Origin of the sequence: Streptomyces sp. S4.7 (genome assembly GCF_010384365.1) — a bacterium.
Lineage (GTDB): Bacteria > Actinomycetota > Actinomycetes > Streptomycetales > Streptomycetaceae > Streptomyces.
Genome location: NZ_CP048397.1, coordinates 2,810,984 through 3,041,669 on the forward strand (window position 1 = coordinate 2,810,984; position 230,686 = coordinate 3,041,669).

Here is a 230,686-nt window from a genome sequence, read left to right on the forward strand (position 1 = left end):
GAGCATCGGCGCGCACGCCGTGTCGAAGGCGAGGCCCGTGCCGACGGCCGCCGGGATCAGCAGGTCGCTGTGGGCCGCGACGGGCGCGAACGCCGAGTCGGCGACGGTGACCACGAACAGTCCGGACCCGCGCGCGTGGTCCAGCGCCTCCACGACCTCCTTGGGATGGCGCGGCAGCGCGAAGCAGAGCAGCGCGCTCGCACCGGCACGGCGCGCCGCGTCGAGCCGGTCGGCGAGCATCGTGCCGCCCTCGTCGAGGAGCCGGATGTCGGGGTGGACCTTGGCGGCGAAGTAGGCGAAGCCGGTGGCCTGGGCGGACGCGGCGCGCAGACCGAGGACGGGCAGCGGGGTGGACGCGGCGAGTACGCGGCCGGCCCGTTCGACCGGGCCCGGGTCGGCGAGCAGATCGGCGAGCTGGCGCAGGTTCTCCAACTCCGCGTGCACGGCCTGCTGGTACTCGTTGTACTCGGAGGCGCCCGCCGCCCGGCCGGCGGGCGCGACCTCCCGCAGATGCCTGCGCAGCGCCGGGTAGCCGTCGAAGCCGAGCGCGACGGCGAAACGCGTCACCGAGGGCTGGCTGACACCGGCGAGGTCCGCCAGCTCGACGCTGGACAGGAACGGCGCGTCGGCGGCCCGGCGCACCATGCTGTGCGCGATGCGCCGCTGGGTGGGGGTGAGCCGGTGGCCCTCGAACAGCTGCTGGAGCCGGGCGGCCGGACTGTCGCTCACGCGATCCCCCTTGTGGTGCCTGTCGTGCCGGTGCCACCCACCGCGCTCACAGGTGTCATGTCGTCCGCCGTGGTGGCGAGTTGGTCCAGCAGCATCGTCGCCGCCGTCACGTCGTCGGTCAGCGGCCGGTCGGCGATCTCCGCCTCCAGCACGGACTCGGCGAGGACGAAGGCCCTGCCCACGGGCAGTTCGGCCTCGGGCCGCAGCCCCCGCTGGCGCAACGCCCTTACGGCGGCCACGAGTTCGCACCCGACGACGAGACGGTACGCCTCGCACGCCCGCAGTGTCTGCCGCGCGGCCAGCGAGGCGAAGCTGGCCTGCTCCTCCACGCCACGGGACAGTACCGCGTGTCCGAGCGAGGCCGGCGCGGAGAAGGCGCGCAGGTCACCGAGGGCGGCCCCGGCCGCGTACTCCAGGATCATCACGCCGGAACTCGCGGGCTCGGCGTCGGCGAGAAAGGGGCGCAGCCGGTTGAAGCCGGGTTCGTTCAGCGCGGAGAGCCGGGAGGTGGACAGCCGCGCGGTCTGGACGACCGCGAGCCTGAAGTGGTCCAGGGCGAGCGCGAGTTGGGCGAGGTAGAAACCGCCGTGGTGGTACGCGGCGGGCGCCAGGTCGTCGTCCGTGCCGGGACAGATCAGCGGGTTCTCGGCGGCCGAGTTGATCTCGACGGCGAGCGCCCTCTCCAGCGCGTCGGCGGCGTCCCGCGCCGGTCCGTGGATCTGCGGGACGCAGCGGAAGCCGTACGGGTCCTGGATGCGGCCGAGCGGCGGGGTGGGGCGCCCGGGGGCGCCGAGGATGTGCCGCATCCGGGTGGCGACGGCGTACGAGCCGGGGTGCGGGCGCGCGGCGTGGACCGGTTCGGCGTACGCCTCGTAGCTGCCGTCGACGGCGAGCAGCGAGAGCGCGGCGACGAGTTCGGTGGCGGCGATGAGACGCCCCAACTCATCCAGCGCGAGGGCGGCCTGACCGAGTGTCAGCGCGTTGCTGCTGATGAGGGCGAGCGCGTCGTTGTTGTCGAGGGGCTGCGCCTCGGGCGGCGGGCCGCCCTGCCAGGGGTGTTCACCGACGAGTGCGAGGCCCAGCTGGGAGAGGGCGGCGATGTCGCCGGTGCCGACCGAGCCGAACTCGTTGACGACCGGGTGCGCGCCGGAGGTCAGGGCGTCGCAGAGTGCGGTGACGACGGTGGGGCGCAGTCCGGCGCCGCCGGCGAGGAGCTGGTTGGCCCGTACCGCGAGCATGGCACGGACCTCACGGGCGGGCAGCGGACGCCCGATGGCACCCGCGTGGCTGCGCAGCAGCCGCAGTCCGTGGTCGGCGGCGGCGTCGGAGGGGACAGCCTCGGTGCGGTTGGCACCGACGCCGGTGGAGCGTCCGTACACCCGCCCGGAGGCGGCGAGTTCACGCGCGGTGTGCCAGGACTGCTCGACCCGCTTCATGGCGTCGGTGCCGGGCACGGGCCGGGCGATCCCGTCGGCCAGCCGGACGATGTCGGCGACGGGGAGGCTCTGTCCGTCGAGGACGACGAGGGCGGGGTGTACGGCGACGGCGGCACGGTCGTCCGGCATGTGTGTCGCCCTCCTCGGGACTCCGGGCATCGGCAAACTATTCAGTCAACGAGAACTCTGCATGACGATATGCAGCCCGGCAAGAGCTGTCCCCGCAAAGAGCGCGGGGACGCCGGCCTGAGGGACCCCGCAGGTAAAGAGGGGGGATAGCCCCACTGTTCCGGGGGCCGTCGGCTTCGTACCGTTGTGCTCATGGAAGCCCGCGACCCTGAGCTCAAGAAGGAGCTCGACGCCACCCTTCAGGCCCGCCGAGAGCTGGGGCCGGAGTACGAGTCCGCACTCATCGAGTCCTTCATGGAGAAGCTCGATCAGCGCCTCGACGGTACGACCGACCGCCGTGCCCGGCGTCAGCTCGCCGAACAGCAGATGGTCGTCGCCCGCGGTGCGCGCCCGCGCAGCGCCGAGGAGACGTTCGCGGCGCGCTACGGCTTCGGCGTCATCTCGCTTGTGCTGGCCATCCCGCTCTCCGCGATAGCCGTGGTGCAGGCCGACTTCGCCGGTCTGTGCGTGGCCTGGCTCGGCATCGTCGGGGTGAACGTGGCGCAGGCGGGCGGCGGGGTGCCCTGGGCGCGCAGGCGCTCGCGCGAGTCGAGGCAATCGTCCGACTGGGAGGACTAGAACGACGTCTTCGCAGGCCCTGTTCGGGGGGACAGGGCGTGCCCGGTCGGCCGGGCAGCGCGACGGCCGGTCCGCGAGCGGACCGGCCGATGCCCAACGATTGGTCGCGGGGACCGCCGCACCCCCGTTTCCGGAGGGCGGGACGACGGCGGTCCCCGCGAGGGACCCGGGGCCGGGTCAGTACCGGCACCGTGTCCTGGCGTCCATGTGGGTCCGGGAGCCGCTCCGGAGATCACTGACGCCGACAACAACTACTGTGGCCGAGCCGTGTTAAGTGCGTGCTGCGCGTGGATGTCGCGCCGGTACCACTTTCACGAAGGCCCGCACGGTCCTACTTGGCGTCCTTCGCGAGGAACGCCAGGAGGTCCTGACGGCTCACCACTCCCGTCGGCTTCCCCTCCACCAGCACGATCGCCGCCGCGGCGGCGTTGGCACCGCTCAGCGCGGTCATCAGGTCGGCCACGGGCTCGCCGGAGCCGACCTGCGGCAGCGGACCCGACATGTGCTTGTCCAGCGGGTCCCCGAGCGAGGCGCGCTGGGCGAAGAGCGCGTCGAGCAGTTCGCGCTCCACGACGGAGCCGATGACCTCGGCCGCCATGACGTCCGGGTGGCCGGCGCCGGGCTTCACGATCGGCATCTGCGAGACGCCGTACTCGCGCAGGACCTCGATCGCCTGGCCGACCGTCTCCTCGGGGTGCATGTGCACCAGGGAGGGGAGGCCGCCGCCCTCCTTGTACCGCAGGACGTCACCGACCCTCGGGGCGTCCCCGGGCTGCTCCAGAAAGCCGTAGTCGTTCATCCACTCGTCGTTGAAGATCTTGCTGAGGTAGCCCCGGCCGCTGTCGGGCAGCAGCACGACCACCACGTCGTCGGGGCCGAGCCGCTCCGCGACCCGCAGCGCCGCCACGACCGCCATGCCGCAGGAGCCGCCGACGAGCAGGCCCTCCTCCTTGGCGAGGCGGCGCGTCATCTGGAAGGAGTCCTTGTCGGACACGGCGACGATCTCGTCGGTGACGGTCCGGTCGTACGCGCTCGGCCAGAAGTCCTCGCCGACGCCCTCGACCAGATACGGCCGGCCCGAGCCGCCGGAGTAGACGGATCCCTCGGGGTCGGCGCCGACGACCGTGACGCGCCCCTCGCTGACCTCCTTCAGATAGCGGCCGGTGCCACTGATCGTGCCGCCCGTGCCGATACCGGTCACGAAGTGGGTGATCCGCCCGTCCGTCTGCTCCCACAGTTCGGGACCGGTGGTCTCGTAGTGCGAGCGCGGGTTGTTCGGGTTGCTGTACTGGTCCGGCTTCCAGGCGCCCGGAGTCTCACGTACCAGCCGGTCGGAGACGTTGTAGTACGAGTCGGGGTGCTCGGGATCGACCGCCGTGGGGCAGACGACGACGTCGGCGCCGTACGCCCGCAGCACGTTGATCTTGTCCGTGGAGACTTTGTCGGGGCAGACGAAAATGCAGTGGTAGCCCTTCTGCTGGGCCACGATCGCCAGCCCGACGCCGGTGTTGCCGCTCGTCGGTTCGACGATGGTGCCACCGGGCCGGAGTTCGCCGCTCTCCTCCGCTGCCTCGATCATGCGCAGGGCGATCCGGTCCTTCACCGAACCGCCCGGATTGAAGTATTCGACCTTGGCCAGGACTGTCGCCTGGATGCCCGAGGTCACATTGCCCAGCTTCAGCAGCGGGGTATTGCCAACCAGACTGATCATCGAGTCGTGGAATTGCACCGTTGTCTCCGGGGTCTCCGTGATGGTCCGGCCAGCGTATGCGTACGCGGAAGAGATTGGGCCACGCCCGTTACGGGGCAATTACCTCTTGCTGGTCTTATCCCGGTGTGCGGACCGCTACATCGTGTGAACGGCCAGAGGGTCTGGCGGGACTAGAGGGAGGTGACCCGGACTGTGTCGAGAGCGAGGGTGGCACGGCGGATCGCGGCAGGGGCCGCCTTCGGCGGCGGGAGCGTCGGTCTGCTGGGAGCGGCGGGGGTGGGGCTCGTCCTGGCCGAGGTCCAGCTGGCGAAACGGTCGGTGGGCGGCGGTACGGCGCCGATCCCGCCCCGTGGCAACGGCTGGTACGGACTGGCGTACGGACACACCGACCCGCTGCGGATGGGCATCCTCGGTGATTCCACGGCGGCCGGTCAGGGCGTGCGGCGGGCGGGCCAGACACCGGGAGCGCTCCTCGCCTCGGGCCTGGCGGCGGTGGCGGAGCGCCCGGTCGACCTGCGGAACGTGGCGCAGCCGGGGGCGCAGTCGGACGATCTGGAACGCCAGGTCACGCTGCTGCTCTCGGACACCTTCCGGACCCCGGACGTGTGTGTGATCATCGTCGGCGCGAACGACGTCACCCACCGGATGTCGGCCACCGCCTCGGTCCGCTGTCTCGCGACGGCGGTGCGGAGACTGCGGACGGCGGGCGCGGAGGTGGTCGTCGGCACATGCCCCGATCTGGGGACGATCGAGCCGGTGTACCAGCCGCTGCGCTGGCTGGCCCGCCGGGTGAGCAGGCAGCTCGCGGCGGCCCAGACGATCGTGGCGGTCGAGCAGGGAGCCCGTACGGTCTCGCTCGGCGATCTGCTGGGTCCGGAGTTCGAGGCGAATCCCCGGGAGATGTTCGGGGCCGACAACTACCACCCGTCGACGGAGGGGTACGCGACGGCGGCGATGGCCGTCCTGCCGACGCTGTGCGCGGTGCTCGGTCTGTGGCCGGAGACGGACCATCTGGACTCCTCGCGTGACGAGGACATGCTGCCGGTGGCGAAGGCGGCGGCGGAGGCGGCGGCCGAGGCGGGTACGGAGGTCACGGGGGCGCGGGCGCCGTGGGCCCTGCTCAAGCACCGCAGGCGCCGGCGCCTGCCGGAGCCCGAGCCGACCCAGACGGAGCCGGCCGCGCCGCCGCCTTCCAAGGAGGACGCCAACCGCACATGACGCGCGACCGCGCTTCCCGGCCCGGCCCAGGGGCAGCCGGTGCCGGGGCCGGGTCGCGCGGCTCGTGGGCAGCGCCCGTCCTCGATCGCCGACCGGGCCGCGTTCTCAGCCCGCCCGGCGATCGAGGACAGAACCCGCGACCGGGCGGAGCCCGGATGCGGCACTCGTCACACGTCCGGCCCGGTGACCCGGGCCGTACGTGCGGGTAACTTCACCAGACGGCACTACCGCCGTACCGCACCCGCCCCTCTGGAGCCGTGATGCCCGAAGCCGTGATCGTCTCTGCCGCCCGCTCCCCCATCGGCCGGGCCTTCAAGGGCTCCCTGAAGGAGCTGCGGCCCGACGACCTGACCGCCACCATCATCCAGGCCGCGCTCGCCAAGATCCCCGAGCTCGATCCCCACGACATCGACGACCTGATGCTCGGCTGCGGCCTCCCCGGCGGCGAGCAGGGGCACAACCTGGGCAGGATCGTCGCCGTACAGATGGGGATGGACCACCTCCCCGGCTGCACGATCACCCGTTACTGTTCCTCCTCGCTCCAGACCTCCCGGATGGCGCTGCACGCCATCAAGGCCGGCGAGGGCGACGTCTTCATCTCGGCCGGTGTCGAGATGGTGTCCCGCTCCGTCAACGGCTCCAGCGACGGCATGCCCGGCACCCACAACCCGGTCTTCGCCGACGCCGAGGCCCGTACGGCCACCGTCGCCGCCTCCGAGGGCGCGGGCTGGCACGACCCGCGCGAGGACGGCCTGCTCCCCGACGCGTACATCGCGATGGGCCAGACCGCCGAGAACCTGGCCCGCCTCAAGGGCATCACCCGGCGCGACATGGACGAGTTCGGCGTGCGGTCCCAGAATCTCGCCGAGGAAGCCATCAAGAACGGCTTCTGGGAGCGCGAGATCACCCCCGTCACCACGCCCGACGGCACCGTCGTGGCCAAGGACGACGGCCCCCGCGCGGGCGTCACCCTGGAGGGCACCCAGGGCCTCAAGCCCGTTTTCCGGCCCGACGGACTGGTCACCGCCGGCAACTGCTGCCCGCTCAACGACGGCGCCGCCGCGCTGGTGATCATGTCGGACACCAAGGCGCGCGAGCTGGGCCTCACCCCGCTGGCCCGGATCGTCTCCACCGGAGTCTCCGGCCTCTCGCCGGAGATCATGGGGTACGGCCCGGTCGAGGCCAGCAAGCAGGCGCTGCGCCGCGCGGGCCTCGGCATCGGCGACATCGACCTGGTGGAGATCAACGAGGCGTTCGCCGCGCAGGTCATCCCCTCCTACCGGGACCTCGGCGTCGACCTCGACAAGCTGAACGTCAACGGCGGCGCGATCGCCGTCGGCCACCCCTTCGGCATGACGGGCGCGCGGATCACGGGCACGCTCATCAACGGGCTCCAGTTCCACGACAAGCAGTTCGGCCTGGAGACCATGTGCGTCGGCGGCGGCCAGGGCATGGCGATGGTCATCGAGCGGCTGAGCTGAGCCGGAGCGGAGGGTAGGGGCGGCCCGAGGAACGAGGGCAGCACCTGCCCACAGCGCCGGCGAAGCGAACGCGACCAAGAACACCGAGCGGCTGAGCTGAGCCGGAGCGGAGGGTAGGGGCGGCCCGAGGAACGAGGGCAGCACCTGCCCACAGCGCCGGCGAAGCGAACGCGACCAAGAACACCGAGCGGCCGCACCGAACCCCGACGAGCCCCAGTCGTGACTCAATCTCCCCCAGGATGTGACCTACGTCCTGGGGGAGACCCATTTACGCTGGTCACGGCAGTATTGAGGCCGGCCCTAAGGCCGAAAGACCTGTCCAATTCATGACGTAATGCACTGCCGACGTGCGCGCCCCCACGACAAGCTGATGTAGGAAGTCGGGGGACCATTGAAGACCGGGAGTAAGTCAGTGAGCGTCATGTCTATTGCCCTGCTGCTTACCACGGCCGCCGCCACGGCCGTGGGCGTCGCCGCCCTGCACGCCGCTCATGGGCTGCGGCGGGAGGTCACGGCCCTGCGCGGCGAACTGTCCCTGGCCAATACGGGCGGCCACGCCGCCGTCCCGCAGGCACGCTCCGGCGAATCGGCTCCGGCCCCCGCCGCGTCCACCGAGGACATACGGCTCGCGGTGGCCGAGGCACTGGCCGAGGAGCGCGAGCGGGAGCTGGCCGAGGCGCGGGCCTTCTGGGCCGCGCAGGAGGCACGCGACGCGGGTGACGCACCGTCGCTGCTGGGCGGCCTCGCCGGCTCCGGTACCGACGACGGGCCGTTCTACGTACCGCGCCAGGCCGACTTCGTAGGCCTGGAGGCGCTGGACCTCGACGCCCTCGACCGGGCCGACCGGGCCCGCCGGGCCACGGACGACGACTACGACGACCTCACGGAGCTGGCGGAACTCGCCGAGCTGCGCGAGCGCGGCGAACTGGACGACCACCACGACGCCGCGGGTCTCGCCGGCTTCGACAACCTGGACGACCTGGACGCCCTCGGGGACTACGACGGACTGCCGGAGCTGAGCGAGGTGAGCGAGGTGAGCGAGGTCGGTGAGGTCAGCGAGGTCGGTGAGTTCGCCGAGGACTCCCCGGAGCTGGCCGCGGCCCGCCGCAGGCACCCCTCGCATCCGGACTTCGTTCCGGTCCGCACCCCGGTCGTCACCGACCACGAGCGGACGGTCGCGCGGCTCGAAGAGCTGGCCGACGCCCGTACCGCGCTCGCCGACGTCCGCCCCGGCCCGCTGGGCACACTGGACGTGTACGTCTTCACGGACGGTACGACGCTCTGCATGACCCCGGGCCACCGCGAGACCGCCGAACGCCTCGCGGACGCGCTGCGCGACGGCGGTACGCCGTTCCTGCTGGGCGGCTCGGGCATCTCGGGGGCGTACGCCCTCACGTTCTCCTGTGGCGTGAACACCGGCGCGGAAGACGCCGACAGCGCCGGGAACATGGAAGCGACGGGTGAGAGCGCCGCCGACGACCACATCTACATTCTCGCGGACCGGGTCATAGCTTCGCTCTAGCCACCGCCCGCTCCACCGCCCTTACGGCCTCGTCCAGTTCCGCCACGGATGGGGCCGTTCTCAGTGCCTCGGCCAAATCACCCGCCGCGACGGTGAGTTGATCGGCGACGACGAAGACCCCGACGTCCGGCATGATCCTCGGCGGCTCCGGTGGGCCGCCGTCCACCGCTTCCAGGCGCTGGGCCGTCGCGGACAGCTCCCTGGCCAGAGCCAGCCCTTCGGCCGCGGCCCCTCGCTGCAACCTGCTCTGCGGGGCTGCCCGCAGACGGTCGGCGAATCGGTCCACGGCGGCGGTCAGGCGCGTCGTATCAAGCACGCCGCGACCCTACGCGCCCTTGCCGGACTGTTGCCAACGGACGAACGCTCAGGCACGGTGACGTGAAGGACCAGTACGTGAAGCAGCGTCCGGAGGCGCCGATGTCCCTTGTTTTCTCCGAAGAGACCCATCGCAACCTGCTGTCCCGCATCCCACACTGCACCGGTCGCGAGATCTCCGACTGGCTCCGCACGGTCGACGAAGGCCCCGCCCTCGTCCGTTTCGACGAGAAGGTCGCCTGGCTCCGCGGCGAGCACGACCTCGCGTACGGGCACGCGAAGGCGATCATCCACGAGCACGATCTGAGGCGGGCGGCGCGCCGCCTCGGCTGAGACCCGGCCGACACGACGGAGGGGTCCACGGGCTGTTGCCCGTGGACCCCTCCGTCGTAACCGCGTTGTCCTCGATCGCCGGACGGGCCGCATGTGCCGCGGCCCGTCCGGCGCCAGGTCATCGCACCGGCTAGTCGTTGCCGCTCAGGATCGAGAAGAGGCGCAGCATCTCCAGGTAGATCCACACCAGCGTCATGGTGAGGCCGAAGGCCGCCATCCAGGACTCCTCGCGCGGCGCGCCGTACGTGACGCCGTCCTCGACCTGCTTGAAGTCGAGCGCCAGGAAGCACGCGCCGAGGATGATGCCGATCACACCGAAGAGGATGCCGAGGCCGCCGCTGCGGAAGCCGAGGCCGTCACCGCCGCCGAAGACGCTGAACAGCAGGTTGGCGACCATGAGGAGTACGAAACCCATCGCGGCGGCCATCACGAAGCCGTAGAAACGGCGCGTGACGCGGATCCAGCGCATCTTGTAGGCGATCAGCACACCGGCGAAGACCGCCATCGTGCCCATCACCGCCTGGACGACCACGCCCGGCGAGAGGTACGTGCTCACCGCGCTGCTGATGACGCCGAGGAAGACGCCCTCGAACGCGGCGTAGCCCAGGATCAGCGCCGGGACCGGCTTGCGCTTGAACGACTGGACCAGCGCCAGGACCAGGGCCACGAGGGCCGCGCCGATGGCGATGCCGTACGACTTGCCGACGTTGTCCTGGTCGACCGGGAGCAGGACCCAGGCGAGGACGGCGGTGAGGACGACCGTGCCGAGCGTCGACGCGGTGCGCGTCACGACGTCGTCGATCGTCATGACCCCGGCGCGTGCGGGCGCCTGCGGTCCGGCGCCGCCGTACTGACCGTCGGTCTGCGGGGCGTAGGGGTTGGTGGCGTACGGGTTGGTCGCGTACGGGTTCTGCGTGGTTCCTACGGCGGGGCCCCCGGCCTGCGGCGCCGCGTTGAAGCCCGCTTGGCCGTTGTCGCGGCTGAAGCCCCGTCGCGAGAAGACCGGGTTACTGCTCCTCATCTCACTCCTCCATGGCGGCCACCCTGCGCGGCCTTGGCACAAGAGTAATGCGGGAGCAAAGGGAACACCCTAGTGCCCCAGGAGGATCTTTCCTCGATCGTGACGCGGGGGTGCCGGGACCGGGGTCGGGGGCCGGCCCGGAGTGTCGTCGGATGGCGCGTCCGCGACTCTCCGGGGATCTTCGGAGAGCGCTCCCGCCGACCACCGGGCCGGAGCAGCGGATTCAGCGGATTGACGCGCACTCGACAAGATGATCAAGGGTCTGAGCTGGGAGTTCGTCGCGATTTGAAGCTGACTCTTCGTCAAAAGCTCTACATTTCAAACGAGTTGAGCGAACGGGCCGATCTGCAGGCACGTTTCAGCAGCACTGCGCCTCAAAGGCAGAAAAAGTGGGGAAGAATCGATCTTCGCAGGTCAGCACACGTTCAGAGAGTGTGCCCGGAACCGGACTTGAACCGGTACGCCCCATTTGGGGCAGCGAGGTTTAAGCTCGCCGTGTCTGCATTCCACCATCCGGGCGTACGCGGCTCCGCGTTGGCTTACGAGCCTATCCGGGAGGACCCCTCGGGCAGCCGAGCACCTGGACGATCCTGTCTGATTTTATTGGCACCTGAGGGTGTGTCAGCCCTGGTAACACGCCATCGGCACATGCCGGAAGCAGGACGAAGGTCTTGATACGACCCTCGGGATATGACGGAAAGTCGCCGCTCTCTGTCTACTATTCGCCACTCCCCGCACACGGATTGCGCGGAGCCGTCGTTCAGGCGACAGCCCGACGACCGGATGACATGAGTAAGGGTCGACGTCATACCGAAGGAGGACGGAGCGGCGTCGCGGTCCGACCCGAGAGGGCCACGGGAACGGGCATGCGGAGTGACGACTCGGCGCCGGACGGCGGAGAGGATGAAGTCATTCCACCCCATGCACCCCGACAGGAGCCCAACCCGTGACGACCATGCCTCTCCTCCGCGCCAGCGCCGTGGCGGCCCACGCCTCCGCCTTGTCCAAGGTCTACGGGCAGGGCGAGACGCAGGTCGTGGCCCTCGACCAGGTCACCGTCGACTTCCGGCAGGGCCAGTTCACCGCGATCATGGGCCCCTCCGGGTCCGGCAAGTCGACCCTGATGCACTGCGTGGCCGGGCTCGACAGCTTCAGCAGCGGCTCGGTGCGCATCGGCGACACCGAGCTCGGCACGCTCAAGGACAAACAGCTCACCCAGCTCCGCCGGGACAAGATCGGCTTCATCTTCCAGGCGTTCAACCTGCTGCCGACGCTGACGGCCCTGGAGAACATCACGCTCCCCATGGACATCGCGGGCCGTAAGCCCGACAAGCAGTGGCTGGACAACGTCATCACGATGATCGGCCTCAAGGACCGGCTCCACCACCGTCCCACCGCGCTCTCCGGCGGCCAGCAGCAGCGCGTGGCCGTCGCCCGCGCGCTGGCCTCCCGGCCCGAGATCATCTTCGGCGACGAACCGACCGGAAACCTGGACTCACGGGCCGGCGCCGAGGTCCTGGGCTTCATGCGCAACTCCGTGCGGGAGCTGGGCCAGACCGTCGTCATGGTGACGCACGACCCGGTGGCCGCCTCGTACGCGGACCGCGTGATCTTCCTCGCCGACGGCCGGATCGTCGACGAGATGCAGAACCCCACCGCCGAGGGTGTGCTCGACCGCATGAAGGCCTTCGACTCCAAGGGCCGTACGAGCTGACGCCGGACGTCCGGCACCCCTGACGCCCCGCGCCGGCCGGCGCGGCCGTCCCTCCTCCACCGCGGCCGATCCCGCACTCCACCGCGGTCGGTCCGCCCTGCCCTCACGCGGCTCCGCCGTCCGTTCGCCCTGCCCACTTCACCTGGACTCCCACCATGTTCCGTACCGCTTTGCGCACCGTGCTCGCGCACAAGGCCCGGCTGCTGATGACCGTGCTCGCCGTGATGCTCGGCGTGGCCTTCGTCTCCGGCACGCTGGTCTTCACCGACACCCTCGGCAACGCCTTCAACAAACAGTCGGCCAAGAGCTACAAGGACGTAGCCGTCTCCGTCTCCAGCTACGCCTCCAACGAGACGCGCTCCGACGGGAAGAAGCCGGAGCCGGGACTCAGCCCGAAGACCCTCGACAAGATCGGCGCCATCGACGGAGTCGCCTCCGTCACCGGCCGGGTCGACGGCTTCGCCGGCGTGGCCGACCCGGACGGCAAGCTCATCGGCAACGGCTGGTCCAACACCGGCACCAACTTCTCCCCGGGCGAGGACGGCAAGGACGCCGCCTACGACTTCACCGACGGGGCGGGCCCCACGAAGGCCGGTGAGATCGCGCTCGACAAGTCCACCGCGTCCCGCGGTGAGTACGAGGTCGGCAAGCCCGTACGGGTCTCGACCAACGGGCCGGTGAAGGAGTACACCCTCGCCGGCATCTTCACCACCGAGGACGGCGCGGTCAACGCGGGCGGCAGCCTGGTGCTCTTCGAGACGGCGGTCGCCCAGAAGCTCTACCTGGAGCCCGGCTTCTTCCAGGACGCCACCGTCAAGGCGGCGCCCGGCGCGTCCGACGCGAAGATCCTCGACGCGGTCGAGCCGCTGCTGCCCGAGGACGCCGAGGCACAGACCGGCACCCAGCTGGCCGCCGAGCAGGCCGACCAGATCGAGCGTCAGCTCAGCGGCATCAACCAGATGCTGCTCGCCTTCGCGGCCATCGCGCTCTTCGTCGGCATCTTCCTGATCTCCAACACCTTCACCATGCTCGTCGCCCAGCGCACCAAGGAGCTGGCGCTGCTGCGCGCCGTCGGCGCCTCGCGCCGCCAGGTCAAGCGTTCGGTGATGCTCGAGGCTCTGGTCGTGGGTCTCTTCGCGTCCGCCGTCGGCTTCGTCCTCGGTCTCGGTCTCGCCGTCGGACTGCGTTCGGCCATGGGGTCCTTCGGTGCGAAGGTGCCCGCCGGACCGCTGATGATCACGCCGGTCGCCGTCGCCGCCGCCTTCGGTGTCGGCGTGGTGATCACCCTGATCGCCGCCTGGCTGCCCGCCCGCCGGGCCGCCAAGATCCCGCCGGTCGCCGCCATGAGCAGCGTGCACGCCGTGGCCACGGCGAAGTCGCTCGTCCTGCGCAACTCGATCGGGGCCGTGCTCACGCTCATCGGCGCCGCGGGGATCATCGCGGGCGCCTCGGTGGGGAAGGACGGCAAGCTGCTCATCGGCGGCGGCGCCTTCTTCTCGCTCGTCGGCATCATCGTGCTGATCCCGCTGCTGTCGCGCCCGGTCATCGCGCTCGTACAGCCGCTGCTGAACCGTCTGTACGGCGTCGCCGGCAAGCTGGCCGGGCAGAACGCGGCGCGCAACCCGCGCCGTACCGGCGCCACCGCCTCCGCGCTGGCGATCGGTCTCACGCTGGTCACCGGTCTGACCGTCATCGGTGTGACGCTCGGTCAGGCCATCGACAAGATGACCACCGACAACATCAAGGCCGACTACATGGTCACGATGGCCAGCGGCGGCGGCCTCGACGAGTCGGCGGTCGAGGCCCTGGAGAAGGCGCCGGGCGTCAGCGCGGTCTCCCCGCAGCGGGCGTCGTACCTGGAGATCAAGGGCGAGGACAGCTCCGCCTCGGCGGTGACCCCCGGGGACATCCAGCGGGTCCTCGCGCTGAAGACGGAGAGCGGTTCGCTGGACTCGCTGAGCGGTGACGCGATCGCGATGGCCTCGGACACCGCTAAGTCCCGGGGACTGAAGACCGGTGACACCGTCTCGGTGAAGTACCAGGACGACAAGAAGGCGCGGCTGAAGATCGGCGCCACGTACGAGGCCAACGAGTTCGTCTCCCCGGTCCTGATCTCGACCGATCTGGTGGGGCCGCACGAGGCGAAGCCGTACACGCCCGAGGTGTACGTGGCGATGGACGGCGGCATGACCGAGGCCAACGAACTGGCCCTGGTGAACGCGCTCGGCGACAACCCCGCGATCAGCGTCTCCGACCAGCAGGACATCAGGAACATGTTCGGCGGCATGATCAACACCGCGCTGAACATCATGTACGGGCTGCTGGGGATGGCGCTGATCATCGCGGTGCTCGGTGTCGTCAACACCCTCGCGATGTCCGTCTTCGAGCGTCAGCAGGAGATCGGCATGCTGCGGGCCATCGGTCTGGACCGCCGCAGGGTCAAGCGCATGATCCGGCTGGAGGCCGTGGTGATCTCGGTGTTCGGCGCGCTGGTCGGGGTCGGGCTCGGTACGTTCCTGGCCTGGGCCATCGGCGAGACGATCCGCTCGTCGATCCCCGGCTATGTGCTGGTCCTGCCGTGGGAGCGGATCGGGATCTTCCTGGTGCTCGCGGGGCTGGTGGGTGTGCTGGCCGCGCTCTGGCCGGCGCGCAGCGCGGCGAGGCTGAACATGCTGACGGCGATCAAGACGGAGTGAGTGCGGGCTCTGTCACCGGGCGCCGGGCGGGCCGCGTACACGCGGCCCGCCCGGCGCCCGCGCGTGGGCGCACGGGTCGCCCGGCTCGTGTCAGTTCCAGGTTCGCGTGCGCAGCGGGAGGGCCGCGTCGCCCGATTCCCGGGACCGCACCGCCAGGATCTGGTTGACGCCGATTCTGTTGTGTTCGAAGGAGAGGGCCGACGCGGCCATGTAGAGACGCCATACCCGGGCGCGGCCGGGTGAGGTGAGCCGGACCGCCTCGGGCCAGTGCCGCTCCAGATTCCGCACCCACTCCCGGAGCGTCAGCGCGTAGTGCTCACGAAGGGATTCGACGTCCCGGACCTCGAAGCCGGCCTCCTCCAGCGTTCCGACGGTGCGCCCGAGAGGGGCCAGTTCGCCGTCGGGGAAGACGTACGCGTCGATGAAGTCGTCGATGCGGTACTCCGACTCGTTCCGCTCGGGACGGCGCGCGATCTGGTGGTTGAGCAGCCGGCCGCCCGGCTTGAGGAGGGCGAAGAGGTCGGCGGCGTACTCGCGGTAGCGGACCGAGCCGACGTGTTCGGCCATGCCGATGGACGAGATGGCGTCGTACGGACCGTCCCTGACGTCCCGGTAGTCCTGGACCCTGATCTCGATGCGGTCGGTCAGGCCCTCGTCCGCGATGCGCTTGCGCGCGTACGCGGCCTGTTCGCGGGAGAGCGTGACCCCGGTGACCTGGACGCCGTACTCGCGCGCCGCGTGGATGGCCATGGAGCCCCAGCCGCAGCCGACGTCGAGCAGCCGCTCGCCCTCCGTCAGCCCGAGCTTGCGGCAGACGAGGTCGAGCTTGTCGCGCTGGGCGTCCTCCAGCGTGGCACCCGGCTCCTCGAAGTAGGCGCACGAGTAGACCATCGACGGTCCGAGGACCATCTCGTAGAAGTCGTTGCCCACGTCGTAGTGGTGGCTGATCGCCGCCCGGTCCCGGTGCTTGGTGTGCAGCGTGCCGCTTCTGCGCCGCACTTCCTCAGGAGGCGGCGGGGGCGGCGGCCAGGGTCCGGCGATCCGCGCGAGGCCCTTGGCGGCGGCGCGCATCCGCGGGTCGCGCAGCGGGTGCACCGGGTCCTTGGCGTCGGCGCCCCGCTCCCAGAGGAGTCCGGCGATCAGTGACAGGGCCGCGTACAGATCACCGTCGATGTCGATCTCACCGGCCACCCAGCCGCGGGCCAGTCCCAACTCGCCCGGCTTCCACAGCAGACGGCGCAGGGCCCTGCGGTGCCGGACGACGAGTGTCGGCGCGCCCGGCGGGCCCGACTCGCTGCCGTCCCAGGCACGGATACGTACGGGGAGCGGGGCTCCCAGCAGTTCCTCGGCGAGAGTGGTCAGCCGCAGTGCGGCGTCGGCCATGGCGCACACCTCCGTGAAAGGGATCCCAGAAATGCTCAACTCACACGTGAACACCGCCGACGGGGTGTCGCAGTCCCGGCAGCGCGCAATGGGTGGGCAAAAATAGCTGCACAGGCCATCGATCTTGTACCGACTTCTACCGATGCACACCCTTACCTGGTATGTCGTACCCATCTACGGCCCGGGCGCACGCGAAAGGGCCGCCCGCACCACGGATGGCGGGCGGCCCTTTCGAGTGGGCGGGGAAGTGCGCGCGGTCAGGAAGCCTTGACCCTCGTCCCGGCCTCGGCCTTCACCTGCTCGGAGTCCGAGCCGGACCCGGGCTTCGGCGCGACGGAGGCCTGACGCGCCGGCGCCGGCTTGGCCGCCTCGTAGAACTCCTCGCGCGGCGTCTCCATGGCGCCGAGCGAGACGACCTCGCGCTTGAGGAACGCCGAGAGCGTCCAGTCGGCGAAGACGCGGATCTTGCGGTTCCAGGTCGGCATCGCCATGCCGTGGTAGCCGCGGTGCATGTACCAGGCCAGCCGGCCACGGAACTTGATCTTCATCTTGCCGACGACGATCATCGCGACACCCTTGTGCATGCCCAGACCCGCGACCGCGCCCTTGTTCGCGTGGCTGTACTCCTGCTGCGGGAAGCCCCGCAGACCGGAGATCACGTTGTCGCCGAGGACCTTCGACTGACGCAGCGCGTGCTGGGCGTTCGGCGGGCACCAGGCGTTCTCGACACCGGCCCGGCGGGCGGCCATGTCGGGGACCTGGGCGTTGTCACCGGCGGCCCAGATGTAGTCGGTGCCCCGCACCTGGAGCTTGGCATCGGTGTCGACGTGACCGCGCGGGCCGAGCGGCAGACCGTAGCGGGCGAGCGCCGGGTTGGGCTTGACGCCCGCGGTCCACACGATCGTGTTGGAGTCGACCTCCAGGCCGTTGCCCAGCACCACACGGCCGTCGACGCAGGACTCCATGCCGGTCTTGAGGTAGACCTCGACGCCGCGGCTCTCCAGGTGCTCCTTGCCCCAGGAGCCGAGCTTCGGGCCGACCTCGGGAAGGATCTTGTCGGCGACGTCGACGAGCAGGAAGCGCATGTCCTCGCGCTTGACGCTCGTGTAGTACTTCGCGGCGTCGCGCGCCAGGTCCTCGACCTCGCCGACGGTCTCGGCGCCGGCGAAGCCGCCGCCGACGAAGACGAAGGTCAGCGCCTTGCGGCGGACCTCCTCGTCGGTCGTGGAGTCGGCCTTGTCGAGCTGTTCGAGCACGTGGTTCCGCAGGCCGATCGCCTCCTCGATGCCCTTCATGCCGATGCCCTGCTCGGCGAGGCCGGGGATCGGGAAGGTACGGGAGACGGCGCCGAGCGCGACGATCAGATAGTCGAAGGGCAGCTCATAGGCCTCACCGACGAGCGGGGAGACCGTGGCGACCTTGCGGTCCTGGTCGATGGTCGTGACCCGGCCGGTGAGCACCTCAGCCTTGGGCAGCACGCGTCGCAGCGGTACGACGACGTGCCGAGGCGAGATGTTCCCGGCTGCGGCTTCGGGGAGGAAGGGCTGGTACGTCATGTACGAGCGGGGGTCGACAACGGTGACCGTCGCCTCCCCGTAGCGCATCTTCTTCAGAATGCGACGAGCTGCGTACAGGCCTACGTACCCTCCGCCTACAACAAGGATCCTGGGACGCTCCGTGGTGCTCATGCCATCGAGTATCCACCTGCCCAGGAGGGGGTGCTCGTGAGCCCCTTCACAAGCACCCCCCATACCTCTGCTACACTGCGCGGCCCGCGTGATCCACCTCATGGTTCCGCGGTGGAACCAGGCGGTGTCCCCGGACGTTCGGCACCCCTCGTGAGCTGGCCCTTGAGCGGTTCGGCGGGGGTGGACCACAGGGTGGTTCACACGCCCGCAACACCGCCGGTACGGCCCGTTGACCGGCCGCGCAGAGGCGCCGGGCCGGTGCCGGCGGCCCCCGGAGAGTGATGTGCGCCCAACCCGGCGTTTTTCCTTGTGAAGAACTTCACGAACTTCGTTCCGGAGTGCGGCTCAGAGACCCCGTAAGACCCCCGTAAAGGCGTTCGGGGCGCCCGACGGGCCCCCGCGACGGGCCCCCGTCACCCGCTCAGGCGATCGACCAGCCGATGCCGTCGAGGATGTCGTGCTCACTGACGACAACCTCCCGCGCACCGGTCCGTTCCATGATCGTGAGCAGGATCAGCGCACCCGCCACGATCACGTCCACCCGCCCCGGATGCATCACCGGGATCGTCGCGCGTTCGGCGTGGGTGGAGGACAGCAGCGTCGCGGTGATCTCGCGGACCGTCTCGAAGGGGATGCGCGAGTGGTGGATCACTTGCGAGTCGTACGCCGTCAGGCCCAGCGCGATCGCCGCGACCGTGGTGACGGAGCCGGCGAGGCCGACGAGGGTGCGGGCCTCGCCGAACGGGACGTCCCGCGCCGCCGTGTCGAGGGCGGTGGCGATGTCCGCGCGCAGGGCGGTGATGTCGGCAGGGGTGGCCGGGTCGGCCGGACGGTGCCGCTCGGTCAGCCGTACACAGCCGACGTCGACCGACCGGGCCGCGGTGACGCGGTCGGACCCGACGACGAACTCGGTGGAGCCGCCGCCGATGTCCACGACCAGATAGGGCTTCTCCAGATCGGTGCGGCCGGTCAGCTCCCTGGTGGCGCCGGTGAAGGAGAACTCCGCCTCCTGGTCGCCGGTGATCACCTCGGGTTCGACACCGAGGATGTCGAGGACGCCGCGGACGAACTCGTCGCGGTTCTCGGCGTCGCGGGAGGCGGAGGTGGCCACGAAGCGGATCCGGTCCACACCGTGTTCCTTGATGACGTCCGCGTACTCGCGGCAGGCCGCGAAGGTGCGCTCCAGCGCCTCCGGGGCGAGCCGGCCCGTACGGTCGACGCCCTGGCCGAGCCGCACGATCGTCATGCGCCGGTCCAGGTCGACGAGTTCGCCGGTGGCGGGGTCGGCGTCGGCGACCAGGAGCCGGATGGAGTTGGTACCGCAGTCGATCGCCGCGACCCTGGTCATACGGTCTCTCCCTCGGGGCCGGCCGGGGTGTCTCCCCCGGCGGGTTCATCGGTGGGTCCGTCGTTTGTGAACGGGATCACACAGGGGCCCTTGCGCCACCACTCGGGCAGCATCGCCAGCGCCTCGTCACCCAGCGGGTTCACTCCCGGGCCCGCCGCGAGCGAGTGGCCGACCAGCACGTGCAGGCACTTCACCCGGTCCGGCATGCCGCCCGCGCTCGGGAAGCCCGCCAGCAGCTCGATCGCGTCGCGGCGCGCGAGGTAGTCCTCGTGGGCCTTGCGGTACGCGGCGGCCAACTCGGGTTCGGACGCGAGGCGTTCGGTCATCTCCTTCATGACACCGTTCGCCTCCAGCGTGCCGATGGCCGAGGCCGCGCGCGGGCAGGTCAGGTAGTAGAGCGTCGGGAACGGCGTGCCGTCGGGCAGCCGCGGGGCGGTCTCCACCACATCGGGCTGCCCGCAGGGGCAGCGGTGCGCGATGGCGCGCAGACCGCGCGGGGGCCGGCCGAGCTGTTGTCCGAACGCCGCGACGTCCGCCTCGGTGGGTTCGGTGCGTTCGGTCTGCGGAGGGGGCGTATCCATACCTGCGTCGGTTTCCTTGGTGTCTATCTGTCCGTCCGGTCGGCGCTGTCGACGCCGTCCAGGAGATTGGAGTACCAGGGCCGGTCGGCCGCGCCCTGGTCGGTGCGGCGCTCCTCGGCCGCCCGGGGGTCGGACATGATGTAGCCGGTCTCCCCCGGCATCACGTAGTGCAGATGCTCGCGCGCCAGGCGCTGGATGTACGCGTCGTCCTGGAGGCGGGCCTTCTCGTCGCGCAGCTCCTCGACCCGCTGCCGGGCCTCCTGTGTCAGCCGCTGCTGCTCGGCGATCTCGCCGCGCTGCGACACGTACTGCCGCATCGGGTAGGCGAGCGCCACGATCAGCGAGCAGACGACGAGCACGAGGAACGCGGCGCGTCCGGTGAGCCGGGAGCGGCGGGCCTGCCTGCGGGTCTGCGAGCGGTAGACCCGGGCGGCGGTCTGCTCGCCCAGAATCCTGATCTTGGTCGCGGTGGAGAACCGGTCCCGGTTCGCGGCCATGGTCCCGCCTCCCTCAGAGGTCTGAGCGGGCCTCGTACCTCCGGTACTGCCGTACTGCCTCTGTACGCGCGTACGTCCCCGGACACGGTACGGGACCGGGGACGGGGACGTACGCACGACTGGCTGTGCCGGGCCGGGCCGGAGGCCGGATCAGGTGCTCGGGGGATCGGCCCCGGCGAGGACCGGCCCTGGCGCAGGTCAGTCCTTGAAGCGGGGGAACGCGCTGCGGCCCGCGTACACGGCCGCGTCGTCCAGGATCTCCTCGATGCGCAGGAGCTGGTTGTACTTGGCGACGCGCTCGGAGCGGGCCGGGGCGCCGGTCTTGATCTGACCGCAGTTGGTGGCGACGGCCAGGTCGGCGATCGTCACGTCCTCGGTCTCGCCGGAGCGGTGCGACATCATGCACTTGAAGCCGCTGCGCTGCGCCAGCTCGACGGCGTCCAGGGTCTCGGTCAGCGAACCGATCTGGTTGACCTTGACGAGCAGGGCGTTGGCCGAGCCCTCCTCGATGCCGCGGGCGAGGCGCTCGGGGTTGGTGACGAAGAGGTCGTCGCCGACGATCTGGACCTTGGTGCCCAGCTTGTCGTTGAGGACCTTCCAGCCGGCCCAGTCGTCCTCGAAGAGCGGGTCCTCGATGGAGACCAGCGGGTACGAGGCGACGAGCTCCTCGTAGTACTCGGTCATCTCGGCGGCCGAGCGGGACTTGCCCTCGAACTCGTAGGAGCCGTCCTTGTAGAACTCGGAGGCCGCGACGTCGAGCGCCAGCGCGATGTCCTTGCCCGGGGCGTAGCCGGCTTCCTTGATGGCCACGAGGATCAGGTCGAGCGCGGCGCGGTTGGACTCCAGGTTCGGCGCGAAGCCGCCCTCGTCGCCGAGGCCCGTGGAGAGCCCCTTCTCCTTCAGGACCTTCTTCAGCGTGTGGTAGACCTCGGCACCCCAGCGCAGGGCCTCGGAGAACGACTCGGCGCCGATCGGCGCGATCATGAACTCCTGGATGTCCACGTTGGAGTCGGCGTGCGACCCGCCGTTGAGGATGTTCATCATCGGCACGGGCAGCAGGTGCGCGTTCGGACCGCCGAGGTAGCGGAACAGCGGCAGGTCGGAGGCCTCGGAGGCGGCGTGCGCCACGGCCAGCGAGACACCGAGGATGGCGTTGGCGCCGAGCGAGGACTTGTCGGGCGTCGCGTCCAGGTCGAACATCGCCTGGTCGATCAGCCGCTGCTCGGTGGCGTCGTAGCCGACGAGCTCCGGGCCGATCTGCTCGATGACGGCGAGGACGGCCTTCTCGACACCCTTGCCCTGGTAGCGGTTCGGGTCACCGTCGCGGAGTTCGAGGGCCTCGAACGCGCCGGTGGAGGCACCGGAGGGGACAGCAGCACGGCCGGTGCTGCCGTCGTCGAGGCCGACCTCGACCTCGACCGTTGGGTTGCCTCGGGAGTCAAGGATTTCCCGGGCTACGACGACGTCGATGGACGGCACGAGCATCTCCTTCTGGGATGTGACGCTTTGGTGCGGGGCCTCATTGGCACCGCGGCATGAGCCTAACCGGCTGCCGGGCGACGGTCGGCCGATGCCCGCCCGCTGGGACGAAAAGAGCCCGGAATGCGCGGAGGGTGACGAATGTCGCGCGGTGGGCGCGCGGTTCGCCCGGCGGACAGGCCCCGGCCCCGGACCGGCGCGTCCGGGGGGAGTGAGGCGCGCCGGGTCGGGGCCGGGGTTCTGGGGATGGGGTCAGCTCAGGTGGAACTGCTGACCCGGAAAGATCTCGTCCGCCTTCTCGATGATGTCCTTGTTCAGCTTGAAGAGCTTCTTCCAGCCGCCTTCGACCTTCTTCGTCTCGGCGATCTTGGAGAGGGTGTCGCCGGCCTTGACCTTGTACTCGCCGTCGCCCTTCTTGACCGGACCGCGCGCCTCACCACGCGAGGCGGGCTGCTCCTGCTCTGCGCGCGGCTCGGACTTCTGCGGGGCCGGCCGGGCCTCCGGGGCGGACTGCTCCGGGGCCGGTTCGGCGGAGCCGGCGTCGTTCGAGGCGTTGGACAGGCCGACGCCGCAGCTCGGCCAGGCACCCTTGCCCTGGCCCGCCAGGACCTTCTCGGCGATCTGTATCTGCTGGGACTTCGACGCCTGGTCGGCGCTGGAGGCGAAGGCGCTGCCGCCGTACGCGGCCCAGGTGGAGGCCGAGAACTGGAGGCCGCCGTAGTAGCCGTTGCCGGTGTTGATCGACCAGTCGCCGCCGGACTCGCACTGGGCGACGGCGTCCCACTCGGAGGTGGTGGCGGCGGAGGCGGAGGTGGCGCCGAGCAGCGGGGCGGCGACAGCGGCACCGGTGATGCCGGCGAGCGTGGCGTAGCGGACGGTCTTGGAGGGACGGCGGTGCTTGCCCTTGCCGGAGTTGCTGGAAAACAGCATGCGTGATCTCCTCACCGACGCCTGCGAGGTGAGCTGTCGGGTTCGGGCCAAGTGAGTTGCCCGGCCGTGCGGCCCGGGAACGTCTTCACGTCCCCCTGCGCACGGCTGCACCCCGAGCCGGCCGTGATGACCGGCACTTACCTGTGGGTCCCCCGCTCCTGCCTTCGGCGCTTGACGCGACGAGTACTCCCCCCGACCGACGGCAGGATTCGGCGTGACGGTCGACGGTGCCCGCGGTGCGAGCGGTTCAGACCGTAAACACAGACATCCCGGATGTTCAAAGACGGAACATCCGGGATGATTCACCCATCCCGCCCCAGGGAAACCTCTGTTTACGCAGGTCGGGAAGGGCCCGGGGCAAGCCACCGGGCAGACCGTGTCAGTTGGGACGAAGAGACGCTTGTCTCACTTACGCAGATGCGGACATAGCCCGCTTAACTACCCCTGCTTCGCGGTCAGATCGAGGCTCTGGCCGGGCAGGATCAGATCGGCGTCGGAGCCCACGACCTCGCGGTTCGCCTCGTAGAGGGCGGGCCAGCCGCCCTCCACCTTCTGCTCGTCGGCGATGGCCCACAGGTTGTCGCCGGTGCGGACGGTGTACGAGCCGTCCTCGGCCACGTCGCCGCGCGCCGAATCGTCACCCCGTGAGGCATGGCGGCCACTTTCACGCTCTTCGCCGGACTTACCTGGCTTGCCCGCTTCGGTCAACCCGTCCGTGCCGTCCGTGTCCGCCTCGGCCGACTCGCCCGAGCCGGTCGTCGCGTCGCTCTCGGGAGCGGGCTCGCCGCGGTGCTTGCCCTGGCCCGTGGAGGCCTCGGTGCTCGGCTCCGCGCTCGACTCCCCCGTAGCGGGCCTCTCGGCCCCGGAGGCGGAGTCCCGGCCGAACTGGCCCGAGGGGGGCGTCGACTCGGGAGCTGCGGGCAGGACGGCCGTCTCGTCCGGCTCGGGCTCCGCGGGCGCCTCGGGCTTCTCGGCGGCCTCGCCGGAGGACTCGCTGCCCGTATCGGTGTCCGCCGTGAGGCCGGTGATCAGCGCGCACGTCGGCCACGCGGCCGGTCCCTGCGCGGCGAGGATCTTCTCCGCGACGGCGATCTGCTGGCTCCGGCTGGCCTGGTCGGCGGTGGGGGCGTACGCCGTACCGCCGAAGTCGGCCCAGGTCTCCTGGGAGATCTGGAGTCCGCCGTAGTACCCGTTGCCTAGGTCGGCGCTCCACATGCCGCCGCTCTCGCACTCGGCGACCCGGTCCCAGGTGGTGACGTCGGCCGCACTGGCGCCGGTCGCGCCGAGCAGCGGGATGGCGATCGCCGAGCCTGTCACCCCTGCCGCGACGACAAGAGCGGGGGCTTGGCGGGGCCGACGGTGCCGGCCGTTCCCGGAGCGCATGCGGTTGCCTTCCTTGAGACTGCTGAAACGTGAATTCCGAACACGTGACTGCTGAGACGGTCGTGAACGTAGCGGTACTCGAACGTCTGTCACAAGTCGATGCAGCGGAGATCACGTGAAAGTCACAGTGCTGACGTTCCGTCAGTCACGCACCGCTGTGAACTGCACCGGGAGCGTGCGCAGTCCACGCATGATGAGCCCACCACGCCACCGCAAATCGGATGGATCGACCGCAAGTCGCAAGTCGGGCAAGCGGGTCAGCAGGGTGCGGAGCGCGATCTGCCCCTCCAGCCGGGCGAGCGGCGCGCCGAGGCAGTAGTGGATGCCGTGGCCGTATCCGAGGTGTTTGTTGTCACCGCGCGACAGGTCGAGCCGGTCCGGATCGGCGAAGCGTTCCGGGTCGCGGTTCGCGGCGGCGAGCACGACGAGGACGGGGTCGCCCACCGCGACGCTCTGCCCGCCGAGTTCGACGGGCTCGGTGGCGTAGCGCCAGGTGGCCAGCTCCACCGGCCCGTCGTAGCGCAGCAGTTCCTCTGTCCCGGTCGCGAGCAGCGCGCTCTCGCCCGCGTCGAGCGAGCGCTGGAGCCGTGCGCGCTGATCGGGGTCGCGGAGCAGGGCGTACGTCCCGTTGCCCACCAGATTCACGGTGGTCTCGAACCCCGCGAAGAGAAGGATGAACGCCATCGCGGCGGCCTCGTTCTCGGTCAGGTGCTCGCCGTGGTCGCTCGCCCGGATCAGGCCGGAGATCAGGTCGTCGCCGGGGTCGTCCCGCTTGCGGTGGATGAGCTCGGCGAGGTAGCCGCGTATCTTCTTCACGGACCGGGCGACGCCGCCGCGCGGTCCGCCGCCGTGCCGGATCATCATCCCGGCCCAGTCGCGGAAGTCGTCCTGGTCCTCGCGCGGGACGCCGAGCAGGTCGCAGATCGCGTAGATGGGCAGCGGGAAGGCGAAGTCGTGGATGAGGTCGGCCTCCCCCTTCGCCGCGAAGGCGTCGATCAGATTGTCGGTCAACTCCTGCACGCGGGGCTCGAATTCGGCCACCCGCCGGGGTGTGAACGCCTGCGAGACCAGCCGCCGCAGCCGGGTGTGGTCGGGCGGGTCGATGTTCAGCAGGTGCGTCATCAACTCCGCGCCGCGCTCCCCCGGGATCCCCGTCTTCCCCTTGGCGTGCGCCTGCTCGGCGTGGTGCAGGGGGTTCTTGGACAGCCGGGGATCGGCGAGGGCGCGCCGGGCGTCCGCGTACCGCGTCACGAGCCACGCGTCGACCCCGCTGGGCAGCCGGGTGCGGTGTACGGGGGCGTGCTCGCGCAGCCAGGCGTAGGCGGGGTAGGGGTCGGTGGCGAACTCCCAGGTGAAGAGTTCGGGCGCGGGGGGCGGTGCGCCGGCGCCGGCGGGGCCGGCGGTCACCGGTCGGTGGCGGCTTCGGCCTCCGCCGCGCGGATCGCGTCACGGTAGGTGCGGGCGGCCGCGCGCAGGGCGGCCTCCGGGTCGACGCCCGCCTGTTCCGCGCGGGCGGCCAGGGCGAGGAGCTCGTAGCCGACGTCCTCGCCCCGCGGGAGAGGGACGTCCAGGGGCGAGGCGGCGACGCGGGAGGTGAGTTTGGCGGCCAGGGCGAGCGCCGGCTGGCCCAGCGGGACGCCGTCCGTGACGGAGTCGCGCTGTTTCTCCTCCGCCTTGGTGCGCAGCCAGTGCGCCTTGACGTCGGCGGGAGTCTGGGCCGTCTCGTCGCCGAAGACATGGGGATGGCGGTGGATGAGCTTCTCGACGATCGTGGCGGCGACGTCGTCGATGGAGAACGGTTCGTCGTCCTCCCCCGGGCCGCCCTCCTGCGCGATCCGGGCGTGGAAGACCACCTGGAGCAGTACGTCCCCCAACTCCTCGCGCAGCTCGTCGCGGTCGCCGCTCTCGATCGCCTCGACCAGTTCGTACGCCTCCTCGATGGCGTACTTGGCGAGGCCCTTGTGCGTCCGGGTGGACGACCACGGGCACTCGGCGCGGATCCGGTCCATGACCTGGACGAGGTCGAGGAGCCGGGCGCCCGGCAGGTCGTACGAGCCGGGGAGCAGTTCCAGATCGGGCATGTGGACCCTGCCGGAGCCCGCGAGGCGGGAGAGGCCGTCGGTGAGGGCCTGGTCGCCCTCGCCGGAGGGCAGGACCACGACCGTACGGCCGCCCGAGCAGGAGTCGACGAGCTCGGCGGCGGTGGGCGCGGACCGTTCGACGGTGACACCGGCCTCGCGCAGATACGGCAGCTGGGGGTGCGCGGGGTCCGCGCACAGGACCTGGTCCGCCTCGTGGAGCGTCTGCCACGCGGGCCAGGACAGCACACCGGGCGCGACCCGGTGGCTGACGGTCAGCAGGACGATGCGGCCGGGGTCGACGGCGGGTTCTTCAGTCACCGGAGCAACCTACCCCCGGCCGCCGGCCGTCCCTCACGCGCGGGCGCGATCAGCTCACGTCGCGGGCGTTCACGCCCCGGCCGGGACCTGCTCCGGCGGTTCCTCCTTGGTGACCTGGGTGAGCCACGGCGTCTGCGTCTCACCGAGCCTGACCTGCTTCACGTCCCAGGCGCCGTAACGCGGGTTGACGTCGATGCCCAGCTCCTCGGACGTCTTGACCAGCGTGGCGAGCACCTGCTGCTGGCCCTCCGGCGTCGTCGTGTTGGCGCCGAGCGACTCCGCGAGCTTCGACATCAGCACCTCGCGGCGGATCGCGGTGTCGATCTGGTCGCGGGTGAGCGCGCCCTGCTGGAGCAGCATCGCCGCGAGCTGGTCCTCGCCGCCGGACTGCTGGGCCGCCACCTGCCGGGTGGTCTGGATCTCCTTGCGGGAGACCGTCACACCGGCGTCGTCCGCCGCCTTCTGGAGGATCCGGTCGAAGATCATGCTGTTGAGCTTGACCTGGCCGAGCTGGCCGGTGTTCTTAATGAGCTCGGCCGCCTGCGGGGACGCCTCCTGCGCGTCGCGTACGTCCCGTACCTGGGCCTGCAGCGCGGACACCTCGATGCGCTCGCCGCCGACGACGGCCGCGGCGCCGGGATGGGCGTCGTTGCCGCAGGCGGTGAGGAGCGGGGCCGCTGCGAGGAGCGCGGCGGTGAGGGTGAGCGCTGTGCGACGGCGGCGGTGCAAAGGGTGCCTCCTGGATCGTGACAACGACCGTGCGTTGATCGATGTTAGGCAGTGGCGGCGGATCCGATCCAGTCAGCCGGAGTTTTTTCGAAAACTTCGCCGAATACGCGATCGCGTTTGCGACGGGCGGGCCCGGGTCGGCGTTATCCCTCGATACGGGCCGGGGCCGCGGCGACGGGCTCCGGCAGCGGTTCGGTGCGGTCGGGGCGCAGCATGATCGTGCGGGAGACCACGAACGTGATCGGGATCGCCGCGGCGGCGGCGATCAGCGGCGCGTATCCGCTGCTGAGGTGGAGCACGTCGACCAGCAGACAGACGCCGCTGGTGGTGATGGTGAAATTCGCCGCGTTGGTGAGCGGGAAGAGCAGGAACTTGCGCCAGGTCGGCCGGGTCCGGTAGGTGAAGCGGGAGTTGAGGAAGAAGGAGCCGGTCATGCTGAGCGCGAAGGCGACGACATGCGCCGCGACATACGGCAGCCAGGTCAGCAGCAACAGATAACAGGCGTAGTACGTAACGGTGTTGACGACGCCGACGAGCGCGAATCTGAACAGCTGGCCCCGCACCGTCATGTGCCCACGAGCTCCTGATCCTGTTCCGTCGCCGGGTCCGCCGTCGGACGTGTCCGGCGCGGCCGGTCCGCGTCGGTCGCCGCCACCAGACAGTGGGGGCGCCACCTCACCTCGTAATGGATGCGGCCGACGTACTCGCCGACGACTCCCACCATCACCATCTGTACGCCCGACAGTGCCGTGACGGCCACCAGAAGTGTGACATAGGCGGGGGCGCCGACCCCGTTCACCATGGCGAAGCCGACAATCCACGCCGCGTACACGGAGGCGGGCGACACCCTTGGAGGGCGGCTCGACCACCTCGGTCGACCGCTCGTTCCGGCCGCCGGGGCCGCCCTCGGGGGCCGCCGTAGGAGGCGACGTCGCGAACGGCCTGGACCGCGGGGACTACTTGCGCCGGGTGGTGCCGCCCCTGAACTGCTGCCGTCGGTCGAGCCCGCGCCGTAGTTCGACGGGCAGCGGATGGTAGGGGCCGTATACCCGCTCCGCGTCGTACAGCAGGTACTGCAACTGCTGCTGCGCCGCCGCGTGGTCGCCCACCGCGAGCAGCAGATGCCCGATGCGGTGCCTGATGTCGAAGGCGCGCGACTGGTCGCCTCCGGGCTGTCCGGTGCCTTCGTAGTAGGGCAGGACCGCGCGGTACTCCTCCAGCGCCGCGCCCGCCTCGCCGAGCTGTTCGAGGCACTGCGCCGCGTCGTAGCGGAACTGGAGGGTCTGCGGGTCGCCGGGACCGGCCTCGGCCGCGCGGTCGTCGGCGAGCCGGCGCAGCTCGGGCAGGGCGCGGCGGTACTGGCCGTCGTCCATCAGCGTCGTCGCGTACTGCTTGCGCAGGATGCGCACGACCGGTGAGCGTTCGCCGTGCTCGGCCGCGGCGGCGGGGAGGATCCCGCCGAGGATGTCCACGGCCTGGGTGATGCTGCCCTCGCCGAGGAGGCGCTTGGCCTCGTCCACGGCCGCCGCGACGTCGGGCCGCCTGGCGGGGACGTGCTCCGGTCTGGGCGGCGGCAGGGGCGCTGACGGCGGGGCGGTGGCGCGGTCGGGCCAGGGCGCGTGCGGGCGCAGGAAGGGACGGGTCGGGTCGAGCGGTGTGCCGCTGCCCGCGGAGCCGGGCGCGCCGACCACGCCGCGCGTGGGCAGCAGCGGGGCGAGCGCCTCGTACACCTCCTGCGCCCCGGCCGGGCGGTGCTGCGGGTCCTTGGCGAGCAGGCGCAGGACGAGCGCCTCCAGCGTCTCGGGGATCTCCGGGCGGATCCGGCGGACCGGCATCGGCGGCTCGTACAGATGCCGGTGCAGGACGCCGAGGGCGGTCGCGCCGGGGAACGGGACGGTGCCGCTGAGGAGTTCGTGCAGGACCACACCGAGGGCGTAGAGGTCGGTGTACGGGCCGACGGCGCCGCCCATCACCTGCTCGGGCGCCATGTAGGCGGGGCTGCCGATGACCGATCCGGTGTGGGTGAGGCGGGTGGTGTCGGTGTCGATGACGGAGGCGACGCCGAGGTCGAGCACGAGGACCGTGCCGTCGGGCTTGACCATCACGTTCCGCGGCTTGAGGTCGCGGTGCACGATGGGCACCGCGTGGACGGCGGCGAGGACGGCGCACAGCTGGGCGGCGACCGAGGCCGCCCACTGCCACGGGTAGGGCGCGTGCGTGCTGAAGTGGGCCGCGAGGTCGGTCCCTTCGACGTACTGCATGATCAGGAACAGCTCGTCGCCGTCGCTGCCCGCGTCGTGCACGGTGACCAGACCGGGGTGGTTCACCTGGGCGGTGACCCGGCATTCGCGGATGAAGCGGCGGCGCATGTCCTCGGCGCCGGTGTCGGCGGCCATCTTGTCGGGGCGCAGCAGTTTCACGGCGACGCGGCGGCCCAGGCGCTGGTCGTACGCCGTCCAGACCTGGCCCATGCCGCCCTGGCCGATGAGCGTGGCCATCTCGTAACGGCCCGCGACGACGCGGGCGTTCACCGCTTGTCGCCCTCGCCGCTGTCCCGGCGCAGGAGATCGCTGAGCTCGTCCAGTTCGGCGCGGACCTGGTCGATGCGGGGCGGCGCGGCGTGGTTGGGCTGCGGGGGCTGGTTCTGGGGCTGCGGCTGCGGCTGGTTCTGCACCGGCGGGCCGGTCATGGGCCGGGTGGGACCGCCGTACCCGTAACCGGTGTCGGCCGGCGGCTGGAATCCCTGCGGCGGGTAGTAGCCCGCGTACACGTGCCGCTGGGGCCCGTAGTGCCTGAAGTCCGCGTACAGGTAGTAGGCGATGGCGGCGGCGCCGGTGGACAGCATGCCGATCATGCCGGTGTTGCCCGCCGGGCTGCTGAAGTCGTCGGTGTCGTCCTGGGCGAGGAAGACGACCCACAGGACGTTGAGGGCCGCGTTCCCGACGAACAGCCACCAGTTCAGGGTGGACCGGGTCACGATCGCGACCCGCAGCGTCGCCGCCCAGGCGAGAAAACCGCAGCTGATCAGCGGCAATCCCACGAAGATCACTCTTATGAAGGCGAGCATCCCCGGCGATGACGTGCCGTTCGGCGGAGGCTGCGCTATTCCGGGGCCGTGCATGCTGCTCCTGACAGGCCAGGGGGGACGACTGCGAAAGCGTATCGAGGGTATCCAGCGGCGCGACCTGTCGAACCCTCATCCGTGGATCCCCCTGCCCCCGGACCTGTCCCCATCGCTCAGATCCGGTGACGCACCCACACATTGGGTTCGACGTGGACACCGTATCCGCGTGTGGCCTCGCAGTGCACCGGCAAGAGCGCTCCCGGTACGACGACGGGCCCGTCGGTGTCGAACGGGAGCCCCGTCCACTCGCGCCACTGGCCGACCGATCCGGTGACCGTCATGGAAGCGGGCGCGACCGAGTCGACGACACCGCCCGCGCGCACGTGGACGCGGAGCCAGGGGTCGTACGGCAGTCCGTCCTCGTCCCGTACGCGATGGGCGTACTCCTCCATCGCGGTGTGCGGTTCCCGGTGCTTGGCGCTGGGCCGTACCGGGGCGACGAGTTCGGCGAAGCCGCGGGTCCGGGCGTTCTCGCGCATCGCGGCGAGCACGATGCCGGACAGGCCCCGCCCCTGCCGGTCGGTGGCGATCGTGATCTCGATGGCGCTGACGGTGTCGGGCTTCCTGCCGTGCCGCAGGTCGGAGAACGCCCACAGCAGCGCCTGGTCCCAGCCGGTCGCCGGCAGGGCCTCGCGTCCCTCGGCACGGAGCTGGAAGGGAACGCTGAAGGCGCGCGCCACGACGGTCCCCTCCTCGTCCGTACCGACGAGCGTGAACTCGGGCAGTTCGGCGACGATCCGGCCGATGTTCGCCCAGCCCACGGGGTCGTGAAGCATGAACTCCGGCCAGGTGTCGAGCATCTGCCACATCGGTCCGACGAGTTCGGGCCGTTCGGCGAGGGTGGTGACGGTGAGAGCCATGCGGGCACGTTGTCCGCGCGGGTGCGGCGGTCCCAGCGGTTTTGTACGGCCTTCGGACAGGGGCCGGCCAACCACCGTCACTCGCCCGTCAGCCCCCGCACTGTGTCAGCATCGTCTTCCTGTCGGCAGCGGTCACCGGCATCTCGTACTTGGCCGCGACCTGCGCGAACCGCACCGCGTACGAGCACCGGATCTTCTTGTTCGGCGGCAACCAGGACGCGGGCCCCGAGTCCCGCTTCGCCGAGTTGGCGCGCCCTTCGACAGGAAGCAAATTGAGCACGTCGTTCGCCAGTTGCTTGCGCTTGCTCTCCGGCCATCGGGCGGCGCCCATCTGCCAGCTGTAGGACAGCGGGACCACGTGGTCTATCTGCACCTCGGTGGCCTTCGCCTTCTTCCAGTCGATGTCCTTGCCGGTGTACGGGTCGTACAGGTCCATCGCAACGACCACGCAGTCGGAACCTGAACGGAACTGCACGTGCCGCCCATGGAGTTTCAGCAAGTCGTTCCGCGTGTCACAACCGTTCCTCGCCAGCGGTACCCCGTCCGCCGTATCCATCCACGCGTAACCGAACTCGTCCCGGTCGTAACCGGTCTTGGGGCCACGCCCCTTGACCGACAGCGTCGCGATCAGCTTGCCGGCCGCCGCCAGGTCCGCGTCCCCGGTGAGGGGCGCGAGACCGGGCGCGGTGCCGTCTGCGTTCTTGAGCGGGCTGGTCGCCCGCCCGTCCCGGGCGCTGCCGTCGGCTCCGGCGGATCCGCCGGAGGTCCCGGGGGCCGCGGGGTCGACGGAGTCGATGGCGTCGCACCCCGCGAGGAGCCAGGCCGCGAGGGCGACGACGAGCAGTGGAAGTAGCGGACGGGCAGTGCGCGGCGGCCTAGGTCTCAAGGCGGTTCACCTGACAACTGGAGAATCCCCCGGCCTTCAGGCGGGGGAGGAATCCGGCTTCTCGCGAAGCGGGGCCGGGGTTGCTGAATCGCGGGGCGATTCGGCGTTCACCTCGACGGCACGGAGGCCGACCTCAAGCATGTATACCAGCTCGGAGTTGAGGGACCGCCGTTCGGACTTTGCGTGAGTACGCAGCCTGTCACGGAGAGCTTCGGGCAGTCGCAGGGTGATTCGGACTTCATTGATCATGGTGCCATTATGGTGGCATGGTGACACCAAAGGAAGCGGGAGAAGCCGGGCGCGCCCGGTGGACCTTTCGTGTCCGCGTGTCGTCCACTGCCCGCACCGCCCTCATGGCGGAGTGGGACCGGTGCCGGTGGATCTGGAACGAGTGCTGCGCCAAGTCCAAGCAGACGCACCTTTGGAACAGAGCCCGGCCAAACGGCACGGACAAGCACACCTGCGGTCCGGCGTGGCTCGACAAGATGCTGACCGAGGCCCGCTCCAGGAACGCCTGGCTCCGTGGCGGCAGCTCTGTCCCGCAGCAGCAGTTGATCCGCGACTTCGGCAAGTCCCGCGCCAAAGCCCAGGAGGACATCAAGGAACGCCTGCCGATCCGGCAGCGCGCCGGGATGCCGAAGTACAAGAAGAAGCGCAAGGCACTGCCGAGCCTCAACTACACCAAGCGTGGATTCCGCCTCAGGCAAGGCCGTCTGCACCTGGCGGGCGGCATCGCCCTGACGGTGGTGTGGTCGCGGACCCTTCCGGCCGACCCGGCCAGTGTGCGCGTCCATCAGGACAGCGTCGGACACTGGTATTGCTCGTTCGTCGTGCCCGCCGAAGTACGGCCCCTACCTGCTACCGGGCGTGTGATCGGCATTGACTGGGGCGTGAAGGAGACCGCGACCACCACCAGCGACACCCACGACCTTTCGCATGCCGAGCACGGCGGGAAGGCCAAGGGGAAGCTGACCCGGTACGACCGGATGATGGCCAGGCGCAGGCCCGAGAAGGGGCAGCCTGGGTCGAAGGGGTACCGCAACGCCAAGCGCCCGCGGGCGAATCTGTACAAGAAGGTAGCCCGGCAGCGGCAGGACACCGGCCGCAAGTGGGCCAAGCGCGTGGTGACCGACCACGATGTGGTAGCAGTCGAAGACTTCCGCCCGAAGTTCCTTGCCAGGTCGACCATGGCACGCAAGGCCGCCGACGCAGCGATCAGCGCCACCAAGACGGCTCTGATCGAGATGGCCCGCAAGCACGGCCGGACCGTGCACCTGGTACACCCCGCGCACACCACCATGGACCGCGCACGGTGCGGAGCGAGAACCAAGCACGCACTACCACTCTCAGAACGCACCTATACCTGCACCGCGTGCGGAGCCGTATCCCCCAGGGACAAGAACTCCGCACACGTGATGCTCGTCCGGGCTGGTCTGGCCCCGGCCAGTGCTGATCGTGTAAGACCTGGCAGTCCGCCGGACTGCCAGGCAGCGTGAGCTAGAAATCCCCGCTCAGCCCTGGAAGGTGAGGAATCCCCTCCCTTCCGGAAGGGGAGCAGTCAAGACCCCAGGATGGTCGTCAGGAACTCACCCGTCCACGACAGCAGTTCGCGGCCGACCACCGGCTTGCCGCCGATCCTGCCGGCCGTCGGGCGCGGCACCAGGATCTGGTGGGCGGTCGGCTTGATGACCGTACGGGGGTGCAGACGCTTGAGCCGGAGCTCCTGCGACTCCCTCAACTCCACGGGCGCGAAGCGGATGTTGGCCCCCTGGAGGACGATCTCGCCGACCCCGCAGGCCCGCGCCAGCATCCGCAGCCCCGCCACCAGCAGCAGATTCTCCACCGGCTCGGGGAGCTTGCCGTAGCGGTCCGTCAGCTCCTCGCGCACGGCGGTGATGTCGGCCTCGGAGTTGGCGGAGGCGATCGCGCGGTACGCCTGGAGGCGCAGCCGCTCGCCGGGCGCGTAGTCGTGCGGGACGTGCGCGTCGACCGGCAGCTCGATCTTGACCTCCGGCGGCGGCTCCTCCTGCACCGTGCCGTCGACGGCCGCGCGGTAGTCCGCGACGGCCTCGCCGACCATGCGTACGTACAGGTCGAAGCCGACACCCGCGATGTGCCCGGACTGCTCGCCGCCGAGCAGATTGCCCGCGCCGCGGATCTCCAGGTCCTTCATCGCCACGTACATGCCAGCGCCCATCTCCGTGTGCTGGGCGATCGTCGCGAGCCGTTCGTGCGCGGTCTCGGTCAGCGGCTTCTCCGGCGGGTAGAGGAAGTACGCGTAGCCGCGCTCGCGGCCACGGCCCACCCGCCCGCGCAACTGGTGGAGCTGGGACAGGCCGAAGTTGTCGCCGCGCTCCACCACAAGGGTGTTGGCGTTGGCGATGTCGATGCCGGACTCCACGATCGTGGTGGAGACGAGGACGTCGAACTTCTTCTCCCAGAAGTCCACCACGACCTGTTCCAGGGCCTGTTCGGACATCTGGCCGTGCGCGGTCGCGATGCGCGCCTCGGGGACGATCTGGCGCAGCCGGGCGGTGGCGCGGTCGATCGACTCGACGCGGTTGTGGATGTAGAAGACCTGGCCCTCGCGCAGGAGTTCACGGCGGATGGCCGCGCCGATCTGCTTCTCCTCGTACGGGCCGACGAAGGTCAGCACCGGGTGCCGCTCCTCGGGCGGAGTGGTGATGGTCGACATCTCGCGGATGCCGGTCACCGCCATCTCCAGGGTGCGCGGGATCGGGGTCGCGGACATCGTCAGCACGTCGACGTTGGCGCGGAGCTTCTTCAGCTGCTCCTTGTGCTCGACACCGAAGCGCTGCTCCTCGTCGACGATGACCAGACCGAGGTCCTTGAACTTCGTCTCGGAGGAGAACAGACGGTGCGTGCCGATGACGATGTCGACCGACCCCTCGCGCAGCCCTTCGAGGGTCGCCTTGGCCTCCGCGTCGCTCTGGAAGCGGGACAGGGCCCTGACGACGACGGGGAACTGCGCGTAGCGCTCGGAGAACGTGCCGAAGTGCTGCTGCACGAGAAGGGTCGTCGGTACGAGCACCGCGACCTGCTTGCCGTCCTGGACGGCCTTGAAGGCGGCGCGCACGGCGATCTCCGTCTTGCCGTAGCCGACGTCGCCGCAGACGAGACGGTCCATCGGGACCGTCTTCTCCATGTCCTCCTTGACCTCGGCGATGGTGGAGAGCTGGTCGGGCGTCTCCACGTACGGGAACGCGTCCTCCAGCTCCCGCTGCCAGGGCGTGTCCGCGCCGAAGGCGTGGCCGGGGGCGGCCATCCGCGCCGAGTAGAGCTTGATCAGGTCGGCGGCGATCTCCTTGACCGCCTTCTTGGCGCGCTGTTTCGTCTTCGTCCAGTCGGCGCCGCCGAGGCGGTGCAGGGTGGGTGCCTCTCCGCCCACGTACTTGGTGACCTGTTCGAGCTGGTCGGTGGGGATGTAGAGGCGGTCGCCGGGCTGGCCGCGCTTGGCGGGGGCGTACTCGACGAGCAGGTACTCGCGCGTCGCGCCCTGGACGGTGCGCTGCACCATCTCGACGTAGCGGCCGACGCCGTGCTGCTCGTGGACGATGTAGTCGCCCGCCTCCAGGGTGAGCGGGTCGATCGTCTTGCGGCGCTTGGTCGGCATCCGCACGCCGTCCTTGCCCGCCGCCTTCTGGCCGGACAGGTCGGTCTCCGTGAGGACGGCGAGCCCCAGCTCCCGGTCCACGAAGCCGTACTCGATCGAGCCGCACGCGACGTGCACGAGGGACGGGGTGATCTCGCCCAGCCCCTTGCCGCCGTGCGCCTCGGGGGTGTCGAGGCGGGCGGCGATGCCCTCGCCGCCGAGCACCTCGACGGTACGGGCGGCGGTGCCGTGACCCTCGGTGACATAGACGGTGCGCCAGCCGTCGGCGAGCCAGCCCTTGGTGTCGGCGAGGGCGCGGGCGGTGTCGCCGCGGTACGTCTCCGGGGCGCGCATGCCCAGCTTGAGGGTGTCCTGCGACAGCTCCTCGTCGGCGGCGAACGGCGCCACCGACCACCACATCATCCCCAGCTCGCGGGCCCGCTCGCGGACGTCCGCGATGCCCCACAGGGACGCCGCGCCGACGTCGATGGGCGCCTCGCCGCCGCCGGCCCCGGCCGCCCAGGACGCCTGGAGGAACTCCTGGCTGGTGGCGACCAGGTCGGCGGCCCGGGTCCGGACCCGCTCCGGGTCGCAGACCAGCGCCATCGAGCCCTTGGGCAGTACGTCGAGAAGCAGCTCCATGTCGTCGACGAGGACCGGGGCCAGCGCCTCCATGCCCTCCACCGCGATGCCCTCGGCGATCCTGCCGAGCATGTCGCTCAGCTCGGGGTGCACCTCGGCGAGGGCGGCGGCCCGCTCCCGTACCGCCGGCGTGAGCAGCAGCTCACGGCAGGGCGGCGCCCACAGACCGTGCTCGGCGACTTCGAGGGACCGCTGGTCGGCGACCTTGAAGTAGCGGATCTCCTCGATGTCGTCGCCCCAGAACTCCACGCGCAGCGGGTGTTCCTCGGTGGGCGGGAAGACATCCAGGATGCCGCCGCGTACGGCGAACTCGCCGCGCTTCTCGACCAGTTCGACACGGGAGTACGCGGCGGCGGCCAGCGCCCCGGTCACCTCGTTCAGATCGGCGGTGCCACCGCCGCGCAGCGAGACGGGCTCCAGGTCGCCGAGGCCCTTGACCTGCGGCTGGAGCACGGAACGGATGGGCGCGACGACGACGCTGACCGGCCCGGCGCCCGGGTCGTCGGAGCGGGGGTGCGCGAGACGGCGCAGTACGGCGAGCCGGCGCCCGACGGTGTCGCTGCGGGGCGACAGGCGCTCGTGCGGCAGCGTCTCCCAGGACGGGAACTCCGCGACGGAGTCGGCGGGCAGCAGCGACCGCAGCGCGGCGGCGAGGTCCTCGGCCTCCCGGCCGGTCGCGGTGACGGCGAGCACGGGGCGGCCCGCGTCCCGCGCGAGCGCCGCCACGGCGAAGGGGCGGGCGGCGGGCGGCCCGACCAGATCGACATGGGCGCGGTGCCCGTCGGCGGCGGCGCCCACCGCTTCGGCGAGCGCCGGGTCTCGTACTACGGCGTCGAGCAGACCGTGCAGGCTCATGAAGGGTGTTTCCGTCCGGTTCCGGGGGGTGGTGGTGCGGATGGGTGCTGTGGTCGCGCCCTGTGAGCAACGCGAAGGGCCCGACACGTGTCACGGGCCGGGGGAACACCAGCGTACGACTCCGGACGGACGGGCGTCGCGCGGGACGAGTGGGGCGGGCGTGTGCGGGCGGGAGTCGGCTGCGGGAGCTGACACTGGCGAGAAGCCGCCGCCGAACGACGTTGCTCTGTGTAATCGACGCCGGTAGAATCTGTGACAGCCATCCGCCTGAATTCTCACACTCGGAGGTAACGAGTGAACCGCCCCTGGGAAGCAGATCCGTCCGCGTTATTCGAGCGACGCCTCGGCAAAACGGCGCAAGGACTTGGGAATTCGAAGGACACGGAAGACTGCCCGGACATCTGGCAGCTCGACAACGGCGACATCGCCGTCATAGGTCGAGATCTCACAGCCGACTATTCGGGAAGGCTGCCTTCCGGAGTCTCCCTGTCGGTAGACGAACGCGTCGTCGTGATCCCCGGAAATATGCTCAGCGCCGCTAAGAAAGATATTCCGGATGCTTGATCTGAACGTGCCGACGATCGATCCCGAGTTGGGTGAGCGCCTCGTCAGCAAGGATTACAAGCGCGACTTCAGGGAACGCGACACGTCGATCCAGGACGGCACCGCGTGGAAACTGGAACGACGGCAGTATTTCGAGGAGCAGAACGATCCCAGCAGGGACGCGCTCACGCGTGGTGACTGGCAGGAAGTCCTTCGCCTCTTCGCCGAGGATCGGGACGACGTACTCGCCAAAGCCGCGAAGGACAGGAGTCGTCGATACACCCTTCACCGGGTTCGCATTGTCGAGTATCCCATCACCCCGTACGTGCAGTGGGAGCTGTACTGGCTTCGACAGCATGCCGAGTTGGGCGGGAGTCGCGTACGGATCGTCACTGCGGACCAGGTTGCGCATGCCGAGAGAACGCAGCAGCTCCCAGAAATGTTGGTCATCGGCAGCCAGACCCTTTACAACGTCGTCTACAGCGACTCCGGGGTACCGATGGGCTCGATCCGCTTCACCGACGAGCACCATGTCAGTTCCTGGGAGCGGTACATCCGATCGCTGTTCGAGATCGGTGAGGACATCGCCCCGTACTTCGCCCGTGAGATCGCACCCCTGCCCGCACCCGTCCCTTAACCGGAGCACATCATCAACGAGCACAGCGGTGCGTCGGGCGCTCCCGACAGCTCGCGCAACGACCTGTCGGGGACGTCCCACGACGTCGTTCAAGCCGGGAGCGTCACCGGCGGGATCCACTTCCATGGGCAGGGAAGGAGCGGGGCTGGACGCGAGGGCCCCGTGCCGCGCCAGTTACCCGGCGACATTCACCGCTTCATCAACCGCACCAGCGAACTCGGCCAGTTGAACGCTGTTCTGCCCAGCCAGGACGGCGAGGGCGGCGCACCCGTCGTCGTCTCGGTCTGCGTCGTCGCGGGCACCGCCGGTGCCGGCAAGACCTCCCTCGTACTGCACTGGGCCCACCAGGTCCGTGACCGTTTCCCCGACGGTCAGCTGTACGTCAATCTGCGCGGGTACGACCCCGCTCAGCCGCTGAGCGCCCAAGAAGCCCTCCGCGGTTTTCTCTCCGCCCTTGGCGTGCGGGCGGACTCCGTGCCCCAGGAACCCGACGCCGCCGTCGCGCTCTACCGCTCTCTCCTGGCCGACCGGACGATGCTGATCGTCCTGGACAACGCGGCCACGATCGCGCAGGTCCGCCCGCTGCTGCCCGGCGGCACCCGGTGCCTGACGCTGGTCACAAGCCGCAGCAGGCTCTCCGGACTCGCCATACGGGACGGGGCGCACAGATTGACGCTCGGCACGCTTCCCGAGCCGGAAGCCGTCGCCCTGCTGCGCGCGGTGACCGCCGGCTACCGGCCCGAGGACGACCTTCGCGAACTCGCGGAACTCGCCAAGCTGTGCGCGGCGCTGCCGCTGGCCCTGCGCATCGCCGGGGAGCGCGCCGCGAGCAACCCGCATCTGCGCCTGGCCGACCTGATCGCCGAACTGCGCGACGAATCCGCCCTCTGGGACGCGCTCAGCATCGGAGACGCCGAAGAGGCCGAGGCCGTCCGCACCGTGTTCGCCTGGTCCTACCGCGCCCTGTCCGAGCCGGGCGCGACGCTCTTCCGGCAGCTCGGCGTGCATCCAGGACCGGAGTTCGGTCTGCCCGCCGCCGCCGCGCTCGCCGCACTGCCCGCCGTACAGACCCGCCAACTGCTCGACTCCCTCGTCGGCGCCCATCTCCTGGAGCAGACGGGGCCCGACCGCTACCAGTTCCACGACCTGCTGCGCGCGTACGCTGCCGGGCTCACCCGGCACGATGAGCCCCAGGAGGAGGGACAAGCCGCTCTTCGCCGGGTGCTGAGCTGGTACCTGTGCACCGCGGAGGCGGCACGGGTCAGGCTCGCCCCCGCGGAGGAGCCCGTATCTCTCCCGGAACTGCCCGAGGGCGTCCGACCGATGGACTTCGCGAACTACGACGCGGCGATGGACTGGGCGGAGCGCGAACACACCAACCTGCTCAGGACGGTCGGAGCTGCCGTCTCCGGTGAACACGACGTGTTGGCATGGAAGTTGGCGTTTGTCTTGTGGTACGTCCAGCCGCCTTCCGCGTCCATGACCGATTGGCTTGCCGTGGGCGCCAACGGACTGGCCGCGGCTCGCCGGGTGAACGACTCCGTCGCCGAGGCGCATCTCCTCACCTGTCTGGGCATGGCACATCACCGGATCAACGCGTGGGACGAGAGCCTGGACTGCCATCAGCGGGCGCTGGCCATCCGTCGCACCCACGGCGACAGGGCCGATGAGGCGGACTCACTGAATCTGATCGGCCTCATCCATCTGCGTCGCCGTCAACTGAACGCCGCCGCCACGCACTTCGAGGAAGCGGCGACGCTCTGGCGGGCAGCGGGATCCGAGGGCTGGGCGGCCTCGGCCCTGTCGAATCTGGCGACCACGCAGTACAACGCGGGGCGCCTGGACGTGGCTTCGGTATCTGTCCAAGAGGCGTTGGCCGCCCACCGCGCACTCGGAAACGCGGGCAGCGAGGGCAACGCACTTCGCGTACTGAGCTGTTTGCAGCGCGAGCGAGGCGAGTTGGACGCGGCCCTCGGCTCGGCCGAAGAGGCCATGGACATCGCACTGGCCCTGCGCGACCAGATCTACGAGGGCTACTGGCTGCTCACGCTCGGAGATGCCCAACTGGCCCTGACCCGGCACGCGGACGCCCTCGCCTCGTACCAGCGCTCCGCCGACCTGCACCGGCGCCTCGGCAACCGCAGCCGCGAGGCGATGGCCTGGTACGGCACCGGTGAGGCGTACCAGGCACTCGGCAGACCCGAAGAGGCCACGCACTTCCACCGCCGGGCGGCTGCCGTGCACCACGATCTGGGCGACTCCTGGCACGAGGCGCTGGCCCTGGAGGCGCTGGCTTCGGCGCTGGACGACGCCGGCCCGCACAGGTCCGAGGCGCTGCGGCTGATCGCCCCGTACGACGACGACCGGGCGGTGGCCATGCGTCGGCGCCTCACTGAGCGGAGCGCGTAAGTTCCACGGCGGAAGGCCGAGCTGCCGACTTGGCGATCAGGCCGCGCACGCCTCGGTGCGCGCGTCCGCGTCGGGGGTCGTGAGCCAGACAAGGCGGGCGGACAGGTCCTCGGCACGGCCGAAGTACCGCACGATGTGTTCGGCGGCGGCGAGTTGCCAGCGCCGGTGTCCCTCGACGCCGACGACCTCGGCGGTGCCGTCCGCGTACGCGAGTCCCCACGCGACGACGACGGCGTCGGCGTCCTCCGTGCCCGGGCGGTACTCCTCAACGACCGCGAAGAGGCGGGGAGCGGTGTCACGTACGAGTTCGTACACCTCCCGCGCGAAGTCGAACGGCTCCGGGGCGGCGCTCTGCGGCGAAACGGTCGTCATGAATTTCCCCTGTCGGCGAGAGGGTGACGCCCGCCCGGCTGATGCGGTTGGGCATGGCGAGTAAGGCGCCGTGAGGCGCGGCCAGTTGAAGTGGCGTGCTTCACACCGTAGCCCAGGCGCTACTATCCATGGAGCCGAAAAGTCAGATACATCAGAACGAGTGAGGGGGAGTCATGGTCCGGAAGAGCCTCCCGTCCATGCGGCAACGGCGCCTTGGTACGGAGCTGCGCAGACTGCGCGAACAGATGGATCTGTCCGTGACAAAGGCAGCCGCGCTCCTCGGCTCGTCTCAACCACAGATCAGCAGCGTCGAAACGGGACGCTTCGCGGTGAGCGCCGATCGCGTCCGGTCCATGGCCCGTAGCTACACCTGCGCGGACGAGGCTCTGATCGATGCGCTCGCGGAGATGACCGGGGGACGGACCCGCGGTTGGTGGGACGAGTACCGCGACATGCTGCCGCCCGACACCCTCGACCTCGCGGAGCTGGAGCACCATGCCCGCGCGATGCGCACGGCATCGGTCATCCATATTCCAGGACTGCTCCAGACTCGGGCTCACGCGCATGCCGTCATCAGCGAAGGCGTCCCCGCGCTCACACCACCCGAGATCGAGCACCGCGTCTCGTACCGCATCAAGCGGCAGGTGGTGCTGTACGGCGAGAACCCGACACCGCTCACGGCGATCGTCCATGAGGCCGCCCTACGTATGGGCTTCGGCGGATCGGAGGTGGCTCGTGCGCAACTGCACAGCCTCCTCGCCATGAGCGAACGGGAACACATCACCGTCCTGGTGATCCCGTTCGGTGTCGGCGCTTTCCCCGGTTCGGGCCAGAACATCCATTACATGGCCGACACGGTCCCGGCCCTCGACACGGTCCAACTCGATTCAGAACATGGCGCCGAGTTCCTCGATACCCCACCGCAGTTGGCGAAGTACCAGACCCTCCTGGACCGTATGGAGGGTTGTAGCCTCAAGCCAGCAGCGTCTCGTGTGCTGATCCGCCGGATCGCGGAAGACATCTGACAGAAGGGTCACCCATGTCCGTCCTCAACTGGCAGAAATCCTCGTTCAGCGCCAACGCGAACAGCTGCGTCAACGTCTCCGCGTCCGACGACGGCACCGTCAAGATCCGCGAGAGCGACGACCCCGACACCATCGTCACCACCACACCCGAAAAGCTCCGCGCCTTCATACTCGGCGTCAAAGCAGGGGAGTTCGACCACTTCGCCGACGCGGACGCCGACAGCCCGGCGCGGCAGCGGCTCGGCTCGGACCGGTAGCCGCCGACTCGGTCCGTCCCGGGTCTCCGGGCAAGACTGTCTGCGCGTCGCCGTCGACCGTCATGCCAACACGGTCCGGTCGGGCGACCCGTCCGCCTGCCATGCCGCCAGAGCCTCCTCCGCCTGATCCCACGGAGGCAGCTGTCCACCCCGCTCCCCGCGTACTCCACGCGCGCTCCGTGTACTCCCCGGAGACCGTGGGGAGACTGCCCGGAGACCACCCACGGGGAGACGGACGCCAGTCCGCCGGACCGCCGCGCAACGCGGCGCGCCGGGCGGGCGGGCGGCGGTAAGTGAGGACACGCACGGTTCACCCACATCTACAACACAGTTCCACGCAAGATCGGCTACAGAGTCATGGCGTTGCCTTTACTCTCTCCAAGGTCCCCCGCGCCGTGCGGCGAGGCCGGCGGACCGCACCACCCGGCACCGACACCCCCACCCGTCCTCGGCGTGAACTGATCAAGTAGCGGAGGCCAAGTCTTGGGCGACAACGAGATGTCCGTCTTCGGCGTCTCTCCGGCCGAGGAAGAGATCTACCGGCATTTTCTCCGTAATCCCGATACATCGGCGGACGACATCCACCTGTTGGTCCATACCGAACAGGACGACGCCAGGCGCAGCCTCGACCGGCTGCGGGAGCTGGGCCTGCTCCATCCCGACAGCAGTCACGAGTGCGTCTCCCCCGCCGACCCCGGTGTGGCGCTGGCCCGGCTGACGGACGCGCGTCTCAACGCGCTCCACGAGGAGCTGCGCCGCGTGATGCAGGCGCGTGACCTCGTCGACGGGCTGCGCGCCGAACAGGGCTCGCGGCTGCCCCCGGTGCAGGGCATCGAGCAGTTGGAGGGCCTGTCGGAGATACGGAACCGGATCGACGACCTCGCGTTCTTCGCGCGTGACGAGATCCTGTCCGTGGAGCCGTACACGAAACTCTCGGCCGAGAACATCGAACGGTCCCGCCCGCTGGACCTGCGATGTCTGCGGCGCGGCGTGCGCATCCGCAATGTGGTGCTCGCCGCCGCGCTGGACGACCTGCCGACCCGCGAGTACCTGCGCGAACTGGTCAAACGCGGAGCGCAGATCCGCGTCGCGGAGAACATCACGGAACGGATCCTGGTGTACGACGGCCGCACGGCCCTGGTGCCGGTGGACCCCCAGAACACCGCACGCGGGGCGCTGCTGGCCCACAAGAGCGGACTCGTCTCCAACATCATCGCCCTGTTCGAGAAGATCTGGACGCAGGCGGACGACCTCCTGACCGTCACGAAGGAGGCGTCCGACGCGGTGGACGGGCTCAGCGAGATCGAACAGCAGGTGCTGATCTCGATGTGCACGGTGGGCAAGGACGAGGCGGGCGCCCGTGAACTGGGCATCTCGGTCCGCACCTACCGAAGACATGTGGCGGACCTCCTCCAGTCCCTGGGCGCCGCCAGCCGCGCACAGGGCGCGCTGCTGGCCCGCGAACGGGGCTGGATCTGAACGACGGCGGAATCGCCCGGAAGGCGGACGACGAGGTCCGCGACGCGATCAGCTCTGTTCCGCCCAGCCCCACAGCGCCGTGTCCGACAGGACCGCGCGGACCGCCCGGTGGATGTCGGTGTCGGTCGTCGCACCGTCCCGCGCGATCCACAGGCGGATCCGGTCCTCGGCGGCCTCCGGCACGCATCTCCAGTGGGCGGGCAGCAGGCCGAGCAGGCGGATGACCGTCGTTTCGGCGGACGGGGCGGTGCTGTCCTCGCGGACCGTCACCACCTCCACGTAGCCGGGGGTGTCCTCGACGTCCCACTGGGCCGTCATCATCACCGTGTCTCCTTGGACAGTTGCCTGACGGCCGTCGCCATGGCCGCGATACCGGCCGGCAGGGCGGTCCGCACGTCGGGGGCGAATTCGGCCGAGTGGTTGGGCGGTACCGGCCGGGCGGCGGAGTGCGCCTCGCGCCACTGCCGCGGCGATGTCGTACCGACCATCCAGTATGCCGTCCGCACACCGTCGACCGCGAAGCGCGGGAAGTCCTCGGTGGCCATGGAGCCCGGCCAGTCCAGCACCCGGTGTCTGCCGAACTCCCGCTCGTGGGCGGCGCGTACGGTCGCCGTGGCCGCCGGGTCGGGAAGCAGTGCCGGGGAGCGGGAGGCCAGCGTGATGTCGGGGTCCTCGGCGCATCCGGAGGCGGCGCACTCGGCCCGTACGATCCGTCTCGCCGCTTCCACGGCCCGCTCCAGGGCCTGGTCGGTCGCCGCGCGAACGGTGATGCTCAGCTCCGCCTCGTCGGGGACGACGTTGCCCCGGCTGCCCGCGCGCAGGGAGCCGACGGTCAGGACGACCTGGTCGGAGGGCGCCGTCTCGCGGGAGACGACCGTCTGCAGGCGCATGACGGTCGCGGCGGCCGTCACGACGGGGTCCACGGTGAGCTGCGGGGTGCCTGCGTGGCCGCCGCGGCCGTGGATGACGACGTCCAGCGCGGCGCTCGCCGCCATCATCGGGCCCCGGCCGTGCGCGAGGGTCCCGGCGGGCAGGGGCGCGGTGTGCTGGGCGAGGACGGTGTCGGGGATGCCGAACCGCTCGTAGAGACCGTCCGCGAGCATCGCGTCCGCACCCTCCAGGGTCTCCTCGGCGGGCTGGCCGACGACGAAAAGGGTCCCGTTCCAGGTGTCCGTCTCCGCCGCGAGCAGGGCGAACGCGCCCGCGGCGGACGCCAGATGGAGGTCGTGGCCGCAGGCGTGCATGGTGCCGGGCACGGTGCTCGCGTACGCCAGGCCGGTGCGTTCCGCGATCGGCAGGGCGTCCAGTTCGGCGCGGATCAGGAGGGTCGGTCCCGGTCCGTTGCGCAGGGCACCGACGACGCCGTGGCCCCCGATGCCGCGGGTGACGGTGGCGCCGTCGCCCTCCAGTTGGGCGGCGAAGCGTGCGGCGGTCCTGGTCTCGGCGCCGGACAGCTCCGGGTGGGCGTGCAGTTCGAGATAGAGCCCGAGGGCGGCCCGCAGGGTCTCGCGCGGCACGGCGGCGGGGCCGACGGACGCGGAATCCGGTTCCGGTGCGGGCGTGGATGCTCGGAGTGTGTCCCCGTTCGGCGCGTCGGTCATGCGCCGCTCACCTCCTTGCTTGGATCTGCTTGAGCATTACTTGAGGTTCGAGCGTGCGTCAGAGCACGCGCACCCGCGTTGCGTTCCGCTGACACCAGGTGTCAGCGATGTGACAGCGAAAGCCGGGCCCAACTGACAGCGCCCACCGGTGGAATGGGGCCATCGCAAGGGAGCTGCACCGGACAGGCCGGTGGAGCCCCGGTGACCGAAGGAGACCCTCATGGCCCCGAAGACCGTTCTCGCCACCCTCGCCGACGAGATCCTGGAGCTCGAGTCGGAGACCTTCGAGATCTCGGACTACTCGGACGCGTCCGAGGTCGTCCTCGCCGGTTCCACGTCGTGCTCCTCGACGTCCACCTGCTCCAGCACCACCAGCACCACCTCCTGCTCCGCCTGATCCGGCTTCGCAGTCAGGGTCTGTTCGGATCCCGCCGGCCCCTTTCCCCGTGGGTACACCCACCGGGCGAGGGGCCGGCTGCCGTCGTGCCGGGGGCCCGGCGGCCCGTAACGCCCCGGGAGGACCCGGGGAGTTGCGGGAGGGGTGCTACGGGAACGGATGCGGAACCGCCTTGATGTCCGACTCCGGCAGGTCGTCCGTACGCCGTCCGGCCACCCGCAGCGCCGTCCGCAGTCTCGGCATCAGCAGGGCGCGCTGCCGCGTCCACCCGAAGTCCAGCGGCAGCAGACCGGGCACGAGTGTGCTGACCGTGTGCAGCCCCATCCGCCGCTGCTCCGGCGTCGTCTGGTCCACGGCGATCACGTCGTACCCCGCGCCCGCCAACTGATCGCGCAGCAGCCGCAGATCGTCCAGCAGATCGCCGGTGCGCGGCCGGACCGGGGCCCAGTCGGCGTACGTCTCACCGAGCGTGCGCACGGCGGTCGGCTCCAGGTACTCACGCGCGTGCCGCGCCATCTCCGGCAGGCCGTAGAGCTGCGCGTGGTCCTTGAGATGCAGCACCTTGCGGAAGTCGCCCGCCATGTCGCGCAGCTCGCCCTCGCGTTCGGCGACCTGGTAGGGCAGGTGCGGTATGTAGGTGAGGACTTCGGACAGCGCGGCGTCGACCGTGCCCTCCGGGTCGAAGCCGGCGGCGGCGCTGAAGGACAGGGTGCCGAGCCCGCCGTCGCGCCGCACGGCGAGGGCCGTGACCACGGGCACGGCGAGATCCATCCGGGTGTCGAAGGCGTGCACGTCGTACCCGTGCAGCGCGGCCCGGTCCAGCATCGTGCGGATCGTGCCGCTGCCGCACGAGCCGAGGTCGATCTCGGTGAGCCTGGCGCGGCCGTACCAGGCGAGCAGGAACGCGTCGCGTTCGATCAGCTCCAGCAGGCCGAAGAGGATCGCCTCCTCCAGACTCCCGCCGGTGGCGCAGCCGTTGGAGCACTCGAAGACGAAGTTGTCGGCCTCGACGCCCGCGCTGTAGTGCGCCAGACGCGCGGGGACGAGGATCGGGCGTTCGTCGCGCAGTGAGTGGCCCCACACCCAGGGGATCGGCCGGTCCGGGTCGAACGGGCTGACCAGGTGGTCCTTCTCGTACGTGGCGTCCGAGTAGAAGCCGCGGTCCGCCGGGTCGAGCGCGTCGGCCGCGAGGTTGTTGTACGAGTCGACGACCGGGCTCGTGCCGCGGCGGCGGTGGGTGCCCGCGTACCGCTCAAGCCCTTCCAGGAAGGCCAGGGTCCGGCTGGTGGAGTAGCTGTTGGCCTGGCCGCTCCAGGTGACGTCGTTGAGACCGGCGTAGCCCCGTACGAAATTGGTGCCCGCGACGGGGGCGGTCGTGGTGGACGTCGGGTTGATCCAGGTGTCCGAACCGAGCGCGCCGCAGACGGGGTTGGCGAGCGCGGCGGTCGGCAGCGGGTACGAGCCGAGCGGGTGCAGCCGGTAGCCGTCCGGGTCCGGCTTGGGCTTGGCCGTCAGCCGCATGCGGGCGGACTCGGCGGTGTCCGGGCGCTCGGGGACGCAGGAGGGGCAGATCGGTTCGGGCAGCAGCGGGAACGTCGCCAGGGCGAGCGTGCCGAGGTCGATCCGGGTGACCTGCGGCAGCTCCCGGTCGGGGGCGCCGGTGGCGGGCGGGGTGAACTCCCCCGTGCGGACGGCGAGATACGCCGCCCAGACCGCGTCCACGGTGTAGTCGGTGAGCAGCGGCCAGTCGGCGCAGCCGCGCGGTTCGTGGCCCAGTTCCAGCGCCTCGCGCTCGGAGCGGCTGCGCAGCCGCTGCCAGCGGATGGCGAGGCACTGGCCGCAGGCGGTGCCCGCCTCGGTGCCCCACGGCCCGACGAGGACGGCGCGCGCGGTGAGCTGGACATTGGCCCGGGGGCGTACGGCGGCGTACGGGTCGGGGAGCCCGAAGCCGAGGACGTCGGCGGCGCCGAGCGGCACCACGAGCGGTGCGGGCAGAGCTCCTTCGGCGGACGCGGTGGACGCGGCGGCCTCGAACCGTACGTCCAGGGCGTGTTGGAGGTGAGCGCGGCCGCGCTCCAGAGGGCTGCCGTCGGCGGGGGCCACAGCCGCCCCCGCCTCCTCCCCCGCGGCTGTTCCCGTGGCCGTCCCCGTCGTCATGACTGGTCGCTCCAGCGGAAGGTCTTGAGCGCGATCGCGCCGAAGACGACGGCGAAGGCCGTGATGCCGCCGCAGGCCACCAGGATGTCGCCGCCGCCCCCGTCACCGGTGATGGCGGCGGAGATGCCGTCGTTGAAGTAGCGCAGCGGCAGGACCAGCGACAGGTCTCGCATCCACCCGGGCATCGCGTCGAGCGGGAAGAAGGACCCGGAGAGGAACGCCATCGGCACCATCAGGCAGTTGGCGACGGCGGCGACCGCCTCGGGTGTCCTCGCGAACGAGCCGACGATCACGCCGACCGCGAGGAACGCGGTGATGCCGAGGAACAGCACCGGCAGCGCCAGCGGCCAGCTGCCCGCCGGTTCGAGACCGAAGAACGGCAGCATCGCGACGAGCACGAACATCGCGGCCTGCACGGTGCCGATGGCGAGCGCCAGCACGTAGCGCGAGCCGAGGATCGTCGGCAGCGGGGTCGGCGTCATCCGGATCAGCCGCAGGAGGTCGTCGCGGCGCCACTGCATGATGACGAACCCGACGCCGAAGACGGCGGCGTTGGCGACACCCCACGACAGCACACCGGGGGCGATGTAGTTGATGTAGGGGCGCCCGCTCTCCTCGACCGTCATGCCGTGGAAGATCAGGCCGAAGACGATCAGGAAGAGGAGGGGGAAGGCGAAGGTGAAGAAGAGGGTGGTCTTGTCGCGCGTGTACGCCTTGTAACCGGCCTTGCTCAGCGCGGAGTAGGCGCTCATGGCGCGTGGGCGCGCCGTGGTCGTGGTCGTACCGGGACCGGGCGGGTTGCCGGTGGCGCTCGTGGTGCTCATCGTGTCGGTGCTCCGTCTCTCAGTGCGGGCGTCGGGGTCCGGGGCGTCGGGGCGGGTCGTGTTCCGGAAGAGGCGCCGTCCGCCCGGAGGGTGGGGTTCACGGCGTCTGGTGCGTGCGATCGCGAGGCGGAGGATCGCCCTCGTACCGGGCGTACTCGGGCGACTCCGACAACGCGGTGAGCGCGCGTGCCAGGCGTCGTGAGCCGGACGGGACCTTCACAACACGCCCTGGGCCTGCGGGCTGCCGGTCAGTTCGAGGTACACGTCCTCCAGGCTGGCGGTGCGTGTCTGTACGCCGTGCAGTCCGGCGAGCGCGTCGACCGCCGACAGCACCGGACCCGAGTCCTCGGTCTCCAGCACGATCGAGTCGCCGTCCTCGGTGGCCCGCAGCACACCGGGGATGGCCCGCGCGTCGGTGAGTGAGAGCCGGTCGGCGGGGACCACCAGCCGGGTGAGCGAGCTGCTGGCGGCGACCAGCTTGCCCGGGGTGTCCAGCGCGACGATCCTGCCGTCGACGACGATCGCGACGCGGTCGCAGAGCGCCTCGGCCTCGTCCAGGTGGTGGGTGGTGTAGACGATGGTCCGCCCGGCGCCCTTGAGCGCGCGCAGCACCTGCCACAGCGCGCGGCGGGCCTGCGGGTCGAGCGCGGCCGTCGGCTCGTCGAGGAAGATCAGCTCGGGGTCGTGGACGAGCGCGGACGCGATGGCCAGCCGCTGGCGCTGGCCGCCGGAGAGGTCGTCGACGCGGACGTCGCCCTGTTCGGCGAGGCCGACGGCGGCGAGTCCGCGCGTCGCGGCCTCCCGGTCGGCCCGGTAGAGCGCGGCGACCGTCTCCAGGTGCTCGCGCGCCGTGAGTCGTACGAAGAAGGCGGACGCCTGCGTCTGCACGCCGAGCCGGGGCAGCAGTTCGGGGTCGCGCGGCCAGGGGTGCCGGCCGAGGACGGTGACCGAGCCCGAGTCGGGTCGGCGCAGGCCCTCCATGATCTCGACGAGGGTCGTCTTGCCGGCCCCGTTGGGGCCGAGCAGCCCGAAGAACTCACCGCGCGGGACGGTCAGCGAGATGCCGTCGACGGCCCGCTTCTCCCCGTACCGCTTGTGGATCGTGTCGAGGACGACGGCGGGTCCTTCGGTGGAGTCGCCGGCGGAGCCGTCGGCGGGGGTGGGGGTCATGCGGGTCTCCTTGCGGGCGGGACGGGTGTGACGGGTGCGGATGCGGGCTCAGTCGGCGACGAGATGGACGACCAGCGCGACGACGGCCGCCACGATGCCGGCGAGGGCGAGCAGCGAGCCCGCCGTGTAGCCGAGGTAGGCGGTACGGGCCCGGCGCGGGTACGCCTTCGCCGCCGGATCGCGCCGCACGGCCAGCCGTACGTACTCCCGGCTGGACGCGGCCAGAGCGGTCGCGCCGCACAGTTGCGCGGCGATCTTGTACCCGTCGAGCGGCGGGAACGGTACGAGCATGGCCAGCGCCTGCACACTGCCGAGGAGCAGCAGCCCGGCCAGCGCCTCGCCGGTGGCGTCGTCCACCGGCACGAAGAGCCAGACCGCGCAGAACGGCAGCAGCACGGCGAGATTCATCACCGCGCCCGCGACGGCGGTCGCGATCCGGTGCCAACGCGTTCGCAGATACAGGTAGTTGTCGACCGTGCAGTACATGATCACGACGGGCAGGCGCCAGCGCAGTCCGATCTCGGCGACCTGCCCGCCGTAGCGTCTCGCCACCACCCCGTGGGCCAGCTCGTGCAGCGCGGTGCTGAACCAGAGCAGCGCGGCGACGCCGGCGAGCAGGACCGGGTTGGTGAAGAGAGCCGACGCGCCGTCGACGAGTTCGCCGAGCCGCGCGACCGCGACCACTTCCATGGCGGTGATCAGCAGGAGCAGCGGGACCATGAAGGGCGTGGCGAGCAGGAAGCCGACGGCGCGGTGGAGCCGGTCGGCCGTCGCGTCGGCGTCGGCGACCAGCGGGAGCGTGCCACGCAGCAGGGTGCGCTTCGCCGGCTCGTCGGCGGTGGCGGCGGTCCCGGCCGTCTCGGCGGGCGGGGCCGCGGGGCCGCCCTCCAGCAGCCCCCGGACCCCCAGCATGCCCAGCAGCCGCTGCCAGTTGGCGTCGCCGAGGCGCTTGCCGTACTCCGCCGCGTACTCCGCGCCCAGCTCCTCCAGACCGCGCGTACCGTCCATGCGCGCCATCAGGAAGTGTTCCTTGACCCCGACCTCGTACGACTTGCCGCTCCGCGGGTTCTTGACGAGGTGCACGCTCCTGGCGCCGAGCAGGAACTCGTCGCTGACCAGCACGTCGGGACGCAGAGCCGGACGGTACCGGTCGGTCGGGACACGGTCCGCGGGAGCGGTCATGGCGCGGCCACCGCCTCCGCCTCCGTCTCGGGCTCCGTCCCGGACCTGGCCGGTGCGACGGACTCCCGCAGCGTCCGGCCCAGTACGTGCGAGAGATACGCCTCGTCGCGGATGGTGACGTGCAGCCGGTTGTTGGTCATGTGCATGTACGGGGACAGCAGCAGCGGCAGCGCGACCGCCGGGTCCGTCACCCGCTCGTCCCGCTCCCCGTCCCAGGACCGGAACACCAGGTCGCCGTCGAGGGTCAGCTTCCGTGCGCGGCGCTCCAGTTCGGCGCAGTGCTCGGCCCAGCCCGCCAGGAAGCCGGGCAGCCGGCCGGGCTCACCGGCGCCGACGGCCGCCCTGATACGGGCGAAGTGGCTGGTGAGACCGGGGGCCATCGCCGCGTAGTTCTTGTCGTACTCGACGGTCCCGATGAAGCCCGTGCCGGGGAACGCCGTGTGCCAGAACTCGTAGTAGCTCTCCAGGTAGTCGGTCAGCTCACGGTCCTCGGGCAGGAAGGTCCCCGACATGACCATCATCAGCTGCGCGGACGTGCCGAGCAGCACGGTCCGCAGGTGGAGGTTCTTGGTGCGCAGGGCCTCGATGACCAGATCGCTGGAGTGCCTGAAGTGCCACTCGGCCAGCTCGATCCCGGCGGGGCCGCCGTACTTGCCGTACTCCGGCTCGTACGGCTCGGCGCTGCGCGAGTTGTTGGGGCGCAGATTCATCCGGCCCTTGTCGTCCATGTAGTGGCCGCGCTCGCTGCCGGGGAACTCGATCTCGAACAGCGTGTTGTAGAAGTCGTTGAGGAACCCGGAGTCCACCTCGTACAGCGCCGGGCGCTCGGCCAGGAAGGTGTCGACGGCCTGCTCGGTGCGGGCGCGTACGGCGGGGGCCGCCGCCTCGCTGACGGGCTTGAGGCGCAGCCGTACGTGCGGGCCTTCGAGCCAGTAGTTCATGAAGAAGTAGTTGTCGATCAGGCCTTCCGCCTCCAGCTCGGCGACGAGCGGACGCACGCACTGGAGCAGGAAGGGCCGCGGGTTGGCGGCGTAGAAGACGTGCGTGGCCTGCCAGGGGCCGGGGGCGGTCATGAGGCGTCCCTCCGTGCGGAGTCGGCGGACACGAGCTCCGCGGATACGAGTTCGGGAATGTCCGGGACACGCTCGGGCGCCCCGGCCAGCGTTTCGACGGCCAGTTCGGCGACATGGGCGCCGCGGTCGGAGACGGCGTGCAGCCCGTCCTCGTCCGGCAGCATCTCGCGGAACACCACGCGGGCCTCGGCCGTCCTGAGCAGCGCCTCGAACGCGGTGAGCGAGAGCGCGCTGTCGAAGTCCAGATACTGCGGCTTGGCGCCCGTCGCACCGCGCGCCCCGGTGTCCGAGACGGTCACGAAGACCCGGTCCGGCAGCCCGGTCGCGCGCCGGAAGCGGTGCCAGCCGAGGAACCACTCGTCGTCGGACGTCCCCGGCGTGTGCAGCGGGAGCTCGGCGGCGGGCGCGCTCCAGCTGCGCCTGCTCAGTACGACGCTGCCGTGCCGCACCCTCGGCCTGCGGGTGACTCCGCCCACCGGCGCGCTCTCCGGGACCCCGCCCCACACGTTGAGCGGGGCCATCGAGGTCGGCGAGAGGAGCAGCAGGGTGCGGGGCAGCTCGGGCAGGGCGAGCGGCACGAGATAGCCGAGGTAGACGGGGACGACCTCGCGGCCGAGCCGTGTCGAGCGCAGCACCAGCCGGTCGTCGGTCTCATCGTGCTCGATGTACAGGTCGTCGAGGTGGATCCGGTACTCCTGCGGCAGCGTGCCGCTCTCGCCGGGGCAGACGATCTCGTACTCGGTGAGCCGCCCGTGCAGATTGAGGTTGCTGGTGACCGTGCCACCGGTGACCTCGGCGAACACCGCGCCCGGCGGGCGCACTTGGTCCGCGGCGGCCAGCAGGGCGGTGTCGAGCCCTTCGAAGCACTGGGTGAAACGGCTGAAGGGGAAGGACAGTCCGCCGTAGGAGCGGTTGAGGACGATCAGCGGGTCGTGCGGGCGGTCGGCGAGCTGGATGTGGTGGCTCATCGGCGCGAACTTCGGTGCGGCCGGGGCGAGTTCCGCGGTGATGTCGGCGAGGAATCCGGCGTCGAGATCGATGTCGGCGTCCGATTCCTCAGCCCCGGAGGCCCAGAGCGCGCGCATCTTGTCGATGAACATCTGCCGCGCCGAGTCGATGGCCTTCAGCTGCGGCAGCCCGAGCCAGTTCACCTCGGGTACGTACCGGCCGTCCGCGTCGAAGGTCGTACGGCTCGCGGTGAACGTCATGTACTGGTCGAAGAAGTCCTCGTGGAAGTCGTGCACCAGCTTGAGGAGATCGTCGCAGCGCCCGCCCTGTCCGTACCTCGCGAGGAAGAAGCCCCTGAACGTGACGCGCTGGGGCAGTGTCAGATCGAAGGCCGGCAGTACGCCCTCCACCCGGCCGAGCGGCTCCGCCGTCAGCTCGCGCCAGGCGCCGAGGTCCATCGACGTCTCACGCCCGGCCGCCGCGTCCTCGTACAGCAGGGTCTGCGGCACCCGCGGCTTCTCGGCGCCCAGTTCCAGCTGGACGTCGCCGAGCGTGGCCCGGAGCGCGGCGAGCACCTCACGGCGCTCGGCGGGCTCCGCCCCCGCGAACCGGTCGGTCAGCGCCACGGCCTCGTCCAGCCGGTCCGCCAGTCCGGTGGCCCACGGCCGGTCCAGCTCGCGCAGCGACCGCTGGAAGGCGCGCAGCGGGTCGGTGTCGTGAACGGCCGTGCGCAGCGCGGGTACTTGGACCATGCCGAGGTCCAGCAGCGCGGCGAGGTACTGCTCGACCTCCGCCGCCCCCGCCCCGGCGTCCTCGGCGAGCCATGCCGCCAGCTCGCCGTAGCGCAGCGCCGGGTTCTCCTCGAAGAAGTCGAGCAGCCGCTCCAGGGTGCCGCTGCGGCGCAGGAAGAACAGCCGGTCCTTCACGGCGTCGAAGGTGACGGCGGTGTCGTCGTCGCCGGTGGTGATCCAGCGGCGCACGTAACGCACCCGGTCGTCGTCCCTGCCCCAGCCGGACGCGGGGGCGACGGGCAGATCGGCGCGGCGTACGGGATCGGCGATGACGCACTCGGCGAGGCGGCCCAGCGCGACGACGTTGAGCCGCGCGTGCCCGGTCCACTTCTCGGCGAACCGCACCTCGAAGCCGTCCCCGCCGGCCGAGCCGTCCCGGGACTCGTCGAACTCACCGAGCGCGACCCCGGTGAACGTGGAGAACGGGCTGGTCTTGCAGACGGTGCGGTAGAGGTACGACAGCAGCGACCGCTCGATCTTCCTGCGGCGCTTGTCGGGCTTGCCCTCCCCCTTCACGAACGCGTCGATCTGCGCGTCGAGCGTCGGCGAGGCCAGCAGCAGCCCCTTGCGCAGCCGCTCCTCCCCCGCGACGGCGCGCAGCGCGGCGCGCGCATCGGCGCTCTCGCCCGCGAACAGCTCCGCGCCGGTGGCCCGCAGCGCGGCCAGGTCCCGGCGGTCGAGCAGCCACCGCGACAGGGCCTCGCCCGCCGCCGCGTCGCGCCCCGCGACCAGCGCGAGGGCCTCGCCGGGCCGCTGCGGCAGCCGGTTGTTGAACACCTCGCGGCGCAGCTTCAGCAGCGCGCGCCGGTCGGCGGCCTCGTCGGGCCCGGCGTCCGCGCCGTCACCGGTGCGGCCGACCAGATCGTGCAGCAGATCGCCGACGCGCTCCCCCGCCGCCCGCAGCCGCTCGTCCTCGGCGAGCACGGAGTCCGCCCAGCGGCGGCTCGCCGGGCAGCGCAGGGCGCGCACGGTCTCGATCGGCAGCCCGGCGACGCGCAGCATGAACGCGCGTCTCGGGTCCTGGTCCCGCGAATCGTAAACCTGGTCAGACATCATGCTTCCCCATCCGGTTGGTCATCGGCTCGGGCTCAGGCGATCTCGTACCGGAAGTCGGCGGGTGCGGGGCGCTCGTTGCCGATCATCATGATCAGGAGCGGGGCCTCGCCGGTGGCGTCGAGCCCCAACTCCTCGATGTAAGAGACGTTGTCGAAGCCCAGGGCGACACCGCAGCCCAGCTCCAGTGCGCTGCTCGCCGTGTAGAGGGACTGCGCGACGGCTCCGATGGTGGCGTTGACGAGGCGGTAGCCGCGGTCGCCGACGGCGTCGAGGACGGCGGAGGTACGGATCGTGGGCACCAGTACGGCGCCGGCCTGCTCCAGGTTGTAGTTGGAGAGGAAGTAGTTGCGCTGGAGGAATTCGCCGGGGCGGCCCGCCTTGACCAGCCGCAGCTCACGGGCGTCCGGGTCGTACTCGTAGGCGCCCGGCTCCACCCCCTCGACGTGGTTGACGAACGCGTACAGCTTCGTGAGCCGTACACCGTCGCCGCCCTCGCCCGTGCCGGTGTCGCCGCCGAGGCGTGAGCCCGCGGCGGACGCGGCGAGGCAGGCCGCCAGTTGTTCGCCCGTGACGGGCCGGCTCGCGTCGAAGCGGCCGAAGCTGCTGCGCCGGCGGCGCAGCACCGTCCGTACGTCGGCGGGCATCGGCCGCGGGGCGGGCAGCGCCGCGACCGGCAGGTCCGCGTCGGCCGGGGGTGCGGCGGCCGGGGCGAGCGCGCCGGGGGCGGGCCGTTCGGTGGCGTGCGCGGACGTCGCCTCCTGCATCCTCAGCAGCGCGTCGAAGGTGAAGACCTCGCGCGAACGCTCGACATCACGCCGTCGCACGGAGACGGACCCGGCGCCCGGCCCGGCGAGGCCCGGGGCCGGGCTCGAACCGCCTTGCGCGCATGCCCACTTGAGCGGGACGACCGCGAACACGCCCTCCTCCTCGCCCTGTACGCCCAGGAGCCTCTGGAGCCGCGCCTCGTCGAACCACATCGCCGGTTCGACCGCCAGCCCCCGCGCGCCCGCCCACATGCGCCAGGTCTGCACGGCGGCGCCGAGGTCCATGCTCACGGCGTGGAAGGAGAAGCTGTTGTACTTGAACGAGTTCTGCCAGTACTTGATGCCCAGGACCAGGTACTGGTCGGTGTCCGCTCCGTATCCGCCCAGCGACGCGCGCACCTCGCCGGACACGTCGCCGGTGAGCAGGCGCTGCATGGCGTGGTGGCGGGTGGAGTAGTAGTGCACGCCCGGCGTGACGGGCCCGCGCGGCCCGGAGACCCAGTAGACGCTCACGGGGTAGAGGCCGCCGCCGGAGGCGGAGCCGCGCGACCAGTTGGCGAGCGGGTAGAAGGGCAGGGCGCTCAGGTCGGTGTTGGCCTGGACGCCGAGCCGGCGGCCGGTCAGTCCGTAGGAGTCGAGGAGCATGCCGGAGAGCGACGTCAGGTCGAACGCCGCCTCGCCGGTGGCCGGGCCCCTCGCTCCCGCGCCGCCGCCGAAGGCGCGGTCCAGGCCGGCGTCCGCCGGATAGCCGGCGACGGGCAGCGGCAGGCTGTCGACCCCGGGGTAGTACTTCGCCTTGCGCGGGCCGTCGGACCAGTTGGGCACGAAATCGGCCGGTGCCATCGGGACCCGGCCCCGCTGCATGATCGCGGCGGCGTAGTCATGGGCGTACCCCATGGTGGGACTCCTCTCGGGGGTTCGGGTCAGGGGAAGGGGTGCGGCGCCGGGTTCAGGTCGGCGTCGGTCAGGTCGCGTTCCCGCATCCCCGCCTCGCGCAGCGCGGTGCGCAACCGGGGCAGGCCGAGCGCGCGCTGCCGGGTCCACCCGAAGTCGATGGGCAGCAGGCCGGGGACGATCACGGAGACCGTCGTCAGGCCGAGGTCACGCTGTTCGGGCATCGTCTGGTCGACGACGACCACGTCGAATCCCTCGTCGGTGACGGCACTCACGCACCGCGTGAGGTCCTCGCGCAGATCGTCGGAGACGGGCGGCAGGGATCCGTCACCGTACGCCTGCGCCAAAGACCGCTTCGGCGGCCGGGGCGCGCCCGGCTCGCCGATCAGGAAGTGGGCGTTGTCGCCCATCTCCGGGATGCCGTAGGCGAGCGGGTGGTCGTGCAGCGCCGCGACCTTGTCGTAGTCGGTGGCCATGGCGCGCAGCCTGTCCTCGTCGCGTTCGGTACGGCCCTGGAGGTTGACGGCGTCGGTGGCGATCTCGCACAGCGCCCCGGCGAGCGCGGACTCGGGGTCGAGTCCGGCGCCCGCGCCGAAGCACATCCGGCCCCTGCCGCCGTCGGGGCGGACGGCGACACCGGTGATGACGGGGATCGGGAAGCTGATCCGGGTGTCGAAGAAGCGGGCCTCGTAGCCGTACATCTCCAGGCGGTCGACCATCTGCCGGGTGGCGGCGCGGGTGCTGGTGCGCGGGTCGAGTTCGGGCAGGGCGGCCTGTCCGTACCAGGTGAGGAGGAAGGCGTCGCGTTCCACGACCTCCATGAGGCCGAAGTACACGGCCTCCTCCATACAGCCGCCGGACGCGCAGCCGTTGGAGCTCTCCTGCACGAACCGGTTCTCCAGACCGGGCGCGTGATAGTACGTCAGCACCTCCGGCACGAGAACGGGCTGCTGGTCGCGGAGCGAGTAGCCCCAGACCCAGGGAAGTTCACGGTCGGGGTGGAACGGGGTGACGCGCGGGTTGGCCTTGTGGAACTCCTCGGAGTACAGGCCGACTTCACGTGGATCGAGTGTGCGTTCACCGGCGGCCCGCAGACCGTTGAGCGAGCCGTGGACGCCCGCGACCTTGGCGCGCGAACGCATCCCGGCGTACCGCTCCAGCCCCTCCAGGACACCGATGCGCACACTCTGCGCGAAGGTGTCGGCGTGGCCGCCCCAGAACGTCTCACGCAGGTAGTCGCCGCTGCGCATGGAGAAGCAGCCGATGGTGGCCGAGGTCGAGGCGGAGGAGATGTCCTGCACGACGGAGGGGCCGAGGGAGCCGCAGACGGGGTTGGCGTACGGCTCCACGGGCAGTTCGTACGCGCTGATGTCGCGCAGCCGGAAGCTCCCCGGCTTGTGCTTGGGCGCGGGGTTGAGCGTGAGGACGGCCGCCTCGGCGGTGTCCTCCTCGGCGCGTCCGCAGCGCGGGCACTCGGGGTCGGGCACGAGCGGGTAGTGCCGCACCTGAAGGGTCTGCAGGTCCACGAGGTGGACCGCCGGGAAGGAGCCGGTCGACGGCCCCTTCCCGGCGAGTCTGGCCGCGACGATCCCGGCGAGGGCGTCGGCGGTGAACGGGGTGATGTACGGGGACTCCCCGGCGGCCCTGGTGCCGGAGCCCAGCTCCAGGGCCTCGCGCAGCGCGACGGAGCGCACGCCCTGCCAGCGGCGGGCGAGACAGCGGGCGCAGGGGCGGTGCGTGGCCGCGCCGGGCTCCGGGAAGGGTCCGACGACCGCGTGCCGGCCGTAGAACCGGACGGGCACGGCGTCCCCCTGCTCCCCGCCGGCCGGCCCCTCGTCGACCGGTCCCTCGTGGGCGAAGGCGTCGTGGACGCCGAGCGGCGCGACGTCGAGCACGGGGGCGGGCCCGGAGGCCGCGTCGAGGCCGCGGCGCATCAGGGTGGCGAGGTCGTGGGCCGACCGCGCCCATGGCTCAACGGGCATCGGGCGCACCCTCCACGCCGGTGGTGACGGCGCCGTCGCGACCGGTGGCGGGACCGGTGGTGAGCAGGACGCGCGCCGTACTGATGCCGCCGGCGGGCAGGTCGGCCGGGGTGGTGGGGACGTACAGCACGTCGCGCCCGGCCTCGCGAAGCCGGTCGAGGACCGCGTCGAAGGTGGTGGCCGTCGCGTCGGCGGCGACCGGGTCGGCGGTCAACAGGACGGTGGCCGCGGCGAGTTCACCCATCAGCGGGTCGCCGGTGTCGACCGCGGTCGCCGGGTCCTCGGCGTCGAGCTGCACCTGGCCGATGAGGTCGCGCAGCGCGGCGCACGCGGCGGTGGTCCGGGAGAGCCCGGCCGCGACGGCCCAGCGTCCCAGCCCTTCGGGCCGGTCCCCTTCCACGCCGCCCGTCTCACGGGCCAGTACGACATGGGCGCCGGAGTGCTCCTGCTCGCCGAGGTCGACGAGTTCGGCCCGGATCCCCACGTTCGGCACCGACTTGAGCAGGAACACCAGTTCCGGGTCGGCGTCCGGCTCGCCGGCGGCCGGGGAGGTGACGAGCGCGCCCCGTGCCTCGCCGCGTACCGCGCGCAGCAGCGCGCCGTGGGCGAGCGCCGACAGCAGACCACGGCCCGCCGCCTCCTGCGGGGTGGGGCCCGCGCCCGCGCCGGCGGTGGTCGCCTGGTGCAGCCGCTCGGTGTTGTACGGGCCGAAGGGACGCACGGCGGCGGCCGGTACCTTTACGGACTCCTTGGTCAGCAGCGATGTCGCGGTGAGCCAGGCGCCGACCGCGTCGGCGCCCGCGCCGGTGCCGCCGCCCGTGGTCAGACGGTCGGGGAGGACCGCGTCGTCGGGTGCCGGGGCGCCGGGCGCGAGCGTCTCGGGGACGATGGGCACGACGTGCTCGACGTACGCCTCGGCAGCCGCGTACAGCGCGCGCAGCCGGGCGCCCGCCAGGTGGTGCACGTCGAAGGCGGCGATCCGCCTGCGCGGTCCGTGGCCGACGGCCAGCTCGACGCGGCTGATCTTGAGCGGGGTCTGGGTGAGGCTCTCGTCGTCGTACCGGCCGAAGACGCCGGTGAAGGGGCGCACCAGCACCGTACTGATCCGGTTGAGGTCCTCGACCAGCGCCTCGGCGTCGCCGGCGCTCTCCACGGTCGGCGTGACGGGCAGGGTCAGTCCGCCGGGCAGCGCGGGGCGCGGGGCCACGGCGGCGGGCGCGCACAGCGCGCAGCGCGGGTGGGGCTGGACGGGCTCGGCCATGACGTCGAGGGATTCGAGGTCCTGGACGAGAACCTGCCCCTCGGTCTCGGCGGGCAGCACACCGGTGGTGAGGCGGAAGATCTCGTAGCCGAGGAGGTTTCCGGACATCGCGGCGACGGGGCCGGTCGGCGCGGACCGTCCCGAGGCGCCGCCGGTGGCGCCGCCCGCGACCTCGCTCCAGATGTCGGCGGCCGTACCGGCGTCGGTGTTGCCGCCGAGGCGCAGTACCGCGCAGGACCAGCAGCCGGTCGAACCCGCCTTGCTGAGCGGCCCGGTGACCGACCTGCGGCCGAACGTCCAGGCGGGGATGAGGGTGGTGCCCTCCGGCACGCCCGCGAGAAGCAGGGCGTGGGTGCGGGCGGAGGCGTCGGGGCCGGTCACGACGACGACGTCGTAGCCGTCGAGCGCGCTCCAGCCGGGGTGCGCGGTGAGGCTGTCGAGGGTCACCGGGCAGTCCTGGGCGGCCAGTTCGGCGATCTCGGCGAGCAGGGTCGGGTCGCTGTCGGCGTCACCTTCGACGGCGAGGCCCGCGCAGCCGTTGCGGACGAGGCTCAGCGCGCACCAGCGGGCGACGGGGCCGGTGCCGAGGATCGCGACGCGGGTGGTGCGGTAGCGGCGGAAGCGGGCGAGGGCGCCGTCGGCGTAGTGGTCCGCGTAGGCGATCTGGGCGGCGAAGCGGGTGGTGACCGCGTCGGTGAGGGCGTCGGGGGCGCCGGACGCGTCCGAGGTGTCGGGGTCGGCTTCGTCCTCGGGTATGTCACGGGCGAAGCCGCGCTCGTAGAGCGTCTTGACCAGCTCGGCGGCCATGGCCTGCTGGGCGGGTCCGAAGCCCTGGCAGATGTCGCCGAGCCGGTGGTGGCCGGCGAGGTGCGGCACCATCAGCGAGGCGAACCGGTAGGCGGTGCGGCCGGTGAGGTGGAAACCGCCGTCGGCGTTGTGGAACAGGACCCCGCCGGGCGTCTCGGTGAACAGCACGTCCCGGCGGACACGGGGTCTGGTGCCGGCCAGGGCGTCGAAGGCGGACGCCACCGGGGTCCGGGCCGGGGCCGGGGCAGCCGGAGCGTCCGACGCCGAAGCGGACGCCGTCCCGGTCTGCTCTGCCGCCGGAGGCGCGACGGCCGTAGGAGTCGCTGTCGCTTCTGCAGCCATGGGATTCACACCTTCTGTATCGGTCGGGATCGGAACGGCGCGGTTCTGCGCGCGTACACACGGAGCAGTTCGTGCACCCGGTACGGGCCGGGCGGCCCTTCTTCCAGCAGTCCGGCGTCGGCGAGCCGGTCCAGTACGTCGTCCGCCTCGACGGGGGACATCCCGAGCACCCGCACGCCGTCCTCGGCCGTGAAGTCGTCGGGGAGCTGCGCGGCGACCTTCAGGAACGCCTCGACGAGCCGCGGGTCGAGCCGGTCGAGCGCCCCGCCCAGTACGCGGTGCACCGACAGCTCGGGCGAGTCGGCGAGTGAGAGCCGGGCCAGCGGGTCCTCCGCCAGCCAGCTGACGGAGTCGGCCAGCCGCAGCGCCGGCCGGGTGAGCAGCCGGGCCGACATGATGCGCAGCGCGAGCGGATGGTGACCGCAGGCTTCGGCGAGCCGGCGGGCCTCCTCCGGTTCCGCCTCGACGCGTTCGGCGCCGAGGACGGCGACCAGCAGCGCGTACGACTCCTCCTCGGTGAAGGTGCCGAGCCGCAGCACCCAGCCGCCGTGGGTGGCGACGAGACCGGCGAGACCGCGCCGGCTGGTGACGATCACCGCGCCGTCGGCGCCGGCCGGCAGCAGCGGTCTGACCTGGTCGGCGTCGACCACGTCGTCCAGCACGAGCAGGGCGCGTTCGCCGCGCACCTGGTCGCGCAGGGCGGCGGCCACCTCGGCAGCCGCGTCGTCGGGGCTGCGCGGCGTACCGTCCGGGGCGACCATCCGCACCATGAACAGGCCTGCCGGGAAACTGTTTCTGACCTGGTGGGCGAGGTGCCGGGCCAGCGCGGTCTTGCCGATTCCGGGTGCCCCCGACACCAGGAGGGTGACGGGTTCGTGGCCGGGCGCGGTCAGCCGCTCCAGCAGGGCGGTGGTCTCGGCCTCGCGCCCGGTGAAGGAGTGCACGGCCTCGACGGGTTCCACGGCGGCCGGCGGCGGCGCGGCGGGGGCGGTGGTGTGCCGGCGCTCGCCGTTGCCGGCGGAGGTGTACGCGGCGCCGGCGGGGTGGCGGTCGTCGGCGGGTCCGAGGTCCTCGCCGCGCAGGATGGCCAGTTCCAGCCGGCGAAGCGCGGGCGACGGGTCCACCCCCAGCTCGTCGTGCAGGTACTCCTTGACCATCCGGTACTCGGCGAGGGCCTCGGTCTGACGGCCCGTGCGGTACAGGGCCTCGATGAGCTGTTCGCGGAACCGCTCATGGCCGGGGTGGGCCCGGCTGGCGCTCCACAGCTCCACCAGCGCCTCGCCGCAGCGGCCGAGCAGCAGCTTGAGATCACAGGCGCGCTCCAGTGTCCGCAGCCGCTCCTCGACGAGCCGGGGGACTTCGTCGCGGTGCAGCACGTCGGAGCGGACATTGGCCAGTACGGAGCCCTCCCACAGCGACAACGCGCCTTTGAGCACGTGCAGTTCACTCTCCGGGTCGGCGACGTCCGCGGCACGCCGTACCTCTTCCCGGAAGCCGATCAGATCGAGGTGCCGGGGCCCGGCCGTGATCCGGTAGCCGCCGGGCACGGCCTCGATGGGGGTCTCGGTCACCCCGTGCTTGGTGAACAGCCGGCGCAGCCGCAGTACGCACGTCTGGAGCGCGGCACGGGAGGTGGCGGGCTGTTCCTCGCCCCACATGGTCCGCTGGAGGTAATCCGCGGAGACGACCGTGTTGGCGTGCAGGAGCAGCGAGGCGAGGAGGATGGTGGGCTTGGACGGCTGGAGGACGACAGTGTCGGGACCGTCCGTGATGCTGAGCGGCCCGAGGAGCTGAAACCGCACCGGCTACGCCTAGTCCCAGCCGTTGACAAGCTTGCAGAGCGTCAGGGCCTCGCCGGCCACCGTCTCGGGGAGGAAGGCGGCGGCCGTCTGGCACGCCGGCACCGGGTCGGGCGCGCTCGGCCCGGCGACGCGGGCGGAGGCCGAGGCGGTCCCCGCGGAGAGGGTCAGTGCGGCCGTACAGACACCAAGAGCGAGTGCGGTTCGTGCCGAGCGTACGGTGCGAGCGGTGCGCGAACGGGCCATGATCTTCTTGGAGTTGCAGTGCGGTACACCGAGCACAATTCCCCCTGTTGAATCGTTCCGTCGGACCGGATCGCTTTCCGGTGGCACGACCATGGCAGCGGGTGTCTCGAAATGGGGGGCCGGGGCGTGTCAGCTTGTTGCATCTACGCGCGCAGCTTGTTGTCAGCACCGCTCTGACCAGGGAGGACAAAAACAGCTCCGGTGGGCGTCGAGGACGCCCACCGGAGCCGAAAATCACCTAGGCCGGGCCGGTGGCGGCGGGTCGGTCACCGCCGGGCACCGCTAATCCGTGGCGATCGCATTCAGGACGTTCATCCGGCCCGCCCGGAACGCCGGGACGAGCGCGGCGAACAGTCCCACGAAGGCCGAGGCCACGAACACCCCGATGATGGTGGGCCACGGGATCTCCAGGACCTCCAGGCCCTCCAGGGCGAGGAGCTTCTGCGCCGCCGTGCCCCAGCCCATGCCCAGACCGAGGCCGAGCAGGGCTCCGAAGAGGGCGATGACGACCGACTCCAGCCGGATCATGCGCCGCAGCTGACGGCGCGACAGGCCGATCGCCCGCAGCAGTCCGATCTCCCGGGTCCGCTCCACGACCGACAGTGCCAGGGTGTTCACCACACCCAGCACCGCGACGATGATCGCGAGTCCGAGCAGACCGTAGACGATGTTGAGCAGTTGGCCGATCTGGTCCTTCAGGTCCTGCTTGAAGTCCGTCTGGTCCTGGACCTTGTACTGCGGGTACGCCGCCAGCGAGTCCTTCAGCGCCGCGTACGCCGCCTTCTCCTGGCCGTCCTCGGCCGCCGCGAACATGATCACGTTCTTCGGCATCTTCTCCGCGGGCAGATACCGCTCGGCGGTCGCTATGGAGGTGTACTTGGCGCCCTTGTCCACCGACACGTCGTCCGACGTGATCGCCGCGACCTTGAGTTTCGCGCTCTCGCCGCCCTTGAACGCGACGGTCAGCTCGTCCCCGACCTTGACGCCGTGCTCCTCGGCGAAGACGTCGCCGACGGACATCGAGTCCTTGTCGTACGCGGCGGACAGCTCGCCCGCGACGGTCTCGCGGCGCAGATCCTGCGCGTACGTCGAGTCGGCCGCAGCCAGGTCCTCGCTGACGGTCTTCCCGTCGGGCGTGGTCAGCTTCGCCTCGATCATCTTGTACTCGGTGACGTGCGCGATTCCGGGTGCCTTCTCCAGCGCCTCCTGGGCCTGCGGCACGATCGGCTGACCGGTGTCGGACTGGATGATGAAGTCCGCGCCGACGGTCTTGTCCAGCTCGTCCGTCGCCGAGGCGACCATCGACGAACCGACCACCGACAGACAGGCCACCAGGGCCAGGCCGATCATCAGGGCCGCGCCCGTGGCTCCCGTACGCCGCGGGTTGCGCAGCGCGTTGCGCTCGGCCATCCGGCCGACCGGGCCGAAGCCCCGCAGCACCGCGGTGCTCAGGATCCGGACGAAGAAGCCGGCGAGCAGCGGCCCGATGACGACGAAGCCGATGAGTGTGAGCACGACGCCCATGCCGAGGAACAGCGAGCCCTCGCTCGCCTTCTCGGCCCGCGTCGAGACGAGCAGCGCGGCGACACCACCGCCGGTGAGGATCAGACCGATCGTGCCCCGGATCCGTCCGGCGCGGCCGTCGGCCGGTGTACCGGCGTCACGCAGAGCCGCCATCGGCGAGATCTTCCCGGCCCTGCGGGCCGGTATGTACGCGGCGAGGACGGTGACGACGACGCCGAGCACCAGCCCGATCGCGGGAGTCGTCCACTTCACGGTGAGGTCCTGGGTGGACAGCTCCATGCCCATGGACGACATCAGTTCCATCAGTCCGACGGCCAGTCCCACACCCGCGGCGACACCGGCGACGGAGCCGACGACGCCGAGCAGGACGGCCTCCAGCAGCACCGAGCGGTTGACCTGCTTGCGACTGGACCCGATGGCCCGCATCAGACCGATCTCGCGGGTCCGCTGGGCGACCAGCATGGAGAAGGTGTTGACGATCAGGAAGATGCCGACGAGGAAGGCGATCCCGGCGAAGCCGAGCATCGCGTACTTCATCACGTCGAGGAACGAACCGACGCTGTCCCGGCCCGTGTCCGCCGTCTCCTTCTGCGTCTGGAGCTTGTACGTGCCCCCGAGCGATCCCGCCAGGTCCGCCTTCAGCTGGGCGTCGCTCACCCCGTCGTCGGCCACGACGTTGATCTGTGTGAACAGACCCGTCTCGCCGAGGAGTCCACGCTGGGCGGTCTCGGTGTCGAAGTAGAGGATGGTGGCGCCCGGGTTGGTCACCTTGAAGGTGGCGATGCCGACGATCTCCGCCCTGAGGTCGCCCGTGACCGCGATGGTGCGCAGCTCGTCGCCGAGCTTCAGGCCGTGCTTGTCCGCGGTGTCGGCGTCGACCATGACCTCGGTGGGACCGCGCGGGGCGTGGCCGGAGGTGATCTCCATCGACCTGAGGTCGTTGTCCGTCCAGTTGCCCGCGATCGTCGGGGCGCCGGAGGTCGCGCCCACGTTCTTGTTCTCCGTGTCGACGACCGTGACACTCATGCTGCTGACCGCGCCCTCGGCGGACTTCACGCCCGGCGACTTCTCGACGCGTCCGAGGACGGACGCCGGCAGCGACTCGGGCTTGCCCGTCTGCGACGGCGCTTCGTCGGCCGCCGCCGCGCCCTTGGGGCTGACGGTGACGTCGGACGACGTCGACGCGAAGAGCTTGTCGAACGTGGTGTTCATGGTGTCGGTGAAGACGAGCGTCCCCGAGACGAACGCCACCGACAGCAGGACGGCGACGGCGGAGAGCGCCATGCGGCCCTTGTGCGCGAGGAAGTTGCGCACGGAGGTCTTGACGACGGTCACGACGTCCGCCCCCGAGCGTCGAAGTTCTTCATCCGGTCGAGGACCTGCTCGGCGGTCGGGCTGCGCATCTCGTCGACGATCCGGCCGTCGGCGAGATACAGCACCCGGTCCGCGTAGGAGGCGGCGACCGGGTCGTGCGTGACCATCACCATGGTCTGTCCCAGCTCGTCCACCGACTTGCGCAGGAAGTTCAGCACCTCGGCGCCCGCCCGCGAGTCCAGGTTTCCGGTCGGTTCGTCACCGAAGATGATCTCGGGCCGGGCGGCGAGGGCGCGGGCGACGGCCACGCGCTGCTGCTGACCGCCGGAGAGCTGGGTCGGCCGGTGCTTGAGGCGCTCGGCCAGACCGACGGTCTCCACCACCCGCTGGAGCCACTGCCGGTCGGGCTTGCGGCCCGCTATGTCCATGGGCAGCGTGATGTTCTCCAGGGCGTTCAGCGTCGGCAGCAGGTTGTACGCCTGGAAGATGAAGCCGATCCGGTCCCTGCGCAGCTGGGTGAGCTTCTTGTCCTTGAGCTTCGTGATCTCGGTCTCGTCGAGATAGATCTCCCCCGAGGTCACGGTGTCGAGCCCGGCGAGGCAGTGCATCAGCGTCGACTTGCCTGAGCCCGACGGGCCCATGATCGCGGTGAACTGCCCGCGGGCGATGTCCACATCGACATGGTCGAGTGCGACGATCCGGGTCTCCCCCGAGCCGTACGCCTTGACGACCTGTCGCGCTCGCGCGGCGACGGCCAAGCCCCCTCCCGTGCCCCCGTGCTTGGGGATGGTCACAGCCGTTGTCACGGTAAGTCTCCTAAGTCCGTCGAAAATCAGGCGTCGTGAGGCACGCTGCGCGCCCCGCGCTGTGTGGTGGTGTGCCGATGTGTTCGTGGTGCGACGGGTGGTCGCGCGACGTGGTGTCGCGCGACCGGCCGTCGTGCGGCAGACGGGCCGGTGACTGCTCCCGCCGGCTCCGACCTGAGTCTGCGCCCCCGAGACCCTCCGGCGCGCTGGGGAAAAACTCAGACTTCTGCTGGGGTTTTCCTCAGGATTTCCGGGTGGTAGCCCCCCTCGGGCCCGCTCCCCCTCACCGCCCGGCCCCCCGACCGGCCTCCCCTGCGGTGTAAGACCAACTTAAAGAACGGGCCCGCCTCTTCTCCTCCTCCAGCGGGACGAACCGTCCCTGGCCGTAAGTAGGGAGAACCACCTAAGGGCTCTCCACCCTCAGGTGGAGCCGTCCTGAGGGTTCCCTCCGGGACGAAGACTGCACCCTGCCACGACGAGAAGGTCAAGTGAGATGGTGTCCGGGGAGATACCTGCATAGGGAAGGGATCCTGTGACCGCCATACCCGAGCGCGCCGCACCCGAGCGCCGCCGCGGTCCCGTCGTCGCCGCCCTGATGCTCGGCATGGCACTGGCGGCGCTCGACGGCACGATCCTTGCCACCGCCGTCCCGCAGATCGTCGGAGACCTCGGCGGCTTCTCCGTCTTCTCCTGGCTCTTCTCCGGCTATCTGCTCGCCGCGACGGTCACCCTGCCCGTGTACGGAAAGCTCTCCGACACCTTCGGCCGCAAGCCCGTGCTGATCGCGGGCATCATCCTCTTCCTCATCGGCTCGGTCCTCTGCGCCACCGCGTGGAACATGGGATCCCTGATCGCCTTCCGCGTCGTACAGGGCCTCGGCGGCGGCGCGATCCAGGGCACCGTGCAGACCATCGCCGCCGACCTCTACCCCCTGAAGGAACGCCCCAAGATCCAGGCCAGACTCTCCACCGTCTGGGCCGCGTCCTCCATAGCGGGCCCGGCGGTCGGCGGACTGCTCGCGGGGTACGCGGACTGGCGCTGGATCTTCCTGATCAATCTGCCGGTGGGCGCGCTCGCGCTCTACCTCACCGTCCGCCACCTCCACGAGCCCGGCCGCACGCGCGCCCGCGAGAGGGGGCACACCGCGCGTACGGAGCGGGGCCCGGACCGCACGACCGCTGCCCCGCCCCGCCCCCGCGTCGACTGGGCGGGCGCGCTCGCCGTCTTCGCCACCGGCACGCTCCTGGTCACCGCCCTCGTGCAGGGCGGGGTCGCCTGGCCCTGGCTCTCCGCCCCCTCGCTCGCGCTCCTCACCGGCACCGCGCTGCTCGCCGTCGTGACCTTCCTCGTCGAACGGCGCGCGGCCGAACCGATCATCCCCGGCTGGGTCTGGCGCCGCCGCCCCATCGCCGCCGTCAATCTCGCGCTCGGCGCGCTCGGTCTGCTGATGATCGCCCCGACGGTCTTCCTGCCGACGTACGCCCAGTCCGTCCTCGGCCTCGGCCCGATAGCCGCCGGCTTCGTCCTCTCCGCGATGACCCTGACCTGGCCGATCAGCGCGGCCCTCTCCGACCGCGTCTACAACCGTGTCGGCTTCCGCCGCACCGCGATCACCGGCATGTCCTTCGCCCTGCTGGTCCTGCTGGCCTTCCCCCTGCTGCCCTTCCCCGGCCAGGCATGGCAGCCCGCGCTGCTGATGCTGCTGCTCGGCGGGGCGCTCGGGCTGTTCCAACTCCCGCTGATCATCGCCGTACAAGGGACGGTCGGCTGGTCGGAGCGCGGCACGGCCACCGCGTCGATACTCTTCTGCCGCCAGCTCGGCCAGAGCGTGGGCGCCGCCCTCTTCGGGGCGCTGGCCAACGGCATCCTCACCAACAGGCTCGCCGACGCGCCCGGCGACGGTCTCCCGCGCGACCTCGACTCCGTGGCGCACGCCCTGGACGATTCGGCGGGCCTCACCGCCCGCGCGGCCGACTTCCTGCGCCGCGCGGTCGACTCGGCGGTCGACGCCGTCTTCCTCGGGGCGGCCGGCGCCGCCGCGCTCTGCCTGCTGGTGCTTCTCTTCGTGGCGCCGCGCCGCTTCCCCGTCCACCGGGACCCCGCACCGGATCCGGCCCCCGGCACCCGGCCCGACAAGGCGAGCGACGCGGCGACGGACGCCTCCTGAAGAACGGGCTCCTCCCTTAAGAGGACTCTCCCTCGCCGGACGGAGCCGCATCGGCCTCCACAGGAGCCCGGCCCGTCAACGCCGCCAGGCTGTTGCGCACATGCGTCATCCGCGCCTGCACCTCCTCGCGGATCTCGGTGTGCTCCCGCAGGATCCGCTCCGTCTCCCGTACCGTCCGCTCCTCCGCCACCCGTGCCCGCCCCATCAACTCCTCGGCGCGAGCCGCCGCGTCCTCCTGGATGTGCCGGGCGTTCTCCTCCGCCTCCGCGAAAGCACGCCTGGCGTCCGCGAGCCGAGCGTCCGAGCGGGCCGCCAGCTCCGTCCGGCGGGCCTCCGCGGCCGCGTCCCGGTCGGTGAACTCCCGCGTCGTCGCGGCCAGTCGCTCCGCGTGCTCCTGCGACAACCCGGTGAGCAGAGCCTCCGTACGCTGCCGGATCTCGTCGAACCGCGCCAGCGCCGCGCCCCGTACCTCCTCGGCGTCCCGGCGCGCGGCCGTCCGCAGTTCGTCGGCCGCGCCCCGCGCGCCCTCCACCGTCCGGGTCGCGTGCGCGTCCGCGTCGGCCGTGACCGCCTCCGCGTCCGCGCGGGCCGCCTCACGCGTCCTGCGGCCCCTGTCGTCCGCCTCGTCGGACAGCGCCTGCGCGTCCTCCCGGGCGGTCGCACGCGCCGCGTCCGCCTCCTCGGCGGCCAGAGCCAGAATCTGCCGGGCGCGGTCGCCCAGGGAGTCGTACGTCTGCGGCGGCAGCGCCTCGACCTGCCGCCGCAGCAGCTCGGCCTCCTCCTCCAGACGCCCGGCGAGCTCCGCGAGCCGCCGCTCGTGCGCCTGGGCGTCCTCGCGGTCCCCGGCCAGCTCCGTGACCCGCCGGTCGACCTGCTCGGGGCGGTAACCACGGCCCCGGACGGGATCGAAGCCGTGAGCCGACGCCCGTGCAGCAGCCATTCCTGAAGCCTCTCTCCGACCGACGGTGACAAGAGGGAACGTCCTTACGAAACGCCCCACCCGTCCATCCTTCTCAAGAATGCGGCATTTGACGCCGGGTGCCCGACGCCGCTTCCGTACCGCTGACGCGGCCGACGCGTTCAAGCCATCGCCCGATCGCGGTACCGGCACGGCGAAGGCGCCCACCGTGAACCACGGGGGCGCCTTCGCGCGGGTCGTACGTGGCGGATCTCACCGCCGGCCCGGCACCGCCGGACCGGCTCCGTACGGCCGGATCGCCGCCCGTACGGTCAGAGCAGCCCGTCCCACATCTGCTCCAGCAGCACCGACCACCAGCTCTCCGGCGACGACAGCGCCGCCGGGTCGATCGCGGCCAGCTGTGCCTGGAAGTCGACCGTCCAGCGGCCCGCCTGCTCCGGATTCAGACCGAAACGCAACCGCCACATGCGGCCGAGCAGCGCCATCGAGCGAGTGAACTCCGGCAGCCCGGTGTTCACGAACTGCGGCGGGGTCGTCTGACCGCCCGGTCCCGTCTCGACCGACACGGCCATGATGTGCGCCGTTCCGTACTGCACACAGATCGCCCGGCCGAAGTCGCTGCCCATCACCAGGTACGAGCCCGCGTCCGCCGCCGGCTGCACCTGCCGCTGCGCGGCCAGCTCGGCCAGCGTCGGCACCACCGGCTGCGGGGGCTGCGCCCAGAAGAACGGGCCGAAGTCGCCCGGCAGCCCCGCCCACACGAGCGTGCGCGCCACGACTTCCGGCACGCCCTGACGGGAGACCGCCCGCTGGTCGAACCGGCAGATGCCCTGCGGGCCGAACGCACCCGCCAGCTCCTGCGCGATCGCCTCCGGCGGAACCGGCTGCGCGGGCGGTACCTGCGGCAGCGGGGCGCGTACCGGGGCCGGCCGCGCCGGACCGTCCGCGACCTGGTGCAACTCGCCCTGGTGGGTGAGCAGATGCTGCATGCCCTGCTGGCGGCTGGAGTGGTCCCTGCCGTACGGGGCGACGCTGGTGATCCGCACCTGCGGCCAGGTCTCGCGGATCATGCGCGCGCAGTAACCACCGGGCAGCTCGCAGGACTCCAGCTCCGTGTGGAGTTCCAGCACCTGCTGCGGCGGCACGTTCATGGCGCGCAGCTCGTGCAGGATCTGCCACTCGGGGTGCGGAGTGCCGGGCGCCGAGCGGCGGATGAGCTGGGCCTCGGAGCCGTCGGGCGCGCGGTAGCGCAGAACGGCCTGATAGCCGGGGCCGACCGTCGGCATGCCGGTGGCCTGCTGCGGATAGCCGTACGAGCCGGGCGGGGCGCCGGGAGGCGCGCCGGGCGGGCCGGGCGGATGGGGACCGGCGGCGCCGGGCGGCGGGCCGGGTACGGCACCGGGGCCGGCCAGCATCGTCGCGGCATGGTGTACGCCACCGGGCGGCGGCGTACCGGGAGCACCCGGTACGCCGGGCGCACCGGGGGGACCCGGCGGCATCCCGGGAGGGCCGGGGGGCGCACCGGGACCACCGTGCTGACCGCCCTGGCTCGGGTCCGCGAGCATCGTCGCCGCGTGGTGCACACCACCGGGCGGCGGCGTACCGGGAGCACCGGGCGGGCCGGGCGGACCCGGCGGCATCCCGGGAGCACCAGGAGCACCTGGAGGACCGGGCGGGCCCGGTGGACGAGGACCGCCCGACGACGGGGCCTGACCGCCCTGGCTCGGGTCCGCGAGCATCGTCGCCGCATGGTGCACACCACCGGGTGGCGGCGCACCGGGAGCACCGGGCGCACCCGGAGGTCCGGGCGGCTGCGGACCCCCCGGTCCGCCGGGACCGAGCTGCGGGGCGAGCTGAGTCGGCTGGTACCCACCGGCCGGGGCGCCGGGAGGACCGGGCGGGCCGGGAACTCCGGGGGCGCCGGGAGGACTTGGCGGCGGCGGGGTCGAAGGGCCGGCGCCACGCGCACCGCGCGGCGGCCCCGTCGCCTTGCTCGTCGCGGCGTCGGCGATGTCACCGGGACCGGAGCCGGGACCGGGCGCACCCGGCCCGCTCCGGTCGGGGGTCCCCGAGCCGAGACCCGGGGCCACCGTCGTCCGCGGCAGATGACTGCCACCCGACATCAGCGCCGTCGGCGCGTCGGCCGCCACACCGGGCGGCGGGGTGTCGTCGTCGTCCGCGCCCGAGAGCGGCGGTGCGAAAACCGTCGCCGGAAGCCCCACCGACACGTCCTCACCGGCGGCGTTGGTGTCCGTACCGGCCCAGGGAGTCGCCCCGGACTGCGGCGCACCGCCGGACCCCGCGGGCCCGTGATCCCCGCTGCGGTCGGCGTCGGGCCACGGCGAACTGCTGCTCTGCGACGCCGAGACCGGCTCCGCGGGCGCGCCCTGCCCGTACCCACCGCCGCCGGAGGAACCCGCGCCCGCACCGGAACCCGAGCCCGGGCCCGCCGACGCGGAAGACGACCCGGACGGCGAGGGCGACGACGGCGCCCCCGGAACACCCATCCTGTCCGCCGCGTCCTGCAACCACTCCGGCGGCGTCAGCAGGAACGACGTCTGGTTCAGATCGATGCGCTGCGGCGCCCTCGGCGGCTCCGGGGCCTGCGCCTGCGCCCCGTACTCCTCCTCGTACCGCCGGATCACCTCACCCACCGGCAGCCCCGGCCACAGCGTCGCCTCACCGCTGTCCCTGGCGATCACCAGCCGCTGGAACCCGCCGTCCGACCTCGGACCGTCCGCGCGGTCCTCCGCCCACACCACGAACCCCAGCTCGAACTCCCGCACCCGCACCTCGCGGTGCTGATACGCGGGCACATCACCGTTGACCCACTCGTCCGCGCGTTCCTGCGCCTGAGCGAATGTCACCATCGCGCTCACCCCTCCACCGGGACGGCGCGGGCGAAGCCGCCGTCCACCATCAGGTTCGCCACCGTGTCCAGCTCCGGCGGATTGCCCGCCAGCCGTGTGAGGAAGGCGTCGAAGTCCTCACCGCAGGGCAGCAGCAGGCGCTCCACCCGCTCCTGCACGCTCCAGCCGTCCCGGTCGCGTGCGTCGTCGTACGCGCAGAACCACACCGAACCGGCCGACCCGCCCCGCACCTTCACCGCGAGGATGCCGCCCTGGACGAACGCCACGCCCAGATAGTCCTTGGTCAGATGGTCCCGCAGACACTTGTTGACATACAACAGGTCGTTGACCGCCGCCTCTTCACGAACGGTGAAGAACGGCTGGTCCACCAGCAGCCCCAGCTCCGCGTCCAGCGCCGCGCCCACCGGGGCGCAGCCGCCCGCCGCCTTGAGGAAGGTGCGGTACGCGCCGGGCAGCCGGTAACCGAGGTCCTCCTCCACACTGAGCAGCTGCTGCTCGGACACCGACACCGAGCCCTTCGGCAGTCCGAAGTGCACCGGCCGTGTCTCCTGAAGAGGACGCGTCCCGCGCTTGCCGTGGTCCACCGCAGTCGTCGCCAGCCCGCCGTGATGGCGCAGCAGCGCCTTCACCTCCACCGGCACCAGCAGCAGCCGCCGCGAATTCGGCGCGTGGTGCCAGGTCCAGCCGTGCGGGGTCGCCACGGCGGGGATCGTGTCCCACAGTTCATGGCCGTCGGCGTGCAGCGCGGCGTTGGCCGACACGTAGTCCGTGAGCCGCAGCTCGTCGACGCCGAAGCCCTCGGGGGGTTCGGCGATCTCGGCGGCGGCACGCGCGTACGGCGAGAAGTCCGGGAAGCCGTTGCCGTCCACCGGCACACCCCTGGGGTGGCGGGAGGCCCGGACGGGGTCCGGGAATTGCACGACCTGCCCGGCGTAGGCCGCGTTCGGTGGCGCGGCTTGCTGCCCGAGCCGACCTGTCGTCATGGCGGATGCCCCCTGCTGGCTTCTGACTGGTTCGGCACAGCCTATGCGGTGAAGCAACAGGGGACGCTGCCCCTCCGGTCCGTCGCCGGCCCTTGCCACGGCACTCGTTCGGGTGCCGGTGACAACCGGTCACCCCAGGTCACGCAGCGACGACACCACGCACCGAACCCGCCCCGGCTTCCCCACGACGTGTCACATTTGGCAGGCTGTCCCCCGCAACTCGGGGGATTGCGTGGGGATTGCGTAGGGAGGGTCAACGCTTTGCACACAGCACAACAGGACACATCGGGAGATCCACGCCTCGGTTCGCCGAGCCGCCAGGGAGCGGCGCCGGGGCGCCTCGTCACGGACGTCGCCGGGGCCGGCCGGACCGGGACCACCGCCGGGACCTCGGACGGGACCCGGTCCGGGCCCACCGGGACCACGGCCGGCGAGACCTCCGGGGACCCGCGGCTGAGCTGGAGCAGCACCGAACCGCACCGCCCGCCCGTACTGCGGCAGCGCCGCGACGGAATCCTGCCCGCCGTCGCCGCCGCGCTCTCCGTGCGTGGTGAAAATCTCACCTGCACCGCGGGCAAGGCCGACCAGCCACCCGCCCTGCACCCCCTCGTACAGGACTTCCTGGACACCCTCACCAGCGGCCAGCGTGAACGATTCACCGGCCGCTGCCCCGAAGCCATCCTGCTGTCCCGGCACCTCACCGCCGTCGAGGGCGCCCGCTCCAAACGCGCCCAGCGCAAGCCCCTCACCCACGGCGAGGCCCGCCGCTCCCTGAAGCACGCCAAACTCACCGCACGCCGCATCCGCGAGGACGGCGACCCGCTCCACGGCAGTTACGCGCCGCCCTGCCGCTCCTGTACGGCGATGCTCGCCCAGTTCGGCGTACGCCCCGTCGACCCGACGCAGAACGGCTGACGACCCCGTGCCGGACCTCACCACGACCCGCTTCCCCGTCGCCGTCGACGCCGCCCTGCGCGAAGCCGGCTGGCAGCCGGGCCGCTGGGACATGCGGCAGGCCGAGGAGTGGGCGGACGCGCTGCGCGTTCACGTCACCCCGGCGGGACACATGCACGCCGTGTTCGCGGCCGTCGTCGAGATCTGGGCGGAGTTCGGCGGGCTGACCGTGTCCGCGCCCGGACCGGGTCGGCAGATCGCCCCCACGACCGTACGGTTCGATCCGCTGGCCGGGATCCATCTCGCCCGTACCCTCGGCGACCTCGGGCGCTCCCTGGACACCGAGATCAGCCCCATCGGCGAGGAGGGCGACGGCCAGGCCGTGCTCGCCGTCGACGCCACGGGGCGCGTCTACTCCATCGACCACACCGGCGACTGGTTCCTCGGTCCGCACATCGACCACGCGCTCGCGGCGCTGGTGACCGGAGCGCAGCCGCAGCGGCTCACCTCGGACTGAGAGACCGGGCGAAAGGCAACCGGAGCCGGAGACCAAGGAGCGAACCTACACGGTGTCCCGATAGGGCAGCACCGCCGACACCCGGAAGCCCCCCGCGTCCGTCTCCCCCGACACGAACACCCCGCCCAGCGCCAGCACCCGCTCCCGCATCCCCACCAGCCCGTTCCCGCCACTGGGCAGCCCGGCGTCCGCGGCGCCGTACGACGGACCGTTCTCCACCTGCATCGCGATCTCGGCCTCCCGGTGCGCCAGCCGCACCATCACCTTCGCCCCGGCCGCGTGCTTGTGCACATTCGTCAGCGCCTCCTGCACCACCCGGTACGCCGTCTGCTCGACCTCCGGGGCGTACGCGCGCGTCACCCCGTGCACCGCCAGCTCCACGACCATCCCCGCGTCGCGCGACTGACCCACCAGCGCCTCGATGTCCTCCATACCGGGGCCGTCGTCCGCCGCGGCGGCGGCGGCCGCCGCCGCGGCGACACCCACCGAGGCCAACGGCACCGTCGAACGGTCCGCCCCCGACCCCGCGTCCGCCACCTTCCGCGCCGCCTGCTGCTCACCCGCGCGCAGCACACCCAGCATCTCCCGCAGCTCGGTGAGCGCCTGTCGCCCCATGTCCCCCACCAGCGCGGCGTTCTTCACCGCCTTCTGCGGATCCTTCAACGCCACCGCCTGCAACGCGGCGGCGTGCACCACCATCAGGCTCACCCGGTGCGCCACCACGTCGTGCATCTCACGCGCGATGCGCGTGCGCTCCTCCGTACGGGCCCACTCCGCCCGCTGCTCGGCCCGGTCGGCCAGCAGCGACAGCTCCTGCTCCAGACTGTCCGCCCGCTCCCGCAGGCTCTCCATCAGCCGGCGCCTGGCCCCCACGTAGAGACCGAGGAGCACGGGCGGCAACGACATGCTCAACGCCATGAAGACGGCGATCAGCGGGATGTACCAGCGGGCGGAGTCGATGTCCACGCCGCTGACGTCCTGCCGCGTCCGTACGAAGACGACGATGAGCGTCCCGACGAGCGACATCCCGGCAAGCGCGCCGATGATGCGGCGGGGCGCGTCGGACGCGGCGAGCGTGTACAGCCCGACGATCGCGAGCAGCACACCCATCTCGGCCGGAGTGACGGCGACGGAGACGAGCACGACGGCCATCGGCCACCGCCGTCGCAGCAGCAGCACGGACCCGACCAACAGGCCGAAAACGACCCCGAGGGCCATCGGCAGCCGAGCGCTGTCCGCGAACCGGATCCCCTCGAACGCACACTCCAGGGCGGACACGACGGCCAGCCCCACATCCAGCACGACGCTGCGGCGCCGCCTCCACCACCAGAAGCCGCGAGTGGTCAAGCCCTCGGCCTCCTCGCATGCCCCCGTTGTGGTCATACCTCCCAGCCTACGGGCGGCCGCGACCCAATTTCCGGGGAGTGCCATCAGCACGCGAACGGTCCTCGGGCAAGGGGAACGACCACCGCTCACACGATCCGGCGAACCGACCACACATTCGAGCCGGACGTCCGGATTCCGGACGAGGATGTCCTGCATGACAGCACTGAACGGCAAATACGAGGACTTCGAGGCACTTCGGGAGCAGGCGGTGGCACTGCGCCGGGAGGGTCTGAGCCTGCGGCAGATCCGCGACCGCCCGAAGGTGTTCAACAACGAGATCCTCAGGCGTCTGGTGCAAGGCGAGCCACCGCCGGAGTGGACGAAGCGCCCCAACGCGAAGGATGACCTACGGGCCAAGGCACGTGAGCTACGGCTCCAGGGACTCACATACGACCAGATCGAGCTGGAGCTGGGGTGCTCGAAGAGTTCGATCTCGTTATGGGTGCGGGATCTGCCGAAGCCGGAGCCTCGCTACACGAACGAGGAGCGTCGGGCCCGAATGAACGCCGGATAGGCACGTCTCCGCGCCGCACAGGACGTGGACCGACACGAAACGAAGCGCTTGGCGCGAGAGGAGGTCGGGAAGTTGTCCGACCGGGAACTGTTCCTGATCGGAGTGGGGCTCTACTGGGCCGAAGGAACCAAGGACAAGTCGTACAGCCGCCGGGAAGCGCTGTACTTCATCAACAGCGACCCGAACATGATCAAGACCTACCTGCGCTGGCTCGAACTGCTGGGGGTCACGCGTGAGCGCATGCGACTGCGGGTCAGCATCCACGAGTCGGCCGACGTTCCCGCCGCCGAGGCATTTTGGGCCGATCTGGTGGGTGTGAACGTGTCCGCGTTCCAGAAGGCCACCCTCAAGAAGCACAACCCGACGACCAAGCGGAAGAACACCGCCGACACCTACAGAGGCTGCTTGATCATCTACGTGACCAAAAGCGCCGATCTATACCGTCGCATGGAGGGCGCCTGGTACGGCATAGTGTTGGGTGCCAAAACAACGGCCTGACACAATGTCCGTTAAGGCCGCAATGATCCCCCGTGGTGTAATTGGCAGCACTGTGGCTTTTGGTGCCATCTGTCCAGGTTCGAGTCCTGGCGGGGGAGCAAGCAAGTTCGGGTCCTGACCTCTCCGGTCAGGACCCGCCTTCGTTTCCGCCCCGAAACCCCCCGGTATCCTGCGGATGTCACCCACACCAAGCATCCGAAGCCGAAGGGCATTCCCGTGAGCGCCAATCGCCCGGCCGCCGTCGTCGTCCTCGCAGCGGGTGAGGGCACCCGCATGAAGTCGAAGACACCCAAGGTCCTGCACGAGATCTGCGGGCGATCGCTCGTCGGTCATGTCGTCTCCGCCGCGCGTGAGCTGGAGCCGGCGCATCTCGTGGTCGTCGTCGGGCACACGCGGGAGCTGGTCGAGGGGCATCTGGCCGCCTCGTACGACGGGGTGCGGACCGCGTTCCAGGCCGAGCAGAACGGCACCGGGCACGCCGTCCGGATGGCCGTCGAGGAGCTGGGGCGGGCTCCCGACGGCACCGTCGTCGTCGTGTGCGGCGACACCCCGCTGCTCTCCGGATCCACGCTCGCCGCGCTCGCCGCGCAGCACGAGAAGGACGGCAACGCCGTCACCGTGCTGACCGCCGAGGTGCCGGACGCGACCGGTTACGGGCGGATCGTGCGGGACGAGGCAAGCGGCGCCGTCGTCGGGATCGTGGAGCACAAGGACGCGACCGACGAGCAGCGTGCGGTACGGGAGATCAACTCGGGGGTGTTCGCCTTCGACGGGCGGCTGCTCGCGGACGCGCTCGGCAAGGTCCGTACGGACAACAGCCAGGGCGAGGAGTATCTGACCGACGTCCTCGGCATCCTGCGGTCGGCGGGGCACCGCGTCGGCGCCTCGGTGGCCGGTGATCACCGGGAGATCCTGGGCATCAACAACCGCGTACAACTGGCCGCCGCGCGCCGCCTGTTGAACGAGCGGCTGCTGGAGCGGGCGATGACGGCCGGTGTGACCGTGGTGGATCCGGGGTCCGTGCTGATCGACGTGACGGTGACGTACGAGCCGGACTCGATCGTGCACCCGGGTACGCAGCTGCTGGGCACGACGCATCTGTCGGAGGGCGCCGAGGTGGGTCCCAACTCGCGGCTGACGGACACCAAGGTGGGCGTGGGCGCCCGGGTGGACAACACGGTGGCCATCGACGCGGAGGTGGGCGAGTCGGCTTCGGTGGGCCCGTTCGCGTATCTGCGTCCGGGGACCAGGCTCGGCGTGAGGTCGAAGGCCGGGACGTTCGTGGAGATGAAGAAGGCGACGATCGGCGCCGGTTCGAAGGTGCCGCACCTGAGTTACGTGGGTGACGCGACGATCGGTGAGCAGACGAATATCGGCGCGGCGAGCGTGTTCGTGAACTACGACGGCGAATCGAAGCATCACACGACGATCGGCTCACACTGCAAGACGGGCTCGGACAACATGTTTGTGGCGCCTGTCACTGTCGGGGACGGTGCCTACACCGCCGCCGGGTCGGTCATCACGAAGGACGTCCCCTCGGGTTCGCTGGCCGTCGCGCGGGGCCAGCAAAGGAATATCGAGGGTTGGGTGGCCCGTAAGCGGCCGGGCAGCGCGGCCGCGCAGGCCGCCGCCGCCGCGGCCGAGGAGCTCGCGGTCGAAAGCTGACCGGAAACAGGCGCCTCGTGCAGCGCGTACCGTGATAGATGCTCACGTTCGGCTGGCTCGCAGGGACGCGCGGGTGCAGCGGCAATCAACACGTCTGAGGAGACTGTGCTGTGACCGGGATCAAGACGACCGGCGAGAAGAAGCTGATGCTCTTTTCCGGCCGCGCCCACCCCGAGCTGGCCGAGGCTGTCGCCCATACGCTGGGTGTCGGAATAGTGCCGACCAAGGCGTTCGATTTCGCCAACGGCGAGATCTACGTGCGCTATCAGGAGTCGGCTCGTGGTGCGGACTGTTTTCTGATCCAGAGCCACACGGCTCCGATCAATAAATGGATCATGGAGCAGTTGATCATGATCGATGCTCTGAAGCGGGCTTCGGCCCGGAGCATCACGGTGATCGTTCCCTTCTACGGATATGCCCGGCAGGACAAGAAGCACCGTGGGCGTGAGCCGATTTCGGCCCGTCTGGTGGCGGACCTGATGAAGACCGCGGGAGCGCACCGCATTCTGACCGTGGACCTCCACACCGATCAGATCCAGGGTTTCTTCGACGGCCCGGTGGACCATCTGTTCGCGCTGCCGATCCTGGCGGACTACGTGGCGACGAAGGTCGACCGGTCGAAGCTGACGGTGGTCTCGCCGGACGCCGGCCGCGTTCGGGTGGCGGACCGCTGGTGCGACCGGCTGGACGCCCCGCTGGCGATCGTGCACAAGCGCCGTGACAAGGATGTCGCCAACGAGGTGACGGTCCATGAGGTCGTCGGCAATGTCGAGGGCCGGGTCTGTGTCCTGGTGGACGACATGATCGACACGGGTGGCACGATCTGCGCCGCCGCGGACGCGCTGTTCGCGCACGGCGCCGAGGACGTCATCGTGACGGCGACGCACGGTGTGCTGTCGGGTCCGGCCGGGGACCGGCTGAAGAATTCGAAGGTCAGTGAGTTCATCTTCACGGACACGCTGCCGGATCCGGGCAATCTGGAGATGGACAAGATCACGGTGCTGTCCATCGCGCCGACGATCGCGCGCGCGGTGCGCGAGGTGTTCGAGGACGGTTCGGTGACCAGCCTCTTCGACGAGCAGGCGTAGCACGGCCCCCACGACACGGCCCCACGACCGGGCCGGCGAAGATCGATTTCTGGGGCGGCCTCCCCGCCGGGTAGACTCACGGAGTTGCTCGGCGAGGGAGGCCGCTTTCATTCGCGGCTGTCCGTTATCGACGCGCTCTTCGTAGCAGGCCTGTCGTGGCCGGGTGACCAGCGGTCCCATCGTCACCTATGTGTCATCTACGAGGAGTGCAGCCATGGCTGAGGTCAAGATCAGCGCTGAGGTCCGGTCCGAGTTCGGCAAGGGCGCCGCCCGCCGTACCCGTCGTGAGAACAAGGTTCCCGCGGTCATCTACGGTCACGGCGCCGACCCCGTTCACGTCTCCCTGCCGGGTCACGACCTGATGATGGCGCTCAAGACGGCGAACGCCCTCCTGAGCATCGACATCGAGGGCCGCAAGGAGCTCGTGATCCCCAAGGCCGTCCAGCGTGACGCGCTCAAGGGCTTCATCAAGCACGTCGACCTGCTCGCGGTGAAGCGCGGCGAGAAGGTCACGATCGAGGTCGCGGTGCACACCGAGGGCGAGCTGGCCCCGGGTCCGTTCCTGCTGGAGAACGTGCTGAGCACCCTGACCGTCGAGGCCGAGGCGACGCACATCCCCGAGTCCGTGACGGTCTCCGTCGAGGGCCTGGAGGCCGGTGCCTCCATCGTCGCGAAGGATGTCCCCCTGCCCAAGGGCACGACGCTGGTGACCGACGAGGACGCGGTCGTCATCCAGGTCCTGGCCGCGCAGGCCGAGGAGCCGGCCGAGGACGCCGCCGACGAGGCCGCCGCCGAGGTCTGAGCCTCCGCAGGAACCTGAGAAACGCTTTGCCCGACGGGGTGGCGGGCCGGTGCCCGCCACCCCGTTCTTCTCTTCGTCCCAAGGAGACGCAGCGCAGATGACGACCGATGTCACCCCCCCGTGGCTGATCGTGGGCCTGGGCAATCCCGGCCCGGGTTACGCGGCCAACCGTCACAACGTGGGTTTCATGGTGGCCGATCTCCTCGCGGGCCGGATCGGCGGTTCGTTCAAGCGCGCGCAGAAGTCACAGGCGCAGGTCCTGGAGGGCCGGGTGGGGCCGATGGGGCCGGGCAGCCGGCGGGTGGTGCTGGCGAAGCCGCTGTCGTTCATGAACCTGTCCGGGGGGCCGGTCGCCGGGCTGCGGGACTTCTACAAGGTGCCGACGGTCAACATCGTGGCGATCCATGACGAGTTGGACATCGACTACGGCGCTCTGCGGCTGAAGCTGGGCGGCGGGGACAACGGTCACAACGGTCTGAAGTCCATGACGAAGTCGATGGGTCCCGACTACCACCGGGTCCGCTTCGGGATCGGCCGGCCGCCGGGGCGGATGCAGGTGGCCGACTTCGTACTGAAGGACTTCTCGTCCGTGGAGCGCAAGGAGCTGGACTTCCTCGTGGACCGGGCGGCCGACGCCGTCGAGTGTCTGGTGACGGAAGGGCTTGAACGCGCGCAGAGCGCGTACAACTCCTGACAACAACGGCCATTTGTCGGCCACAAGTTGACCGACCGCGTCCGGATGGCCAAGGATCGCGGTCCATGAAGCCGAGCTCCTCCCAACTCGCCCTGTCGGTGGGCCGCCGCGTCGCGATGGCGTGCGTCGCCGGGCTGTTGCTCGTCGCGGGTTTCTGGACGTCCTGGGACACGGCGCAGCATGTGCTGCTCTCCAAGGGCCGCGAGCACGGCACGCTGTCGGTGACCGAGTGCGGCGATACGACCTGTACGGGGACCTACGACCCCGAGGGGCCGCCGCCACCGCGGGCGGGCGCGCCCATCGAGCGGTCGGTGGCGGTGAAGAAGGGCCGGGAGTACGAGGTGGTGCTGAGGCCCGGCACCGAGGAGCTGCTCCGCGCGGGCTCGTCCGGCGTACTGCTGGCGTGGGTGCCGCTGGGCGGCGCGCTGCTGCTGGCGGCGCCGGTGGTCGGCGGCGGGATGCGGCTGACGCGTACGGCGTGGGGTACGGCGCTGGCGGGTGCGCTGCTGCTTGCGGCGGCGTTCTTCGCGCTCTGACACCCGCCCCGGGCGCCGGAGGGGTCGAGCCCGTCCGGCGCCCGGGTCCCTCACCTGCTCAGCCGGTGTTGCGCAGCCCCGCCGCCACCCCGTTGACCGTCAGCAGCAGTGCCCGCGAGAGCAGCGGGTCCGGTGCTTCCTCGCGGGCCGCCGCCGCGCGCTGGCGCGCGAGCAGTGAGACCTGGAGGTAGGAGATCGGGTCGAGGTAGGCGTCGCGGATGGCGAACGTCTGCCGCAGCACCGGGTTGGAGCCCAGCAGCTGCTCGTTGCCGGTGATCCGCAGGACTTCCCGCACCGTGAGCGCGTGCTCCTCCTCGATGGCGGTGAAGACGTGCTTCAGCTCGTCGGGCACCAGGGTGTCGACGTAGTGCCTGGCGATCCGCAGGTCGGTCTTGGCGAGGGTCATCTCGACGTTGGAGAGGAAGTTCTGGAAGAAGTGCCAGTGTTCGTGCATCTCGTCCAGGACCGGGTCGAGGCCCGATTCGCGCAGCGCCTTGAGGCCGGATCCGACCCCGTACCAGCCGGGTACGATCTGCCGCGACTGCGTCCAGCCGAAGACCCACGGGATGGCGCGCAGCCCGTCGAGTCCGGCGCCGGAGTCCGGGCGCCGGGAGGGGCGTGAGCCGAGGTGCAGGTCGGCGAGCTGGTCGACGGGGGTCGCGGCGAAGAAGTACGCGGGCAGGTCGGGGTCCTCGACGAGCTTGCGGTACGCGCCGTGGGCCGCGTCGGAGACGGTGTCCATGGCCGCGTCCCAGCGCGCCAGCGCCTCGTCGGACTGGCGGGGCGCGGTGTGCAGCGCGGACGCCTGGAGGGTGGCGGCGACGGTCAGTTCCAGGTTCTCCCTGGCGAGGGCCGGGATCAGGTACTTGTCGGAGATGACCTCGCCCTGCTCGGTCACCTTGATCTCGCCCTCCAGGGTGCCCCAGGGCTGCGCGAGGATCGCGTCGTGCGAGGGGCCGCCGCCGCGGCCGACGGTGCCGCCGCGGCCGTGGAAGAGGCGGAGCCGTACGCCGTAGCGGTGGGCGACGTCGCGGAGCCGGCGCTGGGCGCGGTGGATCTCCCACTGGCTGGTGGTGATGCCGCCGAACTTGGAGGAGTCGGAGTAGCCGAGCATGACCTCCTGGACGTCGCCGCGCAGTGAGACGAGGCGCCGGTAGGAGGGGTCGGCGAGCATCTCGTCGAGGATGATGTCGGCTGCGCGCAGCTCGTCGGTGGTCTCCAGGAGCGGCACGATGCCGATCTTGGCCCAGCCGGAGTGCAGGTCGAGCAGTCCGGCCTCGCGGGCGAGGACGGCGGCGGCGAAGACGTCGTCGGCGCCCTGGCACATCGAGATGATGTAGGACTCGATGACCTCGGGGCCGAAGCGTTCGAACGCCTGCTTGACGGTGTGGAAGACGCCGAGGGTCTTCTCGCCGGCGGCGTCGAGGGGCGCGGGGGTGGGGGCGAGCGGGCGGCGGGAGCGCAGCTCCTTGGCGAGGAGCTTCTGCCGGTACTCGCGCGGCATGTCCGCGTACCGCCAGGACTCCTCGCCGAGGCGGTCGAAGAGCTGGCCGAGCGCGTGGTGGTGGGCGTCGGCGTGTTCGCGTACGTCCATGGTGGCGAGCTGGAGCCCGAACGCGGCGAGGGTGCGGATGGTGCGGTCCATGCGTCCGTCGGCGAAGAGGCCGCCGCGGTGGGAGCGCAGGGACTCCTGGACGAGGGTGAGGTCCTCCAGCAGCTGCGAGGTGCCGAGGTAGTCGCGGCCCTTGCTGTGCGGGGTGCCCTTGGCGAGGCGCTCACGGGTGTTGACGAGCTTCTGCCGGATGCAGGTGGCCTTGAGGCGGTACGGCTCTTCGGCGTTGAGGCGCTTGTAGCGGGGGCTGATCTCGGGGAGGCGGTCGAGGTCGGTGGCGAGCGAGTCGAGGAGCTCCTGGGTGGCGCCCGCGTACCGGATGGAGTTGGAGAGCTGGCCGCGCAGCTGGTCGATGAGTTCGAGCGCGTCGGTGATGCCGTGCTCGTGCTGGAGGATCAGCACTTCCCAGGTGACGGCGGGGGTCACGTTGGGGTTGCCGTCGCGGTCGCCGCCGATCCAGGTGCCGAAGCTGAGGGGGCGGGTGCCGGAGGGCAGTTCGACGCCGACGCGTTCGAGTTCGGCGACGAGGTCTTCGAGGACGTCGCCGACCGCTTCGGCGTGCAGTTCGTCGAGGTAGTAGATGGCGTTGCGGGCCTCGTCGGCGGGCTCGGGCCGTACGACGCGCAGTTCGTCGGTCTGCCAGATCAGGTCGATGGACTCGGCGAGCCGCAGGTCGTGGCGGCGCCGGTCGGCGGCGATGACGGGCAGTTCGAGGAGTTCGGCGATGCGGCGGAGCTTGTTCAGTACGGAGCGGCGCGCGGCTTCGGTGGGGTGCGCGGTGAAGACGGGGCGGACGCTGAGGTTCTTGACGGTGGCGCGCAGATGCTCCGGGTCGGCGTCCTTGAGACGGTCGGCGGTACGGGCGAGGAGCCCGCCCTCGGCCTCCCGGCGGTCGCGCATCTCGCGGCCGCGGTGGACCTGCTCGGTGACGTTGGCGAGGTGGAAGTAGGTGGAGAAGGCGCGGACGAGCTTCGCGGCGGTCTCCAGGTCGGTGTCGCCGAGCAGCGCGGCGGCTGCTTCGCCGTCCTCGCGGGTGAGGGCGCGGACACGCTCGACGAGGTCGAGCAGTTCGGGGCCTTCCTGGCGTACGAGGGTCTCGCCGAGGAGGTCGCCGAGCCGGCGGATGTCGGAGCGCAGCTCGACGTTGGAGGTGGCGCCCTCGGTGTGGAACGGCCGGTCGGTCGTCGACCGGCCGGCGGTCGGGGTCTGGTCGGCACTGCTCACAGGTGCGGCTCCTTGCAGTGTTTGAGCACGTCGGGAGGAGAAGGTTCTGGAGAGATTGTTCGACCGGACCGCGCTGTCCGACGTCACAAGGATAGGTGTCCTTTGCGCGTCGTTATCCACAGGCCCCTTGTCGCGTGCCTCTTCGCTGCCATACTTACGTTGCCGTAGGTTACGCGCCCGTAGACGGGCAGAATGCCGCATTCCACACCTCCAGGGGACACACCCATGTCGACAAGCCCTGACGTTCTCGGCGACTCCTCACAGGCTCAGCCTGCGCCGGACGGTTCCTCCGCTCCCCCCACTCCGCCCGCTCCCTCTGCCACGCTCGGCGGGGAGAACAAGCGTTCGCTGGAGCAGATCACGCTGCTCCTCTTCATCGTCGTGCCCTTCATCGCCCTGCTCGGCGCCGTTCCGCTGGTCTGGGGCTGGGGGGTGAGCTGGCTCGATCTGGGTCTGCTCGTGGCGATGTACTTCATCGGCTGCCATGGCATCACGGTCGGCTTCCACCGGTACTTCACGCACGGCTCGTTCAAGGCGAAGCGCCCGCTGCGGATCGCGCTGGCCGTGGCGGGGTCGATGGCCGTGGAGGGTCCGGTGGTCCGCTGGGTCGCCGATCACCGCAAGCACCACAAGTTCTCGGACGCGGAGGGCGACCCGCACTCGCCGTGGCGGTTCGGCGAGACGCTGCCCGCGCTGATGAAGGGCCTGTGGTGGGCGCACATCGGCTGGCTCTTCGACGAGGAGCAGACGCCTCAGCAGAAGTACGCGCCGGATCTGATCAGGGATCCGGCGATCCGGCGGGTCTCGCGGCAGTTCCTGCTGTGGGCGTTCGTGTCGCTGGCGATCCCGCCGCTGGTCGGCGGGCTGGTGACGATGTCGTGGTGGGGCGCGTTCACGGCGTTCTTCTGGGGCTCGCTCGTGCGGGTGGCGCTGCTGCACCACGTCACGTGGTCGATCAACTCGATCTGTCACGCGGTGGGCAAGCGGCCGTTCAGATCGCGTGACCGGTCAGGCAATGTGTGGTGGCTGGCGGTCTTGTCCTGTGGCGAGTCATGGCACAACCTGCACCATGCGGACCCGACGAGCGCCCGGCACGGTGTGCTGCGAGGTCAGATCGACTCCAGCGCCCGGCTGATCCGGTGGTTCGAGGCGTTCGGCTGGGCGCACAGCGTGCGCTGGCCCGACGCCGGCCGGCTGGAAGCCCGGCGGAAAATTGACCATCCCAACGCGGCATGATTGGCAACGTGGCGATCGACGGCGGTAAGAGCGACACCGAAAAGAGCCGGACCCCGAGCGCGCCCGTCCGGCGCTCCCGCCGGGTGCGGATGACCGGTAAGGAGCGTCGCGAGCAACTGCTGGACATCGGCCGCACCCTGTTCGCCGAGAAGGGCTACGAGGGCACGTCGGTGGAGGAGATCGCGTCGAAGGCGGGCGTCTCCAAGCCGGTGGTGTACGAGCACTTCGGCGGCAAGGAGGGCCTGTACGCGGTCGTGGTCGACCGCGAGATGCGCCAGCTGCTCGACATGGTGACGAGTTCTCTTACGGCGGGCCATCCGCGAGAGCTGTGCGAGCAGGCGGCGTTCGCGCTCCTCGACTACATCGAGGAGTACACGGACGGTTTCCGCATCCTGGTCCGCGATTCGCCGGTGGCGCAGTCGACGGGCACGTTCGCCTCGCTGATCAGCGACATCGCCACGCAGGTCGAGGACATCCTCGGCATGGAGTTCAAGGCACGCGGCTTCGACCCGAAGCTGGCCCCGCTGTACGCGCACGCCCTGGTGGGCATGGTGGCGCTGACGGGCCAGTGGTGGGTGGACACCCGCCGCCCGAAGAAGAACGAGGTGGCGGCGCACCTGGTGAACCTGGCGTGGCACGGGCTGGGCAATCTGGAGGCGAAGCCACGGCTGATAGGGCACCGAAAGGTGTGAGGGCGAGCCGGGACCCGGCCACCGGGGCGCCGAGGCGTTCCGGTGGTCGGGTCCCTCAGGTCGTCGTCGAGTCGTCGACGCCCGCGATCATCAGGCGTGCCTTCTCGCCACCGCGAAGATCCGGCGGAACGGGAACACCGTGCCGTGCGGGCCGGGTGGATACGCCTTGCGGAGCAGGTCGCCGTACTGGCCGAGGAAGTCCGCCGCGGCCTGGGGGTCGTCGGCGAGTTCGGTGAGGACGGGCCGCAGGGCGGTGCCCTTGACCCAGTCGAGCACCGGGTCCTGGCCGGAGAGCAACTGGAGGTACGTGGTCTCCCAGGCGTCCGCCGTGCAGCCGAGGTCCGTGAGGCGCAGCAGGTAGTCGGCCGGATCCAGGATGTGTACGAAGCGCCGGCCGTGGCTGTCGAGACGGCGGCTCCAGCGCGGGGTCTCGCACAGTTCGCCGAGGAGCGCGTGGCTGGGGGCGGTGAAGTTGCCGGGGACCTGGAAGGCGAACGTACCGCCGGGGGTGAGGCCGTCGATCCAGCCGGGAAAGGATTCGGCGTGGTTCGGGACCCACTGGAGAGCGGCGTTGGAGACGATCAGGTCGTACGGCTCGTCGGGGGTCCAGTGGGCGGCGTCGGCGGACCGGAAGTCCAGCAGGCCGCCGCCGGGGGTGGGGCCCGCGTACTCCTTCTCGGCCTGCTCCAGCATCTCGGTGGAGAGATCGAAGCCGGTGATGTGGGCGGTGGGCCAACGTTCGGCGAGGAGCGCCGTGACGTTGCCGGGGCCGCAGCCGATGTCCGCTATCCGCGCGGGCCGGTTCCCGCCCGGCAGCTCGGGGATCCGGCCCAGCAGGTCCAGGAACGGGCGGGTGCGGTGCACGGAGTGGTGGAGATACTGCTGCGGGTCCCAGGTCGGTGCGGACGTGGATGCCGGGGTGGCCGCCGGAGTCGCTGCCGAATGCATGTACGAAGTCCCCTCGGGATACGGAGCGGACGAGCGGATTCCCGTCCGCGCCCGACCATGCCCAAGCCTGCACCCAAGTATATCTTGACGTCAAGAGACTTCATGTCGACAGACCCTCTACACTGATCGCCATGGAGGACGAGGTCGACCGTCTGGTCGCAGCATGGCGCCGGGAGCGGCCGGACCTCGACGTGGAACCACTTGAGGTGCTCAGCCGCGTCAGCAGGCTCGCGCGCCATCTCGACCGGGCCCGGCGCCTCGCGTTCTCCGAGCACCATCTGGAGCCGTGGGAGTTCGACGTCCTGACCTCGCTGCGGCGGGCGGGCGCTCCGTACCAGCTCTCCCCCGGTCAGCTGCTGACCCAGACCCTGGTGACGTCCGGCACGATGACCAACCGCATCGACCGGCTCGCGAAGAAGGACCTGGTCGAGCGGCTGCCCGACCCCAGCGACCGGCGCGGGGTCCTCGTCCGGCTCACCCCCGAAGGGCGTGACCGCGCCGACCAGGCGCTGGCCGGGCTGCTCGCCCAGGAACGCGCGATCCTCGCGGAGCTGTCGCGCGGGCAGCGCGGCGAACTGGCCGCGCTGCTGCGCCGGTTGACCGCGCCGTTCGACAACATCCCCGGCTGACACCCGCCCCGCCCGGCCCGGGAACGGCCGGGCCCCGAAGATCCGCCGGCCCGGATCCAGGTCCTGTCTTCGAACTGGTGTCCGGCTCACGACGCCCGGCAAGATCCGAACGACAGACCCTAGCCCACCCGCACCGCGTCCGTGTCGCCCAGGTCCGCCGGGCCCACTCCCGCGCGGCGGGCCAGTGCGACCGCCGCCAGTGTCGAGTGGACGCCGAGCTTCCCCAGCACGTTCTGCATGTGCGTACGGACCGTGTGCGGGGACAGGAAGAGGCGCTCGGCCACCGCCTTGCGCCCCAGGCCCGCCACCATGCAGCGCAGTACCTCCAGCTCGCGCGGCGTCAGCGAGTCGACCAGCCGCTCGCTGTCCGTGCGGTGCTTGCGCGCGGCGGTCAGCTCCCGCAGGACGCTCGTGAGCAGCGCGGGCGGCAGATGTGTCTCGTCGCGCAGCACGCCCCTGATCACCGCCAGCAGCCGCTGCAGCGAGCAGTCCTTGGCGACCCAGCCGGACGCGCCCGCCTGGAGCGCGAGTGCCGCGCGGCTCGGGTCGTCCTTCTCCGCGAGGACCACGCAGCGCACGGACGGCTGTCCCGAACGCACGCCCGCGACCAGCGAGATGCCGTCGACGAGCCCGAGACCCGCCTCGCCGCTGTCGGGTACGGCGCGCGCCACCGGACCGCCGCCCGTACCCGCGACGACGCCCAGGTCGGCGTCGACCAGCATCACGTCGTACGCGCGCCCCTCCGTCGCCGCCCGTTCGAGACAGCGCAGCGCGGCGGGACCGCTGCCGGCGGCCGCGACGTCCACGTCGGGCTCCGCCGCGAGGGCGGCTGCCAGCGACTCGGCGAATATGCGGTGGTCGTCCACCACGAGAACTCTGATACGGACCAATTGACACCCCCAGATGTCGGGGCGCGGACGACGCGGGTACGGCGCCCGGTGGGGTGAGTTCGCGTCGCGTGGACACTGGTACCGCCACGGCCGCCGCCGTGCGGCTGCCCACCCACCCCGGGCGTCGTACCCGACTGTCTCGCTTCCCTGATCAGCACCGGCCCCCACCGGTGCTGTGCATCAGCGTACGGGCGGGCGCCGGGAGCGGAAGACTATTTGCAGAACTGATCGGCGACGTCTGGTTAGTCTGGGGCGCATGTTGCGTCTGGAGACGGAAGTCGACAACGAACGACGGGCGTTGCTGCAAGAGCGGATGCGGGAGACCAACACCGCCCGTTCCGCCGTCCTGCGCGAGCTGCGGGGGTCGGCCGACGACGAGGAGTTCCAGCTGCACGTGTGGCTGCTGGACGAGTCGACGGGCGCGCTGGCCGGCGGTCTCGCGGCCCATGTGTGGGCGCGCTGGCTCCATGTCGATCTGCTGTGGATGGACGAGACGCACCGCGGCGCGGGTCTCGGCACGCGCCTGCTGACGGAGGCGGAGGATCTGGCCCGCGCCCGTGGCTGTACGCACGCGCGCCTGGAGACCTGGGACTTCCAGGCGCCGGCGTTCTACCGGCGGCAGGGCTACGACCTGGCGGGGCACATCCCCGACTATCCGCCCGGCGTCACGGAGTTCCTCTTCATCAAGCGCCTGGCCTGAGACCTCACCCGAACCGAGGAAGGCGCCGCCCTCAGCCCACCCGGTACGCCCCCCGCGACGGGACCGCCGGAAAGACGCGGGGCGCCGTGTGTCCCACTGTCGCGAACGCCTCCAGGACCGCCTTCGTCACCGTGTCCGCGTCCGCCGTCTCGACCAGGACGATCGCCGAGCCGCCGAAGCCGCCGCCCGTCATCCGCGCGCCGAGCGCGCCCGCCGCCACCGCCGACGACACCACCAGGTCCAGCTCCGCGCACGAGACCCGCAGGTCGTCGCGGAGCGAGACATGGCCCTCGACCAGGACCGGGCCGACCGCGCGGACGTCGCCCGCGTCGAGGAGGCCGATGACCCGCTCCACCCGGTGGTTGTCGCTCACGACGTGGCGGACACAGCGGCGTACGTTCTCCTCCTCGCCGGCCAGCCGCTCCAGCGCCGCGGGCAGACGTGCGTACTCGACCTCACGCAGCGTGCGCGCGCCGAGCGCCCGCGCGCCGGTCTCGCAACCGGCGCGCCGCTGCGCGTACGCGCCGTCGCCCAGGGCGTGCTTCACACGTGTGTCGACGACCAGCAGCTCAAGCCCGACGGCGGCGAGGTCGAAGGGGACCTGGCGCTGCGAGAGGTCGCGGGTGTCGAGGTACAGCGCGTGCCCGTCGGTGCAGCAGGCGGAGGCCATCTGGTCCATGACGCCACAGGGGACGCCGACGAACGCGTTCTCGGCGCGCTGGGCGAGGACCGCCGACTCGGGCGCCGAGAGGCCGAGTTCGTACAGGTCGTTCAGTGCGAGCGCGGTCACGACCTCCAGCGCCGCCGACGAGGAGAGTCCCGCGCCCGTCGGCACCGTCGACGCGAGGTGGATGTCGGCGCCCGGTATCTCGTGGCCCGCCTCGCGCAGCGCCCATACGACGCCCGCCGGGTAGGCGGCCCAGCCGGTGTCCGAGAGCGGCACCAGTTCGTCGACGGCCAGCCGCACCACCCCGCCGGGGGTGTCGGCGGAGTGCACGCGCAGGACGCCGTCCGTGCGCCGCGACACCGCGGCGACGGCGGTGTGCGGCAGTGCGAGCGGCATCACGAAACCGTCGTTGAAGTCGGTGTACTCGCCGATGAGATTCACCCGGCCCGGCGCGGCCCACACACCCTCGGGCGCCGCGCCGTACAGGTCCTGGAACCCGTCGGCCACGCTCGGACCACTCACCTGTGTGTCTCCTCTCGACGTGCGAACGCCCACGCGTCCGCGACGATCCCGGCCAGGTCGGCGCGGCTCGGGGTCCAGCCCAGGCGCTCGCGCGCCGTGGCGGCGGCGGCGACCAGGACCGCGGGGTCGCCGGCGCGGCGCGGCGCCGCGACTTCCGGTACCGGGTGCCCGGTGACGGTACGCACGGTCTCGATGACCTCGCGGACGGAGAACCCGCTGCCGTTGCCCAGGTTGCAGATCAGGTGTTCACTCTCGGCGGCAGCCGTCAGGGCCAGCAGATGGGCGTCGGCGAGGTCGGCGACATGGATGTAGTCGCGCACGCAGGTGCCGTCCGGGGTCGGGTAGTCGTCGCCGTACACGGAGATCGACTCCCGTGTGCCGAGGGCGACTTGCAGGACGAGCGGGATCAGGTGCGACTCGGGGTCGTGGCGCTCGCCGTAACTGCCGTACGCGCCCGCGACGTTGAAGTACCGCAGCGAGACAGCGGCGAGCCCGTGCGCCACGCACTCGCCGCTGATCATGTGGTCGACGGCGAGCTTGGAGGCGCCGTAGGGGCTGGTCGGCGCGGTCGGGTCGGTCTCGGTGATCGGGGTGGAGACGGGCTCGCCGTACGTCGCGGCCGTCGAGGAGAATACGAGTCTGCGTACGCCCGCCGCGCGCATGGCCTCCAGCAGCGCCATCGAGCCGCCGACATTGTTGTCCCAGTACTTCTCGGGCTTCGCGACGGACTCGCCGACCTGCGAGGACGCGGCGAAGTGCAGGACCGCGTCGTAGGAGGGGTCGAGCCACTTGACCGCGTCGTGGACCCGGCCCTCGATGAATTCGGCGCCCGTGGGGACCGCTTCCCGGAAGCCGGTGGAGAGGTCGTCGAGCACGGTCACCTCGTGCCCGGCCTCCAGCAGATGCGTGGCGACCACGCTGCCGACATACCCCGCGCCGCCCGTCACCAGATACTTGCCACTCACGCGCTCGCTACCTCTCGCAGTCGCTCGGCCGCGGTCTCCGGCGGTACGTCGTTGATGAAGACGCTCATTCCGGACTCGGATCCCGCGAGGAACTTCAGCTTGCCCGATGTCCGGCGGATCGTGAAAAGCTCCAGGTGGAGTGCGAAGTCGTGGCGCCCCGGTTGGCGGAACGGCGCCTGGTGCCAGGCGGAGATGTACGGCGTCGGCGGTTCGTCCGCGCCGAAGATCCGGTCGAAGCGCCGCAGCAGCTCCAGATAGACGGCGGGGAACTCGGCGCGCGCCGCCTCGTCCAGGCCCCGCAGGTCCGGCACCCGGCGCAGCGGGTAGAGGTGCACCTCGTACGGCCAGTGCGCCGCGTACGGCACGAACGCCACCCAGTGCTCACCCGTGAGAATCACCCGTCCGTCGGCCCGCTCGCGCTCCAGGACGTCGTCGAAGAGGTTGCCCCCGGTGGCGGCGCGGTGCTCGGCGACCGATCGGGACATCTGTTCGGTTCGGGGGGTGACGAAGGGGTACGCGTAGATCTGCCCGTGCGGATGCCCGAGGGTCACGCCGATCTCGGGGCCGCGGTTCTCGAAGCAGAACACCTGCTCCACCTGCGGGAGTTCGGCCAGTTCGGCGGTGCGGTCGGTCCACGCGTCGAGGACGAGACCGGCCTGTTGTTCGGTGAGATCGGCGAACGAGGCACCGTGGTCGGAGGTGAAGCAGACGACTTCGCAGCGTCCGCAGTCCCCGGCGAGCGAGGGGAAGCGGTTCTCGAAGACGACCACGTCGTAGTCGCTGTCGGGGATCTCGCCGAGGCGGCCCGCGGCGGTGTCGGTGGGGCAGAGCGGGCACTCGCCGGCCGGCGGGTGGTAGGTGCGGCCCTGGCGGTGCGAGGCGACGGCGACCGAGTCGCCGAGCAGCGGGTCGCGGCGGATCCCGGAGGTGGTGGAGATCGGTTCGAGTGGCCGCCGGTCCACGGCGTCGCGTACGGCGTCGTCACGGGAGTCGTAGTAGATCAGCTCCCGGCCGTCGGCGAGCGACGTCACCGTCTTCTTCATCGTTTTCTTCCTCCGGCCGCACCCGAGCCCGCACCCAAACAGAACTAAACATAACTAACCACGAGCCAACACCTACGTCAACGGTTGCGACACTCGATCACGATCGAACAAAGAACACCATCAAAAGTGTTCAGTTTAGTTAATGGGAGGCGTAAGTTCCGACGGAGTCATTGCAGGCTCCACCGACGAAACGTTCACGCGACGAAGCGGGTACCCCCATGCAGTCCCCCACGTACTACCTGGCCGAAGGACTTCGGCTCCCCACGAACGGCCTCGACTACGCGATCCTGGCGATCTACTTCATCGTGGTCCTCGGCATCGGCTTCGCCGCCCGGGCGAGCGTCAAGACCAGCCTCGACTTCTTCCTCTCCGGCAGATCACTGCCGGCCTGGGTCACCGGCCTCGCGTTCGTCGCCGCCAACCTCGGCGCGACCGAGATCCTCGGCATGGCCGCGACCGGCGCCCAGTACGGCGTGGCCGTCGTCCACTGGTACTGGATCGGCGCGATCCCCGCCATGGTCTTCCTCGGCCTGGTGATGATGCCGTTCTACTACGGCTCCAAGGTGCGGTCCGTCCCCGAGTTCCTGCTCCAGCGCTTCGACAAGTCGGCGCACCTGCTCAGCTCGGTCCTCTTCGCCTTCGCCGCCATCCTCATCGCGGGCGTCAACCTCTACGCCCTGTCGATCGTGGTCGAGGCGCTGCTCGGCTGGCCCCAGTGGGTCTCGATCGTCGTCGCCGGGTTCTTCGTCCTCGCGTACATCACCGTCGGCGGCCTCTCGTCGGCGATCTACAACGAAGTGCTCCAGTTCTTCGTCATCCTCGCGGCCCTCATCCCCCTCACGGTCCTCGGCCTCAAGCGGGTCGGCGGCTGGGACGGTCTGACCGGCTCGCTGAGCGCGAGCAAGGGCGACAACTTCCTGAGCGCCTGGGGCGGTACGGGCATCGGCGACGCCAACCCGCTCGGCGCCAACTGGCTGACGATCGTCCTCGGGCTCGGCTTCGTACTCTCCTTCGGCTACTGGACGACCAACTTCGCCGAGGTGCAGCGCGCGCTCTCCGCGAAGAACCTCTCGGCCGCCAAGCGCACCCCGCTGATCGCCGCGTTCCCGAAGATCTTCATCGTCTTCCTGGTGATGATCCCGGGCCTGGCCGCCGCCGTGATCGTGCCGAAGATAGGCACGGCGGGCTCGGACCTCACGTACAACGACGCGATCCCCCTGCTGATGCAGGAGTTGCTGCCCAACGGTGTGCTCGGGATCGCCGTCACGGGTCTGATGGCCGCCTTCATGGCCGGCATGGCGGCGAACGTGTCGTCCTTCAACACCGTCTTCACCACCGACATCTGGCAGAAGTACGTGGTCAAGGACCGCGAGGACACGTACTACCTGCGCTTCGGACGGCTGATCACCGCGATCGGTGTACTGGCCTCCGTCGGCACGGCCTTCATCGCCGCCAGCTTCTCCAACATCATGAGCTACCTCCAGACCCTGTTCTCCTTCTTCAACGTGCCGATGTTCGTGGTCTTCATCATCGGTATGTTCTGGAAGCGGGCCTCGATGAAGTCCGGCGCCTGGGGTCTGGTCGCCGGTACGACGGCCGCGATGGTCAACTACTTCTGGATCTACAAGCAGGGCGTCATCGGCATACCCAGCGACCAGGGCGCCAACTTCGTCTCCGCGATCGTCGGCTTCGTCGCCGGCGCGGTGGTGATGGTCGCCGTCACGCTGTTCACCGCGCCGAAGCCGGAGGCCGAACTCGCGGGCCTGGTCTACGGGACGACGTCACCCGGCATGTCCGAGGCACCCGCCGAGGGCGACGACGCCTGGTACCGCAAGCCCGCCCTGCTCGGCTGGGGCGCGATCGTCATCGCCGCGGCCTGCTACATCCCGTACTCGTTCTGACAGAAACGGAGGCACACATCATGTCCGACCTGCACAAGGAAGTCTCCGAACTGGAAGGCCGGTCCGCCACGGCGGCCCGCCTGTTCGACATCCGGCTCATCATCGGCGGCCTGTTCACGCTGTACGGGGTGATCGTCACCGTCGCCGGTGTCTTCGTCTCCGACGCGGACATGGAGAAGGCCGAGGGCGTCAACATCAACCTCTGGACGGGGCTGGCGATGCTGGCACTCGGCCTGTTCTTCCTGGGCTGGATGAAGCTGCGCCCGACGGAGATACCCCCGCCGGCCGCGTCGGACGAACCGGGCGCGCCCGACACCGGGAAGTAACCGGCCCGCGGCCCGTCGCCGCGCCCGCCCCGATCGATCGCCGGACCGGCCGCCTCTGCGCGGCCCGTCCGGCGATCACTCGTTCATGGCGCGGTCCAGCAGTCCCGTCCGGGCGGCCAGCGCCGCCGCCTCCAGCCGGGAGCCGACCCCCAGCTTCATCAGGACCCGCTGCACATGCGTACGGGCGGTGCTCGGCGCGATCCCCATACCGGCGGCGATCAGCCGGGTGTCGTCCCCCTCGGCGACCCGCACCAGCACCTCGATCTCGCGCGGTGTGAGCATCCGCAGCAGCCGCTGCCCCTCGTCGTCCGGCTGGGCCACCGGATTCAGCAGTTCGGTGAACGCCCCCTGCAACAGCCCCGGCGCCACGGCCGCGTCGCCCGCCCGCGCCTTCACTATGGCCCGCTCCACTCCCTCGATGCGCTCGTCGTGCCGTACGTATCCGCACGCCCCGGCCGCGAACGCGGCGGCGATGCCGCGCGGGCTCGGCACCGGTCCCAGGACCACGACCGCCACCTGCGGGCGGTCGCGCCGGATCCGTACGATCGGGTCGAAGGCGCCGGGACCGGCCGGAGCCGCCGTCCCCATGAGGCACACCTCGGGCGCCCGGCTCACGACCAGTTCGGCGGCGCCGGCCGTGGGCGCGGCGGCGGCGAGCACCCGGTGCCCGCGCAGTTTCAGGGCCGAGGCGAGCGCCTCGGCGAGTAGTCGGTGGTCGTCAACCACCATGAGCCGTATACCCATCGAGCAATCCCATCCCCCCAGGCCCAGGGCCCCCCGGCCCCCCGGCCGCCCTGACCCGGCAAGCTACACGCTCGGCCGGGACCGCGCGCCCCCATACGGGTAAGAAGACGCCCACTTGTCGAATTCGCCGCGATTCAGGGGCGAACGTGATCGCCGGACGGGCCGCGTGTGCGGCCCGTCCGGCGGTCGAGGACGAACGGCCCACCGGGCGGACCCGGTGAACTCCTGCGCCCACCCCACTAGTTCGTGGTGAACGCCACCACGAGGTACTCCTTGCGGTCCTTGCTGTAGTCGCTCGGCTCGCTGATCAGCGTCTCCGAGGTGTACATCCGGCCGCCGCCGAAGCGGATCTCCGCGCCGTCGAGCGAGAAGCTGGTCTCCGCCTCACGGACGGACTCCTCGGCAGGGTTCTCCATGAGAACCGTCTCCTTGAACGTGCCGCCGTCGATCGAGACGATCTGTCCGCCCTTGTCGTACGGGGGCCACTTGTACGCGATGATGTTCGACCCGTCCATGCGCAGCGGGTACATCGCGTAACGCTCGCCCGCGTCGGCCCGGTCGGTCGTGGCCTTGCCGGTCGCGAGGTCGAAGGAGACGATCTCGTTGGTCTGGCCGTACTCGTCGCCGGTGCCCTCGTGCTCCTCGGTCGGCACGTAGATCCTGTCGTTGCCGACGGCGAGCTTGGAGCACTGCTCCACCTCGGTGGAGCCGCACCGGCCCGCGTACTTGTCCGCGTCCACGGGGATCTTGGCGCGCAGCTTGCCCGTCTTCTCGTCGATGGAGAAGAAGTCCGAGATGCCGCTGCCGTCACCGGCGGTGTCGCCGACATCGGCCGCGACGACGAGCGGCTTGGTGGAGACGACGGAGACGTACTCGACGCCCGCGGGCATCTTGAACTTGGAGATCGGCGTCCCGTCGGTCGGCTTCACCGTCTCGATCGTCACCGTCGGGTCGTCGTACGAGCCGCACTTGCGGGCCGCGACGAGGGCGGGGCCGCCGCCGTAACCCATGTCGTAGCAGCCCTCGGCGTTGACGTCGGGCTTCCACAGGTTGTCGCCGGTGGTGAGGTCGAAGGCCGCGCCGCCGTCGGTGCCGCCGACGGCGACGGTCTTGCCGCTGAGGGTGACCTCCCGGAAGGCGGCCTTGTCGTCACCGGAGTTGCCGCCCGTGACCGACTCGGTCCACAGCAGGGCGCCCTTGTCGAGGTCGATCGCGCCGACCTCGGTGCAGGAGACGTACTTCTCCTTGGCGGTCGGCTTGCTCGCGGCGAAGACGACGGCGGTCTTGTTGTCCTCGGTGGCGTGGCGTGAGGCCGCGCAGACCTGGCCGGGCAGCGGGATGGTCCAGAGCTGCTTGCCGGTGTCCGCCTCGTAGCCGACGATCTGGTTCACACCGGTCTTGACGTACGCCTTGTCGGTGAGCCATGAGCCGGACACGTCGGTGATGTCGCCGACCTTGGGCTGCGGCAGCTGGAAGGCGACCTTGGAGTTGTTGTTCCCCGGGGGCTTCTCCGTGCCGCCGCCGAGGGACTTCCCGTTGTCGCCTCCCTTGTCACCGCCCTTGGTGTCGGACTTCTTGGCCTGGTTGTCCTTGTCGTCGCCGCTGGAGGCGAAGTACACGCCTCCGCCGACGATCAGGACGACGGCGACGACCGCGGCGATGATGATCTGCGCCTGCGTGCTGACCTTCTTGCCGCCGGGTGCGCCGGGTGCGCCCGGACCCGGCTGGTTGTACGGCTGGCCCGGCTGCTGCGGGTAGCCGTACTGGGGCTGGCCCTGCTGGGGATACCCGTACTGCGGCTGCCCCATGGGCTGCGTCGGCGGCTGCTGCGGGTACTGGCCCTGCTGCGGGTAGCCGTACTGCGGCTGAGCGGACTGGCCCGGCTGGCCGGGGGGCGTCTGCGGATAGCCGTAGCCGGGCTGCTCGGGCGGCGGCGTCGGCGCGCCGAATCCGCCGGGAGGCGGCTCGGTCGGTGCGCCGAAGCCCCCGGCCGGCGGCTCCTGCGGCTTGCCGAACCCTCCCTGCGGGGGCTCGTTGGGCGGCTGGGGTGGCTGGCTCATGGCGTGCTTACCTCAAAGGGGAGAATGCGTACGGAGCGGAGTCGGAGAGACACGCAGTGTGTCACTCGCTGAAGGCCATCATGGTCTTCGTCTCCATCTCGGCCTTGTCGTCACTGGCGCTGACCCGGCTGCTGGTCACGAAGAACCGCCCGCCCACGTAGTCCAGTTCGGAGTCGTAGAACGAGCTCTCGATCTGGGAGGTGGACTGCGGGTTGTTGAGCAGCACCTTGGGGGCGCCTCCGGTCGGCGCCAGGGTCGCGACGGCGCCGCCCTTGTCGTACGCCGGCTCGAAGTAGAGGAGCACGTTCGCGCCCTCCATCCGCAGCGGCGTCATGACGCGCTCGGCCGGGGCCTTGGCGCGCCACTTGGCCTTGCCGGTGTCGAGGCTGAAGGCGATGACCTCGTTGGTGCCGGACGAGCCGGTCTCACTGGGCTGCGTCGCCATGTAGAAGGTGCTGGCGTCGGCGGCGACACCGGTGCAGCCGTCCAGGTTGGCGCCGAAGACGATGAAGCCTCCGCCGCACTTGGGCTGGAACTTGTCCTTGCCGCCGTCGATCTGGGAGCGCACGGTGCCGTTGTCGTTGAGCGCGACGATGGCCCAGGACTTCTTGTCGGGCTCGGTCAGCGACAGGACGATCGGATCGCTCGAATAGACCTTGTCGAGTTCCCAGTTGGTCTTGAGCTTGTACGTCCACTTGGCCTTGCCGGTGGCCGGGTCGAGCTCCTGGACCTGGTTCTGCTGCTTGTCTATGTCACCGCCGGGGCACGACTCGGCGGCGATCATCCTGGCACCGCTGGAGATCGCGTCGGGCTGGCAGTCGCCCGCCACCTCGTCGAAGAGCGCCTTGCCGTCGCTCATCCGGAAGGCGTTGGCGTGACCGGTGCGGGCCGCGGTGACCGTGTCGCCGTTGATGGCGAGGGTGATGTCGGAGAGGAAGTCGAAGTTGCCCTGCTGCTTGAGCGTCTGCTTCCAGCCGCCCTTGCCGGTCTTGAGGTCGACCTGCTGGAGAACGGAGCAGTCGGACTTCTCCGTGACACCGTCCTTGATCCCGAGGACGATCTTGCCGTCGGCCGTGGACACCGTGGGCGCCGCGCACATCTCGGCGGGCAGGGTGAGGCTCCACTTCTGCTTGCCGTCCGCGACGCCGTACCCGACGACCTTCTTGTACATGGCCTTGACGACGATGTCGCCGGCGAACCACGGGCCGTACACGTCGGCGCCGTTCTTCGGCAGGTCGACATCGTTCTTCTGGAGCCAGAGGATCTTCGACTCGCCGTCCTTGCGCCCGGCGTTGAGGTCGTCCTGCGCCTCGCGCCCGCCGCCGGTGCCGTCACCGTTGTCGGGCTCGTCGTCCGAGCCGCCGCCGTCGGGCTTGGCGTCGTCGTCCTTCTTGCTGACGCTCTTCTTGCCGCCGTCGTCGTCACCGCTGACGAGGAACCAGGTGCCGCCGCCGATGACGAGCAGACCCGCGACGGCCGCGGCGATCACGACGCCGGGCTTGCGCTTGAAGAAGCTGCCGCCGCCGTTGCCGCCGGGGGGCGGGGTGGGCGCGCCGGGGTACTGCTGGGGCGGGTAACCGCCGCCACCGCCGTACGGGTTGGCCCGCTGGCCGTACGGTCCCGGCTGGTTGTAGGGGCCGGGCTGGCCGGGCTGGTTGTACGGGCCGGGCTGCGAGCCGTACGGTCCCGGCTGGTTGTACGGGCCGGGCTGGGCCGGCGGCTGGCCGGGGACGGGCGGCGTCTGCGGGTAGCCGTAGCCGGGCTGCCCCTGCGGGTACCCGTATCCCGGCTGCTGGCCCGGCTGCTGGCCCGGCGGCGGTGGCTGGCTGGGCGGCTGGGTCATCAGCGCTTCCCCCTTGTCGTACGGTCCTTCGTCCGGTCGGTCTCCCCCGCTGTTCCGGCGGCGGGAAGACCGGCTGTCGAAATGTCAGCCGGTGCCGGCGGAACGGAGCGATTCGGGCTTGGGAATCCGCAGTGTCACGTCAGTCGAGCGGGCCTTCTTTGTATCACTCGCACCCTTGTACGGGAGGGGCCGGTACTCCCCTGTTCCCAAGGGAGGACCGGCCCGTGATGCGGTTGTTACGAGGCCTCTACGCGTCCTCGGCGAGCTCCATCCAGCGCATCTCCAACTCATCGCGCTGCGCGACGAGTTCACGCAGCTCGCTGTCGAGTTTGGCCACCTTGTCGAAGTCTGTGGCGCTTTCGGCGATCTGTCCGTGAAGCGCACTCTCGCGCGTGGACATCTTGTCGAGCTGCCGCTCGATGCGCTGGAGTTCCTTCTTCGCGGCGCGGTTGTCCTTCGCGGACGCGGCGGGGGCGGCAGGCGCGGCCGGCGCACCGCTTCCGGCACCGGAGCGCGCCGGGGCGGGCGCCGACTCCACGACCTCGCGGCGCCGTTCCAGGTACTCGTCGATACCGCGCGGGAGATGACGCAGGGCGGCGTCGCCGAGGAGCGCGTACACCTTGTCCGTCGTCCGCTCGACGAAGAACCGGTCGTGGCTGATGACGACCATCGAGCCCGGCCAGCCGTCGAGAAGGTCTTCGAGCTGGGTGAGCGTCTCGATGTCGAGGTCGTTCGTCGGCTCGTCCAGGAACAGCACGTTGGGCTCGTCCATCAGCAGCCGCAGGATCTGGAGCCTGCGCCGCTCACCGCCGGAGAGATCGCCGACGGGCGTCCACTGCTTGTCCTTGGCGAAGCCGAACTGCTCGCAGAGCTGTCCGGCGGTCATCTCCCGCCCCTTGCCGAGGTCGACCCGGTCACGCACCTGCTGCACGGCCTCCAGCACCCGCAAGGTGGGCTTGAGCTCCCCGACCTCCTGAGACAGGTACGCCAGCTTGACGGTCCGGCCGACGGTCACCTTCCCGGCCTCGGGCTGGACGTCGCCCTGCGTACGGGCCGCCTCCGCGAGCGCGCGCAGGAGGGAGGTCTTGCCCGCGCCGTTGACGCCGACGAGGCCGATCCGGTCGCCGGGGCCGAGCTGCCAGGTCAGATGCCTGAGCAGCACCTTGGGACCGGCCTGGACGGTCACGTCCTCCAGGTCGAAGACCGTCTTGCCGAGGCGGGCGTTGGCGAACTTCATCAGCGCCGAGCTGTCACGGGGCGGCGGCACGTCCGCGATCAGCTCGTTGGCGGCCTCGATGCGGTAGCGGGGCTTCGAGGTACGGGCCGGCGGGCCGCGCCGCAGCCACGCCAGCTCCTTGCGCACCAGGTTCTGCCGCTTGGACTCCTCGGTGGCGGCGATGCGCTCGCGCTCGGCGCGGGCGAAGACGTAGTCGGAGTAGCCGCCCTCGTACTCGTGCACCGCGCCGCGCTGCACGTCCCACATGCGCGTACAGACCTGGTCCAGGAACCACCGGTCGTGGGTCACGACGACCAGCGCGGATCGGCGCTCCCGCAGGTGCCCGGCGAGCCAGGAGATGCCCTCGACGTCGAGGTGGTTGGTGGGCTCGTCGAGGATGATCACGTCCTGTTCGGCGATGAGCAGCTTCGCGAGGGCGATCCGGCGCCGCTCGCCACCGGACAGCGGCCCGATGACGGTGTCGAGCCCCTGCGGGAACCCGGCCATGTCGAGCCCGCCGAAGAGCCCGGTGAGAACGTCCCGGATCTTGGCGTTGCCCGCCCACTCGTGATCGGCGAGGTCTCCGATGACCTCGTGCCGGACGGTGGCGGCGGGGTCGAGCGAATCGTGCTGTGTGAGTACGCCGAGCCTGAGCCCGCCACTGTGGGTGACCCGCCCGGTGTCGGCCTCCTCCAGCTTGGCGAGCATCCGGATGAGGGTGGTCTTCCCGTCCCCGTTCCGCCCGACGACCCCGATCCGGTCCCCTTCGGACACCCCGAGGGAGACCCCGTCGAGCAGCGCCCGGGTGCCGTACACCTTGGTGACTGCCTCGACATTGACCAGATTGACGGCCATTTCACTCCTGTTACGGGACGGCTGGATCGACGTCCCAGGGTAGTCGGAGCGGGGGGTGGGGTGCGGGGGCGGTCCACTCCCCGCTCCGGCGGGCCCGACGGCGGTAATCGGACAGAGGCGAATGGAGTCCACATTGGTCTAGGCCAAACATCGCTGTCTCTGTATCCTCATCCGTGACCTGCAGCACACGAGCAGCCGGGTCCCCCATTCGCCGCTCTAGGAGTCACGGTGAAAACTCGCACCAGAAGCTCGGCGATCATCGGCACCATCTCCCTCGTCGCTTCCCTCGCACTGACCACGGCCTCCGCCGACGAGCCACGCGGCCCGCGTCCGGCGGCCGATGTGAGGCTCACGGAAGTGGCCAAGGCCCAGAACCCCGTCGCCGGCGCAGCCGGGCCCCGCGGCACGGTCTGGATCGCCGAACGCGCGGGCACGGTAAGGGTCCTGACGGGCAGTGGGCTGAGCGAGCCCGTTCTCGACATATCCAGTGAGACGAGCACCGACGGTGAACGCGGTCTGCTCGGCGTCGCGTTCGACAAGAGGCTCGCGCACTTCTACATCTCCTACACGGACCTCGAAGGCACCAGCACCATCGACGAGATCGCCCTGCGCAACGGCAAGCTCCAGCCGCAGACCCGGCGTACCGTCCTCACTCAGACGCAGCCGTACGAGAACCACAACGGCGGCGACATCAAGTTCGGCCCCGACGGATACCTCTACATCGCGCTCGGCGACGGTGGCGCGGGCGGCGACCCGCACGGCAACGGGCAGAAGCTCGACACCCTGCTCGGCAAGATCCTGCGGATCGACCCGGCGGGCGGCAGGTACAGCGGCAAGCCCTACACGATCCCGAAGAACAACCCCTTCGTGAACGACCCCGAAGCCAGGGACGAGATCTGGGCCTACGGGCTCCGCAACCCCTGGCGATTCTCCTTCGACTCCGGCACGGGCGACATGCTGATCGCCGATGTCGGCCAGAGCGACTGGGAAGAGGTCGACTGGGCCCCGGCGAGGAGCAGGGGCGGCGAGAACTACGGCTGGGCCTCGATGGAGGGCACCCACCCCTTCCGCGGCGGCACGGAGCCGGCGAACCACACGCCGCCGGTCTTCGAGTACGACCGCACCGGGCTCGGCTGCTCGGTCACCGGCGGCTACGTCTACCGGGGCAGGGCGATCCCGGCCCTCAGGGGCCAGTACCTCTACAGCGACTACTGCGACGGCACGGTCCGCACCCTGAAGCTCAGGAACGGCAAGGTGACCGGCCAGAGCGACCTCGGTGTCACCAACGGCGAGGTCATCTCGTTCGTGCAGGACGGCGACGGCGAGCTGTACGTGCTCGCCATCGGCGGCAGCGTGTCACGTATCGACGCGGCGTAACCCCTACGAGATCGGGCCCGGTGCCGCAGTCCCGGCACCGGGCCCGACCTGCGTCGCGTCAACGCCCCTGAAGCAGCCGGGCCGTGGCGGCAGAGATCCACGAACGCACCGCCCCGCGAAGTTCCGGGTTGCCGACCAGCGCCTCCTCGTGATCGGGCCACTGCTCGCGCACGGCCCGTACCGTCTCTTCGGCGACGGCGGCGAGATGTGCCCCGGAGAGCGTGAACCGGCGGTCCAGTGCCGCCTCAAGCCGGTCGAACGCCCTGAGCGACACTCGCTCGAAGCTCTTGGTGCCGCCGAACTTCAGCCCCAGGTCCTCGGCCTCGTCGCCGGGCGCGTACGGGACGGTCGAGACCAAGTCGTACACCGGGGACAGTGACGGGGTCCGGCCGTCGCGGTAGATCAGTGACCAGTTCTTCAGATGGGCGTCGCCGTTGCCGACGGCCAGCGAGAAGGCGATCCGCCGCGCCGCCTCGCGGAGCGAGCCCACGTCGTGGCCTCGGAAGGAGAGCGCGGCCACTGTCTCGAAGGTCGACTGGTACTTGTCCCGCGCGTACTTGTCCCGGACCTGCGCGAAGTCCTCGATGTGGATACGCGCTCCGCTGCCGTCCGAGGTCCGGTCGAAGCGCCGGACGGCGTAGGCCCATTGCTCGTCATTGGGCCACATCCGGTCCGGCAGGCCGTCGAGTTCGTCCCGGTGGAGCAGCCGGATGTCCGGGACGTCCAGCCCGGCGGCACGGGCGAGTGACATCACCGCGAACTCGTTGCGGGGCACGTCCGCGTGCCGGTAGTCGGGAAACTTGACCAGCCAGTCCCCCAGTTCACCGCCCACGGGCACGGTGAGCCGATCACCCCGGGCGAGCATCGAGAACTTCAGCGCCACCCCGGCCAGCGAGAACCGCCACGGCGACGCCGCCAGGTCACCCGCGGCACTGGTGCTCCCCGCCACGGGGTCCACGGGTTCCTGCCATTCCCAGTCGTCGTCCGGCCCCTCCGCGCGAAGCACCTGGACTGCGCCGGGCAGATCGTGACCGACCTGCGCAAGCAGTTCCATCTCACGGTCGAGAGAGACTCCGCGGTCGTCGGCGATCCACTCCCTGAGCGGGCCCTCGGGCAGAAGGTTCGAGAACCACTGGGGCAGTCTGAGCGCGGACGAGTACGGCGCTCTGAGGTTCTCTTCGAACCGCAGACCGAGCACAGACCGCTCGGCGTCCTCCACGTAGCGGTCGGTCATCACGAAACGCGTGTAGTCGCCTTTTTGGCACAGCGTGCCGACACGGCGGCCGTGCAGCAGCACCGCGTAGTAAATCTCGGGGAGGGCGCCCATCGTGTGTGATCCGTTCGTTCGTAACCGTTCTCGGCGGTTCCCGCGGAAGCTCAGCCTTCTGTCTCAGGAGCGGCGGGAAGGTCGGTCTCCTCGAACTCCTGGAACTCACCGTCCAGATCCAGGGCGTCCAGCGAGGGAGTGTCCTCGTAGTCCCACTCAGCCATGCGGCCGATGAAGGCCGCCAACTGCGGCAGGATTCGCTCTTGGCGTGCCGCGAGAAAAGCATCACGGTTTTGATCCGCCAGTACGGCCACATCGCGGTCGAGCAGGTGTGAGGCGAGTACCGAGTCCCAGGTCTCGTCATCTATGTCGAGCGGCTGCCGTGCGAGGGCTCCCGGAAGCTCGGAGACTGGGTCTCCACCATCAGGCAGGAAAAGCCGGTTGGCTGGCCAGAGTTTCCTCCGTGCATCCCGGAGCCGGGGAAAAATCATCGGCGCCGCGTTCGCAGCAGTCCTGTCCTGATCAAGAACGGCATCCAGACTTCGCGAATCAAGAATCTCCCCGGTAGTGACTGAGCGCGGATCCAGCGACCACCAGGCACTGAGAATGACCTTTGTCATTGCCTCGTTGGTACGGAATCGCTCGACACTGGGAATCACCGGACCTGCGTCGGAGATTGTGTCCAGCATGGCATGTAGCGAACCCTCTTCGTCGCCGGGGTGAATCTTCGCACCGAGCGTTCGACTGAAAAGTGTGAAGCTGCCCTTGAAGACCATCGGCCCAACGAGCGAGAGTCGCCAGAAGAGCCTTCGCAGCAACCGAATGTTGTTGGGCTGCGGCTGAGGAAAGTGCGCAAAGAATCGAGTCAGAGTCACGAGCTGCGCCCGGTAGGGCAGGAGGGAAATATGAGGTACACCCGCCTCCCGGATCAGGAACTCGACCGCCCGCACGAGTGCCTCTTCACCCTGTGTGTACGCGGTGAGTTGGTCCTCATCAGGAAACTCGGGCTGCGTACGGCGGCCGGCAAGGGAGAACTCCACACGGATGTCCCTCATGGGGTCCGAACCCCGCCGGGCCAGCACTGACGCGAGGACAGTACCGGTGTCGATGCTTCCGAAGCCGGTCCGATCCGCTACATTGTCGGAAATCTTTGCCAGAGTCAGCCGCTCGTCGGCGCCCTGTTCCTCACCCGAGTAGAGGGCCGAGAAGATCTCTGCGCGGTTCAACCGCCGCCCGTAGTTGTTCATCCGATCGAAAATGTCTGTCAGGGCATCCCTATCGTCCTGACGGACAAGATAGGCAGGCACTTTATACTGCCGCAGGGCGGTAGCCACACGCTCGGCCTCATCGAAGTATTCCGAAGCGGCGATTCCATCTGTACGAAACCAGGTAAGGAGCTTCCTCAGATCGAACAGTACAGGCAAAGAGATGTGATGCGCCTCGCGTAGCTTCGGGGTTTCTACGAACTCTTTCGCAGAAAGATCATAATACACATTGAAGGGCTTGTACGGGTGCCCATCCGCACTCAGAGCGTTGGCCAGGCTAATGAGGCGCTGCTGACCGTCCACGACCCAAAGCGACTCATCATGCGCGGGCGCCGTCAGCCGGAGTTTACCCAGCATGAACTCTTCCGGCTTTTGCTTGCGCACCCAGAGCAAGAGGTTCCCAATGGGATATCCCTTCACGATGCTGTCGAACAACCTCAGCACATCTTGACTCTGCCAGCGGAAGTCGCGCTGGAAATGGGGAACCCTGATCCGGCCACCCCAGGCGAGAGGTACCAGGTCGCCAAGCTCGTATGTGGTGGCGGACGGCTGCGCATCAAGGCCTGCGGGACCGGTATTCATGGCTGCTCCAAGGCTTGAGGACATGCCGGATCAGTTGGCGTTTGATTCTTTCACGGACCCCGCCGGGGCGTCGGGGTCGACGGGGCGCGCGGCCCACCCGGATCCTCACCCGGCACGGACCAGCCCCACGGCGAGGGCGACAAGGCCGACGGCGGCGGGGACGAAGTCCCACGCGAGGTGCTTCACGCGAGGGCACCTGTTGCCGCCCCCGCGGGCGAGGGTGAACCAGACGGCCTTGTACGCGGGGGCGGCAACAGCCGTAGATGGTGAGCCCCCAGGCGCGGGCAAGGCTCTCGACGAGCCGGAGCCCCTGCCCACCCTCCTGTACGGCTCCGAGCCCCGCCTCACCTGGCACGGGCAGCCGCCAGGGGTTGCTGTCACAGAAGTACACGGTGGTCTGCTTCCGATTGACCAAGGCCTCGACCCGGATCTGTCGGCTCCGGGTGTGCCGATGGGCGTTGGTCACCAACTCACCAACGCAGAGCCGGGCGTCGTTCTCCGGCGGCGGAGGCGAGCAATGCGTCGAGATCGCCGAACTCAACGGCGACATCCTCATGCGCGAGAGCGACGCCCCGAACACAATCACGACCACCAGCCGAGCCAAGTTTGCCGCCTTCATCGCCGGCGTAAAGTCGGGCGAGTTCGACCACTTCGCCAACTGACCGACGTTGACCTGCGATTGAAGCCCCTCCGTCCATGCGACGGAGGGGCTTTCGGTGTCTCGCTATAAAAAACATGCCCCGGCGCACACTTGCCACGAAGCAGTGTGTGACGCTACCGGCACTACGCGTCGCACTGGTCGTGGCTACCTCGGCAGGCCAGCCCCGTGGCGACGTACCTCCCCCCCTGCCTTGGCCCGGTCGGGGAGAGGCGTCAAAGGGTTGTCCCCGCCCGCCGCCCGTCATGCCGGCGACAGGCGGGGGCGACTCCGCACCGCACGAACCGGCGGAAGGCCCACCCATGCACCAGCCCGCGGCTTCGCCATGCCCGGACACCGAAATCCGCTACTGGTACGAGCACGTCGCGTACCGTTCGCTCACCGCTGCGGGCTCGGAGATCGACAAGATCGAACGCCACTCCGCCGCACCTCCGCCGAGGCGATCCGCCAGATCCGGCTGTCCGTCCGCACCCTCGTCGCCACGCTCTCACCCGAAGAGCGCAAACACGCCCGCAGTTGGGCCGAGGGCGGCGGCTGTGTGGGAGCCGTCGCCGCCCCGCACCGGGGCGAACCCTGCGGGTTCTCGCTCAGCCACCACAGCGCATGGCTGGAGTGGACGGTCCACCCGTACTACGCGTTCCACACCCCCGAAACGCGCCAACTCCCCCTCCTTCCGCGCTGAACGCAACCGGCGCACCACAACACGCGACAGAAGGCGAGCCACCGTCATGACCAGCCCCATCACCTGGCAGAAGTCCTCGTTCTCGGGATCCGACGGCGAGATCCAGTGCGTCGAACTGGCCCACGTGGACGGCCGGATCCTGCTCCGTGAGAGCGACGCGCCGGACACGATCGTCACCACCGACAGGGACAAGCTGCGCGCCTTCCTCCTCGGGGTGAAGGCCGGCGAGTTCGACCACCTGGTCTGATCCGCCCGGCGGAGCGACCTGAGCAGGGCCGAACCCGGACCACGCCGCACGCGGCTGCCGGTTCGGCCCTCCCACCCGAGTCGGCCCGGCCGGGCCCGGGCCGTTGTCGGTGCCGGGTGGGAGACTGCCCGGCATGATCGAACCCAACCCGAACGCGGACCCGCTCAAGGCAGACCTTCTCCGGTATCTCCAATCCGCCCGTGACGCCCTGCTGTGGAAGCTCGACGGCCTCTCGGAGTACGACGTCCGCCGCCCGCTGACACCCACCGGGACCAATCTGCTGGGACTGATCAAGCATGTCGCCGGGGTGGAGATCGGCTACTTCGGCGAGACGTTCGGGCGGCCGTTCTTCGACGCTGCCCGGGTGCCCGCGTGGTACGCGGAGGACGCCGAGGCCAACGCGGACATGTGGGCCACCGCGGAGGAGTCGCGGGACGAGATCGTGGGGCTGTACCGGCGGGCGTGGGAGCACACGGACGGCACGGTCGCCGCTCTGCCGCTCGACGCGACCGGTCATGTCGCGTGGTGGCCCGAGGAGCGGAGCGAGGTGACACTGCACCGCATCCTGGTGCATGTGATCGCAGACACCACCCGGCACGCGGGGCACGCCGACATCGTGCGCGAACTCGTCGACGGAGCGGTGGGGATGCGGAAGGGCAACGACAACATGCCTCCGGGCGACCGGGCCTGGTGGGCGGCCTACCGCGACCGGGTGGAGGACACGGCGCGGAAGGCCGGCAACGGCTGATCCCCGACTGCGGCGGCGGGCCGACAGCTCCGCCCGCCGCCGCGGCTCAGTGCTCGCAGAGGGAGAATTCTCGTTCGTAGAGCTGCTCGTTGTGCTCGTCGACGAAGAACTTGCGCTCCCGCATGAGCTGTTCGCGGTAGTCCCTGGCTTGTTCGAGCGTCATGGTCGAGGTGTCGGACCATGGCTGTTGCGGTGGCACATCGGATGTCGAGACGATCTTCTCCGACGGGTCGACCAGGAAGAACGCGAGAATTCTGCGGTGTCCCGGGCGGGTGGCGTCCGCGAGGCGGAATGAGCCGACGCGGTGTTGCAGGATGTTCGGGAACGCCAGGCAGCGGCCCGCCGGGGTCGACGCCGATCCCAGCAACTGGTTCAGCGCGTCTTCGTCCTCCAGGCCGTAGACGTCACGCAGACCGTTGTCGTCATTCTGTTCGTAGTCCGGGTCGTCGAGCGCCGCGCGGAAACTCAGCGTGCTTTCGGTGATGTTCTCGCTGTCCCAGGAGTAGATGCCGGTCGAGACGATCCGCTCGTTCATCATCCCCTCGACATGCCAGGAACCGCCCGCGTACTCGGGCTTCTCCGGGGTGAGATGAATGGTGGCGAGCTTGACGATGACCTGGAGACGGTGGCCGCGCAGATCGACCCGGGCGGAGTCGCCGGGCAACTCGGGCGGAGTGAAGGCCGGGGCGTCCGGAATGGCCGGACGGCGGTTCTCCCACCAGTCGTCCGTGGCCGTCCCCCAGGCGCTGACCGCTTCCCGGTAGGCCGTGTCGTCGCTGTAGGAGGATTTGTTCGGATACTCCGGCTTCGAGTCGTACCACCCGTAGGGATCGGCCTCGATCCGCGGGGGCCGGGGATGGCGCAGATCGGTGAGCACGTTCTCCAGCAGCGGGCGCAGGCGCGCGAACAAGTCCGGCAGGACGGCGGCCAGTTCGCGATGGGCCTCGGGGTGGATGTTGTTGACGTACGAACTGAAGGCGACATCTCCGTCGTCACTGACGTCGACGTCCGTGGGCAGCCACTGGAACTTCTCGGAGAATTCGTACTTCGAGTAACGGTCCGTGGGATTGCGCCAAGCACGCTCGTGCGCACCGGATACCTCTCTCACCAGGCAGAACAGTGAGGGGTGCACCAGATCCAGTACCTGGCCGTCGGAGCCGGGATGCCAGTCCCGCGCTGCTTCGGGGACCTCTTCCAGAACCCGGACCGCCTCGCGCAGCCGCGATCTGAGCTCGTCGTCGACCAGTGTGTCCGACTGCCACACCCCCTCGACGGCGGAAACCTCGACGCCGGTACGTCCGTCCCGCAGCTCGGCGTAATGGAGGAGTTCGGCGAGAACGTAGCGAACCTGCGCTTCTGTGAGGCCCTGGTCGACCGCTTCCCGCGTCCATCTGGCGACGATGTCGGCATCGTTCATCTTGTCGAACCACCCCCGCTTGGCCCGAATTGTTGAGCCGCACCGCATCATCTGAATTTCCCGAAGCGTGCGCGGTCTCGCGAACGATATGGAACGGGAGGCGTGAAAGGGCAGCGGGAAGGCGGACGGGCCGGTCAACTCTTCTGATCCTCCGAGTCGGTGTGCGGTGGCGGGAAGACTACTTCAGCGGACTGACACCCCGGCCCGTGCGAAGGCCGCCGGTGTCAGAGGCCGAGCAGGATCGCCGAGAGCTCGTGGGGCTGGGAGAACATCGGCCAGTGGCCCGTGTTCATCTCCACCAGGCGCCAGTGTTCGCTCTTGAGCAGCTCGGTGACCTCGGGGCTCGGCTCGGGCCAGTCGAGCAGGCATTTGATGTAGGTCGCCGGGAGTCCGGCCAGTGGTCGCTCCAGCCTCGCCGGGTCGGTCAGCGTCGCGCCCGGGTGCGGCGTGGAGCCGGAGACGAGGCGGGTGATCTGTGCGTCCGTCAGGCCCTGGCCCGCGAAGTCGGCCGCCGTGAGGGGCGGCCAGAAGCCGCCGCTGTCGGCGATCGACGCCTCCACCGCCGCCCGGCCGTCCGGCCAGCCGGAGACGAACGACTCACCGTCCGCCGGCACGTTCGAGTCGACGAACACCACGCGGGACAGCCGGTCACCGATGCGTTCGGCGGCCTGGCCGACCGGGATGCCCGCGTAGCTGTGGCCGACCAGGACGACATCACGCAGGTCCAGGCGCTCGACCGTGTCCACGATGTCCCGGACGTGGGTCTCCAGCCCGATGGGCCCGTCCCGCTCCCCGGCCCGCTCCTCCTGCCGCCGCTCGGCGAGGCCCGGCAGTGTCAGCGCGTGGGTGTCGTGCCCGGCCGCGCGCAGCTCGGGCACCACCTCGTCCCACGCCCACGAGCCGAGCCACGCGCCTGCCACCAGTACGTATCGAGTCATGCCGGGAACCTAACGCGCGGGTCTGACAACCGGCCGCCCGGACATGGCCGCCCGCGCCGTCAGAGACTCAGCGTCTCCAGATGGTCCAGCTTCACGAACCGGCTCTTCGGGCTCGCCTTCCGCACCGCGTCGTGCAGCGCGTCGAGCCCGCCCCAGTCCACCGCGGGCCTGTCCAGCGGCTCGTCGAAGTCGTCCCAGTGCGTCGGTACGACATAGGCGGGGTGTCCCAGCAGATCGAGCAGCCGCGGTACGTAGCCGGGCACGTTGGCACCGCCCGGCTGGATCATGACGAGATCCGCGCGTATCCCTTCGAGGTCGTGCTCGCTGAAGTTGGACGACCCGAAGTTGACGATGTCGAAGCCGTTGACGCTGACCAGATACGACAGGCTCCCGCCCTCCACCAGGTCCGCGATCGTCTCCGGGGCGTCGGGCACCTGCCCCGGCCGGGTGCCGGCGAACGCCACGCGGGGGTGCTCGCCGCCCATGGAGTGCAGCGACCGTACGACCTGCACGGAGTAGCCCTTGTACTGGAGCCGCTCGCCGCCCCCCACCACCGACAGCTGCCGCTCCGGGGCGCCCATCGCCCGCATGGTGTTCACATGGCTCTCGGTGCCGAAGACCGTGGCGCCGGTGGTCTTCGCGAGGTGCGGGACGTCGGTCATGTGGTCGTAGTGCCCGTGCGTGACCAGGATCTGGTCGGCGCGCAGCCCGTAACCGTCGATCACCGCGGTGTCGACCTCGATCGGCGTCTCCGGGGCCGCGCCCGCCTCGGAGTAGGTGCCGGTCCAGAAGCGGGTGAGCCAGGGGTCGATCAGTACGGTGGCGGCCGAGTCACCGGCGCCGATCCGGATCTCCCAGCCGTTGTTGCCGAGCCAGCGCAGCCGCAGATCGCCGGGCGGCGCGGCCCGGCCGGCGGAGGGGCGCGCGGACGGGCCGGCGCTCGCGGTGCCGACGGCCGTCGCGGCCACGCCGGCGCCGACCGCCGCCGAGGCGCCCAGCAGGCCCCGCCGGGTGATGAGGTTCCGTCGTCGCTCGCTCTTCCTGGCGTTGCTCTCGCCGTTGGTCCCGCCGTTGTTCTCGCGCAAGCTCATGTGCGTCAGTGCCCTTCGTCGTACGGCCGGCTCCCCCGGAGGCAGCGGCCGGTGTGGCGAACAGGACGGGATCACAGCACGCCCGCGGCTGCCCGGTCCAAGACCCTGACCTCCTGTAACTCATATCGAGGCCGATATCGTCGCAGCGTGGACCTGTTGCGACAGCTGCGTCACTTCACCGTGGTGGGCGAGGAACTGCACTTCGGCCGGGCGGCCGAACGCCTCGGCATGGCGCAGCCGCCGCTGAGCCAGCGCATCCGCGAACTGGAGCGGGAGTTGGGCGTCGAACTCTTCGACCGCTCGCGCCGCCAGGTGCGGCTCACACCGGCCGGCGCCGTACTCCTCGACGAAGCCCGTGAACTGCTCGCCGGTGTGGGGCGGATGCGGGAGCTGGTGGCCAGGGCGGGGCGCGGCGAGTACGGCACGCTGCGGGTGGGGGTGCCGCCGGAGCTGCCGGGCAGCGTACTGGGGGCCGTACTCACCGAGTTCGCCGCGCTGACACCCGAAGTCCGGCTGGAGCTGCGGGAGTTCACCACGGCCGAGCAGCTGGAACTGCTGGCCGGGCACGGTCTGGACGCCGGACTCGTCCACCATCCGCTCGATCCCGCCGCCGGTCTGGACAGCGGCCCGGTGATCGAGCCTCCGCTGGGGGTGGTGCTGCCGCGCGTCCCGCCGCTCGCGGAAGAGGCGGCCTCCGGCGGCGACATCACACTCGCCGAGCTGGCGGGCCGGGCACTGGTCACGCATCCGCGCGAGGCGGCGCCCGCGCTGTACGACGCGACGCTCGCGGCCTGCCGTGACGAGGGTTTCCACCCGGTGCGGGTGTCGACGGCGCGCAGCCCCGAGGTGATGCTCGGCCTGGTCATCGCCGGGCACGGGGTGGCCTTCAGCCACCCGGCGATCGCGCGGAAGGAACCACGGGTCATCTGGCGCCCGCTGGCGCTCCGCGCGCCGCTGTGGCGGCTGGTCTTCGCGTGGCCGGCGCGGGCGCCGCACCCGGCGGTGGGGCCGCTGGTGCGGGCGGCGACCGGGATTCTGCGCGGTCACCCGGGCGGTGCCCTGTCTTCTCCCGGACCGGGCGCCGAGCCCGCTCCCCGACCCTGGAACGCGGTGTACGAGCGGTCATGAACGGAACGGACATCACGCACACCGGGGAACTCCCCCGCCCTCCCGGGCTCCCGCGACCGGGCGAACTCCCCCGCCGCTTCGAACTCCTCGGCGCCCGCCTGTGGTTGCACGCCCGCTGCGTCGACTGCGGACGCGCGGCCGGCCACGCGGAGGACGAGCCCGTGGTGCTGGCCTCCGTGGTGAAGGTGCTGCTGGTACTGGAGTTCTTCCGGCAGGTCGTCGCCGGGCAGCTCGATCCGGCCGAACGGGCCGTCGTACGCGCGGCGGACCGGCTCGGCGGTACGGGAACGGCCGGCTTCCACGACGACGTGGAGCTGAGCCTGCGCGATCTCGCCCTCATGACGATGTCCGTGAGCGACAACACCGCCGCCGACATCCTCTTCCGGCGCGTCGGCCTGGACACGGTGCAGGCCCTGGCCCGCCAACTCGGCCTGGAGCGCGCCCGGGTGACGGGCGCGCCGCGCGAGGTGCTGGAGAGCATGCTGGAGGATCTGGGGGCTGCCGACGCGGACGCCTTCGCCTCGGCATTCGCCGCGCTGCCCGCCGAGGAGGTCCACCGGCTGCGCGCCCTGGACCCGGCGCGTACGACGAGCGCGACACCGCGCGAGATGACACGGCTGCTGAGCCTGGTGTGGAACGACCGCGCGGGCGCGGCGGCGGCCTGCGCGGGCGTCCGCGAACTCATGTCGGGCCAGGTGAACGGCGCTCGGCTGGGCGCGGCGTTCGACCGCTTCACCACGGTGGCGGCGAAGAGCGGCACGCTGCCGGGCATACGCAACGAGATCGGTGTCGTCACCTACCCCGACGGCGCGCGCTACGCGGTCGCGGTCTTCACCCGCACCGCCTCCCTCTCCACCCGCCGCCCGGACCTGGACGCGGCGATCGGCGGGGCGGGGCGTGAGGCGGTGGAGGGGCTGCGGGGGTGCTGCGGGCGGGCGGGCCCGCCGAGCGCGCCCGGCGGATGAGGGCAGAGCGCCTGCCGGGCGGACCCGGCGAACCGGCCGGCGGGACATCCGCCGAGTCCACGCAGAATCACCAGGAGCACCCTTTGACCGTCGAACTGCGAGTCGATCCCACCCCCGCCGGGCACCCCGCCCTCGGTCTGCGCCCCTGGCGCGACAGCGACATCGAGCCGCTGATCGGCATCTACCGTGACCCCCTGCTGCGGAAGTGGACCCGGCTGCACGTGACCGGAGCCGAGGACGGCGCGCGCTGGATGGCGGTCCAGTCGGACGGGTGGCGCACCGGGCAGCGGCTGAGTTTCGCCGTACTCGAAGGGGACCGGCTCGTCGGCAACGTCGCCGTCAAGCGGGGGGCGGTGCCGAGCGAGTGTGCCGAGGTCGGGTACTGGACGGCCGCCGAAGCGCGCGGGCGCGGGATCGCGTCGCGCGCCGTGGCCGCCCTGACCGACTGGGCGTTCGACACACTCGACGGCGTCACGCGGCTCGAACTGCTCCACCAGATCGACAACACGGCTTCGTGCCGCGTCGCGGAGAAGACCGGTTACGTGTACCGCCGGACGCTGGCCGCCCGCCCGCCGTTCCCTCTGGACGGGCACCAGCACATACGCGAGGCTCCCCGGCCGCGATGACGGCCAGGGCCTGTCGTTTGGATCAGGCCGGATCAGGGAGCGGGGTCCGGTGCGTGCGATCGCAGGGCGGAGGATCGCATCCGTACCGGGCGCACTCGGGCGAGTCCGACAATGCGGCGGGCGTGCGTGCCAGGCGTCGTGAGCCAGACGCCGGTTCGAAGACAGGACCTAGTGGTCGTCGTCCGGGCTCGGCGGGACCGCCGTGAGTGCGGTGCCGGCATCGGCGGCGGAGCGGGCCGCGACCTCCGGCGCGTTTATCAGGAGACCACCCGCGCCCCGGCCGCGGGCGCCGAAGTCACCCGCGCGGTGCGGCAGTCGCCCGATGCCAGCAGTGCCTCGGCCACCGTGGCCGCCGACTCCTCGTCCTTCGTCAGAAACGCGGTCGTCGGGCCCGAGCCCGAGACCAGGGCCGCCAGCGCGCCCGCCGCAGTGCCCGTGGCGAGGGTCGTCGCGAGGGACGGGCGCAGCGAGAGGGCCGCGGGCTGGAGGTCGTTGGTCAGGGTGGCCGCCAGGGCCGTCGCGTCGCCCGCGCTCAGGGCGGCGAGCAGGGCGGGGTCGGCGGCGGGGGGCGGGACGTCGGCCGCCGCGGTGAGGCGGTCGAACTCCGCGTACACCGCCGGGGTCGACAGTCCCCCGTCGGCGACCGCGAACACCCAGTGGAACGTGCCGCCGACGTCCAGGGGCGTCAGCCGCTCCCCGCGCCCGACGCCCAGCGCCGCGCCGCCCAGCAGGCTGAACGGCACGTCGCTGCCCAACTCGGCGCAGATGGCGAGCAGTTCGGCCTCGGTCGAGCCCAGCGACCAGAGCGCGTCGCAGGCGAGCAGTGCGCCCGCGCCGTCCGCGCTGCCGCCGGCCATGCCGCCCGCGACGGGGATGTCCTTGTCGATGTGGATATGGACGCGCGGCCCGATCCCGTGGCGCTCCGCGAGCGCGAGGGCCGCGCGCGCGGCGAGGTTCGTCGCGTCCAGTGGGACCTGGTGGGCGTCCGGGCCGGCGCAGGTGACGCGCAGTTCGTCGGCCGGGGTCACCGTGATCTCGTCGTGGAGACCGACCGCCAGAAAGACGTTGGCGAGGTCGTGGAAGCCGTCGGGGCGCGCGGCACCCACCGCCAGCTGGACGTTGACCTTGGCCGGTACGCGTACGGTCACCGCCCCCTCGGCACGTACCCCGGCAGCTGACTCTCCACCGCTCACGTCCGTCCCCCTCACGCCCGCTCCCTTCACGTCCGCCCCTGTCACGTCCGCCCCTGCCACTTCGGCGCCGTTCACGCCCCCGCCCCCTTCGACTCCGCGATCCGTGCGAACTCCTCCACCGTCAGCGACTCCCCCCGTGCCTGCGGCGAGATTCCCGCCGCGACCAGCGCCGCCTCCGCCGCCGGAGCCGACCCGGCCCAGCCCGCGAGCGCCGCCCGCAGCGTCTTGCGGCGCTGCGCGAAGGCCGCGTCCACGACCGCGAAGACCTCGGTCCGCGAGGCGGTCGTCGTGCGCGGTTCGGTGCGCCGGACGAGCGAGACGAGGCCCGAGTCGACGTTCGGCGCGGGCCAGAACACGTTGCGGCCGATGGCACCGGCGCGCTTGACCCGCGCGTACCAGTTGGCCTTCACCGACGGCACGCCGTACACCTTGTTGCCCGGCGCCGCCGCGAGCCGGTCCGCGACCTCCGCCTGGACCATGATCAGGGTGCGTTCGATCGTCGGGAAGTGCTCCAGCATATGGAGCAGGACGGGCACGGCGACGTTGTACGGAAGGTTCGCCACCAGCGCGGTGGGTGCCGGCCCCGGCAGCTCGCGCACCTGCATGGCGTCCGAGTGCACCAGTGAGAAATGGCCGGCGCGGGCCGGCATCCGGGCCTCGATCGTGCGCGGCAGCGCGGCGGCGAGGATGTCGTCGATCTCGACGGCCGTCACATGGCTGGCCGCCTCCAGCAGCGCCAGTGTCAGCGAGCCGAGCCCGGGGCCCACCTCCACGACCACGTCGTCGGGCCGTACGCCCGCGGTGCGGACGATCCGGCGGACGGTGTTGGCGTCGATGACGAAGTTCTGGCCGCGCTGCTTCGTGGGGCGTACGCCCAGGGCGGCGGCCAGCTCGCGGATGTCCGCGGGGCCGAGGAGGGCGTCGGTGACATCGGGGACGTCAGGGACGCCCGGGGCGTCGGGGGGCTCTGTGGTGCTCACCCGTGCAGCCTACGGCCGCAGTGCGGCCACGGACTCGCCCCCCTTTGCACATAGAGCTTCTTCGCCCGGAACGTCTGCTCACTGGCCGACGCGTCCTGCGGGCGTCCGCTGCCGCCGAGGGACTGCCAGGTGCCGGAGTCGAACTGGTAGAGCCCGCCGTACGTCCCCGAGGGGTCGACCGCGTCCGCCCGGCCGCCCGACTCGCAGGCGGCGAGGGCGGCCCAGTCGAGGCCGTCGGCGCCCGCGACGGAGGACGGCCGCTGCCTCGTACCGACCCTGACGCGCTCGGTGACGGGCGCGCGGACGATCTTCTCGGCGATCCTGCGGGGCTTCTGCTTGACGCCGTTGACGGCGCGCACCGCGTAGGTGAGGCGGCGCATCCCCGGTTCGCCCCGGTGCGTGACGACCTCGGTGCCGGTGAAGACCGAGGGGTCCCGGGTGCGTTCGACGTCGTACGGGATGGGCTCCTCGCGCACGATCTCGTCGGCGGTGACGCGCATCACGGTGATCGTCTGGCCGTCGCGCGGGAAGCTGTCGGGGTGCACCGAGGTGGTGTCCTCGCCGTGCAGGGTGAGCGCGGCGCCGGCCAGGGCGTCACGTACGGTCGCGGCGTTCGTACGGATGGTGCGCTCGCGCCCGTCGGCCATGAACGTCACGGTGCGCTCGGTCAGGACGTCCAGGGCCAGACCGCTGCGGGGGATCGCGGAGGAGCGCGAGACGGAGAGGAACGCGCCCTGCGCGCGTACGCCGAGCTGACGCAGCGCGCCCTCGACGGTGTCGGCGGTCGTCCAGATCTGGCGGCGCCGGCCGTCGAGGGTGAGCATGACGGGGCGGCCGTGGCGGACAACCACCGCGTCGCCGTTGGTGAGTTCGGCGCCGCGGCCGGGGGCCACGAGGTCGTGCGCGCCGATCTTCACGCCCTCGTCGGCGAGGAGTTCGTCCACGTCGTCGGCGAAGGTGTGGAGCGTGCGCGGGGTGCCGTCGACGCGGAGTTCGACCTCCTTGTCACTGGCGACGAACGCGGAGGTGCCGCCGGCCAGGAAGGCGACGACGAGAGCCTGCGGGACGATGCGGCGGCGGGAGACGCGAACGGGGTCGGGCGCCGGGTCCGGGGCGGGGGCCGCCGGTGGTGGCCGGTGCGGGACCAGCGCGTCGGTGGGGTCGAAGTACGGGAGGGTGGGCGCCGGTTCGGGGTGCGGCCGGGCGACGACGTCGACACCTCCCGCGTACTCGTATGCGTGGTCGGACCCGTACGCGTGTCCGTAAGCGTGCCCGTACCCCTGCTCGTACTCGTACCGTCCGGCACGGTGACTGCCCTGCGCATTGCTCACGACGCTCGACGCTCCACAACTCCGGTCTGGGCCCCCGATGCCCGGCGGACACTAGCGGAGCGACGGTCACTCTCCAAAGCAGCGCGACTACTCGGGGTCGCTGTTCGAGTCTGCGTCGAATCCGCCGCGCCGAGCCGGGCGGGACCGAACGGGACCGGCCGTGTCAGTACCCGAAAGCGCGCGCCGTGTTGGCCGAAATCGCCGCCGCCATCACGTCCTCACCGATCCCGCGCACCTCCGCCATCGCGCGCACCGTGACCGGAATCAAATACGGCACATTGGGACGTCCACGGTACGGAACGGGCGTCAGAAATGGCGCATCCGTCTCGACCAGAACGAGTTCGGACGGGGCGACGGCCAACGCCTCGCGCAGCGGACGCGCGTTCTTGAACGTCATATTTCCCGCGAAGGACATGAAGTAGCCTGCGGCGGCGCAGATTTCGGCCATTTCCGCGTCGCCCGAATAGCAGTGGAAAACGGTCCGTTCCGGAGCGCCTTCGTCGGCCAGCACGCGCAACACGTCGGCGTGCGCGTCTCGATCGTGGATCACGAGTGCTTTTCCGTGCCGTTTGGCGATCTCGATGTGCGCGCGGAACGAGCGTTCCTGCGCGGCCGTGCCGTCGGACCCCGTACGGAAGAAGTCGAGCCCCGTCTCGCCGACGGCCTTCACATGAGGAAGGGCTGCCAGCCGGTCGATCTCGGCGAGCGCGTCGTCCAGGGCCGCGGCCCCGCCCGCCTCGCGCGCCCCCTGGCGCGACCAGCCGTCGGGGTCCCCGTGCACGATGCGCGGCGCCTCGTTGGGATGCAGCGCGACCGCCGCGTGCACGGACTCGTGCGCGGCGGCCGTGTCGGCCGCCCAGCGGGACCCCTTCACGTCGCAACCCACCTGGACGACGACCGGCACTCCTACGGAGGCCGCCTTGGCGAGCGCGTCCTCGACGGTGCCGCTCTGCATGTCCAGGTGGGTGTGCGAATCCGCGACCGGCACCCGCAGTGGCTCCGGGGCCGGCGGCGCTTCTTCGGCGCGTGCGGCGCCTCTCGTGCTGTTGGCGCTCTTCGGGCTCATGGTCCCGATCGTACGAGGACCGCGCCCACCGGGCGGACCCCAGGTGCGGGCGCCTACTTGCGGTGGAAGGGGTGCAGGAGATCGGAGAGGTGCCAGTGGTGGTCCGCCTTCTCCCGCGCCCCCTCCGCGACGGCGGCGACGGCCGCTCCGCCCGCCTCGTCGGTCACCGGCACCGGCCTGGCGGGCTCGGGCTCCTTCGCCGGCTTCTGGGTCTTGCGCGCCTTGGGCTCCCTCGGCGTTCTGGGCGCCTTGACGGAGTTGCGCTGCTGGTTCATCAGGGAGTACGCGTGCACCGAGGACACCTGTCCCGAGCGCATGATGCGCACGACGTGGTGTCCGCAGTTGAGGCAGGTGGGACTCGACAGCGGTGAAGGCACCCGCAGTCCGTCCGCCTTGTAGACGACGTATTGCTGACCGGAAGCGTCCGTGTGGTGCTCTATGTCGTACGCCTGCTCCCAGCCGTGACCGCATCGCATGCAACAGAAAGCATATGCCTCGTGGGCGACGGCGTTGCCCGTTATCTCACTCATGCCAGCTCCTCTCCACTCGATCCAGTGGACGCCTGTTCCGGCGGGAGCGCATCAGCGCTGTCGATTAATGGCAGGCTCTTGGCCTCCTCATGCCGAAAGGGCTCGGCACACGGTCTGCGCTTTGCTTTTCAAGATAGTCCTTTACCGTCACGGGGGCTTGTCACGGCCGCATTCTTTGCCGCGACGACGGCATTGAACACGTCGCGTTTGGGCACCCCCGCTTCCGAGGCGACCGCGGCGATGGCCTCTTTACGCCGCTCCCCCGCCTCCTCCCGCACTCGTACCCTGCGCACCAGTTCCACGGGGTCCGTCACGGGCGCGCTCTCGGGTGCCCCCTCCACGACGACGGTGATCTCGCCCCGTACGCCTTCGGCCGCCCATTCGGCGAGTTCACCGAGGCCGCCGCGCCTGACCTCCTCGTAGGTCTTCGTCAGCTCGCGGCAGACGGCGGCCCGGCGCTCGGGGCCGAAGACCTCGGCCATCGCCACGAGGGTGTCGTCGAGCCGGTGCGGTGCCTCGAAGTAGACGAGGGTGCGGCGCTCACCGGCGACCTCCCGGAGCTTGCCGAGCCGCTCGCCCGCCTTGCGGGGCAGGAACCCCTCGAAGCAGAAGCGGTCGACGGGCAGCCCGGACAGTGCCAGCGCGGTCAGCACGGCGGACGGGCCGGGCACCGCGGTCACCTTGATGTCGCGTTCGACGGCCGCGGCCACGAGCCGGTAACCGGGGTCGGAGACGGACGGCATCCCCGCGTCCGTGACGAGCAGCACGCGGGCACCGCCGGCCAGCGCCTCGACGAGCTCGGGCGTACGGGCGCTCTCGTTGCCCTCGAAGTACGACACCACCCGGCCCGTCGTCTGCACCCCGAGCGCCTGGGTCAGCCTGCGCAGCCGCCGGGTGTCCTCGGCGGCGACGACGTCCGCGGTCGCCAGCTCGGAGGCGAGGCGCGGCGGGGCGTCGGAGGTGTCGCCGATGGGGGTCCCGGCGAGGACGAGGACGCCGGTCGGGGCTGCGGGGGCCGTTCCCCGGGAGGGCACAGTAGTCACGTACGCCATCCTCGCAGGGCGGCGGAGGGGCCCGTCCCCGGTGCCGCGCACCGCCCGCCGGGACCGGCTCCGGACCATCTGCCCGGACGCCGCACCGGAGCGTGTCGGCGCCGCCCGCACACCACCTGCACGCCTCCTCCGCGCCGTGTCCGCCGCCGTGTGCCCACGTCACACAGTCGCGTTCCCTACGATGGCGCGGTGACCAGTACTGCGCCAGAAGCCCTCCAGGGTCGGGACGCCGAGGACAGACCGCCGTCATGGCCCCAGCGGCTGCGGCGGTTCGGCTATGCGCCGAGACCGGTGATCGGGCTGCGCGAGCGCCTGGTGCCGCCGTACACGGAGCCGTCCCAGCGCCTGTGGATCGTGCTCGGCGTGCGCCCCCTGCTCGCCGACCGGCTGACCCGCTGGTCCGCCTGGCTCGGTCCGCTGCTGGTGGCGCTGGTCGCCGGGCTGATGCGGTTCTGGCACCTGGGCAGCCCCAAGGCGGTGATATTCGACGAGACGTACTACGCCAAGGACTCGTGGGCGCTCGTCAAGCAGGGGTACGAGGCGAGCTGGCCCAAGGACGTCGACAAGCTGATCCTGGCCGACCCCTCGCAGGTCCCGGTGCCGACCGACCCCGGGTACGTGGTGCACCCGCCGGTCGGCAAGTGGATCATCGGGCTCGGCGAGCTGATGTTCGGCTTCGACCCGTTCGGCTGGCGCTTCATGGTGGCCGTCCTCGGCACGCTCTCCGTACTGATGCTGTGCCGCATCGGCCGCCGGCTGTTCCGTTCCACGTTCCTGGGCTGTCTGGCGGGCGGGCTGCTCGCCGTCGACGGACTGCACTTCGTGATGAGCCGCACGGCGCTGCTCGACCTGGTGCTGATGTTCTTCGTGCTGGCCGCCTTCGGCTGCCTGCTGCTCGACCGGGACTGGGCGCGACGGCGGTTCGCGGACGCGCTGCCGGTGGACGCGGAGGGGGTGCTGCGGCCGGACACCGGCGTCGCCGAGGGCCTGCGGCTGGGCTGGCGGCCGTGGCGTCTCGCGGCCGGTCTGATGCTGGGGCTCGCCTTCGCGACGAAGTGGAACGGCCTCTACATCCTGGCCGCCTTCGGTCTGCTCACCGTCCTGTGGGACGTGGGCGCGCGGCGCACCGCAGGCGCCGTACGCCCTTGGCAGGCCGTACTCAAGCGCGATCTGCTGCCGGCCTTCGTCTCCACGGTCCCGGTCGCGATCGGCACGTACGTCGCCTCGTGGACCGGCTGGATCGTCACCGACAAGGGCTACTTCCGGGACTGGGCCGCGACCCAGGGCCAGGGCGGGATGTGGTCCTGGCTGCCGGACTGGCTGCGCAGCCTGTGGCACTACGAGACCGAGGTCTACAGCTTCCACGTCAATCTGACCTCCGGGCACACCTACCAGTCCAACCCCTGGAGCTGGATCGTCCTCGGCCGCCCCGTCTCGTACTTCTACGAGGACCCCAGGGGCGGCACGGAGGGCTGTACGGCGGCCCCGGCGGACAAGTGCGCCCAGGAGGTCCTGGCGATCGGCACGCCCCTGCTCTGGTGGGCGGCGTGCTTCGCGATCCTGTACGTCCTGTGGCGCTGGTTCTTCCGCCGCGACTGGCGCGCGGGCGCCATCGCCTGCGCGATCGCGGCGGGCTGGGTGCCGTGGTTCTTCTACCAGGAACGCACGATCTTCCTCTTCTACGCGGTGGTCTTCGTGCCGTTCCTCTGTCTGGCGGTGTCGATGATGATCGGCGCGATGCTGGGCCCGGCGGGCTCGGACGAGAGGCGCAGAACGATCGGCGCGGTGGGGGCGGGGGTACTGGTGCTGCTGATCGTCTGGAACTTCATCTACTTCTGGCCGGTCTTCACCGGGCAGACGATCCCCGTCGGGGAGTGGCAGGACCGGATGTGGTTCGACACCTGGGTCTAGGCCCTGTCCTCGATCGCCGGACGGGCTGCGTTTGCTGCCCGGCCGGCGATCGAGGACGAACCGGCCACCGGACGGAGCGGGTACATCCGGCCCGGTCACCGCGCCGGGGCGGCGCCCGGGGTGTCCGACAGCCTGTCCGTCGCGTCGCGCAGTTCCAGCCAGCGGGCGTGCAGTCGCTCGTAGCGCGCCGCCCGCGCCGCGTCGGGGTCGACCCGGCGCGGGGTGCCGATCAGGCGGGCGCGGATCGCGTCCAGGTCGGTGTCCAGGCCGGAGCCGATGAACGCCAGCGCCGCCGCGCCGAGCAGGGTCACATCGGGCTCCGGGGAGATCAGGAGCGGCCGGGCGAGGATGTCGGCGCGCAGCCGCGCCACATGGGCGCTGCGCGAGGAACCCCCGGCCAGCGCGACCGGCAGACCGCCCGAGGGATCGAGGCGGTCCAGTCCCTCGCGGACCGTGAAGGCCGCCGCCTCCTGGGCGGCCCGGAGCAGGCACGCGGCGTCGTGGTCGGGCCGCTGTCCGAGCACCGCGCCGCGGGTGCCGGACCGCCAGGTCGGGAAGCGAGCGCCCGTCATGCCGGGCAGCACGGTGAGCCCGTTCGCACCCGGCGGCACCGCGGCGAGTTCTTCGTCGGCGACGGTGCCGACCAGTGAGCGCCACCGGGCGACAGCGCCTCCGGTGAGCCCGGTCGCCCCGCCGGCGACGAATCGGCCGGGCAGGACGGAGGGGTTGAGTACGGCGCCCTGCGGTACGTCGTCGGGGCCCGGGAGCAGCCGGCCGATGACGTCGGTGGTCCCCGCGACGTCGGCGATGGCGTCACCGGCCCCGCCGAGGAGCAGACCGATGCCGACGGATCCGTCGGGGCCGCCGGCGATGACGGGAAGCCCGGCCGGCAGACCGGTGGCCGCCCCGGCCTCCCCGGTGAGGGCGCCGACCACGGATGTCGGCTCCGACTGCGGCGGCAGCGGTACGGGATCCAGACCGGCCTCCGTGAGCAGGCCGGTGTTCCAGGCGCGGCGGCGTACGTCGGAGGCCAGGGTGTAGGCGGCGCTGATCGTGTCGGAGGTGAGCCGTCCGGTGAGCCGGGCGACGAGGAAGTCCTTGGGCGACAGCAAGGCGTGGACCCTCGACGCGAGTTCCGGCTCCATGCCCAGGAGATGGGCGAGGGCACCGCCCGTCAGCGCCGGGCGGCCCGCGTCGTGCAGCAGCCGCCGCACCGTCGCGTCGCCGAGCGCCGCGAGGTGCGCCACGCCCCGGGTGTCGGCCCAGCCGCCGCCGCGCCCGAGGGGCCGGAGCGCGGAATCGACGGCGACCGTGCCGATGTGGGCGGCGATGGCGAGCGCGGCGGGGGCCGGTCCGCCGCAGACGCCCGCCAGCGCGGCCCGTACGTCCCGTTCCAGTTCGTCCGCGTCGAAGGTGTCGCCGCCGAGTCCCGACGTGCGGGCGATCCGCCGCTGGGCGAGGACTTCGCCCCCCACGCCGATCGCGACGGCCCGCACGGCCGAGGTGCCGACATCGACCGCGATGACGTGGGCGCTCATTCGGCGTCGATCCTCAGCAGGAAGGGGAATCCGGGCAGCGTCCAGCTCGTGGTGAACTCGACGATCTCGCCACGCGATCCGTAGGTGGTGCGGCGCACCACCAGCGCGGCCCCGCCGGGTTCGGTTTCGAGCAGGTCCGCCTGTTCGGCGGTCAGCAAAGTGGCCGTCATGGACTGGTCTGCGTGGCGCAGTTCGACCCCGAAGCGCTCCGTCAGGGTGCGGTAGAGGGAGCCGTCGAGCAGTGGCTCCCGGGACAGTGACGGAGCCACGGAGTAGGGGATCCAGGCGTCCTGGAGCGCGGCGGGCGAGCCGTCGACGAGACGTACACGGGTGAGCCGGTTCACCGTGTCGTCCGCCGTGCCTCCGAGGACCTCGGTCACATCACCGGGCGCGGTCGTGGTCCCGCAGTGGATCAGCCGCGTGGACGGCTCACCGCCCGTGCCCTCGATCTCCTCGGCGAAGGAACGCAGCCGGTTGAGCCGCCGCCCGCGATCGCCGTGCCCGCTGACGAACGTGCCGCTGCCCTGCCGCCGTACGACGAACCTCTCCGAGTCGAGCAGGTCCAGGGCCTGCCGCACGGTCATCCGGCTCACCCCGTACTGCCTGGCCAGGTCCGTCTCGCTGGGCAGCCGCGCCGAGGGGGCCAGGGCGCCGGACCTGATCCGGGAGACGAGGTCGTCGTAGATCACCTGATACCTGGGTGCGCGCGCCATGGTCAGATGGCTCCCGACCTGCGGAGTCGGGCCATGTCCTGGTCGGACAGCCCGAGGATGCCGCCGTAGACGTAGCTGTTGTCCTCGCCGACCCGAGGTGGCGCCTTGCGGACCATGGGCGGGGTCTTCTCCATTTTGATCGGATTACCGGGCATCCGGATGTTACCGAGTTCGGGATGCTCCGATTCAACGATCATGTCACGGGCGGCGATCTGCGGTGACTCGGCCACTTCCGCGACCGAGGCGACCTTGGCGTAGGGCACGCCCACCTCTTCGAGGGTCCGCGCGATGGCCTCCCTCGTACGGCCCGCCGCCCACGCCCCGATCTCGCCCTCCAGGAACTCCTGGTGCGTCATCCGGCCCTCGACACGGGCGAAGCGCGGGTCGTCGGAGAGATCCGGCCGCCCTATCACCGCACAGAGCTTCGGGAACAGCGAGGCGGTGCCCGCCTGGATGTAGATGGGTCCGTCCGCCGCCTCGTAGACGTTGACCGGCGCCGTCAGCAGATCGCGTGAGCCGCTGCGTGGCATGTCCTGGCCGAGCATGAGCTGGGACATGAGCCGGATGCCGAGCGCGGAGAACATCGTGTCGAAGGACGCGATGTCCACGAGCTGGCCCTCGCCGGTGCGTTCGCGGTGCAGGATCGCCAGCAGGGCCCCGATCGCGCCCTGGTAGCCGGTGGTGTAGTCGGCGATGTAGGTGCCGCTGAGGGTCGGTTTGCCGTCCGGCTCACCGGTCATGTCCATCAGCCCGGACGACGCCTGCGAGATGGCGTCGAACAGGGCGCGGCGCGAGTCCGGACCGGTCTGGCCGAAGCCGGAGATGGACACCAGGATGATGTCGGGGTTGATCTCCTTCATCCGCTCGTAGCCGATGCCCATCTTCTCGATCGTGCCCGGCCGGTAGTTCTCCACGACGACGTCCGCCCAGGCGATCAGCCGCTCCAGGATTGCGAGCGCCTCGGGGTGGCGGGTGTCCAGGGAGGCGTCGTACTTGTTCCGGTGGTAGAGGAACATGTAGACGCTCTCGTCCCGGTGGTACGGGCCGTGGTGCCGGGAGTCCTCACCGCCCGGCCGCTCGATCTTGACCACCTCCGCTCCGAAGTCGGCCAGGATCTGCGCGCAGAGCGGGCCCGCGATGAAGCGCGAGAGGTCGAGCACCTTCACGCCGTCGAGGGGTGTCGGACCCGCCGCCCCCTTCGGTGCCGCGTTCGCGTTCGGCATTGCCGCTGTCACCTGCTTCCTGCTCCTGCTTCTACTTCTTCGGCGCCACGAACGAGGGGAACGTCCAGGCGTTGGCAGCACGGTCGATCGGTACGTCGAGTATCACCGGCGTGCCGGCCGCGAAGGCGTCCGCGACCCGCTGCCGCAGCGCGGCCAGGCCGGTGACGACCTCACCGTCCACGCCCATCGCGCGCGCCACCATGCCGAAGTCGACGGTGCCGAAGTCGACGCCCGTGGTGCGGCCGTCGAAGTGCAGCTCCTGCTCCTGGCGGATGTTGCCGTAGCTGGAGTCGTTGAGGACCACGACGCAGACGTTGCCGCCGACGCGTGCGAGGGTCTCGATCTCGCCCATGCTCATACCGAGGGAGCCGTCCCCGATCAGCGCGAGCACGGGGCGCCGCGGGTCGATCAGCGACGCCGCGATCGCCGACGGCAGCGCGAATCCCATGTTCCCGAAACCGACGGGCTTGATGTAGCTGTTGGGCCGCTGGATCTCCCAGAGGAAGGACCAGACGCCCGGGTTGCCGGCGTCCGGGATCAGCAGCGTCTCCTCGGGCGACACCTCGCGCAGGGTGCGGACGATGTCGGCAGGGGACAGCGGGCCCTCGGCGGCGGTGTCCGTCACCTCGGACGCCTGCCACCAGTCGGTGCGCGCTTGGGTGAGCGAGCTGATCCACTCGGCGCGTCCGGCCTTCGCGTCGGCCGCGTGCCCGGCCGTCGCGGTGACCAGGTCACGGGCGAACGCGCCGAGGTCGCCGACGACGCCCTGGGTGATCTCGGAGTAGTAGCGCCCGATCATGGCCGGCTCGACGTCGACCTGGATCATCTCGGGCAGTTCGCGCCGCCAGCGGGTGGTCGACACGGCGTTGAGGCTGTTGCCGAGCGCGAGTACGAGATCGGCGTCGCCGAGGACCTCGCCGGAGAGCGTGGTGCCCATCCGGCTGACGGCCCCGAACACCAGCGGATGGGTGGTCGGCACCGACCCGATGCCGTTGAAGGTGGTGACGACCGGGATCGAGAGCGCGTCGGCGAGCGCCAGTACGTCCTCGCTCGCCCGCGCGCGGTTGCCGCCGTTGCCGAGCCAGATGACGGGCCGTTCGGCGCGCAGCACCCGTTCGGCGACCCTGGCCAGCGCGACGGGGTTGGCGGACGGCCGCTCGGTGACCCACGCGCGGCTCGGGTGGACGGCGGGCACCACCGGCGGGTCGGTCACCTGTCCCTCGATGGTGTCGCGGGCGAAGTCGAGGTGGACGGGGCCGGGGTTGCCGGTGAGGGCGTTGACGTACGCCTCCTCCATCGCCTGCTTGATGGACGAGCTGTGTGCCACCAGCCGGGAGTACTTGACCAGCGGCTTGAGCAGTTCGACGTGGTCGGCGTTCTGGGCGTCGTCCTTGTGGATGTTCTCGCCGTTGTTGTTGCAGGTGAGGACGAAGCCGGGGCTGGAGTCGCGGTAGGCGCCGCCGACGCCGGTGAGCAGGTTGGTGGCGCCGGGGCCGGTGGTGGAGATGCAGGCGGCCGGGGTGCCGGTGAGCCTGCCGTAGGCGTCCATCATCACGGCCGCGGCGTTCTCGTGCCGGGTGTGGACGAGCTGGATGCCGGGGGTGTCGATGATCGCGTCGGTGATGGCGAGGGTCTGGCCGCCCACGACGCCGAAGACGTACTCGACGCCGAGGGAGGTCAGAAGGTCTACGACGACCTGGCCGCCGGTCTTGGAAGTGCTCATCTGCGAAGATCCCGTTTTCTGTGTCGGTGCGGTGGTGCGGTCGGTGAGAGGTGCGAAGTGGGGGTGGGAGCGGTGCGGTCGCTCAGGACGCGGGGACGGTCACGGCGGCCCAGCCGGCGGTGAGGAGACGGTTGTCGGCGTCGCGTCGTACCCAGACCTCCAGATCGACGCGGAGACCGTCGTCGACCGGGGTGACGGCGGTGACGACGCCGGTCGACGTGAACGGCTCGAACACCTCCAGCGGAGCGAGGAACTTGACCCGCAGCCAGCCGCCGGTGAGGAACGACGGACCGGCGCGCAGGGTGAGCAACTGGGCCAGTACGCCGAACTGTTGCTGCCCCTGCACGATCGGCACCGGCAGGCCGCCCGCGCGGGCGACGTCGATGTCGTTGTGGATGTTGCGCACGTACTCGCCGACCCGGCTGAAGACCGCGGCCTGTTCGGCGGTCACCGTCTTGTTCAGCGGCGCCAGTACGTCACCGGGCCGTACGTCCGGTCCCAGGGTGTGAGAGGTCCGCGCGCCCTCGGGAACCTCGCCGGTGACACGGCGTTCGGGCGCCGCCGATCCGCGTCCGCCGATGGCGCCGGGGTCGGTCTTGAGGATCTCCACACCGCGATGGCGGACGACGCTGCGCCCGTCCTCGCCCGTGGCGGTGGCCTCCATGACGACATAGCCCTCGCCGCGGCGCCGGTACGCCTCGGTGTACGTGCCGCTGAGGGTGACGACCTCGTCGAGGACGGCCGGGCTGTCGAACCACATCTGTTCCTCGGTGTGGTACCCGACGACCTGGCTGGCCGCGTAGACGAGGGTGAAGAGCTGCACGAGGTCGTTGCCCAGCAGCGCCGCGTGCCCGACGCGCTTCCCGTCGAACGGACTCTCCGTCAGATGCCAGGGGGAATGGTCGTCGTGGGTGAAGGCGTACCGCTTGATCTTGTGGTCGTCGACGACGACCCGCACGGTGCCGAGGTCCTCGGGAATGTCGAGGTTCTCGAACTCCGGCTCCTTGAGCCCCTCTTCGAGCCTCTCGGTCGCGCCCGCGCGGCGCGGGTCGGTCAGATCCCGCCACGGACGGGCATTCGGTTCCGTCATCGTGCCTTCTCCGTCTCGTCACCGACACGTGTCATGTCGATGCGGTTGGTCTCGGGGGCCAGGTACGCGCACAGCAGTCCGATGAGCAGGGCCGCGACGGTGATGGCCGCGATGGGCCAGGGGTCTCCGCCGGTCGCCGCCAGCAGGGCGGTCGAGGCGAGCGGCCACAGTCCGATCAGGACGCTGGGGATCTGCGCCGCCAGGGAGATTCCCGTGTAGCGCACCTTCGTACTGAACAGCTCGGCGAAGAAGGCCGGTTCGACGCCGTAGACGGCGCCGACGCCGATCGCGTACGCCACGGCGTAGGCCACGTACATCAGCACCAGCGCGTCGGCGTCCAGGACCCAGAAGAAGGGGAACGTGACGACCACGCCCACGAGGGAGCCGATGATGAAGACCGTGCGCCGGCCGATGCGGTCGGACAGCTTCCCGAAGAAGTAGTACGTGTATATGGCGAGCGCGGCGGCGATGCTGCTCGCGACGAGGACATGGGTGCGCGGGATGTCGGTGTAGTTCTCGGCGAACGTCAGACCGATGGTGAGGATGATGTAGCCGAAGACCGCCTCGCCGAGGCGCATGCCCATGGCCAGGAGCAGTGGCCTCCTGAACCGCTTGAACAGTTCGGTGATCGGCATGCGCTCCCTGGCCTGCTCCTCGGCGGGCTGCTTCTCCAGCTCCTCCTGCGCGGCCTGGAAGGCGGGTGTCTCGGTGAGCTTGAACCGGATGAACAGGCCGACGGCGATGAGTACGGCACTGAGCAGGAACGGCACGCGCCAGCCCCAGCTCATCAGTGCCTCGTCGGGCAGCGTGGACACGATCGCGAAGATGCCCGTGGAGAGCACGAGCCCGACCGCGTTGCCGATCTGCGGGAAGCTGCCGTAGGCGCCGCGTTTGTGCGCCGGGGCGTACTCGACGGCGACCAGTGAGGCGCCTCCCCACTCGCCGCCCACGCCGAATCCCTGGATGAGCCGCAGCAGGACGAGCAGGATCGGGGCCCATATGCCGATCTGGTCGGTGGTGGGCAGGAGGCCGATGAGGAAGGTGGAGACGCCCATCAGCATGAGCGTCGTGACGAGGGCGGCCTTGCGGCCGAACTTGTCACCGAAGTGTCCGAAGACCACCCCTCCGACGGGGCGGGCGAAGAAGCCGACACCGAAGACGGCGAACGCCGACAGGGTGCCGATGATCGGGTCGTCCTCGTTGGGGAAGAACAGCTCCCCGAACACGAGGGCGGCGGCGGTGCCGAAGATGAAGTAGTCGTACCACTCGACGGCGGTGCCGACGAGGCTGGCGACGGCGGCTCGTTTGGCGAGCTTGGTCCGTTCCTGCTCGGTGGTGGGCGGGGTGGTGGCTGAGTGCGCCATGGATGACTCCGTTGTCGATCTCACTGACGTGTGGGGACGGGGGTGCGGGGGCGGGGACACGGCGGGTCAGACCAGGCGCGTGGGGCGCTCCGGGTCGGTGTCCACCTGGGCTGACGCCCACCCGAGTGCGGTACGGGTGCCGTCGGCCTTGTCGACCCAGACCTCCAGTTCGAGCCGGTCGCCGGTGACTCCGGCGACAGCGCCGCCGGCGGTGAGTTCGTCGCCGACGAAGGCGGGGGAGACGAAGCGGAGGTCGAGTTCACCCGAGGTGAAGAACGCCTTGCCGAACACGTCGATCAGGTTGGCGATGAGGAAACCGGTCTGCTGCTGGGCCTGGACGATGGTGCGGTCCAGGCCGGAGGCGGCGGCCTTGTCGGGGGCCGTGTGCACGTTGGCGTAACCCCGCCCGGCCCAGGAGAAGACCGACATCTGGTCCTGGGTGAAGACCGTTGTCCGCCGTGGCAGGGCGGCGCGTGCGGGGGCGTCGGGGCGGGCCCGGTCGAGAGCGGGGACGGTGGTGTCCACCGTGCCGAGCACGGTGCGTGACCGCACGTCGCCCGCCGTACGGTTCTGTCCGGTGATCTCACCGGCGACCGCCCGCATGATCTCTTTTCCGGTGTGGCGCACCAGCAGCCGGCCGTCGGCGCCGCGCGCCTCCGCGTCCAGGGCGACATAGCCCTGGCCCCGGCGTTCGTACTTGTGCGTGTAGCCGCCCTCGATCGTGACCGTCTCACCCACCTTGACGGGCGAGTGGAACGTCAGGTGCTCGTGTGTGTGCAGGCCTTGGGCGGTGTTGCCGTCGTACTTCTCGTAGAAGAGGAACAGCAGGTCGTTGGCGAGTACGAGGGGGTGTCCCACGGGGCCGCCGAACGGGGAGTCCTGGAAGTACCAGGACCCGAAGTCGTCCTCGCTGTAGGCGTGGTCGAGGACCTTGCGCCGGTCCACGGTCACGGAGACCGGGCCCATCGGCTCAGGAATCTCGACCAGCTCGTAGCGGGCTTCTTTCAGATGCGATGTCCGCGATTCCATGGTCACCTCCGCGTCGTGGCCCGGCGGGCTCAAATTAGTCTAGACGACTAGTCCTTACGCTACGTTCGCGGAATCGGCCGTGTCAACGGTCGTGCGAGGAGTCGTGTCGACGGTTGGCGTCAACGCGCGTCCGCACACGTCCGCCGCCTGATGACGCCCTCATCGCGGTCCGGTAACGGGCCCTTCCGCGTTCACCCGCGTCCCGTAGAGTGCGAAACAATTGCCCCTTGAACACGTTCAAACGTGGCGGGGGCGCTCCTGGGGGGAGGGGACCGCACCCATGCGCAGTGGAACGAAGGTCGCCATCGTCGGCGGCGTGTTCGTCGTGGTGGCCGGTGGTATCGGGTACGGGGCGTACAACGTCCTGGCCGGCGAGGGGGGCACGGAGACCAGGTCGGCATCGGCCGAGGTCCGGACGGGACCGCTGAGCGCGGAGGAGATCAAGAACGCCGCCGAGCAGTTCCTGACCGCGTGGGCCGAGGGCAAGGACCCCGAACTCGCCGCCACGTACACCAACAATCCGGCCGCCGCGAAGGAAGCCGTCGCCGGGTACGGCGAGCAGGCGCACATCACCGGGGCCGTGATCACTCCGGGGAGGGCGACGGGCGCGAAGGTGCCCTTCACCGTGGAGGCGACGGTGAAGTTCCAGGGGCTGAGCAAGCCCCTGTCGTACGCCTCCGAGCTGACCGTCGTCCGCGGGCTGACCAGCGGGAAGCCGCTGGTCGACTGGGTCCCGACCGTCATTCATCCGAAGCTGACGAAGAACACGAGCCTGGTCACCGGCGAGGCCGCGAAACCGCCGATCAAGGCGGTCGACCGCAACGGGACCGAGCTGACCGCCGAGAGGTACCCGTCACTCGCGCCGGTGCTCGACCAACTGCGGGCCAAGTACGGGGAGAAGGCGGGCGGCAGGTCCGGCGTCGAGACGTGGATCCAGAGCGACGGTGACAGCGCGCCCCGCACGACACTGCTGGCACTCTCCACGGGCAAGCCCGGCGAGCTGAGGACGACGCTCGACGCGAAGGTGCAGGGGGCGGCCGAGCAGGCCGTGAAGAAGTACGACGAGGCGTCCGTCGCCGCCGTGAAGCCGAGCACCGGCGAGATCGTCGCCGTCGCCAACAACCGCGAGGACGGCTTCAACGCGGCGATGCTCGGCAAGCAGGCGCCGGGGTCGACGATGAAGATAGTGACGGCGGCGATGCTGCTGGAGAAGGGCCTGGTCGGCGCGAACCAGCCGGCCGAGTGTCCCAAGACGGTGCTCTACCAGGGCACTTCGTTCCACAACCTGGACCAGTTCGACATCAAGGGCGGCAACTTCACGCAGAGCTTCGCCCGCTCCTGCAACACCGCCTTCATCAAGCTGATCGACGACACGAAGGACGACCACGCGCTGCCCGCGGAGGCCCGTGAGGTCTTCGGCCTCGGGCTGAACTGGCAGACCGGCATAGCGTCGGCGGACGGCAGTGTGCCGGAGTCCGCCGGGGGCGGGGCCGCGGCGCAGTACATAGGTCAGGGCACGGTCCAGATGAACGTGCTGAACATCGCGTCGGTCACGGCCACCACGAAGGACGGCACGTTCCGCCAGCCGGTCATCGTCCCGCGCGACCTCGACGACCGCCAACTGGCGGTGGCCGAGCGCCAGTTGCCGGGCGCGGTGGGCCGGCAGCTGCGCGACATGATGCGGGCGACGGCCTCGTGGGGCACGGGCAAGGCGGCGATGTCCGCGCTCGGCGGCGACAAGGGCGCGAAGACGGGCTCCGCCGAGGTGGACGGACAGGCCACGTCGAACAGCTGGTTCACCGGCTTCCAGGACGACCTGGCGGCAGCGGCGAGCGTAGAGGCGGGCGGCCACGGCGGCGACGCGGCGGGCCCGGTGGTCGCGGCGGTGCTGGCGGCGGGGTGAGGGGGCGGCGCGCGGACGGCGCCGGTCGAGCGTGACGGTGCGAGAGTGCGTGCGACACGCGTCCCGGGTCCGGCGGGTACGACCGACAGGGCGCAGGGTCTGTCGGCCGGATCAGGCCGGATCAGGGAGCGCGCGCCGCGGCTGCGGCCGATGCCATGTTGGTGCGTGCGGTCGCGAGACGGAAGGGGAGGCACGGCGGGAGCCGTGCCTCCCCTTCCGTCGCCGACGCGGCGGCGTGCGTGCCAGGGACCACGAACCCGGCAGGATCCGACCGACAGGGCCTAGCCCAGCGCCGGGGCCCGGTACGGGCGGAAGAACGCGCGCAGTTCCTCCGCGTAGATCTCGGGCTCCTCGAAAGCCGCGAAGTGGCCGCCGCGCGCGGGCTCGGTGACGCGTGCGACGTTCGCCGTGCGGTCGAGCCACGCGCGCGGCGGACGGACGATGTCGCCGGGGAAGAGCGAGAAGCCGGACGGCACCTCGACCCGGCGGGCGAGCTGCTCGGGCGGGATCGCGGCGTTCGCGCCGTACATGCGCATCGACGATCCGATCGTGCCCGTGAGCCAGTAGAGCGTCACGTTCGTGAGGATCTCGTCCTTCGTGAAGCTGCGCTCGATGTGGCCGTCACAGTCGCTCCACGCGCGCATCTTCTCCACGATCCACGCGGCGAGCCCGGCCGGTGAGTCGGTGAGCCCGAAGGCGGCGGTCTGGGGCTTCGTACGGTGCATGGCCGCGTACGCGCCCTCGCTCGCGCCCCAGGCCGCGGCGGACTCGATCCAGGCTCGTTCCTCGGGCGCGAGGTCCGCCGGATCGCCGGTGAAGACGGGCACGCCCGCGTCCGTACGGTGGACGGCCACGACCCGGTCCGGGTGGTCGAGCGCGAGGTAGCGGCTCACGTGGCTGCCGATGTCCCCGCCCGCCGCGCCGAACCGCGCGTAGCCGAGAACGCCCATGAGTTCGGCCCAGAGACCGGCGACGTCGATGGAGTTGAGGGGCGGGCCGGTGGGACGGTCGGAGTACCCGTAGCCGGGCATGTCGGGAACGACCACGTCGAACGCGTCCGCGGGGTCGGCGCCGTGCGCGCCGGGGTCGGTGAGGAGCGGGACGACCTTCGCGTACCGCCAGAACGAGTCCGGCCACCCGTGGCTGAGGACCAGCGGCAGCACAGGGCCGGTCGGCGCGACGGCGGGCGCGTGCACGTAGTGGATGCCGAGGCCGCCGAGCGTGACGCGGAAGCGGGGCAGCCGGGCGAGGGCCGCCTCCTGGGCCGGCCAGTCGAACTCGTTCGCCCAGTGGTCGACAAGCTCGCGGTGGTGGGCGAGGTCGGTCCCGAGCGACCATCCCGCGTTCTCGGGGGCGTCCGGCAGGCGCGTCGCGCGCAGCCGCGCTCGGAGGTCGTCGAGGGCGGCGGGAGCGGTCCGCGCGGTGAACGGCACGGGACGGGGTGAGATATCCGGCATGCGACGCATCCTACGGAGCGGGCAGACCCGCACCGCCCCGTGCCACTCCGGGGACGCGCACCGCGGAGCACGGCCGCCCCGCCCTCAGTCCAGGCAGAACTCGTTGCCCTCGGGATCGGTCATCACGATGAACCCGGCGCTCAGCGGCGGGGCGGGCTCGTCGCGGCGTACGCGGGTGGCTCCCAGGGCGGTCAGCCGGTCGCACTCCGCCTCCAGTGCCGCCATCCGCGCCTCACCCTCCAGTCCGGGGGCCGCGCGGACATCGAGGTGGACGCGGTTCTTGGCGACCTTGTCCTCCGGCACCTGCTGGAAGAACAGCCGCGGGCCGTGGCCGTCCGGGTCCTCGACGGCCGAGCGGGCGTTGCGCTGCTCCTCCGGTACGCCGATCCGCGCCAGGAAGTCGTCCCACGCGGCGAGCGGGTCGGCGCCCTCCGGCAGATCGACGCCGGGCGGGGCCGGGTGGACGTAGCCGAGTGCGTCGCGCCAGAAGGACGACAGCGCCTGCGGGTCGTGTGCGTCGAAGGTGATCTGGAGGTGGCGGCTCATCGGGTGGCTCCGTTCGTGGTAGGCGTCATGTGCGTGTGGTGGTAGAGGTCGCGCAGCAGGCAGACCTCGGACAGATGGTGGATCAGCTCACGGTGGATGTGCAGCACCAGATCCGCCGTCGGGGCCTCGGGATACGGCTCCTTCGCGCCGATCGGAACCTTGAGCCCGGCGTCACCGAGGCCACGCACCCCGGCCAGCCAGGCGTCGAGCTGTTCCTCCAGCTGCGCGAGCGCGGTCCGGGCGCTCGCGGCGTACTCCCAGGTCTCGTACGACGCCGGCGGCCCGCCGAAGTGCGCCGCGTTGCGCGCGGCGAGCACGCCGACGACGACATGGCCGAGCCGCCAGGCGATCGTGGTGAAGGCCGCCGGATCCGGGCCGGGGTGGGCGTAGTCGATCGTGAAGTCCCCGGCGCCGAACCGCAGCGGCGCCGTCGACTCGCCGAGAGGCCGCACGCTCCAGGCGTCCGGCGCCGGCGACCAGAAGTACTCGTCGTCGGTGAGGCCGTCGAGCCGGGCCCGCAGTTGATGGTTCCAGTGGAACTCCCACTGCTCGCGCAGCGTCCGGTTCCAGTCGAGTTCGTCCGCTTCCATGGAGCCACCCTCACACCCATGGCGGACAGGATCGGTCCGCTGTCTCTGTCAGGGTGTCGGCATGGATACGTCGGCGAGCGGTGACGGGCGGGGTACGACGGAGCGGAGCACGACCGAGCGGGGCACGACCGAGCGGGTACTCACCCTGCTCGGACTCCTGCAACAGCGACAGGTCTGGACCGGTCCCGAGCTGGCCGACCGGCTCGGCGTCACGACGCGCACGGTGCGGCGCGATGTCGAGCGCCTGCGCGTGCTCGGCTATCCGGTACGGGCCGGCCAAGGCGTCGGCGGCGGCTACCAGCTCGGCGCGGGGCAGGAGTTGCCGCCGCTGCTCCTCGACGACGAGGAGGCGATCGCCACCGCGGTCTCCCTGCTCGTCGGCGCGGGCGGTGCGGTCACCGGCGCCGGCGACGCCGCGCTCCGGGCGCTGACCAAGCTCGACCAGGTACTGCCAGTCCGGCTGCGGCACGAGGTCCGCGCGCTCTCCGGCTCGGTGGAGTTCTTCGGCGGAGGGCGCTCGCCGGTCGACCCCGATGTGCTCATGACGCTGGCCAGGGCCTGCCGCGACGAGGTCGAGACCGGCTTCGACTATCCCTCGGGCGGCGAGACGCGACGGCGGCGCTGCGAGCCGTACCGCCTGGTCGCCTCCGACCGGCGCTGGTACCTCCTCACCTACGACCTCGACCGCGACGACTGGCGTACCTTCCGCGTCGACCGGATGACCGCGGTGTCGTTGCGCACCTGGCGCTTCCGCCCGCGTACCGCGCCCGACGCGGCGGCGTACGTACAGGAGGGCGTGGCGAGCCGGGTCTACGCGCATCGGGCGCGCTTCCTCGTCCACGCCTCCGCCGACACGGTGCGCGAGCAGATCCCGGGGGCGGCGGCCGTCGTGGAGGAGCGAGGGGACGGACGCTGCGAGGTGGTGAGCGGCGGCGCCCGCCTCGACGCCGTACTGATGCATGTGCTGCTGCTGGGGCACGACTTCGAGGTGCTCGACCCTCCGGAGCTCGCGGAGCGCTGCGGCGCGCTGGCGGAGAGGCTGCGGGCGGCCGGTACGACGGGTCCACCAGGTGTCTGAACGCCGGTGAAACGCGTTCGCACCGCCCCTCCCCCGGCCGCTAGCGTGCCCGTCATGACCAACCCCGACGGCACGCCTGACACCGCCCCCGCCGCGCATCCCCGTTTCGTCGAGGCCCTGCGCGAACTGGGCCTCGACGACCTCACCGGCCAGATCCGCGCCTTCCCCGACGCCACCCGCACCGCGGCCGAGGCCGCCGCCGCCATCGGCTGCGAACTCGGCGAGATCGTCAAGTCGCTGATCTTCGAGGCCGACGGCGTCCCGGTGCTCGTACTGATGGACGGCGCGTCGCGCGTCGATGTGGAGCGCGTACGGCAGGAGTTGGGCGCCGGGGCGGTCAAGCGGGCGCGCGCGGATCTCGTACGGGAGACCACCGGCTACGCGATCGGAGGCGTACCGCCCTTCGGCCACCGCACCCGGACGCGTGTGCTCGCCGACCGGGGGCTGCTCGACCACGACGTGGTGTGGGCGGCGGCCGGCACCCCGCACACGGTCTTCCCGATGGACCCCAAGAGCGTGGTCTCGTACGCCGGCGGCACGCTAGTGGACGTTCGCGAGCGCATGGCGTGACCCCGGCCGTCGCCGCCGCTGTCCTCCTGGCGGCCGTCACCCACGCGACCTGGAACGCGATCGCGCACACCATCAAGGACCAGGTGGTCGCCTTCACGCTGATCGCCGGCGGTGGCGCGCTGATCGGCGCGGTCGCCGTGTGCTTCGCACCGTTCCCGGCGTCCGGCGCGTGGCCGTATCTGATCGTCTCGGCGGTGCTCCACCTCGGCTACCAGGCGCTGCTGATGCGGTCGTTCAGCCTCGGCGACTTCGGCCAGATGTACCCGATCGCGCGCGGTACGGCGCCACTGCTGGTGACCGTCCTGGCGGCGGTCTTCGTCGGCGAGTCCCTGGACGGCTGGCAGGCGACCGGCGTCGCGGTGGCCTCGGCGGGGCTGGTGGGCGTTGCCCTGTGGGGCATGCGGAGCGCGGAGACGAAGCCACAGTGGCCCGCGCTGACCGCCGCGGTCGCGACGGGGGTCTCGATCGCCGCGTACACGGTGGTGGACGGGGTGGGCGTCCGCGAATCGGGCACACCACTCGGCTACATCGGCTGGCTGATGATTCTCCAGGGCTCGCTGATCCCGCTGTACGCGCTGTACGCACGCCGCCGCCGGCTCCTCACCCAACTCCGCCCCCACGCACGCCTCGGCCTCCTCGGCGCGACGCTCTCGGTGGGCGCGTACGCCCTGGTGCTGTGGGCCCAGACGCAGGCGGCCCTCGCCCCGATCGCGGCACTGCGGGAGTCGTCAAGGAACGCTTCGGCACACCCCGCATCGCGGCGGCCGGCCTGATGGTGATCGGCATCGGCCTGATGCTGCGGACGAGTTGAGCGAGGGAGGAGCGGGGCCCGCCCCCGGCCGGGCCGCGCTCGTGTCTCCGCCCCGCTCAGTCCGGTCGGCGCCCACCGCTCGCGCGATCAGCCACCAGACCTCCCGTCTGCCGTCGACCCACACACCGTGCAGGTCGACGGCAGACGGGACGAGGGCAAGGAAATGGCGCGTAGTCGTGGCAGACGTGTTGTAGCCGACGGGCGGCGCAGACTCGAAGTCCCACCCACGCGGGTGTCTGGCTCTGCGTTGGAAAATCACTCAACTAGGAGCAAACCCGGAGGTGCTTGGAGCACAATGCACGCGTAGGCGGCGCTCGTGCGTCACACGCCTGTGTGCACGACAGCCTTGGCACACTCAGATGGCCAGGAATGGGTGACGGGGGAGAAAGAGATGGCCGATCCTACCGAATTGATGCTGAAAGATCTCGCGCAGAGTTACACGGAAAGACAAGTCTCCAACGCATTTTTGCGACTTTATGCGGATGACACTCAATTTGGTCGCGCTTTCGCCAGCATTCATGAGCGTCTGAACGGGCATTTCGAATCCATTAACGACAGAGCTGGAACAACTCGCCACTATTGGGCCGATTCAAGCAGAGAGATGATCACACTCTGCAAAGAAACGGACGACATTCTCCAATCCCTTAAGAGTGTCGGCATAGAAGTGCGGCTCACGGACACCTATGCGGCAGCCATAGAAAACTGTCAATCATGGCTCACGCAAAGCGGAGGCAGCGCCGTACCGGATGACTTCGAAAAGATCAAAATCATCAAGTACGAGCCCATCCTGTCTCGCCCCGGCACCGAACTTCACTTGAAAAAGTCCACCGCACGCCCCCGGTTGCAGTTGATCGGCGAGGGGTCATATGCGCATGTGTTCTCCTTCATTGACCCGGACTACGGCATCAAATTCGCGGTCAAGCGCGCCAAAAAGAACATGGACGAACGCGATCTCCACCGCTTCCGACAAGAGTTCGACATTCTAAAGCGTCTGAGTTTCCCATACGTTGTTGAGGTGTATCAGTACGATGCAACTCGCCACGAGTACAAGATGGAGTTTTGTGAAGCCACGCTTCGCGACTACATCAAAAGACGCAATAACATGTTGCCCTTTGCGGCACGAAAGAGAATTGCGCTGCAATTCCTGTACGGCATCAACTACATCCACACCAAAGACCTACTTCATCGCGACATCAGCCTTCAAAATGTCTTGGTGAAAACCTTCGACGGTGGAGCCGTTTTGGTGAAGCTTTCGGACTTCGGCCTCGCCAAAGACAGGACCTCTGAATACACTCGAACGAAAACAGAAATGCGCGGGACAATCCGAGATCCTCTACTGGTCAGCTTCAAAGAGTATGACGCACGCAATGAGATCTATTCGATTGGGCATGTTCTTTCCTATATCTTTACCGGCAAGGAAGCCTTGATGTCTCAAGCGGACGCAGCGAGCGACATTGTGAGAAAATGCGTGGCGCACGATGTTGCTAACCGGTACCAGACCGTTCGTGGCCTAATCGGTGACGTTGAGAAACTGGAAGCGACCCCTACGGACGCGCCCGCCTGAAATTCATGGACGACAGTGCAGGCTGATGCAGGCCCGTTACTCACCCGGTTCTGCACTGCCTTGTCGTTGCGACGTGGGTCAGCATCGTGATCTCGCCGGCTGCGGCGGGCGTTAACTCCAGTCGCACCACGCCCAATCCGTCTATTGAGGCGCTGGCGCGGAGTTGACCTCCGGTCGTGTCGATGCCTGCCGCTGTTAGCGCTACGGTCAGCTCAGTTACGACAAGTGGCCGCAATTTCATCAGATGCAACACTGCGGTTGGGGTGCATATCAACAGCCGCCTTCCCCCTATGTCCTGGTCAGCACCCTGTGCGGGTTCGGTGTGGATGGCTCGCCGGGCCGCTTGAGATGCGGCGAATGCGAGCCGGCATGCCTTCTGAGCTGGGAACTTGTCAGGTGATTACATCTGATGAAAGATTCCTTCGTCTGATGTAGGCGGCGGAGGGTAGTCATTCGTGGGTGGGAACAGGCTCGCGCCGGGGGCTGTTGGGCTGCACCTGGTAGGTGACCTGCCGCTGCTGCGGCCGGACGAGCAGGTGTTCACGGCGATGCTGGACGGCTGGCGCAACCAGCAGCTCGCGCGGAACCTGGCGTTCTCCACGATCGAGGGCCGGGAGAAGGTGGTACGCGCCTTCGTCCGGCACGCGGACACGTTCCCCTGGGCCTGGTCGCCGCAGATGGTCGACGAGTGGCTGGGCGACCTGCGGTCGGTACGGCACCTGCGCCGTTCCACACTCCGCAACTACCAGGGATCGGTCCGGTCCTTCTGCTCCTTCATCACCGATCCCGCCTACGGATGGGCGGTGACCTGCGAGGAGCGTTTCGGCGCCCACCCGGTGCAGGTGGTGCACGAGTGGAACACCGCGGTGCACGTGGAGGAAGCCGAGGCAGACCCCAGTAAACGGGCCTTCACCCGGCAGGAGTTGCAGGCGTTCTTCGACCACGCCGACGACCAGGTCGGCAGGGTCCGCGGCCGGGGCCGCAAGGGCTGGCTGCCCGCATTCCGCGACGCGATGCTGTTCAAGACCGCGTACGCCTTCGGCCTGCGCCGCAACGAGACGCGGATGCTGGACTCGGTCGACTTCGGACGCAACCCCGAAGGTCCTGAGTTCGGCGAGTACGGCGTCCTCTACGTCCGCCACGGGAAGGCGAAGAAGGGCTCGCCGCCCAAACGCCGCAGTGTGCTGACCGTCTTCGACTGGTCGGCGGAGATCCTCCAGCAGTGGAACGAGGAGGTACGTCCGCTGTTTCCCACCGCCGGCTCCGGGGCTCTGTGGCCGTCGGAGCGATCGGCCCGGGTCGGCTTCTCCCAGATGAACACCCGGTTCACCACCTACCGGGACGCCCTCGGCCTGGACGACGGACTCGACTTCCACTCCTTCCGCAGGTCCTACGTCACCCACCTGATCGAGAAGGGCATGGACGCCCGGTTCGTCCAGGAACAGGTCGGGCACGAACACGCATCCACGACCGCGATCTACACATGCGTGTCCTCCGACTTCCGCACCCGCACCCTGCGCAGAGCGTTGGACGCGACGATGCAGGCCGCTCTGCGGCCGGCGAGGAGGGCTTGATGAAACGCCAGGTCAGCTACCAGTGGCGACTGCGCGAGGTGATGGCCACCCGCGGCATCTTCGCCGCCTCCGACCTCTCCCCGCTGCTCGCCGAACGCGGCATCGAGCTGTCCTCGGTCCAGGTCTGGCGCCTGGTCACCCAGACTCCCGAACGGCTCTCCCTGCCGGTCCTGGCCGCGCTCTGCGACATCCTCGACGTCACCCCCACCGACCTGATCGCCACCCGGGCCGAGAACGTCGCCCCGCGCCGCACCGCCGCCTCCGGCGGCGCCGACGTCGTGGACCTGGCCAACACCATCCGGCCCAAGCGCGCCCGGATCACCCCCGACTCGTGAGCCCGGCCTACGACAGCCGCGAGAAATACGAGCGGTGGCACATACGCACCTGCGCACGCTGCGGCCGCCGCGCAGCCAAGTCCGCGAACTGGTCAGACGGACCTATCTGCCGCACCTGCTATGAACGGGCCACGCGGGACCGAGGCCGCTGCCCCGGCTGCAAAACCGAGCGGCTGCTTCCCGGCCGCAACGTGGCGGGAACCGCGATCTGCCGGGATTGCGCAGGCATCAGCCGCGACTTCTTCTGCGACCGCTGCGGCTTCGAGGGCCTACTCCTGGGCGGACGGCTCTGCGAACGCTGCACCCTCTCCGACCAGCTCACCGCCCTCCTGGACGACGGCACCGGCTGCATCCACCCACAGTTGATCCCGCTGCACCAGCTTCTGGTGAGCCTGGACCGTCCGAAGAGTCGGCTTATCTGGCTCCGCAACCGGCAAGTCCCGGCACTCCTGCGAGACCTCGCCACCGGAACAGTGCCACTCACACACGACGCCATCCAGGCCCTGCCGAACTGGCGGACCGCCGCCTACCTGCGCGACCTGCTCATGGACAGCGGCGTCCTGCCTCACCTCGACCGGCGACTCCTTCTGTTCGAGCGGTGGCTCGCCCAGCGAATCGCCACCACCGCCGACACCGAACACGCCCGCATACTCCAGCACTTCGCCACCTGGCACCAGCTTCGCAAGCTCCGAGCCAAGGCGGCCAAGGGCCCGTTGGGCACGAGTACGACGCAGGAATGCCGCCAGCAGATCACCCAGGCTGGTGCCTTCCTGGTCTGGCTCGCCGCCCGGCACGTCGCGCTGAGCGCCTGCACCCAGACCGATCTCGATGCCTGGCACGCGGAGAAGTACGCCACCCGGCGACCTGCCCAGGCGTTCTTGCGATGGTGCATGGAGACCCGCCGGATGCCGCGGCTGATCATCCCGAACCACCCGACCACCAACCCCCACCCGATGGGCCAACACCAGCGCGTCACCGCCCTGCAACGGGTCCTCGCCGACGACAGCACCGCGCTGAGAGTCCGGGTCGCGGCCTGTCTGGTCCTGCTGTTCGCCCAACCCGTCAGCCGCATCGTTCGCATGACCACCGACGACGTTCTCCGCGACGGCCAGTGCGTCACACTCCGCCTTGGCGACCCGCCCACTCCAGCCCCTGAGCCGGTGGCCGACCTCCTGCTCGACTACCTCCAAGCGCTGCCCGCCAGCACCCCCGCCATCAACCAGAACTCGCCCTGGCTGTTCCCCGGTCGCCGAGCGAGCCAGCCCATGAACCCCGCCACCCTGCGCGACGCACTACGAAAACTCGGCATCCCTGTCGAGAAAGGCCGCACCTCGGCCATTCGCCAGCTCGTCCTCCAGGCCCCGGCGCCCGTCATCGCCCAGGCACTGGGCTACCACGACAAGAGCACCACCCGCATCGCCAACGACGCCGGAGCCCCCTGGAAGAACTACGCACCCGGCGACCACAACCGGCGATCTCCACGGCTCCGGTGAGGCACCGGCCGACCGTGAGATTACGCCTGCAGGCGCTTGATCCAAGGGTGAGGTCCGTACGTCTTGGAGATCGCATCGACGAGCCAGCTTCGCTGCTGATCCGTGAGCACGGGCAGCGCAGCGTCGAAGTCCTCTTCGTCCTTGGGCCGAGGTGTCTTGGCTTTGTAGTAGAGCTGCACGTCCAGGGCGAGAAAGGGAACACCGTCAGCCGAGGTCATCCCCAGCATGCTGATCGGCCTACGCACCCGGGGGTCACGCCGTGACACCCATTCCTGGCCGCAGGACTCGTCGATCATGATCTGGATACGCCAGGGATCGTCGGGCCCGGGCCGGCACCAGATGTCGTGAACTTCCAGCGACAAGACCTCGTCCAACGCCCACGGACGCAGGCTTCCCGGTGGATCGGCGGCCCACCATTGCCAGCCCGACAGAGCCTGCTGGGCCACGAGCTGATCACGCCGCAGCAACAGGACATCGATGTCCCCATGGCTCCGGATTCGGCGGCCCACCGCGAGCTCGATCGCGAAGCCCCCAGCCACCCACCAGCAGGACTCCAAGCCGGAGAACCTCGCGACAACCTCGCTCAGAGAGGCGGGATCCCACCTGCCAAACGGAGCCCGGAGACGTGTCATGCCGCTCATTCTCCCGTGGCTGCCCTTGAGCCGACGCACACCACTGTTGATCACGAGCAGTAACAGACACGAGAGCCGAAAGGCCGTCAGGTTCAGGAACACCGACTACTCGATAAACGACTCTTACCAGTCTTGGGATGCGTCCCGCCAGCTGGCCACGTAGTTCACGCCCCAGACACAGAGAAGTGCATCAGCGTTCAGGTCGTCAGCGTCGGATTCGTCGCTCCCGGTGCTGTTCGCCCCTACAAGTCCCCCTCTACGCAGGCCGACTGGCAATTCACCATGTCCGGTCACGCAGCAGAAGACACGACGACGGCCCCGGTGCCTCGGCACCGGGGACCGTGATCGTTGGAGAGCGGTCCCTAGCCGGACGCCCCCAGTTGCTCTCAGGCCCGGGTGGTCCAGTGTTGTGTGAGTAGTCCTACGGGTCTGGGATCGGGTGGGAGCAGGGCTGATCTGGCGTTTTGGTGGGGAGTGCGTGGATGGGTTCGTTGGGGTGGGCCTCGGTCCCGGGCACGGCGTCTTCCGGCTCGTCGTCCTCGTCCGGAGACGGGAGTCGGGATCCTCTGCTCTCGGCGACTCGTAGCGCGTCGTGCAGGGCCTCGCTTAGTCGCGTGCTGAGGAAGCGCAGCTCTCGGGTGCTGACCTTGTCCTCCCGGAGCATCGCCGCCGCATGGTCGAGCAGCGTGCCACCTGTCTGGAGCTGGACCTCTTCCATCTCGTTGGCCAGCGTGGACAAATAGCTTTGACCGTCATTGGTGACCAGGTAGGAGCGTTGTCCGTCCTCGCCCGGCCATGGGAGCAGTCGTGCCTGTGTGCTCACGTCGACACCGCCCACGCGTGGACGGCGCACCGCAGCCCCGCTTGGCAGCGGCATTCGTGTCGTTCGAGCCGTCGATCCTGCGCCACGTACGGTCGGACGAGTCGGTCGTCCTCGCCGCACATCGTGGGCCAGACGTACGGGTCACGTGCGCGAGGCACTGCCATCGCCCGTACGTCCGCCGCGCGGTGGTGGCCGGGTGGGGGCGATAACAGGCTGATCAGCCGCTCGAAAACCCTGCCGATATGGTTCCGCATGTCGACCTGCTTTCACCAGGTAGGCCAAACCCCGGGGTGCTGTCACGCACCGCCGGGGTGTCTTGTCTCGACAGTCAACGACTGTCTTTGACCAAGCGGCAGCGTTCACATAGGGGTTCGTCTGCACACCGGGGTTCAGGAGGTCCGGCCCAGGGGGTTCGTGATGAACCCCCCTTTTCAGAACGAACTGCTGTGACAGGATGAACACGTGACGTGATGTCGGGGGTGACAGCAGGACGTGAGCAAAGACCCGAACCATCAGTTGGCCGCTGTCATGGCTGAGGCCGGAGCTTCTAACAAAGGGCTGGCCAAGAGAGTTCGCGAAGTCGCTCAGCGGCACGGCGACCACTTAGGTACCACGCACGTTGCTGTACAGCGGTGGTTGGACGGTGGCGGTATTCAGCGTCAGACCGCCGGGTACGTGGCCGAAGCGCTGGGCGACAAACTGCGGCGGACGATCACGCCGAAGGATCTGGGCTTCCCGGCGACGGCGCTGGCCCGCGTGCCCGTGGGCGCCACCCGTTACGCCGGTTCCTTGGCCGAGACGCTGAGCACCTTGGAAACCCTCACGCATCAGCGCCCGGAAGACGGGCCGGGCGACGAAGCGCCGTTGCCCGACAGCGATGTGCACTCGGCCGCTCTGTCGTGGCTCGTCTCGCGGCCGGATGGCTTGCCCACGGATGTGCCCGCCACGCGCCGAGTCGGTATGCGTGACGTCGCCGCGATCCGCACCGCCGCCGGATTCTTCATGCAGCTCGACTTCCAGTTCGGCGGTGGCCACGCACACAAGGCGTTCCGGCACTATTTCCGCGAAGACGTCTTGCCATTGTTGAGTGGCAGCTACAGCGCCAAGGTAGGGGAAGCCCTCTTCCAGGCCGCATCGGAGATGTCCCAGCTCCTTGCATGGAGTGCGTACGACAGCGGCAAACACGCCTTGTCCGACCGCTACATGATGTCGACGCTGCGTTTGACGCAGGTCATCGGCGACCGTGTGATGGGCGCCCGCATCCTGACCAACATGAGCCACCAGGCCAATTACCTTGGCCAGGCCCCGCGTGCCGTTATGCTCGCCCGCGCCTCCGTAGAAGGGGGCCGAGCCACCGCAACACCGCGCGCCATGGCGTTGTTTTTCGCGCATGAGGCTCGCGCGCTCTCCACCGCAGGAGATCACAGGGGCGCCGAGCGTGCGATGAACGAGGCGGAGCGGTTCTTCGAGCACGCCGACAGCGCCGAAGACCCCGAGTGGCTGTCGTACATGGACGAGGCGGAGTTGATCGGCGAGTTCTGCCACTGCTTCCGGGATCTCGGACAGGGGCCCGATGCCGTCCGGTTCGCAGAGCGGGCCGTGGAGCTGACCGATCCCAAGTACGCCCGGACACTGGGCTTTTGCCGCATGGTTCTCGCTCAGAGCCAGCTACTCAACGGCGACCTGGAGGCCGCCGTGACGACCGCTGGCCTTGCTGTCAGAGCTGGCGACGCCCTTCAGTCCGCGCGCTTTCAGCGGTACGTGAGCGACTTCCAACGTGAGGTCTCGGTCCACGCGCCCAACCCTGTCGTCCAGCAGTTCAACGGCGACGTGCAAGCCGCGATGCAACGCCTGGACGACGAGTAAGCAGGCTCAGCCCGGGTTCCAGTCGCGCGGGGCATCCTCGTCACGGAGCGAGGCGATACGACGGCTGTACTCCGCTGCCGTCTCGTCGCTCTCCGAGACGTTCTGCATCAGCCATGTCGTCATGTTGAACTCCTGCAATGACCGCAAGGTGGGGAACCCCGCCCACGAGCGGAGATCCCGACCGTACGCACCGACGAACGCGCCGTACTCCTGCGGCGTCTGCCAACCCAAGCTGTGGTGCTCCGTAGCGGTGACCATCAGGTCCCACTCGGGGTGGTCGTAACTGAACCTCTCCAGGTCGATCAGGATCACCCGGTCACTGCGGTCCACCATGAGGTTCTGTACGTGGGCGTCTCCGTGCACAGGCCCCTTCTGGGAATCGAAGCGCAACTCTTCCACCCGGCCGCGGAGTTCACGCGCGCGCTTACGCAGGAACGCGCGGTCGTCCTCCGGTATCTCGGTCGCCGCGTTGATGCGTCGGTCTGTCCGGTCCAGCACCGGGTACGGCGGGAGACTCAGGGAGGCGGGCAGGGTGAGCGAGTGGAGGTCGCGGAGAATCGCCCCCAGCTCGCCGTACGTCGGCTTACGGTCGCTCTCCTCGATCAGATGCCAGAACGTCACCGGGTGACCATCAATGATCACGGGTTGCTCCAGATCATCCAGAACCCGCGTCGCCGGAAAGCCCTCACGGGCCAGCCACCGGGACACAGCGACCTCACCCCGCGCGGATTCCAGATACTCGGTCGACCGAGCGATCCGGACCACCACCGGGTGCGCCTCCAGGCGGAACAGAGCATTCTCACCCAGGCGGATCAGGCGGGCCCCATCACCATCAAGCCCCGCTTGCCGACACGCCTCAGCAACCACCCGCGTAGCGACGGCCGAGGTAAAGCCTTGTTCCGCGTTCAGTTCAGCACCAGACGGCATGCCCCTACCAACTCCTCAGATCCGCCGACCTGCCATGCGACCACCGGGCGCACTGTCACGACAACATCCATACTGATAGAACAGCCCCGCAGGCCACGACAGGCGAGAAACCAAGGCGTGACGTTCAGCCGTACACGCGGAGACTCGGCTGTCCGGAGATCACATGCGGCACGATCACGTGCGAGTTTCCCCTCTGACCGCCATGCGTACCAAGATCAATCGCAGGTCGGCCGATTAGGGTCGGAGGCATGACGACACCCGTTGCCAGCAGCGCCTTCGACTCGCTCCGCCTCGACGCCGTGCCCGACCAGGAGGCGCTGCGCCGGGCTTACGCACTCCCCGGCGACGCGGCCGTGCGCAAGCAGATGACCGAACTTACCGAACAGACCCGGCGGTTGATCGGATGCTCACCGCTGGTCCTGGTCGCCAGCGCGGACGCCAACGGTAATTGTGACGTCTCCCCGCGCGGTGGCCCAGCCGGGTTCGTCGCCGTCCTGGACACACGGACGGTGGCGATACCGGACGCGACCGGCAACAAGCGTCTGGACACCCTGCAGAACGTCATCGCCACCGGACGGGCCGGGCTGCTGTTCCTCATCCCGGGGCGCACCACGACGCTCAGGGTGAACGGCCGGGCCTGCGTCTCCACCCGCCCGGAGCTGCTGTCGCAGCTGACTGCCGTGGGTAAGCCGCCGGCCAGTGCGCTGGTGCTGGGGATCGAGGAGGTCTACCCGCACTGTCCCAAGTCGCTTCTGCGCAGCGGGGCCTGGAAGCCGGAGCAGTGGCTGCCGGCGGACGCCCAGCCGACCTCGGCCGAGGTGACGCTGGCTCAACTGCGGATGCCGGAGCTGACGATCGCTGACATCGAGCAGACGGAGGCGGATTCGCTGAAGTACCGGTACGAGTAACGGACCGACAGCCGCTGGACCACCAGCCCGCCGAACCCCCAAAACCAGCACGCCCGAGATCAATCTCGGCGCAGCCGGTAATTACAGCTTGAGCAAGAGTTGACATCGATCATCGTCGGCGCGGCGACAGGGGCGGTGTTCTCCCAGGAACGCTTCGGCACACCCCGCCTCGCGGCGGCCGGCCTGATGGTGATCGGCATCGGCCTGATGCTGCGCACGAGTTGAGCGAGGAAACCGTAGCGGCAACGGTGTCCGGCCCATCCGGCGACGCCGTCACGTGCGTAACGTCGCAGCGATCAGCCGCTGTTGGCCGCGATTCCCCGTTCAATCGGGCACGGCACGCGCCCGCCAGCCGCACCGTGGGCGGGCTTCGCCGCTGCTGTCGGCATGGCGATTGCCCGGGTGAGGTGTGGCGAATCGTGGCGAACAGTCGCTCTGGTCGTGCGGGTGTCCGGCGGGCCGGTAGGTTGCGAGACGTTCGGTCATGTCTCTCCCAGAGCGCCTGCCTGCGACAGGCGGGCCCCAACAGGGTTGGGAACGCAGAGAGACGGGAGATCGGACGAGATGGAGCGATCGAAGAGTCGGAGAAGGCGTCGCCGGCGCGGCCAGTCACCGGACTGGGCGCAGTTGGCGGCACTGTTCCTCACGGCGATCACTGCCATCGCGGGGTGCGTCCAGCAGTTTCTGTGACGCATGGAGGGTGAGCCGGACGACTGGTTGGGCGAGTAAGTGAGCCCGGCCGATGCCTACTCGGCCGGACCCACCCTGCCCCGCGCACTGCCTGGCTTCGGGCTGTATCCCGAAGCCAGGCTTTGTGCGTGTGCGGGGAGATCGGCGCACCAGGAGGTCTGGCCTCGTAGGTGCCACAGGATGAGATAACCGCAAGTCAACGGGGTCATCAAGTGCTCGCAGACGATCACGGGGCGATTTGTCGCTTTTCCGCTGGCGAATGATCTTGGCGAACGGTGGCGGTGGAGGGTGGCGAAATACGAACGTCCAGCTAGCGGACTCGCGAGGGTAGCGAAACCTGGCGTTTGCCCTTGCACCGCTGCGGCCGACCGCGCCGACGATCGATAACAGTTGTCGGCAACGGCCACCGGTGCGACCGTACCCACGGACGGCGAAGACAGGCGCGACCATCGCGGCGGCCGGCCTGATGGTGATCGGCATCGGGCTGATGCTGCACACGAGTTGAGGACCGGGATGGACGGAGCGGCATGAACAACAGGCGGCGCAAGAAGCTGTCGCGGCGTCTCGTGTGGGCCGCGAGGCTCGGTGGGGCGAGGGAAGTGGCCGCGTTGCTGCGGGGCGGGGCGCCGGCCCAGACGTGCGACTCCGAGGGGTCGACGCCCCTGTACGCGGCGGCCGTACACGGGGACGCCGACTCCGTACGCCTCCTGCTGGCGGCGGGCGCGCTGCCCGACACCGAGAGCGGGGACGGCACGGAGGGCACGCCGCTGTGCGGGGCGGCGTGCTGGGGGCACTCCGACGCCGTACGCGAACTGCTCGCGTACGGCGCCGATCCGCGGCTGCGCGAGGACGGCGGCAGCGGGCACTCGCCGCTCGAATGGGCGCGGACCGGGCCGTATCCGGAGACGGTGCGGCTGCTGGAGGAGGCGGGGGCCTGAGAAGCCCGGCGCCAGGGGGGTCAGGCCCGCGCCGCCGAGGCCAGCATGTCGAGCGACACCTGCCACAACCGCTCGGCCGCGACGGGGTCCAGTGCGTGCGCGGCGACGCCGCCCGAGTCGCCCTCCCGGTGGAGGCTCGCCTCCTGGCAGTCCTCGAAGTAGCGCCCGCCTACGCCTTCGAGTCCCGGCCACGTCGCCAGGAGTACGGAGGTGGCCGCGCCCTGCTCGGGCGTCTTGAAGGTGTAGCCGGAGGCGACGGCCTTGTCGAGTTCGTCCTGGCTCATGTGGCGGGTCAGATTCGACAGGACGGCGCCGGGATGGACGGCGTTGGCGGTGATGCCGTCACCGGCCCAGCGCCGGGTCGCCTCGACCGCGAAGAGCACGTTCGCCGTCTTCGACTGGCCGTAGGCGAGCCGGGTGTCGAACGGGCGGCGGCGGTAGTCGATGTCGTCGAAGTCCACCGCCTGCCGCAGATGCCCGACCGAGCTGAGCGCGACGACCCGCGCCCGGTCGGCGGCGGCGAGCGCCGGGTGCAGTCCGGTGGCGAGCGCGAAGTGGCCGAGGTGGTTCGTGGCGAACTGCAGCTCCCAGCCCTCCGGCGTCCGCAGCTCGGGCGTGTACATCACCCCGGCGTTGTTGATCAGGATGTCCAGCGGACCTTCCCACGCGTCGGTGAACGCAGCGACGGACCCCAGGTCGGCGAGGTCGACCGGCGCCACGAGCACTCGCTCGTTGCCGGTCGTGGCGCTGATGTCCCGGGCGGTGCGCTCACCGGCCAGGACGTCGCGTACGGCGAGGGTCACCTCGGCGCCCGCCCCGGCGAGCGCGCGGGCGGTCTCGACGCCGATGCCGGAGGAACCGCCGGTCACGACGGTGCGGCGGCCGGTGAGATCGACACCGGCGACGACCTCGGCCGCGGTGGACCCGGCGTTGAAGGGGGTGGTCATCGGGCCGTTGGAGTCGGTGGTCATGGGGGCTGCCTGCCTCTCTCGCGTCTCCCCTCCAGCCAACCACCGGACGCGGGTCATTCAAGGGAGGCTGATCAGCCGGTTTCCGACCTGCCGCGGCAACCCGGGCGGGCACGCCCCACGCGGAGGGGCCCAGCTACGCGGACGGCCGCGGCGGGAACCGCCAGTACTGGCGCTTCTTCTCGTCGCGGACCGCCAGGCCCAGCCGGTTCAACTCACCGCGCAGCGCCCGGACGTCCTCCTCCGTACCCGTCTTCCGCATCGCCGTCGCGCGGGCGCTCATCAGCGCGTTCGCGCCCACCGGAAGCCCCGGGGTGTCCGGGACCCAGAGCCGGAAGTCGGCCTTGTACGGGTCCTCGGCGGCCCAGGTGTAGCCGTGGGCGGTGAAGGCGGCGGCCAGCTCCGCGGCGTCCAGGTCACAGGGCTCGCGGGCCATCTCCTGCGCGTGGTGGCCGAGCAGGACGAGGAACTTGCCGTCCAGGAAGACCGGGCCGACGTCGGCGCGGCTCAGCTCCTGGGACTCGTCGCGGATCGTCAGCGTCACGTGGGTGTCGGTCAGCCGTACGGTCAGCGCCTCGTGCAGCGCGATGAACGCCACGAACACACCGAGCAGCACGCCCGCCGTCACGCCGAGGAAGGTGAGCCAGGGCTCGGGGATCGAGTTCAGCAGCTCCGCCGGACCTTTCATCGGGGCCCAGCGCAGCGTCACCAGCCAGTTGGCGAGAAGTTTGACCAGCCAGCCGACGACAGCTCCGATCGCGGCGAAGGCCGGGACGATCCAGAGCTCTTGGGCCAGTACGGTCGCGTCGCGGTCCCTGGCGGTTGGCTTCATACGCAGAGGTTAGGAAGCGGACGCCGGGGCGGGCATCGGCCGAAGGGATCCGCGGGGGTGACCAAAGTAGGGGGAGCACGCGCGGTGACCGGGCCCGCGCCGATCCGGAGTGACCGGGTCCGTCACGGAGGCTCTCCTGACGGCCCGTCGCGCCTTGACCTGGATCGCACTCCAAGTCCTAGAGTGCCCGCGTACCCCCCAGCGGAGGCCTGACCAGCAAGGGAGCACGACATGCGTTACCGCACTCTCGGCGGCACCGGTATCGAGGTGAGCGTCCACTGCCTCGGGACCATGATGTTCGGCTCCGTCGGCAACAGTGACCACGACGACTGCGTACGCATCATCCACGCCGCCCTCGACCAGGGCGTCAACTTCCTCGACACGGCGGACATGTACTCCGCCGGTGAGTCCGAACTCATCGTCGGCAAGGCGCTCAAGGGCCGCCGCGACGACGTCGTACTCGCGACCAAGGTGCACTTCCCGATGGGCGAGGGCCGCAACCGCGGCGGCAACTCACGGCGCTGGATCGTCAAGGAGGTGGAGGAGAGCCTGAGGCGGCTGGACACCGACTGGATCGACCTCTACCAGATCCACCGGCCCGACCACACGACGGACATCGAGGAGACGCTCTCCGCGCTGACCGATCTCGTACGGCAAGGCAAGATCCGCGCCTTCGGCTGCTCGACGTTCCCCGCCGAGGAGATCGTCGAGTCTCATGTCGTCGCCGAGCGCCGGGCGCTCATGCGGTTCAGGACGGAGCAGCCGCCGTACTCGATCCTGGCGCGCGGCATCGAGACGTCCGTCCTGCCGGTGTGCGAGCGGTACGGGATGGGTGTGCTGACCTGGAGTCCGCTCGCCTCCGGCTTCCTCACCGGCCGGCACCGTATGGGCGGGGCCATCGACATGACCACGGGCCGCGCGGCGCTCACCCCCGCGCGGTTCGATCCGTCGCTGCCGGTGAACATCACCAAGCTGGAGATCGTCGAGCGCCTGGTCGAGCTGGCGAACAGCATCGGCTGCTCGCTGCCCGAGCTGGCGGTGGCCTTCACCGTCGCGCATCCCGCCGTGACATCGGTCATCACCGGGCCGCGCACGATGGAGCAGTTGGACGGTCTGCTGAAGGGTGCCTCGCTCGGTCTGGACGACGCGACGCTCGACCGTATCGACGAGATCGTGCCGCCCGGGACGAACGTCTACCAGCCGGACGGCGCGTGGCGCCCGCCCGTGCTCACCGACGCCTCGCTGCGTCGGCGGCCGGCGGGCGACCGGGCCGCGGCGTGACGCGCTTCGGCTCGTCGACCGCTTCCCGGGTCGACCTGACGGCCCGTCATGCGGCCTGGGAAGACGCCGTAGCCGACTCGAAGGCGGTCAAGTTTCCTGCCAGTAGGCCGACTTGACCGCCCTCCGGCGTGAGGATCAGATCCGACGGCGCACGTGCCTCCACCATCCTCCGGTAGCGGGCGAGTTGGGAGGGCCTGTTCACACACAGCGCGCCGGTGATGTGCTGACCGTCGGTGTAGGCGGTGACGAACCGGCGCTCGGCGAGCGTCCCCTCGACGACGTGCGGGACGCCGTTCCCGCGTCCGACGAACTGGACGGCGCTCTCGTACTGCTCCGACCGGAAGTACGGCACGGATTCGAAGGGCGACGCGTTGTCGCCGTCCGCCAGCAGGGTGTCGGCGGCGGCCCTGGCCTGCTCCACCGTGTCGCTCCGCCGCCCGACCCGCACCACCGTGCCGAACAGCGGGTTGAACCAGCGGGCCACGTCCCCGGCGGCGACGACACGCGGGGCACCCGCCGCCGCGCACGTCGCGTCCAGCAGCACCCCGTCCTCCACGTCGAGGCCGCTCCCCCGCAGCCACTCGGTGCGTGGCGCGCGGCCCACCGCGACGACCACCACATCGGCGGCTACGCGGGTGCCGTCGGCCAGCTCGACCCCGTCGGGGTGGAGTGCGGCGGCCTGGGCGCCGGTCTTCATGACCGTGCCGTGGTCGCGGTGCAGCTGGGCCAGCTCCCGCCCCATCGCCGTACCGAGGACGCGCCCCAGCGGGCCGGGGCCCTCCTCGATGACGGTGACGTCGAGCCCGAGGGCCCGGCAGTGCGAGGCGACCGCGCAGCCGACGAATCCGGCGCCCACGACCGCGACCCGTGGTCCGCCGAGGAGGGCGGCGCGCAGCGCCAGCGAGTCCTCGAAGGTACGGAGGACGAAGACGTCCGGGTGCCCGTCGACCAGGGCGGCGGGCCGCCGGGCCTCGGCACCGGTCGCGATGATCAGCCCGTCGAAGTCCAGCGTCCGGCCGGCCGACAGTCGTACCGTGCCACCCGTGCCGCCGGGTGTACGGCCGAGGGTGATCCCTTCCGCCGTCGTGTTCATCATCAGTTCGACGTCGAGGTCCGGCGCCACCGGAAGCCGGGCGCCCTCCACGTCCCCGCCGGTCAGCACGGCCTGGGAGGGCGGCGGACGGTCGTAGGGCGGAAAGTCGGTGCCCCGGCCGATCAGGGTCAGCCGGCCCTGGAAGCCCCGTCGGCGCAGCGCCTCAGCGGCGCGCACCCCGGCGAGGGAGGTGCCGACGACGGCGACACGACGGAGAGTGCCGTCCGTTCCACGTATTCCACTCACTGCTCTTCGCCGGCCTTGCGCCCCCGCTTGGTCTCGGTCCTCACACGGCTCACTTCCTGACGGATGCCGGTCCGATCCCTGCTCCCACAGGGTTCATTCACTCGATCGGTCCCGTACCCAGACCCTGTCAAGGGGTGTTAAAGATCCACCGCCCGTCGCCCGTCGACAGCGGCCGGAACTGTTCCCCGGCCCGCCGCTCGCCTCGCCCGCCACGGACCGGCGAGAGACCTTGGTACCAGCAGGCCGGGCCCACGCCCGGCACGTACCGAGGAGACGGTCTTCCTTGACTTCCGAGCCTTCCGAGCCTCTTGACGACCGCACCAATGCCGACCGCACCGAGTCCGCCGGGCACACCGACGACGCCGGGCTGCTCTCGCCCGGCCGCGCGGGATCCGCCGCCGAGGCGGCCACCGCGGACGCCGCGTTCCTCCGGGCGATGCTCGACGCCGAGGCGGCGCTGGTCCACGCGCAGGCCGCCGTCGGTCTCGCGCCGGAGGCGGCGGCCGACGCGATCACGGCGGTGGCGGCGACGGCTGAGCGGTTCGACGTACGGGACGTGGCGCTGCGGGCGCGCTCCGAGGGCAACCCGGTGCCCCCGCTGGTGGCGGATCTGACGGCGGCGGTGGACGACGAGGACACGAGGGCGGGAAGGAACGCGGACACGGCGCAGTACGTGCACCGGGGCGCGACCAGTCAGGACATCGTGGACACGGCGATGATGCTGGTCGCCGCCCGTACGGTGCCCGTGATCCTGGCGGACCTGGACCGTACGGCCGACGCGCTCGCCGCTCTCGCCACGGCCCACCGCACGACCCCGGCGGCGGGGCGCACCGTCACACAGCACGCGGCCCCGACCACGTTCGGGCTGAAGGCCGCGGGCTGGCTCTCGTCGGTACGGGCCGCCCGCACCCGGTTGGCGGCCGTCCGGCTCCCGGCCCAACTGGGCGGCGAGGCGGGTACGTTGGCGGCCTTCGCGCCGGACGACATCACGGTGGACGGGGCACCCGGCAAGACCTCCACGGCCGCGTCCTGCGAGCCCGTCTACGACCTGACGGGTCCGCTCGACACCACCCTGGAAAGCCCTCCCGAGCCGCTGCCCGACTACCCGCCCGCCACCGGCCCCGTCCCGGAGGGAGACTCCGAGCCCGGCGTCGGGGTCGACCCCGCGCCGGACGAGCCGATCTACGACCTGCCGGGCGCGGCCCCCAACAACTCGGCCGAGGCCGCGACGGAGAGCCGGGGCGCACCCGGCACCGGCACCGGCACCACCACCGAGGCGGCCGGCCCCAGCGCCGGCCCCGAAGCCGACACCGGCGTGCGTCTCCTCGCCGCGTACGCCGACCGGCTGCGTCTCGCCGAACCGACGCTGCCGTGGCACACCCTCCGAACTCCCGTCGCCGATCTGGGCTCGGCCCTCGCCTTCACCGCGGGCGCGCTCGGAAAGGTCGCCGCCGACGTGCTCGTGCTGTCCCGGACCGAGATCGGCGAGGTCGCCGAGGCGCGCGGCGGCGGTCCGGCGACGCCGCCGCACCGGCGCACCCCGGTGCGGGCCGCCCTGATCGCCGCAGCCGCGCGACAGGCTCCCGCACTCGCCTCCGTACTGCTGGGCGCGCTCGTCGCCGAGGACGAACGCCCCGCCGGCCCCTGGCAGGCCGAGTGGCAGCCGCTGCGCGAGCTGCTGCGGCTGACCGGCGGAGCCGCCCGCGACGCCGCCGAACTCGCCCACGGCCTGCGCGTCTTCCCCGACCGGATGCGGGACAACCTCGCCCTCACCCACGGGGTGCTCTCCGCCGAACGGCTCGCGAGGGCCCTGACCCCCGCCGTCGGCCGGGCCCGCGCGAGGGAACTGCTCGCCGCCGCCGAACGGCTCGCGGCGGGGGCGGGCATCCCGCTCGCACAGGCGCTGACGGAGACCGACCCGGCGGTCGCCGAGCTGATCGGCGAGGAGCGGATGCGCGCCCTCACCGACCCGGCCGGATACACCGGTTCCGCCCCGGCCTTCGTGGACCGCGCCCTCGCCGAACACGACGCCGACGCGAATGCGGAAGCGGGAGCGGGAGCGGGAGCGGAGACCGGCGCGGAGGCCGAAGCCGAACAGCCCCCGGCCGACACGCCCGAGCCCCCTCGATGACCGCTCCCCGCTCGGCCGCCCCCGCTCGCTCGCGGCCGAGTCGCGTGTCCGGTTCACCCCACTTAGAGTCAGATCCGGTGAACGACGGCGCTCCCTGTCCGAGGGCGCGCACCACCCCGTTCCACCACCCCACACCTATGACTGATTCACAGGGCACGCCGCCGACCACCACGAAGAGTGCCGCCGCCCCCGACGGGAACGGCGGCAACGGAATCGCGCTGGCCATCATCGCGTCCTGCCAGCTGATGGTGGTCCTCGACGTCACCATCGTGAACATCGCGCTCCCGCACATCCAGAGCGCGCTCGACTTCTCGACCCAGAACCTGTCGTGGGTGGTCAACGCGTACACCCTCACCTTCGGCGGTCTGCTGCTGCTCGGCGGGCGCCTCGGCGACATCCTGGGGCGGCGCAGGGTCTTCATGTCCGGCATCGCGCTCTTCGCCGTCGCCTCCCTGCTCTGCGGTCTGGCGCAGGACTCGTGGCAGTTGCTGGCCGCCCGTGCCGTCCAGGGCATCGGCGGCGCGATCGCCTCCCCGACGTCGCTGTCGCTGATCACCACCACGTTCCGCGAAGGGCCCGCGCGCAACAGGGCGTTCGGCGTCTTCGCGGCCGTCTCGGCGGGCGGCAGCGCGATCGGGCTGCTGGCCGGCGGCATCCTGGTGGAGTGGCTCAACTGGCGGTGGATCTTCTTCGTCAACGTGCCGATCGGGCTGCTGCTCATCCTTCTGACTCCCCGCTTCATCAAGGAGTCCGAGCCGCGCCCCGGTCACTTCGACGTCGTCGGCGCGCTCACCGCGACGCTGGGCATGGTCGGTCTGGTCTACGGCTTCATCCGGGCCTCCGAGGAGGGCTGGACCGACGCCCTGACGCTCGGGTCCTTCGCCGCGGCCGTGGTGCTCCTCGTGCTGTTCATCGTCATCGAGCAGCGTTCGAGGCAGCCGATCACACCGCTGCGGATGTTCAAGGACCGCAACCGCGCGGGCGTCTACGGGATGATGCTCAGCCTGGCCGCGGCGCTGTTCGGCATGTTCTTCTTCCTGACGCTCTTCGTGCAGGAAGTCCTCGACTTCAGCCCCCTGCGGGCCGGTCTCGCCTTCCTGCCGGTCAGTGTGGTCATCGCCATCGGCTCGGGCCTCGCCTCGCAACTGCTGCCGCGCTGGGGCCCGAAACCGTTCATGGTCTCCGGCGCGGTCCTGGCCGCCGCGGGCCTCGCCTGGCTGACGCTGACGGACGTGAACAGCACCTATCTGGGCAGCCTGCTGGGTCCGGTGCTGGTCTTCGGCCTCGGTATGGGCTTCCAGTTCGTGTCGCTGACCCTGATGGCGCTCTCGGGCATCAGCCAGGAGGAGGCGGGGGCGGGGTCCGGTGTCTTCAACGCGACACAGCAGGTGGGCGGTTCGCTGGGGCTGTCCATCCTGGTGACGGTGTTCGGCACCGCCAGCAGGAACGAGGCGAAGACCCAGGCCCGCGACTTCCTGGCGCACGCGACCCCGGCGCAGAAGCTGACGTTCCGGAAGACGGGTTCGCTGCCGAAGCCGTGGAGTGACGAGGTGCTGACGCACGGTGTGACGAACGCCTTCATCGCCGCGGCGATCTTCGCCCTTGTGTCGGCCCTGATCGCGGTGTTCGTGATCCAGGTACGGGCCTCCGACCTCGAACGCCTCCAGGGCGGCATGCCACCGCCCACCGCCTGACCGTTCCTATGTGCTCGTGGAGATCAGCCCGAGGGCCAGGATCAGGGCGGGCCCGGCGGTCCTGCGGGTCACGGCGTTCTGCGCGGGCGGGTAGCCGCGCGGTACGCCCTCCACCAGCATGATCAGATAGAGGTAGCAGCGGTACAGCGCCATGCGCAGCCGCGCGGCCCCGCCGAAGCCGGAGTCACCGCCACCCGCCCGGTAGCCGGCCAGCAGAGCCTGGTCGTCCTCGGGCTCGCCGAAGAGATTGAGCGACACGAACTCCGCCAACGGATCGCCCCAGAACATCCGTTCACCGTCGATGACCCCACCGATCCGCCGCTCCCCCGCCTCACCCGTCAGCAGGATGTTGCCCTGCCACAGATCGAAGTGCACGAGCGCGGGCACGGTGACCTCGTCCAGCGCCGGTACGGCGTCCCGTACCAACTCCCGCACGCGCTCCCCGGTCACCGGCAGCCTGGCCCCGAACCGCTCGGCGTCCGCCAGCACCGCCTCCAGCATCGCGGTGAACGCCTCACGCCAACTCCCGGCGGTGGGAACGGCTCCGGACGGATACCCGAAACGCGTACCGGTGACGGTGTGCAACCGGGCCACGTACGACCCGAGTTCACGCCGCAGCCGTTCGTGCTCCGCGTCCCCGATCCCGCCCGCCAGGCCGGACCACGGCTCCCCCGGGCACTCCGTCATCAGCAGCGAATCCGCCGCGAGACGCACCACCTCGGGCACCGGCACGGGCACGCCACCGGCCGACCGGTAGAACTCGCCCTCGTTGATGAGCAGTTCGCCCTCGTACGTCAGACGCGGCGTCCCGGCCTCCGGCGGCAGCTTCAGAATCAGCCGACCACCGTCGTCCAGCCGAACGCGGTAGAGGGAGTTGTACGTCCCCCCGCCCAGCACCTCGTATCCGTCGACACCCGCCCGCGCCCCGGCGGCTTCGAGTATCGCGGCGAGCCGGGACGCGGTCAGCGCGGACATGTACGGACCCTCTCGACGGCGGACCCCCGAGACGCGGGAGTCCCCTCAGCCTACGAGCACCTTCCGCAGCACCTCCGCGAACTCCCCCGGCACCTCGACGAACCCGCCGTGCCCGCCCGGGAATTCGGCCGGTTGGGAGCCGAGCCGGTCGGCCAGCTCCGTCGATGTGCGGTACGTGAGCAGTTGGCCCGACGTCGCGCCGATGCCGATCACGACCCGGGCCGGTCCGGCCTTCAGCGCGTCGATGTCCGGCAGGTAGCGGGCGGTGCCCCGCAGTTCGTGGCCGAGGAAGCGCGCCACGTCCGCCATGTCCTGGGCGGAGGGCTCGCCGGGCGGCTCGGCGGGGGCACCTTCCTCGCCGGGCGCCATCCCCGCGGTCGCCATGAACTTCGCGAACGCCGGCCCGGGACCCTCCCGGTGGAACGTCTCGACGATGTCGTCCGTCTCCGCGCGCCGCTCCGCCGCGTCGGGCAGCAGCTCCAGCACGGGCGGTTCGTGCGCGACGAGGGTCCGTACCCGCGCCGGGTGCCGCGCGACCAGCGCGAGCCCGGTCACGGCGCCGCCGCTGCTGCCGAACACATGGGCCGACTCGGCGCCCAGGTCGTCCAGGATCGCGGCGAGGTCGTCCGCGCGCAGCTCGGGGGTGGAGTCCTGCGCCGGGTCGTCCAGCGTGCTGCCGGAGATGCCTCTGGGGTCGTGGGTGACGACGGTGTACTCGGCGGCGAGCGCGTCGGCCAGCGGTGCGAAGTGCGCGCCGCTCATGGGCGCGCCGGTGAGCACCAGGAAGGGGCCGGAGCCCCGTACCTCGTACCGCAGGTGCGCGCCGGGGACGTCGAGTGTGCGGGTGGTGACCATGATGGAGCCGTCCTTGCCTGGGAAGCCCGGAGATTCTCGGTGTCACCGGAGTTTCCCGGTGACACAGACAAGACCCCGTCGGTCGCCGAAACTCATCGCCCCCCGCCGCGCTTCCCCCCGCTACTCCGGGACAGCCGGGGCCGGCGCCCCCGCCAGCGCTCTGCGCAGCGCCACGTTCGCCGACAGGATCCCTCCGTCCACCGGCAGCGTCACCCCCGTGATCCAGCCCGCGTCCGACGACGCCAGGAACGCCACCGCCGACGCGACGTCGTCCGGCAGGCCCACCCGGCCCGCCGGGTAGTGGGGCGCCGCGCGTTCCAGATTGGCCTCGCGGCCCTTCCAGCCCTCCGTGTGGATCGTGCCGGGTGCGACGAGGTTGACGCGGACCCCGCGCGGCGCCGCGTGGCCCGCCAGGGTCCGGGTGAGACTCGCGAGGCCGGCCTTCGCCGCGCTGTAGGCGTGGCCGCCGAAGTCCTGTTCGCCGTTGACGGAGCCGATGCTCACGATCGCGCCGCGCCCCGACGCCGCGAGGTGCGGCAGCGCCGCCCGTGCGCAGCGGAAGGCCCCGGTCAGGGTGAGATCGATGTCGCGGGCCCACTCATCGTCCGGCTCGTCCTCGAAGAGCGGCACGTCCGGGGTGCAGGAGTACGCGTTGTTGACCAGGACGTCGAGCGAGCCGAAGCGCTCGGCGGCGTACGCCACGGCCGCCTCGACCGAGGCGCGGTCGGCGACGTCGCACACGTACGGCTCCGCGCCGTCGATCAACTCGGCCGCCCGCTCGGCCCGTTCCCCGTCCACGTCCGTGAGCAGAACCCGCGCGCCCTCGGCGGCCAGCCGTCGGGCGATCGCCTCGCCGATGCCGCGCCCGGCGGCGGTGATCAGTACGCCGTGATTCTCGAATCGCCTCATGTGCCGATCATGGGGCCGACCCGACGGCTCGCACCAGGGGCGCGGCGAGGCGCGGCCACCGTGGAGGCGGCCCCGCGACGTCCCTCAGGAGGACGTCCCCCGGGACGCCGACCTGACGGCTCGCACCAGTGCCTGGGCCCGGGGGTCCGCCGTCACTCCCTTGCGCATCCCGTTGGTGACATAGCCGAAGGCGATGCCCGACTCGGGGTCCGCGAAGCCGAGCGAGCCGCCGCTTCCCGGGTGCCCGAAGGAGCCGGGGCCCAGCAGCGGCGTGCCCGCTCCGTGCAGCATGAAGCCGAGGCCGAAGCGGGTGCCGACGACCAGCACCCGGTCGGGGCCGGCCGATTCCTCGGTACGGGCGAGGGTCAGCGTCGCGGGGGCGAACAGCCGCTCGCCGCCCCGGTAGCCGTACCGGGGGCCGTCCACGGGGCCGATCATCGCCGCGTAACAGCGCGCCAGCGCACGCGCGGTGGAGATGCCGCCGCTCGCGGGCATCTCGGCGGCGCGGTAGGCGGCGCTGTTGAGGTCCGGCAGCGGATCGATCGCGCCGAACGCCCGCCGGGTGAGCGACTGCGGGTCCTTGTACGCCTCGGCGACCGAGCGCTTCACGCGCAGCCGCAGCTCACCACCGCCACCGGCGGGCTCCTCGATCCGGCCGATCCGGCCCACCCGGTGCGCCTCCTCGGGGGGCAGCCCGATCCAGAAGTCCAGGCCGAGCGGGCGGGCGATCTCGTCCGCGATCCACCGGCCGACGGAGCGGCCTGTGACGCGTCTCACCAGCTCGGCGACGAGCCAGCCGTAGGTGTAGGCGTGGTAGCCGTGGTCGGTGCCCGGCTCCCAGACGGGCCGCTGCGCGGCCAGCGCGTGGGCGCCCGACTCGCCGTCGAGGGCTTCGGCGGGGCTGAGCGGCCGGTCGAGCACGGGCACGCCGGCGCGGTGCGACAACAGGTGCCGTACGAGGACCCGTTCCTTGCCCGCCGCCTTGAACTCGGGCCAGTAGGTGCCCACCGGAGCGTCCAGGTCGATGCGTCCGCGCTGGTGCAGCAGCAGCGGTACGGCGGCGGCGACGCCCTTGGTGGCGGAGTGGACGATCTGCGCGGTGTCCACGGCCCAGGGCTCCGCGCCGTCGACGTCGCGCGTGCCGGCCCACAGGTCGACGACCTTGTGCCCGTCCCGGTAGACGGCGACGGCGGCGCCCCGTTCACCGCGCTCCCGGAAGTTCCGTACGAAGGCGTCCTTGACGGGTTCGAAGCCCGCGGCCACCGTGCCCTGGACGTCAGCGACGCCTACGATCCCGCTCATGACTCCATGGTGCACGGTCGGCACGGCGGACGGGGCCACGGGGTTCAGTGCGACGGGACCGTCCCGGGGTCGAAACCGAACGGCAACTCCAGCCGGTGCGCGCCCATCAGCTCCCTGTCGCCCAGCAGTTCGCGGGTCGGCCCGTCGGCGGCGATGACACCTTCGCTGAGGATCACGGCGCGCGGGCACAGCTCCAGCGCGTACGGCAGGTCATGGGTGACCATCAGGACGGTGACGTCCAACGCCCGCAGGATGTCGGCGAGTTCACGGCGCGACGCGGGGTCGAGGTTGGACGAGGGCTCGTCGAGTACGAGGATCTCGGGCTCCATCGCCAGGACCGTCGCGACGGCGACCCGGCGGCGCTGGCCGAAGGAGAGATGGTGCGGCGGCCGGTCCGCGTACTCGGCCATGCCCACCTGTGTGAGCGCGGCGACGACCCTCGCCTCCAGCTCCGCGCCGCGCAGTCCGGACGTGGCGGGTCCGAAGGCCACGTCCTCGCGCACCGTGGGCATGAACAGCTGGTCGTCGGGGTCCTGGAAGACGATGCCGACGCGGCGGCGAATCTCGGCGAGGTGCTGTTTCGCGACGGGCAGCCCGGCGACGGTGACGGACCCGGCGCCGGCGGTGTGGATGCCGTTGAGGTGCAGGACGAGGGTGGTCTTCCCGGCGCCGTTGGGTCCGAGCAGGGCGACCCGCTCGCCGCGGGCGACGGTCAGGTCGACGCCGAAGAGGGCCTGGTGGCCGTCGGGGTAGGCGTAGGCGAGCCCGCGCACTTCGAGAGAGGGCGGCGGGGACGGCTGCTTCGGCTGGTCCTGGGACTGCGTGCTCATAGTGTCCAGCCAAGCAGACAGACCGCGAGCGCCGAGAGCGGGAGTGCGGCGGCGGACGTCCACTGCGCGCGGGAGGCCGTCGTCTCGTCGATGACCGGCATCGTGCCCGTGTAGCCGCGGCTCGTCATCGCCAGGTGCACCCGCTCACCGCGCTCGTAGGAACGGATGAACAGCGCGCCGGCGGATTTGCCGAGCACCCCCCAGTGCCGTACGCCGCGTGCCTCGAACCCGCGCGAGCGGCGGGCGATCGACATCCGGCGCAGCTCGTCGGTGATCACGTCGCCGTAGCGGATCATGAACGACGCGATCTGGACGAGCATCGGCGGGAGCCGGAGCCGTTGCAGCCCGAGCAGCAGCGCGCGCAGTTCGGTGGTGGAGGCGAGGAGTACGGAGGCGGCGACGCCCAGCGTCCCCTTGGCCAGCACGTTCCAGGCGCCCCAGAGGCCGGGGACGCTCAACGAGAGCCCGAGGAAGGTGACCTGCTCGCCGGGCACCACGAACGGCATGAGGACGGCGAAGGCCACGAACGGGACCTCGATCAGCATGCGGCGCAGCAGGAACCCGGCCGGGACGCGGGCGATCGCGGCGACGGCGGCGAGCAGTACCGCGTACAGGCCGAAGGCCCACACGGCCTCGCGCGGGGTGGAGACCACGACGAGCACGAAGCACAGGACGGCGGCGAGCTTGCAGTGCGGCGGCAGCGCGTGGACCGGCGACCGCCCCTGCCGGTAGAGCCTGTGGGCGTGGCCCGCCCCCATGTCAGGCCCGCTCGGCGGAGGTCGGGGCGGACGCGTTCCGCGTCGTACGGCGGCGGTGGACGGCGTAGAAGACCCCGCTGCCGACGACGACCGTCGCGCCGACGCCGATGACGCCCGCGAGGCCGCCGGAGAGCCGGGAGTCGGAGATGTCCGCGATGCCGTAGTCGGCGAGGGGCGAGTCGGCGGCGGCGTGCTCGTCGACGTTCTTGTCGAAGCCCTTGTCGGCGGCGACCTTCTCCAGGCCGTCGGGGTTGGCGGAGGCGTAGAAGGAGACGACGCCGGCGAGCAGGAGGGCCGTGCCGAGGCCGGCCGCCAGCAGCCCGCGCGGCGAGCGCGCCGCGGCCGGCGCGGTCGCGGGCACGGTGGGCGCGGGTGCGGCGGGCGCGTCGATCAGTTCACCGTCCACCCGCAGCTTGAGCGGCGCGGCGAGCCCGCGTGCCCCGTGGACCAGGTCCGGGCGTACGGCGATGACCGCCCCGACCGTCAGCGCGGTGATCGCAGCCTCGCCGATGCCGATGAGGACGTGCACGCCGACCATCGCGGTGAGCACCTTGCCGATCGGGACATCGGTGGTCCCGCCGATCGCGTAGAGGAGGGTGAAGGCAGCGGCGGCGGCCGGCACCGACACCAGGGCGGCGACGAACGCGGACCCGGTCACCGAGTGGCGCCCCTTCGGCAGGACCCGGAGGAGGGCCCGGAAGATCCCGTACGAGACGAGCACCGTCACGACGCCCATGACCGTGATGTTCACGCCGAGCGCGGTGAGTCCGCCGTCCGCGAAGAGGATTCCCTGCATCAGCAGGACGACGGCGATGCAGAGCACCCCGGTGAAGGGGCCGACGAGTATCGCCGCCAGCGCCCCGCCGAGCAGATGCCCGCTGGTGCCGGCCGCGACGGGGAAGTTCAGCATCTGTACGGCGAAGACGAAGGCCGCGACGAGACCCGCGAGGGGCGCGGTGCGCTCCGCGCCGTGGCCCTCGGCGAGGGGTCCGTCGCCCAGCTCGCGGCGTGCGCCGCGCAGGCTGACCGCCACGGCCCCGGCCGCGACGACGCCGGCGGCGGCCGACACCGGCAGGTTGATCATTCCGTCGGGGACATGCATGGGCGGGCTCCGCTTCCGGCAGGCGTGGTGAACCGCTCGAAGTGAACCGTTCGAATAGATAGTCCTCTCTTGCGAACGAGTTGCAAGAGCGCGGGCCATGCGAATCGGTGTACGGGCACCGAACGGCACGGAAAGTTTGCGGATTCCGGGACGCACGGCGTTAAATATCTGACAAAAGGTATGTTGTGTTGTAAAGCGCCTCATATTGCGCCGCACACCGCGTCGAAGACCGCCGCAGAGGAGCGAAGCGATGCCAGCCGTCGTAGAGCAGCCCGCCAAGGTCCGCCTCATCACGGACACCCCCCACCACCGGCGCCTCTCGGTCACCCTCCGCTACGACAGCGCCGATCCGCTGGCCGTCCGCGTCGCCTTCCCCGCCGAGGTGTCACGCGACGACGGCGAGGTGGTGTGGGCTTTCGCCCGCGAGCTGCTGGAAGCGGGACTGCGTACGCCGTCGGGCGAGGGAGATGTACGCGTCTGGCCCTGCGGCCGGGCCCAGACGATGCTCGAATTCCACTCACCGGACGGTGTGGCACTGATCCAGTTCGACACCGCCGCACTGCGCCGCTTCCTGCGGCTGACACACCAGACGGTCCCGGCCGGCGAGGAGCGCTACCCACTGCGCGCCAAGCGCGGCCTGGACCGCCTGCTGCACAACTCCTAGGTCGGAGTCGGGTCGGGTCACCTCAGACCCGCACCAGCTCCTTCTCCGGGCCGGGCCCGGCGTCCCGGCCCGCGCCGTCGGACTCCTTCTCCAGCATCTTCCGCAGCTGCTCCCCCTCCACGTCCACGTTCGGCAGCAGCCTGTCCAGCCAGCGGGGCAGCCACCACGCCTTGCTGCCGAGCAGCGCGAGCACCGCCGGGACGATGGCCATCCGGACCACGAACGCGTCGAAGAAGACGGCGATGGCGAGCGAGAAGCCGATCATCTTGATCATGGACTCGCCGGAGCCGATGAAGCCCGCGAAGACCGCCATCATGATCACCGCGGCGGCGGTGACGACCCGCGCCCCGTGCCGGAAACCGGTGACGATCGCCTGGCCGGGGCGCTCCCCGTGGACGTACGCCTCCCGCATCCGGGTGACCAGGAAGACCTCGTAGTCCATGGCGAGACCGAAGACCACACCCACCATGAAGATCGGCATCATCGACATGACGGGACCGGTCTGCTCGACGCCGAACAGACCCGAGAGCCAGCCCCACTGGAAGACCGCGACCACCGCGCCGAGCGCGGCGACGACCGACAGCAGGAACCCGAGGGCCGCCTTGAGCGGTACCAGGACCGACCGGAAGACGAGCATCAGCAGCAGGAACGCCAGACCCACGACGAGCGCGAGATAGGGCAGCAGCGCGTCGTTCATCTTCTCGGAGAAGTCGGTGTTCATCGCGGTGGCGCCGGTCACCAGGACCTTCGCCTCGCTGTCGGAGGCGATCTCGCCGCCCGCGTCGCGGATGGCGTGGACCAGGTTCTCCGTCTCCACCGACGAGGGACGGTCCTTCGGGACGACCGTGATCGTGGCGGTGTCACCGGCCTTGTTGTACGTGGCCGGGGTGACGGCCGCGACGCCCTTCAGGTCCTTCACGGCGTCGGTGACCCGCCCCGCGGTCTGCTTGGCGTTGTCGTCGCCCTTGCCGTCCACGACGACCAGCAGCGGGCCGTTGAAGCCGGGGCCGAAGCCGTCGGACAGCATGTCGTACGCCTTGCGCTGCGTCGTGCTCGTCGGCTGCGATCCGTCGTCGGGCAGACCCATCTCCAGCGAGGTCGCCGGTACGGCGATGATGCCGAGGCCCACGACCCCGGCCAGGAGCACGGCGACGGGGCGGCGCAGCACGAAGCGGGCCCAGCGGGTGCCCATGTTGGGCTTGCCCTCGGCCACCTTGCCGTCGGCCGACGCCGCCCGCTCCCGTTCGTGCCGCTCGCGCACCTTCTTGCCCTGCACGCGCCTGCCCGCGAATCCCAGCACGGCCGGGACGAGCGTGAGCGCGACGACGACGGCGATGACGACCGTACCGGCGGCGGCGATGCCCATCTTGGTGAGCATCGGGATGTTGACGACGGAGAGCCCGACGAGCGCGATGACGACGGTGAGCCCCGCGAAGACGACCGCGGATCCCGCCGTCCCGGCGGCCCGCCCGGCGGCTTCCTCCGGTTCACGCCCCTCCGTCAGCTCCGCCCGGTAGCGCGAGACGATGAACAGGGCGTAGTCGATGCCGACGGCGAGGCCGATCATCATCGCGAGAATGCCGGTGGTGGAGCCGAGGTCCATCACACCGGCCAGCGCCGTGATGGTCGAGACACCGATCCCGACGCCGATGAGCGCGGTGAGCAGTGGCAGCCCCGCCGCGATCAGCGAGCCGAAGGTGATGACGAGTACGACGGCGGCGACGGAGACGCCGATGACCTCGGTGGCCCCGGTCTCCGGTACGGCCTGGAGCGCGTCCCCGCCGATCTCGACCGTCAGGCCCGCGTCCCGCGCGTCGGCCCCGGTCTCCTCCAGCGCGGTGCGGGTCTCCTCGGTCAGCTCCATGGAGCTGACCTTGTACGTGATGGACACGTAGGCCGTCGAACCGTCCTGCGAGACGGCCTTGGCCGTGTACGGGTCGGTGACCCGCGCGATCTGGTCCGAGCCGGCCGGCAGCTCGTCGACGATCTTCTCGACCTCGGCCTTGTTGGCGGCGGAGGTCATCTTCCCGCCGTCCGGGGCCTTGAAGACGACACGGGCCGTCGCTCCGTCGGCGCTGCCGCCGGGGAAGCGCTCCTCCAGCAGGTCGAAGGCCTTCTGGGCCTCCGTCCCCGGAATGGAGAAGGAGCTGGAGGTCGCGGTGGACGCGGATGCGGCGCCGACGCCGGCCAGGGCCAGCAGCGCCACCCATACGAGGGCGACGAGATTTCGGCGTCGGAAGGCGAACCGTCCGAGTCTGTACAGGAACGTGGCCACGAGGCGTACTCCCGGTCTGGGGGTGGGTCAGGGCATGGGGAGCCGACCGACGGCGCGAGAGCGACACGCGTGCGGTACTGGGTACTGCTGGGGAACCCCGGAGATGGGCGAGCGGCCCAGGGAGGCGGAGCTGCGGTGCTGCGGTGCTGCGGTGCTGCGGTGCTGCGGTGCTGCGGGGAGGGTCAGACGCCGAGGGCGGGGAGAACCACGGCGTCGAGGTAATCGCGGAGGAACGCCTGGTCGACAGAGCGGTCCTCGACGAGCTGCCGGGCGACGAAGGCGCCGACCAGCATGTGTGTGACGTACTTCAGCGCGGGTTGGTCCGCGCTGATCTCACCCCGGTCCACGGCACGGCTCAGGAACACGCTCAGCCCGTTCAGCTCGGGCTCGATGAGGAGTTCGCGCAGGGCCTGGTGGAGATCGGGGTTGGTGTGGACGGCATGGACCAGACCCCGCATCAGCGCGGTGTCCCGTTCCATCTGACAGTCGTCGGCCATCGAGACCATGGCGTGGAAGTCCCCGCGCAGCGAGCCGGTGTCGATCTGTGCGACATCGGCCGGCTTGTTGTGGCGCAGGGCCCGTGCGACGAGCTCCGGCTTGCTCCCCCACTGGCGGTAGAGGGTGGCCTTGCTGGAGTGGGTGCGGCCGGCGACGGCGTCCATGGTGAGGGCGTCGTAGCCGACCTCGCGCAGCAGGTCGAGCACGGCTGAGTACAACTCGCTCTCGCGCTCCGGCGTGAGTCTGGTGCGTGCCATGGCCGACCTCCCCTCAAGGAATCGAGGAACCGAACGAAACGGTTTCGTACAGTACGAAGATAACCCCACCCTCATCGAAACGGCAACGTTTCGCTTGTGGGCTCCGCCACACCCTCCACACACACGACCGAGCGCCCGCCGAACACATCCGGCCAACTGACTTGTGCCCACGAGTTGCCCCGCCCCTCCCGCGCGGAAAGCATTGGGGGGTGAGTGACGACGTCGCGTATCTCCGCTATCCGCACCTGCACGACGACTTGCTGTGTTTCGCCGCCGAGGACGATCTCTGGGTCGCCCCCCTCTCGTCGGCCAAGCACCGCCCGGACCGCGCGTGGCGGGTGACCGTCGACCGCACCAGAGTGGGACATCCGCGGTTCTCGCCCGACGGCAGCCAGATCGCGTACACGACCTGGCGCAGCCTCGATCCCGAGATCCATCTGGCACCGGTGGCCGGCGGCCCGGCCCGCCGGCTCAGCTACTGGGGCTCCACCGACACCCGCGTCTGCGGCTGGACGCCGCCGGACAAGGACGGCTCGGCGCAGATCCTCGCCGTCTCCTCGCACGGACAGCCGTTCTCGTACTACTCCTGGGCCTACAGCGTCCCCACCGACGGCTCCCCCGGCGGCAAGCTCCCCTGGGGCCCGGTCGCCGACATAGCCGTCGCCGACATCGGGGGCGAGCGGCGCACGCTGCTGCTCACCGGAAAGCCGCCGCACGAGCCGGCCGCCTGGAAGCGGTACCGGGGTGGGGCCATGGGCCGGCTCTGGCTGCACGGCGAGCGTCTGCTGGAGGATCTGCCCGGCCATCTCGACTGTCCGATGTTCGTCGACGGGCGCATCGCCTTCCTCTCCGACCACGAGGGCGTCGGCAATCTCTACTCGACGCTCCCCGACGGCACCGACCTGCGCCGGCACACCGACCACGACGCGTTCTACGCCCGCCACGCGTCGTCCGACGGACGACGGATCGTCTACCAGTGCGCGGGAGACCTCTGGCTGGTCGACTCGCTCGCGCCCGGCGCGGTGCCGCGCAAGCTGTCGGTACGGCTCGGCGGCCCGCGCGCCGGGCGGCGCGCCTACCAGGTCCCGGCCACCCACCACGTCGATTCGATCTCCGTCGACACCACGGGCCGCGCCAGCGCCGTCTCCGTACGCGGCAGCCTGTACTGGCTCACCCACCGCGACGGCCCCGCCCGCACGATCACCGACACTCCGGGGGTACGGGTCCGGCTCCCCGAGATGCTGGGCAGCGGCGGCAAGGTCGCCTATGTCACCGACGCGGACGGCGAGGACGCGATCGAGATCGCCTATCTGCCCCGCGCGAGCGGGGACCGGCCGCCGCTGCGGCTCGCCTCCGGGCGGCTGGGGCGGGTGCACGAACTGATCGCCGACCCGGACGGCGAACGGCTGGCGCTGACGACGCACGACGGAAGACTGCTGATACTGACGGTTCCCGACGACGCGCCGGACGACGCGACGTCGGAAGTTCCCGGTGCGGAACCGGCCGAGCCCGTCGCGGCGGACGTCACCGAGGACGTCACCGAACTCATCCGCTCCGTCAACGGCCCCGTCACCGACCTGGCGTTCTCCCCCGACGGTGACTGGATCGCCTGGTCCCACCCCGGAGTCGGCCGCTCGCTGCGCCAGATCAAGATGGCGCGGATCGCCGACCGTACGATCGTCGACGTCACCAACGGCCGCTTCGAGGACGAGAATCCGGTCTTCACCCGGGACGGCCGATATCTCGCCTTTCTTTCCTGGCGCGGATTCGACCCCGTGTACGACGTGCACACCGGCGACCTCTCCTTCCCGCTGGGCTGCCGCCCCTATCTCGTACCGCTGTCGTCGGCGACGCCCTCGCCGTTCGCGCTGTCCCCGGACGGCCGGCCGGCCGCGGGCGGACTCGACCCGGTGGCGGCCGTCGTGTCCGACGGCGCCGCGGCCTTCGGGGGCACCTCCCAGGCCGAAGGCTCCGGGGGAGGGACGGTGACGGTCGAGGTCGAAGGGCTGGCGAGCCGGGTCACGCCGTTCCCGGTCTCCGCGTCCAAGTACTCGGCCCTGCAACCCGTCAGCGGCGGCGGCCTGGTGTGGCTGCGCTGGCCGATCTCCGGCGCGCTCGGCGAGACGTTCGCCAACCCCGCCGACACCTCGGGCCGGCCGACGCTCGAACACTTCGACATCACCAAGGCGCGCAGGAGTGAACTCGTCGACCACCTCGACTGGTTCGCGATCAGCCGGGACGGCTCACGGCTCGTGGTCGTGGACGACGACGATCTGCGCGCCGTGCCCGCCAACGAGCCCGGCGACGGCGACTCGACCGTCCACCTCGACCTGCGCCGCATCCTGCACGAGGTCGATCCCGCGGCGGAGTGGCGCCAGGCGTACGGGGAGGCGGGCCGCATCATCCGCGCGTACTTCTGGGAGCCGCAGATGTGCGGCATCGACTGGGACGCGGTCCTCGACCAGTACCGCCCGCTGGTCGAACGCGTCGCGACACCCGACGAGTTCGCCGATCTGCTGCGCGAGGCGCTCGGCGAACTGGGCACCTCGCACGCGTACGTCACCCCCGCCCGCCGCAACGAGGGACCGCCGCACTACCAGCGCGCCATGGGTCTGCTCGGCGCCAACCTCGTCTGCCGGGACGGCGAATGGCTCGTCAAACGGATCCTGCCCGGTGAGTCGTCGGACTCCAAGGCCCGCTCCCCGCTGGCCGGTACGGGCATCCGCGAGGGCGCGGTCCTCACCCATGTCGACGGCCGGCCCGTCGACCCGGTGACCGGCCCCTTCCCGCTGCTGTCCGCCGCCGGCGGCACGACGGTCGAGCTGACCTTCCGCCCCGCCGAGGACCTGTCGACGGCCAACGGCGTTGCCGGGAACGGCGGTTCACGGCGCGTCGCGATCGTCCCGCTCATCGACGAACGGCCCCTGCGCTACCAGGACTGGGTCGCCAAGCGCCGCGAGGTCGTCCGCGAGATGAGCGGCGGCAAGTGCGGCTACCTCCACATCCCCGACATGGGCGGCTCCGGCTGGGCGCAGTTCAACCGGGACCTGCGGCTGGAGGTGTCCAGGCCCGGACTGATCGTGGACGTACGCGGAAACGCGGGCGGCCACATCAGCGAACTCGTCGTGGAGAAGCTGACCCGGCGCATCCTCGGCTGGGACCTCACGCGCAACGCGCAGGCGGTCAGTTACGCCTCCAACGCCCCGCGCGGCCCGGTGGTCGCGATCGCGGACGAGGCCACCTCCTCCGACGGCGACATGATCACCGCCGCGTTCCGGCTGCTGAAACTGGGCCCGGTGGTCGGACAGCGCACCTGGGGAGGGGTGGTCGGCATGACCGGCAGACACCGGCTGGGCGACGGCACGGTGATCACGGTGCCGATGAACGCGGCCTGGTTCGACACCTACGGCTGGTCGGTCGAGAACCACGGTGTGGAACCGGACATCGAGGCGCTGCGCACACCGCTGGACTGGGCGGAGGGACGGCACGCGCAGCTGGACGACGCGGTGTGGGTGGCACTGGAGTTGCTGGCGAAACAGCCGGCGGCGACACCCCCGGACTACACGAACGTCCCGGACCGCCGCCGCCCCGCGCTACCGCCGCGAAGCTGATCCCGCCGGACGGGCTCATCAAGCCCGTCCGGCGATTGAGGACACGGCACGCAGCCCGTCCGGCGATCGGGGACACCCACACCCGGCCCGCACACAGGAGCGCACCCGGTGCACAGGTCACCAGGTGCGCTCCGCCGCGAACTACCCGCTCAGGCGTCGTAGTTGTCGTCGAACCGGTCACGCGCGTCCTGCGCACGCGCCTGCTCGTCGGCCGCCCCGCCCGCCCCCACGAGCCCCTTGCCCACCCCGCCGAGCCGTGCGTCGAGGCTCCGCATGTGCCGGCTCCCGACGGTCGCGATGACGCCGGGCAGATATCCGCGTACGGACTGCATGCCCCGCAGCCACCACTGCGCGTACACATGCGCCGAACGCCGCTCGATCCCCGTCACCAGGCGCTCGACGGCGGGCCCGAGCGGGTATGTCCTGTTGGCCGGCCACGGCAGCCGCCGCCGCATCTCGCGCATCACCTCGTCCTCGTCGGCGCCGCGCACCATGTCGGTGTCGGTCCAGGAGAGATAGCCGACGCCGACGCGCACGCCCCTGTAGCCGACCTCGGCGCGCAGACTGTGCGCGAAGGCCTCGACGCCCGACTTCGAGGCGCAGTACGCGCTCATCATCGGCGCCGGCGTGATCGCGGCGAGCGAGGCGATCTGGAGGAAGTAGCCGCGGCTCTCCATCAGTACGGGCAGGAACGCGCGCGCCGTCACCGCGCCGCCGATGAGGTTCACCTCGATGACGCGCCGCCAGGCGACGGGGTCGGAGTCCAGGAAGGGGCCGCCCGCCGCCACGCCCGCGTTGGCCACGACGATGTCGACCTTCCCGAAGCGCTGTTTGACCTCCTGGGCGACGCGGGTCATCGCCTCGTGGTCGGTGACATCGGCGTACCAGTGCTCGCACTCGGTGTGGAGCCTGCTCGCCACGTCCTTGAGCTCGTCGGCCTCCAGGCCCACCAGCGCCACCCTGGCGCCGCGCGCCGAGAGCTTGCGGGCCAGCAGTTCGCCCACACCACGTGCCGCGCCGGTGACGACGGCGACCTGCCCCTCCAGGCTGACCCGGCTCATACGGCACTCTCCTCGGTCGCGTTGTCCGCCGCCGCCCGCTCGGCCGTGAGGTGGTCGTCCACCAGTCCCCGGAGCACGGCGGTCACCGCCTCGGGCGCCTCCACGGGCGTCATGTGTCCCATACCCGTCAGCTCGGTGAGGCCGGCGCAGTCGGGCAGCGCCTCCGCGAGCCTGCGTGCCAGCACCGGCGGCGTCAGCCGGTCGGCCGTCCCCGCGATGACCGCCGTGGGAATCCTCAACTCGCCCACTTGCGCGTCGAGATCGAGTTCACCGAGGACATGCGACCAGGCCACCCGTACCGGGCGCGGACACGCGTGGACTATTCGCGCGCAGGTGTCGACCCGGTCGGGCGCCGTGCCGGGCCCCATGGTCCCGTACCGCAGTATCCGCTTCGAGACCCCCGTGACCGGCCCCAGCGGGGCCCGCGCGCCGAGGATCAGGCGGGTCAGCCGGGTCCGTACGCGTCCGGGGCGCATCGGTACCACCCGCGACTCGGCCACCAGCTTCGAGCTGCCCGTGCTGCACAGCAGCGCGGCGGCCGCGTGCTCCCGGAAGGCGGGCCGCGCCGAGGCGGCCATCAGCGTCATGCCGCCCATGGAGTGCCCGGCCAGTACGGCCTTCTCGCCCGGCGCCAGGGTGGCGCCCAGCACCGCCTCCAGGTCGTCGGCGAGCGCGTCCGTGGTGTAGCCGCCGCGGCCCACGGCGGGTGAACGGCCGTGCCCGCGCTGGTCGTAGACGATCACGCGGTGGTCGGCGGAGAGAGCGTCTGTCTGCGCGGCCCAGAAGAGGGTCGAGCAGGTCCACCCGTGGGCGAGGACGATCGCGGGCGCCCCCTCGGAGCCGTACACCTCTATGTGCAGGCGCGAGCCGTCGGCCGAACGCGCGGTCAGTTCACGGGGGTTGGGTGTCGTCGTCATCGAAGTGCCTCCCTGTCGCGCGGCTTTCCGGTCCGTGCCGGTACGACGTCGTACTCCCTCAGGTCGACGGCCCGTGTCGCACGGCGGAACTCGGTCGTCGTCCCCGGCCAGATGGTGGTGTTGCGCCCGTTGTCGTCCAGGTACCAGCTGGTGCAGCCGCCGGTGTTCCACACGGTGCGCTTCATCCGCTCCTGTACACGGTGGTTCCAGGCGTCGACCGCCGCCGGACGGGGCGTGAGCGCGGCGCCCGGACCGAGCGAGCCGAGGGTGCGCAGATAGTCGCCGAGATAGCTGAGCTGGGCCTCGATCATCAGGATCATCGAGGAGTTGCCGAGTCCGGTGTTGGGCCCGATGACGGTCATCCAGTTGGGGAACCCGGCGGCGGTCGCGCCGCGCAGCGACTCCATCCCGTCCTTCCACGCCTCGGCGAGCGTGATCCCGTCCGCTCCCACCACCCGCTCGGCGATGGGCATGTCGGTGACGTGGAAGCCGGTGCCGAAGATGATCGCGTCGACCTCGGTCTGCGCGCCATCGGCGCCCACGACCGCCGACCCGCGCACCTCGGCGAGCCCGGAGGACACGACATCCACATTGGGCCGCGCGAGCGCCGGATAGTACGTACTGGACAGCAGGATCCGTTTGCAGCCGATCCGGTACGAGGGGGTCAGCCTGGCCCGCAGTGCCGGGTCCTTGATCGCACGCGCGATGTTGGCCTTCGCGACGCGCTCGACGAGCCCCAGCTCATCGGGGCGCTTGGTGAACGCCTGGACCTGCAACTCCCTGATGCCCCAGAGCAGTCCGCGCCGCGCGACGGCGGTGGCCGGCACCTTGCGGTGCAGCCACCGCTCGGCACCGGAGATGGCCCGGTCGGCGCGCGGCAGGACCCATGGCGGCGTGCGCTGGAAGAGCGTCAGCCTGGCCACGTCGGGCTGGATGGCCGGCACGATCTGGATCGCCGACGCGCCGGTGCCGATCACGGCGACGCGCTTGCCCCGCAGGTCGTAACCGTGGTCCCAGCGCGCGGAGTGGAAGACCTTGCCCGGGAACGAGTCGAGTCCGGACACCTCCGGCACCTTGGGGTCCGACAGCGGCCCGGTGGCGGAGACCACGACGTCCGCCGTGATGATCCCGCGCGAGGTCTCGATCTCCCAGTGCGCCGCCTCGGTGATCCAGCGCATCAGCAGCACCTCGTGGTTCAGCCGGAGGTGCGGCCGGAGCCCGAAGGTGTCGGTGAGGTGCTCCAGGTAGGCGCGGATGTGCGACTGGCCGGAGAAGACGCGCGGCCAGTCGGGGTTGGGCGCGAAGGAGAACGAGTACAGGTGCGAGGGCACGTCGCAGGCACAGCCCGGATAGCTGTTGTCGCGCCAGGTGCCGCCGACCGAGTCGGCCCGTTCCAGGACGACGAAGTCGGTGATCCCCTCGCGTCGCAGCCGGACGGCGGCTCCCAGGCCACCGAATCCGGATCCGATCACCGCCACCCGTACGTGCTCGTGTTTGGCCATGCCGCCGCCTCCCGCCGGAGTTTCGCACCGGACCACGCCAGTAATCACTGGCACTGTTAAGAGAGTAGGGCAGCTCCTTACTCGTGGGTAGGGGTCGGACGAGAAAAGTCACCGGCGGTAGGACGCGGCGGCGAGACATAGGCTGGACGCCATGTCCGACCAGGAGGAAGCCCGCGAGGAGCCCCGCGAGTACCGCATGAAGGAGCTGGCCGACGCGGCCGGCATCACGGTGCGCACGGTGCGCTTCTACCGCGAACGCGGCCTCATCCCGCCGCCCCGCAGGGAGGGCCGCATCGCCTGGTACGACGCCCACCACCTGGCCAGACTGCGTACGATCGCCGCCCTGCTGGAACGCGGCCACACCCTCAACGGCATCGCCGACCTCGCCACCGCCTTCGAGAGCGGACGCGACGTGGGCGAGGTCCTCGGCCTCGGCGAACCGACCGAGGAGACACCGGTCCGCCTCACCCCCGAGGCCCTGGCCGACCACTTCGAGGGCGAGGTCACGGCGGAGAACCTGGCCACCGCGCTCGAACTCGGCTATCTCGCCACCGACGGCGACGACCTCGTCCACATCAGCCGCCGTCTGCTGGACGTCTCCGCCGCCCTGGTCCGCGAGGGCGTCCCCCTGGCGGCGGTCTTCGACGCGGCCCGCCAGGTCCGGACCCACGCGGACGCGCTGGCCGAACTCTTCGCGACCACGCTCCAGACCCACGCGGGCGCGACGGACCCGCGGACACTGCGCCCCCTCGCCAAGAGCGTGGTGGACGCGGAACTCTCGATGGCCCTGGACCGCCACCTGCGGAAGGGCTGACGCCCGTTACCCCTGCTCGTAGGCGACGCTGACCGGCGCGTGGTCGCTCCAGCGCTCCGCGTGGGTCGCCGCCCGCTCCACCCACGCCTTCACCGCGCGCCCGGCCAGCCCCGCCGTCGCCACGTGGTAGTCGATGCGCCAGCCCGTGTCGTTGTCGAAGGCACGCCCCCGGTAGGACCACCAGGTGTACGGCCCGGTCTCGTCCGGGTGCAGGGCGCGGACCACGTCCACGTACGCCGCCTCGTCGAAGACCCGCGTCAGCCACGCGCGCTCCTCGGGCAGGAAGCCCGACTCCTTGCGGTTGCCCTTCCAGTTCTTGAGGTCGGCCTCCTGGTGCGCGATGTTCCAGTCGCCGCAGACCAGCACCTCCCGCCCGTCGGCCGCCGCGCGCTCCTTGAGGCCGACGAGGTACTGGAGGAACTCGTCCATGAACCGGACCTTCTGGTCCTGGCGCTCCGTGCCCACGTCACCCGACGGCAGATACAGGCTCGCCACCGTCACACCGGGCAGATCGATCTCGACGTACCGCCCGCTGGTGTCGAACTCCGCGCTCCCGAAGCCGATCCGCACCCGCTCCGGCTCCCGCCGCGAGTAGAGCGCGACGCCCGCCCGGCCCTTGTCGGCCGCCGGCGCGAACACCGTGTGCCACCCCTCGGGCTTCCGCACCGCCTCGGTGAGCTGATCCTCCTCGGCGCGCACCTCCTGGAGGCAGACCACATCGGCACCGGTCCCGGCCAGCCACTCGACGAAGCCCTTCTTCGCGGCGGCCCGGAGCCCGTTCACATTCACGGATGTCACAGTGAGCATTCCGGCACCCTACCCAGGCTCTACGATCGATGCCGTGGCCATCCAGATACGTCAGGTCCCCGCCGACCACCCCGACGCCGTGAAGCTCGACGCCGAGGTCCAACTCGAATACGCGGCGCGTTACGAGAGCGAGGGTGACGCCACCGTGCTCCACCCCCGGATGTTCGACCCGCCCCAGGGGCTCTACCTCCTCGCCTACGACGCCGACGACCGCCCGGTCGCCACCGGCGGCTGGCGGTCGCAGGAGGCCAATGACGAGGGCTACTCGGACGGCGACGCCGAGATCAAGCGGATGTACGTGACGGTGGAGGCGCGCGGCCTCGGGCTGGCCCGCCGTATCCTCGCGCGGCTGGAGGAGGACGCCCGCGCGGCGGGCCGTACCCGCATGGTGCTGGAGACGGGCACCAAGCAGCCGGAGGCGATCGCCCTCTACCGGTCCAGCGGCTACACGGACTGCTCGAAGTTCGGCCACTACCGGCACGACCCGCTCAGCATCTGCCTGGCGAAGCCGCTGGGCTGAGTGCCGGTCCCGGCACACGACGGAGCCCGGTCCGGCAGCCGTGCTGCCGGACCGGGCTCCGAGGCGGATGGTCAGCCGTTGTTGACGCCGTTCGCCGAGAGGACCGGAATGTCCTCCAGGATGTGCGAGAGGGGCTCGTCGCCCTTCGCCTGCGTCGAGTTCTCGACACACTGCTGGTTCTGCGGGGAGGACAGGACATTGACGTCCTGGACCGCGATCGGGATGGCGCCCACGAGCGAACCGACGTTGGCCTTGACGGGCAGACCGATGCAGGGCTTGTTGAGCGTGCCCTGCACAAGGCTGAGCTGCGGGCTCATGTCCCCGTGGGTCTCCGAGTTGCCGAACTCCTGCTCGGCTCCGTTACCACTGAGCGACGTCGTACCCGTGTCGTTGCCGAGTGCCAGCGCCGGCGACGCGGTGGCGGCGAGACCGCCGACCATCGTGGCGGCTACCGCGGCCGTTGCCCACAGCTTCTTCATTTTGTTGCCTTTCCAGAATTTCGGCACCCCACCGGTGGAGTGCCGTTTCGTTCAACTCGCCGCGCGACGTTTGGTTGCTCCCATGCCCCCGAACGGCCCATAAGGCATATCGGCGGGTCGCGCGGCATGAACACCACCGGGTCACCGCTGAATTCGGCGATGACCCGGCAGTGGTGGCTCAGTGGCGAGATCAGCCGTTGCCCGCACCGTTGGCGGACAGGATCGGGATGTCGTTCAGCAGGTGCGACAGCGGCTCGTCGCCCTTCGCCTGCGTCGAGTTCTCGACACACTGCTGGTTCTGCGGAGAGGACAGGACGTTGACGTCCTGGACCGCGATCGGCACGACGCCCAGCAGGGAACCGGCGTTGACCTTGGCAGGGAGGCCGATGCAAGGCTTGTTCAGCGAGCCCTGGATGAGCGCCATCTGCGGGCTCATGTTCCCGTACGTCGCGGAGTTGCCGTACGACTGCGTGGCACCGTTGCCGCTGAGCGACGTGGTGCCGGTGTCGTTGCCGACGGCGGAAGCGGACGGCGCGGCCATGGCCGACATGCCGACAACGGAAGCAGCGATGGCCGCGGAGGCCATAACCTTCTTGATCACGATGAGTCCCCTTCTGAAGAATGCCCCAAAGTTCCGGGGCGCCATGAGCAACTACTTTCTGAAGGTTTGGTTATCGCGATTCACTCCAACGGCCCATTAAGCACTCAATCAGTCCGCATGCCGCCCACAATCCGAACGAGTGAAGCAGCGGAACCAAACCCGGGGCATTCGGTTGGGCAGGCCGCATCACCTGCATTTCTTGAGAAGAAGGAACCAACCGTGATCAAGAAGATTCTGGCGGCCGCGGCGGTCAGCGCCTCCGTGGTCGGCGTCTCCGCCGCGGCGGCGGCGCCCGCCCTCGCTGTCGGCAACGACACCGGCACCACGTCACTCAGCGGCAACGGCGCCAAGCAGGCCTTCGGCAACTCCGCGACCAAGGGCGACATGAGCCCGCAGCTCAGCCTCGTGCAGGGCACGCTCAACAAGCTCTGCGTCGGCCTGCCGGCCAAGGCCAACGTCGGCTCCCTCGTCGGCGTTCTGGTGCCGGTCGCGGTCCAGGACATCAACGTCCTGTCCTCCCCGCAGAACCAGCAGTGCGCCGAGAACTCGACGCAGGCGAAGGGCGACGAGCCCCTCTCGCACATCCTGGAGGACATTCCGGTCCTCTCGGCGAACGGCGTCAACAACGGCTGACAGCCAGAGCCGTTCCGGTGCCATTCCGGGTCGACGGAGGCCGGCCGGGGCGAATTCGCCCGGGCCGGCCTCCGTGTCGTACAGGCTTCACCCGCCCTCGCAGAAACGTCATTTCGCGTGGCGATCGGGTGAACCAACAAAGGCCATAAATCAGGGCAGTTTCCTCATAAGCGCGTACTCGTTGGAGTTCCAGCAGCGGCGGTGCGGGCCGATCGGGCTGTGTTCGCGTGGCATCGGAGTCACGCGCGCGACCCCGTTGCGGAAAGGGCTCAACCATGAATGGCAAAAGGGCAGCCACGATCGTCGCGGGCGTTCTCCTGTCGGTCGGTGCCGCGGCGCCGGCGATGGCCGACGCGGGCGCCGAAGGTGCCGCCGTGGGCTCCCCGGGCGTCCTGTCCGGCAATGTCGTCCAGGTCCCCGTGCACGTTCCCGTCAACCTGTGCGGCAACAGCATCAACGTGATCGGTCTGCTGAACCCCGCCTTCGGCAACACCTGCGTCAACGCCTGACGTTCCGACGTCCGTCCTCTGAAGGGCGCTGAAACGCCCTGAGGGGCACCGGCCGGTCCCAGGGCGCACTGCCAGAACGCGCTTCGGGATTGGCCTCGGTCCACACCGATACACAGATACACCAACGCACCGGCGAGACACCGGCGATATCAGGAGAACAGATGCGAGAACTCATCGGCAAGGGACTGCTCACCGCCGCGGCGGCGTCGAGCGTGCTGACCATGAGCGGTGGGTACGCCCAGGCCACCGACAGCGGCGCCACCGCCGCCGGGTCCCCGGGGCTGCTGTCGGGCAACAGCGTCCAGGCGCCCGTCGAGATCCCGGTCAACGTGTGCGGAAACACGGTGAATCCCGTCGGTGCGGGCAACCCCGCCTTCGGCAACGGCTGCGGCAACTCCTCCGGTGCGCACGCGGCGCCCAAGCCCGGTCACCAGGCTCCCGCCAAGCAGCACGGCACACGCACCGAGCCCGCGGCCCACGCCGCGCCGGCCCAGGGCCCGCACTCGGGACCGGCCCGCGGCGGCCACGACAGCCAGGCCGGCTCGACGCACGGCGCCAACCCCCACGGGCACGGCGGCGGTTCGCCCAAGGAGCAGGCCCACCACGCGAGCCCCGCCGCCCACGCCGGCCACAGTGGGTCGTCGGCCTCCGGAGCGGCGCTCAACTCCCCGGGTCTGCTGTCCGGGAACCTCGTCCAGGCCCCGCTCGCCGTTCCGCTGAACATCTGCGGCAACAGCGTGGACCTGGTCGGCGTACTGAACCCGGCCTTCGGCAACTCCTGCGCCAACGGCGTCGAGAGCACCCCGGAGGCCCCGGTGCTCCCGCCGGCCCCGCACGACCCGACCGACCCGCGCGACCCGTCGAAGCCGCCCGGGGACCGCAACGTCGAGCCCCCGAACGCGCCCGGCCCCCACGGGCTCCCGGAGCAGCCGCGGGCCGTCCAGGAGGCGGGCGCCTTCGACCAGTTGGCCCAGACCGGCGCGGACACGAACCTGCTCGCCGGCGCGGCGATCAGTGCCGGGCTGCTGATCGGGGGCGGCATCCTCTACCGCCGCAACCGCCCCGGGGCGCGCGTCTAGTTCTGCCGGTCGGGTCCGTCCCGGCCGACGGACGGGCTCCGAGCCCGTCCGTCAGAACCTCTCCAGCCAGTTCGCCGGCGCCGCTCCGGCCGGGAGAATCTCCCGGAGTTCTCCCGGCCGCGTATCCCGGGGCCCCGTTCCCAGTCGGCGCCGCACCCCGCGTACCACCCGGCCCGCCGTGTACGTCGTGCCGAACACGAAGCGCATGGACGGCCCGAACGACGGCGCGCTCAGCAGTCCTGTCACGAACAGACCCGGGTGCGAGGTCTCGAAGACGGTGTCCGTGTCGGGGGCGGCGCTCGCGCCCACGGTGCGCAGCCTGCGGCGCAGCCGCTCGTCGAGCAGTCCGAGCCGGTCCAGGCGCGGGGTGAAGCCGGTGGCGGCGATGACATGGTCGGTCGTGACCGAGTCCACGGATCCGCGGGTGGAGACCAGGTCGAGCCGTACGCGGCCCCCGGCCGGGGCGGCGGCGGCGACGCTCTCGCCGAGCCGGACCTCGACCGCGGGTTCGAACCGCTCGCGCAGCCACCAGGCGCCGGCCGGGCCGAGCGCCGAGGTGAAGACGCGGGCCCGCGTCGAGGTGGGCAGCCGGTGGAAGAGGCCGGGGGTCCGCGCGTAGAGCCAGTTCCGCCAGCCGCAGCCAAGCCCCGTGTGCGGGGCGCGGGCGGCCTCGCCGAAGGGACGACGCAGGGGCGGCGGGAGGGTGTTCCAGTTCAGGTCGTGGGACCGGGCGACCACACGTACGGAGGTCCCCTGTTCCGCGAGGAGTGTCGCGGTCTCCAGCGCGGCCTGGCCCGCACCGACGACCGTCACGTCCATGCCCCTGAAGCGCGTCAGGTCCGCGTGGTCGACGCTGTGCGACACCCGCTCGGGCGGCAGGGCGCGGAGCGGGCCGGGGACATCGGCGAAGGGCCGGACGCCGACGGCGAGCACCACCGTACGGGCGAGGAAGGTCTCGCCGTCGCCCGCGGCATCGCCGTCGTCGACGGTGACCTCGAACCCGCCGCCGGCCCGGGGCCGTACGGCGGTGACGGTCCGTTCCTCCACCGGGGGCGCGGCGTTGGCGGCGAACCAGAGGCCGTACGAGGCGAAGAAGCCGACCGGAAGCGGGACACCGTGCCGGACCTGGACCCCCTTGGTGGTCGCGTAGGCGGCCAGCCCGAAGGCGCGCTTCGGGTCGGACAGGTTCGACGCCCACGGCTCCGACTTCAGGAGCATGCCCGGAGGCATCCCGTCCCGCCAGGCCGCCATCGGCCTGCCGAACACGCGTGGCTGGAGACCGGCCGCCGCCGCGTGCGAGGCGATGGACAGCCCGTACGGGCCCGCACCCACAACTACCAATTCCTGCATAGGAGTTCACCGCTCTCTCGGTTCTCTGACTTCTCGGGGGGACTGCTGGGGCGGCTGCCGCGGCCACGCGCCGCGCGCCGGAGCCAGGCCGCGGTCATGGCGTACGCGGGGCGCGGGTCGTCTCGCGCGAACCACGCCGTCTCCGTGCCCCCCGCCCGGACCCCACGGTCCGCCTCACGCCCCCTCGACCGGCCCCGGCGTCCGGCCGTGGCGAGCGGGGAGAGCAGGGACAGCAGCGCGTAGTTCTCGACCACGAAAGTCCGTCCGTAGGCGGGGACCTGCGGTGGGACGGGGCGCCCGGTGAGGTCCAGATGCAGCGCCCGCACGACGTCCGTCCCCGACGCGTCGGTGAAGAGACGGAACTGGGCTCCGGGCCGCGGGTTGAAATCGAGCAGGTGGTACGCGCCGGTGTCGGGGTCGAGCCGGAAGTCCAGATCGACGATGCCCCGGTAGCCGAGCGCGGCGGTCACCTCGCGCCCGAGCCGCTCCACGGCGGGGTTGGGCAGCCATCGGCCGACCGCCGTCAGCCCCGCCCCGACCGGCCACGACCGTTCCTTGCGTCCCGTCGCGCCCATCAGAAGGGTGCCGTCACGACCGCGGTAGCCGTGGAAGAACCAGTCGAGGTCACGGCCCGGCGGCAGCCGCCGCTGGAGCAGCAGCCGGCTCCCCGACTCCGCACCGCGTGCGAACAGTTTTCGGGCCTCCCGGGGCGAGCGGACCACGACGGTGCTGCGCAGCCCGGATCCCTCGGGCAGCAGCCAGGGCCGGCTCCACTTGGCGACCACCGGCGGCCCGAGCGCCGACGCCGACCGCGCGGCATCCCCGGCGTCGTCGGGGACGACCGTGCGGGGATGCGGCAGGCCGAGCGCGCCGCAGATGGCGGCCAGCTCCGCCTTGTCCGCGACCCGCTCCGGCAGCCCCGGCGGCTGTTCGGGCAGGAGATAGCGGCCGGCCAGCCGGGGGCGCAGCCGGGCGGCCGAGATCGCGCTCAGATCGTCGAGCGGGACGAGGACGGCGGGGGCGCCGAGCCGATCCGAGATCCGCAGCAGCAGTTCGTGCAGTCGCTCGTCCTCGGTCCGGTTCGTCCGAGGGCCGGCCCAATCATCTGAGGCCCGGTCAGGTCGCGGATGCGCGCTGTGCAGATACCGGGATCCGGCGACCGGGCTCCGGAGCGACTCGATCACCGCGTGCACCGTGATCCCGGCCCGGCCGAGGGATCTGACGGCGCCGAGGGTCCCGTGGTGGAACGGATTCCGGTCGAGCCGCACGAGGACGGCGGGGACGGCGCTGTCAAAGCTCACCACTGCGGTGTCCTTCGTTTCGATGACCCATGCGAGGGATGGAATTCACGAACGGTCTACGGGAGCGGCCGACCGGATTCCCGATCGTCTTATTAGAAATACTTTTGGATGAGTGCGACCAAGGAACGCGTCCCCTCACGAGGAGCACACATGTCCTATCGGCGCCGACGGCTGATCAGCACCTGTCTGGGTGTCATCACGGCCGGCCTCCTTGTTTCAGGTTCCGTGCTGCCGATGGCGACCGACGCCGCCGGTCCCGATACTTCCGGCGCTCCCGCACCACCGGAAGTCAAATCAACGGCGGTCGGCGCATACCTCAATTACGGCCCCGAGGGCATCCGCCGCATGACCGAGATGCAGAAGTGGCTCGGCGGTACGGAACTGCGGGTCGGGCACACCTACCTCCCCGGCGACGTGTGGTCCAACATCGAGGGCAGCCCGAGCTTCCTGCGCGACTGGGCCGACTGGAAGAAGGCCGACGCCGACCGCATGTTCGTGCTCAACGTCCCCATGCTCGAACGCACCGAGGGCCGGGTCCCCGACCTGCTCGTACGCAGAGAGCTTCGCCGGGGCGCACGGGGCGACTACGACCGGCACTTCAAGGTGCTGGCCGAGCGCCTCGTCTCGCTCGGCGTGCCGGACACCGTCCTCGTACTCGGCTGGGAGATGAACGGCACGACGTACACGCACCGCTGCGGCCCCGACCCGACGGCGTGGAAGGCGTACTGGAAGCGGATCGTCGGCGCCATGCGCGCGGTGCCCGGCCAAGAATTCCGTTTCGATTTCGCTCCGAACCGCGGAAGGGACACCATCGCCTGGACCGAGTGCTATCCGGGCGACGACGTCGTGGACATCATGGGAATGGACTCCTACGACCAGCCGCCGGGAGGGACGTTCGACGAGCAGGTGAATGAGCCTTTCGGACTCCGTAAGCACGTGGAGTTCGCCGCTGAACATGGAAAGGTTATCTCCTATCCGGAGTGGGGCCTCTTCCGCAACGGCGACAATCCCACGTATATGCGGGGCATGCTCAAGTGGTTCGAACAGCACCGGCCGCTTTATCAGACGCTCACGGACTACTGCCCGCACGGCGTGTGGCAGTGCGGTACGAATCCGCAGGCGTCGAAGGTGTTCCGTGCCACGCTGTACGGGCTGAGGCCGGAGCCCGGCACGGGCACTCCCACAGTGCCCGTGCCCAGCACTCCGGCGAAGCCGGGAACACCCCTGAACTGCAACCAGCTGACGCCCAGTTCGTGGATCGAGGCCCTGCTCGGCGAGAAGGTCTGTCTCCGGGTCGGCAGCTGGGAGCGCTGGCTGTCCTGACCGCCCCGTCGCGGCGGCAGGGATCCCCCCGGAATCAGCCCTTGCCCTCGCCGCGGCGGGTCCGCTTCGCCAGGCCCGCCTTCATCGCCGGCAGCCGCTCGTTGACCAGGACGGCCGCCCGGTCGCGCGCGGCGGCCTGGGTGGCGACCAGCCGCAGCGAGGGGGCCAGCAGGCCGCGCGCCATCAGCAGTCGCCGGTTGCCGACCGTCTCCGGACGCCAGTGGTGCTTGTACGGCTCGTTGCCGCGCAGCATGCTCAGCGTCGGGCGTCCGTCTGCGCTGATCCGCCGGGCGCTCTCGCGCAGCAGCATCGTGGCGACGTCGACCTTCCGGTCGCGCAGCATCGGGTCGGCGCCGTACAGATAGCCGCCTCCGAGCCGCGGGGACATCAGGGTGAGGTCGGCGGCGACCACTTCGCCCGCGAGCAGGAATTCGGTGACCATCGCGTCGCCGTGCTCGACCATGGACCGCACGGAGCGGGTCAGATGCGCCGAGAAGCGGGCGCTGAGGTGTTCGGTGGTGACGCCGCGTCCCTGCCACTGGAGCCGGTGCAGATGCAGGAGGCGTTCGACGGCGGTCGGGATCTCGTCCGCGGGCACCACGCGCGCCTCGATGCCGAGCGAGTCGATCTTGCGGAGTTTGGCCCTGGCGCGCTGGGCGCGCGACGACGAGAGACGGCCGAGCAGTTCGTCCATGGGGACGGCGGGCAGTTCCAGACAGGACGAGTCCGGCAGCCGGTCGCGCGGGCCGTCCCAGCACTCGTAGACGCGTTCGGCGGCGGCTTCGGGCCGTACCTCCCGCAGGTCGATGACGGCGCCGCGCGCGGCGACGGCCAGGGCCTTGGCGAGCGCCGGGGCCGCGCTGTCGACGCAGTCGTCGTCGAGCAGGACGTCGGAGAAGTCGGAGATTCCGCCGCCGAGCTGGACCAGGACGGGGACCGGCCGGTGCGTCAGCATCAGCGGGGCCGCGGCGACGAGGGTGCCGCCGCGGCGTACGAGGACGACGCGGAGCCGGCCGGGGGTACCGTACGACAGCCACCAGGAGTGCAGCCAGGCGTGGCTCTGGAACGGGGTGGCCGGGCCGGAGCGGCGGTGCAGCGCGGTCCATTCGGCCGCGAGCGCGCCGAACCGGTCGGGATCCCGGCAGATCTCCGAGGTCAGTGGTGTGAGGGTGCCTCTGCGGACGGGTGTGGCCGGGGCCGTGCGCGCGCGCACGAAGATCCGCCGGACGGGTCCTTCGTTCCGGGTGGTCTGTTCGGTCGCCATCACACACTCTCCGTCTGCGGCACGGATGCCGTCGATGGGCCGGGGACCGTCGCGTGCGCCTCTTCGCGCCGGCGCTTGGGGCGGACCAGCACCCCGAGTCCGCCGAGCAGTCCGCCCGCGGCGGCGCCGACGAGCGCGGCCAGCGGCACGGACGGGGAGGCGGGGCTGGTGGGCTTGACCGCGCGGGAGAACTGGACCACCCGTACGTTCGTACTGCCCTGCATCTGGGTGCCGTTGAGCACCAGCGAGCGCGCGACGCCGTCGGCCATGCTGACGGCCGCCTGGGCGCCGCTGGACGTGGCCGTCACCGAGATCATCGGGGCGTCGGGCGAGGTGACAGTGGTGACGTTCTCCTTCAGGACCTTGGAGGAGACCCCGGCCCACACCTGGGCGTCGCCGACGGCGGCGACCTGCGAGGCGACCCGCCCGTACGCCTGCGCGAAGCCCAGCGCCGAGGCGGGGTCGGTCTTGTCGGTCGGTACGACGAGCACGTAGCTGGTGGCGGAGTACTGCGGGGTGCGCAGCATCCCGTACCCGCCGCCCGCGAGCGCCCCGATCAGGACGCCGACCGGCACGATCCACCAGACGGGCAGTGCCCTGATCCTCGCCAGGACGCGGCCGGGCCAACTGCCCGCGCGCCGTCGGCCGTTCTCGTTGTCGGTCATCGCTAACTCACTCCTCGGGGGTGGCCGGGCGCCGGACAGCGGGCTCGGACGAGCCGGTGCGGCGCAGGGCGCGGTCGTAGACGGACATCAGCTGTTCGGCACTGCGGGAGATGTCGTAGTGGCGGGCGGCGGGTGGTGCCGGCAGCCGGGGCGGGCCGTCGCCGGCCGCCAACCGCCCCTGTGCCGCGACCAGTTCGGCGACGAGACCGTCGACGGACCCGGTGATCCGGCGGGCGCCGGGCGCCGCGTCGGGGGGCAGGTCCGTCAGGGCGGGGCAGGTGACGTACAGGACGGGCAGCCCGGCGGCCAGGCCCTCGATCACGGCGAGCCCGAAGGCCTCGTCGGCGGAGGTGGAGACGAAGAGGTCCATGGCGGCGAGGAGTGACGGCAGGTCAGGTCCGGTGCCGTCGGGGGGTTTCGGCGGCGGGTCCTCGCACGCGCCGTGCAGCAGGACGCGGTCGCCGGCGCCCAACTCGGCGGCCAGATCGAGAAGTCGGTCGCGCTCGGGGCCCTCGCCGACGAGCAGCAGGCGGGCGCCGGGCAGTGCGGCGACGGCTCTGACGAGAGTGTCGAAGCGCTTGCCCTCGCTGAGCCTGCCGATACCGCCGACCACGAACGCGTCGGCGGGCAGGCCGAGTTCGGCCCGTGCCTTGTGCCGGGCCGTCTCGTCGTAGGAGAAGCGCGGCACGTCGATGCCGTTGGGCACGACATGGATACGGTCGCGGCGTACGCCCCAGCGGCGCAGCCGGTTCGCGACGGTCGTCGAGACGGCGACGGTCTCCGTGCCGAGGCGTTCGCTGCCGAGGTAGAGGACCCGGGCACCGACGGTCAGCGAGCGGCCCTCGATCTGGGTGGCGCCCAGCGAGTGCTCGGTGGCGACGACGGTGCGTACGCCCGCGAGGCGCGCGGCGAGGCGTCCGTACACACAGGCGCGGTAGAGGTGCGTGTGGACCAGGTCGTACCGGCCGTCCTTGATCAGTCCTGTCAGCCGGGGCAGCGCGCCGATGTCGCGGTTGCCCCTTATATCGAGGTCCGTGACGGGGAAGCCGTCGGCGACGATGCCGCGTGCGACGGCGCCGGGGTTGGTGAGCGTGACGACGGCGCTCTGCGTGGGCAACCGGTTGAGCAGCAGGCGCAGTTGCTGTTCGGCACCACCGATACCGAGACCGGTGATGACGTGCAGTACCTTCATGCGCCGCCGCCCTTGGGTACGGTCGCGGTCCCCCGCCGCTCGACAGCCGCGGCGGCGGGCGGGTAGGGGCCGTACGGGACCGGCTCGCGCCGCCGGCCGTGCAGTGCGCGCTTCAGGAACAGCCGGAGCCCGGTGTCCTCCTGGCCGATGTGCAGGCGCGGCAGGGCGAACAGGCCGGTGAGCGGGCCGGGGTCGATGCCGACGGCGTACCGGTAGCCGGCGTCCCGTACGGCGGACATGGCGCGCTCGTCGACCGTGCCGTACGGGTAGCAGAACCCGGTCACCTCGGCGCCCGTGATCGCGCTCAGCGCCTCCCGGCTGCCGAGCGTCTCCTCGGCCAGCAGCGCGTCGTCGGCCTTGGTGAGATCGGTGTGGCGCAGTCCGTGCGAGCCGATCTCCATGCCCGCCGCCGCCGCCTCGCGGATGCCGTCCTCCGTGAGGAGGGGTTTGCGCGGGCCGAGGCGGTCCCATTCGTTGGTGCCGCCGAGACGGCCGGGGAGCGTGTAGACGGTGGCGGTGAACTGATACCGGTGCAGCAGAGGTACGGCGTCGGTCAGGAAGTCGGCGTAGCCGTCGTCGAACGTGAGGCCGACGAGTCCGGCGTGGCTGCCCCGCGCGCGGGCGAGCAGCAGGCGTTCCATGCTCACGCCGGTGAGCCTGCGGCGGCGCAGCCAGCGCAGCTGCCGGTCGAGCCGGTCGGGTGAGACGGTCACTTGGTAGGGGTCGTCGGTCGGGTCGTTGATCGAGTGGTACATGGCTGCCCACAAGGGGCCTTCGGGCACCGTGTCAGCGGACATCGATGAACTTTCGTGTGACGGAGTGGATGACGGAGTCGATCTCGGGTGCCTGGACGGCGCGGGCGATGACGAGGAACACGGCGGCGACCACCACGCAGGCGACGGCCGCGGCCGGCACCGGCGAGGGGATGAGGGCGCCGCAGAGCCATCCGGCGCCGGTCGCGGAAGCGGCGGCGGCGCTGAGTTTGACGAGCCCTCCGGTCATGTGGCGGACTCGTACCGGAACGCTGTGCCGGGCGACGCCGTGCAGCAGCAGTACGGCGGTGAGGGTGATGCCCAGCGCGTTGCCCGCCGCGATTCCGAGGACTCCCCAGACGCCGACGAGCAGTGCGCCGCCCGCGGTGGTGAGGAGAAGGCCGAGGAACATGGCGAGAGCCGGGAACCACAGGGGACGCGCGGCGGAGAAGTAGCAGCGGACGAGGGCCCCGACGAGGGTGTGGCCGAGCAGCCCCAGTGCGTACACACGCATCACGGTGGCGGTGGCCGCCGTGTCCGCACGGTCGAAGGCGCCGCGCTGGAAGAGGATTTCGATGATCTGCGGCGCGCAGGCGACGACGGTCGCGGCGCCCACCAGCACGATGACACCGGCCAGTGCGAGGTCCCGCTCGACGCGGCGCCTGGCCCGGTCGGTCTCCCCGGCCGCCATGGCGCGGGCGACCACCGGGAAGGTGACCGTGCAGAGCATCAGGGACAGGACCATCGGCATCTGCGCGACCTTCTGCGCGTAGTTGAGATGCGAGATGGCACCGGCGGGCAGGGGCGCGGCGAGGAAGCGTTCGATGAGGACCTGGGACTGGCGGGTCAGGGCGAAGACGATGACGGGGGCGAGCAGTCCGAGGGCGACGAGCGGGCGGGCGCCGCCGGGCTGTTCGCCTGCGGGTCGCTCGTCGGCGTGCTGTTCGCCTGCGGGTTCGGGTGGCTGCTTCGGTGTGTGCTCCCGCGGCTGCTCCGCCGTCGCACGTCGCTCGCGCAGTCGCCGCCAGACGACCGGGGCCTGGACGAGGACCATCAGGACCCCTCCGACGGCGACCCCGGCCGCCGCCGCCCGCACCCCGAGCCGGTCGCTGAGGACAACGATCGTGACGATGATGCCGATGTTGTAGGCGACGTAGATCATCGCGGGCGGTACGAAGCTGCCGTGCGCCCGCAACGCCGCGCTGCAGTATCCGGCGATCCCGAAGCTGAAGGCGCAGGTCGCCGTCAACCGGGTGCAGTCGACGGCCAGTTGGGTGTCCGGCAGGCCGGGCGCCAGCACGGCGACGACCCACGGGGCCGCGAGCATCAGCAGGACGGCGCCCGCGCTGAGAGCGAGGAGCAGACCCGGCAGGGTCGTACGCAGCAGGGCGTGCACGGGGTCGCGGTCGAGGAGTGGCCGGTCGGTGGCCCGGCGCGCGAGCGCGAGGCTGAAGGCGGGCACCAGGATCAGCGCCATCGCGTCCTCGATGAGCAGCGTCGAGGCGACTTCGGGCACGGTCCAGGCGACGAGGAACGCGTCGGTGTCGGGACCCGCGCCGTAGAGGTGGGCGATGGTCTGGTCGCGTACGAGACCGAGCAGCGCGCCGGCGGCGGTGAGGACGGCGGTCAGCAGGGCGGCGCGGGCGAGGAAGCGGTTGGAGAGGTGGCCGCCGCGGCTGCCCGAATCGGCCGTGTCCTGTTCGGCGCTCTCCTGACCGGCGTTCTCGGCCGGTGCGGTCGTGGGGTGCGCGGGCGGGGGCGGCGGCCGTCGGCCGGGGACCGCGGGCCCGGCGGTCTCCGTGGTCTTCGTGCTCCTCACGGTCTCCGGCGTCTCAATGGTCTCCGTGGTCTCGGTGATCTCGGTGATCTCGGTGATCTCCGTGGTCTTCGCCGCCGGGGACTGTGTCGCGTCGGTCAGATCCGTCACGCCGCACCCTGTCCCCGGTCGGCCCGCCGGTCGAGCGCCCACCACGTGGCCAGACCGAGCACGACGGCGGTGAGCACCGTGGAGGGCCCGCCGATGTCCGCGTAACCGAAGTCCACCAGTTGCCAGATCAGCAGCCCGACCGCGACGAGCGCGCAGTCGGTGCCCGTACCGCCGCGGCGTGAGCCGGGCAGTCGCCGCAGGGCCAGCACGAGCAGCGCCGCCCAGCTCCCGGCGAGGGCCAGCAGCCCGACGACTCCCTGCTCACTGAGGACCAGCAGATACATGTTGTGCGGGGAGAGCAGCGGCTGGCGCCGGAATTCCATCCCCGCGCCCGCCGTGTCGCTGCCCGACGACAGCGCGATCGAGGAGTGGCTGTCGCGGTAGGCGGGGAAGCCCTTCAGCCCGACGCCGGTGACCGGGTCGGTGCGCCACATCCCGCCCGCCGCCGCCCACATCGTGTACCGGTCGGTGACCGAGCGGTCGGGTGCCTCGGTGACCTCGGTGATGCTGCCGAGCCGTTCGGAGATCATCTGCGAGCCGATGCCGAGTCCGCCGACGAGTACGGTGCCGAGGGCCGCGGTCACGAGCGCGACGCGGGCGGCGCGGCGCGGCCCGGAGAGTACGAGTTGCAGCGTGACGGCCACGACCGTCGCGATCCACGCGCCCCGGCTGAAGGAGACCACGAGCGGCGGGAGCAGCAGTGCGGCGCAGCCGAGCGCGGCGGCGCGCTGTCCGCGCGGCACCTCACGGGCACCCCCCGGACCGCTCTCCGCTCCCGCGCCCAGGGCGAGTCCGACCGCGGCGACCAGGCCGTACGAGACGACGGTGGCCATGCCCATGACGTCGGTGGGACCGAACGTACCGACCGCGCGGATGTCCTCGCCCATGTACGAGGCACCGGTGCCGGTCAGGTACTGGACGACACCGATGAGTCCCTGCACCAGCGCCAGGACCACCATCGCCCAGGCGACGAGCCGGAAGTCCCGGCGGTCTCTGATCAGCAGGAGCAGGGCGCCGGGCACCAGCACGAAGATCTGGAGGTAGCGGGCCACACCGGGCAGGCTGGACGCCGGGTCGTAGGACGTGATCGCGGCGACGCAGACGCCGAAGACGGGAAGTCCCAGTACCAGCGCGGCCCTTCGGGTCAGCGGCCGGGCGCGTTCGCGCACCACCCGCACCAGGCAGAAGAGGACGAGCAGCGCGGACGCCGCGTCGGCCACCGTCCCGGAACCGGACGACCCGCCGTCGGCCGGGCCCGCCACCGGGACGGCGAGGAGGGCCACGACGGCGAGGACCGGCAGCAGAGGGGCGACCCGGCGCGCTGTGTCGCGCCGGCCCCGCCGGTACAGGTCGCGTTCGGAGGCGGAGGAGAGGGAAGGGGGGCGCAGTGGGTTCGATTCCGTACGGGGAGCCAGGAGCGGCGCGCCTCGGGCGTGGGCCACGTCAGCTCCCCGCCGGACGGACGAGCGAGAGTGCGGTTCGGATGATGATGCACACGTCCTGCCACAACGACCAATGGTCGATGTAGTGGTTGTCGAATCGGGAGCGGTCCTCGATGGAGGTGTCCCCGCGCAGCCCGTTGACCTGCGCGAGACCGGTGATGCCGACGGGCATCCGGTGGCGTGCCGCGTAGCCGGGGTGGGTCTTGCTGAAGTTGGCGACGAAGAAGGGGCGTTCGGGGCGGGGTCCGACGAGGCTCATGTCACCGCGCAGGACGTTCCAGATCTGCGGGAGTTCGTCCATCGACGTACGGCGCAGGATGTGCCCGACCGTGCTCATCCGCCGGTCGTTGGCGACGGACCAGCGGGTGGCCGCCTCCGTGTCGTCGGCCGGGCGCAGGGTGCGGAACTTCAGCACGGTGAAGGGGCGGCCGTTCTGCCCGACGCGTTCCTGGCGGAACAGCACACCGGGCCCGTCGAGGAACCGTACGGCGAGCGCGCAGGCCAGCAGCACCGGCGAGACGGCGACCAGCGCGAGTGCCGCCACGGCGATGTCGAGCAGGCGCTTGGCGAGGGCGCCGCGGGGTGCGGTGGGCGGGTCGACGCGGTGGCAGGTGTAGCCCCAGACGTGCTGGGACATGCCGCGGCGGGGGCCGGCGCCGGATCTGACGACCGTGTCCCAGGGGCCGGCGCCGATGAACCAGGTGGCGCAGCCGTACTCGTGGAAGAGGGATACGAGCGCGGCGCGGCCCTCCTCGCCTCCGGCACCGGCCGGGCCGTCGACGAACACGGCCTGCCGGACGCCGTTCTGGATGACGGCGCGGTGGATCTCCTCGGCGGTGGTCAGCACGGGGAGTCCTGGGGCGGGGGTGTCGGCGTCGGCGGGGTGGTCCTCGCCGACGGCGCCGACGCCGACACCGCGCGGGTCACCGTCCGGGGCGCCGGCGCCGTCCCCCTCCACGGGGGCGACGATGCCGACGGGCCGCAGGCCGTACTCGGGATGCCGGGCGAACAGCGCGGCGAACCGACGGCCGGCCGGCCCCGTGCCCACGACCAGCGCGGAGGTCAGCCGCTTGCCCGCCGTGCGCCGCCGGTATCCGTGGACGACGGCCCGGCCGCAGCACGCGATGAGCAGTTGCGTCGCGCTGCCGGCCAGCAGTGTGGTGAGGCTCAGGGCGTGCGTGGGGTGCAGCGCGGCGAGCAGTGCGGCGGAGGCGCACCAGGCGATGAGGGTGCGCGTGGCCAGTGCGGGGAATTCGTCCAGGGCGGTGCGTGGGCCCGACGGACGGTAGAGACCGGCGAACGTGTTGAGAATGGCGACGCAGACCAGGAGTTGGACGATCAGCACCGCGTGGCGCTGTCCGGAGTCGAGTAACGCGGTGCCGAGCAGGGCGGACGCCCAGTCGGAGGCGAGGAGCGGCAGCCCGAAGCGCAGGGGGGCGGCCGTACGGCGGCGGGGTGGCAGCGCGAGGCGGTCGTTCCCGTCCTGACGGGAGGTGATCGAGGCGGACCCGAGCGGTGGCCGGCCCTCGGCCGTGACGGTCGTGGGCCCGGGGCCGCCTGGGCCGGCGGCTCCGCGCGCCGCCGAGCCGCGTCCGGAGGGTGGGGGGACGCTGGTGCTTTCCGTATTCACCGGGGAATCGGCTCCCTGCGCTCGGAGCGCGGCACGGCTGCCACGTCGCGGTAGACGTCCGCGATGGCGCTCGTGGTCCGCCGCACGTCGTAGGTGCCCCGTACGTGCTCGTGGCCCTCGCGGCCGAAGGTGTCGCGCAGCGACCGGTCGCGCAGCAGCGCGGTGATCGCCTTCGCCGTGGCGGCGTGGTCCTCGGGCGCGGTCAGGCAGTGTGCCCGCTGGTGCGGCAGCAGGCTTTCGCGCGCCCCGTCGACATCGCTGAGCAGCACGGTCCGCCCGCTGGCCATCGCTTCGAGCGGCGCCACCGCCATGCCCTCCCAGCGGGACGGCAGGACGACGAGGTCGGCGGCCCGGTACCAGGGCGCGGTGTCCGTCACGGCTCCGGCGAAGAGCACGGAGGGCGGGGCGCCCTCGCGCAGCCGCTCGGAGTCGGGTCCGTCGCCGACGAGTACGAGACGGGCCTCGGGCAGGTCCCGGAGGACGAGGGGCCAGGCGCGGAGCAGCACGTCCTGCCCCTTCTGCCTGCAGAGGCGGCCCACGCACGCCACGAGGGGTGTGTCCGGGGGGAGTTCGGCGAGCAGGGGGAGCGCGGCGCGGTCGGCGGCGGTCGAGGAGAGGGCGCCGGTGGTGTCCGCCGGGCGGAAGCGGTCGGCGTCGACGCCGTTGTGGACGACCGACCAGAGGGCTCGTACTCCGGCGCGTTCGCCCCGGCCGCGCTCGGCCTCGCTGACGCAGACGACGCGCGCGGTCCAGCGGGCGGCCAGCCGCTCCCAGCCCCGGGCGAGGGCCGCCGTCGTACCGCTGACCGCCTCGAACGACCAGGCGTGCGGCTGGAACACGGTCGGGATCCGTCCCCGTACGGCCAGGCGTCCGGCGAATCCGGCCTTCGCGCTGTGCGCGTGCACCACGTCGGGGCGGATCCGTCCGACCAGTTCGGTGACACGGCGGATCTCGGCGGGCAGTCCGAAGCCGGGGTCGCGGGTCGCGCGCCACACTTCCGTCTCGGCGCCGAGAGCGGCCACGTCCGCCGAGAGCGGGCCCCGGTCGGGACAGGCGACGACGACCCGCATTCCGGCGGTGACTTGGGCGTGGACGAGATCGGCGACGACGCGGCCCACTCCGCCGTCGACCGGCTGGACGAGATGGAGAACGGTGAAGCCGGAACTTGGACTGTTGCTTGGTTGCGGCACGCGCAAGTCACTCCATTCGTGGTCTCTGGTGTCGTGGATCGGACAATCGGGAAAACGCGTAAGCGCTGCTGATGCGCCGAGGAATGAGCCGGCTCAGTGCCGCGCGTCCACCGCTACGTAGAGCGCGCCGAGCCAGATCGAGTCGCGCCCGGTCCGGAAACTGACGTTCATAGTGTCGCCTCCCGGGACGAGTGCTTCACGCAGGTCGAAGAGATCGGAGTCATATCCGAGACTGTTCTTGTAAGCAGGTTGTCTTTTAATGTGATTGACACCCGCATCCGCAATGCTGGAATTCATCACGTTGTCGGCCCGGTTGGCGGAGTCACCGACCGAACGTGCTTTCCCGCGCCCCGTCCCGACCGTCAGCGAATCACCGGCGGCCCCGGAGTCCCCGTCGTACGCGACGACGCCCAGGGCGCCCGAGCCGCCGGCCGGCGTACGCAACTTCCCGAGCCCCACGCGCAGTTCCCGCTTCTTGGCGTCGAGCGCCTCGAAGCCGTCCCAGACCGCCAGATGACGCAGCGGGTCCTCGGCCCTCTCGTACGCGACGACCAACGTCCAGCCGCCCCACGCCCCCGCCGCCGTCCTGCCCATCGCGACATTGATCTGCGCCACCGTGTACAGACCCGAACCGGCGGAGCGCACCAGGGGTGTGATGTCCGCCGACGCCTGGTAGGCATCGGCGCCACCGGCCGTACGGTGGCCGATCAGGGTGTCGGACAGGACTTCCTTGTACGAGCCGCCGGGCTCGGCGATCAGTACGCGGCCGTTGTCCTCTCGCGGCTTCTGCTCACCGACGCGGAGGTTCCCGCCCCAGTAGAGACGGGCGTAGCTGACCATGGCTCCGGCCGGTACGCGCAGTTCGCCCCGGGTCGAGTTGTAGGTGTTCGGGTCCTCGTCGAGGTCCGTGTAGAACATGTCGAACCGGTCGTTGGAAGCCGTGGCGCCGTCCCGCGCGGCGACGCAGTCCGCGGCTTCGGCCGGGGTGACGACCGTGAACTCACCTGTGGTCCGGCAGGTGATGGCCGAGTTGGCCGCCCGGACGATCCCGCCGTGCTGGACGGCGCGGTAGCGCTCGCCGAACGGAATTCGGGTCGCCTCCTTCGCCGCCCGGACCTCGGAATCCGGCGCGGCCGAAGCCGTCGAAACGGAGGGCGGAGACATCGCGGTGAAGCTCACGGCAGCCGTCGCCATGACGGCGAACAACAGACCGCGCCTTACACCATGAACCACGGAATCACGCATTGAGACTCTCCGACCCCAGGTATGAATCGACAGTGCACCCTTACAGACGCGGACTGAAAATCACGTGAGCCGCGCGGACCGTATCAAGGCACAGTCGCTTTCCCGGAATCGCTCCGCCCGCAAACCTTCCCGCGCTCCCATTAGCACTCTTCGGGCGATCCCGCGTTTCCCGAACGGCCGACGGTCGTTGAGCCTGTCGCACCATTGGTAAATCGAAAGGATATAGTGATGAAGCGAGTCGCTAAGTCCGTCGTCATGGCGACGTCCAGCGCAGCCTTCCTCCTCGCCGGAGCCGGAATGGCGTCCGCCAGCGGCGCCTCCGCCGAGGGAGTCGCGGCCAACTCCCCGGGCGTTCTGTCCGGCAATCTGGTCCAGATCCCGGTCCACGTGCCGGTCAACGTCTGCGGCAACACCATCAACGTCATCGGCCTGCTCAACCCGGCCTTCGGCAACACCTGCGTCAACGCCTGACCTTCGACGGAGCCCGAGCTCCGTCGGCCCACGGCCGGCGCACCGGGTCCGGCGGCACCGCCGCCGGACCCGGCACCTCTTCTTCACTCATTCGGACCGCAACCGATCAGCACGCCCCGCGTTGATCGGTAAGTCGGGCAACTGCGCCCGTACCGCCTTTCCCCTTAAGACCGAGGAGCTCATCCCCATGTCGCGTATCGCCAAGGCTGTTGTTCTGTCCACCGCGGCCGCCGCCGCCGTCGTCGGCGCCTCCGGTGCCGCCATCGCCGACAGCGGTGCCCAGGGCGCGGCTGTCGGTTCCCCGGGTGTCCTCTCCGGCAACGTCGTCCAGGTCCCCGTGCACATCCCCGTGAACGTCTGCGGCAACACCATCAACGTCGTCGGCCTGCTCAACCCGGCCTTCGGCAACACCTGCGTCAACGCCTGACCTTCGACCACAGCCCCGACTGCCGTCACCCACGGCGAGAGCCGCCCACCCCATCCAGGGGTGGGCGGCTCTTCCGCTGTCCGAGAGCACGTCCGGCCACCCTTTCGGCTGCGACACGCGCCTCGGACGGGTGGCAAATTTCCGCGGCCCGGTGCAGGTCAGCGGAGGCGAGGCGGCCGTTTGGCGGACATCGCACGACGGTCCGGATCAGTTGCGGGTCACCTTCCCGCGACTCACGGTGAAGACGAAACCCCCCACCGTGTCCTGAAAGGACTTTTCATGCGTTCCCATGTTTCCTCACGCGCCGCAGCCGCCGCCGTCTGCGCCGCACTCGTTCTCGGCACCGCCGGCACCGCCGTCGCCGCCACCAGCGCCACCGAGACGCCGGCCGGCGTCGGCGCCGAGGCGTTCAGTGCCCCGATCGCCGACGCCGCCGCCATCAAGCAGCAGGCCGAGGCCCTGAGTTCGCTGTCCGGTGCCATCACGCCGGTCACCGACCTGCTCGCCGACGTGCTCGCCGCGGACAACGGCCAGCTCGCCGCGGCCGACATCCAGAGGCACCAGGCGGCCATCAAGAAGGGGCTGGACGCGGTCAGGAACGCCGCCCCGGCCGCCCCCGCCAAGCCCGCCGACAACGACGGCAACGCGGACGCGATGAACCCCGTGAACGCCGTGGGCGCCGACGGCAAGGCCCCGGCCCGTGCCGACATGACGGCTCAGGCCGCCGACTCCGTACAGAAGTCGACGGACGCGCTGCTCAAGGCGGCGGCCACCAAGGACGCCAAGGCCGTCGCGACCCAGTCGCAGGCCGTCGTGACCTCGCTGGTCAACCTCACCACCGCGCTCGTCATGAACGGCGGCATGCCGGCCCCGAACCTGCCGGGCCTGCCCGAGCTGCCCAAGCTGCCGGGCGCCGAGGCTCCCGCGCCGGCTCCGGAGTTTCCGGGCGTGCCGACGACGCCGCAGAACCAGTAACACCGCGTACGCCACAGCGGCCGTGCCGTCCCGTCACCCGGGGCCGCACGGCCGTTCGTCGTGTCCGGGACGGCCGGAGATCGTTACTGAGGTCGAGGCCAGGACACGAGAGAACAACCGTTGAAAGAAGGATTCACGATGAAGCCCATCAAGGTCGCCGCGGTCATCGCCGGTTCCGTACTGACGCTGGGTGCCGCTGCCCCGGCGTTCGCCGCCCAGAACCTGCCGATGAGCCTGAACGGCGGACTGGGCGGGGCCCTCGAAATGGTGACCAACCAGGAGACGCTGGACGTCCAGCCGGTGCGGACGAACGCGCTGGACCCGAAGAACGACGGCTCCCTCGTCAACACCGTGGGCGATGTGGCGAACGGTCTGAGTGGCGAAAAGGGCGGCGACAAGGGCGGCAAGGGCACCGACGGGGGCAAGGGCGGCAAGGGCGGCAAGGCGGACAAGGGCAAGGGCAAGGGCGCCAAGAGCAAGGGCAAGGGCGGCGCGATGCTCGGCGGGATCCCGCTCGGCCGGTAGTCGGCAGGCACCCCGTAACTCCCGCACCACCGGCGGCCGTCCGGTGTCCCCGCTCTCCCGCGGGGGACACCGGACGGCCGCTCTCAGCTGGTCCAGAAGTCCCACCAGCGGGTCAGGACAAGCATCCCGATCGTCCCGATCCACAGCACGGGCAGCACCCAGTGGAACTCACCCAGCGCGGTGCGCAGCCCCGCGGGCGCGGGAAGGATCCGGTGCGTGACGTTGTGCGTGGTGACGTAGGAGAACATCACGATCGTCGCCACCCACGCCAGCGAGCACCACAGACAGAGCGAGCCGATGCTGTAGAGCGACTGGTACTGGAGCCAGGTGCAGAAGGCGACGCCGAACAGCATCCCGGCGTTGAGTCCGAGCCAGAACCAGCGCCGGTACCGCGCCCCCGCCAGCAGCCCCGCGCCCACGCACCCGACGATCCCGTACGCCACCAGCCCCAGCATCGGATTCGGGAAACCGAACACCGACGCCTGCTCGCTCGTCATGATGTTCCCGCACGAGACCACCGGGTTCAGACTGCACCCCGGCGTGAACCCCGGGTCCTCCAGCAGCTTGAACTTGTCGATCGTGATCACCCACGACGCCAGCACACCCGCCGCACCCGTCACCACCAGCAACCACGCCAGCACCCGCCCCGCCCCGATACGGCGAGGCCCGTCCCGCAGGGTCTCGTCGCTGTCCGCGCCGGACGGCGACGCGTTGTCGATCACTACTGTCGTCATGGTGTGCTCCACCGGTTCGGTCACACATTCGAATGAGCGATTCAGCTTTCCCCTCGACACGCCGGGTGCAGTGACTCCGGGGTCGAGTACGGCGTTGCCAGAGCATGAACTCCGTGCGAGCGCCCAAATGGCAGCGCCTGTCAGCGGTACCCGACTTCCGTGCCGCGGAGGTCTCCCCGTCCTCTTCACCGCCTCCTCCCACGCCCACACCGGTCCCCACTCCCATCTACAGCGCTCTCGTACGGGAGTGGGGCGCGGCGGGACGTACGGTCCCCGCGGCCGGCGGGGTCGGCCGGAAGGGCTGGTGAGCCGTGGGCGCGGGCCGGGGGCCGACGCCCTCGGGGCCGCGCCCGGCCGCGCTCAGCCGCGCAGGCTGCTCACCGGCACCAGGCAGTGCGCGGCGCCGGTGAGTACCGCCTCGTCGCCGACGAAGGCGCGCAGCGCCTCCTCGCTCACCGGCTTGCCGGGAGTGCCCTCGGGCCACGGCCGGGTGGCGATGATGAAGTACACCCCGCCGGTCGCGCGCGCGTCCTGCTCCCACTCCGGCGGGACGGCGCACTGGGCCTTCAGGTACGGCATGGTCAGCACGGCCCGCCCGGCCTGTACGAGGAGGGTGATCGGGACGTTCGGCGACTCCCCCACGTCGACGAGCCCGGCCCCGGTGTGCAGCCCGACCTCGTCGATGACCGCACGCATGGCCTCCGCTCCGGCCTCCGCCCCGTCGCGGCCGTCACCGAGTGAATAGGCCAGCAGGAAAGGCGGGTTGCGCTCGCCGTCGGAGGCTTCGCCGGTCCAGGGAATTACCGTCAGGGTGCCGAGCAGAGGCGCGTATTGCGCGCTTCCCTGCGCGGTGTTGGTAGAGGTCATGCTTCGGCACAGTAGTGGCCCGTCGGCGCCCGGAGTGATTTCACGTCACCCGAGTGGCGGAGTGCTCGTTCCCCAGTGCGAAAGAGGCCCTTCGACACCCCCGTCTGCCCTACGTCCGACACATGCTGATGGCATGTCGGCCGTGGGAAGCTCCAAGTCACGGGAAGGAATGGAAAAAATGACGCCGAATCTCGCCGATCCCACGTTCTGGCAACTACCGCATTCCGAAAGGCTGGAGGGTTTCGCCCGGCTGCGCGCCCTCGGGGCGCCGCAGTACTTCGTGGAACGCCCCGGGAGCCGGCTGCGGCCGGAGCGCGGCTTCCACGCGCTGGTCAGGCACGCCGATGTGGTGGAGGCCAGCCGCAATTCGCGGGTGTTCGGCAGCGCGCCGGGCGTCACGACCCCCGAGCCGGCCCGCTGGGTGCGGGCGCTCTTCGGTGAGTCCCTGGTCAATCTCGACGAGCCGCAGCACACGCAGTTGCGCCGGATCGTCTCCCGGGCCTTCACTCCGCGCATTCTCGCCGCGACGGAGGAAGACGTCCGTTCGGTGGCCACCCGTATCGTGGACGACATGCTCCGGGAACGTCCGGCCGATTTCGTCACGGCGGTCGCCTCGCGCATGCCGTTCGAAATCATCTGCAATCTTATGGGTATCCCCGAGAAGGAACGCCCGTCGATCCTCGCGCAGGTGAATCGGGCATCGGTCGAAACGGGCGTCGCGCGCACCGTACGGCAGCGAATTCGGGTCCCCGGAAAGGGCCTTCGGGCACTCGCTTCGATGCAGGGAATGGTCGCGGAACTCGGACGGCAACGGCGCAAGAACCCGACCGGAGACCTCATCTCCGCGCTGGTGAACGCCGATATCGACGGACAGTCGCTCAACGGCCGGCAGCTCGGCTCGTTCTTCTCGCTGCTCATGGTCGCCGGTGTGGAGACCACACGTAACGCGATCGCGCACGGTCTGTCCCTGCTGACCGACCATCCCGACCAACGCGCCCTGCTGCTCGGTGATTTCGACCGGTACGCGGACGGCGCCGTCGAGGAGATCGTGCGTCACTCGACACCGATCATCCAGTTCAGGCGCAGGCTCACCGAGGACCACCGGTTGAACGGCCACGACCTCCGGCGTGGCCAGCGGGTGGTGCTCTTCTACGCCTCCGCCAACCGCGACGAGTCGGTCTTCACCGACCCGGACCGCTTCGACATCACCCGCAGCCCGAACCCGCACGTGGGCTACGGCGGGGGCGGTCCGCACTACTGCCTGGGCACGTTCCTGGCGAAGCAGGAGATGAAGGCCCTGTTCCGGGAGCTGCTGACGAGGCTGCCCGAGCTGCGCGCCGTGGGCTCGCCGGTGCTGGTGCCGTCGAACTTCGACAACCGGGTCCGCTCGATGCCGTGCGCGTTCGCGGGAGACCGCTGACCGCTGACCGCCCGTTCTCCACCACCTCCCGCGAGGCCGGACGGGGGCGCGTACCGCGCCCGTCCGGGCCCAGGCCCTGTTCGGCGGACAGGATCTAGCTGCCCGCCAGCTCGTCCTCCAGCCAGGTGCGGCCCCGCATGCGCGGGCTGAGCCGCACCGCACCCAGGGGTTCGGCGAGGCGCTCGGCCTCGCGGCGGACCGCCGCCTCCGCGTCCGAGCCGACGTCCTCCAGGAAGCGGCACACGATCTCGCCGCTCCTGTCCTGCGCCCAGCCGCCGACGATCCGGCCGTCCCACCAGAGCGAGGGGCCGATGTTCCCGACGCCGTCGAAGAGGCGCGGTCCGTGGTCGCCGAGGAACCAGCCCCGTTCGTGCCAGCCCATCGGCGTGGAGTCGAGCGCGGGCAGCAGCGCGGCCCACGGCTCCGGCGGCGCCGTCTCCTCCAGGTCGTCGGGCAGGAGCAGACCGGTCGTGCCGCCGCCCAGATCGGCCTCGACCGGCCGCAGTTCCGTCAGCACCCGCTTGACCTGTGTCTTCGTCCACCCCGCCCACCAGCGCAGATCGTCCGCCGCGGCAGGGCCGAAGGTGCGCAGCCACCGTCGGGCCAGTGCCTCCTCCGCGCGGTGGGTGTCCCAGTGCGCGAGGCCGCCGGGGAACCCGTCGGCCAACGGCGCCCAGCGGTACCGGTGCGAGGTCCACGAGCCGCGCGGCCGGCCGCGTACGACCCGGCCCTCGGCGGCGAGCAGGAGCAGCAGCCTGCTCGCGACCTTCTGGGTGCCCTCGTAACTCCTGCCCGCGGAGAGCACCACCTCCGTACCGAGGCGGGGGTCGTCGCCGGCGAGTTCGGCGGCCGTGGACTCGCCGCGCGCGGCGAGCGCGCGCACGGCGATGTCCTCCGTCTCGGCCAGCCACGTCCGTACACCCGCCTCGTCGTCCGCGACCCGCGACGCCGCCAGGAACCCGAGCAGCTTGCGGCGTTCCCGCGCGGCGACCGCGTGCGAGCAGGCGGCCTGCATGACCGGGGCCACGTCGAGAGAGGTGACGAAGACCGTACGGCGCATGCCCAGCAGCCGGATCAGGGAGCGGTCCTCGTACAGGGCCCGTTCCATCTCCCGTACCGAACCGCCGTTCATTCGCGCCCAGGTGGCGACGTACACGGAGGACGGGTCGGTGCTGTGCAGCGCGACCATGTCGCGTGCCACCCCGACCGGATCCTGCGCGCGGGCCGCCACCGCGAGCCGGTGCCGTACGCCGATCCGGGCCCGCCGCTCCGCCACACCGATACGCCGCACGTCCGCCCACTCCTTCGCGCCCCGAGCCGTCCTTCTTCCCTACGGGAAGGGAAGCGTACGGGCGAAGAGGGTCACGAGAATCAGCACCGCCGGGAAACAGGCGAGGAACATGACGAAGGTGTAGCCCATGATGTCGCGCGCCTTCAGGCCGAGAATGGTCAGCGTGGGCAGCATCCGGAACGGCTGGAGGAGATTGGCGCTGGCCTCGCCGAGGTCGTACACGACGACCATCCAGCCCTGGTTCACCTGGAGCTGGTTGGCCGCCTCCAGGACGTAAGGCGCCTCGATCACCCACTTGCTGCCGCCGCTCGGCACGAAGACGCCCAGCACCATGCTGTAGATCGCGATGAGGGCGGGATAGAAGAACTCGTTCGACACCGAGACCAGCCAGCCGGCGATCGTCTTGCTCAGCCCGGTGAAGGCGATCATGCCGAAGATGCCGCCGTAGAGCGGGAACTGGAGCAGGACACCGGAGGCCGCGGGCGTGCCCTCCTTGACCGCCTGGGCGAGCCGGACGGGGCGCCAGTGCAGGATGAGGGCCAGCAGGATCAGCATGAGGTTGACGGTGTTGAGGTCCAGCGCGTTGAGGGGGTCCCCCTCGGCGAGGGCGAAGTGCCGTACGAGGTACCAGGCGCCGAGCGAGAACAGCAGGATCGCGAAGACGGGGCTGTACTCGATCCACTCCCCCGGCCGGTTGCGCCGCGTCTCCGCACGCTTCTCGGCGACGCTCGGCCCCAGGTCGATGCCGAGTTGCTCCGCGCTCTTCGCACGCTCGGGGGACAGCGAGAGGAACCAGGCCATGACCACCGCGATGACGAAGATGATCGCCGTGGCCACCATGCCCTGCCACAGGAAGATCGTGCCGGTGAGCGGGATGAGCCCACTGCCGCGCCCGTCCGCGATGACCTCCTGGACCGCGGGCGGACTCGACGCTTCACTGGCCACCTGGAGCGCGGCGGACCCGGACAGCCCCTGGGCCCATACGGTCCCGAGCCCGAGGAAGGCCATCGCGCCGAGCGCCCGGTAGTCCACGCCCTGGATCCGGCGGGCGATCTCCTTGGCGAGGATCGCCGTGAAGATGAGGCTGAAGGCCCAGTTGAGGTACGAGGTCGCCATGGCGACGGCGGCGGTGAACGCGATGGCGCCGCGCGGGGTACGGGGCACACGCGCGATCCTGGCCATCAGCCGGCTCATCGGCGGGGAGACCGCGACCGCGTACCCGGCGATGATGATCATCGCCATCTGGAGCGTGAAGGTGATGAGCGACCAGAAGCCCTGCCCCCACGCGTCCACCAGCCCGAACCCGGTGGTGTCCGCGGGATCGTCGGGTCGCCCGTACAGGCCCTCCCCGGTCGCGAGTCCGAGCGCGAAGACCGCGAACGTGCCGACGAGGACGAACCCGAGCGCGTCGGGCAGCCACTTCTCGGTGAACGCGGTGAAGCGCAGCGCCATGCGCGCGAGCCAGTTGTCCGTGCCCGGCTTGCCGCTGCTCGACGTCGTGGGCGGTTCCGGCTTCGGTGGGGGCGCCGTGGCCTTGTGGTTTCTCCTGTGAGGGGGACGGCCTGAGCCGCGGATCTGTACAGGAGGCACGGACGCTGGAGCGGGGTGGTTCAGGTGGTGGTGTGTCACCGGGAAGTGAGGGCGAGTGCTGTTTACGGTGGGCTGATGCGACGTGCCCCCTGGTGGGTTCTCCTCTCTTCGGGGGGCGCCCCTCTGCTCCTGGTCGGTGCCTGGACGATCGCGCAGCTGCTGCAGGGCCCCGGTTACGACCCCACGGTCGACACACTCAGCGTGCTGGCGTCCTACGGTGCCCGCGGCTACTGGCTGATGACGGTGATACTGATCGTGCTGGGGACCTGCTACGTGGTCACGGCGCACGGGCTGCGGGAGGCCGCGCCGGCCGGCCGGATCGCCCTGGCCGGCGGCGGGTTGTCCGCGATGGCCCTGACCCTGGTGCCCGTGCCCATCAGTGGTGGGGCGCTGGGGCACGGGGCGGTGGCGGCCGTCGGCTTCGTCCTGCTCGCGGTGTGGCCGGCCCTGGCCGCGAGACGCCGCAGGACGGTGCCGTGGGGGCTGCGGTTCAAGGTGGCGATCGTCGCGAGCGCGCTGATGTGCGTGTGCGCGTTGTGGTTCGTGTTCGAGCTGCGGAACGGGAAGGCACCGGGGGTCGCGGAGCGGGTGGTGACCTTCGTACAGGCCCTGTGGCCGCTGGTGGTGGCCGTCTCCTGCCGTCTGTGGCCCGGCGGGCCGGTGGCGACGGGGCGGTGACGTTGCGGGAAACGACGGCGTCCCGCCCGATCGGGGGGATCGGACGGGACGCCGTGACCAGTCGACGCGCGGATGTGCTGACGTGCCGGCTGGAGCCGTTACGCGGGGTCGATGCGGGAGATGGTGCCGCCGAGACCGAGCACATACAGCTCGCCGTCGCCGTCCTCCACGAACGAGATGACCTCGCCGCCGTTGACTCCGAGGTCGCTCTGGCCGGTGACCTGGCCGTTCTCGATCGTCAGACCGCGCACGGTGCCGTCGCAGTAGTCGCTGTACAGGTACTGCCCCTGGAGGTCCGGGATCGCGTCGCCGCGGTAGACGTAGCCACCGGTCACCGAGCAGCCGAGCCCGTTGCGGTCGTACTCGAAGACCGGCGGCACGTGGTTCGCCGGCTCGGTCCCGCCGCGGAAGGGGTGGGTGCCCTCCATCGAGGCCCAGCCGTAGTTCTCGCCGCCCTCGCTGCCCGCCGGGGCCCAGTCGATCTCCTCCCAGTCGCTCTGGCCGACATCGGCGATCAGCATGTCGCCCGTGCCGGAGTCGAAGGAGAACCGCCACGGGTTGCGCAGCCCGTACGACCAGATCTCGTCCTTGGCGTTCGGGTCGTCCACGAACGGGTTGTCCGCCGGGACGGCGTACGGCTCGGCGCCGCTCGGGTCGATCCGCAGGATCTTGCCGAGCAGGGTGTCGAGCTTCTGCCCGTTGCCGTGCGGGTCGCCGCCCGCGCCACCGTCGCCGAGCGCGATGTAGAGGTATCCGTCGGGGCCGAACTTGATGTCGCCGCCGTTGTGGTTCTCGTACGGCTGCGTCTGCGTGAGGACGGTACGCCGGGAGTCCGGCTGGATCGCGCCCGACTGCACGGCGAACTCGTCGATGGTGCTGGTGCCTTCGAGGTCCGTGTAGGAGATGTAGAAGTGCGCCAGCTCGTTGTCGAACGCGACGCCGAGCAGACCGCGTTCACCGTCGGTGCTCGTCTCGTCGGAGATATCGAGAACGGGCTCACCGAGCCCCTGGTCGTCCAGGACCCGTACGGTGCCGGCGCGTTCGGCTATCCACACGGTGCCGTCCGGACCGGCGGCGCCGGCGACGGGGTTCTGTGCCGTGGCCACTTCGGTGAGCGCGACCTCGGCCGCCGCCTTGGGCGGAGCGGCGGGCTCGTCGGCGTACGCCGTGGCGAACGCGAGTGAAGTGGCAAGGCAGATGGTGCCGATGATCGCCGAGCTTCTGGTGCGAAATTTCACCGTGACTCCTAGAGGCGGCGAGTGGGGGGACCCGGCTGCTTGGGGCGGAGTTGAGTCGGCGGTCGCCCGCGCCAGCACGCAACCTGGGTGGGGGGGTGTGCCACTGGCTACGGGGGAGGATACTGGGACGGGAGCGGCTGGCCTAGACCAATACCTCATCCATCTGCGCCAAACACCGAAAAGCCCCTACCGGATCTCCCCGGTAGGGGCTTCTCACTTGCCGTGGGCCGTTCACGGGTGGGTCTGAGCTGGGACAACGGGGACGTTCCGCGGAGGCTTCCCAGGGCGGAGAAGATCATTTCCCAGCTGGTTGCCAAGTGCATGCAGTGGCCCGCATCTTGCCGTCGTCCCGTGTGGGGACGCGGACGGGCTGCAGACAATCAGCATCGGGTACGCCGTCGAGCGACTGCCAGAGCTCGTACGGGGATGTCTGCCTGGATGTAGTTCGGTCCACCCGCTGCAGTTTGTGCCCCAAGGACCCGGCTCGGCGACTGCTCAGGCCTGGCCTCACGGAGGAGGGCATGCGCGAGGCCAGTTTTCTGCAGATTTCCTGACCATGTGACAGGTTGCTGGCTGGTCGGGCAGTATCTGTGCTTGTGCCGCCTGGCCCGGGGTCCGCATCGCGTGAGGACCTCCTCACGCTGATCTGGCCCACCACGAGACCGAACGTGCGGAGCCGGGCGCAGGAAGCAACTGCACATGTCATTGGCTCTGTGCACACAAGGTTGCGCACAGAGCACGTTGTCCTCTTCGTGAGGTGCAGCGGATCTGGGGGGGCAAATGATGAACCGCGCAGCGGACGAGCTCGAACCGTCTCGGCTCCAGAAGGCCGTCGAGACGATCGCCATCACACCGGAGTCGGCCACCAAGCTAGTGGGCGGTTACCGAGCGACTTTCGAGGCAAAGTTCAAGCGGGAGCCCGAGAGCCTGGAGGACAAGCGCCGGATCGCCGCCAAGATCATTGGCCGGTACTCCAAACTTTCGGCAGCCGCCGGGGCGGTCACCGCAGCCCCGAGCGTGATTCCGGGGGTCGGGACCGCGGTCGCAGTCCTGGGCGGTGGCGTCACTGACATCGCCGCGACACTCAAGCTTCAGATCGACATGTGCATGTGCCTGGTTGAGGTGTACGAGACCGAACTGGGCAGTGAGGACAAGAAGCACCTCGCCTTCGTCCTCGCGTTGGCGGGCTCGGCAGAACAGATGGCGACGAAGGGCGGCAAGGCAGCGGTCCTGAAGATCGCCGAGAAGTTGGTCTACCAGTACCTGAAAGGGCCCGCCTTGATCACGATCAAGCAGTTGTTCAAGCGGGTGTCCATCACCTTCACCCAGAAGGCGATGGCCAAGGCGATACCAGCCGGCGTAGGTGTCGCTTTCAGTAGCTCGACCAACTACGTCCTCACGACAGTAGTGGGCAAGGTCGCCGTCGCCGTCCTGGCCAAAGATGTGAAGTAGCAACAGTGCATCGGATCCGGTTCCGTCGGCTCAACTGGTCAGACCGGACCAGCCCCTATCTCGTGGACGGAGCTGAGACTGCCCCGCTGGCGGGCCAGCAGGCATCCCGCTCGGTCGTTCACCCCCTGAACCCCTGCTCGTGAAAAGCATAAGCCTCATGTCGTCAGCTTCGTTCGACATGCTCGCCACCTCCTCCCCCGGTGTCTCAGGAGGGACCGGAGCACAGTAGCCGCCGGACAGGAGTCACTCAGACCGTTCCGGTACGCCGCCAGGCGCCCCGTCCAGGTATGGGCGTCCAGGTCTGCGGCGGTCGGCGGAGGCATGCGCGCTCAAGCGCGGACAGGAACCAAGACAGCCCGTAACCGACCCCTGCGGTCAGTACGCTCTTCAGACATACAGGAAGCTCGTGCACCCACCAGAGGTTCCTCGTCCTCCAGAGAAGGGCCTTACACATAGCCAAGGGCGCAATCAGACGTCCCGAGGTCGACAAGGACAGTGCCCTACCGGCCGGCTGACGTCCCAGATCTCGACCGTGCGTCCATACCGTTGACGCCGACACCCGCGCTGGTGCGGGGTTCGTCCGTCAGCTGATCGTCTCCAAGGCGCCGATCCACGAAGACCAGCCGAGCGACCGAGCAACGGGCGAACGCACTAATGGGTCGGAAAGCCGGACTGTGTCGGTATCAGGTGATAGACCTCCTGCATGGCTGGCATTCAACACCTATCGATGAGGGTTCCGTGGCGGGACCGGCCCTGGGACCAGTTCATCTGCGACGATCCATTAGGGAACTCGTCGTGTACGTTGCTCACCGCGATCAGCAAAGGACGGGAGGACCTGTTCGAAGTCGCCCACGCAGGAGCCGGGATCGACGTACTCGATCAGAACAAGCTCCCATGTCTCAGCGAGCGCGCGACGTTCATGTCCCCCCTCGGCTACACGGTCGTCAAGCAGCACCCGTACCAGCACAACCGTGCGCTGCAAGGAAAGCTCCACGACACCCACGTCACGCTCCCTGGCTACGCCTTCGAGGCGGTTCCCTTCCGCTGGATGAATCGCGAAGTCTTCGCGCAGGAAGTCGGCCATGAGCGGGTTCCCCTGTTCAGCCAAGCCGCGGAGGACGCCGCCGACGCGGCTCTCAACTCCGCTCCGCTGTGGGTGATGGACGGAGACAACCAACGTGCCATCATGGATGCCTTCTTCGAACCGGTTGCCCCGGGCGACTCGTTGGTCTTCGCCTATTTGAAGCACTCCCCGTTCCAGGAGCAGCGCACCGACCGTCTGCTGGTAGGCGCCGCGCGGATCAACCGCGTCACTCCGCCACCGATGTGGAACCACTCGGGGAACCCGCCATTCCAATCCGCCATGTGGGAGACGGCTGTCGAGCACTCGCTCCGCCCCGATATGACCGATGGAATCCTGCTGCCTTACCAGCAGCTCATCTCCCTGATGGACGACGGCATCGACGTCGACAAGGCGCTGGCATGGGCTCCTGAGGGCCGTGTTGTCGAGTTTTCATACGTCACCGAGCACCTGTCCGACGATGCCGCGATCGAAGCGCTCACCTCTCTGCAGGTGGCCGCCGATGGCATGCGGGAATTGGGTGTGGACCTACCTGACACCGCGAGCGAATGGCTGCAAGCCCAAATCGAACGTCTCTGGCAGCTTCGCGGCCCGGTCCCCGGACTGCCTGGATTCCTCACTTCGATCGGCGTCCAGCATCCCTACGTGGCCGCGCGAGCGGTCATGGCAGAGGCGGGTGACAACACCGACCCCTGGGACATCCTGCAGATGGTCCTGGCCGACCCGTCCTGCGCCCCTAGTGGGCTCAGAGCGCACATCACAGCCCTCCAGGGCAGGATCTGGAAGAAGGTCAGTTCAGAACGTCAGGCCGTCATGCGCCTACTCTCCGGCTTCGACATCTCCCCGGCCCAGGTACAGATGCTGCTCGACGGCGCCACAGAGGTCGAGATGTCGGCCGAGGAACTACTGCAGAACCCGTACTTCGCCTCTACATGTACGTACGGCACAGCAGATCACGTACCGTTCGCGACCGTTGACCGCGCCCTCTTCCCCCCTGCCCACGTCACCTGGAAGCCTCCGGTCCCTGACGACCTCAAGCTGGAGGGCAGCATCGATCGGCGTCGAATCGAAGCTCTGCTCACCGACGTGTTGGAACGACAAGGCCAGCAGGGCGACACGGTCGTACCGGCGAGTGAGACCATCGCGCTGGCGCTCGAGGTGCCACTCGCCCAGCCGCCCGCACTGCCACGGACCGTCCTTGCCGGCCTCGATCTGGACCACGACGGCATTAACGAGTGGACCGAGTGGTCACCGCTGACAAGCGTGCCCCTCGCGGACGGCACTGCTGCGTACAAGCTCACGAGGTTCGACGAAACTTCCTCCGTCATCCGGGACTGGATCAGAGCTCAGGAAGAACTGGGCAGCCTCGGTCCGGTCACTGACGCCAGGCAGACGTTGGACGGCGCTCTCGGTCGCAACCAGAACGTCACGGGAGAGCTGGACGAACTGGAGGAGCGTGCTCGCACCGAAAAAGCCGCCGGTCTTTCGGCGCTGCATGACGCGCCGCTCTCGGTGCTCATCGGGTCGGCGGGAACCGGCAAGACCACGCTGCTGCGCGCCTTGGTCGAGTACCCCGGAGTCGCTGCGGGCAGTGTGCTGCTCCTCGCGCCCACCGGCAAGGCGAAGGTCCAGCTGGAAGCCAAGGTCAAGCTGCCCGCCAAGACGCTGGCGTCACACCTGAGCGCCACCCGCAGGTATGACGGGGAGACCGGCCGGTACCTCGTGTGGGGAGACCAGCAACCGCGGCACAACTACGCCTTGGTAGTGATCGACGAGGCGTCGATGCTCACCGAGGAGATGCTCGCATCCACCCTCGATTCCTTCGCCGGGGTCAAACGGCTCATCCTCGTCGGCGACCCTCGGCAACTCCCACCAATCGGCGCAGGCCGCCCCTTCGTCGACCTCGTCAACAAGCTCCGCCCTGACGGTTTCAGTGACTGGGTGCGGGTGGCGCCGGGCTATGTCGAGCTCCAGGTGCCTCGACGGCAGCTCGCTGACGGGACCCACGGAATCCGACACGACCTGGAACTGGCAGCCTGGTTCGGCGACAACACCCGTGGGGCAGGTGACGAAGCCATCTGGGCGGATCTGGCAGCCAGCCCTGACCTCCCCAGTGTGCGATACGTGCCCTGGGGCAGCAGGACTGCCGTCGAGGCACTGACCGACGAGCTCGAGCACAACTTGGCTCTCGACGGCGACCCGGACCCGGCGCGCGCCTTCGCACTCACCTACGGCGGCGTCATCAACGACGGCTACCTCAACTGGCAGGTGGGCGCGGGAGGACATGCCGAGGACTGGCAGATTCTCTCCCCGACTCGCTCCCGGGCGTTCGGTACGGTCGAACTCAACCGCCACATCAAGCGCACGTACCGGTCGAGCGACACAGAGTGGGCACAGCACTCCCGTCGCGCCAACATCCCGAAACCAATCGGACCCGAGCTGATCGTTCGCGGCGACAAGGTCATGCAGACCACCAACAAGCGCCTGAACGCATGGCCCAAGCAGAACGCGATGAACTACGTGGCGAACGGCGAGATTGGCGTCGCGATCGGACGCGTCACACCGGCGACGAAGGTGCCCAAGTCCCAACTCAAGCTCAACGTCGAATTCTCCTCACAAGCAGGGTTCCAGTACTCGTACTGGCCGACGGACTCCGATGACGCGCCACTGGAACTGGCATGGGCAGTCACGGTCCACAAGTCGCAGGGATCCGAATTCGGCACGACCTTCCTCATCCTCCCCGCCCGGGCGAACGTCTCCCGGGAGCTCATGTACACCGCTCTTACCAGACAGAAGGACAAGATCGTCATCCTCCATGAGGGCACGCTCTCCGAGCTGCGCGACCTTGCACAGCCCTGGCGCTCGGAGACGGCCCGACGGCTGACCGACCTGTTCGACGCGCCACACCCGGTAGCGCTCGAGATTCGGGGAACAGCTCGCCGCTTCGACCGCAAGCTCATGCATGTGTCAGCGAGTGGCATCCCGATGGCGTCGAAGAACGAGGTCATCATCGCTGGCATCCTCGACCAGCTCGCCCCAGGCCACTGGCAATACGAGGGGCCTTTCACCGGTTCCGACGGCCGCGTCGTCCTGCCCGATTTCACGGTCTCGACCCTCGATGGCCGCACGGTCTACTGGGAGCACGCAGGCATGCTCGACCTACCCGACTATGCCCGGAAATGGGAGCTCAAGAAGGCCTGGTACGCAGAGAACGGCATCCTTCCGCACAGTCAAGGCGGCGGACAGAACGGTTCACTCATGTGGACGGACGATCTCAACGGCGCTGATGCGCAAGCCTGGCTGGCCTTCGCCTCAGAGGTTCTGGGAGCACTGCCTGCCACGCTGCCGGCCCAAGGAGGCAACCGGCCTGGCCCAGCACGGAGGGCCGCCAAGAAGACAGCCCAACGGCGCCCCACCTCCAAGTGATGAGGAATTCTCCCCGCGGGGGCGCTCACGTCAGGCAGTCGAAGATCGACACACCGCAAGGCCGCAGGAGCCCGGCTCGCGGTCGGCACCGATGTGCAACTACTCGTAGTCGAGCCTGAGGAAGCGTGCCGGCTCGGCGAGGACCGTGCCGGCTCCCTTCTCGTCCGTCATGCGTGCAGCGAGGGTGGCTTCGGCCAGTCGGGGCGGGAGTGCTTCTCCGAACTTGAGGCCACGAACCGCCCTGCTGCTGACATCAGGCAGGCACAGCCCCGCCGCAGCATCCGCGCGGGCCGTCTGCCAGAGCTGAGGCGTGAGGTCGTCGCGCAGCCTGACCCACTGGTCGCTGACCCGTCGGTGCGGGGCGGCCACCGAGGCCAGCGAGGCGGCCAGCGTGGCGTTGGCGCGGTGGCCCGCCCAGGTCCACCAGCGGACGTCGCCGTCACTGTGCCTGCTGATCACCGTGCCGCCGGGGTGGACGGCGTGCAGGTGGACGTCACGCGCTTCGGCGAGTTTCGCCGTGGCACGCGCGGTGAGGCGGACCGGTGGATCCTGGCCGAGAAGTATGTCCCGGGCGGCGCGGGACAGGGCGAAGGAGCGGATGCGTTCTCCGCCGAACCCGCTCCAACGGGCACGCCCGCCCTCGTCAGCCGGTTCCACGAAGCAGCGCTTGCGTGTCCAGTCGATGTAGGTCACCAGCCAGTTGCGGCCTGCGAGAAGCAGCTTGCGCGGGCCCTCGATCTCCTCGGTGAGCAGATCGGGGTCGGTGCGGCCGATCTCGTTGCGGCCGTTGAGCACGGTGAACTCCGGCGGGGTGGTGAACATGGCCGTCAGATTCATGAAGTGTCTGTGCCCGTAGCGCCGTTCGGCCTCCGGGCCGATGAATAGCAGTCCGCCGCCCTGATCCAGGTACCCCTCCTCGACCAGGTGGCGGACGACGGGCAGCGCGCCCGGCCCGAACGGGCCCATGCCACCCCACCACTCCTGCCAGAGGTTCTCCCCAACCCGGTGCTCCTGGAGACACAGGGCCAGTAGCTGCTGTGCCACCAGGTGACGCGGCTCGGGCGGCGCCACGACGGGCTCGACCCAGCCACGGGACCACTGCAGCAGAAGTGCCGCTGAGGCGAGCAGTCCTTCGGGTTCGAGCGCGAGGAAGAGGCAGTTGCGTGTGGTGCCGGTCCGGCGTCCGGTGCGGCCGATGCGCTGGAGGAAGGAGGCGACCGTGGACGGCGCGTCGAGCTGAATGACGCGGTCCAGGTCGCCCACGTCGATACCGAGTTCCAGGGTGCTGGTGGAGACGATCACACAGTCGCGTGCGTCGGCGAAGGCTTCTTCAGCCCGCCGCCGTTCGTCCACGGACAGCGAGGGGTGGGGCAGGAACGTCGTGACGCCTTTCAGGCGCAGTTGCTCACCCAGCTCTTCCCCGCGCTCACACGAGCCGTCCGAGATGGCTGACAGCAAGATCATGAAGCTTCGGCGCACGCTCCATCAGAGCGGCGTCGTTGAGATGATCGAGGCCCAGTTTGCAGGGCTGCCGGGCCCGCCCGGATACCCCGTCCGTCTGGTTCTGCTCGGTCTGGTCTGCGCGAGCTACGAGAGGACCAGCGGCAACCTCGACGACGCCTTCGAGATCATGACGTTCGGCACCAGCGAGCGGTTGCGCGCCCACCTCTCCATCCCGACCTGCGACATCGACGACCAGGACGCGGTCAACGCGCTCTACAACCGCTTCCACCGTGCCTGGACCCGCATGAACCGACCGCTGGACGCTGCACCGCACCAGCGCCGCAGTCGGCTCCCCAGGGCGGCAGGCCTCAAAGTGGCCGCTCAGTGGAACGGTGAACACGGACAGCCCGCTCTCCGCCGTCTGGAAGAACTCGCCAACCGGCTGGTCACCGCCCCGGTCCGCATCGCCTTCGTGAAAGGTCTGATGCGTCACTGGCGCGGCGACACTGCCATCGACACCACCTGCGTGCCAACTTGGGCCCGTCCCCACACGCGCAAGCGCTCTGCTCTGGAGGCGAGCGCGAACTGGCATTACAAGGGGGGCGGCGACCGGGAGTTCGGCTACAGCGCCACGCTCGCCATCGCGGCCCACGCCGACCCGGACCGAGCCGGCCGTTACCCACAGCTGATCCTCGGCATGGTGCTGCACACGCCGGAGAAGGACATGGGCCGCCACGCCCACTACGTCAGCGCTGTGCTGGCGCAGCTCACCGAGCTCCGTGGCTTCACAGCGGCCGACCGCGCCTATACCAAACTCCTCCCTGAGAACTTTCACCGGCCGATGCGCGCCCTCGGCTACATGCCCGTGCTCGACTTCACTGAGCCCCAGGTCACCTCCGCCAGGGCGGAAGGCCATCACCAGGGCGCGATCACGAAAGTCGGCCGGCTCTTCTGCCCCCTCACGCCACGCCGCTTGCTCGACCTGTACTCGCAGATCCGCAGCGCCAAGAACGAGCGTGAACGCATCCCGCTTCGAGAGCGGCTGCAGGAGATCGAGGCGTACGCACTCACCCGTAAGGACACACTCGACGATCGCGGAACCGAGCGGTTCGCCTGCCCCATCACCAAGCTCAACTGCCCCTGGGCACAGGAGCGTGAGGGCCGCGCCGCACCACCGAAGAAGGGGCCCGTACCGGTCGTCATCAACCTCGATGCCCACAGGGAGCGCACCGCGCACCCCGCCAGCCGGCCCACCGTAGAGCCCCCGACCCTGCCGCTCGCCGAACGCCCCAAGTGCTGCCGCCAGTCCTCCGTCACCGTGCAAGCACACGTCATGCCCCGCACACGGCAGGAACTTTCCTGGCAGACGCCTTCCTGGGCCCTCGCCTACCAGACCCTGCGCGCCCACATCGAGGGCGGCAACGGGCGGCTCAAGTCCGTCGACTCCGCCCTGCACGCCCGCGAGAGACGCCAGCCCCGCGGACGCGTCGCCCAGACACTCCTGTCCGCCATCACCGTCATGGTCCACAACATCAAGGAGATCGAGCAGTACCTGGTCGCCAGCAAGAAGAGCGCGATCACCGGCCTCGACCTCGAGCCGAACGATGTTTTTCTGTCCTACCCGACGATCAGCTTGACGGTCTCGCCCCGCTCCCAGGCGCTGAGCCGTAGCCCCTGAGCGGGCACGTTCCGGGTAATTGAAGATCGACACGTCGCGAGACCGCAGGAGCCTGCCTCCACGCCTGCGGTCCCCGCAGCATGTCCGCATCCCGCCCCCCGGTCCGTTCCGACGCGGACCGCCGCGCTTCCCGGCGGCCCGGCAGGCTGACTTTCACACAAGCAGGAGCTCAAACGACGAGATCCCGGTCAGACGATGACCGTCTGACCGGGATCTCGTGAACCGTTCCGGGATGAACCCGTGAACGGCCCTTGCCGTGGACCTGTGGGGATTTGAACCCCAGACCCCCTCGATGCGAACGAGGTGCGCTACCAGACTGCGCCACAGGCCCTTGCGACGAGTGAAACTTTAGCACCCCCGTCGGGCTGCTTGGAAATCAGTTCCGTGCTGGTCACTCGTTGGCGGCGCGGGGGCGGTCGCCGTCGTCGTACTGGTCGAACAGGGGGGTCCGGCTGCGGCGCTGGAGTGGCGGGGTGTGGCGGGGGGCGGGGGGTTCGGGGGCCGCCGGTTCCGCGGGGGCCGGTTCGGCCGTGGAGGAGCGGGCCGCGCTCCAGGTCTCCGGGTCGCTGACGTTCACGCCGCTGCTCGCGCGCGGGGCGACGGGGGCCGTCACGTACGTCGGGAGAGGGACCGGGACCGGCTCCCAGCTGTCACCGCGGGCCGGGCCGCGCTCGCGCTGCTGGTCGACCCATTCGGCGTGGTCCGTCTGCTCGACCAGGGCGCGGCGGCCGGCCTCCTGCGGGGAGACCGAGGGGGCCGGTTCCGGGGCGGGGCGAGGTTCGGGCTCCTCGTCCGGCTCGGCCGGGGCCGAGACCTGGTGGTGCCGGCGGGGGCGGTTCTCGCGCAGGCGCTGCGCGGCGATCTCGGCTCTGCGACGGTCCATGGTGAAGACGAAGCGGCGCCGCTCCTGGGCGCGCAGATGCACGATGTAGACGCTGAGAAGTATGGCGGGGACACCCGGCGCCCACAGGAAGGCGAGTCCCTGGACGCCGGCGACGACCGCGCCGATCGTGAAAGCGAGGAAGAGCACCACGGTGGTGCGCCGGCGGCGGGCGAGGACCTGCGAGCGCTGGGCACGGCGGGCGCGTTCGGCCGCCGCGCCGGAAGGACGTGGCCGCCGTTCGGGGGCCGGACGGGCCGGAGCGGGGGTGGGGGCGTGCGCCGGGTCGGACGCGGCGGCCGGTGCGGGCGCCGGGCGTTTCGACGGCGCAGGGATCTCCAGCCTGGCTTCCGTACGGGCCGCGGGCGCGGAGAAGGACCGGACGTCGACGGAGCTCGTCGGCTCCGCCGCGGCGTCCGGTCCGTCGTCGGGCCCGGCCTCCTCGGTGGTGCGGTCCTGCAACTCCTTGGCGTACCGGCGCTCCATCCCCGCCCGTCCGGACAGCAGCCGGATGGCGGTGCTGAAGCGTTCCGTAGGACGGGCTTCGTTGAGCTCGTCCTGCCTGCGGAGCCACATCGGTACCAAGTAGGCGGCCCAGGCCCCGACGATGACTGCGTAGATGAGGCCGCTGCTGCTCACGGTTCACACCGTAGAGGTCTACGCGCGAGGGGATCCGCCAATTGAGCCGGTGTGTCGCACGATCTGGCTGATATCACGGACTTTTTTTGTGATTGTTCGGATCACTTGATGGTCGGATGGCGACTATTATCGAACACTTATTTTATTTCTGTGGCGTTCCAGGTCGCGCCTGGTGCCAGCGGTGGAGGAGTCCTTCCGGTACTTCCTCGGCCGTGAGGGAGAAGACCAGATGGTCCCGCCAGGCCCCGTCGATGTGCAGATAGCGGGGCCGGGTCCCTTCCTCGCGGAATCCGAGTTTCTCCACGACGCGGCGGCTTGGTCCGTTCTCGGGGCGAATGCACACCTCGATCCGGTGCATCCCGGCCATACGGAAACAGTGGTCGACGGCGAGAGCCACGGCCGTCGGCATGACGCCGCGTCCCGCGACGTCGCGGTCCACCCAGTAGCCGACATGGCCCGAGCACATCGAGCCCCAGGTGATCCCGGCCACGGTCAACTGGCCGACGAGGCGCCCCTGGTACTCGATGACGAACGGCAGCATCCGCCCCGCGTTCGCCTCGGCGCGCAGATGACGGACCATCTGCCGGTACGTCGGGCGCTGGGCCACCGGGGCACCGGGGGGCGGCGGCGGGATCGTCGCCTCCCACGGCCGCAGCCACTCGCGGTTGCGCCGGTTGACCTCGCGCCAGGCCCGTTGATCGCGCGACCTTATGGGGCGCAGGACGACGTCGCCGTCCACCAGCGCCACGGGCCAGAAGGGGTGGTTCATCCGTCACTACGCGGGTGATCGCCGCCGTGGATCTGGTCGACGGCGTGGACGAGCAGTCGGCCGAGGACGGCGAGCCCGTCCCGTACACCGCCGGAGGAACCCGGCAGATTCACGATCAGGGTCCGGTCCGCGACGCCCGCGAGGCCCCGCGAGAGCGCGGCCGTGGGGACCTTCCGGGCGCCCTCGGCGCGGATCGCCTCGGGGATGCCGGGGATCTCGCGGTCCAGCACGCGGCGGGTGGCCTCGGGGGTGCGGTCGGTGGGCGAGACGCCGGTGCCGCCGGTGGTCAGGATGACGGCGTACCCGGCGGCGACCCCCTCGCGCAGGGCCTGCTCGACCGGGTCGCCGTCGGGCACGACCAGCGGACCCTGGACCGAGAAGCCCAGCTCCCCGAGGGCGTTCGCGATGATCGGGCCTCCGGTGTCCGCGTACACACCGGCCGCCGCGCGGTTGGACGCGGTGACGACGAGGGCGCGGTACGGCCGGCTCGCCCGCGGCGCGGGGGCCGCGGGGCCACTTTCGGCGGAAGTCATGCCGTGCCCCTCTCCGGGGTCCCGTTCGGCAGCGGCCGGGTCTCCGGCGGCGTGTCCGGCGGTGCTTCCGGTTCCGGTGCCCGGCGAGACCAGGGGCCCGACTTTCCGCCGGTCTTCTCCTCGACCCGTACGTCCGTGATCACCGCGCCCTTGTCGACGGCCTTCACCATGTCGACCACCGTCAGCGCCGCGACCGAGACCGCGGTCAGGGCCTCCATCTCCACGCCCGTGCGGTCCGTGGTCCGCACCGTCGCCAGGATCTTTACCGCTTCGTCCGTGACGGCGAGGTCGAGCGTGACTCCGGAGAGAGCCAGCGGGTGGCAGAGCGGGATCAGCTCCGGGGTCCGCTTCGCGCCCATGATGCCCGCGATCCGGGCGGTGGCCAGGGCGTCACCCTTGGGCACCCCCTCGCCCCGCAGCAGTTCGACCACGCGCGGCGACACCAGCACCCGGCCGCTCGCGGCGGCGGTGCGCGCGGTGACCTCCTTGGCGGAGACGTCGACCATGCGGGCCGCGCCCGCCTCGTCGATATGCGTCAGTCGGCCTTGTCCAGAAGGTCCGGGGGTCTCCCCCCGGGAAAACGCAGTCATCGCTGTGGCGCTCCCGGTCCGGGCCCGGCGGGGCCTGTCTGGGCAGACACGCTACCGCCACCGCGCGCCCCTCAGCCGAGCAGCACCACGTCGACCTCGCTTCCGGGCTCCATCGAGGTCGCCTCCTCGGGCAGCACGATGAGCGCGTCGGCGTGGGCGAGGGCGGCGACGAGATGCGAACCGGCGCCGCCGACGGGGGCGGCCGTGCCCGCCTCGGCGTCGTACGTACCGCGCAGGAACTGGCGACGGCCGGCCGGGGACCTCAGCGGCGCGTCGGCCTTCAGCGTGGCGCGGACCGTCGGTCGGTGGACGTCCTCGCGGCCCATGAGCGCGCGGATCGCGGGGCGTACGAACAGCTCGAAGGACACGTAGGACGAGACGGGGTTGCCGGGGAGGGCGAGCAGCGGGGTGTGCTCGGGGCCGATGGAGCCGAAGCCCTGGGGCTTGCCCGGCTGCATCGCGAGCTTGCGGAAGTCGATGCCGCTGCCCGGCTCGTCCTCGTCTCCCACGGAGGACAGCGCCTCCTTGACCACGTCGTACGCCCCGACGCTGACACCGCCGGTCGTCACGATCATGTCCGCGCGGATCAGCTGGTCCTCGATGGTGGACCGGAGGGTGTCCGCGTCGTCGGTGACCGCGCCCACCCGGTACGCGATGGCGCCGGCGTCCCGCGCGGCGGCCGTGAGCGCGAAGCTGTTGGAGTCGTAGATCTGGCCCTCGCCCAACGCCTCGCCGGGCTGGACCAGTTCGCTGCCGGTCGACAGGACCACGACGCGCGGACGCGGGTGGACCCGGACGGTCGCGCGGCCGATGGCGGACAGCAGGCCGATCTGCGGCGGTCCCAGGATCGTGCCGGCCTCCAGGGCGAGGTCTCCGGCCTGTACGTCGCTGCCGCGCGCGCGGACATGGGCGCGGGCCTCGACCGGGCGGTACACCCGGACCTCGCCGCTCGCGCCCTCGGGGGCGGAGCCGGCCGGGCGCATGGAGGTGGCGGCTCCGCCGCCCGTACCGCCGTCGGTCCATTCGACGGGGACGACGGCCTCGGCGCCCGGTGGCAGCGGTGCGCCGGTCATGATCCGGGCGGCCTGCCCGGGGCCGACGCGGGGCGGGGAGCCGCCCCCCGCCGCGACATCGCCGATGACCGCCAGGACGGCCGGGAACTCCGCGTCGGCGCGCGACACGTCGGCCGTACGGACCGCGTAGCCGTCCATGGAGCTGTTGTCGAAGGGCGGCAGGGCCACCGGCACCGTGACGTCCTCGACGAGGACGCAGCCCTGGGCGTCGGGCAGTTGCAGCTCGATCGGGTCCAGCGGGCGGACCGTGGCGAGGATGTCCGCCAGGTGCTCGTCGACCGTCCAGAGCCGTCCCTGCCCGGAGACAGGTGCGGGTGCCGGTGTCGCCGTACTGCTCAAGTTCCTACATCTCCTCGGTGACGTAACTGCGGAGCCAGGCCCGGAAGTCCGGTCCCAGGTCTTCACGTTCGCACGCGAGTCTGACAATGGCACGCAGATAGTCACCGCGGTCACCCGTGTCATAGCGGCGTCCCTTGAAGACCACTCCGTGGACCGGGCCGCCGACCTTCTCGTCGGCGGACAGCTGCTGGAGGGCGTCGGTGAGCTGGATCTCGCCGCCGCGGCCCGGCTCGGTCTTGCGCAGTATCTCGAAGACGGCGGGGTCGAGGACGTAGCGGCCGATGATGGCGTAGTTGCTGGGCGCGTCGGCGCGGTCGGGCTTCTCGACCAGGTCGTGCACCTTGACCACGTCGCCGTAGGCGGTGGGCTCGACGGCGGCGCATCCGTAGAGGTGGATCTGGTCCGGCTCGACCTCCATCAGGGCGATGACGCTGCCGCCCTCGTTCTCCTGGATCTCGACCATGCGGGACAGCAGCGGGTCGCGCGGGTCGATCAGGTCGTCGCCGAGGAGCACCGCGAAGGGCTGGTCGCCGACGTGCGGGGCGGCGCACAGGACGGCGTGGCCGAGGCCCTTGGGGTCGCCCTGCCGGACGTAGTGCATGGTGGCCAGGTCGCTGGACTCCTGCACCTTGGCGAGGCGTTCGGTGTCTCCCTTTCGGGTGAGCGCCTCCTCCAGCTCGTAGTTGCGGTCGAAGTGGTCTTCCAGGGGACGCTTGTTGCGTCCGGTGACCATGAGAACGTCGGAGAGCCCGGCCATCACGGCTTCCTCGACCACGTACTGGATCGCGGGCTTGTCGACGACAGGCAGCATCTCTTTGGGAGTGGCCTTGGTGACGGGGAGGAAGCGTGTTCCGAGACCTGCTGCGGGGATGACAGCCTTGCTGATCCTGGGGGGCGACTGAGTCATGCCGAGCACCATATCCGTCACGGATGAGGGGAAGATGTGGCTCCGGTTAACTTTCCCTCCATACATACACATACGAAAGATTTGCGAAGTCCGGTGAGCACTGACATGTCGGGAAAGTCAGCCCTACGGCGGGAGCTTCTCGCCGCGCGGCGCCTTCTTTCGGAGGAGGACGTCCGGGGCGCCGCCGCGGTTCTCGCCCGGCGGGCGCTGGATCTTCCCGAACTCGCGGCGGCCGGGACCGTCGCCGCGTACGTCTCGGTGGGAAGCGAGCCGGGCACGCGCGCGCTGCTCGACGCGCTGCGGGAGCGGGGGGTGCGCGTCCTCCTGCCGGTGCTGCTGCCGGACGACGATCTGGACTGGGCGGCGTACGACGGGGCGGAGCGGCTGGTGCGCGCGGGGCGTGGGCTGCTGGAGCCGGACGGTGCGCGGCTCGGCGTACGCGCGGTGCTTCAGGCGCGGGTGGTGCTGCTGCCCGGGCTCGCCGTGGACGGGCGCGGGATGCGGCTGGGGCGGGGCGGCGGGTCGTACGACCGGGTGCTGGCGCGGCTGGAGCAGGCGGCGACGGGCGGGCGTGTGGACGCGGGGTCGGCTCTCGCGGTGCTTCTGTACGACCACGAGGTGGTCGAGCGGGTCCCGGAGGAGCCGCACGACCGCCCCGTGCACGTGGTGGTGACTCCGGGCGGGACACGGCGCTTCACCGGGAACTGAGAGGCCCGCCAGGCCGGTGCATCCGGCGGGGCGGGCCCTCGCGTCCCGCGCTCTACGGGGCGAGCGTCAGGGTGTCTCCCGTGCTCTCCTCCACGGCTCTGCTGCTGAACGACCAGTCGAGCAGCTCGCCCTTGGCCCATTTGTCCGTCTGGTCGGTGTAGTTCGCGCTGTACGCGTGCCCCGAGGCACCCGTCAGATTGATCCAGCGGGACTTGTCCCAGTCACCGACGTTGACCACCATCCGCATCGACGGCACCCACATGACCTCGTAGCCGCCGGCCGCGTTCCAGCCCGTGGCGTTGACCGCCGCCTCGCCGCCGCCCAGATTCCACGGGCCCCGGTTGAGCAGGGTCCGCACGACGCCGGGGCCCTCCGTACCGAGGGTCTGGTTCTCCAGGGTCAGCTGGTGCAGCCGGCCCCAGCTCCAGGTGGAGACGTCCTTGCCGAGCTTGGCGGTCAGCTCCCAGCGCGCGTCCGTGAGGGCGCGCAGCAGGAGCTCGTCGCGGGTCTTGGCGGCCTTCTCCGTACGGGTCTTCGGGGCCTGCCACCACTCGTTGTCCTCGTCCTTGAGAATCTTGCGGGTGATCTCGGACCAGCGGTCGCCGCCGTCCGGCTGCGCCGAGTCCGCGGAGCGCTTGCCGCACTCCTGCACCAGCTCCGCGAGGTCGTCGACGGGCCCCGTGCTGTCGGCGGGGCGCACGGTGAGGCACTCGCCCTTGACGCGCATCTCCTTGGGAAGCTTGTTCCCGTAGGCGAGCTTGAGGACGTTGCGCCAGACGCCGTTGAAGTACGCGGCCGCCGCCGAGTCCGGCTCCTGGGTGTAGTCCCAGCCTTCGAGGAGCTTCTGGGCCTCGCGTACGGAGGGGTCCGCGACATCGATCTTCAGCAGATGCGGCATGAGCAGCGTGGCGATCTCGCTGCGGTTGTCGGTCTGCATGGTGCGCATGTCGTCGGTGGAGATCTTGCCGCCGTCCTTGATCTTCGACTTTATGAGGTCGTTGATCCGCTGGCTGCGGGCGCCGTAGCCCCAGTCCTCGGTCAGCGGGTGCGGATAGTCGTCCTTGTCGATGACGGCCTGGTTGGCGGTGACGATGTAGCCGCGCTTCGGGTTCTCCTCGTAAGGAAGCTCGTCGAAGGAGACGTAGCCCTCCCAGCGGTACTCCGGGTCCCAGCCGGGGGCGGGGACCGAGCCGTCGCCCTCGGCGCGGATCGGGATCCGGCCGGGCGCCTGGTAGCCGATGTTGCCCTTGGTGTCGGCGTAGATCAGGTTCTGCGAGGGGACCTCGAAGAACTCGGCGGCCTTGCGGAACTGGGCGAAGTCCTTGGCTTTGTCGAGCTCGAAGACCGCGTCCATGGACCTGCCGGGCTTGAGGGCGGTCCACTGGAGCGAGACCGCGTACCCCTCACCGCGGTCGGGGGCCGCGTTGTTGACGGGGGCCTTGTCGCCGACTCTGCGCAGTTCCGCGTTGCGGTCGGAGACCACCGGGCCGCGGCCGGTGGAACGGACCGTGATGGTCTGGCTCTTGGCCCCGGCGATCTTGATCGTTTCCTGACGGGTCGTGAACTTCTTCTGCTCGTCCCCGTACTGATAGGTGTCGCCGTTGACCTTCTCCAGATAGAGGTCGGTCACGTCGGCGCCGAGGTTGGTCATGCCCCAGGCGATGTCCTTGTTGTGGCCGATTATGACGCCCGGCATTCCGGCGAAGGTGTAGCCGGCGACGTCGTACTGGCAGTCCTTGGTGAAGCTGCGGCAGTGCAGGCCCATCTGGTACCAGACGGAGGGCAGCTGGGGCGCGAGGTGCGGGTCGTTGGCGAGCAGTGGCTTGCCGGTTGTCGTGTACTCCCCGGAGACGACCCAGGAGTTGGACCCGATGCCGCTGCCGCTGGGGCCGAGGAGGGCGGGGATCTCGTCGAGGGTGCCCGAGAGGGCGTCGAGCTGGGACTCCAGGCCCTGGGTGGCGTCGCCGGGGTCCGTGCCTGTGCCGGTTCCTGTGCCGGTTCCCGTGCCGGCGCCGAGCCCGGTGCCGCTTCCCGTACCCGTGCCTGTCCCCGTACCCGTGCCGTCACCCGTCGCGTCGCCCGGCTCGGCCTTGGGGTCGTACTGCCCGGTGAGCGGATCGACCGCGCCCTCGGTGACGATCGGCTGGTTCCGGCCGTACGGATACGACGGGTACAGGTCCTCGATCTGCTTCTCGTCCATCCTGCTCGTGAGCAGCGAACGGTCGATCTCGTCCTGCATGTTGGAGCGCAGGTCCCACGCCATCGCCTTGAGCCAGGCCACCGAGTCGACGGGGGTCCACTTCTCCGGCTTGTAGTCGTTGATGAAGTTCAGGGCGGCGTACTCGACGGAGATGTCCTTGCCGTCACGCCCCTTGAGGTAGTCGTTGACACCGTCCGCGTAGGACTGGAGGTTCTTCTTCGTCTCGTCCGAGAGCTTGGTGTCGTACTCCTCCTGGGCCACCTGCCGCCAGCCGAGCGTGCGCAGGAATTCGTCCGTCGCGACCTGACCCTTGCCGAACATCTCGGAGAGCCGGCCCGAGGTCATGTGACGCCGGACGTCCATCTCCCAGAAGCGGTCCTGCGCCTGGACGTAGCCCTGCGCCCGGAAGAGGTCCCGGTCTGTGTTGGCGTAGATCTGCGGGATGCCGTAGCTGTCGCGCTTGACCTCGACCCGGCCGTCGAGTCCCGGCACCTTGATCGTGCCGGTGGTCTGCGGGAGCGAGGCACGCACGGTGCTGACGCCCCAGTAGGCGCCGTAGCCAACGCCTGCTACCAGAGCCAGGACCAGGACGATCACGACAAGACGGGCGCGTCGCCCCTTCTTTTTGGTGGCAGGGGGCGTTGAGTTGGCGGGCATCGCTGTCCTTCGAGGGGCAGGTGGTCCTGGAATGCTGCAGCAACCATAGGCGCAGCCGTTCACTCGCCCCGACGCGGTGTCACTAGTACGACCCGGAGTACGACCTGGCGGGACTCCTCGGACGATCACACAGGGAATCACGGGATCGATCGCACGAACGATCGATCGCGTCAAGAAAACGTTAAAGATTAGGTAAGGTAACGAAGTGCCGACGGCCGGAGAACCGATCCGGTGCGCGCGAGGGGAAGGATCGGCCGCTGACTGTCCACCAGCTCAATGAACTCCTGCTCATCTGCTCGCTCGTGCTGCTGATCGCCGTCGCCGCGGTACGGATCTCGTCCCGGAGCGGGCTTCCCAGCCTGCTGCTCTACCTCGGGATCGGCGTCGTCATGGGGCAGGACGGCATCTTCAACGTCGAGTTCGACAACGCCGAGCTGACGCAGGTGATCGGGTACGCCGCCCTGGTCGTGATCCTCGCCGAGGGTGGTCTCGGCGCCAAGTGGAAAGAGGCGAAACCAGCGCTGCCGGCCGCCGTCGCGCTGTCGACCGTCGGTGTCGCGGTGAGCGTGGGCGTCACCGCGTCCGCCGCGCACTACCTCGTCGGCCTGGACTGGCGGCAGGCGCTGATCATCGGCGCCGTCGTCTCGTCCACGGACGCCGCCGCGGTCTTCTCCGTACTGAGGAGGATTCCGCTGCCTTCGAGGGTGACGGGCGCTCTGGAGGCGGAGTCGGGCTTCAACGACGCCCCCGTCGTGATCATGGTGGTGGCTCTGTCTACGGCCGGACCGGTGGAGCACTGGTACGTACTCGTGGGCGAGATCGCCCTGGAGCTGGCCATCGGCGCCGCCATCGGCCTCGCGGTGGGCTGGCTGGGCGCCTTCGGGCTGCGGCGCGTTGCCCTGCCGGCCTCCGGCCTGTACCCGATCGCCGTGATGGCCATCGCGGTCGTCGCGTACGCGGCCGGGGCCATGGCCCACGGCAGCGGGTTCCTCGCCGTGTACCTGGCCTCCATGCTGCTGGGGAACTCCAAGCTCCCGCACGCTCCCGCGACCCGCGGCTTCGCGGAGGGGCTGGGCTGGCTCGCGCAGATCGGCATGTTCGTCCTGCTCGGACTGCTGGTGACGCCGCACGAACTGGGCGACGACTTCTGGCCCGCGGTGATAGTGGGTCTGGTGCTGACCGTGGTGGCGCGGCCCTTGTCCGTACTGGTCAGCCTCGCGCCGTTCCGCATCCCGTGGCGGGAGAAGGCGCTGATGTCGTGGGCGGGGCTGCGTGGCGCCGTACCCATCGTCATGGCGACCATCCCGATGGTCTCGGGGATCGAGGGCAGCCACCGGATCTTCAACATCGTCTTCGTGCTGGTCGTCGTGTACACGCTGGTGCAGGGCCCGACGCTGCCCTGGGTCGCCGGGAAGCTGCACCTGGGCGACCCCGCGGGGGCGGCCGACCTCGGTGTCGAGTCGGCGCCGCTGGAGCGGCTGCGCGGCCATCTGCTGTCCGTCGCCATCCCGGACCGGTCGAAGATGCACGGCGTGGAGGTCGGCGAGCTGCGGCTGCCCCCGGGGTCGGCGGTCACGCTGGTCGTACGGGAGGACAAGAGCTTCGTACCGGGGCCGTCCACCGTGCTCCGGCGGGGCGACGAGCTGCTGGTGGTGGCGACGGATCCGGTACGGGACGCGGCCGAGCGCCGTCTGCGGGCGGTCGGGCAGGGCGGCAAGCTGGCCGACTGGCTGGGTACGAACGGGACGGGCGGGGGTGGCGCGGGCGGGCCGGGCAGGAGGCCGGGAGCGCACGGGAAGCCCGGGAGCGGGGTCGGCGGGCTCGGACGAGGGCAGGACTGACGGCTGGGCCGGTCGGCGGGCCGGTCGGCGGGCCGGTCGGGTGGTGCCGGGTGAGGCCCGGTGGGTTGGCCGGGAATGGAAGGCAGGCCTGCCCGGAAGCGGCAATCACAGGTACGGGCCGGGATCCTCCAGGTGTTTCCCAGGTAGGATGAGGCCCGTGCCTGTCACGTCGAGGACTGTTTCCGACGTACCGATGTGACGGCACAGACTTGATCGACCTTGATCGACCAACTCTGCCTGACGCAGAGCTGGCGCGACCGTATGGCGGCCGTGGCGTCCCCTTCAGTGGACCCTGGGTATCTACCGCAGTTCCGCGCAAGAGGACAGCTCTCGGCCGCCCCCGCACGTCCGGGGGCGCCACCAGGCGGCAGAAAGGCAAGGACCGTGGTCAACACGGTCGACACCACCGCCGGCGCTCCCGAGGGGACGGCTCCGCGCCGCCCGGGTTACGGGCAGTTGCTGCGTACACCCGGCGCCTGGACGTTCCTGCTTCCCGGCTTCGCCGCGCGACAGCCCTTCGCGATGCTGACGATCGGCATCGTCCTACTCGTCCAGCACACCTCCGGTTCGTACGGCAGCGCGGGCATCGTCGCCGCCGTCACCGGTGTCTCCATGGCGCTCTTCGCGCCGCAGAACGGCAAGCTCGCCGACCGGTTCGGCCAGCGCGCGGTGCTGGTGCCCGGAGTGCTCCTGCACGCGGCCTCCGTCACCGCCCTGACGGTGCTCGCGCTGGCGGGCGCGCCCCTGTGGGCGCTGTTCGTCGCCGCCGTACCGACGGGCGCCTCGGTCCCGCAGGTGGGGCCGATGGTCCGGGCCCGCTGGGCGGCCTTGCTCGGCTCCTCCGAGGAGCGGGCGCGGCTGCTGCCGACGGCCGCCGCCTTCGAGTCCGTCACGGACGAGTTCACCTTCGTCATCGGGCCGGTCCTGGCGACCGCGCTGTGCACCGGTGTGCACCCGGCGGCCGGGCTGATCGCCGAGGGGGTGCTGACCCTGGCGGGCGGGCTGCTGTTCGCCGCGCGGAAGGGCACCCAGCCGAGGCCCGCGGGGCGGCGTGCGGGCGGCTCGAAGCGTACGAGCGGATCCGGTACCTCTACCGAGGCGCGCGCCTCGGCGCTGTCCGTACCCGGCGTACGCGTCCTGGCCGTGGTCTTCCTCGGCATCGGCTCGGTCTTCGGCGGGATGCAGGTCTCGCTCACGGCCTTCGCCGAGGAGATCGGCAACCCCGGCGCGAACGGCCTTCTGTACGGAGTCTTCGCCGCCGGCAACATGCTCGCCGGTATCGCGTGCGGTGCCGTCGCCTGGAAGATCGGGCCCCGCCGCCGGCTCATCGCCGGGTACGCGGGCCTGACACTGGCCGCCTCAGGGCTGTGGGCCGTGCACTCGGTACCCGCGCTCGCCGCACTCGGCCTGCTGGTCGGGCTCTGCATCGCGCCCGCGCTGATCAGCGGCTACACGCTGATCGAGCCGCTGGTCCCCGCCGGGGCCCGTACGGAGGCCTTCACGTGGCTGACGGGCTCGGTCGCGCTGGGCCAGGCGGGCGCGGTCACGGCCGCCGGGCAACTGGCGGACGCGCACGGCGCGAGCGCCGGGTTCGTGGTGCCCCTGGTGGGCACCGCGCTGGCCCTTGTCACGCTCGTCGCCCAGCGCTCGCGGCTCACGCCGAAGGCGCCGGGCCGCGTCGCCGCGCGTGGAATGGGTCACCGCGTGCCGGTGGCAGTGGACTGATCCAGCGGAATGCGTCAGTATGGAGCGTCGTTAGCACTCATTGAGTGAGAGTGCCAGGAGGAACAAGTGCCGACCTATCAGTACCAGTGCACCGAATGTGGCGAGGGCCTTGAGGCGGTGCAGAAATTCACCGACGATTCCCTCACCGTGTGCCCCGCGTGCGAAGGACGCCTGAAGAAGGTGTTCTCCGCGGTCGGCATCGTCTTCAAGGGCTCCGGTTTCTACCGGAACGACAGCCGCGGCTCGTCGTCGAGCAGCACGCCGGCCAAGGCGGGCGCGTCGAACGGCTCGGGTGAGTCGAGCGGTTCGAGCGACAAGTCGTCGGGTTCGTCGTCGTCGGACTCCAAGTCCGCGTCCACGTCCTCGACCGGGTCTTCGTCGTCCTCGTCCGGTTCGGGATCGTCCGGTTCGGGTTCCTCCGGCTCGAAGTCGAGCGCTTCGACCGGCAGCTCCAGCGGCTCCTCCGCCGCCTGATCGTCCGAATCCTTCTCCGGGACCCCGCCGTCCGGTACGGCGGGGTCCTCGGCGTACCCGCGCTCCCCCGCCCCGCCCACCCACGCGTGCCCTCCCGCGGGCCCCGCTAGGGTGATCGTCATGGCGACCAAGGCGAACGCAGAGGGCTCGGAGACCGCGGAGATCGGCGTCATCGGCGGCTCGGGTCTGTACTCATTCCTCGACGACGTGACCGAGGTCACCGTCGACACCCCCTACGGGGCGCCCAGCGACTCGCTGTTCATCGGCGATGTCGAGGGCAGGCGCGTCGCGTTCCTGCCCCGCCACGGGCGCGCGCACGACATCGCGCCGCACCGCATCAACTACCGCGCCAATCTGTGGGCGCTGCGGTCCGTCGGCGTACGGCAGGTGCTCGGCCCGTGCGCCGTGGGCGGACTGCGGGAGGAGTTCGGCCCGGGGACGCTGCTCGTGCCGGACCAGTTGGTGGACCGTACGAAGGCGCGCACCCAGACGTACTACGACGGGGTGCCGCTGCCCGGTGGCGGCGCTTCCAAGGTCGTCCACATC

191 protein-coding genes, 3 tRNA genes, 6 pseudogenes and 1 riboswitch (2 of these 201 cut by a window edge) are annotated in these 230,686 nt (G+C 70.5%); of the genes and pseudogenes, 77 read left to right on the top strand and 123 right to left on the bottom strand.

Annotated elements, in window-relative coordinates; all coding sequences use genetic code 11:
* Positions 1-729, bottom strand: the 5' portion of a protein-coding gene (locus SSPS47_RS12265) for a MurR/RpiR family transcriptional regulator (protein WP_164250952.1). The gene continues 108 nt to the left of window position 1, outside the view; the window shows 729 of its 837 coding nt (coding positions 1-729); its start codon is at positions 727-729; its stop codon lies beyond the left edge, outside the window.
* A complete protein-coding gene (locus tag SSPS47_RS12270) occupies positions 726-2,294 on the bottom strand; it encodes an aromatic amino acid ammonia-lyase (protein ID WP_164250955.1) in 1,569 nt (522 codons plus the stop codon). The genes SSPS47_RS12265 and SSPS47_RS12270 overlap by 4 nt, the downstream gene beginning before the upstream one ends.
* A gap of 192 nt (positions 2,295-2,486) precedes the next feature.
* Here SSPS47_RS12270 and SSPS47_RS12275 point away from each other — a divergent pair, with 192 nt between their 5' ends.
* Entirely contained in the window at positions 2,487-2,912 is a 426-nt protein-coding gene (locus tag SSPS47_RS12275; RefSeq protein WP_164250957.1) for a hypothetical protein, read from the top strand.
* Positions 2,913-3,243: 331 nt separating this feature from the next.
* On the opposite strand, the gene SSPS47_RS12280 is transcribed toward SSPS47_RS12275, so the two are convergent.
* Complete coding sequence (locus tag SSPS47_RS12280) at positions 3,244-4,641, bottom strand: cystathionine beta-synthase (protein ID WP_164250964.1); 1,398 nt, start codon at positions 4,639-4,641, stop codon at positions 3,244-3,246.
* 189 nt (positions 4,642-4,830) lie between these two features.
* Between SSPS47_RS12280 and SSPS47_RS12285 the strand changes: the two genes are divergently transcribed.
* The 3 genes from SSPS47_RS12285 to SSPS47_RS12295 all read left to right on the top strand — a co-directional run bounded on the left by SSPS47_RS12285 (position 4,831) and on the right by SSPS47_RS12295 (position 8,844).
* Complete coding sequence (locus tag SSPS47_RS12285) at positions 4,831-5,841, top strand: SGNH/GDSL hydrolase family protein (protein ID WP_164254534.1); 1,011 nt, start codon at positions 4,831-4,833, stop codon at positions 5,839-5,841.
* A 260-nt stretch (positions 5,842-6,101) separates the two neighbouring features.
* Positions 6,102-7,322 carry an acetyl-CoA C-acetyltransferase gene (locus SSPS47_RS12290; RefSeq protein WP_164250966.1) on the top strand — a complete coding sequence of 407 codons (1,221 nt, stop codon included), beginning with the start codon at positions 6,102-6,104 and terminating at the stop codon, positions 7,320-7,322.
* A gap of 421 nt (positions 7,323-7,743) precedes the next feature.
* Positions 7,744-8,844, top strand: coding sequence for a hypothetical protein (locus SSPS47_RS12295; RefSeq protein WP_203557827.1), 1,101 nt, complete (start codon positions 7,744-7,746; stop codon positions 8,842-8,844).
* On the opposite strand, the gene SSPS47_RS12300 is transcribed toward SSPS47_RS12295, so the two are convergent.
* Complete coding sequence (locus SSPS47_RS12300; protein ID WP_147876841.1) at positions 8,828-9,160, bottom strand: hypothetical protein; 333 nt, start codon at positions 9,158-9,160, stop codon at positions 8,828-8,830. The genes SSPS47_RS12295 and SSPS47_RS12300 overlap by 17 nt on opposite strands.
* A gap of 101 nt (positions 9,161-9,261) precedes the next feature.
* On the opposite strand from SSPS47_RS12300, the gene SSPS47_RS12305 reads away from it, so the two are divergent.
* Positions 9,262-9,492, top strand: a complete 231-nt coding sequence (locus SSPS47_RS12305; RefSeq protein ID WP_078079724.1) for a DUF4287 domain-containing protein — start codon at positions 9,262-9,264, stop codon at positions 9,490-9,492.
* 130 nt (positions 9,493-9,622) lie between these two features.
* Here SSPS47_RS12305 and SSPS47_RS12310 read toward each other — a convergent pair whose 3' ends face one another.
* Both SSPS47_RS12310 and SSPS47_RS12315 read right to left on the bottom strand, forming a co-directional pair.
* Positions 9,623-10,513, bottom strand: a complete 891-nt coding sequence (locus SSPS47_RS12310; RefSeq protein ID WP_147876842.1) for a Bax inhibitor-1/YccA family protein — start codon at positions 10,511-10,513, stop codon at positions 9,623-9,625.
* A 435-nt stretch (positions 10,514-10,948) separates the two neighbouring features.
* Positions 10,949-11,032 (bottom strand) — tRNA-Leu (locus tag SSPS47_RS12315).
* Positions 11,033-11,459: 427 nt separating this feature from the next.
* Between SSPS47_RS12315 and SSPS47_RS12320 the strand changes: the two genes are divergently transcribed.
* Together SSPS47_RS12320 and SSPS47_RS12325 are read left to right on the top strand one after the other, a co-directional pair.
* Complete coding sequence (locus SSPS47_RS12320) at positions 11,460-12,227, top strand: ABC transporter ATP-binding protein (RefSeq protein WP_147876843.1); 768 nt, start codon at positions 11,460-11,462, stop codon at positions 12,225-12,227.
* 155 nt (positions 12,228-12,382) lie between these two features.
* A complete protein-coding gene (locus SSPS47_RS12325; protein WP_164250968.1) occupies positions 12,383-14,923 on the top strand; it encodes an ABC transporter permease in 2,541 nt (846 codons plus the stop codon).
* A gap of 90 nt (positions 14,924-15,013) precedes the next feature.
* On the opposite strand, the gene SSPS47_RS12330 is transcribed toward SSPS47_RS12325, so the two are convergent.
* The 18 genes and pseudogenes from SSPS47_RS12330 to SSPS47_RS36185 all read right to left on the bottom strand — a co-directional run bounded on the left by SSPS47_RS12330 (position 15,014) and on the right by SSPS47_RS36185 (position 32,459).
* Complete coding sequence (locus SSPS47_RS12330) at positions 15,014-16,306, bottom strand: cyclopropane-fatty-acyl-phospholipid synthase family protein (protein WP_164250970.1); 1,293 nt, start codon at positions 16,304-16,306, stop codon at positions 15,014-15,016.
* Positions 16,307-16,563: 257 nt separating this feature from the next.
* On the bottom strand, positions 16,564-17,994 hold the full coding sequence (locus SSPS47_RS12335; RefSeq protein ID WP_164250972.1) for an NAD(P)/FAD-dependent oxidoreductase: 1,431 nt from the start codon (positions 17,992-17,994) through the stop codon (positions 16,564-16,566).
* Positions 17,995-18,415: 421 nt separating this feature from the next.
* Positions 18,416-19,342, bottom strand: coding sequence for a Ppx/GppA phosphatase family protein (locus SSPS47_RS12340; protein WP_164250974.1), 927 nt, complete (start codon positions 19,340-19,342; stop codon positions 18,416-18,418).
* On the bottom strand, positions 19,339-19,923 hold the full coding sequence (locus SSPS47_RS12345; RefSeq protein ID WP_164250976.1) for a DUF501 domain-containing protein: 585 nt from the start codon (positions 19,921-19,923) through the stop codon (positions 19,339-19,341). The genes SSPS47_RS12340 and SSPS47_RS12345 overlap by 4 nt, the downstream gene beginning before the upstream one ends.
* Before the next feature lie 23 nt (positions 19,924-19,946).
* Entirely contained in the window at positions 19,947-20,420 is a 474-nt protein-coding gene (locus tag SSPS47_RS12350; RefSeq protein WP_164250978.1) for a septum formation initiator family protein, read from the bottom strand.
* A 198-nt stretch (positions 20,421-20,618) separates the two neighbouring features.
* Positions 20,619-21,905: a phosphopyruvate hydratase gene (gene eno, locus SSPS47_RS12355; protein WP_203233592.1), complete on the bottom strand. Its 1,287-nt coding sequence runs from the start codon at positions 21,903-21,905 to the stop codon at positions 20,619-20,621.
* Positions 21,906-22,151: 246 nt separating this feature from the next.
* Positions 22,152-22,829: a transglycosylase family protein gene (locus SSPS47_RS12360; protein WP_164250979.1), complete on the bottom strand. Its 678-nt coding sequence runs from the start codon at positions 22,827-22,829 to the stop codon at positions 22,152-22,154.
* Positions 22,830-22,832: 3 nt separating this feature from the next.
* Positions 22,833-23,009, bottom strand: a riboswitch (cyclic di-AMP (ydaO/yuaA leader).
* Positions 23,010-23,267: 258 nt separating this feature from the next.
* Positions 23,268-24,212, bottom strand: coding sequence for a transglycosylase family protein (locus SSPS47_RS12365; protein ID WP_164250981.1), 945 nt, complete (start codon positions 24,210-24,212; stop codon positions 23,268-23,270).
* Positions 24,213-24,353: 141 nt separating this feature from the next.
* The gene (locus tag SSPS47_RS12370; RefSeq protein WP_164250983.1) at positions 24,354-25,619 is read right to left on the bottom strand and encodes a cytochrome P450; all 1,266 of its coding nucleotides are present in this window, start codon (positions 25,617-25,619) and stop codon (positions 24,354-24,356) included.
* Positions 25,616-26,611 (bottom strand): nucleoside triphosphate pyrophosphohydrolase, encoded by a 996-nt coding sequence (locus tag SSPS47_RS12375; RefSeq protein WP_164250985.1) that lies wholly within the window; start codon positions 26,609-26,611, stop codon positions 25,616-25,618. Before SSPS47_RS12375 ends, SSPS47_RS12370 begins: the two co-directional genes overlap by 4 nt.
* Before the next feature lie 69 nt (positions 26,612-26,680).
* Positions 26,681-27,340, bottom strand: coding sequence for a SurA N-terminal domain-containing protein (locus SSPS47_RS12380; RefSeq protein WP_147876855.1), 660 nt, complete (start codon positions 27,338-27,340; stop codon positions 26,681-26,683).
* Between the two features lie 143 nt (positions 27,341-27,483).
* Positions 27,484-27,909: a GtrA family protein gene (locus SSPS47_RS12385; protein ID WP_164250987.1), complete on the bottom strand. Its 426-nt coding sequence runs from the start codon at positions 27,907-27,909 to the stop codon at positions 27,484-27,486.
* Positions 27,906-28,178 (bottom strand): annotated as a pseudogene (locus SSPS47_RS12390) (glycosyltransferase); the annotation flags it as partial. The pseudogene SSPS47_RS12390 and the gene SSPS47_RS12385, both read right to left, overlap by 4 nt.
* A gap of 118 nt (positions 28,179-28,296) precedes the next feature.
* The gene (locus SSPS47_RS12395) at positions 28,297-29,871 is read right to left on the bottom strand and encodes a serine/threonine-protein kinase (protein ID WP_164250988.1); all 1,575 of its coding nucleotides are present in this window, start codon (positions 29,869-29,871) and stop codon (positions 28,297-28,299) included.
* Positions 29,868-30,380 carry a hypothetical protein gene (locus SSPS47_RS12400; protein ID WP_239064866.1) on the bottom strand — a complete coding sequence of 171 codons (513 nt, stop codon included), beginning with the start codon at positions 30,378-30,380 and terminating at the stop codon, positions 29,868-29,870. The genes SSPS47_RS12395 and SSPS47_RS12400 overlap by 4 nt, the downstream gene beginning before the upstream one ends.
* Before the next feature lie 197 nt (positions 30,381-30,577).
* On the bottom strand, positions 30,578-31,324 hold the full coding sequence (locus tag SSPS47_RS12405; RefSeq protein ID WP_164250993.1) for an N-acetyltransferase: 747 nt from the start codon (positions 31,322-31,324) through the stop codon (positions 30,578-30,580).
* Between the two features lie 88 nt (positions 31,325-31,412).
* Complete coding sequence (locus SSPS47_RS12410; protein ID WP_239065255.1) at positions 31,413-32,120, bottom strand: HNH endonuclease family protein; 708 nt, start codon at positions 32,118-32,120, stop codon at positions 31,413-31,415.
* Between the two features lie 126 nt (positions 32,121-32,246).
* On the bottom strand, positions 32,247-32,459 hold the full coding sequence (locus SSPS47_RS36185) for an Arc family DNA-binding protein (RefSeq protein WP_147876860.1): 213 nt from the start codon (positions 32,457-32,459) through the stop codon (positions 32,247-32,249).
* 17 nt (positions 32,460-32,476) lie between these two features.
* On the opposite strand from SSPS47_RS36185, the gene SSPS47_RS12420 reads away from it, so the two are divergent.
* A complete protein-coding gene (locus SSPS47_RS12420) occupies positions 32,477-33,706 on the top strand; it encodes an RNA-guided endonuclease TnpB family protein (protein WP_164250995.1) in 1,230 nt (409 codons plus the stop codon).
* A gap of 62 nt (positions 33,707-33,768) precedes the next feature.
* Here the strand turns inward: SSPS47_RS12420 and mfd are convergent, their stop codons facing one another.
* Positions 33,769-37,320 carry a transcription-repair coupling factor gene (gene mfd, locus SSPS47_RS12425; RefSeq protein WP_164250997.1) on the bottom strand — a complete coding sequence of 1,184 codons (3,552 nt, stop codon included), beginning with the start codon at positions 37,318-37,320 and terminating at the stop codon, positions 33,769-33,771.
* A gap of 294 nt (positions 37,321-37,614) precedes the next feature.
* Here mfd and SSPS47_RS12430 point away from each other — a divergent pair, with 294 nt between their 5' ends.
* The 3 genes from SSPS47_RS12430 (at position 37,615) to SSPS47_RS12440 (ending at position 40,909) form a co-directional block, all read left to right on the top strand.
* Positions 37,615-37,884: a hypothetical protein gene (locus SSPS47_RS12430; RefSeq protein WP_164250998.1), complete on the top strand. Its 270-nt coding sequence runs from the start codon at positions 37,615-37,617 to the stop codon at positions 37,882-37,884.
* Positions 37,877-38,500, top strand: coding sequence for a DUF6879 family protein (locus tag SSPS47_RS12435; RefSeq protein ID WP_164251000.1), 624 nt, complete (start codon positions 37,877-37,879; stop codon positions 38,498-38,500). Before SSPS47_RS12430 ends, SSPS47_RS12435 begins: the two co-directional genes overlap by 8 nt.
* 162 nt (positions 38,501-38,662) lie before the next feature.
* Positions 38,663-40,909: a tetratricopeptide repeat protein gene (locus tag SSPS47_RS12440; protein WP_239064867.1), complete on the top strand. Its 2,247-nt coding sequence runs from the start codon at positions 38,663-38,665 to the stop codon at positions 40,907-40,909.
* 36 nt (positions 40,910-40,945) lie between these two features.
* Here the strand turns inward: SSPS47_RS12440 and SSPS47_RS12445 are convergent, their stop codons facing one another.
* The gene (locus tag SSPS47_RS12445; protein ID WP_164251002.1) at positions 40,946-41,281 is read right to left on the bottom strand and encodes a hypothetical protein; all 336 of its coding nucleotides are present in this window, start codon (positions 41,279-41,281) and stop codon (positions 40,946-40,948) included.
* A gap of 173 nt (positions 41,282-41,454) precedes the next feature.
* On the opposite strand from SSPS47_RS12445, the gene SSPS47_RS12450 reads away from it, so the two are divergent.
* The 3 genes from SSPS47_RS12450 (at position 41,455) to SSPS47_RS12460 (ending at position 44,042) form a co-directional block, all read left to right on the top strand.
* Positions 41,455-42,306 carry a helix-turn-helix transcriptional regulator gene (locus SSPS47_RS12450; protein WP_164251004.1) on the top strand — a complete coding sequence of 284 codons (852 nt, stop codon included), beginning with the start codon at positions 41,455-41,457 and terminating at the stop codon, positions 42,304-42,306.
* Between the two features lie 14 nt (positions 42,307-42,320).
* Entirely contained in the window at positions 42,321-42,563 is a 243-nt protein-coding gene (locus SSPS47_RS12455) for a DUF397 domain-containing protein (RefSeq protein WP_164251006.1), read from the top strand.
* A 483-nt stretch (positions 42,564-43,046) separates the two neighbouring features.
* Complete coding sequence (locus tag SSPS47_RS12460; RefSeq protein ID WP_237285711.1) at positions 43,047-44,042, top strand: helix-turn-helix transcriptional regulator; 996 nt, start codon at positions 43,047-43,049, stop codon at positions 44,040-44,042.
* A gap of 48 nt (positions 44,043-44,090) precedes the next feature.
* Here the strand turns inward: SSPS47_RS12460 and SSPS47_RS12465 are convergent, their stop codons facing one another.
* On the bottom strand, positions 44,091-44,363 hold the full coding sequence (locus SSPS47_RS12465; protein ID WP_239064868.1) for a hypothetical protein: 273 nt from the start codon (positions 44,361-44,363) through the stop codon (positions 44,091-44,093).
* Positions 44,363-45,643, bottom strand: coding sequence for an amidohydrolase (locus SSPS47_RS12470; RefSeq protein ID WP_164251008.1), 1,281 nt, complete (start codon positions 45,641-45,643; stop codon positions 44,363-44,365). Before SSPS47_RS12470 ends, SSPS47_RS12465 begins: the two co-directional genes overlap by 1 nt.
* Positions 45,644-45,863: 220 nt before the next feature.
* On the opposite strand from SSPS47_RS12470, the gene SSPS47_RS12475 reads away from it, so the two are divergent.
* Positions 45,864-46,040 carry a thiazolylpeptide-type bacteriocin gene (locus tag SSPS47_RS12475; protein WP_078076938.1) on the top strand — a complete coding sequence of 59 codons (177 nt, stop codon included), beginning with the start codon at positions 45,864-45,866 and terminating at the stop codon, positions 46,038-46,040.
* Between the two features lie 147 nt (positions 46,041-46,187).
* On the opposite strand, the gene SSPS47_RS12480 is transcribed toward SSPS47_RS12475, so the two are convergent.
* The 13 genes from SSPS47_RS12480 to SSPS47_RS12540 all read right to left on the bottom strand — a co-directional run bounded on the left by SSPS47_RS12480 (position 46,188) and on the right by SSPS47_RS12540 (position 66,980).
* The gene (locus SSPS47_RS12480) at positions 46,188-48,197 is read right to left on the bottom strand and encodes a TOMM precursor leader peptide-binding protein (protein WP_164251017.1); all 2,010 of its coding nucleotides are present in this window, start codon (positions 48,195-48,197) and stop codon (positions 46,188-46,190) included.
* Positions 48,194-48,949: an ABC transporter permease gene (locus tag SSPS47_RS12485; RefSeq protein WP_164254538.1), complete on the bottom strand. Its 756-nt coding sequence runs from the start codon at positions 48,947-48,949 to the stop codon at positions 48,194-48,196. Before SSPS47_RS12485 ends, SSPS47_RS12480 begins: the two co-directional genes overlap by 4 nt.
* A 288-nt stretch (positions 48,950-49,237) precedes the next feature.
* Complete coding sequence (locus tag SSPS47_RS12490) at positions 49,238-50,191, bottom strand: ABC transporter ATP-binding protein (RefSeq protein ID WP_164251019.1); 954 nt, start codon at positions 50,189-50,191, stop codon at positions 49,238-49,240.
* Between the two features lie 48 nt (positions 50,192-50,239).
* Positions 50,240-51,373 (bottom strand): M50 family metallopeptidase, encoded by a 1,134-nt coding sequence (locus SSPS47_RS12495; protein WP_164251021.1) that lies wholly within the window; start codon positions 51,371-51,373, stop codon positions 50,240-50,242.
* Positions 51,370-52,446 (bottom strand): lantibiotic dehydratase C-terminal domain-containing protein, encoded by a 1,077-nt coding sequence (locus tag SSPS47_RS12500; RefSeq protein WP_164251023.1) that lies wholly within the window; start codon positions 52,444-52,446, stop codon positions 51,370-51,372. Before SSPS47_RS12500 ends, SSPS47_RS12495 begins: the two co-directional genes overlap by 4 nt.
* Positions 52,443-55,238 carry a lantibiotic dehydratase gene (locus tag SSPS47_RS12505; protein ID WP_239064869.1) on the bottom strand — a complete coding sequence of 932 codons (2,796 nt, stop codon included), beginning with the start codon at positions 55,236-55,238 and terminating at the stop codon, positions 52,443-52,445. Before SSPS47_RS12505 ends, SSPS47_RS12500 begins: the two co-directional genes overlap by 4 nt.
* A 35-nt stretch (positions 55,239-55,273) precedes the next feature.
* Positions 55,274-56,902, bottom strand: coding sequence for a nitroreductase family protein (locus tag SSPS47_RS12510; RefSeq protein ID WP_164251025.1), 1,629 nt, complete (start codon positions 56,900-56,902; stop codon positions 55,274-55,276).
* Positions 56,903-56,928: 26 nt separating this feature from the next.
* Positions 56,929-58,833: a TOMM precursor leader peptide-binding protein gene (locus tag SSPS47_RS12515; protein ID WP_203558064.1), complete on the bottom strand. Its 1,905-nt coding sequence runs from the start codon at positions 58,831-58,833 to the stop codon at positions 56,929-56,931.
* A gap of 37 nt (positions 58,834-58,870) precedes the next feature.
* The gene (locus SSPS47_RS12520) at positions 58,871-61,291 is read right to left on the bottom strand and encodes a TOMM precursor leader peptide-binding protein (protein WP_164251037.1); all 2,421 of its coding nucleotides are present in this window, start codon (positions 61,289-61,291) and stop codon (positions 58,871-58,873) included.
* 5 nt (positions 61,292-61,296) lie between these two features.
* The gene (locus tag SSPS47_RS12525) at positions 61,297-63,093 is read right to left on the bottom strand and encodes an AfsR/SARP family transcriptional regulator (protein WP_164251039.1); all 1,797 of its coding nucleotides are present in this window, start codon (positions 63,091-63,093) and stop codon (positions 61,297-61,299) included.
* Positions 63,094-63,102: 9 nt separating this feature from the next.
* Positions 63,103-63,372, bottom strand: a complete 270-nt coding sequence (locus SSPS47_RS12530; protein ID WP_164251041.1) for a hypothetical protein — start codon at positions 63,370-63,372, stop codon at positions 63,103-63,105.
* A 246-nt stretch (positions 63,373-63,618) separates the two neighbouring features.
* Positions 63,619-66,195, bottom strand: a complete 2,577-nt coding sequence (locus tag SSPS47_RS12535; protein WP_164251043.1) for an FtsX-like permease family protein — start codon at positions 66,193-66,195, stop codon at positions 63,619-63,621.
* Positions 66,192-66,980, bottom strand: coding sequence for an ABC transporter ATP-binding protein (locus SSPS47_RS12540; RefSeq protein WP_164251044.1), 789 nt, complete (start codon positions 66,978-66,980; stop codon positions 66,192-66,194). Before SSPS47_RS12540 ends, SSPS47_RS12535 begins: the two co-directional genes overlap by 4 nt.
* A gap of 532 nt (positions 66,981-67,512) precedes the next feature.
* On the opposite strand from SSPS47_RS12540, the gene SSPS47_RS12545 reads away from it, so the two are divergent.
* Positions 67,513-69,147 (top strand): MDR family MFS transporter, encoded by a 1,635-nt coding sequence (locus SSPS47_RS12545; RefSeq protein WP_239064870.1) that lies wholly within the window; start codon positions 67,513-67,515, stop codon positions 69,145-69,147.
* Positions 69,148-69,163: 16 nt separating this feature from the next.
* Here SSPS47_RS12545 and SSPS47_RS12550 read toward each other — a convergent pair whose 3' ends face one another.
* The 3 genes from SSPS47_RS12550 to SSPS47_RS12560 form a co-directional block, all read right to left on the bottom strand.
* The gene (locus SSPS47_RS12550; protein WP_164251046.1) at positions 69,164-70,087 is read right to left on the bottom strand and encodes a cellulose-binding protein; all 924 of its coding nucleotides are present in this window, start codon (positions 70,085-70,087) and stop codon (positions 69,164-69,166) included.
* A 290-nt stretch (positions 70,088-70,377) separates the two neighbouring features.
* On the bottom strand, positions 70,378-72,936 hold the full coding sequence (locus tag SSPS47_RS12555) for an SUKH-4 family immunity protein (protein WP_164251048.1): 2,559 nt from the start codon (positions 72,934-72,936) through the stop codon (positions 70,378-70,380).
* A gap of 5 nt (positions 72,937-72,941) precedes the next feature.
* Positions 72,942-73,919, bottom strand: a complete 978-nt coding sequence (locus tag SSPS47_RS12560; protein ID WP_164251050.1) for an SMI1/KNR4 family protein — start codon at positions 73,917-73,919, stop codon at positions 72,942-72,944.
* Between the two features lie 453 nt (positions 73,920-74,372).
* On the opposite strand from SSPS47_RS12560, the gene SSPS47_RS12565 reads away from it, so the two are divergent.
* The gene (locus tag SSPS47_RS12565; protein ID WP_147877053.1) at positions 74,373-74,834 is read left to right on the top strand and encodes a YwqJ-related putative deaminase; all 462 of its coding nucleotides are present in this window, start codon (positions 74,373-74,375) and stop codon (positions 74,832-74,834) included.
* A gap of 7 nt (positions 74,835-74,841) precedes the next feature.
* Positions 74,842-75,330, top strand: a complete 489-nt coding sequence (locus SSPS47_RS12570; protein ID WP_164251052.1) for an SUKH-3 domain-containing protein — start codon at positions 74,842-74,844, stop codon at positions 75,328-75,330.
* A gap of 45 nt (positions 75,331-75,375) precedes the next feature.
* Here the strand turns inward: SSPS47_RS12570 and SSPS47_RS12575 are convergent, their stop codons facing one another.
* On the bottom strand, positions 75,376-76,713 hold the full coding sequence (locus SSPS47_RS12575) for a histidine kinase (protein ID WP_164251054.1): 1,338 nt from the start codon (positions 76,711-76,713) through the stop codon (positions 75,376-75,378).
* 157 nt (positions 76,714-76,870) lie between these two features.
* Between SSPS47_RS12575 and SSPS47_RS35315 the strand changes: the two are divergent.
* From SSPS47_RS35315 to SSPS47_RS12615, 7 genes and pseudogenes are all read left to right on the top strand, one after another.
* Positions 76,871-77,728, top strand: a pseudogene (locus SSPS47_RS35315) (hypothetical protein).
* A gap of 26 nt (positions 77,729-77,754) precedes the next feature.
* A tRNA-Gln gene (locus SSPS47_RS12590) sits at positions 77,755-77,826 on the top strand.
* Positions 77,827-77,944: 118 nt separating this feature from the next.
* Positions 77,945-79,393, top strand: coding sequence for a bifunctional UDP-N-acetylglucosamine diphosphorylase/glucosamine-1-phosphate N-acetyltransferase GlmU (glmU, locus tag SSPS47_RS12595; RefSeq protein ID WP_164251059.1), 1,449 nt, complete (start codon positions 77,945-77,947; stop codon positions 79,391-79,393).
* A gap of 110 nt (positions 79,394-79,503) precedes the next feature.
* Positions 79,504-80,481: a ribose-phosphate diphosphokinase gene (locus SSPS47_RS12600; protein ID WP_147876881.1), complete on the top strand. Its 978-nt coding sequence runs from the start codon at positions 79,504-79,506 to the stop codon at positions 80,479-80,481.
* A gap of 214 nt (positions 80,482-80,695) precedes the next feature.
* Positions 80,696-81,283 (top strand): 50S ribosomal protein L25/general stress protein Ctc, encoded by a 588-nt coding sequence (locus SSPS47_RS12605; protein ID WP_164251064.1) that lies wholly within the window; start codon positions 80,696-80,698, stop codon positions 81,281-81,283.
* Between the two features lie 97 nt (positions 81,284-81,380).
* Positions 81,381-81,977, top strand: coding sequence for an aminoacyl-tRNA hydrolase (gene pth, locus SSPS47_RS12610; RefSeq protein WP_164251066.1), 597 nt, complete (start codon positions 81,381-81,383; stop codon positions 81,975-81,977).
* A 65-nt stretch (positions 81,978-82,042) separates the two neighbouring features.
* Positions 82,043-82,513: a hypothetical protein gene (locus tag SSPS47_RS12615; RefSeq protein ID WP_147876884.1), complete on the top strand. Its 471-nt coding sequence runs from the start codon at positions 82,043-82,045 to the stop codon at positions 82,511-82,513.
* Positions 82,514-82,571: 58 nt separating this feature from the next.
* Here the strand turns inward: SSPS47_RS12615 and ppc are convergent, their stop codons facing one another.
* On the bottom strand, positions 82,572-85,262 hold the full coding sequence (gene ppc / locus SSPS47_RS12620; protein ID WP_164254541.1) for a phosphoenolpyruvate carboxylase: 2,691 nt from the start codon (positions 85,260-85,262) through the stop codon (positions 82,572-82,574).
* A gap of 312 nt (positions 85,263-85,574) precedes the next feature.
* Here ppc and SSPS47_RS12625 point away from each other — a divergent pair, with 312 nt between their 5' ends.
* Both SSPS47_RS12625 and SSPS47_RS12630 read left to right on the top strand, forming a co-directional pair.
* Entirely contained in the window at positions 85,575-86,585 is a 1,011-nt protein-coding gene (locus SSPS47_RS12625; protein WP_164251068.1) for a fatty acid desaturase, read from the top strand.
* A complete protein-coding gene (locus SSPS47_RS12630; RefSeq protein ID WP_147876886.1) occupies positions 86,582-87,277 on the top strand; it encodes a TetR/AcrR family transcriptional regulator in 696 nt (231 codons plus the stop codon). Before SSPS47_RS12625 ends, SSPS47_RS12630 begins: the two co-directional genes overlap by 4 nt.
* Positions 87,278-87,367: 90 nt before the next feature.
* Here the strand turns inward: SSPS47_RS12630 and SSPS47_RS12635 are convergent, their stop codons facing one another.
* Positions 87,368-88,225: a trans-aconitate 2-methyltransferase gene (locus tag SSPS47_RS12635; RefSeq protein ID WP_164251070.1), complete on the bottom strand. Its 858-nt coding sequence runs from the start codon at positions 88,223-88,225 to the stop codon at positions 87,368-87,370.
* A 131-nt stretch (positions 88,226-88,356) separates the two neighbouring features.
* On the opposite strand from SSPS47_RS12635, the gene SSPS47_RS12640 reads away from it, so the two are divergent.
* Complete coding sequence (locus SSPS47_RS12640) at positions 88,357-88,854, top strand: MarR family transcriptional regulator (RefSeq protein ID WP_078076909.1); 498 nt, start codon at positions 88,357-88,359, stop codon at positions 88,852-88,854.
* 119 nt (positions 88,855-88,973) lie between these two features.
* Here SSPS47_RS12640 and SSPS47_RS12645 read toward each other — a convergent pair whose 3' ends face one another.
* On the bottom strand, positions 88,974-89,744 hold the full coding sequence (locus tag SSPS47_RS12645) for a response regulator transcription factor (RefSeq protein ID WP_164251072.1): 771 nt from the start codon (positions 89,742-89,744) through the stop codon (positions 88,974-88,976).
* A gap of 256 nt (positions 89,745-90,000) precedes the next feature.
* Here SSPS47_RS12645 and SSPS47_RS12650 point away from each other — a divergent pair, with 256 nt between their 5' ends.
* Complete coding sequence (locus SSPS47_RS12650; protein ID WP_164251074.1) at positions 90,001-90,444, top strand: GNAT family N-acetyltransferase; 444 nt, start codon at positions 90,001-90,003, stop codon at positions 90,442-90,444.
* Between the two features lie 31 nt (positions 90,445-90,475).
* Here SSPS47_RS12650 and galK read toward each other — a convergent pair whose 3' ends face one another.
* Genes galK through galT form a run of 3 tightly spaced genes read right to left on the bottom strand, consistent with a single transcriptional unit; the run spans position 90,476 to position 93,641 of the window.
* Positions 90,476-91,633 (bottom strand): galactokinase, encoded by a 1,158-nt coding sequence (gene galK, locus SSPS47_RS12655; protein ID WP_164251075.1) that lies wholly within the window; start codon positions 91,631-91,633, stop codon positions 90,476-90,478.
* A complete protein-coding gene (gene galE / locus SSPS47_RS12660) occupies positions 91,630-92,598 on the bottom strand; it encodes a UDP-glucose 4-epimerase GalE (RefSeq protein ID WP_164251077.1) in 969 nt (322 codons plus the stop codon). The genes galK and galE overlap by 4 nt, the downstream gene beginning before the upstream one ends.
* Positions 92,595-93,641, bottom strand: coding sequence for a galactose-1-phosphate uridylyltransferase (gene galT / locus SSPS47_RS12665; RefSeq protein WP_164251079.1), 1,047 nt, complete (start codon positions 93,639-93,641; stop codon positions 92,595-92,597). Before galT ends, galE begins: the two co-directional genes overlap by 4 nt.
* A 218-nt stretch (positions 93,642-93,859) precedes the next feature.
* Between galT and SSPS47_RS12670 the strand changes: the two genes are divergently transcribed.
* Together SSPS47_RS12670 and SSPS47_RS12675 are read left to right on the top strand one after the other, a co-directional pair.
* Positions 93,860-95,542 carry a sodium:solute symporter family protein gene (locus tag SSPS47_RS12670; RefSeq protein ID WP_164251081.1) on the top strand — a complete coding sequence of 561 codons (1,683 nt, stop codon included), beginning with the start codon at positions 93,860-93,862 and terminating at the stop codon, positions 95,540-95,542.
* Positions 95,543-95,562: 20 nt separating this feature from the next.
* Positions 95,563-95,868 (top strand): hypothetical protein, encoded by a 306-nt coding sequence (locus SSPS47_RS12675; RefSeq protein ID WP_164251083.1) that lies wholly within the window; start codon positions 95,563-95,565, stop codon positions 95,866-95,868.
* A gap of 75 nt (positions 95,869-95,943) precedes the next feature.
* On the opposite strand, the gene SSPS47_RS12680 is transcribed toward SSPS47_RS12675, so the two are convergent.
* The 4 genes from SSPS47_RS12680 to SSPS47_RS12695 all read right to left on the bottom strand — a co-directional run bounded on the left by SSPS47_RS12680 (position 95,944) and on the right by SSPS47_RS12695 (position 102,586).
* Positions 95,944-96,612 (bottom strand): LuxR C-terminal-related transcriptional regulator, encoded by a 669-nt coding sequence (locus SSPS47_RS12680; protein ID WP_164251085.1) that lies wholly within the window; start codon positions 96,610-96,612, stop codon positions 95,944-95,946.
* Between the two features lie 239 nt (positions 96,613-96,851).
* Positions 96,852-98,672: a PQQ-binding-like beta-propeller repeat protein gene (locus SSPS47_RS12685; protein WP_164251087.1), complete on the bottom strand. Its 1,821-nt coding sequence runs from the start codon at positions 98,670-98,672 to the stop codon at positions 96,852-96,854.
* Between the two features lie 61 nt (positions 98,673-98,733).
* Positions 98,734-100,515: a PQQ-binding-like beta-propeller repeat protein gene (locus SSPS47_RS12690; protein WP_164251089.1), complete on the bottom strand. Its 1,782-nt coding sequence runs from the start codon at positions 100,513-100,515 to the stop codon at positions 98,734-98,736.
* Between the two features lie 247 nt (positions 100,516-100,762).
* Positions 100,763-102,586 (bottom strand): ABC-F family ATP-binding cassette domain-containing protein, encoded by a 1,824-nt coding sequence (locus SSPS47_RS12695; RefSeq protein ID WP_164251091.1) that lies wholly within the window; start codon positions 102,584-102,586, stop codon positions 100,763-100,765.
* 228 nt (positions 102,587-102,814) lie between these two features.
* Between SSPS47_RS12695 and SSPS47_RS12700 the strand changes: the two genes are divergently transcribed.
* A complete protein-coding gene (locus tag SSPS47_RS12700; RefSeq protein WP_164251092.1) occupies positions 102,815-103,963 on the top strand; it encodes a PQQ-dependent sugar dehydrogenase in 1,149 nt (382 codons plus the stop codon).
* A 58-nt stretch (positions 103,964-104,021) separates the two neighbouring features.
* On the opposite strand, the gene SSPS47_RS12705 is transcribed toward SSPS47_RS12700, so the two are convergent.
* The 3 genes from SSPS47_RS12705 to SSPS47_RS35320 are packed head-to-tail and all read right to left on the bottom strand — an operon-like array spanning position 104,022 to position 107,543.
* Entirely contained in the window at positions 104,022-105,290 is a 1,269-nt protein-coding gene (locus SSPS47_RS12705) for a HipA domain-containing protein (RefSeq protein ID WP_164251094.1), read from the bottom strand.
* 50 nt (positions 105,291-105,340) lie between these two features.
* Positions 105,341-107,077: a DUF262 domain-containing protein gene (locus tag SSPS47_RS12710; protein WP_164251096.1), complete on the bottom strand. Its 1,737-nt coding sequence runs from the start codon at positions 107,075-107,077 to the stop codon at positions 105,341-105,343.
* Positions 107,052-107,543, bottom strand: a complete 492-nt coding sequence (locus SSPS47_RS35320) for an ATP-binding protein (protein ID WP_343234875.1) — start codon at positions 107,541-107,543, stop codon at positions 107,052-107,054. The genes SSPS47_RS12710 and SSPS47_RS35320 overlap by 26 nt, the downstream gene beginning before the upstream one ends.
* On the opposite strand from SSPS47_RS35320, the gene SSPS47_RS35325 reads away from it, so the two are divergent.
* The 4 genes from SSPS47_RS35325 to SSPS47_RS12730 all read left to right on the top strand — a co-directional run bounded on the left by SSPS47_RS35325 (position 107,485) and on the right by SSPS47_RS12730 (position 109,412).
* Positions 107,485-107,739: a DUF397 domain-containing protein gene (locus tag SSPS47_RS35325; protein ID WP_343234876.1), complete on the top strand. Its 255-nt coding sequence runs from the start codon at positions 107,485-107,487 to the stop codon at positions 107,737-107,739. The two genes, SSPS47_RS35320 and SSPS47_RS35325, sit on opposite strands and share 59 nt — an antisense overlap.
* A 321-nt stretch (positions 107,740-108,060) precedes the next feature.
* Complete coding sequence (locus SSPS47_RS12720; protein ID WP_164251098.1) at positions 108,061-108,417, top strand: hypothetical protein; 357 nt, start codon at positions 108,061-108,063, stop codon at positions 108,415-108,417.
* Positions 108,418-108,463: 46 nt separating this feature from the next.
* Positions 108,464-108,664: a DUF397 domain-containing protein gene (locus tag SSPS47_RS12725; protein ID WP_164251100.1), complete on the top strand. Its 201-nt coding sequence runs from the start codon at positions 108,464-108,466 to the stop codon at positions 108,662-108,664.
* Positions 108,665-108,797: 133 nt separating this feature from the next.
* Entirely contained in the window at positions 108,798-109,412 is a 615-nt protein-coding gene (locus SSPS47_RS12730) for a DinB family protein (RefSeq protein WP_164251103.1), read from the top strand.
* A gap of 46 nt (positions 109,413-109,458) precedes the next feature.
* On the opposite strand, the gene SSPS47_RS12735 is transcribed toward SSPS47_RS12730, so the two are convergent.
* From SSPS47_RS12735 to SSPS47_RS12745, 3 genes are all read right to left on the bottom strand, one after another.
* On the bottom strand, positions 109,459-110,967 hold the full coding sequence (locus SSPS47_RS12735; RefSeq protein ID WP_164251105.1) for a DUF4246 domain-containing protein: 1,509 nt from the start codon (positions 110,965-110,967) through the stop codon (positions 109,459-109,461).
* A gap of 86 nt (positions 110,968-111,053) precedes the next feature.
* Entirely contained in the window at positions 111,054-111,767 is a 714-nt protein-coding gene (locus SSPS47_RS12740; protein ID WP_164251106.1) for an alpha/beta hydrolase, read from the bottom strand.
* 59 nt (positions 111,768-111,826) lie between these two features.
* Entirely contained in the window at positions 111,827-112,858 is a 1,032-nt protein-coding gene (locus tag SSPS47_RS12745; RefSeq protein WP_164251108.1) for an MBL fold metallo-hydrolase, read from the bottom strand.
* Between the two features lie 147 nt (positions 112,859-113,005).
* Here SSPS47_RS12745 and SSPS47_RS12750 point away from each other — a divergent pair, with 147 nt between their 5' ends.
* The 3 genes from SSPS47_RS12750 to SSPS47_RS12760 all read left to right on the top strand — a co-directional run bounded on the left by SSPS47_RS12750 (position 113,006) and on the right by SSPS47_RS12760 (position 115,577).
* Positions 113,006-113,986, top strand: coding sequence for a LysR substrate-binding domain-containing protein (locus SSPS47_RS12750; RefSeq protein WP_164251110.1), 981 nt, complete (start codon positions 113,006-113,008; stop codon positions 113,984-113,986).
* Positions 113,983-114,951, top strand: coding sequence for a serine hydrolase (locus SSPS47_RS12755; protein WP_164251112.1), 969 nt, complete (start codon positions 113,983-113,985; stop codon positions 114,949-114,951). The genes SSPS47_RS12750 and SSPS47_RS12755 overlap by 4 nt, the downstream gene beginning before the upstream one ends.
* Before the next feature lie 83 nt (positions 114,952-115,034).
* Entirely contained in the window at positions 115,035-115,577 is a 543-nt protein-coding gene (locus tag SSPS47_RS12760) for a GNAT family N-acetyltransferase (protein WP_239064873.1), read from the top strand.
* Between the two features lie 257 nt (positions 115,578-115,834).
* On the opposite strand, the gene SSPS47_RS12765 is transcribed toward SSPS47_RS12760, so the two are convergent.
* From SSPS47_RS12765 to rsmI, 6 genes are all read right to left on the bottom strand, one after another.
* Positions 115,835-116,785 (bottom strand): 4-(cytidine 5'-diphospho)-2-C-methyl-D-erythritol kinase, encoded by a 951-nt coding sequence (locus SSPS47_RS12765; protein WP_239064874.1) that lies wholly within the window; start codon positions 116,783-116,785, stop codon positions 115,835-115,837.
* Between the two features lie 56 nt (positions 116,786-116,841).
* Entirely contained in the window at positions 116,842-117,750 is a 909-nt protein-coding gene (gene rsmA, locus SSPS47_RS12770; RefSeq protein ID WP_164251116.1) for a 16S rRNA (adenine(1518)-N(6)/adenine(1519)-N(6))-dimethyltransferase RsmA, read from the bottom strand.
* Complete coding sequence (locus SSPS47_RS12775; protein ID WP_239064875.1) at positions 117,747-119,081, bottom strand: resuscitation-promoting factor; 1,335 nt, start codon at positions 119,079-119,081, stop codon at positions 117,747-117,749. Before SSPS47_RS12775 ends, rsmA begins: the two co-directional genes overlap by 4 nt.
* Before the next feature lie 163 nt (positions 119,082-119,244).
* A complete protein-coding gene (locus SSPS47_RS12780) occupies positions 119,245-120,147 on the bottom strand; it encodes a TatD family hydrolase (protein ID WP_164251118.1) in 903 nt (300 codons plus the stop codon).
* 53 nt (positions 120,148-120,200) lie between these two features.
* Positions 120,201-120,677, bottom strand: a complete 477-nt coding sequence (locus tag SSPS47_RS12785) for a hypothetical protein (RefSeq protein WP_164251120.1) — start codon at positions 120,675-120,677, stop codon at positions 120,201-120,203.
* Between the two features lie 128 nt (positions 120,678-120,805).
* Positions 120,806-121,720 (bottom strand): 16S rRNA (cytidine(1402)-2'-O)-methyltransferase, encoded by a 915-nt coding sequence (gene rsmI, locus SSPS47_RS12790; RefSeq protein ID WP_239064876.1) that lies wholly within the window; start codon positions 121,718-121,720, stop codon positions 120,806-120,808.
* 198 nt (positions 121,721-121,918) lie between these two features.
* Here rsmI and SSPS47_RS12795 point away from each other — a divergent pair, with 198 nt between their 5' ends.
* Complete coding sequence (locus tag SSPS47_RS12795; RefSeq protein ID WP_164251130.1) at positions 121,919-123,640, top strand: phospholipid carrier-dependent glycosyltransferase; 1,722 nt, start codon at positions 121,919-121,921, stop codon at positions 123,638-123,640.
* A 95-nt stretch (positions 123,641-123,735) separates the two neighbouring features.
* On the opposite strand, the gene SSPS47_RS12800 is transcribed toward SSPS47_RS12795, so the two are convergent.
* The 7 genes from SSPS47_RS12800 to SSPS47_RS12830 form a co-directional block, all read right to left on the bottom strand.
* On the bottom strand, positions 123,736-125,178 hold the full coding sequence (locus tag SSPS47_RS12800; RefSeq protein ID WP_164251132.1) for an FGGY-family carbohydrate kinase: 1,443 nt from the start codon (positions 125,176-125,178) through the stop codon (positions 123,736-123,738).
* Positions 125,175-125,891 carry a GntR family transcriptional regulator gene (locus tag SSPS47_RS12805; RefSeq protein WP_239064877.1) on the bottom strand — a complete coding sequence of 239 codons (717 nt, stop codon included), beginning with the start codon at positions 125,889-125,891 and terminating at the stop codon, positions 125,175-125,177. The genes SSPS47_RS12800 and SSPS47_RS12805 overlap by 4 nt, the downstream gene beginning before the upstream one ends.
* Positions 125,892-125,893: 2 nt before the next feature.
* Positions 125,894-127,114, bottom strand: a complete 1,221-nt coding sequence (locus SSPS47_RS12810; RefSeq protein WP_164251134.1) for a CoA transferase — start codon at positions 127,112-127,114, stop codon at positions 125,894-125,896.
* A gap of 31 nt (positions 127,115-127,145) precedes the next feature.
* Positions 127,146-128,837, bottom strand: a complete 1,692-nt coding sequence (locus tag SSPS47_RS12815) for a thiamine pyrophosphate-binding protein (RefSeq protein WP_164251136.1) — start codon at positions 128,835-128,837, stop codon at positions 127,146-127,148.
* 82 nt (positions 128,838-128,919) lie between these two features.
* Complete coding sequence (locus tag SSPS47_RS12820) at positions 128,920-129,927, bottom strand: MaoC family dehydratase (protein ID WP_164251138.1); 1,008 nt, start codon at positions 129,925-129,927, stop codon at positions 128,920-128,922.
* Positions 129,924-131,291, bottom strand: a complete 1,368-nt coding sequence (locus tag SSPS47_RS12825; RefSeq protein ID WP_164251140.1) for an MFS transporter — start codon at positions 131,289-131,291, stop codon at positions 129,924-129,926. The genes SSPS47_RS12820 and SSPS47_RS12825 overlap by 4 nt, the downstream gene beginning before the upstream one ends.
* A gap of 66 nt (positions 131,292-131,357) precedes the next feature.
* A complete protein-coding gene (locus SSPS47_RS12830; RefSeq protein WP_164251142.1) occupies positions 131,358-132,320 on the bottom strand; it encodes a MaoC/PaaZ C-terminal domain-containing protein in 963 nt (320 codons plus the stop codon).
* 280 nt (positions 132,321-132,600) lie between these two features.
* Here SSPS47_RS12830 and SSPS47_RS12835 point away from each other — a divergent pair, with 280 nt between their 5' ends.
* Positions 132,601-134,223, top strand: coding sequence for a penicillin-binding transpeptidase domain-containing protein (locus SSPS47_RS12835; RefSeq protein ID WP_164251144.1), 1,623 nt, complete (start codon positions 132,601-132,603; stop codon positions 134,221-134,223).
* 281 nt (positions 134,224-134,504) lie between these two features.
* Here SSPS47_RS12835 and SSPS47_RS12840 read toward each other — a convergent pair whose 3' ends face one another.
* The 3 genes from SSPS47_RS12840 to SSPS47_RS12850 all read right to left on the bottom strand — a co-directional run bounded on the left by SSPS47_RS12840 (position 134,505) and on the right by SSPS47_RS12850 (position 136,816).
* Positions 134,505-135,680 (bottom strand): epoxide hydrolase family protein, encoded by a 1,176-nt coding sequence (locus SSPS47_RS12840; protein WP_164251146.1) that lies wholly within the window; start codon positions 135,678-135,680, stop codon positions 134,505-134,507.
* Positions 135,681-135,764: 84 nt separating this feature from the next.
* The gene (locus SSPS47_RS12845) at positions 135,765-136,226 is read right to left on the bottom strand and encodes a VOC family protein (protein ID WP_164251148.1); all 462 of its coding nucleotides are present in this window, start codon (positions 136,224-136,226) and stop codon (positions 135,765-135,767) included.
* Positions 136,223-136,816, bottom strand: coding sequence for a DinB family protein (locus SSPS47_RS12850; RefSeq protein ID WP_164251150.1), 594 nt, complete (start codon positions 136,814-136,816; stop codon positions 136,223-136,225). The genes SSPS47_RS12845 and SSPS47_RS12850 overlap by 4 nt, the downstream gene beginning before the upstream one ends.
* Before the next feature lie 61 nt (positions 136,817-136,877).
* Between SSPS47_RS12850 and SSPS47_RS12855 the strand changes: the two genes are divergently transcribed.
* From SSPS47_RS12855 to SSPS47_RS12885, 7 genes and pseudogenes are all read left to right on the top strand, one after another.
* A complete protein-coding gene (locus SSPS47_RS12855) occupies positions 136,878-137,894 on the top strand; it encodes a YafY family protein (RefSeq protein ID WP_164251152.1) in 1,017 nt (338 codons plus the stop codon).
* 54 nt (positions 137,895-137,948) lie between these two features.
* On the top strand, positions 137,949-138,464 hold the full coding sequence (locus tag SSPS47_RS12860; protein ID WP_164251154.1) for a YbaK/EbsC family protein: 516 nt from the start codon (positions 137,949-137,951) through the stop codon (positions 138,462-138,464).
* A pseudogene (locus SSPS47_RS12865) lies at positions 138,461-139,275 on the top strand (EamA family transporter). Before SSPS47_RS12860 ends, SSPS47_RS12865 begins: the two are co-directional and overlap by 4 nt.
* Positions 139,276-139,666: 391 nt before the next feature.
* Positions 139,667-140,839 (top strand): protein kinase family protein, encoded by a 1,173-nt coding sequence (locus tag SSPS47_RS12870; RefSeq protein ID WP_164251156.1) that lies wholly within the window; start codon positions 139,667-139,669, stop codon positions 140,837-140,839.
* A gap of 455 nt (positions 140,840-141,294) precedes the next feature.
* Positions 141,295-142,413: a site-specific integrase gene (locus SSPS47_RS12875; RefSeq protein WP_203557829.1), complete on the top strand. Its 1,119-nt coding sequence runs from the start codon at positions 141,295-141,297 to the stop codon at positions 142,411-142,413.
* Positions 142,413-142,748 (top strand): helix-turn-helix transcriptional regulator, encoded by a 336-nt coding sequence (locus SSPS47_RS12880; RefSeq protein ID WP_164251158.1) that lies wholly within the window; start codon positions 142,413-142,415, stop codon positions 142,746-142,748. The genes SSPS47_RS12875 and SSPS47_RS12880 overlap by 1 nt, the downstream gene beginning before the upstream one ends.
* Before the next feature lie 191 nt (positions 142,749-142,939).
* Positions 142,940-144,241 (top strand): site-specific integrase, encoded by a 1,302-nt coding sequence (locus SSPS47_RS12885; protein ID WP_239064878.1) that lies wholly within the window; start codon positions 142,940-142,942, stop codon positions 144,239-144,241.
* A gap of 20 nt (positions 144,242-144,261) precedes the next feature.
* On the opposite strand, the gene SSPS47_RS12890 is transcribed toward SSPS47_RS12885, so the two are convergent.
* Positions 144,262-144,873, bottom strand: coding sequence for an amino acid transporter (locus tag SSPS47_RS12890; RefSeq protein WP_164254546.1), 612 nt, complete (start codon positions 144,871-144,873; stop codon positions 144,262-144,264).
* Positions 144,874-145,294: 421 nt separating this feature from the next.
* Complete coding sequence (locus SSPS47_RS12895; protein WP_343234877.1) at positions 145,295-145,696, bottom strand: hypothetical protein; 402 nt, start codon at positions 145,694-145,696, stop codon at positions 145,295-145,297.
* Between the two features lie 492 nt (positions 145,697-146,188).
* On the opposite strand from SSPS47_RS12895, the gene SSPS47_RS12900 reads away from it, so the two are divergent.
* Positions 146,189-147,562: a sporulation protein gene (locus SSPS47_RS12900; RefSeq protein ID WP_164251162.1), complete on the top strand. Its 1,374-nt coding sequence runs from the start codon at positions 146,189-146,191 to the stop codon at positions 147,560-147,562.
* 6 nt (positions 147,563-147,568) lie between these two features.
* Here the strand turns inward: SSPS47_RS12900 and SSPS47_RS12905 are convergent, their stop codons facing one another.
* Positions 147,569-148,489 carry an aminoglycoside phosphotransferase family protein gene (locus SSPS47_RS12905; RefSeq protein ID WP_164251164.1) on the bottom strand — a complete coding sequence of 307 codons (921 nt, stop codon included), beginning with the start codon at positions 148,487-148,489 and terminating at the stop codon, positions 147,569-147,571.
* A gap of 248 nt (positions 148,490-148,737) precedes the next feature.
* Between SSPS47_RS12905 and SSPS47_RS12910 the strand changes: the two genes are divergently transcribed.
* The 3 genes and pseudogenes from SSPS47_RS12910 to SSPS47_RS12920 all read left to right on the top strand — a co-directional run bounded on the left by SSPS47_RS12910 (position 148,738) and on the right by SSPS47_RS12920 (position 151,025).
* On the top strand, positions 148,738-149,397 hold the full coding sequence (locus tag SSPS47_RS12910; protein ID WP_164251166.1) for an MSMEG_1061 family FMN-dependent PPOX-type flavoprotein: 660 nt from the start codon (positions 148,738-148,740) through the stop codon (positions 149,395-149,397).
* A gap of 102 nt (positions 149,398-149,499) precedes the next feature.
* A pseudogene (locus SSPS47_RS12915) lies at positions 149,500-149,622 on the top strand (EamA family transporter); the annotation flags it as partial.
* Between the two features lie 992 nt (positions 149,623-150,614).
* On the top strand, positions 150,615-151,025 hold the full coding sequence (locus SSPS47_RS12920) for an ankyrin repeat domain-containing protein (RefSeq protein WP_164251168.1): 411 nt from the start codon (positions 150,615-150,617) through the stop codon (positions 151,023-151,025).
* A 20-nt stretch (positions 151,026-151,045) separates the two neighbouring features.
* On the opposite strand, the gene SSPS47_RS12925 is transcribed toward SSPS47_RS12920, so the two are convergent.
* On the bottom strand, positions 151,046-151,996 hold the full coding sequence (locus SSPS47_RS12925; RefSeq protein ID WP_203557830.1) for an SDR family NAD(P)-dependent oxidoreductase: 951 nt from the start codon (positions 151,994-151,996) through the stop codon (positions 151,046-151,048).
* A gap of 133 nt (positions 151,997-152,129) precedes the next feature.
* Positions 152,130-152,825, bottom strand: a complete 696-nt coding sequence (locus SSPS47_RS12930; RefSeq protein WP_164251170.1) for a hypothetical protein — start codon at positions 152,823-152,825, stop codon at positions 152,130-152,132.
* A gap of 231 nt (positions 152,826-153,056) precedes the next feature.
* Between SSPS47_RS12930 and SSPS47_RS12935 the strand changes: the two genes are divergently transcribed.
* The gene (locus tag SSPS47_RS12935) at positions 153,057-154,106 is read left to right on the top strand and encodes an aldo/keto reductase (RefSeq protein WP_164251172.1); all 1,050 of its coding nucleotides are present in this window, start codon (positions 153,057-153,059) and stop codon (positions 154,104-154,106) included.
* Between the two features lie 46 nt (positions 154,107-154,152).
* Here SSPS47_RS12935 and SSPS47_RS12940 read toward each other — a convergent pair whose 3' ends face one another.
* Positions 154,153-155,445: an FAD-dependent oxidoreductase gene (locus tag SSPS47_RS12940; RefSeq protein WP_164251174.1), complete on the bottom strand. Its 1,293-nt coding sequence runs from the start codon at positions 155,443-155,445 to the stop codon at positions 154,153-154,155.
* A 436-nt stretch (positions 155,446-155,881) separates the two neighbouring features.
* Between SSPS47_RS12940 and SSPS47_RS12945 the strand changes: the two genes are divergently transcribed.
* Both SSPS47_RS12945 and SSPS47_RS12950 read left to right on the top strand, forming a co-directional pair.
* Positions 155,882-157,576: a lyase family protein gene (locus SSPS47_RS12945; RefSeq protein ID WP_164254548.1), complete on the top strand. Its 1,695-nt coding sequence runs from the start codon at positions 155,882-155,884 to the stop codon at positions 157,574-157,576.
* 137 nt (positions 157,577-157,713) lie between these two features.
* Positions 157,714-159,270, top strand: a complete 1,557-nt coding sequence (locus SSPS47_RS12950) for an MFS transporter (RefSeq protein ID WP_164251176.1) — start codon at positions 157,714-157,716, stop codon at positions 159,268-159,270.
* Positions 159,271-159,276: 6 nt separating this feature from the next.
* Here SSPS47_RS12950 and SSPS47_RS12955 read toward each other — a convergent pair whose 3' ends face one another.
* The 7 genes from SSPS47_RS12955 to SSPS47_RS12985 all read right to left on the bottom strand — a co-directional run bounded on the left by SSPS47_RS12955 (position 159,277) and on the right by SSPS47_RS12985 (position 166,001).
* Positions 159,277-160,245, bottom strand: coding sequence for an aminoglycoside phosphotransferase family protein (locus SSPS47_RS12955; RefSeq protein WP_164251178.1), 969 nt, complete (start codon positions 160,243-160,245; stop codon positions 159,277-159,279).
* A gap of 45 nt (positions 160,246-160,290) precedes the next feature.
* Entirely contained in the window at positions 160,291-161,100 is an 810-nt protein-coding gene (locus SSPS47_RS12960; protein ID WP_164251180.1) for an alpha/beta hydrolase, read from the bottom strand.
* Positions 161,101-161,220: 120 nt separating this feature from the next.
* Positions 161,221-162,009 (bottom strand): SDR family NAD(P)-dependent oxidoreductase, encoded by a 789-nt coding sequence (locus tag SSPS47_RS12965; protein ID WP_164251182.1) that lies wholly within the window; start codon positions 162,007-162,009, stop codon positions 161,221-161,223.
* Between the two features lie 84 nt (positions 162,010-162,093).
* Positions 162,094-163,311, bottom strand: a complete 1,218-nt coding sequence (locus tag SSPS47_RS12970) for a serine hydrolase domain-containing protein (protein WP_164251184.1) — start codon at positions 163,309-163,311, stop codon at positions 162,094-162,096.
* A 44-nt stretch (positions 163,312-163,355) separates the two neighbouring features.
* Positions 163,356-164,141 (bottom strand): ABC transporter ATP-binding protein, encoded by a 786-nt coding sequence (locus tag SSPS47_RS12975; RefSeq protein ID WP_164251186.1) that lies wholly within the window; start codon positions 164,139-164,141, stop codon positions 163,356-163,358.
* A complete protein-coding gene (gene cbiQ, locus SSPS47_RS12980; RefSeq protein ID WP_164251188.1) occupies positions 164,138-164,899 on the bottom strand; it encodes a cobalt ECF transporter T component CbiQ in 762 nt (253 codons plus the stop codon). Before cbiQ ends, SSPS47_RS12975 begins: the two co-directional genes overlap by 4 nt.
* Before the next feature lies 1 nt (position 164,900).
* Complete coding sequence (locus tag SSPS47_RS12985) at positions 164,901-166,001, bottom strand: energy-coupling factor ABC transporter permease (RefSeq protein WP_164251190.1); 1,101 nt, start codon at positions 165,999-166,001, stop codon at positions 164,901-164,903.
* Positions 166,002-166,251: 250 nt separating this feature from the next.
* Between SSPS47_RS12985 and SSPS47_RS12990 the strand changes: the two genes are divergently transcribed.
* Positions 166,252-166,665 carry an SsgA family sporulation/cell division regulator gene (locus tag SSPS47_RS12990; RefSeq protein WP_164251192.1) on the top strand — a complete coding sequence of 138 codons (414 nt, stop codon included), beginning with the start codon at positions 166,252-166,254 and terminating at the stop codon, positions 166,663-166,665.
* A gap of 22 nt (positions 166,666-166,687) precedes the next feature.
* On the opposite strand, the gene SSPS47_RS12995 is transcribed toward SSPS47_RS12990, so the two are convergent.
* Both SSPS47_RS12995 and SSPS47_RS13000 read right to left on the bottom strand, forming a co-directional pair.
* Positions 166,688-168,940, bottom strand: coding sequence for an MMPL family transporter (locus SSPS47_RS12995; RefSeq protein WP_164251194.1), 2,253 nt, complete (start codon positions 168,938-168,940; stop codon positions 166,688-166,690).
* A gap of 182 nt (positions 168,941-169,122) precedes the next feature.
* Complete coding sequence (locus SSPS47_RS13000) at positions 169,123-169,695, bottom strand: TetR/AcrR family transcriptional regulator (RefSeq protein WP_164251196.1); 573 nt, start codon at positions 169,693-169,695, stop codon at positions 169,123-169,125.
* Positions 169,696-169,904: 209 nt separating this feature from the next.
* Here SSPS47_RS13000 and SSPS47_RS13005 point away from each other — a divergent pair, with 209 nt between their 5' ends.
* Positions 169,905-173,306, top strand: a complete 3,402-nt coding sequence (locus SSPS47_RS13005) for a S41 family peptidase (RefSeq protein WP_164251198.1) — start codon at positions 169,905-169,907, stop codon at positions 173,304-173,306.
* Between the two features lie 149 nt (positions 173,307-173,455).
* Here the strand turns inward: SSPS47_RS13005 and SSPS47_RS13010 are convergent, their stop codons facing one another.
* From SSPS47_RS13010 to SSPS47_RS13020, 3 genes are read right to left on the bottom strand one after another with little or no spacing between them, the layout of a single operon-like run.
* On the bottom strand, positions 173,456-174,367 hold the full coding sequence (locus tag SSPS47_RS13010; RefSeq protein WP_164251200.1) for an SDR family oxidoreductase: 912 nt from the start codon (positions 174,365-174,367) through the stop codon (positions 173,456-173,458).
* Positions 174,364-175,284 (bottom strand): alpha/beta hydrolase, encoded by a 921-nt coding sequence (locus tag SSPS47_RS13015; protein ID WP_164251202.1) that lies wholly within the window; start codon positions 175,282-175,284, stop codon positions 174,364-174,366. The genes SSPS47_RS13010 and SSPS47_RS13015 overlap by 4 nt, the downstream gene beginning before the upstream one ends.
* Entirely contained in the window at positions 175,281-176,786 is a 1,506-nt protein-coding gene (locus tag SSPS47_RS13020) for an NAD(P)/FAD-dependent oxidoreductase (RefSeq protein WP_164251204.1), read from the bottom strand. The genes SSPS47_RS13015 and SSPS47_RS13020 overlap by 4 nt, the downstream gene beginning before the upstream one ends.
* A gap of 151 nt (positions 176,787-176,937) precedes the next feature.
* Here SSPS47_RS13020 and SSPS47_RS13025 point away from each other — a divergent pair, with 151 nt between their 5' ends.
* A complete protein-coding gene (locus tag SSPS47_RS13025) occupies positions 176,938-177,600 on the top strand; it encodes a MerR family transcriptional regulator (RefSeq protein WP_239064879.1) in 663 nt (220 codons plus the stop codon).
* Between the two features lie 6 nt (positions 177,601-177,606).
* Here the strand turns inward: SSPS47_RS13025 and SSPS47_RS13030 are convergent, their stop codons facing one another.
* Entirely contained in the window at positions 177,607-178,407 is an 801-nt protein-coding gene (locus SSPS47_RS13030) for an exodeoxyribonuclease III (protein WP_164251206.1), read from the bottom strand.
* A gap of 40 nt (positions 178,408-178,447) precedes the next feature.
* Between SSPS47_RS13030 and SSPS47_RS13035 the strand changes: the two genes are divergently transcribed.
* Positions 178,448-178,927: a GNAT family N-acetyltransferase gene (locus SSPS47_RS13035; protein WP_164254550.1), complete on the top strand. Its 480-nt coding sequence runs from the start codon at positions 178,448-178,450 to the stop codon at positions 178,925-178,927.
* Between the two features lie 71 nt (positions 178,928-178,998).
* Here the strand turns inward: SSPS47_RS13035 and SSPS47_RS13040 are convergent, their stop codons facing one another.
* Positions 178,999-179,406 carry a rodlin gene (locus SSPS47_RS13040; RefSeq protein WP_164251208.1) on the bottom strand — a complete coding sequence of 136 codons (408 nt, stop codon included), beginning with the start codon at positions 179,404-179,406 and terminating at the stop codon, positions 178,999-179,001.
* A gap of 190 nt (positions 179,407-179,596) precedes the next feature.
* Complete coding sequence (locus tag SSPS47_RS13045; protein WP_164251210.1) at positions 179,597-180,007, bottom strand: rodlin; 411 nt, start codon at positions 180,005-180,007, stop codon at positions 179,597-179,599.
* A gap of 219 nt (positions 180,008-180,226) precedes the next feature.
* Here SSPS47_RS13045 and SSPS47_RS13050 point away from each other — a divergent pair, with 219 nt between their 5' ends.
* From SSPS47_RS13050 to SSPS47_RS13060, 3 genes are all read left to right on the top strand, one after another.
* On the top strand, positions 180,227-180,640 hold the full coding sequence (locus SSPS47_RS13050; RefSeq protein WP_164251212.1) for a rodlin: 414 nt from the start codon (positions 180,227-180,229) through the stop codon (positions 180,638-180,640).
* A 275-nt stretch (positions 180,641-180,915) separates the two neighbouring features.
* Positions 180,916-181,149, top strand: a complete 234-nt coding sequence (locus tag SSPS47_RS13055) for a chaplin (protein ID WP_164251214.1) — start codon at positions 180,916-180,918, stop codon at positions 181,147-181,149.
* A 161-nt stretch (positions 181,150-181,310) separates the two neighbouring features.
* The gene (locus SSPS47_RS13060) at positions 181,311-182,228 is read left to right on the top strand and encodes a chaplin family protein (RefSeq protein WP_164251216.1); all 918 of its coding nucleotides are present in this window, start codon (positions 181,311-181,313) and stop codon (positions 182,226-182,228) included.
* Between the two features lie 51 nt (positions 182,229-182,279).
* Here SSPS47_RS13060 and SSPS47_RS13065 read toward each other — a convergent pair whose 3' ends face one another.
* Positions 182,280-183,578 (bottom strand): FAD-dependent oxidoreductase, encoded by a 1,299-nt coding sequence (locus SSPS47_RS13065; protein ID WP_164251218.1) that lies wholly within the window; start codon positions 183,576-183,578, stop codon positions 182,280-182,282.
* Positions 183,563-184,882 carry an ATP-grasp domain-containing protein gene (locus SSPS47_RS13070; protein ID WP_164251220.1) on the bottom strand — a complete coding sequence of 440 codons (1,320 nt, stop codon included), beginning with the start codon at positions 184,880-184,882 and terminating at the stop codon, positions 183,563-183,565. The genes SSPS47_RS13065 and SSPS47_RS13070 overlap by 16 nt, the downstream gene beginning before the upstream one ends.
* Positions 184,883-185,029: 147 nt before the next feature.
* On the opposite strand from SSPS47_RS13070, the gene SSPS47_RS13075 reads away from it, so the two are divergent.
* Entirely contained in the window at positions 185,030-186,202 is a 1,173-nt protein-coding gene (locus SSPS47_RS13075; RefSeq protein ID WP_164251222.1) for a glycosyl hydrolase, read from the top strand.
* 34 nt (positions 186,203-186,236) lie between these two features.
* Here the strand turns inward: SSPS47_RS13075 and SSPS47_RS13080 are convergent, their stop codons facing one another.
* The 9 genes from SSPS47_RS13080 to SSPS47_RS13120 all read right to left on the bottom strand — a co-directional run bounded on the left by SSPS47_RS13080 (position 186,237) and on the right by SSPS47_RS13120 (position 197,428).
* Complete coding sequence (locus SSPS47_RS13080) at positions 186,237-187,466, bottom strand: GNAT family N-acetyltransferase (RefSeq protein ID WP_164251224.1); 1,230 nt, start codon at positions 187,464-187,466, stop codon at positions 186,237-186,239.
* Entirely contained in the window at positions 187,466-188,131 is a 666-nt protein-coding gene (locus SSPS47_RS13085; RefSeq protein ID WP_164251225.1) for a lipopolysaccharide biosynthesis protein, read from the bottom strand. Before SSPS47_RS13085 ends, SSPS47_RS13080 begins: the two co-directional genes overlap by 1 nt.
* Before the next feature lie 7 nt (positions 188,132-188,138).
* Positions 188,139-189,323, bottom strand: coding sequence for a glycosyltransferase (locus tag SSPS47_RS13090; protein WP_164251227.1), 1,185 nt, complete (start codon positions 189,321-189,323; stop codon positions 188,139-188,141).
* Positions 189,320-190,120, bottom strand: a complete 801-nt coding sequence (locus SSPS47_RS13095; RefSeq protein ID WP_239064880.1) for a polysaccharide deacetylase family protein — start codon at positions 190,118-190,120, stop codon at positions 189,320-189,322. The genes SSPS47_RS13090 and SSPS47_RS13095 overlap by 4 nt, the downstream gene beginning before the upstream one ends.
* Entirely contained in the window at positions 190,110-192,002 is a 1,893-nt protein-coding gene (locus SSPS47_RS13100) for a lipid II flippase MurJ (protein WP_239064881.1), read from the bottom strand. The genes SSPS47_RS13095 and SSPS47_RS13100 overlap by 11 nt, the downstream gene beginning before the upstream one ends.
* On the bottom strand, positions 191,999-193,351 hold the full coding sequence (locus SSPS47_RS13105) for an O-antigen ligase family protein (protein ID WP_239065257.1): 1,353 nt from the start codon (positions 193,349-193,351) through the stop codon (positions 191,999-192,001). The genes SSPS47_RS13100 and SSPS47_RS13105 overlap by 4 nt, the downstream gene beginning before the upstream one ends.
* Before the next feature lie 94 nt (positions 193,352-193,445).
* Positions 193,446-195,074: a sugar transferase gene (locus SSPS47_RS13110; protein ID WP_164251229.1), complete on the bottom strand. Its 1,629-nt coding sequence runs from the start codon at positions 195,072-195,074 to the stop codon at positions 193,446-193,448.
* The gene (locus tag SSPS47_RS13115; RefSeq protein WP_164251231.1) at positions 195,071-196,270 is read right to left on the bottom strand and encodes a glycosyltransferase; all 1,200 of its coding nucleotides are present in this window, start codon (positions 196,268-196,270) and stop codon (positions 195,071-195,073) included. Before SSPS47_RS13115 ends, SSPS47_RS13110 begins: the two co-directional genes overlap by 4 nt.
* A gap of 87 nt (positions 196,271-196,357) precedes the next feature.
* Positions 196,358-197,428, bottom strand: coding sequence for a DUF3344 domain-containing protein (locus SSPS47_RS13120; RefSeq protein WP_343234878.1), 1,071 nt, complete (start codon positions 197,426-197,428; stop codon positions 196,358-196,360).
* A gap of 309 nt (positions 197,429-197,737) precedes the next feature.
* Between SSPS47_RS13120 and SSPS47_RS13125 the strand changes: the two genes are divergently transcribed.
* The 4 genes from SSPS47_RS13125 (at position 197,738) to SSPS47_RS34800 (ending at position 199,907) form a co-directional block, all read left to right on the top strand.
* Positions 197,738-197,980: a chaplin gene (locus SSPS47_RS13125; protein WP_147876986.1), complete on the top strand. Its 243-nt coding sequence runs from the start codon at positions 197,738-197,740 to the stop codon at positions 197,978-197,980.
* Positions 197,981-198,167: 187 nt separating this feature from the next.
* Positions 198,168-198,407 (top strand): chaplin, encoded by a 240-nt coding sequence (locus SSPS47_RS13130; protein ID WP_164251235.1) that lies wholly within the window; start codon positions 198,168-198,170, stop codon positions 198,405-198,407.
* Between the two features lie 279 nt (positions 198,408-198,686).
* Positions 198,687-199,382, top strand: coding sequence for a hypothetical protein (locus tag SSPS47_RS13135; RefSeq protein WP_164251237.1), 696 nt, complete (start codon positions 198,687-198,689; stop codon positions 199,380-199,382).
* A gap of 138 nt (positions 199,383-199,520) precedes the next feature.
* Entirely contained in the window at positions 199,521-199,907 is a 387-nt protein-coding gene (locus SSPS47_RS34800) for a hypothetical protein (protein ID WP_203557832.1), read from the top strand.
* Positions 199,908-199,990: 83 nt separating this feature from the next.
* Here SSPS47_RS34800 and SSPS47_RS13145 read toward each other — a convergent pair whose 3' ends face one another.
* Together SSPS47_RS13145 and SSPS47_RS13150 are read right to left on the bottom strand one after the other, a co-directional pair.
* A complete protein-coding gene (locus SSPS47_RS13145; RefSeq protein ID WP_164251239.1) occupies positions 199,991-200,641 on the bottom strand; it encodes a vitamin K epoxide reductase family protein in 651 nt (216 codons plus the stop codon).
* A 360-nt stretch (positions 200,642-201,001) separates the two neighbouring features.
* Positions 201,002-201,508: a DUF5949 family protein gene (locus tag SSPS47_RS13150; RefSeq protein ID WP_187280268.1), complete on the bottom strand. Its 507-nt coding sequence runs from the start codon at positions 201,506-201,508 to the stop codon at positions 201,002-201,004.
* Between the two features lie 178 nt (positions 201,509-201,686).
* Here SSPS47_RS13150 and SSPS47_RS13155 point away from each other — a divergent pair, with 178 nt between their 5' ends.
* Positions 201,687-202,928 carry a cytochrome P450 gene (locus SSPS47_RS13155; RefSeq protein ID WP_239064882.1) on the top strand — a complete coding sequence of 414 codons (1,242 nt, stop codon included), beginning with the start codon at positions 201,687-201,689 and terminating at the stop codon, positions 202,926-202,928.
* Between the two features lie 94 nt (positions 202,929-203,022).
* On the opposite strand, the gene SSPS47_RS13160 is transcribed toward SSPS47_RS13155, so the two are convergent.
* Both SSPS47_RS13160 and SSPS47_RS13165 read right to left on the bottom strand, forming a co-directional pair.
* Entirely contained in the window at positions 203,023-204,210 is a 1,188-nt protein-coding gene (locus SSPS47_RS13160; RefSeq protein WP_164254554.1) for a winged helix DNA-binding domain-containing protein, read from the bottom strand.
* A 48-nt stretch (positions 204,211-204,258) separates the two neighbouring features.
* Entirely contained in the window at positions 204,259-205,671 is a 1,413-nt protein-coding gene (locus SSPS47_RS13165) for a TIGR00366 family protein (protein WP_164251243.1), read from the bottom strand.
* Positions 205,672-205,884: 213 nt separating this feature from the next.
* On the opposite strand from SSPS47_RS13165, the gene SSPS47_RS13170 reads away from it, so the two are divergent.
* Positions 205,885-206,487, top strand: coding sequence for a DUF998 domain-containing protein (locus SSPS47_RS13170; protein WP_164251245.1), 603 nt, complete (start codon positions 205,885-205,887; stop codon positions 206,485-206,487).
* A gap of 98 nt (positions 206,488-206,585) precedes the next feature.
* On the opposite strand, the gene SSPS47_RS13175 is transcribed toward SSPS47_RS13170, so the two are convergent.
* Positions 206,586-207,725, bottom strand: a complete 1,140-nt coding sequence (locus tag SSPS47_RS13175; protein ID WP_164251247.1) for a PQQ-dependent sugar dehydrogenase — start codon at positions 207,723-207,725, stop codon at positions 206,586-206,588.
* A gap of 783 nt (positions 207,726-208,508) precedes the next feature.
* Here SSPS47_RS13175 and SSPS47_RS13180 point away from each other — a divergent pair.
* Positions 208,509-209,177: a hypothetical protein gene (locus SSPS47_RS13180; RefSeq protein ID WP_164254555.1), complete on the top strand. Its 669-nt coding sequence runs from the start codon at positions 208,509-208,511 to the stop codon at positions 209,175-209,177.
* Positions 209,178-209,979: 802 nt separating this feature from the next.
* Complete coding sequence (locus SSPS47_RS13185; protein ID WP_203557834.1) at positions 209,980-213,684, top strand: AAA family ATPase; 3,705 nt, start codon at positions 209,980-209,982, stop codon at positions 213,682-213,684.
* A gap of 99 nt (positions 213,685-213,783) precedes the next feature.
* Here the strand turns inward: SSPS47_RS13185 and SSPS47_RS13190 are convergent.
* Positions 213,784-215,103, bottom strand: a pseudogene (locus SSPS47_RS13190) (helicase-related protein); the annotation flags it as partial.
* A 25-nt stretch (positions 215,104-215,128) separates the two neighbouring features.
* Between SSPS47_RS13190 and SSPS47_RS13195 the strand changes: the two are divergent.
* The gene (locus tag SSPS47_RS13195; RefSeq protein WP_164251251.1) at positions 215,129-216,805 is read left to right on the top strand and encodes a hypothetical protein; all 1,677 of its coding nucleotides are present in this window, start codon (positions 215,129-215,131) and stop codon (positions 216,803-216,805) included.
* Between the two features lie 257 nt (positions 216,806-217,062).
* On the opposite strand, the gene SSPS47_RS13200 is transcribed toward SSPS47_RS13195, so the two are convergent.
* The 7 genes and pseudogenes from SSPS47_RS13200 to galU all read right to left on the bottom strand — a co-directional run bounded on the left by SSPS47_RS13200 (position 217,063) and on the right by galU (position 222,535).
* A tRNA-Ala gene (locus SSPS47_RS13200) sits at positions 217,063-217,136 on the bottom strand.
* 60 nt (positions 217,137-217,196) lie between these two features.
* Complete coding sequence (gene glpR, locus SSPS47_RS13205; RefSeq protein ID WP_164251253.1) at positions 217,197-218,324, bottom strand: gephyrin-like molybdotransferase receptor GlpR; 1,128 nt, start codon at positions 218,322-218,324, stop codon at positions 217,197-217,199.
* A 142-nt stretch (positions 218,325-218,466) separates the two neighbouring features.
* Positions 218,467-219,093 carry a GNAT family protein gene (locus SSPS47_RS13210; protein ID WP_147876996.1) on the bottom strand — a complete coding sequence of 209 codons (627 nt, stop codon included), beginning with the start codon at positions 219,091-219,093 and terminating at the stop codon, positions 218,467-218,469.
* Positions 219,090-219,626: a MogA/MoaB family molybdenum cofactor biosynthesis protein gene (locus SSPS47_RS13215; protein ID WP_164251255.1), complete on the bottom strand. Its 537-nt coding sequence runs from the start codon at positions 219,624-219,626 to the stop codon at positions 219,090-219,092. The genes SSPS47_RS13210 and SSPS47_RS13215 overlap by 4 nt, the downstream gene beginning before the upstream one ends.
* An 83-nt stretch (positions 219,627-219,709) precedes the next feature.
* Positions 219,710-220,216 (bottom strand): annotated as a pseudogene (gene moaC, locus SSPS47_RS13220) (cyclic pyranopterin monophosphate synthase MoaC); the annotation flags it as partial.
* 71 nt (positions 220,217-220,287) lie between these two features.
* Positions 220,288-221,628: a gephyrin-like molybdotransferase Glp gene (gene glp / locus SSPS47_RS13225; RefSeq protein WP_239064883.1), complete on the bottom strand. Its 1,341-nt coding sequence runs from the start codon at positions 221,626-221,628 to the stop codon at positions 220,288-220,290.
* A gap of 4 nt (positions 221,629-221,632) precedes the next feature.
* On the bottom strand, positions 221,633-222,535 hold the full coding sequence (galU, locus tag SSPS47_RS13230) for a UTP--glucose-1-phosphate uridylyltransferase GalU (RefSeq protein ID WP_164251262.1): 903 nt from the start codon (positions 222,533-222,535) through the stop codon (positions 221,633-221,635).
* A 105-nt stretch (positions 222,536-222,640) separates the two neighbouring features.
* Between galU and SSPS47_RS13235 the strand changes: the two genes are divergently transcribed.
* Positions 222,641-223,243 carry a 5-formyltetrahydrofolate cyclo-ligase gene (locus SSPS47_RS13235; protein WP_164251264.1) on the top strand — a complete coding sequence of 201 codons (603 nt, stop codon included), beginning with the start codon at positions 222,641-222,643 and terminating at the stop codon, positions 223,241-223,243.
* Between the two features lie 52 nt (positions 223,244-223,295).
* Here the strand turns inward: SSPS47_RS13235 and SSPS47_RS13240 are convergent, their stop codons facing one another.
* Positions 223,296-226,100: a penicillin acylase family protein gene (locus tag SSPS47_RS13240; RefSeq protein WP_164251266.1), complete on the bottom strand. Its 2,805-nt coding sequence runs from the start codon at positions 226,098-226,100 to the stop codon at positions 223,296-223,298.
* 257 nt (positions 226,101-226,357) lie between these two features.
* Here SSPS47_RS13240 and SSPS47_RS13245 point away from each other — a divergent pair, with 257 nt between their 5' ends.
* From SSPS47_RS13245 to SSPS47_RS13260, 4 genes are all read left to right on the top strand, one after another.
* The gene (locus SSPS47_RS13245; RefSeq protein WP_164254556.1) at positions 226,358-227,941 is read left to right on the top strand and encodes a potassium/proton antiporter; all 1,584 of its coding nucleotides are present in this window, start codon (positions 226,358-226,360) and stop codon (positions 227,939-227,941) included.
* 384 nt (positions 227,942-228,325) lie between these two features.
* Positions 228,326-229,666, top strand: a complete 1,341-nt coding sequence (locus SSPS47_RS13250; RefSeq protein ID WP_239064884.1) for an MFS transporter — start codon at positions 228,326-228,328, stop codon at positions 229,664-229,666.
* Positions 229,667-229,732: 66 nt separating this feature from the next.
* Positions 229,733-230,140, top strand: coding sequence for an FmdB family zinc ribbon protein (locus tag SSPS47_RS13255; RefSeq protein WP_147877004.1), 408 nt, complete (start codon positions 229,733-229,735; stop codon positions 230,138-230,140).
* Positions 230,141-230,260: 120 nt separating this feature from the next.
* Positions 230,261-230,686, top strand: partial view of an S-methyl-5'-thioadenosine phosphorylase gene (locus SSPS47_RS13260; protein WP_147877005.1) — the beginning only. The gene runs 435 nt beyond the window's last position; the window shows 426 of its 861 coding nt (coding positions 1-426); it begins with the start codon at positions 230,261-230,263; its stop codon lies beyond the right edge, outside the window.

Coding starts and splice junctions, on each gene's coding strand:
- SSPS47_RS12270 (WP_164250955.1), bottom strand. CDS start 2,294: ATGCCGGACGACCGTGCCGCCGTCGCCGTACACCCCGCCCTCGTCGTC.
- SSPS47_RS12275 (WP_164250957.1), top strand. CDS start 2,487: ATGGAAGCCCGCGACCCTGAGCTCAAGAAGGAGCTCGACGCCACCCTT.
- SSPS47_RS12290 (WP_164250966.1), top strand. CDS start 6,102: ATGCCCGAAGCCGTGATCGTCTCTGCCGCCCGCTCCCCCATCGGCCGG.
- SSPS47_RS12295 (WP_203557827.1), top strand. CDS start 7,744: ATGTCTATTGCCCTGCTGCTTACCACGGCCGCCGCCACGGCCGTGGGC.
- SSPS47_RS12305 (WP_078079724.1), top strand. CDS start 9,262: ATGTCCCTTGTTTTCTCCGAAGAGACCCATCGCAACCTGCTGTCCCGC.
- SSPS47_RS12310 (WP_147876842.1), bottom strand. CDS start 10,513: ATGAGGAGCAGTAACCCGGTCTTCTCGCGACGGGGCTTCAGCCGCGAC.
- SSPS47_RS12325 (WP_164250968.1), top strand. CDS start 12,383: ATGTTCCGTACCGCTTTGCGCACCGTGCTCGCGCACAAGGCCCGGCTG.
- SSPS47_RS12330 (WP_164250970.1), bottom strand. CDS start 16,306: ATGGCCGACGCCGCACTGCGGCTGACCACTCTCGCCGAGGAACTGCTG.
- SSPS47_RS12335 (WP_164250972.1), bottom strand. CDS start 17,994: ATGAGCACCACGGAGCGTCCCAGGATCCTTGTTGTAGGCGGAGGGTAC.
- SSPS47_RS12340 (WP_164250974.1), bottom strand. CDS start 19,342: ATGACCAGGGTCGCGGCGATCGACTGCGGTACCAACTCCATCCGGCTC.
- SSPS47_RS12345 (WP_164250976.1), bottom strand. CDS start 19,923: ATGGATACGCCCCCTCCGCAGACCGAACGCACCGAACCCACCGAGGCG.
- SSPS47_RS12350 (WP_164250978.1), bottom strand. CDS start 20,420: ATGGCCGCGAACCGGGACCGGTTCTCCACCGCGACCAAGATCAGGATT.
- eno (WP_203233592.1), bottom strand. CDS start 21,905: ATGCTCGTGCCGTCCATCGACGTCGTCGTAGCCCGGGAAATCCTTGAC.
- SSPS47_RS12360 (WP_164250979.1), bottom strand. CDS start 22,829: ATGCTGTTTTCCAGCAACTCCGGCAAGGGCAAGCACCGCCGTCCCTCC.
- SSPS47_RS12365 (WP_164250981.1), bottom strand. CDS start 24,212: ATGCGCTCCGGGAACGGCCGGCACCGTCGGCCCCGCCAAGCCCCCGCT.
- SSPS47_RS12385 (WP_164250987.1), bottom strand. CDS start 27,909: ATGACGGTGCGGGGCCAGCTGTTCAGATTCGCGCTCGTCGGCGTCGTC.
- SSPS47_RS12405 (WP_164250993.1), bottom strand. CDS start 31,324: ATGGCTCTCACCGTCACCACCCTCGCCGAACGGCCCGAACTCGTCGGA.
- SSPS47_RS36185 (WP_147876860.1), bottom strand. CDS start 32,459: ATGATCAATGAAGTCCGAATCACCCTGCGACTGCCCGAAGCTCTCCGT.
- SSPS47_RS12420 (WP_164250995.1), top strand. CDS start 32,477: ATGGTGACACCAAAGGAAGCGGGAGAAGCCGGGCGCGCCCGGTGGACC.
- mfd (WP_164250997.1), bottom strand. CDS start 37,320: ATGAGCCTGCACGGTCTGCTCGACGCCGTAGTACGAGACCCGGCGCTC.
- SSPS47_RS12435 (WP_164251000.1), top strand. CDS start 37,877: ATGCTTGATCTGAACGTGCCGACGATCGATCCCGAGTTGGGTGAGCGC.
- SSPS47_RS12445 (WP_164251002.1), bottom strand. CDS start 41,281: ATGACGACCGTTTCGCCGCAGAGCGCCGCCCCGGAGCCGTTCGACTTC.
- SSPS47_RS12450 (WP_164251004.1), top strand. CDS start 41,455: ATGGTCCGGAAGAGCCTCCCGTCCATGCGGCAACGGCGCCTTGGTACG.
- SSPS47_RS12455 (WP_164251006.1), top strand. CDS start 42,321: ATGTCCGTCCTCAACTGGCAGAAATCCTCGTTCAGCGCCAACGCGAAC.
- SSPS47_RS12465 (WP_239064868.1), bottom strand. CDS start 44,363: ATGATGACGGCCCAGTGGGACGTCGAGGACACCCCCGGCTACGTGGAG.
- SSPS47_RS12470 (WP_164251008.1), bottom strand. CDS start 45,643: ATGACCGACGCGCCGAACGGGGACACACTCCGAGCATCCACGCCCGCA.
- SSPS47_RS12475 (WP_078076938.1), top strand. CDS start 45,864: ATGGCCCCGAAGACCGTTCTCGCCACCCTCGCCGACGAGATCCTGGAG.
- SSPS47_RS12480 (WP_164251017.1), bottom strand. CDS start 48,197: ATGACGACGGGGACGGCCACGGGAACAGCCGCGGGGGAGGAGGCGGGG.
- SSPS47_RS12485 (WP_164254538.1), bottom strand. CDS start 48,949: ATGAGCGCCTACTCCGCGCTGAGCAAGGCCGGTTACAAGGCGTACACG.
- SSPS47_RS12490 (WP_164251019.1), bottom strand. CDS start 50,191: ATGACCCCCACCCCCGCCGACGGCTCCGCCGGCGACTCCACCGAAGGA.
- SSPS47_RS12495 (WP_164251021.1), bottom strand. CDS start 51,373: ATGACCGCTCCCGCGGACCGTGTCCCGACCGACCGGTACCGTCCGGCT.
- SSPS47_RS12500 (WP_164251023.1), bottom strand. CDS start 52,446: ATGACCGCCCCCGGCCCCTGGCAGGCCACGCACGTCTTCTACGCCGCC.
- SSPS47_RS12505 (WP_239064869.1), bottom strand. CDS start 55,238: ATGTCTGACCAGGTTTACGATTCGCGGGACCAGGACCCGAGACGCGCG.
- SSPS47_RS12510 (WP_164251025.1), bottom strand. CDS start 56,902: ATGGGGTACGCCCATGACTACGCCGCCGCGATCATGCAGCGGGGCCGG.
- SSPS47_RS12515 (WP_203558064.1), bottom strand. CDS start 58,833: ATGCGCCGCGGCCTCGACGCGGCCTCCGGGCCCGCCCCCGTGCTCGAC.
- SSPS47_RS12520 (WP_164251037.1), bottom strand. CDS start 61,291: ATGGCTGCAGAAGCGACAGCGACTCCTACGGCCGTCGCGCCTCCGGCG.
- SSPS47_RS12550 (WP_164251046.1), bottom strand. CDS start 70,087: ATGGCTGCTGCACGGGCGTCGGCTCACGGCTTCGATCCCGTCCGGGGC.
- SSPS47_RS12555 (WP_164251048.1), bottom strand. CDS start 72,936: ATGGTGACATTCGCTCAGGCGCAGGAACGCGCGGACGAGTGGGTCAAC.
- SSPS47_RS12560 (WP_164251050.1), bottom strand. CDS start 73,919: ATGACGACAGGTCGGCTCGGGCAGCAAGCCGCGCCACCGAACGCGGCC.
- SSPS47_RS12575 (WP_164251054.1), bottom strand. CDS start 76,713: ATGACCACAACGGGGGCATGCGAGGAGGCCGAGGGCTTGACCACTCGC.
- SSPS47_RS12605 (WP_164251064.1), top strand. CDS start 80,696: ATGGCTGAGGTCAAGATCAGCGCTGAGGTCCGGTCCGAGTTCGGCAAG.
- pth (WP_164251066.1), top strand. CDS start 81,381: ATGACGACCGATGTCACCCCCCCGTGGCTGATCGTGGGCCTGGGCAAT.
- SSPS47_RS12615 (WP_147876884.1), top strand. CDS start 82,043: ATGAAGCCGAGCTCCTCCCAACTCGCCCTGTCGGTGGGCCGCCGCGTC.
- SSPS47_RS12625 (WP_164251068.1), top strand. CDS start 85,575: ATGTCGACAAGCCCTGACGTTCTCGGCGACTCCTCACAGGCTCAGCCT.
- SSPS47_RS12630 (WP_147876886.1), top strand. CDS start 86,582: ATGATTGGCAACGTGGCGATCGACGGCGGTAAGAGCGACACCGAAAAG.
- SSPS47_RS12635 (WP_164251070.1), bottom strand. CDS start 88,225: ATGCATTCGGCAGCGACTCCGGCGGCCACCCCGGCATCCACGTCCGCA.
- SSPS47_RS12640 (WP_078076909.1), top strand. CDS start 88,357: ATGGAGGACGAGGTCGACCGTCTGGTCGCAGCATGGCGCCGGGAGCGG.
- SSPS47_RS12650 (WP_164251074.1), top strand. CDS start 90,001: ATGTTGCGTCTGGAGACGGAAGTCGACAACGAACGACGGGCGTTGCTG.
- galT (WP_164251079.1), bottom strand. CDS start 93,641: ATGAAGAAGACGGTGACGTCGCTCGCCGACGGCCGGGAGCTGATCTAC.
- SSPS47_RS12670 (WP_164251081.1), top strand. CDS start 93,860: ATGCAGTCCCCCACGTACTACCTGGCCGAAGGACTTCGGCTCCCCACG.
- SSPS47_RS12675 (WP_164251083.1), top strand. CDS start 95,563: ATGTCCGACCTGCACAAGGAAGTCTCCGAACTGGAAGGCCGGTCCGCC.
- SSPS47_RS12680 (WP_164251085.1), bottom strand. CDS start 96,612: ATGGGTATACGGCTCATGGTGGTTGACGACCACCGACTACTCGCCGAG.
- SSPS47_RS12685 (WP_164251087.1), bottom strand. CDS start 98,672: ATGAGCCAGCCACCCCAGCCGCCCAACGAGCCCCCGCAGGGAGGGTTC.
- SSPS47_RS12690 (WP_164251089.1), bottom strand. CDS start 100,515: ATGACCCAGCCGCCCAGCCAGCCACCGCCGCCGGGCCAGCAGCCGGGC.
- SSPS47_RS12695 (WP_164251091.1), bottom strand. CDS start 102,586: ATGGCCGTCAATCTGGTCAATGTCGAGGCAGTCACCAAGGTGTACGGC.
- SSPS47_RS12705 (WP_164251094.1), bottom strand. CDS start 105,290: ATGGGCGCCCTCCCCGAGATTTACTACGCGGTGCTGCTGCACGGCCGC.
- SSPS47_RS12710 (WP_164251096.1), bottom strand. CDS start 107,077: ATGAATACCGGTCCCGCAGGCCTTGATGCGCAGCCGTCCGCCACCACA.
- SSPS47_RS12720 (WP_164251098.1), top strand. CDS start 108,061: ATGCCCGGACACCGAAATCCGCTACTGGTACGAGCACGTCGCGTACCG.
- SSPS47_RS12725 (WP_164251100.1), top strand. CDS start 108,464: ATGACCAGCCCCATCACCTGGCAGAAGTCCTCGTTCTCGGGATCCGAC.
- SSPS47_RS12730 (WP_164251103.1), top strand. CDS start 108,798: ATGATCGAACCCAACCCGAACGCGGACCCGCTCAAGGCAGACCTTCTC.
- SSPS47_RS12740 (WP_164251106.1), bottom strand. CDS start 111,767: ATGACTCGATACGTACTGGTGGCAGGCGCGTGGCTCGGCTCGTGGGCG.
- SSPS47_RS12745 (WP_164251108.1), bottom strand. CDS start 112,858: ATGAGCTTGCGCGAGAACAACGGCGGGACCAACGGCGAGAGCAACGCC.
- SSPS47_RS12755 (WP_164251112.1), top strand. CDS start 113,983: ATGAACGGAACGGACATCACGCACACCGGGGAACTCCCCCGCCCTCCC.
- SSPS47_RS12780 (WP_164251118.1), bottom strand. CDS start 120,147: ATGAGCCCGAAGAGCGCCAACAGCACGAGAGGCGCCGCACGCGCCGAA.
- SSPS47_RS12785 (WP_164251120.1), bottom strand. CDS start 120,677: ATGAGTGAGATAACGGGCAACGCCGTCGCCCACGAGGCATATGCTTTC.
- SSPS47_RS12800 (WP_164251132.1), bottom strand. CDS start 125,178: ATGAGCGCCCACGTCATCGCGGTCGATGTCGGCACCTCGGCCGTGCGG.
- SSPS47_RS12805 (WP_239064877.1), bottom strand. CDS start 125,891: ATGGCGCGCGCACCCAGGTATCAGGTGATCTACGACGACCTCGTCTCC.
- SSPS47_RS12810 (WP_164251134.1), bottom strand. CDS start 127,114: ATGCCGAACGCGAACGCGGCACCGAAGGGGGCGGCGGGTCCGACACCC.
- SSPS47_RS12815 (WP_164251136.1), bottom strand. CDS start 128,837: ATGAGCACTTCCAAGACCGGCGGCCAGGTCGTCGTAGACCTTCTGACC.
- SSPS47_RS12820 (WP_164251138.1), bottom strand. CDS start 129,927: ATGACGGAACCGAATGCCCGTCCGTGGCGGGATCTGACCGACCCGCGC.
- SSPS47_RS12825 (WP_164251140.1), bottom strand. CDS start 131,291: ATGGCGCACTCAGCCACCACCCCGCCCACCACCGAGCAGGAACGGACC.
- SSPS47_RS12830 (WP_164251142.1), bottom strand. CDS start 132,320: ATGGAATCGCGGACATCGCATCTGAAAGAAGCCCGCTACGAGCTGGTC.
- SSPS47_RS12835 (WP_164251144.1), top strand. CDS start 132,601: ATGCGCAGTGGAACGAAGGTCGCCATCGTCGGCGGCGTGTTCGTCGTG.
- SSPS47_RS12840 (WP_164251146.1), bottom strand. CDS start 135,680: ATGCCGGATATCTCACCCCGTCCCGTGCCGTTCACCGCGCGGACCGCT.
- SSPS47_RS12845 (WP_164251148.1), bottom strand. CDS start 136,226: ATGAGCCGCCACCTCCAGATCACCTTCGACGCACACGACCCGCAGGCG.
- SSPS47_RS12850 (WP_164251150.1), bottom strand. CDS start 136,816: ATGGAAGCGGACGAACTCGACTGGAACCGGACGCTGCGCGAGCAGTGG.
- SSPS47_RS12855 (WP_164251152.1), top strand. CDS start 136,878: ATGGATACGTCGGCGAGCGGTGACGGGCGGGGTACGACGGAGCGGAGC.
- SSPS47_RS12860 (WP_164251154.1), top strand. CDS start 137,949: ATGACCAACCCCGACGGCACGCCTGACACCGCCCCCGCCGCGCATCCC.
- SSPS47_RS12870 (WP_164251156.1), top strand. CDS start 139,667: ATGGCCGATCCTACCGAATTGATGCTGAAAGATCTCGCGCAGAGTTAC.
- SSPS47_RS12880 (WP_164251158.1), top strand. CDS start 142,413: ATGAAACGCCAGGTCAGCTACCAGTGGCGACTGCGCGAGGTGATGGCC.
- SSPS47_RS12890 (WP_164254546.1), bottom strand. CDS start 144,873: ATGACACGTCTCCGGGCTCCGTTTGGCAGGTGGGATCCCGCCTCTCTG.
- SSPS47_RS12905 (WP_164251164.1), bottom strand. CDS start 148,489: ATGCCGTCTGGTGCTGAACTGAACGCGGAACAAGGCTTTACCTCGGCC.
- SSPS47_RS12910 (WP_164251166.1), top strand. CDS start 148,738: ATGACGACACCCGTTGCCAGCAGCGCCTTCGACTCGCTCCGCCTCGAC.
- SSPS47_RS12920 (WP_164251168.1), top strand. CDS start 150,615: ATGAACAACAGGCGGCGCAAGAAGCTGTCGCGGCGTCTCGTGTGGGCC.
- SSPS47_RS12925 (WP_203557830.1), bottom strand. CDS start 151,996: ATGACCACCGACTCCAACGGCCCGATGACCACCCCCTTCAACGCCGGG.
- SSPS47_RS12930 (WP_164251170.1), bottom strand. CDS start 152,825: ATGAAGCCAACCGCCAGGGACCGCGACGCGACCGTACTGGCCCAAGAG.
- SSPS47_RS12935 (WP_164251172.1), top strand. CDS start 153,057: ATGCGTTACCGCACTCTCGGCGGCACCGGTATCGAGGTGAGCGTCCAC.
- SSPS47_RS12945 (WP_164254548.1), top strand. CDS start 155,882: ATGCTCGACGCCGAGGCGGCGCTGGTCCACGCGCAGGCCGCCGTCGGT.
- SSPS47_RS12950 (WP_164251176.1), top strand. CDS start 157,714: ATGACTGATTCACAGGGCACGCCGCCGACCACCACGAAGAGTGCCGCC.
- SSPS47_RS12955 (WP_164251178.1), bottom strand. CDS start 160,245: ATGTCCGCGCTGACCGCGTCCCGGCTCGCCGCGATACTCGAAGCCGCC.
- SSPS47_RS12960 (WP_164251180.1), bottom strand. CDS start 161,100: ATGGTCACCACCCGCACACTCGACGTCCCCGGCGCGCACCTGCGGTAC.
- SSPS47_RS12965 (WP_164251182.1), bottom strand. CDS start 162,009: ATGAGGCGATTCGAGAATCACGGCGTACTGATCACCGCCGCCGGGCGC.
- SSPS47_RS12970 (WP_164251184.1), bottom strand. CDS start 163,311: ATGAGCGGGATCGTAGGCGTCGCTGACGTCCAGGGCACGGTGGCCGCG.
- SSPS47_RS12975 (WP_164251186.1), bottom strand. CDS start 164,141: ATGAGCACGCAGTCCCAGGACCAGCCGAAGCAGCCGTCCCCGCCGCCC.
- cbiQ (WP_164251188.1), bottom strand. CDS start 164,899: ATGGGGGCGGGCCACGCCCACAGGCTCTACCGGCAGGGGCGGTCGCCG.
- SSPS47_RS12985 (WP_164251190.1), bottom strand. CDS start 166,001: ATGCATGTCCCCGACGGAATGATCAACCTGCCGGTGTCGGCCGCCGCC.
- SSPS47_RS12990 (WP_164251192.1), top strand. CDS start 166,252: ATGCCAGCCGTCGTAGAGCAGCCCGCCAAGGTCCGCCTCATCACGGAC.
- SSPS47_RS13000 (WP_164251196.1), bottom strand. CDS start 169,695: ATGGCACGCACCAGACTCACGCCGGAGCGCGAGAGCGAGTTGTACTCA.
- SSPS47_RS13010 (WP_164251200.1), bottom strand. CDS start 174,367: ATGAGCCGGGTCAGCCTGGAGGGGCAGGTCGCCGTCGTCACCGGCGCG.
- SSPS47_RS13015 (WP_164251202.1), bottom strand. CDS start 175,284: ATGACGACGACACCCAACCCCCGTGAACTGACCGCGCGTTCGGCCGAC.
- SSPS47_RS13020 (WP_164251204.1), bottom strand. CDS start 176,786: ATGGCCAAACACGAGCACGTACGGGTGGCGGTGATCGGATCCGGATTC.
- SSPS47_RS13025 (WP_239064879.1), top strand. CDS start 176,938: ATGTCCGACCAGGAGGAAGCCCGCGAGGAGCCCCGCGAGTACCGCATG.
- SSPS47_RS13030 (WP_164251206.1), bottom strand. CDS start 178,407: ATGCTCACTGTGACATCCGTGAATGTGAACGGGCTCCGGGCCGCCGCG.
- SSPS47_RS13040 (WP_164251208.1), bottom strand. CDS start 179,406: ATGAAGAAGCTGTGGGCAACGGCCGCGGTAGCCGCCACGATGGTCGGC.
- SSPS47_RS13055 (WP_164251214.1), top strand. CDS start 180,916: ATGAATGGCAAAAGGGCAGCCACGATCGTCGCGGGCGTTCTCCTGTCG.
- SSPS47_RS13060 (WP_164251216.1), top strand. CDS start 181,311: ATGCGAGAACTCATCGGCAAGGGACTGCTCACCGCCGCGGCGGCGTCG.
- SSPS47_RS13065 (WP_164251218.1), bottom strand. CDS start 183,578: ATGCAGGAATTGGTAGTTGTGGGTGCGGGCCCGTACGGGCTGTCCATC.
- SSPS47_RS13075 (WP_164251222.1), top strand. CDS start 185,030: ATGTCCTATCGGCGCCGACGGCTGATCAGCACCTGTCTGGGTGTCATC.
- SSPS47_RS13080 (WP_164251224.1), bottom strand. CDS start 187,466: ATGGCGACCGAACAGACCACCCGGAACGAAGGACCCGTCCGGCGGATC.
- SSPS47_RS13085 (WP_164251225.1), bottom strand. CDS start 188,131: ATGACCGACAACGAGAACGGCCGACGGCGCGCGGGCAGTTGGCCCGGC.
- SSPS47_RS13090 (WP_164251227.1), bottom strand. CDS start 189,323: ATGAAGGTACTGCACGTCATCACCGGTCTCGGTATCGGTGGTGCCGAA.
- SSPS47_RS13095 (WP_239064880.1), bottom strand. CDS start 190,120: ATGTCCGCTGACACGGTGCCCGAAGGCCCCTTGTGGGCAGCCATGTAC.
- SSPS47_RS13120 (WP_343234878.1), bottom strand. CDS start 197,428: ATGTCTCCGCCCTCCGTTTCGACGGCTTCGGCCGCGCCGGATTCCGAG.
- SSPS47_RS13125 (WP_147876986.1), top strand. CDS start 197,738: ATGAAGCGAGTCGCTAAGTCCGTCGTCATGGCGACGTCCAGCGCAGCC.
- SSPS47_RS13130 (WP_164251235.1), top strand. CDS start 198,168: ATGTCGCGTATCGCCAAGGCTGTTGTTCTGTCCACCGCGGCCGCCGCC.
- SSPS47_RS13135 (WP_164251237.1), top strand. CDS start 198,687: ATGCGTTCCCATGTTTCCTCACGCGCCGCAGCCGCCGCCGTCTGCGCC.
- SSPS47_RS34800 (WP_203557832.1), top strand. CDS start 199,521: ATGAAGCCCATCAAGGTCGCCGCGGTCATCGCCGGTTCCGTACTGACG.
- SSPS47_RS13145 (WP_164251239.1), bottom strand. CDS start 200,641: ATGACGACAGTAGTGATCGACAACGCGTCGCCGTCCGGCGCGGACAGC.
- SSPS47_RS13150 (WP_187280268.1), bottom strand. CDS start 201,508: ATGACCTCTACCAACACCGCGCAGGGAAGCGCGCAATACGCGCCTCTG.
- SSPS47_RS13155 (WP_239064882.1), top strand. CDS start 201,687: ATGACGCCGAATCTCGCCGATCCCACGTTCTGGCAACTACCGCATTCC.
- SSPS47_RS13165 (WP_164251243.1), bottom strand. CDS start 205,671: ATGGCGCTGCGCTTCACCGCGTTCACCGAGAAGTGGCTGCCCGACGCG.
- SSPS47_RS13170 (WP_164251245.1), top strand. CDS start 205,885: ATGCGACGTGCCCCCTGGTGGGTTCTCCTCTCTTCGGGGGGCGCCCCT.
- SSPS47_RS13180 (WP_164254555.1), top strand. CDS start 208,509: ATGAACCGCGCAGCGGACGAGCTCGAACCGTCTCGGCTCCAGAAGGCC.
- SSPS47_RS13195 (WP_164251251.1), top strand. CDS start 215,129: ATGGCTGACAGCAAGATCATGAAGCTTCGGCGCACGCTCCATCAGAGC.
- SSPS47_RS13210 (WP_147876996.1), bottom strand. CDS start 219,093: ATGAACCACCCCTTCTGGCCCGTGGCGCTGGTGGACGGCGACGTCGTC.
- SSPS47_RS13215 (WP_164251255.1), bottom strand. CDS start 219,626: ATGACTTCCGCCGAAAGTGGCCCCGCGGCCCCCGCGCCGCGGGCGAGC.
- galU (WP_164251262.1), bottom strand. CDS start 222,535: ATGACTCAGTCGCCCCCCAGGATCAGCAAGGCTGTCATCCCCGCAGCA.
- SSPS47_RS13235 (WP_164251264.1), top strand. CDS start 222,641: ATGTCGGGAAAGTCAGCCCTACGGCGGGAGCTTCTCGCCGCGCGGCGC.
- SSPS47_RS13240 (WP_164251266.1), bottom strand. CDS start 226,100: ATGCCCGCCAACTCAACGCCCCCTGCCACCAAAAAGAAGGGGCGACGC.